This is a genomic window from Mesorhizobium sp. M4B.F.Ca.ET.143.01.1.1, assembly GCF_004792275.1.
In the GTDB taxonomy this organism is placed as follows: Bacteria; Pseudomonadota; Alphaproteobacteria; order Rhizobiales; family Rhizobiaceae; genus Mesorhizobium; species Mesorhizobium abyssinicae.
In genome coordinates this window covers 115343-338040 of record NZ_SRSR01000001.1, presented here as the reverse complement: position 1 = coordinate 338040, position 222698 = coordinate 115343, and the positions used below count along the sequence as shown (strand labels likewise).

Below are 222698 nucleotides of genomic sequence, written 5' to 3'. Positions count from 1 at the left end.
TCGGCTCCTTGCGGTGCTCGAAGGCCATGATGACGCCGTCCTCGGTCTCGGCGGTGACCAGGAAATCGTCGGGCAGGCGCACCGGATCGGCGAAGATCGAGTGGTAGCGGCCGACGGTCACTTCCTTGGGCAGGCCGGAGAAGATGATGCCCGGCTTGGAGACGCGGATGCGCGACGGCTTGCCGTGCATCGGAATGTGCAACTGCCTGAGCTCGCCGCCATAGGCCTCGGCCAGCGCCTGCAGTCCGAGGCAGACGCCGAAGATCGGCAGGTCGCGGGCGCGCGCCTTCTTGATCGTGGCGGCGCAGTCGAAATCCTTCGGCGTGCCGGGTCCGGGCGACAGCACGACGAGGTCGGGCTTCAGCCGCTCGAAAACCTCTTCCGGCACCGGCGTGCGCACCGTGGAGACATTGGCGCCGGTCTGGCGGAAGTAGTTGGCGAGCGTATGGACGAAGGAGTCCTCGTGGTCGACCAGCAGGATGTTGACGCCGTCGCCGACGTGCGCGGTGGCGCGTTCGGCACCGGCCGCATTGCCGGTCTTGGCGTCGCGGATGGCGGAGAGCATGGCGGATGCCTTCAATTCGGTTTCGGCTTCTTCTTCCTCGGGAATGCTGTCGAAGAGCAGCGTGGCGCCGGCGCGCACCTCGGCGATGCCGTCCTTGATGCGGATGGTGCGCAGCGTCAGCCCGGTGTTCATGTCGCCGTTGAAGTTGACCATGCCGATCGCCCCGCCATACCAGGCGCGCGGGCTCTTCTCGTTCTGTTCGATGAAGCGCATGGCCCAGAGCTTCGGCGCGCCGGTGACGGTGACCGCCCAGGCGTGCGACAGGAAGGCGTCGAAGGCATCCATGCCCTCGCGCAGCCGCCCCTCGATATGGTCGACGGTGTGGATCAGGCGCGAATACATCTCGATCTGGCGGCGGCCGATGACACGCACCGAGCCCGGATCGCAGACGCGAGATTTGTCGTTGCGGTCGACGTCCGAGCACATGGTGAGCTCGGACTCATCCTTCTTGGAGTTGAGCAGCTTCAGGATCTGCTCGGAGTCCGAAATGGCGTCGTCGCCGCGCTTGATCGTGCCCGAGATCGGGCAGGTCTCGACGCGGCGGCCATTGACGCGCACGAACATCTCCGGCGAGGCGCCGATCAGATATTCGCCCTCGCCGAGATTGATGAAGAAGGAATAGGGCGACGGGTTGATCGATTTCAGCTTACGGGAGATCTCGGAAGGCTCGGTCTCGCAGCGCTCGTAGAACATCTGGCCGGGCACCACCTCGAACAGATCGCCGCGCTTGAAGCTCTCCATCGCCCGGCGCACCAAATTGGCGTATTCGCCGGGCTCGTGATCGCCGCGCGGCGGGATGCGGTCGGCAGTCCTGAACGGCTCGACGGCGGCGTCGCGGGCCAGGCCTTCGGTCGAAAATCCCTCGCCGGAATAGTCGTAGCGATCGGTCCAGGCCTTGGTCGAATAGTGGTCGACGACCAGGATCTCGTCGGGCAGGAACAGCACCAGGTCGCGCTGGCTGTCCTTGCGCTCGAGCTTGTAGTCGACCGGGTCGAACTGGAAGGCGAGGTCGTAGCCGAAGGCGCCATAAAGCCCGAGATTGGCGTCTTCCTCGGTCTTGAACAGGGCGGTGATGGCGCGCAGCACCGTGAACACCGAAGGCACGCGGCTGCGCTCTTCCTCGGTGAAGACACGGCCGGGCTTTGCCACATCGAGGCGAATGAGCTTCCTCGTGGACTCGGCGATCGTTACCTCGCTTAATCCCGCGAGCGTCTTGCCGATCACCGGCAGCAGCGCCTCGCCACGGCCGTTTAGCGCCTCGATGCGCATGGCGCGGCCGCGCGCCGAGATCACCAGCGGCGGGTCGATGATGGCGGTGTCCCAGCGCGTGTAGCGGCCCGGATATTCGTAGTTCGAGGAGAACACCGCGCCGCGCCGCGAATTGAGGCCATCGACATAGGCGTCGATCGCCCCGTCATAGGGCCGGTCGTGGCGCTCGCGCGTTATCGTCACGCCGCCGGCGGTGACGAAGCGCTCGGCCCCGTTGTCCAGAACTTTTGTCGTCATTGCCGTCTCCATCAGCGTTTTGGGCAACGGACCCGGGAATGGCTTAAAAAACAAATGGCCGCCCGGACATTCCGTTGCGGCCACCCTCTCTATTCACGCGCACGCGTTCGAACAGGCCGCTGTCAGCGAGCCCACCACCAAACAGTCTTGTTCGAGCGCATGTTCATGGGATTCCCATAGCGGCGAATGAACGGCCGCGCAACTGGATTCCACGAAGCTGGTAAAGGGCCTGCCTCTCTCAGTCCTCCAGCGTTCCCGACCTTGCGTCGTCGCTCCTTTTGTCGCCGACCAGCTTCAGAAGGTCTTCGCCGGCGCGGATGATGCGCCGCGAACGCCTGGTCAGGATAAGGCCGGCCTGGGGCGCGAACACTTCCGTGCTGCCGCCCGTTTCGCCCGGGGCGTAGACGATTTTGGCGAGCCGCGCTCCCTTGGCGACGCGGTCGCCGGGCTTCACGTCATAGACGACCGCGCCACCCTTCGGCGCCGGCATCATGTCGATGTTTTCCAGCGGCGCCACGGTGCCGGTGAAGGCGCCGGGCGTGGCCAAGGCGGGATCGGCGACAACGCCGCGCGCGACAAGCAGCCGATAGAGCCCCTCGGCATCGGCAGCGGCCAATTCGCCGTCGACGTCGAGTATGCCGCGATACTCGACCGTGGTGGCGACCCGCCGGTCAAAACGCGCGACTTCGGCCGGAACGTTCTGATAGGGCATGATCGAGGCGCCCTCGAAGGTGCCGTCAGTGTCCTCGTTCCACAACAGCACCGCATCGACGCCCATGGCCGCCGCGCAATCGGCCATCGCCGGCCACAGGCTGGTGTGGATGTAGAGGTAAGGCAGGCCCTCGTCGTCGCAATGCAGGTCGAGCACGATGTCATGGCCGAGCGAGAGTTGCAGCAGTCGCGACTTCAGCCGCTGGTCGGGTGTGGCAAGAGTCGTATCGGGCAAAAGCGCGGTGTCAGGCGCGGCAAGCAGCGGGAAGCCGCGGTTGAAATTGGTGCGCGTGCCAAGATGGAAGCGGCCCTGATGCTCGCCGAAATGGTACTGCGCGCGGCCGATCGGGTTGGCCCAGGGCACGATGGTGATGGCGCCCCTGATGCGGCCCTCGGCTTCGGCCCTGGCGAGCATCGGCATCAGCGCGTCGATGGCGACCACGCCCGGCAGTTCGCCGGCATGGAGTGCCGCCTGCAGATAGGCCGAAGGCGCCGCCTTGTCCGTCCCCTCGAAGCGGAGGACCGGGAATTCGTAGGAAACACCCTCGCTGTCGCCGGCGATGCGTTCGATCGATCTGTGCATGGAGGCCTCCGGGAAAGAGGCGAACCCATGCACTTTTGCGATTGCGCTGTCGATTGGTCCAGGCCGAGGCGCTATGGGCGCAAACCACGCCGATGGCGACACTAGGCCAGCGGCTTCAGCTCCTGGGCTATGGTCGGCAGAAGCTCGGAGACGTTGGGGTGGATGTGCATGGCACGCGCCAGCGTCGATATCGGCGCCTTGGAATACATCAGGTCGAGCACCGAGTGGATCACCTCGTCGCCGCCCGGACCAAGCACCGAGCAGCCGAGGATCTCGCCGGTGTCGGCGTCGGCCAGGATCTTCATGAAGCCCTGCGTCTCGCCTTTTTCCACGGCGCGGCCGACGCGGGTCATCGGCCGCTGGCCGACCAGCGCGCGGCGGCCGGATTTCCTCACCGCGGCCTCGGTCATGCCGCAGCGGCCGAGCGGCGGATCGATGTAGAGCGCATAGGCCTCGATGCGGTCGCTGACCTTGCGCGGATCGTTGTCGAGCAGGTTGGCGGCGACGATCTCGAAGTCGTTGTAGGAGGTGTGGGTGAAGGCGCCCTTGCCGTTGCAGTCGCCCATCGCCCAGATGCCGGGCACGCTGGTCCGCAACTGGTCGTCGACGACGACGAAGCCGCGCCTGTCGACCTCGACGCCGGCCTTGTCGAGGCCGAGATCGTCGGTGTTGGGGTTGCGGCCGAGCGCCAGCAGCACATGCGAACCGACGGCGGGCGGCTTGCCGGCGGCGAAGGTGACGGCGACATCGCTGCCCTGCTTGGCAAAACTGATGTCTTCGGCGCCGAGATGCACCGTGATGCCTTCGTTCTGGAGGATCGACAGGATGGCAGCCGAGACGTCCTCGTCCTCTCGGCCGGTCAGCCGCGGGCTCTTTTCGATCACCGTCACCTCGGAGCCGAAGCGGCGGAACATCTGCGCGAATTCGAGCGAGATGTAGCTGCCGCCGACGACGACGAGATGGCGGGGCAGCACGTCGAGATCCATCATCGAGGAATTGGTGAGGTAAGGCACCTCCTCGACGCCGGGCAGGTCGGGAACGGCGGCGCGGCCGCCGGTGTTGAGGAAGATCTTCGGCGCGGTCAGCAGCTCGTCGCCGACGCGCACGGTGTTGGCGGACTCGAAACGCGCATGGCCGCGGTAGAGCGTGCATTTCTCCATGCCCGCGATCCAGGTTTCCAGCCCCGTGCGGGAAGCGCCCGACACCTTGTCCTTGCGCGCCTTGATCGCTTTGTAGTTGACGCCCACCGGGCCGGATAAGGTCACGCCATAGTCGGCGGCGCGGCGGGCGAGATGGGCGGCGTAGGCGCTCGCCACCATCGTCTTGGTCGGGATGCAGCCGGTGTTGACGCAGGTGCCGCCGACGAGCTTGCGCTCGACCAGCGCCACGCTCATGCCGGCCGCGTTCAGCCGGCCGGCGAGCGGCGTGCCGGCCTGGCCGGCGCCGATGATGATGGCGTCGAAGGTTTTTGCCGTCATGCCACGGCCGCCACGATCAGCAGGCCGCCGATGATCGCGACGGCGTCCTCGATGAAGGCGGCGGGCGGGTCCTTGCCGAAAGCTGCCGCCAGCCGGCCGCGGAACTCGGCGCCGCCAAGCGTGCCGATCACGGCGCCGATGGCGCCGGCAATCAGGCCGCCGATGGTGGCGCCGCCGGTCGCGCCGAGCACGGCGCCGCAAAAGGCGCCGATGATGACGCGGGCGCCGAACTGCTGCGGCACCTTGCGGCTCGGCGTCGACGGCAACTGGTCGGTGATCAGCTCGGCGACCCCCAGGATGGTGGAGATGCCGACGGCGATCCAGTGCCCCATGAAACTCGCCCAGCTGCCGGCGACCGGCAGCCAACCGAGCCAGGCGCCCCAGGCGGTGACGGCAAGTGCCGTTCCGGCGCGGAGCCCGGCAACGACCCCGATCAGCAATGCAAGCAGATAAAGCATGATTGACCCCCTCGATGTCAGGACCTCGCAGTCCGGCGCGAGCAAGCTAGCATAGGCCGGACATTTGGCCAGCAGGCTTTCGCCCAGCAAAGGATTGTGCTTTGGCAGTAATTCGATGGAGACGCGGCCATGACGACAAGTGAGCGCATGAAGATGGCGGCGGGCGAGTGGTACACTTGCGTCGATCAGGAACTGGAAGCGCTGCGCGTTGCCGCGCGCGATGCGGTGTTCGAGCACAACGGCCTGCCGCCCCGGCAGCGCGGCGACATCGGCCCGGCCTTACGGTCATTGTTGGGAAACGCGGGCGAGGGGGCGCGCATCGAGGGGCAGTTCCACTGCGCCTACGGGTTCAACCTCTTTCTCGGAGATGGTGTCTTCCTCAATGCCGGCTGCACGGTCCTCGATACGGCGCCGGTGCGCATCGGCAAGCGAACGCTGCTTGGGCCCAATGTGCAGATCTACTGCGCCGAGCATCACCGGGAGGCTGCAGGAAGGCAGGCGGGCCTGGAGATCGCCAAACCGGTGACGATCGGCGCCGATGCCTGGATCGGCGGCAGCGCCATCATCCTCGGCGGCGTCAACATCGGCGAGGGCGCGATCGTCGGCGCAGGCGCCGTGGTTACCCGCGACGTCGCAGCGAACACCACGGTGGTCGGCAATCCGGCGCGTCCGGTCAGGCAGCGTTGAGCGGCTTGCCGGTTCGGGTCAAAACATTGCGGCGTGTGTCGGCCTTTTGGCACCGGCACTCCTGGAGAACTCGCGCCGATATTGCATCGGCGAGGTCTTGAGCCGCGCGGAAAAATGCTGGCGCAGCGAGGTGGCGCTGCCGAAGCCGGCTTCGAAGGCCACCGTATCCATCGATTTCTCCGTCGCCTCCAGCAGCCTCTGCGCGAGCGCGATCCGCTGGTCGGCCAGCCAGTCGCCGAAGCTGGTGCCGATCGACTTCTGGAAGCGGCGCGTGAAGGTGCGGCGGGTGAGGCCGGCCGCCTCGGCGACGCTGTCGAGGCTGTGCGCCTCGCCGAGCGTCGCCCGCACCTTGTCGAGGGCCTGCGCGAACCGGTCGGCGGTCGGGGTCGGCGCCAGCGGGCGCTCGATGAATTGCGCCTGACCGCCTTGCCGGTGTGGTGACAGCACGACATGCCGGGCAAGCCGCAACGCCACTTCCGCGCCGTAGCGGGCGCGCACGATATGCAGACAGCAGTCGAGCCCGGCGGCGACGCCGGCCGAGGTTACGATGTCGCCGTCGTCGACGTAGAGCACGTCGGCGTCGACGGCGATGTCGGGATGGAGCGCCTGCAGCCTGTCGGTATAGGCCCAGTGCGTCGCCGCCTTGCGTCCGCCGAGCAGTCCCGCGGCGGCGATTGCGAACGTGCCGAGGCACAGCCCCACGATCAGCGCGCCGCGCCGGTGGGCGCGGCCGAGCGCCTCGGTCAGCGTCGCCGGAAGCGGGTCTTCGAGGTCTTTCCAGCTTGGAATGATGACAATGTCGGCATCGTCGAGTGCCGCAAGCCCATGCGGGACGGCGATGGTCAGCCCGGCGTCGGTGTGGATCGGTCCCTCCTCCATAGCGCAGACGCGGAAATCGAAGCGCGGCAGGCCGAGCCTGGTGCGGTCGGTGCCGAACACCAGGCAAGGCACGGAGAGGTGGAAGGGGCTGATGCCGTCGAAGGCGATGACGGTGACGATCGGGTCGGCCATGGGAGCTCCGGGAGAAACAGGCAAGATTGTCCCAATTCTTTCGCACGATGTCAATCGGGACACTTTTGCCGCGTTGGCGCCGGGCCTAGCTTGTGCCCATCAACCCGATCGAAAGGAGATCGCCATGTCCGCACCAGCCAATACCGCCCAGCCGCGCCGCGCCCTCGTCGTCGTCGACGTCCAGAACGACTATGATGGCGGCAACCTCGCCATCCAGCATCCGCCGTTCGGCGACAGCGTCGTCAATGTGGCGCGCGCCATGGACGCGGCGTCGGAAGCGGGCGTCAAGGTAGTGGTCATCAAGCAGATGGCGCCGGAGACCTCGCCGATCTTCGCCAAGGGAAGCCATGGCGGCGAGCTGCATCCCGAGATCGCCGGGCGAAGTCGCGACCATTATGTCGAGAAGACGCTGCCCTCAGCCTTCACCGGCACCGATCTCGAGGCGTGGCTGCGCGCCAATGCCATCGATACGATCGCGGTCGTCGGCTACATGACGCACAATTGCGACCTGTCGACCATCATCCATGCCGTGCATATGGGCTTTGCGGTCGAGTTCCTTTCCGACGCCAGCGGCTCGGTGCCATACGCCAACAGCGCCGGCTATGCCTCGGCCGAGGACATCCACCGCGTGGTCACCATCATCCTGCAGTCGCGCTTCGCGGCGGTGCTCAAGACCGCTGAATGGATCGACTGCCTGAAGACCGGCGCCTTGCCGGAGCGCGACACGATCTTTGCCTCCAACCAGCGCGCGCTGGCGCGCAATGCAGCTTAGCCGCGCTCAAATCCGCAAATGAAAAGGGCGCCGCGAAAGCGGCGCCCTTTGTTTTCGCAGCCGAAAGGAAGCCTAGAACAGGCCTTCGATCTGGCCGACCTCGTTGAGGAAGATCTTTTCGGAGGAGGGCGCCTTGGGCAGGCCGGGCATGGTCATGACCTCGCCGCAGATGATGACGACGAAGCCGGCGCCGGCCGAGAGCCGGACCTCGCGCACCGGCACGGTGTGGCCGGTCGGCGCGCCGCGCAGGTTCGGATCGGTCGAGAACGAATACTGGGTCTTGGCCATGCAGACCGGCAGGTTGCCGTAGCCGGCCTGCTCCCAGGCGTGCAGCTGGTCGCGGATCGACTTGTCGGCGATCGCCTCGTCGCCGCGGTAGATGCGCTTGACGATGGTGTTGATCTTCTCGAACAGCGGCATCTCGTCGGGATAGAGCGGCGAGAACTGCGAGGCACCGGATTCGGCGATCTCGACGACCTTTTTTGCCAGATCCTCGATGCCGGCGGAGCCTTGCGCCCAGTGCTTGCACAGGATCGCCTCGGCGCCCTGCGCCTTGACGAAGTCCTTCATAGCCTGGATTTCGGTGTCGGTGTCGGTGGTGAAGTGGTTGATCGCCACCACCGCCGGCACGCCGAACTGCTTCACGTTCTCGATGTGGCGGCCGAGGTTGAGGCAGCCCTTCTTGACCGCCTCGATGTTCTCCTTGCCGAGGTCTTCCTTCTTGACGCCGCCATTCATCTTCATGGCGCGCACGGTGGCGACGATGACTGCGGCCGCCGGCTTGAGGCCGGCCTTGCGGCATTTGATGTCGAAGAATTTCTCGGCACCGAGGTCGGCGCCGAAGCCGGCTTCAGTGACGACATAGTCGGCGAGCTTCAGCGCCGTCGTCGTGGCGACGACCGAGTTGCAGCCATGGGCGATGTTGGCGAACGGACCGCCATGGACGAAGGCCGGGTTGTTCTCCAGCGTCTGCACCAGGTTGGGCTGCATGGCGTCCTTCAACAGCACCGCCATGGCGCCGTCGGCCTTGAGGTCGCGGGCATAGACCGGCGACTTGTCGCGGCGGTAGGCGACGATGATGTCGCCGAGGCGCTTCTCGAGGTCCTTGAGGTCGGTGGCAAGGCACAGGATCGCCATCACTTCCGAGGCGACGGTGATGTCGAAGCCGCCTTCGCGCGGATAGCCGTTGGCGACGCCGCCGAGCGAGCAGATGATCTCGCGCAGCGCCCGGTCGTTCATGTCCATGACGCGGCGCCAGGCGACGCGGCGGGTGTCGATGCCGAGTTCGTTGCCCCAGTAGATGTGGTTGTCGATCAGCGCCGAGAGCAGATTGTGCGCCGTGGTGATGGCGTGGAAGTCGCCGGTGAAGTGGAGGTTCATGTCCTCCATAGGCACGACCTGCGCGTAGCCGCCGCCGGCGGCACCGCCCTTGACGCCGAAGTTCGGGCCGAGCGAGGCCTCGCGGATGCAGACGATCGCCTTCTTGCCGATGCGGTTGAGCCCGTCGCCGAGACCGACCGTCGTCGTCGTCTTGCCTTCGCCGGCGGGCGTCGGGTTGATGGCGGTGACGAGGATCAGCTTGCCGTCCTTGTTGCCTTTCACCGACTTGATGAACTCGGCCGAGACCTTGGCCTTGTCATGGCCGTAGGGCAAGAGATGCTCGGTCGGAATGCCGATCTTGGCCCCGATCTCCTGGATCTGTTTCTTCCTGGCGGCGCGCGCGATCTCGATGTCGGACTTCACTTCGGCCATGACGGCTTTCCTCTGGATTGGTCGGTGGAGGGGACGGGTTTGATGATCTGTGCATGTTCGAGACGCCGTGCGGGCGTGAGGGCATGTTCTAACCCTGTCGCTGCCGCGGCGTCAACTTTCATGCAACTATGTTTCCTGCGAAGAAAGAGTGTTCCTGCTGCCGGGCCGCTTTGGGTCGGCTATCTCGAGCCCGGTCGTTGCGCCGTATAGAAGCCAGAGCGGATGCCGCGCCGCCGTCTCAAAACAGCCGCGCAATGCACCGAATGCGACAGGGGCGACGGCGCAAATCCGCAAGCGCCCTTGGTGGGGGGATGCCGCTACTGCGTCAGCACGTTGCTGATCTCGACCATGTTGGAGCGCACCCTCAGCACGTAGAAACCCATCGTGGTCAGGTGGGTCGGCAGCAGCCAGCCGTCCTCGCGGCCGTTGGCGATGATGAAGGGCTGGATGCGCAGCGCCGAGACGAATTGCGAATCCATCGTGTCCCACAGGTTCTGCAGGTGCTTTTCCTTGATGACGTCCTCGAAGTCAGCCTGGGCGGCCTTCATCAGGCCGTAATAGCCATAGAGCTGGCCGTAGGCGAACCAGAAGCGGTCGTCGGCGCGGAAATCGAACCAGCCGTCATTGTGGTTCTCGGCGCGCTCCTTGAGGATTGCCGAGGTCGAGCCGATGTCGGACGAGATGCGGTCGATATATTGCTTGAGATTGTCGGCGCGGGCGTCGAACGTCGCCTGGCAGCTGGCCAGCCTTGCGTTGAACGAGCGCAGCTTGCGCACGGCGTCGCGATAGTAGCTCGGGGTCGGCGTCTTCGGACCGAACGGATTGAGGCCGAAATACCAGGTCTCCTCGTCGAACTGCAGATTGCCGCGCGCATCCTGGAGATCGGCGTCGATCTGCGAGGTCGTGCGCACTCGGCCGAGATTGTCGGCAAGCTCCGTCGCCGTGCGCCGAACCGCCTGGTTGATGCCGCGCTGGAAGGAAGCCTTGTTATCCATCCACGGCGTATGGTCCCAGTCGATGCCGAACAGGCCGAGCTTGTAGAGGATCATCGACGAGATCCAGGCATTCTGGTTGACGTTGAAGTCGGTCAGATCGGCCGCCACCTGGGCGATCGCCGAATTGCCGCAGGTCTTGGCCGTATCGGTGCCGGCGCCGGCCGAGACCTGCTCGCCGGCCGACACGTTGCGCTTCTCGAACGTGTAGGTGTCGGGATAGTTCGGGTTGAAATTGTTCCACCACTGGGTGGCGTAGAAGAAATTGGCGTAGAGGCCGATGAGCACCAGCAAGGCCAGCCCAACCACCGCCTTCAGGATCCAGCCGCGCTGCCCATACCAGCGGCCGGCCCACATGAACGGCCACAGGACCACGCCGACGAGAAGACCGATGCCGCGGCCGATCCACTGGAAGATCTGGGTGAAGAAACTCACAATCGGGTCAAGCATGGCTCTCGTCACCCCTCAATCAGTCAAGCCGTAAAGGCGCGTGCGGAACGCCGCCTTGTCTTTCAAATATGTGGTTTTCAGAACGTCCACAACATGCGAGCGCCAGGCGTCGCTGAAGCCGTCATAGTCCCTGTAGAAGCCGGGCTTGTTGAAGACGTAGCGCGAGACGAAGTCTTGCGGCACGAAGTCGGAGATCAGCTGGTTGGTCAGCCAGGCATCGGGATGGTCGGGCTTGGCGCGGATCACCAGGAAGCGCTGCTGCGGGAACACTTCCTCGATCTTGAGATGGCCATACTGGGCGATCTCGCGCTTGGCGGCGTTGAGGAAGGGGAAATTGCCGTCCCTGGTGATCAGGTCGGTATGGCCATGGATCCAGGTCTGCAGCCAGACCTTGTCGACGTCGGTCAGATTGCGGTTCGGCTCGGTGTCGCGGATCAGCGCCCGCACCACCATTTCGGCGCGATGCTCGAGATAGCCGGAGGCTTCGATCCAGGAGGCGCGCGGCAGCTCTATGCGGCCGGTCGCGGCGAGGAATTTGAACACCTTGTCGGCGTCCTTGATCGACAGATAGCTCACCTGCCACGGCCGCGAGCGGCGGAAACCGGGCGCGGCCGGGTCGCTGATGACGGTGGTCATGTCGGGATCGACGAAGACGTAGAGGCCGCCGAAATGGCTGGTCCAGTAGGCGTTGTGGCGGAAGATCACCTGGTCCGGCACCAGCGCGTTCTCGCGGATGTCGCCGCAGACCTTGGCCAGCTCGACCATGCGCTCCAGCATGGCGTTGTCGCGCCAGGCGTCGGGCTCCTGCTTCAACCTGTCGACCAGCTTGCCGAGCTCGGCAGCCTTGCCGAGCACATCCTCTGCCGACAGCACCCTGAACTCGACCTGATTGATCGACAGCAGGTCCTCGATATCGTCCACCTTGGGCACCGAGTCCTCGATCTCGCCGTAGATGACGTCCTTGATGGTCAGCGCGTCGATGGCGCGCTGGTTCTTGGACATGAACTCGAACATCAGCTGCGAGGTGTTTGAGAAGGCGGTGTGGACCACCGGCAGGTCGATCTGCGACGGCGTCAGGATGATGAAGCGGCGGTTGACCTCGTTGGGATCGAGATAGTCGTAGTCGCCGCATTCGTCGGCGACCTCGGGCGAGAAGCCGGTGCGGTCGATCTGGAAGCTGTTCAGCCTGGTGGGATTGAGGCCAAAGGCGACGAGCGCCTTGTTGTAACGCTGGATGAGATGCGGCTCGTCGACGGTCAGCAACCTGCCGTAGATCAGCTCATTGTCGCGCAGAAGGTCGGGTTTCTTGGCGGGACGGGTCATTTATACCTTCTCCCCGTTCACGGGGAGAAGGTGCCCGAAGGGCGGATGAGGGGCGGCGCAAGCGTTCATCGTCTCTCTCCCGACGTGGCGGCCGGCAGAAATCTCACATCGACACCAATCACTTTGCGATCCAGCCGGCCATCAAGGGCTGCGATGATCGTATCAAGCACGCTCGCGCGGCTGTTCAAAACATCCGCGTGCCAAACCCTCAATACCGACCAACCATTTCCATTCATCGTTTCATCTCTGTATCGATCCCGAGACCGACCCGCGTGCTGGCTGCCGTCGACTTCCACGACCAGATTAGCTTCACGACAGGCGAAGTCTGCGAAAAAGGGCCCAATCGGTAGTTGGCGAACAAACTTGTGGCCGTTCAATCGCCGTCCGCGCAGTTCATGCCACAATCTGTCCTCGGCATCGTTCTCAACCCTCCGTAGCTCACGGGCTCTCGTGACCTTCGACTCATTTCCTCCACGCATGGTGCTGCCCCTCATCCGCCCTTCGGGCACCTTCTCCCCGTGAACGGGGAGAAGGAAGATCATGCATTCCATAGCCCCTTCTTCTTCATCTCCTCGATTTCGCGCACGGCGCGGTCGCGCAGCCTGGTGTCGCGGATCATCTTGGTCACGGCGGCGTCGTCGGACTTGTCAGAATAGCGGAATTCCGAGTCGGCGTAGCGGTTGATCTCCTGCATGACCATGTCCATCGAGAACGGTCCGCGCAGTTCCTCGATCATCGCCTTCTTGTCGTCGTAGCTCTTGTGCATGAAGGCTTCCGGCTTCTCGAACCATTCGTCGGGCAGCTCTATGTCCATAGCGCGCATCTTGATGGCGTCGGTGACGTTCTTGATGGCGCGGCCGGTGAAGCGCGGCTCGGCATCCTTGATCATGTGCAGGTAGGTGCCGATATCGGCCATCGACTTGGGCGCGCCGTTGTCCTTCATGTAGCGCTCGTAGACCTTGATCAGCCCGTCTTCCTGCGGCTTTTCATGCTCTTCATAGGCTTCCGCCACGGCGCGCTGGATTTCCTGAGCGGCATAGAGCTTGTGGTCGCCGAGCGGGATCTTGTGGTTCTTGCCGGCGAGCAGGACGAAGATGTCGATATAGTCGTCGCGGGACTGCGGCCCGTCGACCAGCCAGCGGGCGCCGGCGCGCTGGCGCAGCGCGTCGTCGACATTCTCGGGATAGTTTGAAAACATGCCGAAGGCGCAGTTGCCGCGCACCACCGTGCCGGCGCCGGCAAAGGCGTCCATCAGGACGCCGGTGATCTCCTGCTGGCCGGCCGAGGCGCGATCGTCGGAGCGGCGCGCCGCCACCTGGTCGATGTCGTCGATGGTGCCGAAGCCGATGACGCGCGGATTGAGCACGTTGTTGATGAACTGGCGGCAGTTCTGGCCGGACTTGCCCTGGTAGGACGAAATCTGGTCGACGCCGAAATTCTCGTAGGCGAAGGGATAGCCGGCGACCTGGCAGTAATCGTTGACGAGGCCGGCGATCATCTGGATCAGCGTCGTCTTGCCGGTGCCCGGCGCGCCGTCGCCGATGAAGGTGAACAGGAAGCCGCCGAGCTCGACGAACGGGTTCAGCTCGCGCTCGAAATCATAGGCCATCAGCATCTTGGCGAGCTTCACCGACTGGTATTTGGCGATGTGGTTGCCGACGACCTCTTCCGGCTTCTTGAAGGTCATCACCAGCGGCTTCGAGCGCTTGCCGGGCGCGACGTCGAAGCCGTCGAGGGTGAAATCGTCGACATCGATGCGGATATGGGCATTCTCGAATGGCCCGATGCCGTCGAAGCGGCCTTTTCGCGCCAGCAGCCCGTCGATGGCGACGCGGGCGAAGGCGCGCGCGCGCGTCATCAGGTCCGTATCGTCCTTCGACCCGGCAATCGCCTTGTCAAGGCCGGCAATGATCGACTTCACCGCGTCCTGCTGGGTGTCGAACAGGAAGTCGGGCTCGGCGATGTCGTTGGGCGCCTCGCCGTCGCTGTCGATCAGCTGGAAGAGGTACGAGGCGAGGCTGAAGGCGGAGATGTAGGCCGAGGCCGACAGAAGCTTCTTGAAGGTCGCCGCCTCGTCGCCCTCGAGCGGCGCGCGGGCGTTTTTGGCCTGCAGGCTTTCCAGGTCGGAGCCCTCGGCGAAGACATCGGAAATGGCGAGCGCGATCGCCAGGCCGCGGCGGGCGCGGTACAGGAGCGTGTGCTGCGGAATGGTCAGCAACTGGTCGTCGGGATGGACGGCGGCGACCGTCTTCGACAGCTCGACCTCGCGCGTGCGGCGCACCGAGCCGACCGAGACGGTCGAGACGAAGCGGCGATTGGTGCCGGCTAGCGCCGTGCCGGATTCGCGCGCCGGATCCTCCAGCACGACAATGCGGGTGATGAAACTCTGCGCCGTGGCGCGGTGCTTTTCGATCGCGGCTTCCGAAATCGTGGTCAGGCCGGTGTCCATGAAGGGTGCTCCGTGGTGTGACGGTCAGACGTCTGAGATGACCTGTCCGTTGGACAGGATGTGGACCTTGTAGCCGGAAAAGATCTTCTGCGCCTCGCCGGCGGCGTAGAGCGCCTGATAGGCCTCGTGCGGGATCAGCGCATGGTTCTCGTAGCTCGACACGCCCTGGCGCGCGGCCTCCAGATCGTCGGTGTTGATGAAGAATTCCTGCGTCGTCTTCTCGCTCGAAAACAGGCCCTTGCGGCCGGGCTTCTCGGATTTGGAAAAGACCTCCTGGATGGTCCAGGTGAGCAGCCAGGCGTTTTCCGGCTTGCGCACCTTGGCCAGAACCTCGGTAACCGTCGAATTGTTGTCAGTGATGCCCGCCGAATAGAAGGGGCCGAGCACGACGCGGCGGAGCTGCTTTGGGTGCAGCGGCTCGAAATCCTTGTCGAGATTGACCGCGATCGTTGCCGGCGACAGCGTGTAGGCGGAATTCTTCTCGGTGAAATCGTCGAAGCGATGGGCAAGCTCGGGGTTGAGCAGGCCGTCGACCGGCAGCGGGATGTCGACCCTCTCATTGAGCTTGCCGTTGCTGTCGACGAGCTGGCGCACCATGCTTTCGGAAGAGTCCTCGACCGTCACCATATAGATCAGCGGCAGGTTGGCGCTGCCGTCGAAGCAGGCCCAGTGCACAAGGTAATAGGGTCGAAAGGTCTTCGGATTGACCGAGACTTTCGCCGTCTGCGCCAGCGTGAACGGGCCGAAGGTCTGCTCGCTTCTGACGTCCTCCAGATAGAGCCGCTCGGCCATCGACTTCTGCAGCGCCTCGGGAAACTCCTTGTGGCGCAGGATGAAGTCGGCCATTTCCTCGCGCAGCTCGCCGGCCTGTGGGATGTTGGCCAGCCGGCTCTCCGCCTGGCGACGGTCGTTCTCCAGTTCGAGCAGGTTCTGGAACACCGGATAGCCGCTGTCGGCGCGCGAGATGCGGAACGTCTCCATGAAGCCGAGGCGGTTGCGCCAGCAGGAAAACGACTTGTCCAGCCGCGCAATGTATTCGGCGACGATCTTGGCGACGATGCCGTGCCGGTAGAGCGGCGAGCGATCGTCGCGCATGAACACTTCCAGCCCGCTCAGCGCCGCCGTGATGGCGGAAAAATAGCGCGCCGCCGCTTCATTTTCGGGGGTCATGGGACTGCCTTGGAGACGAACGCCAGCCGCCAATCACTGCTGCACGTAGTTGGCGGAATTGTGCTTCTTCATCACCTCGTCGAAGCGGCGGGCGAAGGCATCGTCGGCCAGCTTCTTGCGGCGCTGGATGTCGGCCGAGGCCACCATGTTCTTCTCGTGCATTTCGAGCAGGTCGCCAATGTGCTTCTGCGAGGCGGCGCCGATGCCGGCCATGGTCTCCTCCGCCGTGTTGTCGACCTGGCTGCCCAGCGTGTTGATCTTGTGAGCGACATCCTGCTGCGCGGCGGTCTTCAGCGAATCCTCCAGCGCCTTGTACAGGACGATGCGCTGCTCGGTGTCGATGGTCAGCTTGTTGATCAGCGTCGACTGCGCGGCGATCTGGTTGTTGAGCGAATCGACGAAGGTCTGGAACATCGAGGTGTAGCGCTCGAGCGTCTGGCTCTCGGCCAGCAATTCCTGCTCCTTGGCCTGCTTCTCGTTGTATTCCGTGGCCATTTTCGAGCGCTCGCCCTCGAGCTGCGTGCGCTCCTTCTGGCTGGTCGAGGCGGCGATCTTGTTTTCGATGTCGAGCAGCATCGGATTGAGCTCCTCGATGCGCTTCTGCACCGCTTCGAGGTTGGACATCGTCGTCTTGCGGCGCTCGATGACCTGCGACAGGCTGCTTTCCGAGGTCTTGTAGCGCTGGTCGAGCACTTCCTTCTGCGCTTTCAAGATGCCGACGATGGTGTCGGACTTGGCCAGCAGCTCCTGCAGGTTGCCGGCCAGCGACATGTTGCGCACGCGATCGGTGCGCATGCGCTGCTTGCGCTGCGCCGAGAAGACGCCGACGAAGTTTTCCCAGCCGGTGTAGTTCTTCATGCTCTCGAATTCGGCGCCGAAGACGTTGGTGGCGTCTTCGAGGCCGATGATCAGGTCGGCGATGTTGCCTTCCATGATCTTCTGCTGCTTCAGCACATCCTCGATGCGGGCGTTCTCGATGTCGAAATTGGCGTCGCCGATCTTCTTGTCGGCCTGGGCGAGCGTGTCGAGCACGGTGCCGGACTGCTCGATCTTCGAGCGCATGTCCTGGACGACCTGCTTGGTCTTGGCAATTTCGGCATCGAAATTCTGCAATGTCGCCATAGGGGCCTCCCGCATCGGCATCGGTTTCGTGTCGGCGCGAATATATGTGGAGCATCCGGGGATTGAAAGACGCAAGACAAGAGGTGCTGCGAAAACAAAAGGTTTCGTTTCTCCCTTGAAAGACAAACGAACCATGCGCATGGCCTGACTAGCCGTCCGCCGGCGCATTTCTTTTGCAATTCGACTGTCGCGCCGCCGGGCCGCGGGCGATGCATTTCGCTTCCCGCCGGCGCATCGTCTGGATATTCGGCAAACAATTGCCGGTGAACCGGCGCCTGCCGGGCAAATCGCAGCCGCGGCAGCTCAGGGCTTGGGGTCGGCCTTGAGATAGGCAATGACATTGGCGATGTCGGCGTCGTTCGTCAGTCCGCTGAAGGCCATTTTGTTGCCGGGGACCTTCAGCTTGGGCGCGCGCAGGTACAAGGACAGGTTCGCCTCGTCCCAGACCAGGCCGGCGGCGCCGGCGTCCTTCATGGCCTGCGAATAGTTGAAATTCTGGGCCTTGCCGGCGGTGCGGCCGACGACGCCCAGAAGGTGCGGTCCGACCTTGTCGTGATCGGTCGTCGCCTCATGGCAGGCCATGCACCGGTTGAAGACCTTCTTGCCAAGGGCCGCGTCGCCATCGGCATGGGCGGCAGCGATGGGGGCGAGCAGAAGGATAGCGGCGGACGAAATGGCTCGAAGCATGGCGGGACTCCTGGCTGAGGGCACCTGGATAGGGCCCATGCCTTAACAAACGCCGCACATGATGGCGGGATTGCGGAAGGAGCGCTCATCCGGGCGGCGCGCCTCGCGATGGCGCAAATGGCGACCCGCTTCCGGTCAGGCCTTGGTGAAGCCGATGAAATCGTCAGGCGCGGCGCGACCCATCTCCTCTTCCCAGTGGCGGCGGCAAAGCGAGACATAGACGTCCTTGCCGATCGCCACCTGCTCGCCCTGCCTCGCCACCTTGCCGTCGGGTCCCAGCCGCACGACCATCGTCGCCTTGCGACCGCAGCGGCAGATGGTGCGCACCTCGCGCAGATCGTCGGCAATCGCCAGCAGGGCGCGCGAGCCGGAAAACAGCTTGCCCTGGAAATCGGTGCGCAGGCCGTAGCACATGACCGGTATGTTCAGCCGGTCGGCGATCCGCGCCAGTTGCCAGACCTGGTCCTCCTCGAGGAACTGCGCCTCGTCGACGAAAATGCAATGCACCGTGGTGTGCTCGTGGTGCTCGGCGACCCGGGCGTAGAGGTCATCGCCGTCGCGGAACATCTCGGCCTCTGCCTCGAGGCCAATGCGCGACGAGATCTGCCCGCTGTCGCCCTTGCGGTAATGGCCGGCGACGAACAGCATCGTGGTCATGCCGCGCTCACGATAGTTGTAGGACGCCTGCAGCAGCATCGTCGTCTTGCCGGCATTCATCGTCGCGTAGTTGAAGTAAAGCTTGGCCATGCCGCCCTTGAGGTGTGTCGAGTTTCAGGTGATGCCGGCCTGCAAACGGCGGCTTCCTGCGCTTCCGGTGCTCACGGACCCTGACCTGAATCTCGGCACACCTTATGCCGAGTTGCGGCGAGGCGGGGAGGGGGCGTCGGCGCATTCCCCTGAAAAAGCTGCCGGCCATCAAAAAAGCGGCAGCCGTGTCGCTGATCGGCCAGTGCGCGCCGTTGATCGTGATTGTCTTAGTGCTTGAAACCGCTCCAGAATGGTGTTTGGCTGACGAAACAAGGCGGGGACACAAACCGTAACTTCGCCGCGCCAAAAAGAATCGCAATGGGAGAATATCTATGTCGCGCATGAATTCCTTCGTCGCCGGGCTCGGCCTGGCGGCTTTCCTGTCCACCAGCGCTGCTTTCGCCGGCGACCCCGAAAGCTGCAAGGCGGTGCGCCTCTCCGATGTCGGCTGGACCGACATCCAGGCCACGACCGGCGTCGCCTCAGTGCTGCTCACCGCGCTCGGCTACGAGCCGCAGGTGATCCAGCTGTCGGTCCCGGTCACCATGGCCTCGCTGAAGAACAAGGACCTCGACGTCTTCCTAGGCAACTGGATGCCGTCGATGACCAACGACATCAAGGACTACACCGCCGACGGCTCGGTCGAGACGATCAGCACCAACCTGACCGGTGCCGGCTACGGCATCGTCGTGCCGACCTATGTGGCGGACGCCGGCGTCAAGACGCTGACCGACCTCGGCAAGTTCAAGGACAAGTTCAACGGCAAGATCTATGGCATCGAGGCCGGCAATGACGGCAACCGCATCATCCTCGACATGATCAAGAACCCGAAGGACAATCTCGAAGGCTTCGAATTGGTCGAATCCTCGGAGGCCGGCATGCTGACGCAGGCCGAGCAGTCGATGAAGAGCAATGAGTGGATCGCCTTCCTCGGCTGGACGCCGCATCCGGTGATGGGCGCCATGAAGATCACCTATCTCGACGGTATGGGCGACAGCGGCTTCGGCGCCGCCACCGTCTTCACCAACGTGCGCAAGGGCTACACCACCGAATGCCCGAATGCCGGCAAGTTCATCGCTAACCTGAAGTTCAACCTGGACATGGAAGGCGAGATGATGGACGCCATCCTCAAGGGCGGCGATGCCAACACGGTCGCGACCGACTGGCTGAAGAAGCATCCGGACGCCGTCGCGCCCTGGATCGCCGGCGTCACCACCTTCGACGGCGGCGATGCCGCCGCGGCAGTCAAGACCGCGCTCGGAGGCTGAGCCGACCATGAATCCGGCATGACCGGAGCAAGGGCAGCCACCATGGAAAAGGCTGCCCTTTTTCATATCCTGTGACAAGATGACTGTCCGGCAAGGACGGCGCAGCCAGAGAGGGGCAAGATGGATCCGATTTCGAAATTCCTGGTCGCCTACAAGATCCCCATAGGACCGTGGGGGAAGGCTTTCTTCGGCTTTCTCACCGACAATTTCGACACCATCTTCAGGGCCTTCTCCAACGGCCTCAATTTCCTGCTCGACGGTCTGGTCGACATCTTGCTGGTGGTGCCTCCGGTGCTGCTGGCACTGGTCATCGCCGTCATCGCCTGGTTCCTGCAGCGCTCGCGGCCGCTGGCCATCGCCGTCTTCATCGGCCTCATCTTCATCATCAACCAGAACCTGTGGAAGCAGACGGTGCAGACGCTGGTGCTGGTGGTTGCGGCCGCCGCCATGGCGATGGCCATCGGCGTGCCGCTCGGCATCTGGGCGGCGCACAAGCCGAAGGTCTATCGCATCATGCTGCCGGTGCTGGACCTGATGCAGACGCTGCCGACCTTCGTTTACCTGATCCCGGTGCTGACCCTGTTCGGCCTCGGCAATGCGCCTGGCCTCATCGTCACAATCATCTTCGTCATCCCGACCGCGGTGCGGCTCACCCATCTCGGCGTCGTCTCGGTGCCAAAGGCGATCATCGAGGCCGGCGAGGCGTTCGGCGCCACCAAGAGCCAGCTTCTGTGGAAGGTCGAGCTGCCCTCGGCGCTGCCCACCATCATGGCGGGACTGACGCAGTCGATCATGCTGTCGCTGTCGATGGTGGTGTTCGCCGCGCTGATCGGCGCCGGCGGCCTCGGCACGGAAATCAACCGCGCGCTCGGCTCGCGCCGCATCGATCTCGGGCTTGAAGCCGGCCTCGCCATCGTCGTGCTGGCCATCGTGCTCGACCGGATGACGCGTATCGGCGTTGGAGGCAAGAAATGACCGTCGCCGTTGATTTCAAGGATGTCGATATCGTCTTCGGCGCCGATCAGGCCGGTTCGTTGGCGTTGATCGACAGCGGCGCGAGCCGCGCGGAGATCCTCGAGAAGACCGGCAACGTGCTGGGCTGCGCAGGCGCCAGCCTGACCGTGCACGAGGGCGAGATTTCCGTGCTGATGGGCCTGTCGGGCTCCGGCAAGTCGACCCTGCTCAGAGCCGTCAACCGGCTCAACGTGGTCTCGCGCGGCCAGGTCCTGGTCAAGGACGGCGACCGCACGGTCGATGTCGTCACCTGCGACGAGGCGACGCTCAGGCGCCTGCGCCAGAAGCAAGTGGCGATGGTGTTCCAGCAATTCGGTCTCTTGCCCTGGCGCACGGTGGAAGAGAATGTCGGCTTCGGCCTCGAGCTTGCCGGCGTGCCGGAAGCCGAACGCAAGGCGCGCGTGAAGAAGCAGCTCGAGCTCGTCCATCTCGACCAGTGGTCGAAGAAATACGCGCATGAGCTCTCCGGCGGCATGCAGCAGCGCGTCGGCCTGGCGCGGGCCTTCGCCACCGAGGCGCCGATCCTGTTGATGGACGAGCCGTTCTCGGCGCTCGATCCGCTGATCCGCACCAAGCTGCAGGACGAGTTGCTGCAGCTGCAGGCGGAGCTGAAGAAGACCATCATCTTCGTCAGCCACGACCTCGAGGAGGCGCTGAAGATCGGCAGCCACATCACCATCATGGAAGGCGGGCGCATCGTGCAGACCGGCGCGCCGGAAGACATCGTGCTCAGGCCTGCCAACGACTATGTCCGCGACTTCATCGCCAACGTGAATCCGCTGTCGGTGCTGACCGCCTGGAACGTCATGCGCGACCGCCGCGACCTCGACCACGGCGAGGACGGCTGGGTGTGGCTCGACCGGCGCAAGACGACGCGCTTCAAGATCGACGATCACGGGCTGGTGTCGGCCGCCGAGCGCGACGGCAAGCCTGCGGTGTGGGTCTCCTGTGCCGATGTCGAGCGGCAGCCGGAGGAGACGTCGCAGGTCTTCTGGGCGACACCTGGCACGTCGCTGAAGACGGTGATGCTGGCCATGCACCGCTCGCAAACGGCGCCGGTGGCGCTGTTCGACGAGCAGTCGCGCTTCGTCGGCGCGATCGGCATCCGCGACGTGCTGAGCGCCGTGCTGCGGCGGTAGCCGCGGGTTCGAGATTGCGGGCGCGACCCAGGGTGCGAGGCCGCACCTTGGTACGGCTGGCAGGCACCGCCACCGTGCCCTAGTATGATCCCTGCGGCGGCGGATCGCGCCGCGGACGGGAGGTGCAGGGATGATTTTCCGACAGCTCTTCGATTCCGTATCGGGGACCTACTCCTACCTGCTGGCCAGTCGCCGGGGCGGCGAGGCGCTGATCATCGATCCGGTGCTGGAGAAGGTCGAGCGCTATCTGCAGCTCGTCAACGAGCTCGACCTCAAGCTGGTCAAGGCGGTGGACACGCATCTGCATGCCGACCACATCACCGGCCTCGGCGCGCTGCGCGACCGGACGCATTGCGTCACGGTGATGGGCGAGCAGACCAAGGCCGACGTGGTGTCGATGCGGCTCGCCGACGGCGACAAGCTGGCCATCGAGGGGCTGGCGCTCGATGTCATCTACACGCCCGGGCATACCGACGATTCCTACAGCTTCATCCTGCCGGACCGGGTGTTCACCGGTGACACGCTGCTCATCCGCGGCACCGGCCGCACCGACTTCCAGAACGGCGATCCGCGCCAGCAGTACGAATCGATCTTCGGCCGCCTGCTCAAGCTTCCCGACGAGACGCTGATCTTCCCGGCGCATGACTACAAGGGCGAGACGGTCTCGACCATCGCAGAGGAGAAAGCCTTCAACCCGCGCCTGCAGGTGAAGTCGGTGGACGAGTATGTCGAGATCATGAACAACCTCAAGCTCGCCAACCCGAAGATGATGGACGTCGCCGTGCCGGCCAACATGAAGGTCGGGCTGCATCAGGACGAGATCGCCGGGCGCGGCTGGTCTGTCACGGCGGACGAGGCGCTGGCGATTGTCGGCAGGCCGGACGTGGCTTTGATCGATCTGCGCGAGAGCGCCGAGCGGGAGCGGCATGGCGTCATCCCGGGCGCCATCCATCTGCCCTATCCCAGGCTGCAGGAGAACATCGCCGCCGGCGGCATGCTCAATGAGTTGGCTCGATCGACCAGCAAGCAGCTTTTGTTCTACTGCGCCTTCGGCGAACGCTCGGCGATGGCGGTGCAGGCGGCACAGGACGTCGGCATCGCCAACGCCCGCCATATCCAGGGCGGCATCGACGCGTGGCGGAAGGCGGGCGGGCCGCTTTTGCGGTAGGCCGTGGCGGCACCGCGCGGGCCGGATTTCAGAAGATCAATTCAGGCCGATGCGCCTGGCGCCGTGCCGGAACATGGCTTCGGCGTCCCGGTCGAAACGGAAGGTGGCGATGAAGTCGTCGGCACGATAGTCCGGCAGGGTCTTGCGGATGGCGGCGGCGAAAGTGCGCGCCTCGTCCTGCCGGCCGGCCAGCGCCAGGCAATGCGCGGCGATCGCCAGGATGATGATGTGGGCGTTGGGGCGGGCCGCCGCCTTCAGCGCCCATTCCGAGGCCTCGGCGAACTCTCCAAGGCGGGCATGGGCCATGGCGCGGGCGCCCATCATGCCGAACAGCAGCGGGTCGAAGGGGCTGAGATGGCGCGAATGATCGGACGAGCCGATCGCCGATCGCGGATCACCCGACTGGGAGTGCACGAAGGACAGCGCGTAGTGGCCGAGCGCGAAATTCGGGCTGAGATCAACGGCCCGCTCCAGCTCGAGCAGAGAGCCGTCGCGTTCGCCGCGCAGCCACAGCGCCCGGCCCATGGCCCAATGCGCCGCCGGATTGTGTTCGTCGACCAGAAGACTTTGTCCGGCGGTTTCGAAGGCAAGCGCAGCTTCGTGGTCGCGGTCGCCCCAGCGCTGGAAGGCGTTCTGCCAGTGGGTGAAAGAGAGGCCGGCATAGGCGCGGGCAAAGGTCGGGTCCTGCTTCAGCGCCATGTCGAAGAACTGGTGGGCCAGCTCGTTTTCGGTCCGGGTAAAGCGGTACATGTGCCAGAGGCCGCGATGGTAGGCCTCCCAGGCGTTGAGCGAATTGGGCGCCTTCAGCATCGCGCGGTTGCGCTCGACAGTGGTGACCTCCGCCGCGATGGAGGACACGATGCTGTTGCCGATATCGTCCAGCACGACAAAGATATCGTCCGGCCGGTGCTCGAACGTCTCGGCCCAGACAATGCGTGCGGTGCGCACCTCGACCAGTTCGACGGCGACGATCACCCTGCCCGACAGGCTGCGGACGGAGCCGGTCGCGACGTAGTCGACATTCAGCCTGCGCCCTGCATCCTCGGGCGAGATGTCCTTCTCCGCCAGCGCAAAGACCGAGCCGCGGGCGATGACGAAGAAATCCCTGAGCTTGGCCAGGCGGGTGATGATGTCATGGGTCAAGCCGTCGGCCAGCCCACCACGAAAATCCGCGGTGCCGGCGTGCTCGACGAACGGCATGACTGCGAGCGAGGCGCGGCGTGTCGCCGATGTCTCGGGCTCGGCCGGAGCGACCGGTGCCTGGGGCACTGCAAACGCCGGCACGGATCGCACGGGTGGCGTCGCGCTGGACTGACGGGATCTTATTTCCTGCCATGCCTCGCGCAGGGGGGCGAAATCCAGCTCCTCTGACTCGAAGAGCCGCGCGGCGGTAGCCAGATGCTCCTCGCACGCGCCGATCTGGCCACGCCGCGCGCTGTTTTCCAGCAGCGCAAGATGAGCGCGACTGTCGAAAGGGGCGAGTTCCAGCCATTTGTCGATATAGGCGCCTGCCTCGTCGGATTCGGCCGGAAGCAGCCCGATCAGATGCTCCAGTATGGCGACATGGCATGACCTGAAACGACGGCGCTGCGCCGTCAGCCAGCTGTTGAAATGCGGGCTGCGGTCGAGTTCCAGCCCGTCGAGGAAATCGCCGGTGAAAAGGTGGGAAAGCGTCCTCAGCCGCTCGAGGCCAAGGCTCTCGATGCCTTCGGCGACCGCCGTGGCGGCTTCCACGGCATCGATGCCAAGTCCGGCAAGACGAAGCGCGACGGTGTCGCCTTCGGTCTCGATCCGGCGCCGGCCCGGCTCGTCGAGCGCGCCGCGCAGCTTGCTGAGGCACCAGCGTAGCTCGCCGCGCGGATCGTTCGGCACATCCCACAAAAGCTCGCACAGGCGGCTGCGTCCGACCGGGTGCGGCGCAAGCGCCAGATAGGCAAGCAATGCACGCAGCTTGCGCGACGCCGGCAGCGCCACTGGCATGTCGTCGCGCCAAATAGCCAGCTGTCCGAGCAGCCGCACGGAAAGGCCGGCGGCAGTGCTTTTCAGGCTCGCTCGGGCGGATTCCACGTGCGTTTCCACGCTCGCTCCCACGCTGACCAGTTGCTCCATGTTCTATCACCAAACCCGACAAGGCGCACCGGCAGCGGACATTCCGGCCGGATGCAGCCGTTGCCGAAATGAAGGCACGTCGAGCAACCTAACGCGGCAAGGTCTCGAAACCTCGCCGCCAAGCCCTCCGGTTTGTAACCGGATCGTGAGGACCAAGAGGAGACCAGACATGTTGCAGCAGTTGAAGATCAGAACCACGGCCGGGCGCGGCCGGTTGTTCGACAGCATTCTCGACACGGTCGGCGATACGCCGGTCATCCGCATCAACAATCTCGGCCCAGGCCATGCGACGATCTATGCGAAGGCCGAATTCTTCAATCCGGCCGCATCGGTCAAGGACCGGCTGGCGCTCAACATCATCGAGGAAGGCGAGCGCAGCGGCGCGCTGAAGCCGGGCCAGACCGTGGTCGAGGCGACCAGCGGCAACACCGGCATCGGGCTCGCCATGGTCTGCGCGCAAAAGGGCTACCCGCTGGTGGTGACGATGGCCGACAGCTTTTCCGTCGAACGCCGCAAGCTGATGCGCATGCTGGGCGCCAAGGTGGTGCTGACGCCGCGTGCCGAGAAGGGCTTTGGCATGTACAAGAAGGCGGCCGAGCTGGCCGAGGCCAATGGCTGGTTCCTCGCCCGCCAGTTCGAGACCGAAGCCAACGCCGCCATCCACGAGGCGACCACGGCGCGCGAGATCATCAACGACTTCGCGGGCTCGCGGCTCGACTATCTGGTGACCGGCTACGGCACCGGCGGCACGGTGACCGGCGTCGGCCGGGTGCTCCGCCGGGAGCGGCCGGATGTCAAAATAGTGCTCGCCGAGCCTGCCAACGCCCAGCTGGTCGGCAGCGGCAAGGCGCAGCAGCGCGGCGCCGGCGGGGCGCCGGATGCCAGCCATCCGGCCTTTGAGCCGCATCCGATCCAGGGCTGGACGCCGGACTTCATCCCGAATGTGCTGCAGGAAGCGATCGACAAGCGCTTCTATGACCAGGTGGTGCCGATCCCCGGTCCGGAAGGCATCAAATGGGCGAAGGCGCTGGCGCAGCAGGAGGGCATCTTCACCGGCATTTCCGGAGGCGCCACCTTTGCCGTGGCGCGCCAGATCGCGGGCACTGCTGCCGCCGGCTCGGTGATCCTGTGCATGCTGCCCGACACCGGCGAGCGCTATATGTCGACGCCGCTGTTCGACGGCATCGAGACCGAGATGGATGCCGAGGAGATGGCGCTCTCGCGTTCGACGCCAAGCTGCCAGTTCGACGCCTGACGACAGACTCGTGGCGCCGCCGCCCTCGATGGCGGCGCCACAAGATGTGAGAGAGGGGCAAATGGACAGTTTGGGGGAAGCGTCAACAAGCATGGCCGCGGACGAGACTCTCGATCCGCCGGACTGGGCCGATGTGAAGGCCCTTTCGCACCGCATCATGGACGATGCCATGGGCTATCTGCGTGATGTCCGCGAGCGCCCGGTATGGCAGGAGATGCCGGCCGAGGTGCGGACCTTCTTCACGGCGCCCTTGCCGCGCACGCCATCGCCGCTTGCCGACGTCTATGGCGATGTCGCCCGCAACGTCATGGCCTATCCGATGGGCAACATCCATCCGCGGTTCTGGGCCTGGTACATGGGGTCCAGCAACTTCACCGGCGCGCTCGGCGATTTCCTGGCGGCGATCCAGGGCTCCAATCTCGGCGGCGGCAACCATGCCGCCGGGCTGATGGACAGCCAGGTGGTCGACTGGTGCAAGGAGATGGTGGGCTTTCCGGCCTCGGCCAGCGGCACGCTTGTCAGCGGCGGCTCGATGGCCAACATCATCGGGCTCACCGTGGCGCGCAACATCAAGGCCGGCATCGACGTGCGCGAGCATGGCGTTGCCGCCATTCCGATGCCGCTGCGCTTCTACGCCTCGGACCAGGTCCATTCCTGCCATCGCAAGGCGATGGAAGCACTCGGCCTCGGCAATCACGCGCTGCGCCGCATCCCGACGGATGCCGGGCTGCGCATCGATCTCGCGGCGCTGCGTGCGGCGATATCCGAGGATCGCGCCGCCGGCTTCAAGCCGGCCTGCGTCATCGGCACGGCCGGCACCGTCAACACCGGCGCGATCGACGATCTGCGGGCGTTGGCGGTGCTGGCGGCGGAAGAGGACCTCTGGTTCCATGTCGATGGCTGCATCGGCGCTTTGATCGCGATCGCGCCGGGGAACGCATCGCTGGTCGCCGGGATCGAGCAGGCGCATTCGATCGCGCTCGATCCGCACAAATGGCTGCATGCGCCATTCGAGGCCGGTTGCGCGCTGGTTCGCGATGCCGCGGCGCATCGGGGCACTTTCGCGGTTACGCCGGAATATCTGGAATCGGCGCCGCGCGGCCTCGCCTCCGGGCAATGGCTGCATGATTACGGCCTGCAGACGTCGCGCGGCTTTCGCGCGCTCAAGGTGTGGATGGCGCTGAAGGAGCATGGCGTCGAGAAGTTCGGCCGCCTGATCGACCAGAACATCGCCCAAGGCCGCTATCTGGCCGGCCTCATCGCGGCCGAGCCGGCACTCGAACTGACGGCGCCTGTCACCATCAACATCGTCTGTTTCCGCCATCGGGGAGGCGGCCTGTCCGGCGAGCAGCTGAAGGCGCTCAACACCGAGATCATGCTGCGGCTGCAGGAAGAGGGCATCGCCGCCCTCTCCGACACTACGGTGCATGGGCAGCACTGCCTGAGAGTGGCGATCACCAACCACCGGACGCGACGCGAGGACCTCGAACTGCTGGTCGCGGAAACCTTGCGTATCGGCGCGGAACTTGCGGCGCGGATGTCGCCGGCGGGAGAGCAAACATGCCCTTGATAGACTATGTGGAAGAAGGCTCGGGGCCGCCGGTGCTGTTCGTTCCGGGGTCGTTCAGCACCCATGCGGCCTGGCGGCCGATGCAGAAATGGCTTGCGCCCGGCTATCGCATGATCGGCACCAGTCTCTGCGGCTACGGGGCGACGGCGGAGACCCGCAGGCGCGATGATTTCGGCATGCGGCACGAGCTTCGGATCATCGAGCATGCGGCACGCCGCGCCGGCGAACCCGTGCATCTGGTCGGGCATTCCTTCGGCGGTACGGTCGCCCTTGCCGCTGCCCTGGCAAACTCCGTCGAGGTGGCGAGCCTGACGCTGTTCGAGGCAAATCCGCTGGCCCTCCTTGCTCGGCCGCCGAGGCGGAATATCCATCAAGAAGTTCTGGAACTCAGCCGCGAATTTAGCGCCGCCGTCGATGCCGGCGAAGCCGATGCGGCGGCCATGATCATCGACTTCTGGGGCCGTCCGGGAACATTTGCGGCGATGCCCGAGGCCGTCCGCGACTACTGCCGCAAGACTGCGGCGACCAATGCGATCGACTGGCTGACGGACTTCGGGTTCGAGGCTGGGGTCGAGGACTACCGCCGCCTGGACATTCCGGTTCTCCTCGTCAGGGGCGAGTTCGCCAATCCGGCGATGGTGGCCATGACCGACGTGCTGGCACGGGCTTTGCCGAATGCGCGTCGCGCGGTCGTCGACGGCGCCGGCCACTTCCTCATTGCGACCCATGCGCAAAAATGCGCCGCGCTGCTGACGCGATTCCTGACGGTTGCGGACGCGGCGCTGCCGGAGCTCGCGATGGTGGTTTAGCGGCTGAGGCAGGTCGCCGGATTGAAAGGAGCACTCATTCGGGCAAGCCGGCCAGCCGCAGCGCTTCGACATATCTGGCGAAATAGTCCGGCTTGATCAGCCCCACCCTGTATTTGAGGTTGGAAAGCGTCAGTTCGGGATCGAGCCGCAGCGAGCGCGCGATATGCTTGCTCGCGGCATCCAACCTGCCGGCCATTGCATTGCTGGCGGCCGCGACGCGCAGGCCGGTGAGATAGTATGGCTGCGCGCGGGAAGCCGCCTCGGCAATTGGCCACGCATCATCGTGGCGGCCGGCCACGAAATGCGCGAAAGCGGTGAATGACTGCATGAAAAAGGTCAGCGGATCGAGCGGGCTTAGCCGCCTTGCCCGCGACAGGTGCTCGATGGCGATGTCCGGGTCGTCGTGGCAGGCCTTGAGGCAGCCGCTGGCGCTCCAGGCGGCGGCGCAGTTCGGATTCAGCACGAGCGCGCGGTCGGCCAGTGCCGAACCGGCCTCGTAGTCGCCCATGACATAGCCCAGCGCCAGACCACTGAAGGCCAGCGCCACCGCGTCGTCGTGGCCGGCGATGGCGACGTTGCCGACCAGCCGCGAGACCTCGGTGGTCTCCTTCTGCCGGTCTGTCATCCAGCCATTCGCCATCCGCCAGAAATAGCACCAGGCGGCAGCGCCTTGCGCGGCGGCAAAATCGGGGTCGAGCTGGATAGCCTTGTAGAACTGCGGCAGTGCCTCTTCCAGCCCCTCCCTCGTCCAGCGGTAAAGGCTCGCCATGCCGCGCAGATAGTGGTCGTAGGCGTCGAGACTCTCGGTGGGCTTGCGTTTGGCGCGCGCTATCTCGGCCTGCTCGAGCCTGGGCGAAATCGCGCCGATGACGCTGGATGCGACGAGGTCCTGCAGTTCGAACACCTCCGCGATGTCGCCTTCGAAGCGATCAGCCCAGAGAGTCACCCCCGCCGTCGCTTCGATGAGCTGGCCCGCCACGCGCAGCCGGCTGCCGGCCCTGCGGACGCTGCCCTCCAGCACGTAGCGCACACCGAGTTCCCGTGCCACGCGCGTGACGTCGACCGCCTGGCCCTTGTAGGCAAAGGCGGAATTCCGCGCGATCACGAACAGCCAGTTCACATGCGACAGCGCCGTCGTGATCTCCTCGACGACGCCGTCGGTGAAATATTCCTGCTCGGCGTCGCCGCTCATATTCTGGAACGGCAGAACAGCAATCGACGGCTTTTCCGGCACTGAAACGGCAGGGCGCGGCGGCTCCGCCTTCGCTTCCGGGCGGGACGGTTCGACCTCAGGCGGTCCGCCCTCGGCCATCGGTTCCGTCAGATGCCCCGGCGCTTCGATGCGTTCGAGCAGTGCCCGCGTCGCCTCTTCGGGCTCGACTCCGAGCTCGCGCTTCAGGGCTTCCTTGCAGGCCAGGAACTGGCGGAAGGCATCGTTGGTCTTGCCGCGGCTTCGGAAGATCCGGATCAGGGCGCGGTGGGCCTGCTCGGCGCATGGGTCGAGAGCCACCAGCCGCTCGGCCAGTCTTTCACACGCCTGTTCCTGGTGCGAACCCAATTCCGGCAAGAGGCTCAGTCGCTCGACCAGGTCCAGCGCCTTGCGAGTGTAGGTCGCCCGAAACGGCGCAAGCCATTCGTCGATCTCGTGTGGGAATGCCAGCCCGTCGAGCAGGTCGCCCCGGTAGAAGTCGGCCGCTGCCGCGAGGCTTGCACCATCATCGGCCTGGCACTTCTGGTCAAAAATCCAGATGTCGGCTTCATCGGCATTCGCCGCCAGCCAGATGGTGTCGGCATTGCCTTCGATGCGAATGGTCTCGTCGCCTGTGGACGGAAACAGCCGCCTGATGTCGACCAGGGCCTGGCGCAGGCTGTTTCGCGCCTGCTGCTCGCCGCCGCCAGCCCACAGCATCGCCGCCACCCTCTCGCGGCGAAGGCCCTTGGGGCCAGCCAAAACGAGCGCGGCAAAGAGCAACGCCGTCTTGCGCGTCGCGAAATGCAAAGGTTGCCCGCCTGCGGAGGCAACCTCGATGTCGCCAAGCAATCGGATATGCACCCCGACCCCCGAGAAACAGCCTCAGATAGAATATCACGTCCCGTCGCCGACTTAACGACGATTTAGCGCTGCTGTTCGCGGTTTTTCCCCGCGTTTTCACGCCTGCATGAACATCGGCAAAGCGCGCCGGTGGGACATTGCCCTCGTGAGTTCGAAAGAGGGAGAATTGCAATGACCTACATCAGCCTCAGCAGCTTCCGGCCGACCTCCCGTTTTGCCGGCACTCTCGCTGCCCATGTCGCGACCGCCTTCGCCGGGCTTCGGCGCTGGTATCAGGATGCCATGCAGCGCAGGGCTCTGGCCGGACTGTCGATATCTGACCTGAAGGACTTCGGCTATCCCGTCGATGAAGCTCCCGCCGATGTCGCGGCCCGCGGCCGCATCGCCGGGCGCAGTCCTCTGCGGTGATCCTTGCCGACGCGCACTGCCTGAATTGCCCTGCAGGCGCTTCTCATCCCTTGCCGGCAGCCAGCGGCGCGCCGGGCAGGTAAAGCATGATCGGCCGGATTTCGTAGACCGCGCTCGGATTGACGCGCTTGAGGTCGCGCGCCGTGGCAATCGCCTCGTCCTGGTCGGCGCAGTCGAGGACATAGAGGCCCAGCAACTGTTCCTTGGTCTCGGCAAAGGGTCCGTCGATCACCATGCCGTCGCCTGGGCCGCGCAGCGTGACGGCTTTCGCCGTCTCGCCCAGCCTCGCCGCCGGCCCAAGCTTGCCTGCGCGGGTCAGCCTGTCGTTGACCTCGAGCAGGTCGACCATCAGCGCGGCATCCTCCTCGGGCGTCCAGGACTGGACGGTTTGTTCGACGTGGTAGGCCAGGATAGCGTAGAACATGGGTGCGATTTTCCTCAAGCCGGAGCGGGCCGCACTATCCCAAGGATGGCATGGCTGATCCAGTCCCCACGGCAAGCGGCCCGCCGCCTCCTGACTCAAGCTGCCAGCGGCAGGCGCAGCTCCGTCAGCAGGCCGCCGCCAGGGTTGTTGGAGAGGCTGATTTCGCCGCCGGCGGCGCGCGCGATGTTGCGGGCAATGGTCAGGCCAAGGCCAAGGCCGCCGGTCTGGCGGTTGCGCGACTGCTCGATGCGGACGAACGAGCCGAACACCGCGTCGAGCTGGGCCTGGGGGATGCCCGGACCTTCGTCGCGGATGGCCAGCGTGACCGTGTGTTCTGATCGCTCCAGGCTGAGATGCGCCTTCTTGCCATAGGTCACGGCGTTCTGGACAAGGTTGGTGACGCAGCGTTTCAGCGCCACCGGCCGAGCAACGCAGATCAGGCCGCGCGGCCGGGTGCCGTCATGGTCGAACGAAACCTCCTCGAAACCGTCGGCGATCGATTCCACCAGCGACCAGAAATCGATGCGTTCAGCCTTTTCCTCGGTCACCTCGAACTTGGCGAAGTCGATGACGGAGCTGGCGATGCTCTCGATGTCGGCGAGGTCATGGGCGAGCGCTTCGCGGGCCGGCGATTTGCGCAGCAATTCGAGGCGCAGCCGCATCCTGGTCAGCGGCGTGCGCAGATCGTGGGCAAGTGCCGCCGCAAGGTGCTCGCGGTCCTCGACATAGGCGCGCAGCCTGACCTGCATGGCATTGACCGCCTTGGCGGCGGCGCGGATCTCGCGGCTGCCGGTCTCGGCGATCGGCGGGAACTTCAGGTCGTTGCCGATCCGGTTCACGGCGGTTTCCATCATCCGGTAGGGCGCGGTCAGCCGGCGCAACGACCAGATCGACATCACCACCACCAGCCCGGCGATCAGCGAATAGAGCGGCAGGCTGTCGAAGCTCAGGATCGGCCCCACCGGGGTAATCGGCTCGGTGAAGTTCAGCCATTGGCCATCGGCAAAGCGCAGCGAGGCCGTCAGCTTGTCGCTCTGGGCGAAATCCGCCGCCAGCACCAGGAGGTCGCGCTCGACCTGGCCGACATCCTTGTTGGGAATGACGCCGCCGGGAGCATCGGCCTCCTGCGTTGCCGGATCGCGCCGCACGCGCGCGTCGGTGATGCCGAATTTCGACAGGCGGCCAACGAGAATGTCCTCCAGTTCGGCAAGCTCGTCGTCGCCGGCAATCGAGGAGGAGACGGCGGGCGTATCGGAAACGGTCAGCGCATAGGTGGCGTTGAACAGGCCTGACGCCGTCGCCTTGCGCTCCTCCGGCGTCGCATCATGCATCAGCTGCACCAGCGAGAAGGCGCGGTCGTTCAGCCGGTAGAGGTCGACCACGTCGTTGGCGGCGGCGCGGTCGCGCGAGACGATGTAGAGCGTCGCGACCTGGCTGATCAGCAGGCCGGCAATGACGATGAGCAGCACCCAGACGGGCAGGGTCTGCGGCAGGAAGCGTCTCATTCGGTGGTCGTCTCGGGCAGGAACTGGTAGCCGCCGCTGCGCACGGTGAGGATCAGCTTCGGCGTCTTGGGGTCGTCCTCCATCTTGCGCCGCAGCCGGCTGACCAGGATGTCGACGCTGCGGTCGAAACTGTAGCCGGTGTCGCCGCCGGACAGCTCGATCAGCTGGTCGCGGGTCAGCACGCGCTGGGCGCTTTTGACGAAGGTCTGCAGGAGGTTGAATTCGGCCATGGTCAGCTCGACCCTGACGTCGCCGGGCGCCGTCAGCCGGCGGCGCGAGCAGTCCATCGTCCAGCCGGCGAAATGGTAGATCTGCTTGGCGGCCGGCCGGCGCGGCTCGGCGACGCCGTTGCGTCTCAGCACGGCGCGGATGCGGGCCAGCAGCTCGCGCGGGTCGAAGGGTTTCGGCACATAGTCGTCGGCGCCCATCTCCAGCCCGACGACCCGGTCGGTGGTCTCGGTGACGGCCGTCAGCATGATGATCGGCGTGGTGTAGTTGGCGCGGAGCTCGCGGCAGAGCTCCAGCCCGCTCTTTCCCGGCAGCATCACGTCAAGCACGATGAGGTCGACCTGCGCGCGCCGCAGGATCGCCTCCATCTCGGTGCCGTCGGCGGCAACCGTGGTGCGCAGCCCGCGCTTCTGGAAAAACTCCTGAAGCAGGTCGCGTATGCCCTTGTCGTCGTCGACGATCAGTATGTGTGCGTCGGATTTCACGGGAACCCTGTCATTCTGGTGGCCTGTGGTCGTTCTGATATCACCCACACGATAGAATTCCGGCCATATCTTGGCCAGTGGCGACGATGCTTCGCGAGGCTGGATTCACCAGAAACAATCCAGAAACAAAATTCTACAGTCGGGAAAAACTCCTGAAAAATTTCAAGGGCATAACTGGTGTCGTGGCGGTCAGGTCATCGGCTGCGACGCTAGTCTCCGGAGTAACGGACAAGACCAATGCAGAGGTTCACGATCAGCTTGATGGGTGCGTTGCTCAGCATTTCGCTCGTCACGGCAGCGGTCGCGGCCTCCAACGCAAAGGTGACGCCGATCACCCGGGCCGAGCGCTGCAGCGATCTCAACCGCCAGGTTGACGAAGCCCTCGAAACCCATGCCGCGGCAACGCAGGTCACCGCGGCGAAGGCACTTCAGAGAAAGGGAAACCGGTTCTGCGCCAACAAGAAGCAGGCACAGGGAATCCGGATGCTCGCGAACGCTTTGAAGCTGCTTGGAGTGACACCGATCGACCCGGTTCAGTGACGCTCAAACCCCGACCCGCACAAGAAAAGGAAATGAAGCCATGAAAAAGTCCCTCCTCTCCGCCCTCGGCCTCGGCATTGCTCTCGCTTTCTCGATGCCGGCTCTCGGCAATGCGGCCGCGACCACGACCGCTGCTCCGGCTGCTTCGACGACGACCGCTCCGGCGACCGCCGCGCCGGCCAAGGCTGCTCCGAAGAAGGTTGCCGCCAAGAAGGTCTGCAAGGTGACCAAGACGCACAAGTGCCCGGTCAAGAAGGCCAAGAAGGCTCCGGCGAAGAAGTCCTGATCCGCAAGCCTGTTCTTGCAATCGAGGCCGCTTCAGCCGCACCCCGGCTGGGGCGGCCTTGGCTCGACTGGTGCCGACCTCCGAACTGAGGCGCCAACCGGGTCACGCTGAAACCGGTCCCACGGCCAGCGATCCTTAACCCGGTCGCAATGCCGATCCTGTAGGACAATCCGCATGAAGAAGCGGTTTTCGTCCCTTATGCGTTCGATGGCGCTTGGCGGCCTGGTCGTCACAGGTCTGGCCAAGATGCTGATCCTTTTGACCGCCAGTCCCGTGCCTGACCCTGCCAGCGGACGGACCGAGCCTTCGCTGTTCGCGCCCAAGATCTCAACCAACTGGGACTACATCACCCCGCTGCAGACCTGGCTGCTGATCGTGCTGATGGGCACGACCCTGATCGCCTTCGCGGCCTGGGCGCTCATGGCCTTGATGGAACGCAGGGCGGACGGGCCGCCCATCGACCGCATCGCCGGCCGCCACGGCCGTTGAACGGCAGACGATAGATCCCACATAGATTCGTGAACGGCCGCGCCGTCGGCGGAAATGGACGGTCGCGTTCGCGCATGACAAAATGTGAGCCTTCCTTGCCGCCGCCGGGTTCCGATGCCTGAAACCGTCACCAAGCCACGCACCAGGACGAAGCCGCAGACCGAGCGGCCGAAACTCTACAAGGTCATCCTGATCAACGACGACTTCACGCCGCGCGAATTCGTGGTGACGGTGCTGAAGGCCGAGTTCAGGCTGAGCGAGGACCAGGCGCAGCGGGTGATGATCACCGCGCACCGGCGCGGCGTCTGCGTCGTCGCCGTCTTCACCAAGGATATCGCGGAAACCAAGGCGACGCGGGCGACGGACGCCGGCAAGGCCAAGGGTTATCCGCTGCTGTTTACGACGGAACCGGAGGAGTAGGGTCGCGACTGCCTTTTCTCCCCGTCACTATACGGGGAGAAATGTCCGGCAGGACAATGAGGGGCGGCGCTGGCGCTAGAAGAGTTTCCCCTGGATAATCCGTGACGATCGCCAATCACTTCAGTTGGCGCCGCCCCTCATCCGCCCTTTGGGCACCTTCTCCCCGTGAACGGGGCGAAGGAAGGAGGGGCTACCGCCCCTCGCGGTACCACATCGAGCCCATTGCCAGGAGCAGCAGGCCGAGGCCGAGGAAGCCGCCGAACAGCGGCACGCGCGAGACGGCCTTGAGCAGGCTGTCGTCGGTTGTGCGCAGGCCGATCCAGTCGGCGCCGGATGCGACACCGGAAGAACGGACCGGAACGATCGAAGGCAGCGTCACGCCGCCGGTAATGCCGCCGAGCGCGGAGGTGGCGGCCAGCCGGCGCACGCTGCCACCGGTCGCCTCGACCGGCGCCTTCAGCCGGTCCTCGGTCGAGATGACATTGGTGAACTCCGGCGCGTTGATCGGGCCGACATGGGCCAGCGCGGTGAGGTCACCATTGCCGACCTGGTAAAGGCCGATCTCCTTGGTCTCGACGCTGCCGAGGAAGATGCCGGGTTCGGACTTCTCGAGCCTGACGATCAGCGCCTTGCCGGACGGCGTGATGACCTGCGCGGGACCAGGGTCGTCGCTCATCGTCTGGCGGCGGATCTCCAGCACCATGCCGCGTCCGTCGGCAGTCAGCCGCTCCTCCTCGAGCTCCGGCTCCTTCATCAGCCAGTGGGCGATGCGGCGGTAGAGCTGGACATGCGGGCCGCCGCCTTCGAAGCCGCGCGCCCACAGCCAGCCCTGGTCGGACAAGAGCATGCCGACGCGGCCTTCGCCCTTGCGGTCGAGCAGGAGCAGCGGCAAATTGTCGGCGCCCTTCATCACCACTTCGCCTTCGGGGTTCTTGACGCCGATGGTGCGGAACCACCGGCTCCAGTGCGGCGGTTCGGTGTTGGAGCCGTCGAGGCCGCGCGTCACCGGATGGCGCTGGCCGAGGTCGGTGAGGCGCGGGTAGAAGGCCTTGTCGACGACCTCGCCGCTCGGCATCGCCGGTAGCGCCGACATCAGCGGCGTACGGGCGATCGAGCTCTCGCCGGCATATTCGGGACCGGCGGCGATCAGCAGCGCGCCGCCCTTTTCGACATATTCGGAGATGTAGTCGTAGTAGAGGATCGGCAGCACGTCGCGGTGCTGGTAGCGGTCGAAGATGATCAGGTCGAAATCCTTGATCTTCTCGACGAACAATTCGCGCGTCGGGAAGGCGATCAGCGACAGCTCGTTGATCGGCGTGCCGTCCTGCTTTTCCGGCGGCCGCAAAATGGTGAAGTGGACGAGGTCTACCGAGGCGTCCGACTTCAAAAGGTTGCGCCAGGTGCGCTCGCCCGCATGCGGTTCGCCGGAGACGAGCAGCACGCGCAGATTCTCGCGGATGCCGTCGACCAGGGCGATGGCGCGGTTGTTGGCATCGGTCAGCTCGCCGGGCTCGTGATCGATGGCGAGCTCGATGATGTTGCGGCCGGCATTGGGAACGGTGACCTGCAGCGGCATCGTCTGGCCGATCGTGGCGCGCTCGACCGAGACCTGCTCGCCATTGATCGAGACGCGGACATCGACCTGACCGGCCTGATCGCCAGTGGCGATGACACGGTAGGTCATGTCGAGCGGCTTGCCGACGAGGCCGAAGCGCGGCGCGTTCTCGAACCTGATGCGGCGGTCCTTCTCGTGGTCGTTGCCGGTGATCAGCGCGTGCAGCGGCGCGCTGAAATCAGGCGCGCCGGCAGGTGCGTCATGCACCTCGCCGTCGGTGATCATGATTGCGCCGCCGATGCGCGACGGCGGCACGTCGCGGAAGGCGCCTTCCAGCGCGCTGAACAGCCTGGTGTCGGTGCGTTCCTCGGCGGCATCTGACTTGCCGGCCTCGACGACGCGCACGTCGAACTGCTTGAAGCGGGCAAGCCGCTGCTGCAGCCCGGCGAGCGCTTCGTCGGTCTGCCTGGTACGCTCGCCGATGTCCTGGCTCTGGCTGCGATCGACGACGACGGCGACGACGCTCTTCAGCGCGTCGCGCTCCTCGTCGAGGAACACCGGGTTGAGCAGCGCGGCGCCGAGCGCCAGCAAGGCTGTGAAGCGCAGCACCGAGCCGCGCTGGCGGAACCACAGGCCGACCAGCGCCAGCAACGCCAGCGGCGCCAGCACGGCGGCAAGCCAGGGCCAGGACAGAAGCGGTTCGAAGGAGATCGACCAGTTCATGCTTACTGCCCCAGCCGTTCGAGCAGGACAGGCACATGCACCTGATCGGATTTGTAGTTGCCGGTCAGCATGTACATCATGATGTTGACGCCGGCGCGCAGCGCATAGATCCGCTGCATCGGGTCCGCCGGCACCGTCGGCAGCAACGGGTCGCCATTCTCGTCCACCGCCCAGGCGCCGGCGAAATCATTGGCGGTGATCAGGATCGGCGAAACGCCGTCGCCGACGCGCACCGGACGGTTCTCGGCGTTGCTGGCGTCAAGCGAGGCCTCGACCCAGAGCGGGCTGCCGTTGAACCGCCCGGGAAACTCCGGAAGGATGAAGAAAGATTTGGTCAGCACGTGGTCCGAAGGCACCGGCTCCAGCGGCGGCACGTTGAGATTGCCGAGAATGTCGCGCAGCCGTTCCGTTGCCGGACTGGTCGAGTTCGCGCCGATGCCGTTGGCGAACTGGTCGCGGGTATCGAACAGCACCGTGCCGCCCTGCTGCATATAGGCGTCGATGCGGGCGATCGAGGTTTCGCTCGGCATCGGGGCGGTGGGGTCGATCGGCCAGTAGATCAGCGGGTAGAAGGACAATTCATCCTTGGCGATGTCGACGCCGGCCGGATCACCGGGCTCCAGCGCGGTCTTCTCGATCAGGAAGCGGGTCAGGCCTTCCAGTCCGGCGCGGCTGATTGAATCGACGCCGGGCTCGCCGGTCAGCACATAGGCGATGCGGGTCTTCGAGATGTCCTCGATCGCCTGCGTGTCGCCCGGCTTCGCGTCATCGGCGCGGGCGAGGTCGGCATGGCCGACAAGCGCGCCAAGCGCGATCAGCAGGGCAGCCGCGGTGGTCGCTGCGGCGCGCCGGGGTCGGCGCGAGAGCAGGCCGCCCATCCAGAACACCGCCAGCGTGTCGAGCACCATCAGTACCAGCGCCGCCGCGACCAGCGAGCCCTTCAGATTGCGCGATTCGTCGAAGGCGTACTGGATGCTGGTCACTGGCAGCGAAAGGTTGGGCCGGGCCAGCGGCGCGAAGGTGCTCGCGGCGTCGAGCAGATTGTGGGCGAACACACCGGTCTCTGAGCCGTAGAGGCCCGGCGGGTTTTCGATCGTCACCGGCAGCGGACCGGCGCCCGGCACCAGCGGCCTTGCGTCCGGCGTCGGCGGCACCAGCGTGCCGTCGGCGGCGATCATGCGGTAGGGCGCCAGCGAGGTGGCGGCGGCTTCGGCATTGGCGACGGCGGCTCCCTGGTTGCGCGACAATTGCACGATGCGCCTCAGCATCTCGACGAAGCTGCCCGAGATCGGCAGGTTCGACCATGTCGCCTCGGGCGTGACGTGGAACAGCACCAGCGTGCCCTTGCCCTTCTTCAGCCCGGTGACCAGCGGCGTGCCGTCGGCCAGCGTCGCCCAGGTGCGCTCGACGATGTCGGGCGTCGGCTCGGCCAGCACCTGCCGGGTGACGGTGACCTCGGTCGGCGGGGCGAGATCGGCGAAGGGCCCGGTCTTCGGGAATTCGGTGACCGGCTGCGGCGTCGTCCAGGACAGCGCGCCGCCCAGCGCGCGCTCGCCGCTGCGCAGCCTGACCGGCAGAAGGTCGTCGTCATTGCCGGCGGCGGCCAGCCGCGAGCCGGCAAAGCGGACCAGCGTGCCGCCCTTGTCGACCCAGTCGGCGAGCTTTGGCCGCACCTGCTCGGGGATAGTGCCGACATCGGCCATGACAATCATTGCCGGCTTCTGATCGAGCAATTGCGGGATGGCGTCGGCAAGGTCGACGCTCGACGGCTCGACCAAATCGGCGAAGGGCTGCAGCGCGCGGCGGATATAGTAGAGCGGCGACAAGAGCGGCTGCGCCTGGTCGGCCTCGGACTGCGACAACAGCCCGACGCGGCGGCGTTTGGAGCTCTCGTCGAGCACGCGCACGGCGCCGGCCTGATGCTCGCCGTCGAGCGCGATCGAGGCAAAGTCGTTGCGCAGTTCGAACGGCACCGCCATCGTGCCGGTGGCCGTGGTTTCGCCCGGCGAGAAGGTCAGCGTCGCATCGGCGATGCGGCGGCCCTTGTCGTCGAAGGCGCCGGCGATGACCTGGGCGGGCGCCGGATCGCCGGGCGGACGGATCGCGGTCAATGCAAAGCCATCGACCTGGTTGTCGGCAGCGGTCAGGCCGGCCAGCGTGATCCGGTCAGACGTGGCCCAGACCAGCCGCGCCGCATTCTTCGACAAAAGCGTGTCGAAGGCGGCTTCGTCGCCTTGCGCGGCGAGCCCGTCGGCGAGCACGGCGACGCTGGCGCCGGGATGGCTCTCCAGGCTTGCCGCGACGCGGGCATAGACGGCGGGGCGGTCGGTCGGGATGGGCCGCGGCTTGGCGGCGCGCAGCCTGTCGAGCGCCGTCGCGGCATCGAAGGGGCCGATCTCGGCGTTGGGCTTTTCGGCGGTGAAGGCGATGATGACAGGCACGCCGTTCGAGCCGGCGTCGGCGATCAGCCTTTCGGCCGTGGCGACGCGCTTGCCCCAGTCGGCGGCACTTGCCCAGTCATTGTCGATGACCAATGCCAGGGCCGAGCCTTCGGCCGGCAGTTTTTCACGCGGATTGAAGACCGGTTCGGCAAGTGCGACGACGATCAGGGCGGCCATCAGCAACCTCAGCAGCGTCAGCCACCATGGGCTTTGCTGCGGCGTCTCCTCGCGCTTCAGGACGCGGGCCAGGATCTTCAGCGGCGGAAACACTTCCATTTGCGGCTTCGGCGGGGTGAGCCGCAACAGCCACCAGATCACCGGCAGCGCCAGCAGGCCCCACAGCACCATGGGCGCACCGAAGGAAAGCGGCAGCCAGCTCATGCGCCGATCTTTCCGGCAGGACCGGCGGTCAACCCGGTATGACCTGTGGTCAACCCGGTATGACCTACGGTCAACCCTGGATGACTGCCTTCGGCGGTCAAAGCCATGTGGATGCGCACCAGCGCTTCGGAGGCGAGGCGGTCGGTATGGTTGACGGTGAAGCTCCAGCCCAGCCGCTTGCACCAGCCGGCCAACTCCTGGCGGCGGGCGCCGTAGAGCAGGCGGTATTCGTCGCCGAGCATCTCGGCGCGGCCGGCGGTCAGCTTGTCGCCGGTTTCGGGATCGGTGAACTCGGTGCGGCCGGCATAGGGAAAGGTTTCCTCGGCCGGGTCGGCGACCTCGATCAGATGGGCGCGCACGCCGTGGCGGGCGAGCACGTCGAGCCAGGCCATGGTCTCCTCGACCGGGTCGAGGAAGTCGCTGACGAGGACGACGTCGGAAAAGCGGCGGATGCCGGAAAGATCGGGCTTTGCCGGCAGCGCGCCGGCATGGCCGAGCTGGGCCGCGATGCGCTCGGCGCCGTTGCGGGCGGTGAACGGGTCGGTGAGGCCCGGCCAGGCGATGCGCTCGCCGCTGCGCGACAGCAGCTCGGCCATGGCCAGCGCCAGGACGAGCGCGCGCGATTCCTTGGAAACGCCGGCGCCGGCCGATTTGTAGAGCATCGAAGGCGAGGGGTCGGCCCACAGCCACACCGTATGGGCCGCCTCCCATTCGCGGTCGCGCACATAGGTGTGGTCGTCGCGGGCCGAGCGGCGCCAGTCGATGCGCGAGGAATCGCCTTCGACATAGGGCCGGAACTGCCAGAAATTCTCGCCGATGCCGCGCTTGCGGCGGCCATGCCAGCCGGCGATCACGGTGTTGACGATGCGGCGCGCCTCGACCAGCAGGTCCGGCACCAGCGAGGCCCGCAACCGGCCACGGGCGAGCGCGTCACGCGTCGCAACCGGTGCCTGGACCTCGCCTATTCGTGCCATCAGATGCCTTTTGCCAGTTTCGCCACCACGTCGCGCACCGAGGTGCCTTCGGCGCGGGCGGCGAAAGTCAGCGCCATGCGATGCTGCAGCACCGGCTCGGCCAGGGCACGGATGTCGTCAACCGACGGCGCCAGCCTCCCATCATACAGCGCCCGCGCTCGCGCGCACAGTGTCAGCGCCTGGCTGGCGCGCGGCCCGGGACCCCAGGCGACGAGCTTGTCGGTTTCGGCGTGCCCCTGGCCGGGGCGGGCCGAACGCACCAGCTTGAGGATCGCGTCGACCACGCTTTCCGGCACCGGCATGCGGCGGATCAGCGTCTGGATCTCCTTCAGCCGGGCCGGCTGCAGCACATTCTGCGCCTTGGCGTCCTCGACGCCGGTGGTCTCCAGCAGGATGCGGCGTTCGGCTTCGATTTCCGGATAGAGGATGTCGACCTGCATCAGGAAGCGGTCGAGCTGCGCCTCCGGGAGCGGATAGGTGCCTTCCTGCTCCAGCGGGTTCTGCGTCGCCAGCACATGGAAGGGCGAGGGCAGGTCGTGGCGCGCCCCGGCGATGGTGACGTGGTATTCCTGCATCGCCTGCAGCAGCGCCGACTGGGTGCGCGGCGAGGCGCGGTTGATCTCGTCGGCCATCAGCAATTGCGCGAAGATCGGCCCGGAGATGAAGCGGAAGGAGCGCTTGCCGAACTCGTCCTGCTCCATCACCTCGGAGCCCAGGATATCGGACGGCATCAGGTCGGGCGTGAACTGGATGCGGCGGGAATCGAGACCGAGCACGACGCCCAGCGTCTCGACCAGCTTGGTCTTGGCGAGGCCCGGCACGCCGACCAGCAGCGCATGGCCACCGGCAAGCAGCGCCACCAGCGTGCGCTCGACGACGGCATCCTGGCCGAAGATGACACGACCGACGCCGTCACGGACTTTCGAGATGTCCGCCAGCGCCTTTTCGGCCTCGGCGATCATGTCCTTTTCGCTGATCGGGCTTTCCTTGATCATCACGCTCATGCCGTTTCGATCCTTGTGCTGGAAATACCGGCTTGCACTGTCTGTGCCGCAGAATGCCGCGATTCGGCCTCGCCTGGCGCCTGCATTTGAACTTAAATCACAGACTTAGGCTGACAAGCGGAACAACAGTGACTATTTCGTGACCATGACGGAGCTCACAGAACATCGTGAACAGAGCCTCACCAGCGCCACCGAGGCGCGCGGGCTGGAGGCGCTGATCTCGCGCGCGACCCGCGCCGGCAAGGGGCCGGCGCCGGTGGAGCGCTGGAATCCGGACTTCTGCGGCGACCTCGACATGGAGATCAGGGCCGACGGCACCTGGTTCTATCTGGGCACGCCGATCGGGCGCATGCCGCTGGTGCAGCTGTTCTCCACCGTGTTGCGCAAGGACGCGGACGGTAGGACCTATCTGGTGACGCCGGTGGAGAGGGTGGGGATACGCGTCGTCGACGCCCCCTTCGTCGCCGTCGAGATGGATGTGTCCGGCGCCGGCGACGACCAGGTCATCACCTTCCGCACCAATGTCGGCGATGTCGTCGAGGCCGGGCCGGGCCACGCCCTGCGCTTCGTCGACGAGGAGGCGACCGGCGGGCTGAAACCCTATGTGCTGGTGCGCGGCCGGCTGGAGGCGCTGGTGGCGCGGCCGGTGATGTACGAGTTGGTCGAGCATGGCGAGGAGATCGACATCGACGGCAGGACGATGTTTGCCGTGCGCTCCAGGGGCGAGGTCTATCCGATCATGCCCGCCGAGAAGCTGAAACGGCTGAGCGCGTGATGGACCAGGTGACGCCGGCGCCGTTCTCGACCGTGGATTTTCGCCAGCGCGTCGCCGCCCAGGCAGACGCCCATGCCGGCGACGACTATGGCGATCATCGCTTCAATCCCGGCCATCCCAGGCTGAAGCACGTAAAGCCGCTGCGCGACGCCGCCGTGCTGATCCCGGTGGTCGACCATGGCGCCGATGCGACGATGCTTTTGACAAAGCGCGCCGAGAAGCTGCGCAGCCATTCCGGTCAGGTGGCCTTTCCGGGCGGCACGATCGACCCGACCGATCCCAGCCCGGAAGCGGCGGCGTTGCGCGAAACCTTCGAGGAAATCGGCCTCGAGCGCGATCATGTCGAGATCATCGGCCGCATGCCCGACTATGTTTCCGGCAGCGGCTACCGCATCGCGCCGGTGCTGGCGGTGGTTCGGCCAGGCTTCTCCTTGACGCTCAATGCCGACGAGGTCGATGCCGCCTTCGAGGTGCCGCTGCGGTTCCTGATGGACCCGACAAACCACGCCCGGGACAGCCGCATGTGGGACGACCTCGAATGGTTCTTCTATGACATGCCCTATGGCGGCCAGCGCATCTGGGGCGTCACCGCCGGCATCATCCGCACCCTCTACGAAAGGCTCTATGCTTGAGTGCTCCCGTATCGCTCGCCGGCAGGGCGGACTGGCTGAACGAGAAGCACCTGCAGCGTCTGCTGGCAGCGCTTTCGGATGGCGATGAGCGGGCGCGCGTCGCGGGCGGCGCCGTTCGCAACACCCTGCTCGGCCAGCCGGTCGCCGATATCGACGTCGCAACCACGACGCTGCCGCAGGAAACCATCCGCCGCGCCGAGGCGGCCGGCTTCAAGACGGTGCCGACCGGCATAGAGCATGGCACTGTCACGGCGATCGCCGGCGGCAAGACCTATGAGGTCACCACGCTGCGCGCCGATATCGAGACCGATGGGCGGCGGGCAAAGGTGTCGTTCGGGCGCGACTGGAAGCTCGACGCCGAGCGGCGCGATTTCACCATCAACGCGCTCTATGCCGAAGCTGACGGAAACGTCGTCGACCTGGTCGGCGGCATCGCCGACATCGCGGCGCGCCGGCTGCGCTTCATCGGCGATGCGGAAGCGCGCATCCGCGAGGATTACCTGCGCATCCTGCGGTTTTTCCGTTTCTTCGCCTGGTATGGCGACGGACGACCCGACGCCGAAGGGTTGAAGGCCTGCGCGCGGCTGAAGGACGGGCTCGGCCAGCTCTCGGCGGAGCGCATCTGGTCCGAACTGAAGAAGCTCCTGTCGGCGCCGGACCCGTCACGCGCGCTTTTGTGGATGCGTCAGGCCGGCGTGCTTACCAGCGTTCTGCCGGAAAGCGAGAAATGGGGCATCGACGCCATCCATGGGCTGATCCGGACCGAGAAGGACCTGGGCTGGGCAGCCGCTCCGCTGCTGAGGCTGGAAGCCATGGTGCCCCCCGATGCCGCGCGGATGAAGACGCTTGCCGAGAGGCTGAAATTTTCCGCCGCCGAGGCGGGGCGGCTGAGGCACTGGGCGCTGGCGGCGGCGATCGAGCCGAGGACGAGCGAAGGCGAACTGGCCAAGAAACTCTATCTCGGCGATCGTAACGGCATCGCCGACCGGCTGCGGCTTTCACTGGCTTCCGCGCGGGCACGGGCGGCCGAGGACAATCAGGCGCTGATCGATGCCGGCGGCTTCTCGCGCCTGCTTGCCTTCGCGTTGAAATGGGAGAAGCCGGTATTCCCGATCAAGGGCGCCGATCTCGCCGAGCTTGGCGCGGCGCCCGGCCCCAGGCTCGGCGCGATCCTGAAAAGTCTCGAGAAGGAATGGATCGGGTCCGGTTTCACCCTTGACCGCGGCGCGCTCATCGAGCGCGCCGTAAAAGCGCTTGAAGCTTAGAGCAATTCCAGGAAAAGTGTGTAACGGTTTTCCGTCCGGAATTGCGTAAAAACAAATAGTTAGAGCGGTTCGGCGATTCCATGAAACGCTGAACCGCTCTAGATCGCAACTTACCTGATCGAAGCGGGAGCCAGTGCGCGTGAAAGGCTGGCTTCGCCCTTGCCGTAGACGGAGGCGTTGTAGTTGAGCAGCGTGTCGGTACGAGCCGTGTTCAGCAACTGGTTGGTGATCTGTGTCGGCGTTGCCGTGGTGAATTTGCTGCCAACGATCGCCGCGTAGCCGGAAATGATCGGCGCCGCGAACGAGGTGCCGTAAAGGCCCGTCTTGCTGCCGGTGACACCCACGACAAGGAAATGGCTCTGCACGAGCGGGTTGGAGCCGGCGTAGTTGGAGTAGGAGGCAAGCTGGGCCTTGCTGGTCGTCGTGCCGTTGGTGGAGAGCGCGCCGACGAAGATCGCCGAGGCTTTGCCGACCAGCGCGAGGTTGAGGTAATCCTGCTGGCCGTTCTTGATGCCGCCGACGGCGACCGCATCGTTGCCGGCGGCCTTCGAGACGACGGCCGACCCCTTGGTGGCATAGGAGATGATCGAGGCTTCCTCCGGCGCCCAGCCGATCTGGCTGGTGCTGTAACCCGCCCTGGCGTACATGCCGTAGCTCAGATTGAGCACGTTCAGGCCCGCCGCCAGCGCAACCGACGAGCCCGTCGAGAAGTCCTTCGACCGGATGGCTGCCAGGGGCGCAACCATGCTGGCTTCCTGGCGGGTCCATTCGCCGTGCCGCTGGTTTTGCGTGCCGAGGCCGAAATTGCCGGAGAAGCGCGACGTGCTGCTGAAATCGTCGACGATGGTGATGGTGACGCCACTGCCCTTGTAGCCGGCCGCCCATGCGGCGCCGACCTCGGGGCTCATCCAGCTCTGCACCGTCGCTTGCGTCGTCGGCGTGGCCGGGATCGTGGCGCTCACGCAAATCGACCCTGCGCCGTGGCAGAGCGCGGCGGTCTGGTCGGCGTCGAGAGCTTCCTGCGCCGAAGCGATCGGCGCCGAGAAGATGGCAAGCGCGGCGGCGAGGCCGAATTTCCAGTGGTTGGCTGACATGCTCTTACTCCAGTCGAACAGGAACCAGGATGGACGATTGTGAACTTCGAGGCGGGTCAACCTGCTCATGTCAGCCTCCAAGGTCAGAAAGTAACACGGTAATTCAGCCAGAGACGCATGGTCTCCGGTTTAGCGTTAACCAGATATTTCAGGGTTTGCTCAGGTGCCATCTCGGTGGCCGCGAGCCGGCAGTTGACGCTGTAGGTGCCCAGGTCCCCATAGTCGGCCACGCACGGCTTTTCGGTGAGGTTGCCGCCGATCGTCGAGGTCAGCGAGAAGGACAGGGTGCTGCTCGCACTCGGGTGCATCTGAGTGAGGAAGCCGAGCTTGAAGCTGGGCTCGATGCTGTACTTCTCGGCGCTTTCTCCGGTGCCGAAACCCCACAGGATTCCGGTGTCTTCAGTCAGCTGGGTGAGAAAGTCGACGTGGAGGTCGACCCAGGTGGCGTGATACCACCGGTTGAACGATACCCACGATCCGCTCTGCAACTCATAGCCGCCGTCGCCGAGGCCTCTGGCCCGGTCACTGAGCTGCGAGCCCTGGTGCATGTCGACAAGCGACGTCGTCATCTCCTGCCCGGACGCCGGAGGCGCGCCAAGGAAGGCGGACAGCAGCAGCGCTGTCCAACGGAAACTACCTCGATTGCCGGACCTTTCGCGCATGCGCGAAAACACCTCGCCCCACCGTTTCCGGATCAGCGCCTGGTGGCGACGGGCTTCTCTGGCTGCCCCTGTATCCGGATTATCTCCCCGATGGTGGCACGACTACCGTTACCGCCGGGTTATCCAAGCAGGTGCGAATATAAGTATTTGATTGAAAATATTTGCGCTCTTCGGCAGCCGTGGCCGGAAGTGGGGCGGGATGCCGTCGGATCCGGCATCCCCTTCGCCTGCTTGTTGGCCGGATCGCGCAAGATCCGTGATCTGCTCCGGCCGGAAGCCGTTACGCGGCGTCACGCACCTTCTGGATACGCGAGCGGATCGCCTCGATCATCGTCTCGCGAATGGTCGTTTCGCCATGCGTCTCGCGCATGTGCTCGACGGCACGGCGCATCACCTCGGCCTCTTCTTCGGCGCGTGTATGCCACTCACAGCCCGGCACGAGCGATCCGCAGTGGAATTCCTTCATCGGATTCTCCTTTCCTCCTTGGAGCGCCGACCGACATCCGATCCGGCACTCTGATGCGCGCACGATCCTTTTTCGAACATCCCTTTCGTCGAAAACCTGGGGGCCTTCGGGTCGTGTACTGGCGAGCAACCATAACACGGCTCGCTGGCTTTGGTTGCCGCAAGAGCCGAAAAAGGCGGAGCATTGCTGCTCCGCCCCTCTTACGCTACCTCGGAGCAAGACCGGAAATAGCCCTGTCTTGCTCCTGCGAGCAGGCCGTCACTTCATGATCTTGACTGCCTCGGCAACCTTGTTCTTGCCGCTCATGTCCCAGGAAACGCGGACCTTCTCGCCAGCCTGCAAGCCAGGATCCTTGAAGGCCTTGGACAGCGTAAAGGTGGATCCATCATCCAGAACGAGGCTCATGGCCGTTCCATCGAAGCTCTTCACCGTGCCAGTGGTGTGTTTGACCGCCGCGAAGGCGGCGCCACCAGAGGCGAGAAGAGCAGCGGTTGCTGCCGTCACAATAAGCTTGCGCATGGCATGTTCTCCTGGAAAATGCGGGCACCCTGAGAGCGAGATGAAATCTCGCTCCGGGGAAGGCGCCCACTCGATCAAAGGCCGTCCGGTCACGTCGGGTCGCGGCTCACGGGAGAGAAGAGCCGCCGGCGTTTCCCGGCCCGGAAACGACAAATAGCCCTGATTTTTCAAATGCCTATTAGACGAAAAAGATAATCCGGTCGCCACATTGCGCGCCCAGATTCGGCGAATGGGACGCCATTGCGGCTCACGTCCCGCTCACCGATATTTTACGGCCATCTTACCTCAGGCGGCAGGCTGGAGAGGATCGAGACGACATTGCCGCCGGTCTTCAGCCCGAAGATGGTGCCGCGATCGTGAAGCAAGTTGAATTCGGCGTAGCGGCCGCGCCGGACGAGCTGTTCGTCGCGGTCGCCATCGGTCCAGTTGTCGTTGAAATTGGACCGGACCAGATGCGCGTAGACGACGAGAAAGGAGCGACCGACATCCTGGACGAAGTTGAAATCGGCGTCCCAGCCGCCCGCGTCGTCGCCAGAATGCAGCCAGTCGAAGAAGATGCCGCCGATGCCGCGTGGCTCATTGCGGTGCGGCAGATAGAAATACTCGTCGCACCAGTCCTTGAATTTGGCGTAGTCGGCGACGCCGGCGTTCTTCTCGCAGGCAAACCGCATGGCGCGGTGGAAGGAGAGTGTATCGGGATCGTCCTGGACGCGGCGTCGGTCGAGCACCGGCGTCAGGTCGGCGCCGCCGCCGAACCACTGGCGCGAGGTGACGACCATGCGCGTGTTCATGTGCACGGCCGGCACGTTGGGGTTCCATGGGTGCGCGATCAGCGAGATGCCGCTTGCCCAGAAGCGCGGATCCTCCTCTGCGCCCGGCATCTGCTTCCTGAACTCGGGCGAGAACTCGCCATGGACGGTCGAGGTGTGGACGCCGACCTTCTCGAAGACACGGCCGTGCATCATCGACATGGTGCCGCCGCCGCCCTTGCCTTCGTCTCGCTGCCAGGGCGTCTTCTCGAAGCGGCCGGGCGACCACGAGGCCAGAGGCCCCTCCAGATCCTGCTCGATCTGCTCGAATGCGGCGCAGATGCGCTCGCGCAATGCTTCGAACCACAGGCGCGCCTTCACCTTCTTCTCTTCGATGTCGGCCGGCAGGCCCACCGGTATTTCAGGTCGTTCCAAAATCAGGTCTCCAGTCGCGGACGATAAAGGACTCGTCTTTTCCGGGCGCGATCCCTAATCTCTTAGGGGCAAGGGTCAAGTCCCGTCTGACCACGGTGCAAGGAGTTCCTTCGTGCGCACCCCGGCAAGACCGCCGCTGGATGGCTTGAAGAAGAGGCTCGACCGTTCGCGCGCCGAGCGCGAGCGCATGCCGCGCGACGGCTTCCTGCGCGAGACCTTCGTCCTGCCGCGCTCGGACGCCCGCCTCAAGGCCAAGGAATGGTTCGAGCGCTTTCCCAAGCAGGCCTACTGGACCGAGATCGAAAGCTGGTTCGAACGGCCGGGCGATGTCATCGAATTCACGATAAGGCGGCTGCCGGCGGCGGATTGAGCGGCGTCACACGAGAACAGATCGCGCAATTTCGGCGAATCCAGAATCAGGTTTTCGCCAAGCAGTTTGCCGAATTTTTCCGGGCCCATTTTCCGCGCCTCATCGAAACTCAAGGAGATATAGAGCGTTGGTGTGCCGCCGGAATCGATCCGATAGATCGCGATCAACTGTGTCTCTTCCTCAGCTTGAACTAGATGTCCCAGCACAGCGGATTCCTTCCGTACCTGTCATTAATTCGCATCGCTTCCGCTCAGGAGGCTATCAGGCGCCTCGCGCCAGTGCCCTCCCGCGCCAGCCGGTCTTCCTTGTTCCTGAGCGGGCATTTGTCGATCGACATGCAGCCGCAGCCGATGCAGTCGCTCAGGCCGTCGCGCAGCTTCTTCAACTGGGCGATCTTGTGGTCGAGCCCGTCGCGCCAAGCCGTTGAAAGCAGATTCCAATCCTCGCGCGTCGGGGTGCGGCCCTCGGGCAGGGATTGAAGCGCCGCGGCGATCTCGGAGAGCGAGATGCCGACCTCCTGGGCGACCCGGATGATCGCCACGCGCCGCAGCACGTCGCGGCCGTAGCGCCGCTGGTTGCCGGCCGTGCGGTGGCTGCGGATCAGCCCGCGCGTCTCGTAGAAGTGCAGCGCCGATACGGCGACGCCGCTGCGCATGGCCACCTGGCCGACCGTCAATTCCGTTGCTGGAGCCATCTGCCACTTTCCGCTTGACCTCAAGTTAAGTTGAGCTTGTAGCGAAGAAATCCTGATCGGGCAAATGCAGGAGAAGGCGATGTGCGCCTGGACGAAACTGACTGGAGAAACCACGGCCCTCGGTGACGGCAGGGACGGCGGATCGCGGATCCTATGCGAGCTGGCGGATCGCTTCGCCAGCGACCATGGCGACGGACAGCGCGACATTGATGCTGCGCGCGCCCGGCCGCATCGGGATGGTCAGGCGCGCATCCGCAGCGTCACGGACCGGATCCGGCACGCCTGCGGATTCGCGACCGAAAAGCAGAATGTCTCCATCGGCAAAGGCAAAGTCCGTATAGGCGGCAGCGGCTTTGGTGGTGAGCAGCACCAGCCGACGCGCGTCGCCCGCCCGCCATTGCTCGAAGGCGTTCCAGTCGACATGCCGGGTCAGATCGGCCATTTCGAGGTAGTCCATGCCGGCCCGTTTCAGCGCCCGGTCGGAGAGCGGGAAGCCGGCCGGCTCGATGATGTCGACGCCAAGGCCGAGACAGGCGGCGAAGCGCAGGATCGTTCCGGTGTTGCCGGCGATGTCAGGCTGGTAGAGCGCGATGCGGAGACGGCCGTTCATTTCCGCGTCTTTCTAATAAGTGGCAGATCGGCCACAGAGATTTCCAGGTTTCGCAGATTGCTGGACTGGCGGGTGGTCATTTTCTGCGAAGTCGAGTATACGCCTCTCATTGTCAACCCGAACCGATGGAGGGGGAACTCATGATGACCATGCACAACCAGCGCCCCTCCTGGCGCCTTATGCGCTCCGCGGCGGTTTCGGTACGACGATTCTCCTGACTCTCTAAGACTTGATCGCACCGATTCCCGCCGAACCCAGTTTTCGGTTCTCGAAGGAATCCTGCGATGTTTTTCAAACGCCCAAAGGGGCCCGGCGCCCCACCTGACCGTGTCCTGACTGACGCCTGCCGTCATGTCCGGAGCGACGCTGCGCGCACCGAAGTACTCGGCCGCTTCGGCCGAATGCCGGAAGTCGATGTTGCGTCACCCTTTTTATCGCATTTGCACATGGAGGATGGACCGATGTTCGATCCCTACAAAATACCCGGCTCCAGAAGCCTGCACGAGCGCAGGATGGCGACCTGGGCGCTGCTGGTCGGCGAGACCTACTCGTCGGCAGTGCACGCCGAGACGCGCCGGCGTCCGCATCGAGGCATGCTGCCGGACGTCGACTTCTCGCGCGCCGTGCCTGACCACAGCCGGCCTTCGCTGGTGCGCCGCATCATCAGGCTGATCCGGCCCGGCGCGAAAGGCCGGGCAGGCGCCAGCTTTTCGCCCGGAAACTCCGGGGCGTCAGGATCGTCGGCTGAGCCTGTCGGCGAAAAGCCCGCGACACCCTATATTGCGCGAAGCAGGGCCGGCGATGCAGATGATTCTGCATCGCCGGCCCGCGACGCTGCGCGGTCGAGCAAGCTTGTCCATCAATCCCGCGCCGCGTGAGCGCATAGACAGTCGAGTGCCTGCAATGTTCCGCTGGTTTGAAAACAAGCTCGATCCGTTCCCGGCCGCGGAGCCGGTCGAACCGCCGAAGACGCTGGTCGCCTTCTGCGTGCATTACACGCGCGGCGCCTGGCCCTACATCATCCTCGACGCGCTCCTGGTGACGGCGATTGCCGTCGCCGAAGTGTGGATGTTCGGCTTTATGGGCCGCATCGTCGACTGGCTCTCGGGGCAGAATCGCGAGACTTTCCTGCAGACCGAGAGCTGGAAGCTCGCTGGCATGGCTTTCGTCGTGCTGTTCGCGCTGCCGGGCACCGTGTGGTTCCACTCGCTTCTCAACCAGCAGACGCTGATGGGCAACTACCCCATGCGCATCCGCTGGCAGGTGCATCGCTACCTCTTGAAGCAGTCGATGGCCTTCTATCAGGACGAGTTCGCCGGCCGCATCGCCACCAAGCTGATGCAGACGGCGCTCGCCGTGCGCGAATGCGTCATCAAGCTCATCGACGTGCTCAACTACGTCATCGTCTACTTCCTCGGCATGCTGTTCATCGTCGGTTCGGCCGACTGGCGGCTGGCGACGCCGCTCGCGATCTGGCTGGTCGGCTATGTCGGGCTGCTGCGCTACTTCATCCCGCGGCTCGGCAAGGTCGGCGAGGAGCAGGCCAATGCGCGTTCGACCATGACCGGCCGCGTCGTCGACAGCTACAGCAACATCCAGACGGTCAAGCTGTTTTCCCATGCGCGGCGCGAGGCCAGCTTCGCGAAGGAGGGCATGTCAGGCTTCCTCGAGACGGTCTACCGCTCGATGCGGCTGGTGACGGTGCTCTACGGCCTGCTCTATATCCTCAACGCGCTGCTGCTGTTTTCCGTCACCGCGCTGTCGCTGTGGCTGTGGCTCGGCCAGGCGGTGACGATCGGCGCCGTCGCCGTGGTCATCGGCCTCGTGCTGCGCATGTGGGGCATGTCGCAGTGGATCATGTGGGAGATGTCCGGCCTGTTCGAGAACATCGGCACGGTGCAGGACGGCATCCAGTCGATCTCGCTGCCGCGCCTGGTGGAGGACCGGCCGGGCGCGAAGAACATCGCCGTCACACGCGGCGAAATCCGCTTCGACGACATCCGCTTCCACTACGGCAAGCAGAAGGGCGTCATCGAGAACCTGTCGCTGACGGTGAAGCCGGGCGAGAAGGTCGGCATCGTCGGCCGCTCGGGCGCCGGCAAGTCGACGCTGGTCAATCTGCTGCTGCGCTTCTACGACCTCGAAGCCGGCCAGATCCTGATCGACGGCCAGGAGATCGCGTCGGTGAGGCAGGACTCGCTGCGTGCGCAGATCGGCATGGTGACGCAGGACACCTCGCTGCTGCACCGCTCGGTGCGCGAGAACATCCTCTATGGCCGGCCGGATGCCACCGATGAGATGCTGCTCGAGGCGGCCGGGCGGGCAGAGGCGCTGGATTTCATAGGCGGGCTGATCGACGCCAACGGCCGCACCGGGTTCGATGCCCATGTCGGCGACCGCGGCGTCAAACTGTCGGGCGGACAGCGGCAGCGCATCGCCATTGCCCGCGTCATGCTGAAGGACGCGCCGATCCTCATCCTCGACGAGGCGACGTCGGCGCTCGATTCCGAGGCCGAGGCGGCGATCCAGGAGAACCTCTACAGGCTGATGCAGGGCAAGACCGTCATCGCCATCGCGCATCGGCTGTCGACCATCGCCGCGATGGACAGGCTCGTCGTCATGGATATAGGCCGCGTCATCGAGGAAGGTTCGCATGACGACCTCGTCGCCAAGGGCGGGCTCTATGCGCAGCTCTGGCAGCGCCAGTCGGGCGGCTTCCTGCTCGACGAGGCGCCGGCCGAGGCCGCCAACGACATCGGGGCCAAGGGTCAAGCTGCAGAATGATGGCCACCGCATGATGACAGCCGTCTATCGCTGGTTCGAGCGCTGGGTCTATCCGTTCCGCGAGCCGGCGAACCTTCGGCCACCCACCGGTGTCGGCGGCTTCCTCTGGCACTATGTCGGACAGGCGAAGCTCGCCTTCTTCACAATGCTGGTCATTGGCGGCATTGCACCGCTGGTCGAGACCGGGCTGTTCTATTTCGTCGGGCGGCTGGTCGACATCCTCGACCAGTTGCCCGGCGAGCGCAGCTGGCATGCGCTGTGGATCGCCGCCGGTCCCGAGCTCCTGTTCATGGGCGCGGTGGTGCTGATCATCCGCACGCTGGTCGTCGGGCTCTCGGCACTGGTCGACGAGCAGACGATCACGCCCGGCTTCTACAATCTGGTGCGCTGGCAGGCGCATCGCCATGTCTCGCGCCAGTCCTACGCCTTCTTCCAGAACGACTTCGCCGGCCGCATCGCCACCAAGGTCTGGCAGGCGGGGCAGGCCACCGGCGACCTGATGGAGAGCTTCATCGAGGTCATCTGGTTCATGATCGTCTATACGGTGACGACGCTGGCGCTGGTCGCCGGCCTCGATCTCAGGCTGGCGGTGCTTGTGGTGCTCTGGATCGCCGCCTTCGGGTTTCTGGCCAAGCGCTATCTGCCGGCGATCCGCAGGCACGCCGAGGCGACCGCCGAGGCCGGCTCGATGATCAATGGCCGAATCGTCGATTCCTACTCCAACGTGCAGACGCTGAAGCTGTTTTCGGCCGATGGCGACGATCGCTACATCCGGAGCGGTTTCGACATCTATCTGGACGCCCTGCGCCCGTTCACCCGCCGGCTGACCGGCGTGCGCATGGCGCTGACGACGCTGTCGGGCGTCATGATCACCGCCATCGCCAGCTTTGCCATCTATCTATGGCTCGAAGGCTCGATCACCGTCGGCGCCGTTGCCTTCACGCTTTCGCTCGTCCTGCGGCTCAACATGCTGCTCGGCCGGGTGATGATGCAGCTCAACGGCATCCTGAGGAATCTCGGCGTGCTGGAGAACTCCAAGGCGCTGATCTCGCAGCCGCTCGGCCTCACCGACGCGCCGGACGCCAAGGAATTGATCGTGGCCGGCGGCCGCATCGATGTGAAGAACGTGACTTTCCACTACGGCAAGGGAGCGGGCGTGCTCGACGGCATCGACCTCGTCGTCAGGCCCGGCGAGAAGGTCGGACTGGTCGGCCCATCGGGAGCCGGCAAGACGACGCTGGCCAACCTGATCCTGCGCCTCTACGACCTCGAGGGCGGCAAGATCCTGATCGACGGCCAGGATATCGCGCAGGTGACGCAGAATTCGCTGCGCGCCAATATCGGCGTGGTCAGTCAGGACACGGCCTTGTTCCACCGCTCGCTGCGCGACAACATCAAGCTCGGCATGCCGGGCGCGACCGAGACGCAAGTGATCGCGGCGGCGCGGAAAGCCGAGGCGCATGAGTTCATCATAGGCCTGCGCGACAATCGCGAGCGCACCGGCTACGACGCCTATGTCGGCGAACGCGGCGTGAAGCTGTCCGGCGGCCAGCGCCAGCGTGTGGCAATCGCCCGCGTCTTCCTCAAGGATGCGCCGATCCTGATCCTGGACGAGGCGACCTCGGCGCTCGATTCCGACATCGAGGCGGCGATCCAGGAGAACCTGGCGCGGCTGATGGAAAACAAGACCGTGATTGCCATCGCGCACCGGCTGTCGACCATCGCGGCGCTCGACCGGCTGGTGGTGCTCGACGGCGGGCGGATTATCGAACAGGGCACGCATGACGAACTGGTGGCGCTGGACGGGCTTTACGCGCGGCTGTGGAAACGGCAGTCCGGCGGCTTCCTGTTCAACGAGGAAAGCGTGCTGGAAGAGACGCGGCCGGCGGAGTAGGAAGAGCAATGTCGGTTCGCATGCCTTCGAATTTCGGACCCGCGGGCGCGCAGGAGAGCGCGCTCGACCTGCTCGGCCACGAGATCCTCGCCGAAAAGGCGGCGGCGCTCGGCCGCGCCGGCCAGCGCGTCGAGGCGACGCTGGCCAGACTGCGCGAGAACGGCGACGACGAGGAGCGGCGGCCGCGACTGCTCAAGGACGCCGCCGAGGCCGTGCATGCCTATTTCATCCAGCGCGAGCTCTGCGGGTTGCGCAAGCACGATGCGGTGATCCGCGAATACAACATACCGAGGGCAGTCCTGGTCAGGCTCGGCGCGAAATAGACGCTGCCTTCGGGTCTCTTGCCGTACCGGGGATCTACTCCAGCCACTCGGTGACGAAGCTGCCGTTCTCGTGGATATCTATGGTCTCCAGCGGGCCGGGGCCGAGATTGGTGAATTTGTGCGCCGTGTTGGGCGGCACGATCACGATCTGGCCGGCGAATGCCTCGATCTCCCGGTCGCCGACCGTGAACAGGCCGCTGCCCTGGCGGACGATGAAGATCTCCGCGTAGGGATGCCGGTGCAGGCGCGGACCGCCGCCCGTTCCGGGCAGATAATTGAAGATCAGGCAGGAGTTGGAGCCCCAGGCGCCGCATTCGAGCTCGCCTTGCCAACGGTCGGGCATCCTGGCCCATTTGTCGCGGTCGATGACGTGCGCCATGAGGGCAGAATAGACCGAGCCGGCGCCGACTGTCGAGGCAAAGGCGTGGCAATGATCGCCGTTGTTTTTGCGGTCGTTTCGGGCTGTTTGGCGACCCTTCGGCGCAGCGCCGTCCGGCATCGGATTTTACCCCCGCGACAATCTGACCTTGTGCCTTCACCCGACTGGACAAAAACGGGCTTCACGCATAAACCGAACTCCAAATGCCGGAGGAATTCGCTAGCCTGTTCGCCATGCGCTGTCGGGCCGGCGCGATTGAGCGGGGACAAGGCTCGGCCGCCGGCACGGAAGAGGCGAAAGGATCAGGCACCCGTGAGCGCAACCGATACCCACGATCCCAACCGTCGTGATTTCCTCTATGTCGCCACCGGCACGGCCGCCGTTGTCGGCGCGGGGGCCGTCGCATGGCCGTTCATCGACCAGATGCGCCCGGACGCCTCGACGCTGGCACTGGCCTCGGTCGAAGTGGACGTCTCGTCGCTGACGCCGGGAACCTCGCTGATCGTGAAGTGGCGCGGCAAGCCGGTCGTGGTGCGCAATCGCACCGAGAAGGAGATGAAGGACGGCGAGGCCGTCAATCTCGCCGACCTGAAGGACCCGATCGCCCGCAACGCCAATTTGCCGGCCGACGCTCCGGCGACCGACGCCAACCGCACGACGCCCGGCAAGGAAGCCTGGATGGTCATGGTCCAGGTCTGCACCCATCTCGGCTGCATCCCGCTCGGCCAGGAAGGCGATTTCGGCGGCTGGTTCTGCCCGTGCCACGGCTCGGTGTACGACACCGCCGGCCGCATCCGCAAAGGCCCGGCGCCCGAGAACATGGCGGTGCCGGTATTCAAGTTCATTTCCGATACCAAGATCCTTATCGGTTGAGGCAGGGGATATTTCGATGAGCGAGGGACACTCGACCTATACGCCCAAGACCGGTCTCGGACGCTGGTTCGACGCCCGCATGCCGCTGCCCAGGCTGGTCTATGACAGCTTCGTCGCCTATCCGGTGCCGCGCAACCTCAACTACATGTGGACGTTCGGCGGCATCCTGTCGATCATGCTGGCGTCGCAGATCCTGACCGGCATCGTGCTGGCCATGCACTACACGTCGGACACCACGCTCGCCTTCGATTCGGTCGAGAAGATCATGCGCGACGTGAATTCGGGCTGGCTGCTGCGCTATCTGCATTCCAACGGCGCCTCGTTCTTCTTCGTCGCCGTCTACATCCACATCTTCCGCGGCCTCTATTACGGCTCGTACAAGGCGCCACGCGAGCTGCTGTGGATCCTCGGCTGCATCATCTACCTGCTGATGATGGCGACCGGCTTCATGGGCTATGTGCTGCCCTGGGGACAGATGAGCTTCTGGGGCGCCACCGTCATCACCGGCTTCTTCAGCGCCATTCCGTTGGTCGGCAACTGGATCCAGGAACTGCTGCTCGGCGGCTTTGCCGTCGACAACCCGACGCTGAACCGCTTCTTCGCGCTGCATTACCTGTTGCCGTTCATGATCGCCGGCGTCGTCGTGCTGCATATCTGGGCGCTGCATGTCGTCGGGCAGTCGAACCCGACCGGCATCGAGGTCAAGTCGAAGACCGATACCGTTGCCTTCACGCCTTACGCCACCATCAAGGACGCGTTCGGCATGATCGTGTTCCTGTTCGTCTTCGCCTATTTCGTCTTCTACCTGCCGAACTTCCTTGGCCACCCGGACAACTACACGGTCGCCAACCCGCTGAAGACGCCTGCCCATATCGTGCCGGAATGGTACTTCCTGCCGTTCTACGCGATCCTGCGCGCCATCACCTTCAACATCGGGCCGATCAACTCCAAGCTCGGCGGCGTGCTGTGCATGTTCGGCGCCATCGCCATGCTGTTCCTGGTGCCGTGGCTCGACACGTCCAAGGTGCGCTCGGCGGTCTACCGCCCCTGGTACAAGCTGTTCTTCTGGCTGTTCGTGGCCGACGCCATCCTGCTCGGATGGCTGGGCTCGCAGCCGGCCGAAGGCAGCTATGTGTTCATGGCGCAGATGGCGACACTGTTCTACTTCGCCTTCTTCCTGGTCGCGCTGCCGGTGCTCGGGCTGATCGAGACGCCGCGCAGGCTGCCGAATTCGATCACCGAGGCGGTGCTGGAAAAGAACAAGGGCGGCGGCGGACATCCGGCCGGCGCGAACGCCGCGCCGGAAACCAAGGGCTGAGAATCTAAGGGGATTTGGGTATGAAAAAGATTCTCACCTCGCTGGCTCTGCTTGGCCTGGTGGCCGCGGGCACCTGGATGACAGGTGCAGGCGCCATCGCCGAAGAGGCACATAACGCGGCGGCACCGACGCATTTCCCCATCGACGAGCCGAAGGAAATGAGCTGGAGCTTCGCCGGACCGTTCGGCACCTACGACAAGGCCCAGCTGCAGCGCGGCCTGAAGGTCTATAAGGAAGTCTGCTCGGCCTGCCATTCGATGAACCTGGTTGCCTTCCGCACACTGGAAGGGCTCGGCTATTCGGACGGGCAGGTGAAGACGCTGGCCGCCGAATACACCATCCACGACGGCCCGAACGATGCCGGCGACATGTTCGACCGCCCGGGCAAGCCGTCCGATCACTTCCCGGCGCCGTTCGCGAACGAACAGGCCGCCGCATCGGCCAATGGCGGCGCCGCTCCGCCCGACATGTCGCTGCTCGCCAAGGCGCGCGGCGTCGAGCGCGGCTTCCCGCGCTTCGTCTTCGACATCTTCACCCAGTACGCCCAGGGTGGCCCCGACTACATCCACTCGCTGCTGACCGGCTACGACCAGACGCCGCCGGCCGGCATGGTGATCCCCGAGGGCACGCACTACAACCCGTACTTCCTGTCCGGCGTGTCGCTGAAGATGCCGAAGCCGCTCTCCGACGGCCAGGTGACCTATGACGACGGTTCGCCGCAGACAGTGGACCAGTATTCCCGCGACGTCTCGGCCTTTCTGATGTGGGCTGCCGAGCCGCACCTTGAGGACCGCAAGAAGACCGGCTTCCGCGTGCTGGTGTTCCTGCTCCTGTTCGGCGCGCTGGTCTATCTCACCAAGCGCAAGGTGTGGGCCGACGTCGCCCACTGAGCGACTGCGACCGGAAAAATGCGAGGGCGCCGAAGGGCGCCCTTTTCTTTTCGGCCGCTAGCCGGCAAAACTGTACGGCAACGGATCAACCGCCCATGAAATCCTCTCTCGAAGAAACGCTGCTCGCGGCCATCCGCACCATTCCGGATTATCCGAAGCCGGGCATATTGTTCCGCGATATCACCACCCTGCTCGGCAATGCGCGCGCTTTCCGCCGCGCCATCGACGAGCTGGTGCATCCCTATGTCGGACTGAAGGTCGACAAGATCGCCGGCATCGAGGCGCGCGGCTTCATCCTCGGCGGCGCCGTCGCGCACCAGCTTTCGGCCGGCTTCGTGCCGATCCGCAAGAAGGGCAAGCTGCCCTATGAGACGGTGCGCGTCGCCTACAGCCTGGAATACGGGCTGGACGAGATGGAGATGCACAAGGACGGCGTTTCGCCCGGTGAGAAGGTGATACTCGTCGACGACCTGATCGCCACCGGCGGCACCGCCGAGGCTGCGGTGAAGCTGCTCAGGCAAATCGGCGCCGACATCGTCGCCGGCTGCTTCGTCATCGACCTGCCTGACCTCGGCGGGCGCGAGAAGCTCGAAGCGCTCGGCGTGCCGGTGAGGACGCTGATCGGCTTCGAGGGGCATTAGCACTTCTCCCTCGCCCCGTTTACGGGGAGAGGGACGCGCAGCGAGCAACGCGAGCGGAGCCAGGGTGAGGGGCAAGCGCGGCGGTCGAGTTTGAGACACCTGCGCCGGTGCCGCCCCTCATCCGCCCTTCGGGCACCTTCTCCCCGTAAACGGGGAGAAGGAAGAGGCTACTCCACCTTCACCAGCACCGCGCTGTCGAACTCGATGACCTTGTCGCCGGTCGAATCGAAGGCTTCGCAGCGCAGCGTCAGCAGGTTCCAGCCGGGGCGCGCGGCAAGTGGCCGGTGGGCGAGCGCGGTGCGCGTGAAGGTCACGGTCTCGCCGGCATAGACCGGCTTCAGCCATTTCAGGTTGCGGAAACCGGGCGAGGGGCCGAATTCGGGCTGCTGGCCGGGGCCCGTCCAGCGCACGCCCTCGGTCTCCATGCGCTTTTCGAGATTGTACTTCATCCAGGTGGCGGCGGTGTGCCAACCGGAGGCGCACAAGCCGCCGAGCACGCTCTTCTTCGCGGCCTCCTCATCGACATGGAAGACCTGCGGGTCGTATTTGCGGGCGAAGGCCTTGATCTCGTCGGGCTCGAATTTGTGCGAGCCCAGCGTGACGGTGTGGCCGATCAGGAAGAACTCGTCGAGCGTCACGCCGCGGCCTCCCGGGTCAGGAACATGCCGGTGTTCTCGAGCTCGAAGACGCTCTCGCCGCGCTGGTTGAAGAGTTCGCTGCGCATGGTGACGAGGCCGAGCTGAGGCCGCGATTTGGACTGGCGCTTGGCAAGGACGGTCACCGTCCCGCTGAGCGTATCGCCGGCGAGCACCGGCTTCTTCCATTTGACGTGTTCGATGCCGGGCGATCCCTGCGAAGTCGAGTCGAGCAAAAAGGCATCGCACAGCATGCGCATGAACATCGCACAGGTGTGCCAGCCCGAAGCCGACAGGCCGCCGAGGATGCTCGCCTTGCCGGCCGCCTCGTCGAGGTGCATCGGCTGGGCATCGAATTCGCTGGCGAATTCGATGATCTCGGCGGCGTATACGTGCTTCACACCGAGGTCGAGCGAGGCGCCCTCGACGAAATCCTCATAGGCCCAGGTCTTTGCGGTCATGGTCCGGATCCGGTTGACGAACGCGCGATCCCGTTAGGATCGGCACCCCGGATGCCGGCCAACAGGCGTTTGGTCAAGTCATTTCTGGTGAGCCAGCCGCGCGTATCCCGGACCGTCAGGTGTTGAACTTGAACAGCATCACGTCGCCGTCCTGGACGACATATTCCTTGCCTTCATCGCGGGCCTTGCCGGCCTCCTTGGCCGCAACTTCGCCGCCGAGGGTGACGAAGTCGTTGTAGGCGATGGTCTGGGCGCGGATGAAGCCACGCTCGAAATCGGTGTGGATGACGCCGGCGGCCTGCGGGGCCTTGTCGCCCTTGTGAATGGTCCAGGCGCGCGTCTCCTTCGGCCCGGCGGTGAAATAGGTGATGAGATGCAAAAGGTCGTAGCCGGCGCGGATCACCTTGTTGAGACCCGGTTCGTCGAGGCCAAGCGAGGCGAGGAACTCCATCTCCTCGTCGTCGGAAAGCTGGGCAACCTCGGCTTCGATCGCCGCCGAGATGACGACAGTGCCGGCGCCCTGCGCAGCGGCCATCTTTTCCACGGCCCTGGAGTGCTCGTTGCCGGTCGCGGCATCGGCTTCCGCGACGTTGCAGACGTAGAGAACCGGGTGTGAGGTGAGCAGGTTGAGCCCCTGCAGGATGCGCAGATCCTCCGCCGCTATGCCCTTCAACAGGATGCGGGTCGGCTTGCCGGCCTGCAGCAGTTCGAGCGCCGCCTCCATCATCGGCAGCACGCTCATCGCTTCCTTGTCCTTGCCGGCGGCGCGCTTGCGGAACTGGACGATGCGGCGCTCGAGGCTTTCGAGGTCGGCGAGCATCAGCTCGGTCTCGACCGTCTCGGCATCGGCGACGGGGTCGATGCGTCCCTCAACATGGGTGATGTCGTCGTCCTCGAAGCAGCGCAGCACATGGACGATGGCGTCGACCTCGCGGATGTTGGCGAGGAACTGGTTGCCCAGCCCTTCGCCCTTGGAGGCGCCGCGCACCAGGCCGGCGATGTCGACGAAGGAGATGCGCGTCGGGATGATCTCCTTCGACTTGGCGATCGAGGCGATCTTCTGCAGGCGGGAGTCCGGCACTGCGACCTCGCCGGTGTTGGGCTCGATGGTGCAGAACGGATAGTTGGCGGCCTGCGCCGCCGCCGTCCTGGTCAGCGCGTTGAAGAGCGTCGACTTGCCGACATTAGGCAAGCCGACGATGCCGCATTTGAAACCCATTTTGTCCGGTCCTATCGGGAAATCGAAATTTGATCAGGGCTATGGGCGAAAGGGGTGACGAACGTCAAGCCCTCGGCCGCCATCCCCGGCGACGTTCAGCCCTTGCCGCCGAACAGCTTCTTCAGCATGGCCGCCATCGGGCCGGTTTCGGGCAGCTTTGCCGGCGCCTGCTGCGGCCTGGCCTGGCGGATGTGGCTCTGCGCCTTCGCCGCCTTGGGCGGCGGGCGGTCGTCGTCGCCGGTTGGCGTCAGTTTTTCACGCAGGGCGAGCGTGATGCGGTTCATGAAGGAATTGTCGTCGCCCTTGGCCAGCAGGCCGGCGTCGTCGGCGATGGTGTCGAGCAGAACCTCGAGCCATTCGCGGTCCGCCTTGGCGAAGTCGCCAAGCACGTGGCCGTGCACCATTTCCTTGACGCCCGGATGGCCGACGCCGACACGCACGCGGCGATAGGCCTTGCCGATATGGTCGTCCAGCGAGCGAATGCCGTTGTGGCCGCCGGAGCCGCCACCGACCTTGACCCGAACCTTGCCGGCGGCAAGGTCGATCTCGTCATAGAAAACGGTGAGCGCGGCAGGCTCGAGCTTGTAGAAGCGCAGCGCCTCGCCGACCGCCTGGCCGGACAGGTTCATGAAGGTCTGCGGCTTGACCAGGAGGATCTTTTCGCCGGCGAGCGTGCCTTCGGCGATCAGGCCCTGGAATTTCTTCGACCAGGGCGAAAAAGAATGGCGGCGGGCGATCGCGTCCACCGCCATGAAACCGACATTGTGCCGGTTGTTGGCATATTTCGCGCCCGGATTGCCGAGGCCTGCGAACACAAGCATCGTCGTCTCCGGGCGGGAAAATTACTTCTCTTCGGCGGCCGGAGCCGCTTCGGGCGCTGCCGCCTCGACCGTCTCTTCGACCTCGGGCTTCATCGCCGACGAGCCGGCAATGGTGGCGATGGTGAAGTCGCGGTCGGCGATGACCGGCTTGACGCCGGCCGGGAGCGTAACCGCCGAGATGTGGATCGAGTCGCCGATATCCGTGCCGGCGAGATCGACGGTGATGAACTCCGGGATCGCGTTGGCCGGGCAGTGGAACTCGACCTCGTGACGCACGATGTTGAGCACGCCGCCGCGCTTGATGCCGGGCGACTTGTCCTCATTGATGAAGTGGACAGGCACGTCGACATTGACCTCGGTGTCCTTGCCGATGCGCAGGAAGTCGACATGGACCGGGAAATCCTTGACCGGGTCGAGCTGGAAGTCCTTGGGCAGAACCTGGATCTTGCTGCCGCCGACATCGATCGTGGCGACCGTGGTCAGGAACCCGCCGCCGTGGATCTTGTAGTAGACGTCCTTGTAGTTGAGGGCGATCGCCAGGGGAGGCTGCTTGTCGCCGTAAATCACTGCAGGCACTTTACCGTTACGGCGAACTGCACGGGCGGACCCCTTACCGACCTGTTCGCGCGCTTCGGCCTTGAGCTCGTAAGTATCGTGGCTCATGGCATTTCCTTTCGCGTGTTATGGAGCGTTTGCGGCAGGCAATATGCCCAGCCGAAACGTCGAAAGCCGCCAGGCCTGGATGTCCGAACGCCGGTGGCCGCCAGAAGCGGACCTTTGTTCGGGATCACAAGGGAAGGCAGCCTTCCGCCGCGTTGCCTCCAAGGGTGTCTACGCGGGTGGCGGCTCTATAGCGGAAGGCGGGCGCAGGCGCAAGCGGTTGGTCTGAAAGGCTTTCGCGACATTTCCAATGTCGAAAGCATACAGTCAAGATTCCCCGTCCGTCCGGATGTAGGATCGGGCAGGCTTCAATCGTCCTGCGGCAGTTGTCTCAACCAACCCGCGAGCATTCGATATGAAACTCCTGTTCAGCCGCAATCCCAATCCTCGCCTCGGAGTCGCGACGGCGCGCCATCTCAAAGCGGACGTTACGTTCGAATTCGCCTCACCCATGGCATCGGGGCAGGCCGAGCGCTATCGCGTGCTCAACCCAAATCTGACCTTGCCGATACTGGTCGGCTCCGGATGGAGCCTGTGGGAGGCCGACGCCATCGCCTGCCGGCTCTCCCGCGAGGTGGGCTCGAATTTTTGGCGCGGCGGGGACGATGAGCCGGACATGATCCGCTGGATAAGCTGGGGCAAGGAGAATTTCGCCAGAGGCTGCGACATGGTGCATTTCGAGCGCGGCACCAAGCAGCGCTGGGGGCTGGGTCCTATCGACCAGGCCCTGGTCGAGGAAGGGTTCAGGGTTTTCCACGCGGCTGCCGCCATCCTCGCCCCGGTGCTCGCGCAAAGGGAGTGGCTGGTCGGAAATTCCGTCTCGTACGCCGACTTTCGCATGGCGACGTTTCTGCCCTTCAACGATGCTGCCGGGCTGCCGCTCGACGACTATCCGTCGATACGCCGCTGGTATGACCAACTCGAGGCGATCGATGCATGGCGCGACCCTTTCGCGGGTCTCGAGGCGCCGCCATTGCCGCGCGTGAAGAGTTACATTTCCAACGGTCGGCCCGGAACAGCGGTCTGATCGGCAGCGAGCGCCTCGCGCAAGGCCCAGACCTTTTGGGTGAGCGAATCGATCTCGGCCAATGTCATCCCGGAGCGCTCGATGAGCGTTTCACCCAGACAGTTGCATTGAGTGAGCAGCGCCCGGCCGGCCACGGTGAGATCGACCTGCACCTGGCGCTCGTCGGCATGGCTGCGCTGGCGGCTCACAAGACCGGCCTGCTCCATGCGCTTGACCAGAGGCGTCACGGTGCTCGATTCCAGCGCCAGCCTGCGCGCGATCGCGCCGACCGACATGCCATCCGCCTCTCCCAGGGCGTTGAGCACGAGATATTGCGGGTAGGTGATGCCCATCTCGTCGAGCATGGGCTTGTAGGTGCGGTTGATCGCCATGCTCGTGGCGTAGAGGGCGAAACAGAGCTGATTGTCCAACGGGAGAGGCACGGCGAATTCCCTTTGCCGACTGAGCATTTCGCAATGTTTACCACGGAAAATGATATCGCGATACATATTTCTTGTGGACAGGGGTTTCGATCTGCGCTAACGATATCGTTGTCGCGATATTGATTATCGCGAAAATAATCAATGGAGATTGAGATGACCAAGCCCGGCAGCAGCACGATCACCACCAAGGACGGAACCGAGATTTTCTACAAGGACTGGGGAACCGGCCAGCCTGTCGTCTTCCATCACGGCTGGCCGTTGAGCAGCGACGACTGGGACGCCCAGATGCTGTTCTTCCTGTCGAAGGGCTATCGCGTCATCGCTCATGACCGGCGCGGCCATGGCCGTTCCACCCAGACGGATACCGGCAACGAGATGGACACCTACGCCGCCGATGTCGCCGAACTCGCTGCGCATCTCGACCTCAAGAACGCCATCCATGTCGGCCATTCCACCGGCGGCGGCGAAGTGGCGCGCTACGTTGCCAAGTACGGCGCTGGCGGTCGCGTCGCCAAGGCGGTGCTGATCGGCGCCGTGCCGCCGATCATGCTCAAGACCGCGGCCAATCCCGGCGGCCTGCCTATCGAGGTGTTCGACGGCTTCCGCTCCGCCCAGGCCGCCAACCGCGCCCAGTTCTTCCGCGATGTTCCGGCCGGCCCGTTCTACGGCTTCAACCGTCCCGGCGCCGAAGTCTCGCAAGGCGTCATCGACAATTGGTGGCGCCAGGGCATGATGGGCGGCACCAAGGCGCACTACGACTGCATCAAGGCATTCTCGGAAACCGACTTCACCGAGGACCTTAGGGCAATCGACGTGCCGGTGCTGGTGATGCATGGCGACGACGACCAGATCGTGCCGATCGCGGACTCCGCGCTGCTCGCCATCAAGCTGCTCAAGAAGGGCGAGCTCAAGGTCTACAAGGGTCTTCCGCATGGCATGGCCACGACCCATGCCGACATCATCAACGCCGACCTTCTGGCCTTCTTCAAGGCGTAAGGCCTTTCGGAACATAACAAAAGACACCCGCCATCTGGCGGGTGTTCTTGGGTCAGGCCGTGCCGATATCAGGCGATGCTCAAGCCACCGTCGATCAGAATTTCCGCACCGACGATGAACGGGCATTCGTCCGAAGCGAGAAAAACCACTGCGTTGGCAATTTCCTCGGCGGTCCCGAAACGACCGGCAGGCACCAGGCCGACCACCGCCTTGGCGCGCGCCTTCGCCGCTTCGGCATCCAGCCCGAGCTTGTCGTTGAGCGGCGTGTCGATCGGACCCGGGCTGATCACATTGGCGCGGATGCCGCGCCCTATCAGTTCGCCGGAGAGCGTTCTGGCGAGCGAGATCATGCCGGCCTTGGCGAGCGAATAGACGTGTGTCCCGGCCATTCCCATATGCGCGTTGACCGAGCCGCTGAGGATGATCGAGGACGGGTTCGAAAGCAGCGGCACCAGGGCCTTGATCAGGAAATACGGGCCTTTGAGGTCGATATCGATGCTCCTGTCGAACGCCGCCTCGGTCCAGTCATCGAGCGGGCGTAGATCGGCGATGCCGGCGTTGAGGAAGACGGCGTCGAGCCTGCCGAAGGTTTCGCTGATCTGTCGCGCGATATCGTTTTGCGTCGTAACATCGCCGGCGTCGGCGGCGATGACAAACGCATCGCCGCCAAGAATCTTGCGGGCCTCCTCGAGACGGCCCGTGTTGGTGCCAGTGATGGCGACACGAGCGCCCTCCTCAATGAAGCGCCGCGCCGTCGCCAGACCGATGCCGCTGGTGCCGCCGGTAATCAGCGCGACCTTGTCTTTAAGTCTGGACACTACAGATTGCCTCATCTCGCTCGTAGCGCAGCGCACCGATCGGGCGCTGAGCCCGGCACCTTAGTTCAAGTTGAAGGCGTTCGCGCTACGTCTCGTGATGTCGCGCACACGTTTCAAACACTAACAGGCTTTCGCCTGGCGTGTGGGAGAGAATCCATGAGCGCGTGGCAACTGCCACGAGCTCACGTCGAGTCCCGAAGATCGGCGGTTCCTTAACGGGTCGCCGCTTCCGCCTTCCGCGCTTCCTTCATGTTCGGCAAGAACACCGTCAGCAGGCCGAGCAGCGGCAAATACGAGCAGACCTGGTAGACGAAGTCGATGCCCTTCATGTCGGCCAGGACGCCGAGCACGGCGGCGGCGATGCCGCCCATGCCGAAGGCGAAGCCGAAGAAGATGCCGGCAATCATGCCGACGCGACCAGGCACCAGTTCCTGCGCGAAGACGACGATGTTGGAGAAGGCTGACGACAGGATGAGCCCGATCAGCACCGTCAGCACCATCGTCCATTCGAGGTTGGCGTAGGGCAGCGCCAGCGTGAACGGCAGCACGCCGACGATCGAGAACCAGATCATCGCCTTCTGGCCATAGCGGTCGCCGAACGGGCCGCCGAGCAGGATGCCCAGCGCCGAGGCGCCGAGGAACAGGAACAGCATGACTTGGCTCATTTGCACCGAAACGCCGAACTTATGGATGGCGTAGAAGGTGTAGTAGCTGGAGATCGAGGCGATGTAGGCGTTCTTGGTCAGCACCAGCAGCGTCAGCACCGCCAGTGCCCACATGACCTTGCGGCGCGGGAAGGGCGAGACGAAGCTGGCCTGCTTGCGGCTGGCGAGCGAGGCGCGCAGCCGGCTGTACCAGCCGCCGACCTGCCACAGGACGATGATGCCGATCAGCGAGCCGACGGCGAACCAGGAGATGCTGGTCTGGCCGAAGGGCACGACGATGAAGGCAGCGAGCAGCGGCCCCATCGCCTGGCCGAAATTGCCGCCGACCTGGAACAGCGACTGGGCAAGACCGTAGCGGCCGCCCGACGCGAAGCGGGCGATGCGCGAGGATTCCGGATGGAAGATCGCCGAGCCGATGCCGATCAGCGAGGCGCCGATCAGCAGCAGCCAGTAGTGGCCGGCATGCGCAAGCACGATCAGCCCGATCAGCGAGGAGGCCATGCCCCAAGGCAGCGAATAGGGCATCGGACGCTTGTCGGTGATTGCGCCGATCAGCGGCTGCAGCAGCGACGCCGTCACCTGGAAGGTGAAGGTCAAAAGCCCGATCTGCCAGAAATCGAGGCCGTAGTTGTCTTTCAGAAGCGGATAGATGGCCGACAGCAGCGACTGCATGATGTCGTTGACGCAGTGGCAGAAGCTCACCGCAAGAATGACGGTGAAGGCCGTCGCTTGCGCCGAAGCGTGGCTGGCCGGCGCCGGAGTGGCGACGGCGGTGGCTGTGGTGTCGGTCAAGGCATGCTCCGTGGACTTCTAGGCAACGATCCGCAGGCAGCCTTATAGGATGGTTGCAAAGCGACTTCTTTCGTGGTTTGGTCCAATAGTTTCGCAAGTGGGCCATTGCCAATGCCGCATGGCAGGGAAGTCTTCAAGGGCGATGCCGCCGAACTCGGCCGGCTGCACCAGAGCCGCTGGCAGTGGCTGGAGGAGGCTGTCGGCCCAGCGGTGGCGCTGCCAACCGAATATCCCGACGGCTATCACGTGCCACTGCATCGCCACAGCCGCAGCCAGTTGCTGCATGCGCTGGTCGGCGTCGTGCTGGTGACGACGAAACACGGGCGCTGGATGGTGCCGCCCGACCACGCGATGTGGATCCCCGCCGGGATCGAGCATTCCGTCGAGATGCTGGGCGATGTCTCGATGCGTTCGGTCTATGTGATGCCGAACGCGATTGCCGGCCTGCCGGAGGGACTGCGCGTCGTCGGCATCACCGAGCTGATGCACAGCCTGATCGTGGAATCGGAAAAGCTGCCGCAGGGCGCGGAGCTCGAAGGGCGCGGCGGGCTGATCATGGGGCTTCTGCTGCATGAGATCCCGAACCTGCCGGAACGGCCGCTCGGCCTGCCGTTCCCGTCGGATCCGAAACTGGCGGCGCTTTGCCGGCGCTTCGTCGCCGAACCCTCGCCGCATGCGACGATCGACGAATGGGCCGACGCCGCCGGCATGAGCCGCCGTACCTTCACCCGCGCCTTCCATCGCCAGACCGGGCTGTCGCTGTCGACATGGCGCCAGCAGGCGTGCCTGTTCGCGGCGCTGCCCAGGCTTGCCGACGGCGAGCCGATCACCAGGGTAGCGCTCGACCTCGGCTATGACAGCGTGCCGGCCTTCATCACCATGTTCAAGCGCATGCTGGGCGCCTCGCCGCGCGGCTATATGCGCGGCGCGCGCGATGCCGGGGAGGGAGTGCGGCGGCTGAGCGGACCGACCAGACCGGAAAACGCAATGGTCTAGTCTAGCAGGGGTCTAGTCGAACAGGCTCGAGACCGATTCCTCGGTCGCGGTGCGCGAGATCGCCTCGCCCATCAGGTCGGCGATCGAGATGACGCGGATGTTGGGCGCGTCGAGCACGCCCTGGGTCGGCTGGATGGAATCGGTGATCACCAGTTCCTGCAGCTTCGAGCCGCTGATGCGGGCGACCGCGCCGCCCGAGAGCACGCCATGGGTGATGTAGGCGGTGACGCTGGTGGCGCCGTTGGCGAGCAACGCGTCGGCCGCGTTGCACAGCGTGCCGCCGGAATCGACGATGTCGTCGATCAGCAGGCAATCCTTGCCGGCGACGGCGCCGATGATGTTCATCACTTCCGATTCGCCCGGACGCTCGCGGCGCTTGTCGACGATGGCGAGCTGCGCATCGAAGCGCTTGGCCAGCGCCCGCGCCCGCACCACGCCGCCGATGTCGGGCGAGACGACGACGACGTTGGCGAGCTGCTTGTATTTCGCCTTCACGTCGCGGGCCATCACCGGCACCGAGAACAGATTGTCGGTCGGGATATCGAAGAAGCCCTGGATCTGGCCGGCATGGAGATCGAGCGTCAGCACGCGGTCGACGCCGGCGCGCGTGATCATGTTGGCGACCAGCTTGGCCGAGATCGGCGTGCGGCCGGAAGCGCGCCGATCCTGTCTGGCATAGCCGAAATAGGGGATGACCGCCGTGATGCGCTTCGCCGAGGAGCGCATGAAGGCGTCGATCATGATGAGCAGTTCCATCAGATGATCGTTGGTCGGAAAGGAGGTGGACTGCAGGATGAAGACATCCTCGCCGCGCACGTTCTCCTGGATCTCGACGAAGATCTCCTGATCGGCGAAGCGCCGGACGCTGGCCTTCCCCAGCGGGATGTTCAGATAGCGAGCGACCGCCTCGGCCAGCACCCTGTTGGAATTGCCCGCGAAAAGCTTCATGCACCGTTCCTGGTGAAGGATGGAGAGACCGGACAGACTCTCATGAGCCTTTGATGCGGGCTTTTAGCGGCCCGCGCCGGTATTGCAAGCCTCGTGATCGGGATTCCGTCGGCCAAGGTCAAAAACGTCGCAGGCGATGAAAGCCGGCAACAGCTCAGCCGGCCTGTCCGCCGAGCCAGGCGGCGAACTGGTCGATCGTCTGGTCGGCGATGCCTTGCATGGTCGCCGGCGCGACCGCCGTCCAGCCGTCGCCGCCCTTGACCGAAGGCGCCTTCTGCTGGCCGTTGATGCGGTGCAGCCGGTTGCCCGAGGGATCGTAAATGTCCCAGACGTAGATCACGGTGGTGTCGCTGCCTTCCGAGATCGCCGAGAAATATCCCTTCAGCACATGCGTGGCGGTCTGGTCGGTGCTGCCGGCAAGCGTGATGCCGCGCTGCCTGGCGCGCGTCTGCAGCTCGGCCGTCAGCGGTGCCGCGGATTCCACCGAGGCGCCGACGATCGGCGCCACCTGCAGCCTTGTCCTGGCGAGGGCGGCGGTGCTCTGGCCCGGTGAAGCGGGAGCCGGCGACGAAACAGCCGGGGCAGTCGTCGACGGCGCTGGAACGGTCGTGGTTGCCGTATTGCTCTGAGTGGCAGGCAGGGTCTGCGCCGAGGCCGCCGGCGGCGTGATGGCCGAGGGTTCCAGAACGTCCTTGGCATTGGTGCAGGCGGCCAACGCCAACGCGGCAAGCAATGACACGGTCGTCACCTGCGATCGTCTCATCTGCCTGAAAACTCCCTGGCGAAGAACGCCCCTCGCGAACCTGCCATTATGGATTCACTGTACGATCAAGTCGAGATCATGGCGGGACAGCGGCCTCGGCTGCGATTCGGTGGTCAGGTAGGTGCGGCCCAGGGTCATCGCAGTCTCGGTTTCGGAGTCCATGATGATCATGTGGGCGAACAGCGTCATGTTGGGCGCGATCGGCTCGGGATTGCCCTGATAGAACATCGGCATGTCCATCCAGGACGGGGTGAAGCGGGCCCCAACCGAATAGCCGCATGCGTTCAGCCGGTGCTTGGTCAGATTGTGGGCTTCGAGCGTGCGGGCGTGCGCGTCGAAGACGTCGCCGAAGGTGTTGCCCGGCGTCATCGCCTTCTCCACCGCCAGAAGCGCGGCGCGGGCGGCATCGAACAGCTCCTGATGGCGCTTCGAAACCTTGCCGGTCAGCACCGTGCGCATCATCGGCGCGTGATAGTGGTGGAAGACGCCGGCCCATTCGAGCGTCAGCTGGTCGTTCTTGGTCAGCTTGCGGCGACCGGCCTTGTAGCGGCAAAGCAGCGCGTCGGCGCCGGAGCCGATGATGAACTCATTGGCCGGGTAGTCGCCGCCGCCGGCAAAGACCGCGCCCTGCATGGCGGCGAGGATCAGCGCTTCGTCGCCGCCCTGCTTGATCAGCGGCAGGGCCGCGTCGAGCGCGTCGTCGGAGAGGCTGGCGGCCTTTTCGGCTTTGGCGATCTCGGCCGGGCTCTTGAACAGGCGCAGCCGGCCGACGATGCCGGAGGCATCGGCGATCTGGCCGAAGGTCTGCAACTGCTCGTCGAGGCGGCGGCCGTTATACGCCGTCAGGCCGTGGGTGTCGTATTCGACGCCGATGCGGGCGCCGAGCAGATCGAGTTCGTTGAGCAGGTTGCGCAGGTCGATCGCCGGATTGGCGCCGTCGCGGTCGGTCCACAGAACGATGTTGTCGATGATCGAGGTCTGGCGCGCCTGCCTGAGATCGGCGGAGCGGGTCAGCAGCACCATCGAGCCGTCGGCCTTCACCACAAGGCACTGGAAGAAGCAGAAGCCGAACGTGTCGTAGCCGGTCAGCCAGTACATGCTCTCCTGCGCGAACAGGAGCACGGCGTCGAGCTTCTTCTCCGTCATCTCGATGATCAGCCGGTCGCGCCGCGCGTCGAATTCCGATCGTTCGAAGTGCAACGCCATTATTCTTTCTCCAAAACAATTGCCGAAACCTGGCGCCCGTAATCCGCTTCCTTGCGATGGGTGGTGCGCCGGTAGGAATAGAAAAGGTCTTCTTCAGTGTAAGTGCAGCGGCCGAGCCCCTCGGCGGTGACGCCGGCCTTTCTCAGCCGGTCGACGGTATAGAGGTTGAGGTCGAACATGGCGTGGCCGGGCTTTGCCGAGGGCGCGAAATAGCTGACATTGCCAGCATCGGCGTCGACGAAACGAGCGACGAATTCCGGGCCGACCTCGTAATTCTCCGGCCCGATCGACGGTCCGAGAACCGCCACGATCCGCTCGCGGCGGGCGCCGAGGCTTTCCATCGCCGCAACGGTGTTTTCAAGCACGCCGGCGAAGGCGCCTTTCCAGCCGGCATGCGCGGCGCCGACGACGCGCGCCTCGGCGTCGGCGAACAGTACCGGCCCGCAATCGGCCGTCGAGGCGCCGACGGCAATGCCCGGCCGGTCGGTGACGATGGCGTCGGCCTGGGGGCGCGGGCCGGCAAAGGGTTCCCTGGCGATGACGACATCGGGCGAATGGACCTGATGAGCGGTCAGCAAATGGCTGGCCGGCACGCCCATCCAGTCGGCGACGCGGCGGCGGTTCTCGGCGACGCGCTCCTGGTCGTCATTCGAGCCGGTGCCGATATTGAGGCCGCGATAGATGCCGGCGGAGACGCCGCCAATGCGGGTGAAATAGCCGTGGCGGATGCCGTGCGTCCTGGCGGCGTCGAGCAGCGGCGAGCGAACAGGATCCGGTTTGGTCTGATCAAGCATGGATGGGTTTGTTGTCCGCGCCGAGGATTTCGTCAAGGCGAAGTTCGGAACGAGGCTCGAACAGGCGGCGTGCGTCCGATGCCGACCGGGCCTCGTCGGCGGATCAGGACGTGCCCACTTTCGGCTGGATTTTCAATACCTTGAAGAGCTCGCCCATCGTATCCGGTCCGGCCAAACGCTCGACCGCGTCGGAAATGGCCTGCCGCACGCTGTCATCGGCCTTGGCGCCAAGCTGGCCGGCGCGCGCGAGCAGGCCCAGGCCGAGCAGAAAGTCGCCTTGCGTCGTCATCTGGACATCGAGCCCGTGGGCTCGGACCACGGCGGCGAGGGCAGCGAAATCGACATGCGCGGTCAGATCGGCCTCGCCGGGATTGGCCAGCACATTGTCGTGATCGTGCTTGCGCAAGGCCTGCAGCGTGTCGCCGATGCCGTGCTGAAGATGGCCGTAGTCGATGAACAGGCCGGCGCCGCCATGTCTGGCTATCCGTTCGGCAATGGCCGCCATCAGCGCCGCGCGGGCAGGCGCCACTTCGACCACAGCCCCTTCCGGGGCGTCGGCGGCGCCCGCTGGCAGCAGGGAGGGATCGACCGAGCCGGCGCCGGCGAAGAAGCGCAGGCCATCCTCGTCGTCGAGGCCGACCATGCGTTCGCGCCAGCCGGAGATGGTCCGAACGAACTGGCGGATGGGCACGGCGTCGAACAGTTCGTTGCCGACGATGAAGAGCGGCGTTTTCGGCAGCGTCTCGATGGTTTGGTGCCAGTCGAGCTTGACCGTGTGGTCCGCAAGCGTCCGCTGTTGGATTTCGGCCAGGCGCGGGCTGGTCTCGATCATGGCGAACGAGACGCCGGCGGCGAAGCCGGGATCGAGCCGCAGGACGGCGCGCAGCATGTCCTTCATCAGCGTGCCGCGGCCGGGGCCGATCTCGGCGATGGTTGCGGGCAGCGGCCGGCCAGAAGCCTGCCAGGCCTGGTAGAGCCAGACGGCGACCAGCTCGCCGAACATCTGGCTGATCTCCGGCGCGGTGACGAAATCGCCCGCCGCGCCGAAAGGCTCGCGGGTGGTGTAATAGCCATCCTCGGGATCGAACAGGCAAAGCGCCATGTATTCACTGACCGGGATCGGCCCCACCGCACCGATGAGATCGATGATGCGGGTCTTCAGCCGCGTCATGCCGGTTGCGTCTGCGTCACCGGCCTGGCCGTGGCCATCGCCCAGATGCCGGCCAGCACCATGGGCGTCGACAGGATCATGCCCATGGTCAGCCAGTTGGTGCCGAGCAGGTAGCCGAGCTGCTGGTCCGGCTCGCGGAAGAATTCGACAAAGATGCGCGACAGGCCGTAGCCGCAGATGAAGGCGCCGCCGACGAAGCGCGGCGTCTTCAGCTTCAGCCTGGAATGGGTGAGGAAGCGCAGCACGAGGAACAGCACCAGGCCTTCGAGGAGGGCTTCGTAAAGCTGGCTCGGATGGCGCGAGAACGGACCGCCATTGGGGAATTCCACCGCCCATGGCACGTCGGTCGGTCGCCCCCAGAGCTCGGAATTGATGAAGTTGGCGACGCGCACAAGGCCAAGCCCGACCGGCACGCCCGCCGACACCACATCGAACAGCGTCCATGTGCGGATGCCGCGCTTGAAGGAGAACAGCGTCATGGCGAGGATGACGCCGAGCAGGCCGCCATGGAACGACATACCGCCCTGCCAGACGGCGACGATGTCGAGCGGATGCGCGATGTAGCGCGCCAGGTCGTAGAACAGCACATAGCCGGCGCGCCCGCCGACCACGACGCCGATCGCTGCCCAGACAATGAAGTCGTCGAGATCCTCCGGTTTCATCGGCAAGGCGCCGTCCGGCCACAGCCTGGCATTGGTGACGAGGCGCTTGGCGTACCACCAGGCAAAGAGGATGCCGACGATGTAGCCGACGCCGTACCAGTGCACCGCCAGCGGGCCGATCTGGACGATGACCGGGTCAATGTTGGGGAAGGGCAGGGAGGCCAGCGGCAGCAGGAAATATTCGCTCAACAGGGTCTCCCGGGTGCGGTCTGGTTTCGGGCGCGGACCATGCGGCAGGGTTTTGGCAGGGTCAAGGCAAGGTGGTGGTTGCCTTGGCCGCCGCAGATGGCGGGGTCAATCCTGAAGCTTGCCGCCGACCATCCGCCTTAGAGCGTCATTGATCCTGTCCTGCCAGCCGGGACCGTCTTCCTGGAAGTGGTCCAGCACGGCACGATCGATTCTGATCGAAACAAGCTCTCTTACGTTCGGCGCGGCTGAGGGTTCGCGAATTGGGGTCGCCGGTTTCTTGATCGGCTTGAAGGCAGCCTCCGCGGCTGCCATCGGATTTGTCGGTCGGCGCGGGGGCGTTGTCATTGGTTGACCCTGACTGAGAGCGACTCGTGCTTGACGCAGGTCGACTTGAAAGCACTACAATAGGCCACGTGGCGCCATCACGTACAGGCTCGGCCGGCGAGGTGCGATGCCGCAGCCGCCGCAACGTTCTTGCATTCCGCGCCGCGCGCCACTACGTCAAATCGAGCAAGCGAGGATTTGCCATGTCGACCGGACCGAACCGCATTCTCGATGAATTCGCCAAGCTGATGACGGATGCCGCCGGCGCCGCGCAAGGCGTGCGGCGCGAAGTGGAGACGGCCTTCAAGGGCCAGGCCGAGCGCATCCTGAATACCATGGACGTGGTGCAGCGCGAGGAGTTCGAGGCCGCACGCGAGATGGCGGTGAAAGCCCGTGAAGACAACGTCCTGCTCGCCGCCCGCATCGAGGCGCTCGAGGCGAAGCTTGCCGAACTCACCGGGCAGGCCGCACCAGCGGCGGCGACGAAGGCCAAAACGAAAAAATAATCGTTAAACTTTTCCACAAAGCACAATCCGAAAAAGCGCTTTGCCGTGAATCGCTTACCGGCATTGCATGAATCATCGTGACAGCGCCTTTCCACATGCGAATGACGCAGTGCGAAAAATTGGGCTGGTCACGCGACTCCCGATCAATAGACTGAATTTGTTGCATGATTCGAAGCAGGGTCATGCGCCGGGCGGTGGGGTCCGGTCTGGGGTCTTTGCGTTTGACGAAGTTCCTGGCCGTCCGAGTTCTAGACAAGATTGTTCGTCGTGTGTGCCCCGCGGAGCGTGTGGCGCTCCCCTGAACACAGGAAGCATCCATGGAACTTCTCGAACTCGAATTCTCCCGCGAAATCCACCCGGTGGATGTCATCGAGCAGGTGGCCCACAACAATGACTGGTCGTTCGAGCGTGCCGGCGACGATGAGATTTCGATTTCGGTGGCGGGAAGCTGGACCGACTATCATGTCTCCTTCTCCTGGATGGAGGATTTCGAGGCGCTGCATCTGGCCTGCGCCTTCGACATCAAGGTGCCCGAGACGCGCGCGCTGGAGGTGATGCGGCTCTTGTCGTTGATCAACGAGCAGATGCTGTTCGGCCATTTCGACCTGTGGGAGCAGGAGGGCGCGATCATGTTCCGCCAGTCGCTGCTGCTTGCCGGCGGGGTCGAGCCGTCGAGCCAGCAGGTCGAGGTGCTGCTGTCGTCGGCTCTCGAGGCCTGCGAATGCTATTTCCAGGCCTTCCAGTTCGTTGTCTGGTCGGGGACCTCGGCCAAGGACGCGCTTGCCGGCGTGCTGTTCGAGACCTACGGCACCGCCTGAGCCGGATCAGGATCCAAGATGAGTGCGAGTGGCGCGCGCAAGCCCGAAATCAGTTTCGCCGATTTCGACCGGGTCGACATTCGCGCCGGCACCATCATCGAGGCCGAGCCTTTCCCCGAGGCGCGCAAGCCGGCATTCAAGCTGAAGATCGATTTCGGCCCTGCGATCGGGGTGAAGAAATCGTCGGCGCAGATCACCAAATACTATGCGCCGGAGACGCTTGTCGGCCGGCAGGTGTTCGCGGTGGTCAATTTCCCGCCGCGCCAGATCGGAAAGTTCATGTCGGAAGTGCTGACGCTCGGCTTTCCCGACGAGGAGGGCGCCGTGGTGCTCGGCGCCATTGAGCGCAAGGTGCCTGACGGCGGACGGCTGTTCTAGGATTTAGCGAGCAGGCTACAGTCATCCACACAGCGCCGCCAGCAAGCCCCGGCGAGCGCCATCACGGTGCTGCAGCCGGCCGGACTGAAGCGATGGCTGGAGTCCGGAACGCGCCGAGAATAGTTCCGACCGCTGCTGCCGAGAGCACCAGATGCAGGCCGTCGAACGGCCAGGCCAGTCCGAAATGCATCAGCATACGGTTCAAGAAGGAAGGCGACGCGCCGTCCGCGGGAATCAGGATCAAGCCTACGGCGAGGCCCAGCCCATATTTGAGTATGGCAACTATTGCGAAAACGATGAACATTATGGCGACGAAACGCAGACGATTGCCGTCGAGCGCACGCCAGCACCCGACTGGATCAAACGAGCCCGTCCAGAGAAAATCGCCGACAAGGAGATATTCCCAGGCAAGTATGAAACCGCCCACAAGCATGTTGAAGATTCCCCTCGCCATCGCCCAGGAAGCGACGTCCTCGGGGCTGAGCGGCAGGTCATGTGTGGCCAGTAGGCCGGCAACAAACAGTCTGTGCTCGCCGGCGACCGCAAAGCCGCAAAGAAGCTGGACGGCCGCGAGAAGCAACGCAGCCAGAAGAATCCGTTGGCCGAGCTCAAAGCGCACGCCCGGGATAGCGAAGCGTTTGACTCGGTCAATGCCGCGTCGAACAACGATATGGCCGCGCTCGGGCGCGTTTGCCATGCGATCCAGGACGAATGCAAAGACCATCGCCGAGAACGGCGCGGCAACAATCGCGGAAAGCCAAGTCCCGTGGGCAAAGCCTTGCGATAGGAGCCAGGCAGGCACCTGCTCCGGATCGGCAAAGAGAATAAGGACAAGCGCCGCCAGACAGAGCGTCATCAGAAAGCAGGGAACCCAGGCGGCCACGAAGAGTGGCCAGGCATTCGCCCGGCAATAGCCTAACACCGTCGCAACGGTCTTACCGACGCGCAGGAGGCGACGTTTCGGCGATACGGCAGGCAATTCGTCCAGCGTTGAAATCGGCGTCGCTCCCGCTAGGAACTACACACGCAGAATAATGCACTGCGATCAACTGTCGCGCAAGGTCTCGCAAGGAACACGCTCGCGGGATTTAAGCTCGTCGGCCCTCGGTCTCTCAGCGCATCTCAAAAACTTCACGCGGAAGACTTTGGCGAATTGTCGATGTTCGGGATCTTCTGCGGGAAATGCACGAGAGGGCGGCATCGAAGAGGCCACACAACTGCCAACGGTCAGGCCGCCAGCTTGTGCGTCGTTCCCAGCGCTTCCTCGACCGTGTCGAGGAACATTTCCGCGCAAGCCTTCCAGCTGTAGCGCATGGCGCGCTGGCGCGCCTCGTTGCGGTCGACGTGGAGCGCGGCAAGGGCAGCCTCACGCAAATCTTCGGAGACCGCGCCGCCGACGCCGTCGCCGACAATGTCGATCGGTCCGGTGACCGGATAGGCGGCGACCGGCGTACCGCTGGCCAGCGCCTCGATGATGACGTTGCCAAAGGTGTCGGTGCGGCTCGGGAAGACGAAGACGTCGGCCGAGGCATAGATCTCGGCCAGTTCGTCATTCGGGCGATGGCCAAGGAAATGGGCGTTGGGATAGCGTGCCTTGAGCTTCGCCAGCTCCGGCCCTTCGCCGACGACGACCTTGCTGCCGGGCAAATCGAGGTCGAGGAAGGCGCCCAGGTTCTTCTCGATCGCGACGCGGCCGACGCACAGGAAGACCGGACCGGGAAATCCCATGTCCTTGCGCTTGTCCGGCCGGAAATGGTCGGTATCGACGCCGCGCGTCCAGGGCTTCAGCTTGTTGAAGCCGCGCGCGGCAAGATCGTCCGCCAGCGACTGGGTGGCGACTAGCGTGCCCTGACCGGAATTGTGGAAATCGCGCAGCCAGCGATAGGCCCAGCTCTCGGGCACCGGCAGCCGGGCGCTCAGATATTCGGGAAAGCGGGTGTGGTAGCTGGTGGTGAAGGGACGGCCGGCATTGCGGCAATAGCGCCTGGCCATGATGCCCAGCGGACCTTCGGTGACGATATGGATGTGGTCGGCCTTGCGCCGATCGATCAGGCGCGCGACGTGGCCAGGCGTCGTCAGCGCCAGGCGGATATCGGGATAGGTCGGCAGCGGCAAGGTGCGGAAGATGTTCGGGGTCAGGAAATCCAGTTCGACGTCGAAGGATTTCAGCGTTTCGGTGAGCCGCTCCAGCGTATGGACGACGCCGTTGACTTGCGGACGCCAGGCGTCGGTGACCATCAGGATACGCATGGCGATCCCGATGCGCATGGCGGCCCTTTGCCGGAAAGGTCGTCTTTTGCCTTGATACGATGCCGGAACGGCGACCAGGCGGCAGCTCGCGCTTCGCTCCAGCGCACCCTTGAAGGCGCGGGCTCGAACCGGGGCGGCAGGGCCGAATCAACTAAAGTCACACGTTTCATGCGCGCTCTTCACCATGGTTTCATGACGAGCGGATGAAGCCGGCAATTCTTGCTTGGAAACCCCGGGCTAGGCCGGAACCTTGATTACCGCGCGCAGGCCGCCAAGCGGGCTGTCTTCCAGCATGATGTCGCCGCCATGACTGCGGGCGATATCGCGGGCGATGGAGAGGCCAAGGCCGGTCCCGCTGGCGTCGAGGTTGCGCGCCTCGTCGAGCCGCAGGAAGGGCTTGAACACTTCCTCGCGCTTTTCGCGCGGAATGCCAGGCCCGTTGTCATCGACGGTGACTTGAAGCGAGCCGCCTCTGTGATCGGCGTTGATCTCCACGGTCCTCGCATAGCGGAAGGCGTTGCCGATGACGTTGGACAAGAGCCGGGCGAAGGCGTTCGGACGCACGTGCACGTGCGGATCGCCGACAAGCGTGGTCGACAGCTTGCATTTGCGCAGCGCTGCCTCCTCGCCGAGTTTCTGGAAATAGGCGTCGAGGTCGAAACGGCCGGGGTCCTCCGATGCCTCGCCGCGGGCGAAGGCGAGATAGCCCTCGAGCATCGACTGCATGTCGTCGATGTCCTGGTCGAGCGCCGCCTTGGTCTCGGCCTTGCCGGGCGCCAGCGCCAGCTGCAGCTTGAAGCGGGTGAGGATGGTCCTGAGGTCATGACTGACGCCGGTCAGCATGGCGGTGCGCTGCTCGATCTGGCGTTCGATGCGCTCGCGCATCTGGATGAAGGCAAAGCCGGCGCGGCGAACCTCCTCGGCGCCGCGCGGGCGGAAATCCCGCGGCATCGGCCGTCCTTTGCCGAAGCTCTCGGCGGCCTCGGCAAGCGTCAGGATCGGCCGGATCTGGTTGCGCAGGAAAGGAATGGCGATCATCAGCAGCACCAGCGAGGTGCCGACCATCCAGATCAGGAAGATGTGGGTGTTGGAGGCATAGGCCTGGCTGCGGCGCACGAAGACGCGCAGCACCTTGCCCTCGAGCTGGACGCGGACCTCGACGATGTTGGAATTGCCGACGGTGTCGATCCAGAACGGCCGGTTGATCTGGCGGGTGATCTCGGCCGAGAGGATCTCGTCGAGGATCGAGAAGAACGGTTTCGGTCCGGGCGGCGGCAGCGGATCGGGCGGCAAAAGGTCGACCTTGAGCTGCATGCGATCCTGGGCGATGCGGATGATGTTGGCGTAGTCGGCATCGTGCGGATAGGTTTCCATCATGTCGATGATGGCGGCGATGTCGCGCACGGTCGCCTGCGACAGGCGCTGCGTCACGGTCTGCCAGTGGCGTTCCATGAAGACGAAGGCGACGACCGACTGCAGCAGGATCATCGGCGCGATGACGATGATCAGGGAGCGGGCGTAGAGCCGCTTCGGCATGTATAGCGCGACCAGGCGCCAGAACCGGTTCCAGGCGCGCGACATGGCTTTCAGCACTCGCATCGCGCGATCGCTCAAGCCGTCATTTCCCGGCCTTTCCAGTTGCGTGGTCGCCATCCGCCCTTCCGCTCGTCAACGGCCGTTCAGCAAAGGGCCTTACAGATAATCTATTCCACGCTGAGCCGATACCCAATACCGCGCACCGTCTGCAGCCAGACCGGGTTGGACGGGTCGCGCTCGATCTTGCGGCGCAGCCGGTTGATCTGGACATCGATGGTGCGCTCGCCGACATCCGACTCGTCGCCGACCAGCTCATGGCGCGGTATGGTCTCGCCGGCGCGCGCGGCAAAGATCGCCAGGATCTCCTGCTCGCGGTCGGTCAGCTTCAGCGCCTCGCCGCCACGCTTCAGCTCGCGCCTGGCGATCTGGAAGGTGTAGGGGCCGAACACCAGCTGCTCGACCTTGGGCGTCGCCACCGGGCCGCCACGGCGCAGGATGTTGTTGATGCGCAGGATCAGCTCGCGCGGGTCGAAAGGCTTCGGCAGATAGTCGTCCGCGCCGGCCTCCAATCCGGTGATGCGGCTGTCGGTTTCGGACAGCGCGGTCAGCATCAGGATCGGCACGTTCTTTTCGGCCCTCAACGCCTTGGTGAGGTCGACGCCGGTTTCGCCCGGCATCATCACGTCGAGCACGAGCAGGTCGAAATCGAGGCCGGCGAGCTTGCGCCGGGCCTCGCCGGAATTGCCGGCGACGGTGACGCGGAAGCCGTTTTCGGACAGGTACTGCTTGAGCAGGTTGCGGATACGGGTGTCGTCATCGACGACAAGCAGATGCGGCGCGTCGTCGTCCGGCGCTGTCGGATGATCAACCCTCTCAATGGTCTCCATGGCTCTTCCCCGATATTTTCGCAGGCACAATGTCGATCTGCGCTCTTAGTTCCGGATTGACCATCGCTTCCAGGAAACGTTCGATCGAGGCGCGGTCGGCGGCACCGGAATCCTCCAATGCAGCATGGATGCGGCGTGACTGTGGCCGCGCCAGCGCCAGGGCCAGGGCGCGGCCCTTGGCGGTCGGGTAAAGTTCGCGCTGGCGGCGGTCGCGCGGCCCTTGCAACTGGACGATATGGTCGGTGTCGATGAGCTGCTTGAGCACGCGCGCCAGGCTCTGCTTGGTGATCTTGAGCACGTCGAGCAATTCGGCGACGGTCAGGCCAGGCCTGCGGTTGACGAAATGCAGGACACGGTGATGGGCGCGGCCGAAGCCGTAGTCGGCCAGAATCTGGTCCGGATCGGAAGTGAAGTCGCGATAGGCAAAGAAAAGCAGCTCGATGATGGCGAAGTCGATGCCGTCCTCGTCGGTGATCGCCGTCCTGATCGGTTTGCCGGCGGCGTTGCTCTGATCCGTCATCTTGTCTCCATGCGAAGGGGAATTATGTCAGTACTATTGACGTAATTTCCCGGCAATGGTAATTTTTGACAAGCTTTTCGGCGGATTGCGAACGAAAAGGCAAGGGGGAGCCGTTTTTCCGGAACTTCCTGAGTTTGCCATACATTTGATATCCGCCTACGCTTTCGGACCCCGGCCGCGTGCCGCGGCCGACACGAAACATACGATACAACGATGTGCGGGCTTTCGCCCGCGGGAGGTTTCCATGGCATCCGTTCCTTTCGACCAACTGGACGGCTTCATCTGGATGAACGGCGAGTTCGTCGCGTGGGCCGACGCCAAGATTCATGTGCTGACCCACGGGCTGCACTATGCCAGCGCCGTCTTCGAGGGCGAGCGCGCCTATGGCGGCCAGATCTTCAAGCTCACCGAGCACACCGAGCGCCTGCATGAATCGGCGCGCCTGCTCGGCTTCAAGATCCCCTACACGGTCGCCGAACTCGACGACGCCTGCCGCACGCTGTTGAAGAAGCAGGGCTTCCAGGACGCCTATGTGCGCCCGATCGCCTGGCGCGGCAGCGAGCAGATGGGCGTTTCGGCGCAGAACAACCGCATCAACTGCGCCATCGCCATCTGGCAGTGGCCGAGCTATTTCGACCCGGCGCAGAAACTGAAGGGCATTCGCCTCGACCTCGCCGAATGGCGCCGGCCCGATCCGCGCACCGCGCCGTCGAAGTCGAAGGCCGCCGGCCTCTACATGATCTGCACGCTGTCCAAGCATGCCGCCGAGGCCAAGGGCTATGCCGACGCCATGATGCTGGACTGGCGCGGCCAGGTCGCCGAGGCGACCGGCGCCAACATCTTCTTCGTCAAGGACGGCAAGATCCATACGCCGAAGCCCGACTGCTTCCTCGACGGCATCACCCGTCGCACCGTCATCGGCCTCGCCAAGGAACGCGGCCTGGAGGTGATCGAGCGCGCAATCATGCCGGAAGAACTCGAGGGCTTCGAGCAGTGCTTCCTCACCGGCACGGCAGCCGAAGTGACGCCGGTTTCGGAGATCGGTCCATACCGATTCGAGGTTGGCGAGATCGCCAAGTCGCTGATGAATGACTATTCTGCTGCAGTGCAACCAAAGCATGCGATCGCCGCAGAATAGCGATAAGTCACAACTTTTTTGTCTTACAGGGGCGGTTTTCAGGCCGCCCCTTTTATTTAAGCCCCAGTGCATTTGACTTTCGGCCAATTCAGCGTCTCATGATGACGTCGGCCCGAGGAGGCTGGCAGTCATGGAGGGACTGTTAACATGGATACGAACACGCTCGTTGCGATCGTTGTTCAGGTGATTACGGGTATCATTGGTGGTCAGGCAGTGGGCGCGGCGCTGAAGCAAGCGGCGTTGGGTCAGCTTCCCAAAATCCTGGGCGGTGCCATCGGTGGCGTCGGCGGCGCGGCGATCCTCGGCAGCCTGCTCGGCGGTGGCACGATCGATCCGGCGGCGGCTGCCGCGGCGGCAGGCGGATTGGGCAGCGCGTTGAACATTCCAAACATCGTTGGCGGCGCGGGCGGCGGCGCCATCCTGACCGGCATCATCGGGGCGGTCCTGAATGCGATGAAGAAATAGGCCTGCCGGGTTCGGGCTTTTCGCATGGGCGGCTTCGGCCGCCCATTTGTTTTCGGCTCATCGAGATCGTCCCTGCCGGTGGACGCCGTTCGCATGTGTCTCTACATCGGAGAAGACGCAGCGAAAGGACAATCATGGGTCAGCTCAACGCCGGCATCGTGCCGGTCACGCCCTTCCAGCAGAACTGCACGATCCTCTTCGACATGGACGACAGACAGGGAGTCGTCGTCGATCCCGGCGGCGATATCGACAAGGTACTGGCGGTGCTGAAGGACAATGACATCAGGGCCGGTGCTATCTGGATCACCCATGGCCATATCGACCATGCCGGAGGCGCGATGGAACTGAAGGAGGCGCTCGGCGTCGATATCATTGGCCCGCACGAGGCCGACAGGCCGCTGCTGGCCAACCTCGAAAACCAGGCCAAGCGCTTCGGCATCACCGACGCGGTGCGCAACTGCGTGCCGGACCGCTTCCTCGCCGAGGGCGAGGCGGTCTCGTTCGGGGAGCATGTCTTCGAGGTCCTGCATTGCCCCGGCCATGCGCCGGGCCACGTCGTCTACTTCAACCGCGCGGCCAAGTTCGCCCATGTCGGCGACGTGCTGTTTCGCGGCTCGGTCGGGCGCACCGACCTGCCCGGCGGCGACCACGCCGCGCTGATTGCTTCGATCAAGAACAAGCTTCTGCCGCTCGGCGACGACATCGGCTTCATCTGCGGCCACGGCCCCGGCGGCCGCTTCGGCGAGGAGCGCCGCACCAATCCGTTCCTGACCTAGGGTGTGTCGATATTCAGGTGAGGCCAGCCTTCGCGCGGTGGGTTCCTGCGCTTCCGGTGCTCACGTACTTTGAGTACGCTCCGCTCCGGCTCTCGGAACCCATCGCTCTCGGCTCGGCCTGACCTGAATCTCAACACCCCCTGGGTGAGCGCCTAAAGGAGCCCCAAACAAAAAAGCGCTGGCCTTGCGGTCAGCGCTTTCCTGTTTGGGGCAGGGAAGCCTCAGTTGGCGACGCAGAAGTGCTGCTCGCCATCATTGCCGGTGAAGGTACCGGTGCGGGAATTGAAGGTGCGATAGCGGTCCGAGCAGTATTCGTACCAGGCACGGGTCCACGGTTCCGCATAGCGGTCGGCATAGACGACGCGCGGCTGCGCATAATAGCGGCGAACCGGAGCCGGCCGCACATAGCGGTAGTCATAGTCGTCGTAGCCCGGCTCGTAATAGCTGTTGTAGCGAGGCTGCGGGTTGCTCAACGCGCCGGCGATCAGGGCGCCGGCAGCAAGGCCGACAACGCCGGCGGCGAGGGCGTCGTTGTGGTTGTGATGGTGACGGCGCCAGCGCCAGTCATCGGCGTTGGCCGCCGGCAAGGTGGCCAATATGGTCGCGGCGATGCCGGTGGACAGAATGGCGGTCTTGAGAATTCGGTTCATTTCGGTCTCCTTCGCGCCGGCCCGTGTACTTTCGGGGGGATGCGGACCGGCTTTAGCAAAGGTTAATAAGAGACCGTGGCTGAACGGAGGCTGAACGAAATCCGGCCTGACATTTCGATTGCTTGCGCAAAACCATAGACCCGGCGAGAGCGGACCCGCCTCATCAGTCTCCGCCAGGTCTGTCCTGAACCGGCTCAGCCGATCGACAGGTTGACGGCCTTCGGACCCTTGCCGCGCTTGTCCGGCTCGGTGTCGAATGTCACTTTCTGCCCATCCTCAAGACCGGGAAGACCCGACGCCTGCACGGCCGAAATATGGACGAAGACATCCTTCGCGCCATCGTCCGGCGTGATGAAGCCGAAGCCTTTGGCATGATTGAAGAACTTGACGGTGCCGGTCTGCGGCATGGGAAGCTCCTTATGATCCCATAAAGTCCAGTTTCGGGCCGGCAAATGCCCGAGTGGAAATTTGTCCTTTATTTTAGCGCTATCGGCAAGAGAAAGTTTTTGCCCCGCCCGGCAGGCATTTTGGCAGCGCTTTGCGTCCGCCGCGCTTCGCGTGCCGTGATCCAAATTGTCGTTTTGGTGCACGCCGTTAGCCGAATGCCCGGTACCGTTCGGCGAGCCCTCCACCGGGCATGGAAAAGGCGCGACGGTGACCGTCGCGCCTTCGAGAATTCAGCCCGGCTCGGAAGCCGGTTCATGACCTTGCAGCGCGCCATCGCTCCTCCGCGCGGGCGATGCCTCAGATCGATCGATCAGGCAGCGCGGAGATTGACCGCCTTCGGACCCTTGCCCATGCGGTCGGGCTCGACGTCGAAGGTGACCTTCTGGCCGTCGACCAGGGTGCGCAGGCCCGAAGCCTCGATCGCCGAGATATGGACGAACACATCCTTGGCGCCGCCGTCAGGCGTGATGAAGCCGAAGCCTTTGGTGGCGTTGAAAAACTTTACGGTGCCGGTCTGGGCCATTGGGGGAAACTCCTCTCACCCGTGTCAGTCATATGGTTTGCCCGCCGCTGGCGCCTTGGGCATGTCCCGGTGGTTGCTTCGGCAGTCATGCATTGGCGCATGGTCAAACCCCCCGCCGAAAAACGGGGCCGTCAGAGATTCACAGTATCGGGGAAAGGTCGTCCAAAACGTTCCGCTCTCCGGGTCGCAAATGCCCGAACACGGAATTTATCGCACGGAAACGTGATGGTTGCAAGACAGCGCCGCGGGTGGGCCCGATGGGCGCCCCCGACGCAGCGCTTCGATAGACCCGGCCCCATGCCCCGGTCATCGGCCAGAGCCCGGCCACGCATGGGCCAGCGGCCCCTCGCGGGTGGCCGGACGGCGCCAGCGGCGGCGCCATTTCATCCGCAAACGGGGGTTGCATTTGTCGGAGGAATGGCGAGGATCGGCAGGCGCGTTTTGCGCCGGAGCGGGGGTCATTGCACTCTGATTTGCGCATGCTCTTCGGACCCATGCGCCGGGAGGTATTCATGAGATTTATTGCGACGCTTTTCTCGCGACAGGGCTTTGCCCTCCTGTTCCTGTCGGCACTTCTAGCAGCCTGCACGGTGGTGGTTGACGAAGGTCCTGGACCGCGCCCGCGGCCGCCAAGGCCGGAACCGCAATTCTGCACCAGGGAGTATGAGCCGGTCTGCGCCCGCCGCGGCGGCGACCGCCAGACCTTCGCCAATGCCTGCCTGGCCGATCGGGCCGGGTATCGCATCGTGCGCGATGGCCCATGCCGCGACGGCGGTGGGGGCGGCGGTGGCGACGAGCCGACATTCTGCACCCGCGAATACGCTCCGGTCTGCGCCCGCCGCGGCGGGCAACTGCGCACGTTCCCGAATGGATGCGAGGCCCGCGCCGCGGACTATCGCATCATCGGTGACGGTCCATGCTGAGCAAGCAAGGCCTTGTCGTCGCGAGCGGCGGGGCCTTGCGGCGGCAGATCCCATCTCCTTTTTGCCGAGGAGATGGGCATCTCCATCCGCGACCGGCGAAGCCGTTGCGTCTTGAAACTGCCGGCCGCATGGCTTAGGTCCGGCAAGCGGACAAACACGGCAGGTTTCCCATCACCAGAGATCCAAGACGAGGCGCGGGTTCCAGCCCTGGCGGGCAGACGCTGGGGCTCGATCAGCGCGTGCAGCAGGCGCTGCAACTGCATCAGGCCGGCCGCCGGCAAGAGGCGGAGATTCTCTACCGCCAGGTGCTGGCGCAGAAGGCGAACCATGCCGCGGCCGCGCATTTCCTCGGGCTTCTGCTGCACCAGACCGGGCGCGGCGAGGAGGGGCTGGCGCTGATCGAGCAGTCGGTGCGCCTGCAGCCCGGCAATCCCGATTTCCTCAACAATCTGGGCACCGTGCTGCGCGACCTCGGCCGCGTCGCGGCTGCGGTCGATTGGTTCCGCAAGGCGGTGACGTTGCGGCCGGACCAGCTGGCGGTGCGCGACAATCTCGGCTCGGCGCTGAAGCAGCTCGGCCAGTTCGAGGGCGCCGAAGACATCTATCGCGGCACGATCGGCCGCAATCCGTTCCATGTGCGTGCCCGCATCGGGCTGGCCGAGACGCTGCAGGAGGCGGGGCGGCTGGACGAAGCGATCGCGGTGTTCCGCGAGGCGTTGGCGATCCGGCCGAAGGACGCCGACCTGCTGTACGGGCTGGGCGTCGGCATGATGGAGAAGGGCAAGCTGGACGAGGCCGCCGATCTCGCCCGGCAGGCGCTGGCGATCGCTCCCGCCATGGCAAGGGCCTGGCTGCTGCTGACGCAGGTCAAGCGCCAGACCGAGCGCGACGCCGAACTCGTCGGCATGGAGGCGCAACACGCCAAGGCGCCGCAGGGAAGCCTGGCGCGCATGCAGCTTTCCTTCGGCCTCGGCAAGGCCAATGACGACCTTAAGGATTATCCCCGCGCCTTCGACTATTTCGCCGAGGGCAATGCCATCCGCCGCACCGGCATCGACTACGATCCGGCGAGGACGCGCGATGAATTCGAGGCGATGAAGGCGACGTTCGATAGGGCGTTCTACGAAAAGCACAAGCCAAGTTCGATCGCCGACGACACCCCGATCTTCGTCGTCGGTATGCCGCGTTCCGGCACCACGCTGGTCGAGCAGATCATCGCCAGCCATCCGCAGGTCTATGGCGCGGGCGAGCTCAGCATCCTGAAGACGGCGGTCGGCAAGCAGTTTCCGCTCACCATGAAGGGCGGCTTTCCGCAAGGCATCGCCGACATGCCCGACAAGGCCTTCGGCGAAGCGGGCGAGGCCTATCTCGATATGCTGCATGCCCGCTATCCGGGCTTCCGCCATGTCACCGACAAGATGCCCGGCAACTTCCTGCTGGTCGGCTTCATCCATCTGATGCTGCCGCAGGCGAAGATCATCCATTGCGCGCGCGATGCGGCGGCCACCTGCCTGTCGATCTACAAGGTGCATTTCCGCGGCGACAGCCACCGTTACGGCTACGATCTCGGTGAGCTCGCCGACTTCCACAATCTCTATGCCGACATCATGGCGCATTGGCGCAATGTGCTCCCCGGCGTCGTTCACGATGTGCGCTACGAGGATTTCGTTGCCGACCAGGAAGGGCAGACGCGGGCGCTGATGGCGCATCTCGGCTTGCCCTGGGACGACAAGGTGCTGTCCTTCCACGAGACCGACCGTCCGGTGCGCACGGCCTCGGCCGCCCAGGTGCGCCAGCCGATGTACCAGGGCTCGGTCGACCTTTGGAAGCGTTATGGGGACAGGCTGAAGCCGCTGCTGGACAAGCTAGGCTGATATTGAGGTGAGGCCGGCCTGCGAACGGCGGCTCCCTGCGCTTCCGGTGCTCACGTACGTTAAGTACGCTCCGCTCCGGTTCTCGGGAACCGCCATTCTCGACTCGGCCTGACCTCAATCTCAACCCAGCTTGGGGCCCAGCTCCTCAAAGCTCGATGAACGTCTGGAAGCCGCCAAAGATCATGCGCTTCCCGTCGAACGGCATTGTCGGCCAATCGGCCTTCAGCCGCTCGTCGACCATAATTTTCGCCATCACTTCGTCGCGCCGTTTTCGGGACTCGTAGACAACCCAAGCAAAGACGACGACCTCGTCGTCCTTCGCCTGCACGGCGCGCGGGAACGAGGTGAGCTCGCCATAGGGCACGTCGTCGCCGATGCATTCGACATAGGAAAGCGCGCCGTACTCCATCCAGATGGTGCCTGCTTGCCCAGCCATCTTCTTATAGGCGTCGAGATTTGCCTTGGGGACGGCGAGAACGAAACCATCGACATAGGACATCGTGCTTCTCCTATGCCTTCTTGACAGGCGCGTTCATCGCCCATTCGACACCGAACGGATCGCGCATGTTGCCCCACTGGTCGCCCCAGAACATCACCTGCAGCGGCATGACGACCTCGCAGCCGGCGTCGACGGCGCGCTTCCACCAGGCCTCGATGTCGTCGCTGCCGAGATGCAGCTGCATCGTGTAGCCCTGCGGCTTCACCGGCGACATGCCGTGCTCGGGATAGAAGTCGGAGATCATCAGCGTCGAGCCGTTGATGTGGAGATGGATGTGCATGGTGCGGCCCTGCTCATCCGGCGGATAGAAGAACACCTGCTCGGCGCCGAAGGCCTTCTTGTAGAATTCGGCGGCCTTGAAGGCGCCGTCGAGCTGCAGATAGGGGGTCAATCCACCGAGCACTTTGGCGGCCGGCTGAACGGGGGTCTGGTCGGTCATTTTCTGCTCCTCTTTGCGTTTGGTCTGACCTTGCGAACCACAGGACGAACGAGGCAGCCGCGATCCTACACAGGTCTCGGATTTTTTTAGAACCGCCGAATCACGCGCCGGGCTGGTCGCCCGTCAAATCACCCTGGCCGAGCAGGTCGCAGCGCCGGCACGAGGGCTGTATTGCACGTCGAAGATTTCCGGAACGCCGATGTCCTTGCGCAGTTCGGCCGGGAGCGAAAGCAAGATACGCTCGCTGCGGTAGCGGGCGCGCGCCGCCGCGTACCGGGTTGCGATGCGACCGATGGATGACAGGACCGACATGATGAACTCTCCCTGGTTGATGCCGGCATCATCGTGTCGGCATCCCAAGGACGTGGCGCATCCCGGCGATCCGACAGATCGCCGGATTTTTTCGACCGGAGATTCTTCAGCCGCCCGTTCCGGCCACCGCGCGGAAGAAATCCTCGGGGTCGTCGACCTCGGTCAGCCGGCGTTTCTCGATCAGCCAGAAGCGGTTGCCGACGGCGCGGATGAAGGCGCGGTCGTGCGAGGCGAGAACGCAGCTCGCCTGATGCGCCAGCAGTTCCGCCTCCAGCGCTTCCTGGCCGTCGATGTCGAGATGGTTGGTCGGCTCGTCGAGCAGGTAGAAATTGGGATTGGCGAGCCTGAGCGCCAGCATCACCAGCCGGGCCTTCTGACCGCCCGACAAGAGCCCGATCCGGCGCCCCTGCATGTCGATGCCTACGCCGGCGCCGGCGAGCAGCGAGCGGGCGCGCTGTTCGCCAATGTCGAATCTGCGCGTCACCATCGCCAGCGGCGTGTCGTCGCCGCTCATGCCCGACAGAGCCTGATCGCTGTAGCCGAGCACCGTCGACGGCGTCACCTTCACATTCCGCACGCTTTCCGGCTCGGCGACGGAGTTGCGGAGCAGGGTGACGAAGCGCGACTTGCCGACCCCGTTGCGGCCGAGCAGCACGATGCGGTCGCCCTGGCAGATGTGACGCTTTCCGGTCCGGAACAGCAGCGTGCCGTCAGGTGTTTCCACTGCCGCGTCGTCGAGCGTGATCAAGACCTTGGCGTGGGTGCCGCTGTTGGCGAGCCTGATGGCGCCTGCCGAACGCTCGCGGTGCGCCGGCAGGGCCGCTTCTTCCAGCTTCGCCGCCCGCTGGTTGAGGTGCTTGGTCTTGACGGTCAGCAGGTCGCTGCCCGAATTGATGCCAAAATTGTTGAGCTTGGCCGCCTGGCGGCGGAGTTGCTGGGCGACCTTCATGTCGCGCTCGAACTTGCGCGCCGTCGAGGCATCGACGTCATCGAGCGCCTCGCGCGCCCGCGAATAGGGAAGCGAGAAGGCCGGCGACTGCTCCGGGCGCAGGAACAGCGTGCGGTTGGTGGTGGCGTCGAGGAAGGCGCGGTCGTGGCTGGCAATCACCACCGGCACCTCGCGCGGCAGCGCGTTCAGCCAGTTTTCCAGCTGGCCGATTTTCGCCAGGTCGAGATGGTTCGTCGGCTCGTCGAGCAGGAGCACGTTCGGATCGGTGACCCAGACGCGGGCGATCAGCGCCAGCCGCTGCCAGCCGCCGCTCAAAGCGCGCATCGCCCTTTCGCGCATGGGCTCCGGCACGTCGAGGGAGTCGAGAACTACATCGACCCGCCACAGCTCACTATCGGCCCGGTCGGGCGGCAAGGCATCGGCCACCACCTGATGGAAGGTCCGATCGAGAAGCGCGTCGGGGACTGATTGCTCGACATGGCCGACGCGCAGGCCGCGCGACCGGGTGATGTCGCCGCTGGTGGCTTCCAACTCGCCGGTCAGGCATTTGAGCAGGGTGGATTTGCCGCGGCCGTTAGCGGCGACGATGCCGAGCCGGTCGCCGGCGGCGATGGTGAGGTCGAGATTGGAAAACAGCGGCGCACTCATGGTGACGCCGAGGGATTTGAGGCTGATCAGGGCCATAACGATTTCTCTGGTCTTGCCGGGAACCGGCTGATGCACTTTGACGGTCCGCTGGCTGATCAACGGATCAGCTTAGCGGCACCACGAAGGGCAGACCAAAAATCGAAACGGGAAAACCCGGACCGTCCGGTCAGCCCTGCAAGCAAGCTCGCAGGGCGCAAATCGGGCCACGCTGACGATGGTGATCGATAAACACGCAGCCCTCCTTTCAAGACGTTCGAGTTGACGATTGGGTACACCGGGGGAGGGCCAATGGCAATGGGTCGGCAGACTTCGGGTCAGACGGACCTCAAATGGCCACCGCTCACTCCGTACTCCTTATTCAAGTCGAGTAAGAAGTGGCCGAACACCGCGCTTTTGCCGCGATCGACGACGATGACCAGAAGGGTGTTGAAGCGGCCGGTACCGATCAGAACCTGATCGAACCGACTTAGCGCGTCCCGATAGACATAGTGGACGTCGTTCAAATAGGGCAGGCCGATTTCATCCAAATCCAACGCGTCGGCATATTGCCATATGTCCACGACTGCCTCCGCGGTGGCGGTTACGTCCTGCATAGGCTCGACGAAACAGACTTTGAATTCGTCTTCCTGAAGTCTGCGAACAACGACCATCGAGGTGAGAGTTTGACGCCGATGGGAGCCCGGTTAAGGATATAGACTTTACGGATCGTGGAAGGTCAGATGTGCGTACCAACACACACGACCATTCGTCGGTGTTGACTTCGATGGGCTGGATCTGAAATGAACGAGGAAATAAATCAAAACGAATATACATCAATATTCGAAAGCATCCGTAGAAGTTCGACAGGTGATATTCGATTTAGATACACATGGATCACGCTTATATTAGATTCACCTTCGTTTGCGGAAGATATTCTTGCAAAAATTAATAATAACTCAGTGATATCTAAGGACGAGTTTCTTCTTTTAGAAGAATATGTCCTGCAAATAATTAGTCTATGCGCGATAGCAGACGATGGCTCCGTCTTGGTGGATTTCGATGTGGAATAGACAGATCAGCTTAACGAATGTGCTCGCTGACGGTCTTCCCGAAATCGGTGATATTGGTACCTTATAGGCTACATCGATCACCGATGCTCTATAGAGATGGCTCCGTTTTTCGACGGGCCGTTACTTCCCCGGTCGCCCCGTCTTGCCCGGCCGGCGCTTCTCGCGGCGGGCATCGCCTGGGTCTTCGTAGGAGCCGATGCCGGCGCGCTGGCGAACGATTGGTTTAGGGGAATCGTCGCGTTCCTTCGCGCCCCCCTCTGTCCTGCCGGACATCTCCCCCACATGGGGGGAGATTGGCTTTGGTTTTGCCGGCACTTTTCCTTCGACCGGCTTTTCGGTCCGCCGCACTGTCATCTCGTCGAGCGAGTTCTTCTTGAACAGAGGTTTGGTGGGCTCGCCGGGGATGCCGAAGTCGGAGCCGTGCGCCTCCTGCGCCGACTGCTTCTTGAACAGCGAGCGCGACACGGCACCCGCGGGCGTCGGCATGTCGGTGCCGGGGCCCATGTCGTCGATCGACGGTTTGGCGAACAGTGGCTTCTTCACCGGCACGGCGCCGTCGGCGCCCATTTCGTCGAGTTGCGGCTTGCGGAAGAGGTTGGGCCGGGCAGCCTTGGCAGCCGCTTCGGCGGCACGTGCTTCGTCGAGCCTGCGGAAGCGCTCCTGTTCCTCGGCCGTACGATGTTTCGCCACGCCCTTGTTGTGCTTGCCCTTTTCGCGGCCCGAGGCCGGGCTCTGGCTTTCGACCTCGCGTGCCAGCGGGTCGTCGGAGATGGCAAGCTCCATCTCGCGCAGCCGCTTGATCTCGTCGCGGACGCGGGCGGCCTTCTCGAAATCGAGATTGGCGGCGGCGTCGCGCATCTGCTTGTCCAGCGCCTCGAGATGGGTCTTCAGATTGTTGCCCATCATCGCACCGGCATCGTCGGTGAACTGCGAGATGTCGGCGCGGACATGGTCCTTCTCGTAGACCGAATCGAGGATGTCGGCGATGCGCGACTTGACCGATTCAGGCGTGATGCCGTTGGCGGCGTTCCACTCCATCTGCTTCTCGCGGCGGCGGTTGGTTTCCGCCATGGCGCGTTCCATCGAGCCGGTGATCTGGTCGGCGTAGAGGATGACCTTGCCGTCGACGTTGCGGGCGGCGCGGCCAATGGTCTGGATCAGCGAGGTTTCGGAGCGCAAAAAACCTTCCTTGTCGGCGTCGAGAATGGCGACGAAGCCGCATTCGGGGATGTCGAGGCCCTCGCGCAGCAGGTTGATGCCGACCAGCACGTCGAAGGCGCCGAGGCGCAGATCGCGCAGGATCTCGATGCGCTCCAGCGTGTCGATGTCGGAATGCATGTAGCGGACCCGGATGCCGTTCTCATGCAGATATTCGGTGAGGTCCTCGGCCATGCGCTTGGTGAGCACGGTGACCAGCGTGCGGTAGCCGGCCCTGGTCGTCTCGCGGATTTCGCCGACGACATCGTCGACCTGGCTCTTGGCCGGACGCACCTCGACCGGCGGGTCGATCAGGCCGGTCGGGCGGATGACCTGCTCGGCGAAGACGCCGCCGGACTGCTCCAGTTCCCAGCCGCCGGGCGTCGCCGAAACTGCGACAGACAGAGGACGCATGGCGTCCCATTCCTCGAAGCGCAGCGGCCGGTTGTCCATGCAGGATGGCAAGCGGAAACCGTACTCGGCCAGCGTCGCCTTGCGGCGGAAGTCGCCGCGATACATGCCGCCGATCTGCGGCACGGTGACGTGGCTTTCGTCGATGAAGATCAGCGCATTGTCGGGCACATATTCGAACAGCGTCGGCGGCGGATCGCCCGGCTGGCGGCCGGTCAGGTAGCGCGAATAGTTCTCGATGCCGGCGCAGGAGCCGGTCGCCTCCAGCATCTCCAGGTCGAAGCGGGTGCGCTGCTCCAGCCGCTGCGCCTCCAGCAGACGGCCAGCCTTTTCAAGCTCTTGCAGGCGGTGCTTGAGCTCTTCCTTGATCGACTTGATGGCCTGATTCAAGGTCGGGCGCGGCGTCACGTAGTGCGAGTTGGCGTAGATCTTGACGCTTTTCAGCTCGCCGGTCTTCTGCCCGGTCAGCGGGTCGAACTCGGTGATCTGCTCGATCTCGTCGCCGAACATGGAGATGCGCCAGGCGCGATCTTCCAAGTGAGCCGGGAAGATCTCGATCGTGTCACCGCGCACGCGAAAAGAGCCGCGGACGAAGTTGATGTCCTGGCGCTTGTATTGTTGGGCAACGAGATCGGCGAGCAGAGCGCGCTGGTCGAGCCGGTCGCCGATCTGCATCTGGAAGGTCATCGCCGTATAGGTCTCGACCGAGCCGATACCGTAGATGCAGGAGACCGAAGCGACGATGATGACGTCGTCGCGTTCCAGCAGCGAGCGCGTCGCCGAGTGGCGCATGCGGTCGATCTGCTCGTTGATCGAGGATTCTTTCTCGATATAGGTGTCGGTCCGGGGCACATAGGCCTCGGGCTGGTAGTAGTCGTAGTAGGAGACGAAATACTCGACGGCGTTTTCGGGGAAGAACTTCTTGAACTCGGCGTAGAGCTGCGCGGCCAGCGTCTTGTTCGGCGCCAGGATCAGGGCAGGGCGCTGCGTCTCCTCGATCACCTTGGCCATGGTGAAGGTCTTGCCTGAGCCGGTAACGCCGAGCAGCACCTGGGTGCGATCGTTCTGATCGACGCCTTCGACCAGGTCCTTGATCGCCGTCGGCTGGTCGCCGGCCGGCTCGAAATCCGACACCATCTTGATGGCGATGCCGCCTTCCGACTTTTCTGGGCGGGTAGGGCGGTGCGGCGTCCACAGCACGCCGTCCTTGTGCAGCGGATTGCCGGACTCGATCAGCGCCGACAGCGCGGCCACCGTGGCGGTGACGCCGCCGGACGAAATCGACTCGGCATCCTCCAAGCTGATGTCGAGGCCGGCGACCGGGTTGAGCCCCGCGGCCGTACGCTCCTTGGCCGACGCCGCGCCGCCCATCGAGGTGCCGCGCGCCGTGCGCCCGGGCGCGGACGAGCGTTCAGGGATCTTCTTGGGTGCTTTCGCCTTAGGCTGCTTCTCCGCCTCGCGCTCGATCTGGCCGGCCCAGTCGGCGATCGAGCCGGTCAATGGCGCGCCGGAGAACTCGGCCTGTGGTGCTTCGGAAAAGCCCTTGGGCTCGAGCGGTTCGGCGACGTCGAGGAATTCAGTCAGCGGGCTGCGCCGCTTCGGCGCGCCACGGTCGTCCTGCGCCTGCGACGGCGTTTTCTTGTCGGAGAGTTTGGCCATGGCCCGAATATGGGAGGACTCGCCCGAAATGGAAAGAGCGGAGTGACGGGGCACGCACCCGCCACCGATGCTCCTGACAGCAGGCTGTCAGGAGCGGTGGCGGGCCTGTGCCTCAATTGAACCACAGCGCGAAGGTCAGGAAGCCGGCGCCGCCGAACTCGCGCTGGATCTGGTCGAAGTCGTCGCCGGTCAGGATCCTGCCGCTCTCGAAATAGGGCGCGATGGCTGGGCCGGTGATCGACAGCACCAGGTCGAACGTCTTCGGTTCGTCGAAGAAGCGCTTCATGTTGATGCCCTTGCCGGCGATGCGGAAATGCGGCAGCAGCACGCGGCCTTCGAGCAGGTCCTCGGCCATGTCGAGCGTGGCGAGCCAGGCCGTCACCTGTTCCTCGCCGACTTCGAGGCCGGTGAGCGGGTTGGGGCCCTTCTGCTTTGGACCGGGCAGCCATTCGCGGTCGTTGTCGGTCTCGGCGCGGATCGCCTTCCAGTCCTCGCGCGACAGCCGGATCATCTCCAGCAGATGGCGGCGCGCGGCCTGCCGGCGTTCCGGCTCGACCACCGGCCAGTTGACCAGATGCACCAGCGAGATGAAGTCGACGAAGCGCCATTCGGAAGCGAAGATCGAGCCGCTCATGCCGCCGTCCGGCGGCACCAGCACGTCCTGCAGCGGCAGTTTGGCGCGCGGGAACAGCATGTGGAACGAGCCGTCGAACATGGTCTTGAAATCATGCGCCAGCCAGAAGTCGGCCTGCGCCATCAGGAACTCGGCATAGCCCTGCAGCCAGTAGCCGTCGGCGCGATCGAAGCGGAAGGTCAGCGACGGCGCCGGCCCGTCCGGGGCGCCGCTGCGCGACAGCGCGGCCATGATCGCCGCGGCACTCTCGTCCGGGGCGATATTGCCGTCCTCGTTGAGGTCGATGCCGAGACGGGTGAGATCGATGACCATGCCAATATCGGCATCGGCCGGCAGGGAGCCCAGCGTGGCGGCGGATTTCTGCAGCCGGTCGCGGAAGGCGACCAGTATGGCGCGGAATTTCTCATAGGTGAGCGGCTCGGGATTGGGGTTGTCCGGCACCGGCAACCGCATCAAGGGCAGCATGAAGGATTGCGGGCTTTCGAAGCCGTGGCGATGCAGGCCGCCGGCCAGGATCTCCAGCGCGGTGAAGAATTCGCCGGCGCCGGCGGCGTATGCCGATGCCGGATCGCTGGGCGCGGCTGCCTCAAGCGCGGCGAGCGCGCTGTTGCGCTCGGTGACGGTCTTGGCCTCGAACAGCGAAGCGGGATCGGGGGCAGCCGCGCAAGGAGAAGCAAGCGGCAGGAGCAGAATGAGCGCAGATGCGACAAGGCTCGGCAATCGGGTCATTTCGGATCCTCCCGTCGGGTCTTCCATCGGCGAGAATACACAGATTTGCGGCGCTTCGTCTGCTGCTTCCTCCTGCCGGGCAGACGGTCTACACAGGGCAAACGAATGGGCATTGCGTGTCGAACTATCCGCTCTCCTACAAACTGTCCTGGCTGCCGCGCTTCCTGCGGCCGTCGCTCGGCGGCGAGGCGCGAGGCTTTGCGCCGCCGGCCGCGACGCTGATCGAGCCGCCGCCGGCGCGGAAGGTGCGGCTGGCCTTCCTCGGCGACATCTCGGCGGTCGCCAACCGCAGTGCGCCGGAGTGCGATCCGGCCCTCGCGGCGCTGCTCGCCTCCGCCGACCTGGTGGTCGGCAATTGCGAAAGTCCCGTCGTCGAGCGGCCAAGCGCCGTGATGGGCACAAGGCTCGGCACGCATCATGCGATGACGGAGCGCTTCCTTGCCGACGCCCTGGCGGCGGTCGGCATTGCGCGCGAGAAACTCGTCCTGTCGTTGGCCAACAACCACATGCTCGACCAGGGCGTCGCGGGTTTCGAGGAGACCGTCCGGACGCTGAAGCGGCTTGGTGTCCGCAGCATCGGCACTGCCGCGAAGGCGCCGATCGAGCGGTTCGCGGTCGGACCGCTGACCATAGGCCTCTTCGCCTTCACGCAGTGGCGCAATGCCGACGCCGCGCCGTTCGCGAGCCGCGTGTCGATGCGAAGCGATCCGGGGCCGCGCGACGCGGCCAGGGACGTCGACCTCGTCTGCGCCGTGCCGCATTGGGGCTGGGAGTTCCGGCACTTTCCAAGACCGGAGACACGGTCGCTGGCCGAGCAACTGGCCGGGCAGGGCGTCGGGCTGATCGCCGGGCATCATGCCCATGTCGTGCAGCCGATGGAGCGGATCGGCAAGACGCTTGTCGCCTACGGGCTCGGCGATTTTCTCGGCACGGCCTTTGCCCGCCAGCCATGGCCGGGCCGCATCGGCTCCATCCTCGTCGTCGATGTCGGCGCCGACCTCGGCATGCGCGGCGCCATAGCGGCCTACCGGCTGCATCCCTTCATGCGGCAGCGCCTCGGCGGCCATGAGCGGCTGGTCCCTGTCGAAGCGCTCAAGGGCCGACTGCGCGGCAAGGTCGAGGGCCGGCTCAACGCGATCTTCGGCGAGCCGGCCGAGGCCTGACGACTTTTGCGCAAAAGCCGCTATCATGGCCGCACGAGGCACAGCTGCGGCGGGGGTGGCGATGGAAGCGGCGGATTTCATGCCGAGCGAGGCGGTGATCGCCGGCATCAGGAAAGACATCGAAGCCTATGAGGCGAAGCGGGCTTCAACCTACCGGCAGGTCCGCTGGCGGGTGCCGCTGTTCGTCTGCCTGGTGCTGGTGTTCGTGGCGCTTGTCGCCTGGCTGTTCAACGCGGCCGCCGATCCCAACGAGCAATGGTTCTCGACCCCGCACGTCTTCCTCTATGTCGGCGGCTTCGGGGCGGCGGTGCTGCTTTATTTCCAGGCGGTGAGACCGGCGACCAGGCTGCAGCAATCGTTCCGCGATACGGTTCTGCCGATGATCTTCGGCTTCGTCCGCGATGTGCGCTACCAGCACGGCGTGCGGCCGAATTCCTTCGACCGGCTGCCGCGGGAGACGATCGGGGCGTTCAACCGGCAGAGCTTCGACGACATCATATCGGGCCGCTACGAGAATTTCCCTTTCGAGCTCTTCGAGGCGAAGCTGACGGAGGGCTCCGGCAAGAGCCAGCAGACGGTCTTCAAGGGCGTCATCGTCGCCTTCGAGACCATCGAGCCGTTCCCAGGCATGCTGGTTGCGGCGCGCAAGGCCGGCAAGGTGGTCGGCTTCTTCCGCGGCATGTTCTCCAGCAAGCTGCAGGAACTGGCCTGCGGCGTGCCGGAACTCGACGCCAGCTACGAGTTCCGCACCGACAATGTCGACGCGGCGAGGCCGCTGGTCACCGGACGCCTGGCCAGCGCGCTGACCTGGCTCGGCGAGACATGGCCATATGACCAGGCCCGCATCGCGCTCAACGGCAGCGACGGCTTCCTGCTCATGCCGCGCAGCAAGAATTTCTTCGAGCTGCCGGACATCTCCGTGCCGATCGACTACCAGACCCATATCGCGCCGATGATCGCCGATCTCGGCGCGATGCTGGCGACGGCGGCGCTGGTGCGCAAGATCGGCGCCGCGGACGACGCGGCCGGCTAAAGCGCGTCGTGCTGGAAACGGATCCAGGCGACGCGCTTTAGGTCTTTGTTTTTATGCATGTCGTTTTCGCAAAACCGCTGCACACTTTTGCGCGACATGCATTGGCTCTCAGCAGTCGAAGCCGTAATTGCTGCGCAAATCATCCGCATCCTGCTCGGACATCTTCTTCAGCATCACGCAGACGGTGTAGCTGCCGACCTGATGGCCGTCCCTGATGTAACCCCAGTCGGAAATGTCGTCGCGGGAGAATTCGATATACTGGCCGTAGACGACATTTTGGACGATCTCGGGCTCGTTGGCCAAAATGCCGGCAAAGCCGGAGGCGGTGCGCTTGAAGGGGATGACCCAGAAATGCTCCGTCGCATCGCCATCGACGATCATCACCTTCAGTTTGAATTTGTCGGTTCCTGGCGGCGGGGCCTCGGACAAGGCCAGGAAGTCATCCAGGCTGGCTCGAGCCTGTTCTATCGCCGCCGTCATCTCCGGATCGTCCGACCGCACCGTGACGGTCTTGTCGTCGCCTTGCGCCTGAACATGCGCGGGCGCAAGCGCCAGCATCAGGGACAGCACCGTGCGGGCTAAGACCTTCATGCAACGACCCCTCCACCCCGGAAGGCCGGCATCATCGTGCATCAAGTGCCGGTTTTCAACCGAAGCGCAGCTTCATGCCGAGGATGGCGATCACGAACAGGAAGGTGACGCCATTGGCGAGGATGACCGGCCAGGAGCCTATCAGCAGGCCGTAAAGCGTCCACAGGAAGACGCCGGTGGCGATGGCGCCGGTGGCGAACAGCGAGATGTCGCCGGCGCGGCGTTCGCGCGCGACCTTGGCGACCTGCGGAATCCAGCCAAGCGTGGTGATGAGGGCGGCAAACGCGCCGATGATTTCGATTGCGGGATGCAAGGGCGGGAACTTTCGAGCAAGCACCTGATGTGCGGTGCGTCCTATGGCAGATCGACCGAGTCCTGGGAAGCGGGCAGCGCCGCTGGACCAATCAAACAAAGCGGGTCGCCCCGCTTTGTTGCTTAAAGTCCGCTCGGCACGATCCCGGCCAGCCAGCCCGCCGACCGCTTGGCCATGCCGACCGTCGCGGACGCGGCGCGGCTGAGATCGGTCTTGACCACGGCGTAGCCGGCCTTGGTGCGGTAGAGCACCGCGCTGCCGCCATTGACCGCCGCTTCATAGGCGACCGGCTTCGCGGCTTCGGTTTCCGCCACCGTGGCCGGCGAGCCGACGGGGACGCTGGGGCGGTGGCTGAGCTCGGGCGGCAGCGGATCGACCGTGGCCTGCCTGGGCGCCAGGTCGGGCTTCGAGGCTATCGCGGCGAGCTCGGAGGAAGACGCCGAGCCCTTGGCGCGGCAGATGCCTGAAACCAGCGGATAGTTGAAGTTGCGCTCGTGCAGCATCTGGCTTTTCATCGCCGCTTCGCAATCGGCGATCGTCGCCCACTTGGCAGGCGTTTCGCCGATATACTCGCAAAGCTTGGCGTCGCAGTCGCAGCCGACGATGGTCATGGCGACAAGGGCGGTCTTGATCACGGTCTTGTCCTCGGATTCGTTCCCAAATGACCAGTCGCCGGGGAACAAGGCGGGATTTGGCCACGATTGTGATTTGTGCGTGACGGAATGTTTCCGGGGCTCCGGCTGTGACTGAAAAGCCTCAACCGTCGTACACGTGCTCGAGCCTGGCACCGGCTTTGATCAGCGCCGGCAGCGCCACATGCAGCTTGCGCACGGCGACGGTCAGGCCGGTGCGGCGCGTGTCCGGATCGGCCGGGAGCGGATAGCTGAACAGGGCACGCGTCCCTTCAGGCATGGCGACCTCGGCTGGCGAAAGCACGGTGAGCATGATCTCGTCATTGCCGCCGATCTCGACGAAGGACATGCCCTTCTCGATCAGGCGCGGGACCATTTCGCTCAGTTGACCATCTCCGGTGACGAAGACCGTGCCATCGGAGCCGAAATCACGCTCGAGCAAAGTGTCCGGCTCGTCGCGCGTCGCCTCGCCGACCGGCCCCTTGGCCCAGACATGGATGCCGGCCGGATCGGAGGCCGGGGCCAATGTAGCGCTGACGAACCCGGCATAGACCTGCTTGACGGTGTCGGCGAGGCCGAAGGCGAGCTTGCGCTCGCCGCTGCGCACGGCGCCATCGCCCGGCGCCGGCTGGACGCCGAACAGTCCGGCGCGCTTTTCGGCATAGGGGAACTGGTACCACGGCGCCCGGGCGAGGAAGCCGGCGTATTCATTCGCCATCCTGGCCTGGTAGCTATCAGTCGCTGTGCGCCTGCCGGCGATCGCCTCGGTAATGCGGCCAACGGTGTTTTCATAGGCCCATTGCAGTGCCAGTTCGACGGTCTGGCCGATGCCGATGACGACCTGCGTGCGGTGATCGGCGACGTTGAATTCGCTCCCCGAACTGGCGCGGATCATCGTCGCGTAGTCCTGCCAGAAGCGACCGACATAGGACCAGTAGGGAAAGCCGCTCGGCTGGTCCTTGGCGACGAAGCCGGCATAGTCGCGGGCCGCGTAGACGACCGCCCAGTGCGGATAGGCGAGATAGGTCGCTTGCCGCGGCTGCTGGTAGCCGGGGATTTCGGCGCGGACCTTTTTCGCGAGCGGGTTTGGCGGGGCGCCGTCGGCGACACCCTCCAAGGGCGTGAGCGAGGGCGTGGTCAGGAAACCGTAGCCCAGCCCGGCCACCGGGATGAGCACGACGATGACCGCCAGCCAGAGGATCGTCTTGACGATGCGTCTCAGCCAGCGGAGCAGGATCATGGCCGTTCAGGCCATGGCGAAGGGGTCGTGGCCGCGCCTTGCCCGCGCGAACCTCGGCCGTCCTGTGGCATGGGCGATGGCAGGCCTCCAGAACAGCGTCATGAAGCGTCCCCTTCAATCGACATGGAACGTTAGCCGATTCCGGCGCCCGTTGCGAAAGGGAAAGCCCAAAAAACAGTCGGCGCTGGGATTTCTCCCAGCGCCTCCCTGTCAGATCAGGACACGGTCGCGGCAGCAACTCCCGAAAGATGTCGCGCCAAGCCGGCCTTGATTTTGACGGTCCTGCCAGTCGCCACCCGAGGGCAGCGCCCGTTCCAGACCCCGCCGGTCTCCACCCTTGCGGGCTTCGCCCAGCGTGCCATCGAAGGTTTTCACCGGCCTTCATGGCAGCATCGGTCCGCCGTTGGCGTTCGCACGCTTTCCGCGGCCCCGCCGACATCCGTCCCTCCAACAGGCGAGCCTGCTCTCGTTCTGGACCGTACGGGCCTCAGGAAATCCGCCTTTCCGCTTTGCCTTTCGGCTGGGCGATCGGTAGCCGCCTGAGATGGGTTCAACGTACGCCGGGTAAGGGTTTTGGGGAACTGCCCCCAGCCTGTGGATAGCGGGATTATCGGGGACCAAGCCAAGGCGGCGCAGGAATTTTTCGGGAAGCCGACGAAAGAGGCGCGAAACGCGGCCGGGTTGCGCCTGATCCGGCATTGCCGGACATTCGGCGCTTGCCCCGCGAGGCGGCGCGGGCTTCAATGCCGACAAAGGATTCCAGGCGCAAGCGCTCCTGTGATTCCTTCAGGGGAGGTTGCTTGAAGGTCGGGGTTGTTCTCAATCCGATTGCGGGCGGCGGCCGGCTGAAACGGCACTGGCCGGAGGTCAGCGCTTCGCTGAAGAAGCATTTCGGCGATTTCGAGCTGCGCGAGACACAGGCCGAAGGCGACGCCGAAAGGCTGGCGCTCGACCTCGCCGCCAGCGGCTTCGATCTGGTCATTGCGGCGGGCGGCGACGGCACGGCGAGCGAAACGGCGGACGGACTGCTGCAGGCGTTCGATGAAACCGGCCGGATATGCGAGCTCGGCCTCTTGCCTTGCGGCACCGGCATCGACTTTGCTCGCGGGCTCGGCCTGCCGCGCGACATCGATGCCACGCTGAAGCACATCGCCGAAGCCAAGCCGCGCAAGGTCGATGCAGGGCGCATCTGCTACATCGACGATCATGGCGCGCTGGCCAGCCGCCACTTCATCAACATCGCCAGCCTGGGCCTCTCGGGGGCGACGGACCGCGCGGTCAACGCCGACAAGCGCAAGGGCAAGGTCTCGGCCAAGGCGCTGTTCTTCTGGCGCACGGTTCTGGAGTTCATGCGCTACCGCTTCCAGGACGTCAGGATCACCGTCGACGACGGCGCGCCGGTCGAAGCGCGGATGGCGCTGGTGGCGGTCGCCAACGGAAAGTTCTTCGGCGGCGGCATGATGATCGCGCCCGACGCGGAACTCGGCGACGGCGCCTTCGACATCGTCATCCTGCGCGCGGCGAGCAAGCTGAGGCTGATCCTCGACATCTGGCTGCTCTATGGCGGACGGCACCGCAACCATCCGGCGATCACCATCCTGCGCGGCAAGAAAGTGGTTGTCGAACCGCTCGGCGATGTGGAAAAGAACGGCGCGCTGGTCGACATAGACGGCGAGTCGCCGGGCCGGATTCCGGCGACGTTCGAGATCCTGCCCAACGCGCTGACGCTCAGATACTGAATCAAGACGTTGAGGAATTGATTCAGGCGGTTGCCGGTCTGATTCCGGCGAGCCACCCAATTCGCTGAAATCGCTCGTAAAGTTTAGCCGCCTCAGATTTCCAGCCTGGCCGGGAATCCGGGCGCGCGCAGGTCGGTACCGACCGCATCCTCGAGCAGCTTGACGATCTGCGTCGACCAGGCGCTGCCGCCATAGGCCTCCTTGCCTTGCTCGAAGATCGCGTTGACGCGGGCGGCGAGATCGAGCGGCACGCCGAAATCCTTGCCCATGCGCAGCGCGAAGCCGAGGTCCTTCAGCGCCAGGTCCATGGTGAAGCCGATATCGTAGGATCCGTTAAGCACCAGCTGGCTTTCGGTCTCGTGGACAAAACTGTTGCCCGAGGAGGCGACGATGGCGTGGTAGGTTTGGGCGAGGTCGAGTCCGCCCTGTTTGGCCAGCATCAGCGCCTCGCCGGCGGCGACGAGATGGATGAAGGCCAGCATGTTGGTGATGACCTTGATCACCGCCGCCGAGCCGATCGGACCCATCAGGAAGGATTTTGCGCACATCGCCTCGATGGCCGGCCGGTGCCGCTCGTAAAGCGCGCCGTCGCCGCCGACCAGCGCGGTGATCTTTCCCGCCGCCGCCAGATGCACGCCGCCGGTGACCGGGCATTCCAGCGTCTCGATTCCCTTCGCCGACGCCAGGGCCGCGAGCCGCACGATCTCGTCGCGGCCGTTGGTCGACATCTCGATCCAGGCGCCGCCAGCCGGCAGGCCTTCGAGCAATCCGCCGGGACCGGCGAGCACCGTCTCGCTGACCTTGGGCGATGGCAGGCAAGAGATGGCATTGCCGGCGCGGGCTGCGGCTTCCGCCGGGCTGTCCACAGCGCTGGCGCCGAGTGCCACCAGGCGCTCGACGGCTGCCGGGTCGCGGTCGAAGACGGTGACGTCGAAACCATTGCGGACCAGGCTGGCGGCGAGGTGGCCGCCGAGATGGCCTAGGCCTATGAAGGCGTAAGCGGGCCCCTCGCTCACGGCATCAACGGCGTCTGCATCATCTGCAGATGCAGATCCTTGCCGCTGTAGGGATGCGCGTCGCAGACCGCCTCGTTGAGCTCGACGCCGAGGCCGGGCTCCTTCGAGGGAATGACGTTGCCGTCCTGCCACTCGATCTTCTTCTTCAGCAGGGTGGCGTGAAAACCGTCCCACTGCTTCAGCGATTCCAGGATCAGGAAATTGGGCAGCGTCACCGCCAGCTGGATGTTGGCGGCGCCGACGATCGGCCCGCAATAACAGTGCGGCGCGACCTGGATGTGGTAGGCCTCGGCCATGGCGGCGATCTTCTTGGTTTCCAGGATGCCGCCGGAGCGGCCGAGGTCGGGCTGCAGGATGGTCGCGGCGCGGTTCTCGATGACGCGGGCGAACTCGAATTTGGTCGTCAGCCGCTCGCCGGTAGCGATGGGGATGGACGTGCCGCGGGCGACCTGCGCCATCACCTCCGGCATATCGGGCGGCACCGGCTCCTCGAACCACAGCGGGTCATAGGGCTCGATGGCGCGGGCGAGACGCAGCGCGCCCGAGGCGGTGAACTGGCCATGCGTGCCGAACAGGATGTCCGCCCTGTTTCCGACGGCCTCGCGGATCGCCTTGACCATGCGGGCGGAGAGGTCGATATCGATGAGGCGCGGCTGGTGGCCGTCGAAAGCGGTGTAGGGGCCGGCCGGGTCGAGCTTGACCGCGTTGAAGCCCTGCTCGACATATTCGAGCGCGCAGGCCGCGGCCATGTCGGGGTCGTTGTAGACGTTCCTGCCGCGCGCGTCCTCGGAATGGACGCTGCCGGTGTGCGGGTAGAGATAGGTGTAGGAGCGCAGCGTCTCGTGCACCTGGCCGCCGAGCAATTTGTAGACCGGCTTGTCCGCTTCCTTGCCGATGATGTCCCAGCAGGCCATTTCCAGCGCCGAGAAACAGCCCATGCCGGAAACGTCCGGGCGCTGGGTGAAGCCGGAGGAATAGATGCGGCGGAAGAGGTTCTCGATGTCGTGCGGATCGCGGCCGACAAGATAACGCTCGGCCATGTCCTTGATCATCCTGGCGGTGACGTGGCCGGAGAAGGTGGCGTTGTAGGCCTCGCCATAGCCGACCACGCCGCCATCGGTGGTGAGCTTGACGAAGATGAAATACTTGCCGCCGATGCCGGGCGGCGGGTTGCCGACAACCCAGGTCTTGACGTCGGTGATCTTCATTTCTGATCCTCCAGAACCAGTTCGGCGCCCTTCCATCCGGTCAGGATCGAGGCGGCGTTGGTGTTGCCGGTGATGTTGTCGGGAAAGATTGAGGCGTCGATGACGCGCAGGCCGGCAATCCCGTGCACCCTGAGGCGCGGATCGACAACGGCGCGCGCGGCGTCCGGCCCCATGCGGCAGGTCGAGACCGGATGGTAGACGGTGCCCGAGCGCTTCCTGAAATCCTGAATCAGGTCGGCGTCGGAAGTGATTGACGGACCGGGCAAAACCTCTTCCTCGATGATCTCGGCCATCGCCGGCATCGCGGCGATCTTGCGCACGAACTTCACCGCCGCCAGCATCTCGTCGACATCGGCGTTGGTCGAATAGGCATTGGGCGTGATCCGCGGATAGTCGCGCGGATTGCTCGAGCGGATCATGATCTCGCCGCGGCTCGACGGGCGGCAGTTGGAAAGGCCGATGGAAAAGCCGGGCCATGGGTCGGGGGTCAGGATCGGGCGCTCACCGCTCTTGGGAATGACGGTGGAGAAGGCCTGGAAATAGAGCTGCATGTTCGGCCGCGCCAGGGTCGGGTCGGTGCGGAAGAAACCGCCGGCATTGTTCATCGACAGCGACAGCGGCCCGGACCGGAACAGGATGTACTGCATGCCGACCATGAGCTTGCCCCACCAGGGGCGCAGGATCTGGTTGAGCGTCGGCAGCCTGCCCTTGAACGTGTAGTTGATGCCGACATGGTCCTGCAGGTTCGCGCCGACATTCTCGTTGGCGTGGATGAGCGGAATGCCGAGGTCTCCGAGCAGCGCCGACGGGCCGACACCGGAGAGCTGAAGCAGCTGCGGGGAGTTGATGGAGCCGCCGGACAGGATGACCTCACGGCCAGCGCGCGCGGTCCAGGTCTCGCCGTTCTGCTGATATTCGACACCGACGGCGCGCTTGCCCTCGAACAGGATTTTGGTCGCCAGCGCGTTTGTCTCGACGCGCACATTGGCACGCTTCATCGCCGGGCGCAGGAAGGCGCGGGCGGCCGACATGCGGCGGCCGTTCCTGGTGGTGATCTGGTAGATGCCGACGCCTTCCTGGGAAGCGCCGTTGAAATCCGGATTGAGCGGCAGGCCGGCCTGCTGCGCTGCCGCAAGGTAGCGTTTCGTCAGCGGGTGGACGGCATTTGCGCAGTCGGTGATGTGCAAGGGACCGCCGACGCCGCGCCATCTGTCGGCGCCGGCCTCATTGTCCTCCAGCGCCTTGAAGGCGGGGAGCAGGTGGTCGTAGCTCCAACCTGGATTGCCGGCGGCCGCCCAGGCGTCGAAATCCTCGCGCGCGCCCCTGATATAGACCATGGCGTTGATCGAGCTGGAGCCGCCGAGCAGCTTGCCGCGCGGCCAGTGGTCGGCATTGCCGCCAAGGCCAGGATCGGGCTCCGCTTTATAGTTCCAGTTGACGGCCGGGTCGAAGAAGGTCTTGCCGTAGCCGAGCGGCATCTGGACGTAGAAGCGGCGGTCGGTGCCGCCGGCCTCCAGCACCAGGACCGAGAAACGGCCGGAGGCCGACAGTCTTTCGGCGAGCACCGAACCGGCCGAGCCGGAGCCGACGATAATGAAATCATAGGTCTGCATGACTGGTGGGCGGCTCCGGTAATCTGGCCGCAGCCTAGACGCGGCGGGTTCGCCGCGTCGCCGCGCCTTCCGGCATCGGTTGTGAAAAATACGACCGCCGCAATAGCGATGGCTAGCGGGATAACCCGACAATCCCGCTTGATATGCACGGGGTCGAGAGCTTATGCGAAGGCATCGACCAATCCCCGGGAGGCAGGAGATCCAAATGCGTACCCTCTCCGATGCCTTCATCCCGGAACTGCCAGGCTACTACAAGGGCAAGGTCCGCGAAAACTACGACCTGCCCGACGGCAGGCGCATCATCATCGCCACCGACCGTCTCAGCGCCTTCGACATCATCCTGGCCTCGATCCCGTTCAAGGGCGAGATCCTCACCCAGACCGCCCGCTACTGGTTCGAGGAAACGGCCGATATCTGCCCGAACCATGTTCTGGAATATCCCGACCCGAACGTCGTCGTCGGCACAAGGCTCGACATCCTGCCGGTCGAGATCGTCGTGCGCGGCTATCTGGCGGGAACCACCAGCACCTCGATCCTGACCCGGTACCGGAAGGGCGAACGGGTGATGCATGGAATGACCCTGCCGGACGGCCTGCGCGACAATGAGAAGCTGGCCGAGCCGGTCATCACGCCAACGAGCAAGGCTTCGGATGGCGGCCATGACGAGCCGCTGTCGAAGGCAGAGATCCTCGATCAGGGGCTTCTTACGCCAGCACAGTGGGATACCGTGTCAGATTACGCGCTGCGGCTGTTCGCCCGCGGCCAGGCGCGCGCCGCCGAACGCGGGCTCATCCTCGCCGACACGAAATATGAATTCGGCACCGACAGAAACGGGACCATCATCCTGGCCGACGAGATCCACACGCCGGACAGCAGCCGCTACTGGATCGCGGCCAGCTACGAACAGGCTTTTGCGAGCGGCGAACGGCCCGAGAGCTTCGACAAGGATTTTATCCGGTCATGGGTCGCGGCGCGCTGCGACCCCTACAGGGAGCCGATCCCGACCATACCGGACGAGATCGTCGAACAGGCTTCGCGGGTCTATGCGCAGGCCTATGAGGCGATCACCGGCAAGGAATTCGCCCCCGACGTTTCCGGGGATACCGTGCTCGATCGCATCCGCGCGAACCTCGAGCGCTACTTTTAGGGTCAAGCCAGCCGCTGCTTGCGACAGCATCCGCGGCGCGTTGACCTGCCGGCGCGGTGACGCTACGGGATCATGTCATCGATCTCGGGGATTTTGGCATGGTGCACTACGCGGACGGACGGCCGATCGGCGACCTGACACTGAGGACGCTGGCCATGCCTTCGGACGCCAACGCGGCCGGCGATATCTTCGGCGGCTGGGTAATGGCGCAGATGGACCTTGCCTGCGGCATCCGCGCCGCCGAACGCGCCAAGGGCCGCGTGGTGACGGCGGCGGTCAAGGAGATGTCCTTCGCCAAGCCGATGAAGATCGGCGACACGCTCTGCATCTACACCCATGTCGAGCGCGTCGGCCGCACCTCGATGGCGCTCAAGGTCGAGGCCTGGGCGCAGCGCTATCTCTCCGACCTGATGGAGAAGGTCACCCATGCCGATTTCGTCATGGTGGCGCTGGACGGCGAGGGCAAGCCGAAGGCGGTTCCGGCCGAAGGCTGACCCGGCTCCGGCAGGCGAGGGCCCTGCCGGCGGGCTGCGTGAGTTCCTTCACAGTCGTGCGCAAATTTCCGTGACCAAGTCCGCCCGGGCTTGGGAAGAAGACAATGCGTCAACGAACGCTGAACGGTGTTCTTGCGGGAGCCGTCCTGGGCCTGTTCGGCCTGCTCGCCGCAACTGCCTATACCGAGATCAGGCAAGCCGATGCCGGGCTCTCTTGCGCTTCGCAAAATAGCGTCATCGGCAAGCCGCCGGGCGCATGCGAAAAATGCCTGGCGACCGGATGCGACGCCGGCCAGAAACCGCAGACGATTGCAGTGAGCAGACGGCCCGCCGGGCTGACAACGAGACGATCCACCGGAAGCTGAAAACGGGACGGACCCGCCACAGCGGCCGGCCAGAAAACGGGTCGGCACCAAGGTTCATCTTTCGCGGGCCTTGCGCCAAAAATCCTTGCGGCAACAGGCTTTCAGCCGTGCAGACCGTCGAATTTCTCGCGCGCGGCCCTGACCCTGGCGGTGTTCCTGCGCGCCCACGCGCCGAGCGCGCTGACCGGCACCAGCAGCTCGTGGCCAAGCTCTGTCAACTCGTAGTCGACGCGCGGCGGGATGGTCGGAAAGACGGTGCGGATGACGAAGCCATCGCGTTCCAGACCGCGCAATGTGGTGGTCAGCATCTTCTGCGAAATGCCGCCGACGGCGGCGCGAAGTTCATTGAAGCGCAGCGGTCCGTCGCCGAGCTTGCCGACCACCAGAACGGTCCATTTGTCGCCGACGCGCTGCAGGATTTCCGACACGGCGCGGCAGTCTTCGGTGATATGCGGGTGCCTCAGTAACAAAAACGTGCCTCCTTGCACTTCGCTTTTGCGGTATCTCATATAGCGCCGGTATCCAAACGATACCACAATTTCCCGCAAGGAGAGCCTCCCAAAATGTCCAAGCCCAAAATCGCCATTGTCGTCGGTTCGACGCGCGCCGCGCGCTTCGCCGACGTGCCGACCGAGTGGATCGCCAAGATCGCCAGGGCGCATGCCGACATCGACGTCGAAGTCGTCGACCTGCGCGACTTCCCGCTGCCGTTCTTCGACGAGGTCGCTTCCTCCGCCTGGGCGCCGTCGCAGAACGAAGTGGCGCAGCGCTGGCAGAAGAAGGTCGCCTCCTTCGACGGCTTCATCTTCACCGCTGCCGAATACAATCACGGCCCGACGGGTGTGCTGAAGAACGCCATCGACTACGCAGCCAACGAGTGGAACAAGAAGCCGGCCGGCTTCGTCGGTTATGGCAGCGTCGGCGGCTCGCGCGCCGTCGAGCAGCTCCGCCTCTACGCCGTCGAGCTGCAGATGGCGCCGGTCAAGTCGGCGGTCCATATCGCCTGGGGCGATTTCCTGGCGGTTCGCCAGGGCGAGAAGAAGCTTGAGGATCTCGAGCATCTGAACCAGGCCGCCGCGGCGCTCGTCAACGACGTCGCCTGGTGGGCGAAGGTGCTCAAGGCGGCACGCGCCGCCGACGCGATCACCGCGGAAGCCAAGGCGGCGTGAGCCGTCTACCCGAGACTATCCTCCCAAGGGATATGGGGCGGCGCTTGCGCCGCCCTTTTCAATTTAAGGACGCTTCAGCCGGTGGCCTCGGCCGCAGCAACATTGTACCAATGGCCTGGCCGGTTCTCGACGCAATATGCGACTGCCGGAGCGAGTGTCTTCCCCAAGAAAGCGGCTCGTTCGCGCCCTACCACCTCATCTTGAAGCCGACTGTGCCACCAAAAGCATCGCTGTCGCCGAAATCCTCCAGGCTGGTGCGTGCCAGCAGTTCGCCATGGACGGAGTAGCGATCGTCGGCCCAGCTCAGCGAGCCGCCGAGGCCAAGCCCGCCCCAGAGCGGCCGCGTCTGGCTGACGAGCCTCGTGCCCGACACGTCGACATCGGAGCCGTCGAGGAAGTCGTAATAGAGGTTGGCGATGCCATAGACATGCGAGCGGCTCGACTGGCCGGTCTGGCCCTTCCATTCGCTCTCATAGTCGGCCGACAGACCAAGGCGGCCGACCAGGCTGTCGCTGCCGTCGTTGGAGACGAGAGCGCCATAAGGATCGGTGAAATTGTCGAAGTCGACCGAGGCATAACTCAGCTGCGCCTGCGGCGTCAGCGACCAGTTGCCGTGGAGCGCGACCTTCCGGCCGGTCTCGATGCCGAGACCGTAGCCGAAGCCGTTGTTGCCGTCGGCGAGTTTCGTGCCGAGCGTGGCTGAAGAGAGATCGCTGTCGAACCAGCTGAGCTCAGCCTGCGTGTCGATATACAAGCCGTTTTTGCCGTACCAGGTGAGCGTGCCGCCGAAGCCGTAGCCGGTCGTATCGATCGAGCCGACACCGAAGGCCGAGGAGACGTTCGACCTCACCGTGCCGTAATGAACGGTGACGCCGCCGATAAGCGTTCCCGAGGCTGTTTCCGAAAGCAGCACATCGAGGCCGGCCTGCAGCCGCCAGAGGTCCGCGTCGTAGTCGGTGCCGGTCGTGCTGGTCCCCGGCTCGAATTCGCTGTGCGAGGCCTCCATGCGCCCCCAGATCGGACTGCCGCCCTGGTTTGCGCCGCCTGTCGCCGACTGGTCGGCGACAGTCCATGAGCGGTTGCCGATGCGCTGCTGCAGCGTGCCGAGCTGGGTGAAGCTCTGCAGCACGCCGGCATAGGCCTCGTAGACCGGCACGGCCGGCGAATAGAGCGGCGAGGTCGGACCACCCGGATCGACGGGGTTGATCAGCGCCGAGCGCAGATACCAGTCGCCGTCGGCCGGCGTGCTGATGCCGTTCTGATACAGCCTGTAGGCATAGGCGCCGGCCACCACGGCCTGGTCACCCTGAAAGACGTAGTCGCCCTGCAGGTTGAACGTGCCGGCCGAGACACCGCCGACATCGATGATCTTGATGCCTTCGACCGTCTGCGCGCCGGCGCCGCCAAGGCCGATCACCTTGACGTTGGCTGTGCCCGAGGTGTCGCCAGTGATGATCAGCTTGTCGGTGGAGGAGGCGTCGCCATCGAGGATGGCCTCGATCTCGACCGTACCGCCGGCGCCGACGAAGTTGCCCTGGATGGTCAGCTGGCCGATCGAGTTGCCGGGCGCGATGACGCCGTCGGCTTGCAGCGTGGTGTTTCCGACCGTGCCGTTGCCGCCGAGAGTGCCGCCGCTCAGAATGGTGACGGCGGAGTCGGCGAGCGAGCCGTTGACCGAGAGCGTGCCGGCCTCGATCGTGGTCGCGCCGCTCAGCGTATTGGTGCCGGTGAGATTGAGATTGCCCAGACCCCGCTTGGTGAGGGTGCCGGTGCCGTCGATGGCCGCGGCAAAGCTGGCATTGGTCGACTGGTCGAAGACGAGCGCGGCGTCGTCGAGGATGTTGCCGGTGCCGAAGCTCGATGCCTGGCCGATCAGCGTGCCGGCCGAGATTGTCGTGCCGCCGCTGTAGGTATTCGCACCAGTGAGCGTCGTGCTACCCGCGCCCTGCTGGATCACCGCGCCGCTTCCCGAGATCGCGCCGGCATGGTTCATGTCGTTGGAGCGGTCGAACGTCAAAATGCCGTTGTTGGTCACGTTGCCGGTGATCGAGCCGGTCGTGCCGCCATTGCCGAGTTGCAGCGTGCCGGCGGAGATCGTCGTGCCGCCGTAGTTGTTGTCGCCGGTCAGGATCAGCGTGCCGGCGCCAAGCTTGCTGAGCGGGCCGCCGCCGATGATCGCCTGGCTGACGGCAAAATGATTGCCGGCATCGACGATATCGAAGCCGCCGCCCAGAGGTCCCCAAGTGATCGCGCGGTTCGTGCCGGTATAGCTTTGCCCGGTCACCTGCAGCACGCCGCCATTGAAGGTCAGGCCGCCGGCGGCGTCGCCGAGATTGGTGTCGGCCGCCACCGACAGCACGCCGTTGGACATCGTGGTTCCGCCGCTGTAGCTGTTGGCGCCGCTAAGCACGGTGGTACCGGTGCCGATCTGGCTCACCCCGCCGCTGCCGGAGATGGTGCCGGCATAGGTATAGGCGTCGGAGCGGTCGAAGGCGAGGGTGCCGTTGTTGGTGACATTGCCCAGGATCGAGCCGGTCGTGCCGCCATTGCCGATCTGCAGCGTGCCTTGTGAAATCGTCCAGTCTTGAATGGCCGTATTATCCACCGTCAGCGCCCAGGTGCCGGTTCCGGTCTTCTGCAGGATGTCGAAGTTCCGGTACTGGCCGGTGGCGCCGATCGCGCCGTCGAGTATGGCGAAGCCGTCGCCGCCGAGCCGCAGCGTGTCGCTCGTGCTCAGGATGCCGGCGATCACGTTGCCGATGATCTGCGAGCCGGCCTGAAGTTCCAGCGTCGAGTTGGATGCGACATTGTTGGCGAATTGGATTGCGGTGGTGGAACCGGTGCCGGCGCGGATCGTGCCGCTGTTGACGACCGTGACAGGGAAAGGGAAACCTCCATCAGGACCGATCGCAGCTACGCCATTGCCGCCTTCCAAAGTACCATAGTTGGTTATCGAGATATTGGTTCCCCGGCTACGGATCGCGTAGTTGCCGGTTCCGACCCCGGTCAGGTCAGAGCCGCCACGGATCGTGCCGTGATTGACGACCGTCGCGGGCTTGGCGGCGGAGCCGACCACCCAGACGCCGGCGCCAGCATATCCGCCCTGGCTGTTGCCGCCCTGGATGATGCCGCTGGCATTGTTGATGATCGTTGCGCCGGTATTGTTGGCACTGACGCCGGCTCCATTGTTCCCGACAACGGCGCCGTTTATCCCGCTGCCGCCCGTGACGGTGCCGTTGTTGACGAAGGTCACGACATTCAGCAGCGTCACGCCGATGCTGCCGTTGGCGCCTGAAACGGTCGCGGAACCAGCCGTGATCGAGCCGTTGTTGACGACCTGCCCGGTGGGGCTGCCCCATGTCGATATCCCGCTGTCAACGACCAAGCCGACACCGGCCGGCATGCCACCGCCCTGGTTGGCGCCGGTGAGCGTGCCTGAAAGGGTCAGCGTGCCGCTGGCAAAGGTTCCGCCGCTGAAACGGACAGTGCCTCCGAGACCGGGAGCGGACGTACCGGACAAGGTAAAGCCCTGCGTGTCGACAGACAGCGATTTGGTCGGTATCGGCAGCGTGTGCGGGGCCTGTATGTTGAAGCTCTGCGTCATCACGATCGACGAGCTGGGGTCGCCGTCGGCATTGGCCGAATTGATGGCGGCGATCAGCTGCGCCTCATTGCTGACCATATAGGTCGCTCCCGAGGCTTGCCCTGGGAGCAGACAGGCGATCGCCGCGCCGCTCGCACCGGCAAGAAGCTGCCTTCCCCGAATGCGCCGAAGCGCGCCGCCGCTCGTCTTCACTGGTCTGTCTGCCCCGGAAATCTGACGCCTGCCATGCCGGATCGCCCGCATGGCGTGCCGACCAAATCGCCAAGAGGTTAACTTGGTGTTTGGTTCTTGTCGTCAAATTGAAATGCCGATTACTGATTTGTCTCGTAACGTTACTTAAAGGCAACATTAGAAAGGCGGTATATAACAAGTATAAATATAAGCTTTGACTTGAATATCGTGGCGACGGACAGCGGCGCTGGTGGCCGCTCCTACAGCCAGCCGCCCGAAAATCCGGCGCGTCGCAACCCGGTGGCGATGGCCGGCACACGGCGCATAAGCTGCCACAGGAAGTCCGACCGGTAATTTTCGATCATCAGGGCGATCGGTCCCTGGTTGATGCCGACATGGTCCGGCGATACCCAGCCGCAGGCGCGGCCGTCGGCGGCGGCGATCGTCGGATTGAAGCTCGCGGTGAAGCCGTAAGGGTTGCCCTCGTGCAGGTCGATCTCGTGGAAATGGCGCAACGCCGGCAGGACGATCTCCGGCGCAAACGGCAATGAGGTGATCGCCGCCCATGGCGACAAGGTGCCGTCATCGGGGCCGAAGGGCGCCCCGCGCGCCAGATAGCCGAAGAAGCGTCGGTCGCCGATCGTCATGTGGAGTTTTTTCAGGCCCGGGCCGTCGCTGGCGGTGATGCCCCAGCAATTCTCGTCATAGCCGACGAAACCCTTCGGATTGCGGATGGCATAATCGCGCTGCAGGTAGCTCGCCGCGCGGCTGTTCTCGAAATAGTCGCTGCCGTGCTCCCGCATGAAAGCGTCGCGGATGCCGCGAAAATCGATCCAGACATGCGAGAACTGATGGATGAAGAGCGGGCCGGCATAGACCAGTTCCCGGCCATAGATCTTTTTCCACTTGTAGGTGGAGAGCCAGGCTTCATAGCTCTCGCGCGGCAGCGGGTGGGTCGGCGAGCCGAGGCCCAGCACATAGAGGATCACCGCCTCGTCATAGCCTTGCCAGCGGTAGCGCAGGAAGCCCTTCTCGGGCCGCCAGCCGTGGGTGACGGTCGCGCCGCCGTTCTGCGCCCAGCGCCAGTCGGCACGGCGGTAGAGCGCATCGGCAAGCCGGCGGATTTCCAGTTCGGCCTCGTCGTCGGCGTCAAAATAGGCGCCGGCGGCCAGCACGCCGGCAAGCAGAAGCGCCGTGTCGACGGTGGACAGCTCGCATTTCCAGACGCGGCGGCCGGTCCGCATGTCAAGGAAATGATAGTAGAGGCCCTTATAGCCGGTGGCGTCGGGCTCCGGTCCATGCGGCGCGTTCCAGAAGAAACGAAGCGTGGCGAGCGTCCGTTCGACGGCGGCGTCGCGCGTCATGAACCCGCGCTCGACGCCGACGGGATAGGCCGACAGAGCGAGCCCGACGGCGGCGATGCTGGCGGGCGACGCCGGCGTGTTGCGATCGGCGATCAGTCCGTTTGCCGGGTTGGCCTCCTTGAGAAAATAATCGAAGGACAGGCGCTGGGTGGCCGAGAGAAGCTCTTCGTTCAGCGTTTGGTCGCTCGATGCATCCATGGCTGCCGATATAGGGACCTTCGCCGCGCTTCCCACCTTTGGGGCGTCAATGATAAGCGAGGAAGGCGAAGGCCGATAGCGAGGAGCGCGTCGACATTCAGTCTGAGACGCTGCTCTTCGGTCGCAACCCGGCGCTGCAGCTGATCCGGATTGGACCGCAATATCGGGCGCACTGCCATCTGGCCCTGCCGTTTGCCCTGAGATATCCGCGGCCAGATGAGTGCAGCCGTGAAGACATCCAGCCTGACAGGCGCCGTTTCCCCGTTGGTCCCGGTGCTCGTATGCGCGCTCGCGATCTTCCTGCTGTCCGGGATGGATGCGGCGATGAAAACGCTGGTTATCGCCGTGGGCGTCTACAATACGGTGCTGTGGCGCAGCTTTCTCGCGACAGCAGTCGCGGGCGCAGCTTGGTCGGCGGGATCGCGCTCGCTGCCAACCATTGCGGTGCTAAGGCTGCATGCGCTGCGGGCCGTGGTTGTCGGCATCGTCCTGATATCATTCTTCTGGGGGCTTGGCAGGCTGCCGCTCGCGGAGGCCGTCGGGCTGAGCTTCGTTGCGCCGCTGATCGCTCTCTTCCTCGCCGCGCTGTTGCTGGGCGAGCGGGTCCGGCGCGAGGCAATCTGGGCATCGATGGCCGGCATCGCCGGCGTGGCGATCATCGTATCCGGCCAGTTCGGGCAGGCAAGCTATTCGCACGATGCGCTGCTTGGCACGGCGGCGGTGCTCGTATCGACGGTGTTCTACGGCTACAATTTGATCCTCGCCCGGCAACAGGCGCAGGTGGCCAAGCCAATCGAGATCATGTTCTTCCAGAGCCTCGCCGTTGCAATCATCCTCGGCCTCGCCGCGCCCTGGCTCGCCGTCGCCCTGCCGGCCGATCTTTGGCTTCCCCTGGCCGGCGTGACCGCGCTGTCGCTTGCCGGACAATTCCTGATGAGTTGGTCCTACGCCCGCGCCGAAGCGCAATATCTCATTCCAACGGAATACTCGGCCTTCATCTGGGCGATCGCGTTTGGCTGGTTCTTCTTCGACGAGGCGGTGACCTGGACGACGCTCGCGGGAGCATGCCTGATCGTCGCCGGCTGCCTGATCGCCGCGCGCGCGAACCCGAAGCTTGCCGAGCCGATCGAGGCAGCCGTTTGACCGTCGCGGTCAGCGCCTTTCGGAATCGCGAAAGACCCCGGTCTCCACCTCGTGCATGAAGTGAGCGATGAGCGCCGCGCATTGGCGATGATGCGTCTCAAGCAGCATGTGGCCGCTTTCAAAGACATGGATTTCGATGGCGTGGAGGTCGCGATTGTAGGCCATGATCTCATCCACCGCGAAGAAGGCGTCACGGCGGCCCCACAGCACAAGGCAAGCTGGCCGGTGGTTGCGCAAGTAGGCCTGGATGGCGGGGAAGCGCGCGATGTGTGAGCCATAATCTGTGAAGAGTTCGAACTGAATGTCAGTGTTTCCGGGCCTCTCCAGGCGCTCGGTGTCGAGATGCCAACTCTCGGGCGGAAACAAGACCTTCAGACGTTCGGGAAGACCGCCGATATACTGGTTGCGGGTGCCCTCGAAATTCATCCAGTCCGGCAGCTTGGCGCGGTTGTTGTCCGTCGGTTCGGCGAAGAACGCCTTGGGTGCGTCCCAATCCGGTCCCAGCCCCTCCTCATGGGCATTGCCGTCCTGGACGATCAGGCCGAGGATACGGTCCGGCCGTCGCGTCGCGAGATGGTAACCGACGGGCGCGCCGAAGTCGGTGATATCGAGAAAGAACCGCTCGAGACCGAGGGCCTCGATGAATGCCTCGATCGTGTTGGCGAGGTTCTCGAAGGTGTAGTCATAGGCGTCGGTGGAAGGGGCGGACGAGAAGCCGAAACCGGGCATATCCGGTGCCACCACATAGGCTGTCTCGGCCAGTGGCTCGATGATGTTGCGATAGACATGTGAGGAAGTCGGATATCCGTGCAGCAGCAGGATTGCCGGACGGTCCGGGTCGCCGGCATGACGGTAGAAAATGTCGAGGCCGTCGGCACGGATGGTTTCGTGGCGTGTCTTGTAAGGATCGCTTCGCATCGTCTTTCTCCCATGGTTCCCGTGCTGCTGGCGACGCTCTGGCTTTGAAACCGCATATCTGTATGATTGCGGTTACATTGTAACTGCATAATGCGGTTAATAGGGTTATGTTCCATGGCGCAGACAGACACCGAATGGATGCCGGAGCACTTCATAGGCGGGCATTCCGCCCTGGACCTGTCGAACGCCGTGTTCGACCGGCGCGTGCCGGCGCCCGACAATGAGCTGTTCAAGTCGACCCAGGATGTTGCCAACTGGCTGATGGCTTCAGGGCTTGCCGACCATCACCAGGCGCGGGCCGTTTCCGAGATCGAAGTTGGGCGCTTCGTGGAACGGGTTCGCGAAATCCGTGAAGCGTCTTTTCAGATTTTTGAGCCGATCACCGCGGGCAAACCGTCCGCGCCCGAGGCGCTCAGCGTCCTGTTCTCATGCGCGGCGAGCCCGCTAGCCAACGGGTCGGTCGACTTGCACGACACCAGACCGCAGCCTAGCCAGTGGCGGGACCCGGATGCCGTCACCGCGTTCCTTGCTTTGCTGTCGGTCGAAGCCTTCTTCAGCTTGCCGCGGGACAGGCTGCATTCCTGTCCTCGCTGCGGCTGGCTTTTCCTCGATACGTCGCGCGGCGGCAAACGCCGCTGGTGCAGCATGCGCACCTGCGGCAACCGCGAGAAGGTCTCGCGCCATAGGGGGCATAACGCCGCCTGATGTCAGCGCGCGATCTGGCGGTGACCATCCGGCAGGCGGGTGGCGATCAGCTTGTCGATGCGGCGGCCGTCGAGGTCGACGACCTCGAAGCGCCAGCCCTGCGCGTCGACGCATTCGCCGGTCGCCGGCAGGTGGTGCAGGTGCGACAGCACATAGCCGGCGACGGTCTCGTAGTCGCGGTTCTCGGGCAGGTCGATGCCGAGCACTTCGGCCATCTCGTCGGCCTGCATGTAGCCGGCGAGCAGCCAGGAGCCGTCCTCGCGCTTGACGGCATTCTCCTCCTCGCCCGCGTCGAGGTCGGAGCGGAAGACGCCGGTGATGGCTTCCAGTATGTCGGCCGGCGTGACGATGCCCTCGAAGTGGCCGTACTCGTCATGGACGAGCGCCATCGGCACGTCGGATTCCTTCAACTTCTGCAGCACGTCCAGCGCATCGGCCTGATCGTGGACGATGGGCGCGGCGCGCACATGGTGGCGCGGCTCCAGCACCTTGCCGCCGAGGATCGCGGCCAGGACATCGCGTGTCTGGACGACGCCGACCATGGCATCCACATTGCCGTCGCCGGCCGGCAGGCGCGAATGCTGGGTCTCGATCAGCAGCTTCCTGATGGTCGCCTCGTCTGATTGCAGGTTGATCCAGTCGACCTCGGTGCGCGGCGTCATCACTGCGCGCACGGCGCGGTCGCCGAGCCGCATGACGCCGGCGATCATGCGGCGCTCGTCGGATTCGATGGTGCCGTGATGCTCGGCCTCGGCGACCAGCATCTTGATCTCCTCGTCGGTGACCTTCTCCTCGCTCTCGCCGCGCTGGCCGAGCAGCCAGAGGACGGCGCGGCCGGAAATGTCGAGCAGGAAGACGAGCGGCGCCGAGATGGTGGCGAGGACGGTCATCGCGGGCGCCGCCCGGACGGCGACGCGCTCGGGATCGCGCAGGGCGATCTGCTTCGGCACCAGCTCGCCGACAATCAGCGAGGCATAAGTGATGATGGCGACGACGATGCCGACGCCGAGCGGATCGGCAATGTTCTCGCGGATGCCGTTCGAGGCGAGGAAGGCGGCCAGGCGCTCGCCGAGCGTGGCGCCCGAAAAGGCGCCGGAGAGAACGCCGACCAGGGTGATGCCGATCTGCACCGACGACAGGAACTTGCCGGGATTGGAGCCGAGCGCCAGCGCGCGGCCGGCGCCCTTGACGTTGCGGTCGATCATCGCCTTGAGGCGGGCGGGGCGTGACGAGACGATGGCAAGCTCGGACATTGCCAGAAGGCCGTTCACGCAGATGAGGACGGCCACGGTGGCGATTTCAACGTATAGCATGAGGGGTCAATAGCATTGCTGCAGTGCATTCGAAAATAGCAGCGGCTATTGTTTTTCGGGACGGCGTGCTGGTGCTGGGCAAAGATTGGCGCAAATACGCTAGGGCAGCGTCTTCAACACCCCGACCACCGCCATGCCATCGGTGAAGTACGGATCGCCGCCACCGTTGCGTCCGGTCTTCGTCGCGCCGATGCCAGCCATTTCGCTGGTCGAGGCAAGCAGGCCAGCCTTGGCGAGGTCGCCGACGAGGAAGTCGCGCTCGGCGTCGATGTCGGGGGCGATGTGATGGGTTATCGCTCCGGTGTCGTGGCTGAGGCCGACGCCACGGTCGAAGCTCGCGGCACCGAGCCAGAGCGGACGACCGTCATCGCCGACCGTGTTGGTCTGCCAGAAGCGGACATGGTGGCGCTGGTCGGCACTGTCGCCGACCGGCTTTTCGAAGGCCAGGTCTTGGGCGCGGCCCTCGAACAGCAGCCTGCTCATCGGCGCATCGGGATAGGGACGCGAAAACAACACGCTTTCGCCGATGTCGATGGCGGTTCTCAGCGAGACGGCGTCGGCCGTGTCCCAGCCGGCGACGGCGAAGGCGTGCACCACCTCCTTTTCGGTGCCGACAAGGCCGACATTGATCGGGTCGCCCGGAATGCCTTGCGGCGTATGCGTCACCATTTCGAAGTGCTGCGTGCGATAGCCCCGCTCGCGCCAGGTCCAGAATTCCGGCGCGGCGACGTAGGCCAGCCCCAGATATCCGGCGCAAAGTGCCGCCAGCCAGGTCGACGCGCGCCGCCGAAGGCTTCGCTTACTCACGAGAGGCCACTCCCAAACGCATGCGTCACCTTATGCGCCGTTGCATGGGTTGGGCAAAGGGAACCGCTCGTCGTCAGCGGCAGGCGCGGTAGCCGTTCCTGCGGTTCTTGATGTCGAAATGGAAATGGTTGCGGTGGTCGTAATTGTAGCCGGGGCCGAGCACCGTGGTGAAATACTGGCAGCCGTCGGCGCGCACATTGTTGAGGAAGCCGCGGGTGCGGAAGGCGAACAGGCCGGGCTTGCGCACGTCGATGTCGTCGCCGTTGTTGAGCTCGATGCTCATGACGTCGAGCGCGTTGCCCTTGCCGTGCTCGGACAGGACGCCTTCGCCGGCGATGTTGCGGCAGGAATAGCTGGACCCCTGGTGGATGGTCCTGACGCCTGAGAAATAACGCCAGCGAGCGGCAGGCACCAGCTCGTTCCTGGTCCAGGTGGCGAAGGTGGCAGCCATGTTGCAGGTCAGCGTCGCGGCGGGCTTCATCTGGACGCTGCCGATGGCCGAAACCCTGACCGGAAAGTCGATGCCGCACTGGCCCTCATGGATCGGCTGGACATCGGTGTAGGCGACGCCGAGGCGTTTCAGCTCGTTGCGGCAGTCGACCTCGCTGGCCGGCATCTGCTCGGTCGGCGACATCGGCTCGTCCATGCGCGGATAGGCGGCGGTCATGTAGGGGTTGGAGGGGACGAGGCGCTGCATGCCGGAATACTGTGGCGCTGAAGAATATTGGGGCGCTGAATATTGGGGCGCATCGGGGACGGCGGCGGTCTGGTTGCCGACATCGACTGCAGGCTGCAGCGAGAACACGTCCCCGGTGTTGCAGGCCGATAGGGCAGCGACGGCAAGCAGCGTCACCAGCCTGGCGGCAGCGGAGCGCGCACGATTGTTCTGTCGCGCCATGGCAAGCACGACGCCAAGTCTTCCGGCCATTGATAGGCGTCCCGTCCCAGAGCTGATCCCGCAGGGGTCATGCTGCCGATGGCATAAGGTTAATCCGCAAGAGTAAAGGAAAGATCAGCGCCCGCATTCACGCCTGGGGCCGAATTGCGGCGGTCACGAATTGCGGGGTCACTGGCAGAAGGTGCCGCCGTGGCGGCGCGGCTCCAGGTCGAGGTGGAAGTGCAGCGAATGGTCGGCATCGCTGCCCGGGCCAAGCACCGTCTTGAACGGTCCGCAGGCGGCCTTGCGCACCGTGCCCAGGAATTGCGCGTCCTGTTCGGGCGGCGCCGGCCCGACCTCGATTTTCCTGCCGTCCGCCAGCGTGAAGCTGGCAATGTCGAGCGCGTTGCCGAAAGCGTGCTCCGACATCTTGCCTCCGTTGTGGCGCGCCCGGCAGACGAAGGCGGAAGCCTGGCCGATCGACTTCAATTCCGTGCCGAACTTGGCCTCGACGGCAGGCTGGATGATTTCGGCGGTGAAGCGTGCCGCCGCCTCGGCCATCGCACAGTTCAATTCGGCGCCGGGGCTGATAGCCATGGATTTGCCCAGCGTCTTCAGCACGATCGGGTAGGGGATCGAGCAGCCAATTTCGGGTTCCTGCTCGGCCTTGTGTTCCTCGAAGTCGACGCCCATCGATGTCAGCCGCCGGCGGCAGGCCAGTTCCTCCTCCGGCATCTGTTGCTCGGGAAGGATCGCCGAACGAGGATCGGGCGGCGGTTTGTTGTCGCCGGATTCAGCCGGTTTTTCAGGTGGCTTCGGCGCGACGGCGGGCGGCTCGACCTCCGGTTCCGCCTTGTCGGGTCTTTGCGTCGGAATCGGCGCCGCGGCCGGCGCTTCAGGTTGAGTTTCCATCTCTGTTGACGGCTCCGGGGCCGAAGGCTCGGGCCGCTGCCGCTTCTCCTGCGGAGACTTTTCCTGATCGATCCGGTCCGATGCGTCGGCGCCCCTTGGTCCTGCAGCCTTCCGCTCTTCCTTCGTGGCGGCATCGGTCTTTTGCGCTTCCGCGGGACGTGGCTCTGGTACCGAAACATCGGCGGGTAAGGTCGGCTGATCCTGCGTTTGGTGCTGCGTCAGCTCTGACGCGATATGCCGCTTGCCCCGCGATCTCACACGGTGCTTGCTCCTCGGCCTCAGGGGCTGATCGGCCCGCTGCGTCAACGGCTGCTCCAGACGCGGTGTCAGCGGCTGCCTGTGACGATGCCTGGCATCGGCCGGCGTGATCAGCAAAACCGCAGCTGCCAAAGGCAGCGCCAGCCTGAAAAATCCGGAAATGCTCAGCGTTGCCATCGCCCGGAAACGGCGTCGGCATGGCGAAGTTGCCTTCGAAGGCGCATCCGACCGATCACAATCGGTTACCAACGCGTTACGCGCCGATCGCTTCCAGCCCTTCCTCCAGCCAGTCGGCGAGCAGCGGCATGCCGAGCAGATATTTGGCCGTGCGCTTGTTGGCGCGCTCGCGCGCGGCGGCCAGCGCGTCGGCCCATTCGGCGGCGTCATAGTCGCCGCGGCCGACCCAGGCGAGGGCGATCAGCTCGGCCGCTTCGTCGACATTGAGGTCGTCGATCAGCTCGCGCAGCTCCTCCTCGGTCAGGTTTTCCGAGCTCTCCTCGACGAGACCGTCATGATGGTGGCTGTCCCGGGTGTCGCCGTCGAACTCGATTTCGTGCTCGGCGCCGTCGGCATAGTCCTCGTTGACGGCCGCGCTCAGCGCCTTGGCCTTGAGAATGAACAGGCGCACGGTATCGGGACCGATCGAAAGCTCCCATTCCTTTTCGAGGCGCTGCTGCACTGGCCTGCTCCGCATGCTCCATCGGCCGTTTGCCGGATGATAGCGGATTTGTGGCGCGCGTCACGTCATGTTCGGCCTGTTTCAGGCAAAATGCCGGTGGTGCGGGCCTGGAGCGCAGGATTTTCACGCGCTCCGCTTTTCCGGGATGAAAGAAGGCAGGCCCGGCGTTAATATCCCATTGTCATTCTCAAGGAGGCTCCGATGCGCAGACGTTTGCTGATCCAGGTCATGGCTGTTGTGGCTTTGCCGCTCTTTGTGGCGCCCGCCTTCACGGCCGGCGAGGGTGGAGGCGGTGGTGGCGGCGGCAGCCCGACCGAGAAGTGCAAGAAGGGCGAAGTCTGGGACAAGAAGAAGCAGAAATGCGTGACGCCGAAGTACGGCATGCTGGACGACAACAACATCTATGAGGCGGGCCACGACCTTGCGATGGCCGGGCGCTATGACGAGGCGATCGCCGTGCTCAGCCTTGCGGCCAACAAGCAGGATCCGCGCATCCTCAACTATCTCGGCTATTCGCATCGCCATTCCGGCCGCATCACCGTCGGCCTCGGCTATTACGAGGAAGCCTTGCGCATCAATCCCGACTACACGCTGGTGCGCGAATATCTCGGCGAGGCGCATCTGCAGATCGGCGACCTTGCGGGGGCCCGCGAACAGCTCAGCGAAATCGAGAAGCGCACCGGCAAGGGCTCGCGCGAATACGGCATGCTGGCCGAGCAGATCGACCATTTCCTGAGAAGCTGATTCGACCTCGACACCCCTTCCAGCCGGCTGCGAGCGATCGCAGCCGGCTTTTTGTTGCCGCGCCGGCAAAGGATTGCTTTGGCGGCGATCGCCCTTGCGAAAGCAGCGGATGATTTTTCAAAACCGGATTTTTTGGCGTGAAAAACGCGCAAACATTGCTATATTCAGGCAAATTGCGGTGAAACGGTTCCGTTAGCCCAAGGCTGCCGGACCGTTTTCTTTTTGTACCCATCGACAAGGGCCATCCCCGAAAAACGGGGGTGGCGGCAGGAAAGGTCAGGCATATGAACAAGGTCCCGATGACAGGCGAGGGGTTCGCGTCATTGAAGGAAGAACTGCGCTGGCGCCAGCAGGAAGAGCGGCCGCGCATCATCGAGGCGATCTCCGAGGCGCGCTCGCATGGCGACCTTTCCGAAAACGCCGAATACCACGCGGCCAAAGAGGCGCAGAGCCACAATGAAGGCCGCGTCAACGAGCTCGAGGACCTGATCGCGCGGGCCGAGGTGATCGACGTCACCAAGCTCAGCGGCGACAAGGTCAAGTTCGGCGCCACCGTGGTGCTGGTCGACGAGGACACCGAGGAGAAGAAGACCTACCAGATCGTCGGCGACCAGGAAGCGGACGTGAAGTCTGGCCGCATCTCGATCTCCTCGCCGATCGCGCGCGCCCTCATCGGCAAGGAAGTCGGCGACGCCATCGAGGTCAACGCGCCCGGCGGCGCGCGCGGCTACGAGATCGTCCAGGTGCAATTCATCTGAGGGGCTGCGCGGAAGCTTCCTCATTCTGCTGATGCTTCCGCTAAGGACTGTCCTGCGAGGTCGCGCCGCCCCTCATCTGGCTGCCGCCATCTTCTCCCCGTGGAACGGGGAGAAGGACGCTGGCGCCGCTGATTTCGCCAATCGCCGACAGTATGGGAAACGCGCCAGGGTCGTGGCCATCCTCCTTCTCCCCGTTCTGCGGGGAGAAGGTGCCGGCAGGCGGATGAGGGGCGGAGCCGGCCTTTCTATTTGAATCTATTTGATAAAAATCAGTGTTGACCGAGCGCTTGCCGTTCCATGAGCCGCTCCGCCTCCGCCATCACGTCAGCCGGCGTGACTTTGCCGCCAGGTGCAGCCAGCAAGGTCGATGAAAACGGCCCGCGCGGGCCGGTGAGGCCGGGTTCGGTGGCCAGGAAGACTGCGACCGTCGGCAGGCCGAAGGCGCTGGCGAGGTGGGTGAGGCCGGTGTCGGCACCGATGACCAGCGCCGAGCGGCCGATGATCGCGGCGATCACCGCCAGCGGCGATTTGGGCACCAGCACCGCCTGCGGCACGGCCCTGGCGATCGCCTCGGCCACTGCCTTTTCAGGCTCGTTCGACCAGGTGACGACAGGCGTCATTTTCCTCTCGAGCAACAGCCCGGCGGTCTCGATCCAGTCCTTAACCGGCCATTTCTTGTCCTCGCGGCTGGTGCCGTGCAGCAGGAACGCGGTGTTGCCGCTGGTGCCGGCCAGGCCATCCGCCGGCGGCACGATGCCGGACTGGAGGCCGGAGAGATCGGGCTGGTAGCCGAGCGCCAGGCCGAACAGCCGCCGCGTCCGTTCGATGGCGTGCAGATCGCGGGGCACGCCGTAGCGGTGGTCGTAGAACAGCGTCGCCGACGGTTCGCGCGCGCTTGCCCGGTCGAAGCCGGCGACCGGCGCCGCCGCCTGCTTTGCCACCACAGCGGACTTCAGCAGTCCCTGCGCATCGATGACGAGGTCGTAGCCGGCAGCGCGCAGGGCGCGGCGCAGTTTTCCCGCTTCATGCCAGGTGTCGCTGTTGAAAAGCCGCTTGCGCCAGCGCCGGATCGCCACCGTGTGGATGGCGCCGATCGCCGGATGCAGGGCGACGATGCCGGCAAAGGCTTCCTCCACGCACCAGTCGAAGGAGACGTCCGGGCGGTGGCGGCGCGCATCCTCGACAGCCGGAAATGTATGGATGACATCACCCATCGAGGATGTCTTGACGATCAGGATCTTCATGCGGCGGCCGGTATTTCCAGCAGCCGGTCCACTGCTGCCGCGACCCGCGCGACATCCAGCGTCTTCAGGCAGTTGAGATGACCGAGCGGACAGGTCTTCTGGTGGCAGGGCGAGCAGGAGAGGCCCAGCCATACCAGCTCGGCCCGCTCGGATAGCGGCGGCGTGTTCTCAGGCGAGGTCGAGCCGTAGACAGCGACGATCGGCGTGCCGACAGCGGCGGCGACATGCATCAGCCCGCTGTCGTTCGACACCGCCAGCCGCGCCGCGGCGATGAGGTCGATGGCGTCCTCCAGTCGCGTCTTGCCGGCAAGGTCGACGGCGCCGGGCGCAAGCGCGGCGATCTCCGCCGTCACCTCGGCGTCGTTCCTGGATCCGAGCAGCGCGACCTTCAGGCCCTTAGCCATCATCCCGCGCGCCAGTTCGGCGTAGCTTTCGCTCGGCCAGCGTTTCGCCGGGCCGAATTCCGCGCCGGGCATCAGCGCCACGAAGGTCTTCGCGGTGAGGCCCGACCGCTCGAGCAGGGCAGCCTGGCTGACGGTATCGACGGTGAGCTTCGGGGCCTGGAAGGTGCCGCCGCGGGCAAGGCCGAAATAGGTCAGCGCCGTGCGCCGCTTCACCGCGTCGGGCAGCGGCACGATGTCGGTGAGCAGGCCGTAGCGCATTTCCCTTAGGTTGCCGACGCGGCGCGGAATGCGGGCAAAGAACGGGATCAGCGCCGACTTCCAGCTTCCGGGCAGGACGTAAGCCATGTCGTAGCGGCCGCGCAGCAGGCGGCCGAAGCGCCTGCGGATGCGGAACTCGAGCGCGCCCGGCTTCAGCGGGAAATCGATCTGCTGGCGTATCTCGGGCATGCGCTTGACCAGCGGTGCCGCCCAGGCCGGCGCCAGCACGTCGATCGCGGCGTTCGGATATTGCTCCTTCAGCGCCGAGAACAGGCACTGCGCCATGACCATGTCGCCCACCCAACGTGGGCCGATCACGAGGATCGCTGGGCTTTCAGCCATTCGACATAGTCTCTGACACCGGTTTCGACAGTCCGGAATTGGCCATTGTAACCGGCCGCGCGCAAGCGGGACATATCAGCTTGGGTAAAACTCTGGTAGCTGCCCTTGAGGTGGTCGGGGAAGTCGATGAATTCGAGCCTGCCCTTGCCGAGTGTATCGATGACGGTCTCGGCGATGGCGCGGAATGGCTGGGCGCGGCCGGTGCCGCAGTTGAAGATGCCGCTCGAGCCGCGCTTCCAGAGCCACAGATTGACGTCGGCGACGTCGCCGACATGGATGAAGTCGCGGCTCTGCTCGCCGGGTCCGAACCCGTCATAGGCGCCGAACAGCTTCGGGTTTTCGCCGCGCTCGACCTGGTTGAACAGATGGAAGGCGACCGAGGCCATGGCGCCCTTGTGCGCCTCGCGCGGTCCGTAGACGTTGAAATAGCGCAGCCCGGCCACCTGCGAATGGTCGGTGTCGAAGACGGTGCGGCGGACATAGTCGTCGAACAGCTTCTTGGAATAGGCATAGACGTTGAGCGGGCGCTCGAACTGCTGTTCCTCGCGGAACTCGCTGCCGCCGCCATAGACCGACGCCGAGGAGGCGTAGAGGAAGGGCACGCGCAAGGCCAGGCAGGCATGCAGGAGCCGCTTCGAATAGGCGTAGTTGACCTCCATCATGTATTTGCCGTTCCACTCGGTGGTGGTCGAGCAGGCGCCCTGGTGGAAGACCGCGTCGACGCGGCCGAGCCCGCCATCCCCCAGGCGCGCGAGGAAATCGTCCTTGTCGAGATAGTCGGCGATATGCAGGTCGGCGAGATTGGCGATCTTGTGGCCGTCGGTGAGGTCGTCGACAACGAGGATGTCGCTGTGCCCCTCGGCGTTGAGCGCGGCGACGATGTTGGAGCCGATCATACCGGCGCCGCCCGTGACGATGATCATATTTTTGGCCCTGATACTCGTTTCGCTTGCCGATTCCGGCCCTTATAAGGGAGGCGAGTTAGGCTGTCGATAAAGCAGGCGGCTGCGGGCGGATGTCACAGTGAGGCCGCAAAGCTCCGGCTTCAGTCGGTTCGCGCCACCCGCCGGACCGTGAGGGAAAAAATGCCGTCGACCGAACTGCTTATCGCCTTTTTCGCCACCACGGCGATCTTTGCCTACATTCCGGGTCCTGCCATGCTCTATGCGGCGGCGCAGACGATGGCGCGCGGGCGCTGGTCGGGGCTGACGGCAGCGCTCGGCATCCATCTCGGCGGCTATGTGCATGTCCTTGCGGCGGCAGCGGGTCTTTCGGTGCTGTTCCATGCCGTTCCGCCGCTCTACATGGCGGTCAAGCTCATCGGCGCGCTCTATCTGATCTGGCTCGGCGTCTCGCTTTTGCGCGCCAGGACGCAAGGCGGCGACGCGGCACTGCCCGCCATCGAGCGGAAATCGGCCCGCCGCGCCTTTTTCGAGAGCATCACCGTCGAAGTGCTCAATCCCAAGACGGCGATCTTCTTCATGGCGTTCCTGCCGCAATTCATCGATGCCTCGGCGGCATTTCCGGTCTGGCTGCAGTTCGTCATCCTTGGCACCATCGTCAACCTGATGTTCTCCTCCGCCGACATAGCGTGCGTTTTCCTGGCCGGGGCGATGATCGCCCGGCTGCGCCGTTCGAGCCGCGCGCAGCGGCTGATGCAGCGCGCGGGCGGCGCGGTGCTGGTTGGTCTCGGCGTCCATGTCGCCCTGCAGAAGAGCTGAACGGCCGACCGGGGTCTGCGGCGACCCGTTCCCTGGCCGCCGTTGCGCTGGCTCGAATTGCGGTATATCGGCTTCGCCATGAACGACCGGCCAGCCATTTGAACCCCGAACCATCCTCAGAAACGGCTTTTTCCGCGCGTTGCCAGTGACATGATCAATCATCATCTGCCTTCCCCGGAACCTTTGCACCGCGCCATCGCCCGCTTTGGCGGCGTCACCGTGCTGGTGGTCGGCGACTTCATCCTCGACCGTTTCGTCAACGGCGTCATCGAGCGGATCTCGCCGGAGGCGCCCATTCCGGTGCTGCACGGGCGCGGCGAGATGCTGGCGATGGGCGGTGCCGGCAACGTCGTCTCCAACATCGTTTCGCTGGGTGCAGCCGCAATTCCGGTTTCTGTGATCGGCGCCGACAAGGCGGGCGACGATCTGATGCGGATGCTTGGCGAGCTTGGCGCCGAGACATTCGGCCTGTCACAGCAGCGCGACCGCATGACCTCGTCGAAGAGCCGCTTCAGCGCGCTCAACCAGCAAGTGCTGCGTTTCGACGAAGAGGAGGTGAAGCCGCTCAATGCCGGCGAGCGATCGACGCTGGTCGAGCATTTCCGCACGGCCCTTGCGCGCGCCGACATCGTCATCCTGTCCGACTACGGCAAGGGCATGCTGCTCGACGGTGTCGCCGGCGAGCTGATCGCGATGTGCCGCGAAGTCGGAAAGCCGGTGCTGGTCGATCCGAAGGGCCGCGACTATGCGCGCTACGCCGGTGCGACGGCGGTCACGCCCAACCGCAAGGAACTCGGCGAGGCCGTGGGACGCGCGGTGTTTGCCGACGACGAGATCGTGGCGGCGGCGCGGGACCTGATCTCGGCGCATGGCTTCGACTTCGTCGTGGCGACGCGCAGCGAAAAGGGCATGAGCGTCGTCGAGCCCGACGATGCCCGCCACATCGCCACGCAGGCGAGGGAAGTGTTCGACGTCTCCGGCGCCGGCGACACCGTCATCGCCACCTTCGCGCTCGCGCTTGCGGCGGGCGCCGACCGTGTGCAGGCCGGCTCCATCGCCAATGCCGCAGGCGGCGTGGTGGTCGGCAAGCGCGGTACGGCGCGGCTGACGGTCGAGGAACTGACCGGCGCGCTGTTCCGCTCGCACGGGCCGGTCACCCACAAGGACGCTATTCTCGATGCCAGCGCGGCAGCCAGGATGGTGACCGCCTGGAAGGAGGAGGGGCTGACCGTCGGCTTCACCAATGGCTGCTTCGACATCCTGCATGCCGGCCATGTCAGCCTGCTGCACGCGGCGCGCAGCCAGTGCGACCGGTTGGTGCTCGGCCTCAACAGCGATGCTTCGGTGCGCCGGCTGAAGGGTTCGGGACGTCCGGTCAACGACCAGCACGACCGCGCCTGCGTGCTGGCGGCCCTGGCCTCGGTCGACGCTGTCGTCGTCTTCGAGGAAGACACGCCGCTGGCGCTGATCGAAGCCTTGCTGCCCGACATACTGGTCAAGGGCGCCGACTATACGATCGACAAGGTGGTGGGCGCCGACGTGGTGCAGAAGGCGGGCGGCCGCGTGGTGCTGGTCGATCTCGTCGCCGGCAAGAGCACGACCGGGACCATCGGCAGGATGCGCGCTACCAATTGAGGGTTTCATGTCCGCACTGAACGACTATCTGGTCCGCTCGGCGGCCGCGCTTACGGCGACGGTCGAACGCGACCTTACGGCCGAGATGGAACGCGCCGTGAGCACGGTCGTCACCGCACTGTCGCAAGGCAAGGCGCTGCTGATCTGCGGCAATGGCGGCTCGGCTAGCGACGCCATCCATATCGCCGGCGAGCTGGTCGGCCGCTTCCTCAAGGAGCGCAAGGCCTACAATGTCATCGCGCTGCCGGCCAATGCTGCGGTGCTGACCGCCTGGGGCAACGACTATGGCTTCGACACGGTGTTCTCGCGCCAGGTCGAGGCGCATGGCTCGGAAGGCGCGGTGTTGCTCGCCATCTCGACCAGCGGCAATTCGCCCAGCATCCTGGCCGCCGCCGAACAGGCTCGCATGATGGGCATGACGGTGATCAGCCTGACCGGCGACACCGGCGGCAAGCTCAAGCCGCTCACCGATATCCTGCTCAACGTGCCGTCGACCTCGACGCCGATCATCCAGCAGGGGCATCTCTGCCTGTACCACTATCTGTGCGAGGCGGTCGAAGCGCGTCTCAGCAATGGCTGAGGGCAGTGCAACCGGTCCGTTGGTCGAGCCAGGCCTGTGGATCGAGCGGATCGGAAGCCGAACCTTTCCAACCGGACTGCCGGCGCTGTTCCTCGACCGCGACGGCACCATCAATGTCGACACCAGCTATCCGAGCGATCCTGCCGATATCGTGCTGCGGCCGGAAATGCTGCCCGTCATCAGAACTGCCAATGTAGTTGGGCTTCCGGCGATCATCGTCTCCAACCAATCGGGCATAGCGCGCGGCTATTTCGGCTGGCCGGATTTTGCAGCGGTCAACGGCAGGGTCCTGCAGCTTCTGAAAGCGGAGAAATGCCAGATCGATCTTGTGCTCGCCTGTGGGTACCATTCGAGCGGCACAGGCGTTCTGGCGGTAGGCGACCATCCGACGCGCAAGCCCAATCCTGGCATGCTGCTGCGTGCGCGCGATCTGTTGGACTTGGATTTGGGGCGGTCGATCATTGTTGGCGACAAGGCCGACGATATGGAAGCCGGCCGACGCGCCGGGCTTCGTGATGGTTGGCACGTTGGGAGCAGGTCCAACCGAAAATCCGGCGACGCCGCCTTCGTCACGCATAAGCTAATAACTGGCAACGACCATCGAAGGCTTTGCGATCTTATCGCAGGGCTCGGCAGAGCTTAGGATTTCATCTCGAACGCCACCAGGCCTTCGTCCTTGACGCGGCGAATGGTCAGCGCAGTGCGCACCGTGTCGACATTCGGCGCCGAGGCCAGTTCCTCGATGACGAAGGTCTGGAAGGTGCCGAGGTCGCTCGCCACGCAGTGCAGCAGGAAGTCGGACTCGCCCGAGACCATCCAGGCGTCGCGCACGATCGGCCAGCCGCGCGTGCGCTCGGCGAAGGTTTTGAGCTCGGCGTCGGCCTGGTGATGCAGGCCGATCAGGCAGAAGGCAACGACATCCATGCCGAGCGCCGGCGCGTTGAGCAGGGCGCGGTAGCCGCGGATGATGCCGGCTTCCTCCAGCCGTCGGACGCGGCGCAGGCAAGGCGGCGCCGAAATGCCGACCCGGTTGGACAGTTCGACATTGGTCATGCGCCCGTCTTCCTGCAGCTCGCGCAGGATCTTCCAGTCGATGGCGTCGAGATCGGCTTTGAGCGGCATGGTCGGCTTTCGTGCGCGCAAGAATCTTTCGTGATTTTGTAATTAGACTTTCCGATGCATGCCATCCCTCCGTTCGATGATTTTTGAACGGAGGGTGAGAGATATTGGCGGCTATGCCGCAGCAGCTTTCCGGGGACGACTGCCAACCCGCCTTGCTGGCGGCGCGGGCAGCACTTACATTACGGGCGAATTTGGGCGGGATTTCCTTAATCAAGATCCTTGGCTGCCCTCAGCAGAGAGCTTTCATGACCACCAAGCACGCGCCAGTCCTCATCATTGGCTCCGGCCCAGCCGGCTACACGGCGGCGATCTATGCCGCCCGCGCCATGCTGAAACCCATGTTGGTCGCCGGCCTGCAGCAGGGCGGCCAGCTGATGATCACCACCGATGTCGAAAACTATCCGGGCTTTGCCGATCCGATCCAGGGTCCATGGCTGATGGAGCAGATGCTGAAGCAGGCCGAGCATGTCGGCACCGACATCGTCAACGACATCATCACCGAGGTCGACCTCAACGTGCGGCCGTTCCGGGCCAAGGGCGATTCCGGCACCACCTACACCGCCGATGCGCTGATCATCGCCACCGGCGCGCAGGCGAAATGGCTGGGCATTCCCTCCGAGCAGACCTTCATGGGCTTTGGCGTCTCGGCCTGCGCCACCTGCGACGGTTTCTTCTATCGCGGCAAGGATGTCGCGGTGGTCGGCGGCGGCAATTCGGCGGTCGAGGAAGCGCTTTACCTCTCCAACCTCGCCAAGAGCGTCACCGTCATTCACCGGCGCGGCGACTTCCGCGCCGAGCGCATCCTGCGCGAAAGGCTGCTCAAGAAGGAGAATGTGCGCGTCATCTGGGACACTGTCGTCGACGAGATCACCGGCCAGCCCGGCAAGGCGCCGCTGCCGCCTTCGGTGGAAGGGCTGACGCTGCGCAACGTGGCGACCGGCGAGGTGACGCGGCTCAAGGTCGACGGCGTGTTCGTGGCGATCGGCCACGCGCCGGCGGTCGAGCTTTTCGTCGGCAAGCTGAAGCAGAAGCCGAACGGCTATCTGTGGACGGCGCCGGATTCGACCCGCACCGACGTGCCCGGCGTGTTCGCCGCCGGCGACGTCACCGACGACGTCTACCGGCAGGCGGTGACGGCAGCCGGGCTCGGCTGCATGGCCGCGCTCGAGGCGGAAAAATATCTCGCCGGGATCGAGGTGCATCGCGAGGCAGCGGAATAACGAAACGGCTGAGAGAAGCCGTTTAAAAGCCTGATTTTTCATTCAGACGCCAGAAAACGATAAGAGGGGAAATCATGGCGCTGGACTGGGACAAGCTACGCGTGTTTCACGCTGCGGCGGAGGCTGGGTCGTTCACCCACGCCGCCGAGACGCTGCATCTGTCGCAGTCGGCGATCTCGCGGCAGGTCAGCGCGCTGGAGCATGATGTCGGCGTGGCGCTGTTCCATCGCCACGCGCGCGGCCTGGTGCTGACCGAACAGGGCGAGATGCTTTTCCGCACGGCGCATGACGTGCTGATGAAGCTGGAGACGATCAAGTCGCGGCTGGCCGAGGCCAAGGACCGGCCGTCCGGCGTGCTAAGGGTGACGACCACGGTGGGGCTGGGCGCCGGCTGGCTGACCGAACGCGTGCAGGAATTCATCGAGCTCTATCCCGAGATCAGCCTGCAGCTGATCCTCGCCAATGAGGAGCTCGACCTCACCATGCGGCAAGCCGACTGCGCCATCCGGCTGCGCCAGCCGCAGCAGCCGGACCTCATCCAGCGCCGCCTGTTTACGGTGCATTTCCATCTCTACGCGGCGCCCTCCTATATCGCCAAGTTCGGCAAGCCGGCCTCGATCGCCGAGCTCAGGAACCACCGCATCGTCACCTTCGGCGTGCCGGTGCCCTCGCATCTGTCGGAGCTGAACTGGCTGGAGACGGTCGGCGATTTCGAGAACGGGCAAAGAGTGCCGACGCTGCAGATCAACGACATCCTGTCGATCAAGCGCGCGGTGCAGGGCGGCGCCGGCATCGCCATGCTGCCCGACTACGTGATCAACAAGGACTCGGGCCTGATCCAGCTGCTGCCGGAGACGGAAGTGCCGTCCTTCGACACCTATTTCGCTTATCCCGACGCGATGAAGAACCAGGCCAAGCTGCATGTGTTCCGCGATTTCATCATCGCCAAGGCGCGCAGCTGGTCCTTCTAAGGGCGCATCGAAATCTTGCTGAGGCCGGCCTGACCTGAACCTCCGGTTTGTCGGATCACCCTCGCCACGGCGTCAGCCGCGGCAGCCAGCCGGGGACGGCGCGGCGGTAGGCCTCGTATTCGGCGCCGTATCGGCGGGCAAGGGTCGGTTCCTCGTAGAGCCTGACGAACGAGGCCATGGCCGCGCCGACGATGGCGCCGTAGACGACGAGCGCCCAGCTCGAGAACAACAGCGCCTGGCCGAGGATGATCGACAGCACAGCGACGTACATCGGGTTGCGCACATGGCGGTAGATGCCGCCGACGACCAGCCGTTCGGTCGGGGCCACCGGGGCCGGCGTGCCAAGGCCCTCGAGCGCGAAGCGGGCGAAGGCGTGCAGCAGCATGGCTGCCGCTCCCACAACCAGCACCCAGCCGACAGGGGCGAAGCCCGGCACCGTCGACAGCGGCAGCCGGTAGCGGTCCGTCAGCAGAAACGGCGCCAGCCCGGCGACGACGCCGGGCGCCACGACAAGGAACAGCGCGCTGCCGGCGATTGCCGAAAATCTACGCATCAGCCACCCTTGCCGCAAAAATGGACTTGGGCTGCTCGAATCCACATCATTCGGCGGCGTTCGCATTTTCCCAATTGAATCGACCCCGATGCAGACCTCGGCAATGATTTCGACCCTGTAGCGCGCTCGATTCGGTCGATTTTTCTGGTCCTATCGAGCCTTGGAATAGGTTGGACCACAGCCTCCGTCTTTTTGCATGCGTGTGTTGCAAAATAGATGCTTGTTTCTTGGGCATGATGAGCACATATATAGATCATCTCCTGGGCGCGTTCTCCTCCCATTAGCGCCCTCGAGTGTTCCCCTCTGGAGGTTAGCCTTAACAGGCACTTCCAATCAAACTCAGCCGGATCTTTATTGATCCGGCTTTTTTGTTGCCCGCAGGGCAATGAGGGCGCGGAAAATCGATCGGCAATGCCACGTAACAGTGACATGTAACCTCTGGTAACATGGCGCAGACACACGCTATCGACTAAGCAGACCATAGGACGCGGTTTGGTTGGTTCGGGAGATGGGGGCATCACTCGGACGGACCGGGCTCAGGCGGCTACCGCGTCCGAACCTTTCTTCCGTCGGCTACAGGGCGGACACATGCGGCGGACCTGCCGTTTGCCTCCCAGGAAGACGGTCCGCGATAAACGGCGTCCGGATCATCCGGGCGCCGTTTTCGCATTGGCGGATCGGCTCAGGCAGCCTTGCCGTTGGCGTTCATCGCCTCGTCCGCCAGTCGGCCGGTCAGCTCGGCCATGTGGTCGAAGGCGGCCCGGTAGCTGGCGACGCCGGCCGTCGCCGAGCGCAGCTCGATGATCAGGTCGCCGATCTCCGCCTGCGGCATGGTCGCCTCGACCACATCCCATCCCGGCCAGTCGGGCCGCGCGTCATAACCGAGGATCTGGCCGCGCCGCTGCGGGATCAGGGCGATGATCCTCGACGTCGCGTCCGACGGCGTGACGATCTCGACCTTCATCACCGGCTCAAGCAACACCGGCGAGCAGGCAGCCATGCCTTCCTTCATCGCCAGCTTGGCCGCCATCTGGAAGGCCATGTCGGAGGAATCGACGGCATGGTAGGACCCGTCCGAGAGATTGACCGCGACATCGACCACGGGGAAGCCGAGCGGGCCGGATTTCAGATAGTCGCGTATGCCGGTCTCCACGGACTGGATGTAGGTCTTCGGCACCACGCCGCCGGTGATGGTGTCGGTGAACTGGAAGCCGGAGCCGCGCGGCAGCGGCTTGATCTCGACCACCACGTCGCCGAACTGGCCGTGGCCGCCGGACTGCTTCTTGTGGCGACCGCGCTGCTGCGCCGATTTGCGGATCGTTTCGCGGTAAGGCACGGCGGGGTTGTGACCCTCTACCGGGATCTGGTTCTTGCCCTCGAGCCGCTCGCGCACGACCCGCAGGTGCATCTCACCATGCCCCGACAGCACGGTTTCGGCGGAGTCCTGGTTGTGGCGCAGGCTGAGCGAGGGATCCTCCTCGGCAAGGCGCTGGATGGCGGCCGACATCTTGACCTCGTCCTTGCGCTCCTTCGGCCGCAGCGCGAAGGCGAACACCGGCTGCGGCGGCTCCAGCGTGACCAGCGGACTGATGCCGCCCTTGGCGGAGCTCAGCGTCTGGCCGGTCTTGACAATGTCGAGCTTGCCGAGCGCGACGGTGTCGCCGGCCTTGGCGGAGGCGAGCTTCAGCTGGTCCTTGCCAAGCATCTTGTAGATGCCGGAGACCTTGGCGGCTTCGCCGTTCGACAGGTAAAGCTCGGCCGCGTCGGCGAGCTGTCCGGAGAGCACGCGCGATACCGACAGCTTGCCGCCATGCGCGGTGTGGATGGTCTTCATCACCTGGACGACGGTCTGGTTGCCGTCGGGCGCGCCAAGGCGCTTGCGGGTCGCCTCGATGTCGGGCGCGTCATGGCGTATCGCCTTCAGGAGGCGCAGCACGCCATTGCCCTTCTCGGCGGTGCCGATCAGCACCGGCGTCACCGCGCCGGCGCGAAGATCGGCGGCAAGGTCGTCGAAGATCGCATCCTTCGGCGGTTCGATCTCCTCGAGCAGCTGCTCCATCAACTGGTCGTCGTGGTCGGCGAGCGTCTCCAGCATGGAGAAGCGGGCCTCCAGCTCGCGAGCCTTGTCGTCACCCGGTATGTCGGCGACCTGGCTCTCGGCATACTCGCGGTAGATGTAGGCACGCTCCAGCGCGAGATCGATCGAGCCGATGACGACACCGTCCTTGCGCAGCGGAATCTGGCGCAGCAGCAACGGCACCGAACTTGCCGGCTGCAGCATCTTCAGCGTGTCGCGCACGCCGGCGACCGCCTTGTCGACCTTGTTCAGGAACAGGATGCGCGGCACGCCGAGATCGTCGAGCTTGCGCATGATGAGCTGAAGCGCGGGGATCTTCTTCTCGTCGGCTTCGGCAACGACGACAGCGGCATCGCAGGCGGCGAGCACCGGTTCGGCCTCGAAGGCGAACTCGATAGAGCCGGGACAATCGACGAAGGTGAGCTGCTCGCCCATGAATTCCGTGGTCGCGAAGGTCGCCTCGACGCTCATGGCGTGGGCGCGGGCCTCGGCTGAATGATCGGAAACGGTGCTGCCTGATGAAACGGGATTCTGGCGGGGGATGGCGCCCGTGCGGGCCAGTATTGCTTCGAGAAGTGTCGTCTTACCGCTTGCGAAGGGACCGACTATGGCAATGCATTTCGGTCCCGTGCGTCGTCCTCCGGCGCGAGTACCCATGGCTGACCTCCACTCAGGCGTTTCCCTGGGAGCGGCGGCCGGCCTGTTCGGCCGTCGCGGGCGGGGCTTCTTTTCAATCGCCACCTGCCCAAGGGCATCGTCCCACGGGTTTGCGGGGAGGGCAAGGAAAATAGGAAATTCGCCGGCTTTGCGTCGTCAGGCGCTCAGCGCCAGCGCGCCATGCCAGCGGCTGCAAGGAGTCGTTACCCTACACGGTGGCGTCAGCCGGCCCGGCGCTGGGCCGGCAGGGCAGTATCAGCCTCCCGCGCCGCAACCGTTTCGGCAAAGCGCGACAGCATCGGATTGAACAGATCCGGTCGCTCCCAGAAGGGTGCGTGTCCGGCGCCCGGGACGACGTGGCATTGCTCCCAAAGCGTGGCATGGTCCAGCGTGTCGAAGTAGTTTAGCCGGATGAAGGGGTCGTTCTCGCCATTGACGATCGCCACCGGAAAGGCGGCCTGCTCGACGACCTGCTTCTGGTCGGCGCCCTTGCCGGCCATCATCGAGCGCGTCACCACGGCGCGCAGCCGGCCATCCGTGCGCAGGATGGCTTCGCGGAACGACGGGTCGGCGCTGTCGCCGAAGCACAGTGTTTCGAAGCGTTCGGCGTCGCGTTCGGAATAGATCTTCTTCGAAGCCAGCAGCATGTCCCAGTTGGCGTGGAAGCCGCGCAGCATGCCGAAGAAGCCTTTCGACACCGGTGGCGCGCCGGTCAGCATCAGTCCGTGGACGGCCGGATGGAAGCTTGCCAGCTCGATCGCGACATGGCCGCCGAGCGACCAGCCATAGACGATGGCGCGGTCGATGCCCAGATCGTCGAGGAGGTGGCCGGCGGCTCGCGCCAGGCCGGTAAGGGTGTAGTCCGCCATCGGGTCGGCGGCGTCCGAGGACTGGCCATGGCCCGGGAGATCGAAAGCGACCAGCCGGTGGGCATCGGCGAGCGGGCTGTCGAACTGGCGGGCGAAGACGGCGCGCGAGGCGCCGGAACCATGGATCATCACGATGGGCATGCCGGGGCCTGCCGACTCGCTGACGCGCAAATCGGCCTGCGGGGTGCGGATCGTATGCTCGGCGACGGCCATGATGCATTGAACCTCAGGATTGCGTGACGTCCAGCATCGCATGCCCTGGGTCTACACGGGCTTTAGGTTTCTGGTTAAGGAAGGATTAATCCGCGGCGACCGGCTATAGTGCCTGCGAATCTTCGGCGTTGGCTTGGAAATTTGACGATGGAACGTGGGCTCGACCTTCTTGTCTCGATCATCGGCATCGCCACGGTCGGCCAATATCTGTGGTCGATGCGCGCCCATTTCCAATCGTCGGCCATGTCCTCGGGTGCGAAGATAATCTCGGTCGTCGTGGCCGCGACGGCGCTGTTTTTCCTGGCGATCATCTGGATCCTGCCGCAGCCGCCACTGGCCAAGATCGTCGGGCTGGCGATCCAGCTGGTGAGCTCCGCGCTGTTCTGGTGGGCGATTTCGAGGTCGCGCAAGGCGCGGCTGCGCTTTGTCTTCGACGCCGACAATCCGCATGGCCTGGTGACCGACGGACCGTTCTCCTACATCCGCCACCCGTTCTACACCTCCTACATCATCTTCTGGGCCGGTTGGGGTATCGCGACCTGGTCGATCTGGGCGGTGGTGCCCGTTGCCGGGATCTTCGTGCTCTACCTGATCGCGGCGCTGGACGAAGAGAAGAAATTTTCGCGCACCGATCTGGCCGGTGCCTATGAGGCCCATCGAAAGCAAGCGGGCCTGTTCTGGCCGCGGCTGCGATGGTGACACGTTTCGCCGCGTCGGGCCGCCCCGGGAAGCGGTTGCGCCGCGAGCGGCATCGGCGGAAACTGCCGCCACGATGGCGGGCCGTAGCGCGACGGTTGCCGCCACGGATATGACACCAGTTCGAGGATCGAGACGATGAAGATCATTGCCTGCGGCAGCGTGCCGACCATCATGGCGCCGGAGAAATATTTCACCGGCCGGGTGCTGCAGACCCCGATCATCGAAAAGGAAGCGCCGGCACGGCTAAGGGCAACCCTGGTCAGCTTCGAGCCGGGCGCGCGCACCAACTGGCACACGCATCCGCTTGGCCAGACGCTCTATGTCACTTCGGGCGCCGGCCGTGCCCAGACCTGGGGCGGACCGATCCAGGAGATCAGGGCCGGCGACGTCATCTCGTTCGCGCCCGGCGAAAAGCACTGGCATGGCGCCGGCGCGAATACGGCGATGACGCATATCGCCATGCAGGAAGCGCTCGACGGCGTCCATGCCGACTGGCTGGAGAAGGTCAGCGACGAGCAGTATGGCGGCTAGAGCCTTTGTTTTTGCGCAATTCCGGACGAAAGGCTACGGCGAAGTCGCCGAGCCTGCCGCTACGCACTTTTCCTGGAATTGCTCGGCGACCCAAGAAAACCCGGCCTTGAGCCGGGTTTTCTTTTGGCAGCGACCTGATCAGGTGAGCGAGGCGGTGAAGCGCTGGATGCGCGTGCAGGCCTCTTCCAGAAGCGTCTCCGAGGTGGCGTAGGAGATGCGGAAGTTCGGGCCAAGGCCGAAGGCCGAGCCGAACACAACCGCCACGCCTTCGGCCTCGAGAAGTTCCGAGCAGAAGGTCTCGTCGCTGTCGATCACCTTGCCGGCTTTCGTCTTCCTGCCGATCAGCCCGGCGCAGGACGGGTAGACGTAGAAAGCGCCTTCCGGCGAGGGGCAGGAGATGCCGCGCGCCTGGTTGAGCATCGAGACGACCAGGTCGCGCCTGCCCTGGAAGATCGCCTTGTTCTTGGCAATGAAGTCCTGCGGGCCGTTCAGCGCCTCGACGGAAGCCCATTGCGCGATGGTGCAGGCGCCGGAGGTCTGCTGGCCCTGGATCATGTCCATGGCCTTGATCAGCGGCACCGGGCCGGCGGCGTAGCCGATGCGCCAGCCGGTCATGGCATAGGCCTTCGAGACGCCGTTCATGGTCAGCGTGCGCTCGTAGAGCTTTGGCTCGACCTCGGCGATGGTCCTGAAGACGAAATCGCCATAGGTGAGGTGCTCATACATGTCGTCGGTCAGCGTCCAGACATGCGGGTGCTTGAGCAGCACGTCGGCCAGCGCCCGAAGCTCGGCTTCCGTGTAGGCGGCGCCGGACGGGTTGGACGGCGAGTTCATCAAGAGCCATTTGGTGCGCGGCGTGATCGCCCTTTCCAGCACCGCCGGCGTCAGTTTGAAGCCGTTGTCGATCGAGGTGTCGGCAAACACCGAGGTGCCGCCGCAGATCGCCACCATCTCGGGATAGCTCACCCAATAGGGGCGCGGGATGATCACCTCGTCGCCAGGGTTCAGCGTCGCCATGAAGGCGTTGAACAGGATCTGCTTGCCGCCGGTGCCGACGATGGTCTGCTCCGGCCGGTAGTCGAGATTGTTCTCGCGCTTGAATTTCTTGGCGATCGCCTCGCGCAGCGGCGCGATGCCGGACACCGGCGGATACTTGGTCTCGCCACGGCGGATCGCGTCGATCGCCGCGTTCTTGATGTTGTCGGGCGTATCGAAGTCCGGCTCGCCGGCGCCGAGGCCGATGATGTCCCGGCCGGCGTTTTTCAGCTCGCGCGCTTTCTGCGTCACCGCGATGGTCGCGGAAGGCTTCACGCGGGAAAGGGCGTCGGCAAGAAAGGCCATGACCTGATATCTCCAAGGGGCGTCGCGGCCAGGAGCGGCCGCGGCGCCTCTCTTGTCGCAACATCCGGCCAAGCGCAAGCGCTGTCGCATGAGCCAGGGGTCAAGCCGCCGTGACCGGCATCGCCTCGGCAACAATAAATTCATCAACGGCCGCTAAAACCCCTGATGGCAGGATCATAAGCCAATTCCGCCAGTCTTGCGGAGCGAGGAACCCTTGTCGCGTAGTATCGGGCTCGCCCACATCATCCGTCATGATGACGGCACCGCAAGCGGTGTCTGGGGCGTCCATACGCTGCAGAGCGCCTTCCAGCCAATCTTCGCCTTCAACGAAGGCAAGCTGTCGATCGTCGCATTCGAGGGGCTGATCAGGCCGTTTCGCGACGGCGAGCCGCAGTCGCCGATGACTTTCTTCAACACCTGCCCGGCAGGCGACCGTCTGCATATCGAGGCGCTGACGCGCACGCTGCACCTGCTCAACGCCGGCGTCTGCCTGCCGGAAGAGGCATCGATCTTCGTCAATTTCGATCCCTCGGTGTTCACCGATCGCGGCGTCGCCGACAAGGCGTTGCGCGACATGCGGCTGGTGCTGCACGAGGCCGGCATCGACCCGCGCCGCATGGTGTGCGAAGTCACCGAGCAGAAGTCGGCATCGCAGGAGGCGCTCTACAGCTTCGTCGAGGCGCTGAGGGCCAACGGCTTCCGCATCGCGGTCGACGACTACGGCGCCGACGAATCCGACATCAACCGGATCAAGGAGCTCAAGCCCGACATCGTCAAGTTCGACGCGCACTGGATCACGCAGCTGATGGAGTCCGGCGCCGGCTTTGCCCTCTTGACCACCATGGTGAGGAGCTTCGAGCAGCAAGGCATCCGCACCGTGTTCGAAGGCCTCGAGGAGGGCTGGCAGCTCGAGCTCGCCGAGAAATCGGGAGCCTCGATGGTGCAGGGCTTCGTGCTGGCGCGGCCGGAACTGGCGCCGACCAGTTTTCGCGTCTTTGGCAAGGGTGCCCCGCCGCCCGCGGCGGCGACGGGCGCCGGTGTGGCGCCGGCCGGTCCGGGCACGGCACCGGCAGCGCGCGGGGCGCGGGTATTCGGGCGCAGGACCGCATCGTGAGCGTATGGCCGGACAGGCGGCGCAATGCCGCCGAGGCGATCTTTGCCGACGAGATCGGCATCGAATACGGCGTCTATGGCGAGTTCCGGCTGAAGAGCGCCTATCAGCCGATCTTCGCGCCACGCGGCCGCTCGCTGGCGCCGGTCGCCGTCGAAGCGCTGATCGAGGCGCAGCGGGACGCGAGGCCGCTCGCGCCGCCGGTGTTCTTCGACGGCGTTCCGTCTCCGGACCGCCTGTTCGTCGAGACGATGTGCCGGATGCTGCATTTGCGGAACTTCCGCAACATCGGCGTCGAGGGGCTCGACCTGTTCTTCAATTACAATCCGCTGGTCAACGATCATCTCGGGCGGGCGCTGGCCGAGATCCGGCTGATGACCAGGCATCTCGGCGAGCTCGACCTCTACCCCGGCATGCTGGTGTGCGAGATCACCGAGCAGGCGGCCGACGATCATGTCCTTGCCAGCCTGGTGCGCGAGATGCGGCGTGACGGCATCCGCATCGCCATCGACGATTTCGGCACCGGCCACTCGACCGAGGCGCGCATCGCGCTGCTTGCGCCGGACATCGTCAAGATCGACGGCGCCTGGTTCGCCGAGTTCTGCCGACATGCCGCGGCCGAGCGCTTCTTCCGGCCGCTGGTCTCGACGCTGCACGACCGCGGCGCCAAGGTGCTGGTCGAGGGCATCGAGCAGGCCGTGCATCTTCGCGTCGCGCTCGATGGCGGCGTCGACTTCTTGCAGGGCTATCATCTCGCCCGCCCGGCGCTGGCCGGCACGATCTTCAACGAGGAGCCGCTGTCGATCGAGGCGCTGCTCGGAGCCGAAAGCAAGGTCGTGCCGTTGCATCAGCGGCGCTGATGTTCAGGCCAAAACAAATCACTGGATGAGGCGGCTTCCGCCGCGCGATATTGGCGCGAGCCGGAAGGAGAGCCGATGATACTCTACAGCATGATCGACAGCGGCAATTGCTACAAGCCGCGCCTGTTGATGGCCAAGCTCGGCATTGCCTTCACCAATGTCGAGGTGAGCTCGCATACCGGCGACACCCGCAAGGCCGATTTCGTCGCCAAGAATCCTAACGCCATGGTGCCGCTGCTCGAGCTCGACGACGGCAGACGGATCGCCGAATCCAACGCCATCCTGCTCTATCTCGCCGAGGGCACGCGCTTCCTGCCGGCCGACCGCTACCAGCGGGCGCTCGCCTATCAGTGGCTGTTCTTCGAGCAGTACAGCCACGAGCCCTACATCGCCGTGCGCAAGGCGCTGCTCACCTTTCCCGAGCGCGCCAGGGACGCGACGCCGGAACGGCTGGCATCGACGCTGGAGCGCGGCAACAAGGCGCTCGGCGTGATGAACAGGCATCTGGAAGCCAACGCCTTCTTCGCCGGCGATGCATACAGCGTCGCCGACATCGCGCTCTATGCCTATACGCATACCGCCGAGAAGGGCGGCTTCCAACTCGACGCCTATCCTGCGGTTGCCGCATGGCTGAAGCGGGTCGAAGCGGACAAGGGGCATGTGCCGCTGGCGTGGCTGCCTTAGTTTCGTCCTCACGCCGTCGCCGCTTCGCGGCTGCTCCGGTCCGGGCGCGATTTAACAGTGTTACAGGCGAAAGCTTCAGCGAAGGCGTCCTTCTCCCCGTTTACGGGGAGAAGATGGCGGCAGCCAGATGAGGGGCGGCGCCAACTTTTGTGTTTGAATTGCTGTGCTGCTGCGCCAAGGAAGCCAATTCCGCAGCGTCGCGCCGCCCCTCATCGCCCTGCCGGGCACTTCTCCCCGTGAACGGAGAGAAGAAGGCAGCTTCGGCGTTTCGCCAGTCTTTTGAACTGCGGGCAAATAAAAAGGCGGGATAAATCCCGCCTTCCCATTCCGGTAGCCTGATCGGGAGCGTCGGGCCGGGCTGGCAGCTATCTGCTGTTCCAGCTTGTCGGGTCTTTCCGCTCCGGCGCGCTTCTCGCGCGACCGTCAGTACATCCGTGACTTGCCGCGCGCCCCGAACCTTCGTCCGGCGCGCGCTGTTGCTAAATCAGGCTGCCTTGCTCAGAGACCCAGCAGCGGACTTGCCGGTGCGGCGGTCCTGCTCGATCTCGAAGTTGATCTTCTGGCCTTCAACGAGGGTCGACAGGCCAGCGCGCTCGACAGCGGAGATGTGGACGAAAACGTCCGCGCCGCCCGCGTCGGGCTGGATGAAGCCGAAGCCCTTGGTGGCGTTGAACCACTTGACCGTACCAGTTGCCATTCGAAGTATCCTTCACATTTGCTTTAGTTTGACCGGACCAGGTCCAGCCGGTGGTATCGAAATTTTGGAGATAGACGTCAGCAAACGCGAAGATCGCGAGGCCCGATCGATCGGCCGAAATATCAATGCGATGCATATAGGCGGATTTTGCGTTGAAAACAAGACTGTGTGCGAAAGCCCTGATCGCACCGCCGCCCAACGGCCGCCCCAATCGCGTGAAAAATTCGCGGCTGGCGTGCGCCGCGAGGGAGGAACGAGCAGGTCTCGGGCGCAGGGTTTGGGAGAGGATCATGAAGACCATACTGCTTGCCGCCTTGATGACGCTGGTGGCCGCCGAGGCGCAGGCGATCTCGCGCTACGACCCGACCCGCATGAGCTGCGACAGGGTGCAGGCGACCATCGCGCGCCAGGGCGCGGTCATCCTGCGCTACCAGTCGACGCGCGTGCCGGGGCTGCCGCTGTATGACCGCTACGTCAGGGACGAGCGCTTCTGCGACCTGGGCGAGGTGAGGAAGCGCGCCTACGTGCCCAGCGCCGATGCGAAATCCTGCCCGGTCTTCGTCTGCAAGCGGCCGGACTTCGATCGGCGGTTCCGTCGCCGTTTCCTGCAATCGGACTGAGTCCGTCGACATTCAGGCAAGGCTGGCCTGCAGGCCGGGTTCAAAAGCCGAACGAGACCTGCGCCGAGGGCGGCGGGCCGAGACGCACGCCTTCCATGGCCAGCATCTTTTCCTTGGTGGTCGAGCCGCCCGGCGCCGAGAAGCCGCCGATCTTGCCGCCGGCGGCAAGGATGCGGTGGCACGGGATGACCAGCGGCACCGGGTTGGCGCCAAGCGCCGCCCCGGTTTCGCGAGCCAGCCCTTGATGGCCGGCGCGCGTCGCCAGCTCGCCATAGGTGGTGGTCTCGCCGAAGCCGAGCTTGCGCGCCGCGTCATAGATGGCGAGGCGGAAATCGTCGACGCCGGCAAGATCGACCGGCACGCCGGAGAAATCGACGTCCTCGCCGGCGGCATAGGCCTTGATCGAGGCGATCAGGTCCACCACCCATTTCGGCTGCTCGGTGGACCGGGAAACGCCGCCATGGCGGAACAACCGGCGCTCGACCGCCTCGCGGCTGCGTTCGGGCAGGCAGAGCCGGATCAGGCCTTTCTCGCTCCAGGCGATGCCCATGAAACCGATCACTGTTTCTAACACTGTGTGGCCGGCCGTGATCGCTTGCGTGGTTTCCATGACGTATTCCTTTCCGCAAACGGCGAAAAACGGGGACGTGAACGGTACAGATAGGGAACAATATCGCAGTTTGCACCGGGTCCCGCCACCCGAAAACCGCCGGATGGCCCAGATTGCCGACGAAGAATCGCTGGTGTAAGGACTTCTTAACAACCGACAATCGGACCTGCAGGGCTTGGCAACCAAAATCATCCTCACCGCGATCGGCGTGCTCGTGGGCGCGGCTGGCCTGAGCGGTTGCACCTCGACCTCGCAGATGAAGGCCGCGCCTGCCCTGGCGGCGGCCGCGACGCCTGCCGCCGAGGACGACACGCCGACCGTCGCGCTGCCGGAAACGGTTGCCGTGCTGCCCGAGCCCTCCGGCCTTGTTCCGGTGCAGGTGGCGGCGCTGCCCGCCGATGCGAACCTGGCAAGTCCGGGCATGGCGACGCCGGGCGAGCCCTTGCCGCCGCCGGCCCAGCCAGCCGCTTTCGCTGGATCGACGCCGCTTGCCGCGCAGCCGGCCGTGATGGCCGGCACCTCGCCGCTCAGCCCGGGATCGCTCAAGCAGCCGCCCGCCTATGCAACAGCCGCGATGGCCATGCCCGTCACCGGCCAGGCGGTGAAGGCGGCAACGATGCCCGGCGTCCAGCAGGTCGCGTATGTCGTGCCGCAGAACCCGGCGCTGCTAGCCCCGCCCGGCGAGCCCGAGCCGCACGCCACCGGGCCGCGCGCCGAGATCGAGCGGCTGATCGAGAAATATTCCGCGCTCTACGAGGTGCCCATCGATCTCGTGCGCCATGTCGTCAACCGCGAGAGCACCTTCAACCCGAAAGCCTATAATCACGGCCATTGGGGGCTGATGCAGATCAAGCACGCGACGGCGCGCGGCATGGGCTATGACGGGCCGGCGAGCGGCCTGTTCGACGCCGAGACCAATCTCAAATATGCGGTCAAATATCTGCGCGGCGCCTGGCTGGTGTCGGGGGGCGATGAAAAGCGCGCCGACCGGCTCTACCAGAGCGGCTATTATTACGACGCCAAGCGCAGGGGCATGCTGGAAGCGACCGGCCTCGGTGTCGACCGTGCGCGGCGCCGCCTGCAGCCCGACGCCTGAGCGCGATGCCGCGTCCGCCGGCGCCTGACGACATCCGGCTGCGCAAGACCCTCGACGACGATCTGCCGCCGCCGCACTGGCCGGACGGCTTTGTCATGCGCGGCTTCGAGCCCGCCGATGCGCGGCCCCTGCATGCGCTGCTCACCGAAGTGTTCGACGACGGCACGGACGGGCCGTTCGACGAGTGGTGGCCGCGCATCTCCGGCGACGCCGAGTTCGACCCGGCTCTCTGCTTCCTGGTCATCGACGCCAGGGGCCTGCTGGCGGGAGCAGCCCTTTGCTGGGCGACGGCTTTCGTCAAGGATCTCGCCGTCCATCCGCAAGCGCGCGGCCGCGGCATCGGCGAGGCGCTGATGCGGCACGCCTTCATCGCCTTCCGCGAGCGGGGCGCGGCCCATGTCGATCTCAAGACCAACACGGTCGAGAACGCCGCCGCCCTCCGGCTCTACGAGCGGCTGGGTATGGTTCCGGTCGACTGGGAAGGGTAGGGCGCTGCTTCCCGCTGCCCGTCACGCCTTGCACCGGGAAACGGGACAGTTTGTGAACCGCTTCACATAAGCCGCCGCGCGCAAATGCTAACCCTGCGTCATGCCGCGCACCGATCGGGGGGTCGACAGTTTCGCGCGGCATCGGAGCGGTTGCGCCGGCATGTGTCAGCCACTCCACGGCGGGTCCCGAGGCGGGTTCGGGGCCCGCTTCGCCACGTCTCCCTTTCGCCATATCTTCCTTCAGCTATCCCTGGTCAGATATCCGGTGCGTTGCCGATCCTGCGCTTGATCTCGAGCGCCCAGGCGCGGCCCTCGTCGCCGCCCCACAACAGCCAGGCAATGTAGCCGGCAGACGGATTTTGCTCATTGCCGTAATTCTTGCCGCGCTTGTCGACCTCGTGGCGGGCGAAATAGCTGACCATGCGCCGGATCGTCGACGGCGACAGTTTCTCCCGGTTCTTCAGTTCGGTGGCCCGCGCCACGCCGATCTCGGTACCGCCGCGGCCGAACTGCTTGCGCAGCCTGAGACCCTTGGCGGCGTTGTCGGCGACAATTTCAGGGCAGCGGAGGTCGATCTCGTCGGGCACTGTCTTCACTCCAGTCCGGCAGCCAGGCAGGACAAGCATGCAGGAGATCTGGGTCGGTGTGCAGGCTAATTCAACGCAACCCCGCCGCCGATGCCGCGTTGGAAATGCCGGAGGGACCGTTCCGGATCGGAGACATCAGATGAAAACCCTTCTGACCGCGACCGTCGCAGCCCTGCTGGCCGGCGCGCCGGCCGCTCTGGCGCAATCGACGAACCAGGTCGCGCCCATGCTTGCCGACAGCAAGGTCGACACGCCGACCTTCGTCACCACCGTGCCCAACGCCAACGAATTCGAGATCCAGTCGAGCAGGCTGGCCGAGGAGAGGGCCTCCTCCGACGACATCAAGGCCTTCGCCAGAGAGATGATCGCCGACCACACCAAGGCGGGCGAGGATTTCAAGGCGGCGCTGAGCCAGGGCCAGACCACCGCCTCGATCAAGCCCGCCGGGCCCGCGCTGCAGCCCAAGGAGCAGCAGCTGCTGGACGAGCTCAAGCGCGCCAGCGGCGAGGCGTTCGACCAGGCATACATCATGATGCAGACCGACGCGCACCGGCAAGTCGTCGCCCTGTTCAGCACCTACGCGAAGTCCGGCGACGACCCGGCGATGAAGGAATTCGCCAAGAAGACGCTGCCGACGCTCAAGATGCACGAGAAGCACGTGAAGGAACTGGCGGTTGCGCATCAGGGGTGAGGGCCGCCGTGGACCTCGCAGCCTGTTCGCCGGACGGTTCACCGGGTTTCTGAAGAGCACCTGAAGAGCATCTGGCTGGCGCCGCCCCTCATTGCCCTGCCGGGCATTTCTCCCCGTATAGTGACGGGGAGAAAGACGCTTGCGCCGGTGGTTTCGCCAATCGCCGAAGTCGCAGAAAAGGACGCCTGCGTTGCGGCCAGCCCCTTCTCCCCGTTCACGGGAGAAGAGAGCTAATCGCCTACCCAAAATACTCCTGCAGCGGCGTGACCTCCAGGTTCCCCGCCCGCAGCGCCGCAATCGCCTCGGCCACCGCCGCAGCACCCGACAGCGTCGTGTAATACGGCACCTTCTGCATCAGCGTCGCACGCCGCAGCGACTTCGAGTCCGACACCGCCTTCTGGCCGTCGGTGGTGTTGAAGACGATCTGGACCTGGCGGTTGCGGATGGCGTCCTCGATGTGGGGGCGGCCTTCGAGCACCTTGTTGATCTTTTCGGCGACGACGCCGTTCTCGGCGAGGAAGCGGGCGGTCCCTGAGGTGGCGAGCACCTTGAAGCCCTGGCCGGCGAGGCGCTTGACGGCGGGCAGGATGCCCTTCTTGTCCTCGTCGCGCACCGAGACGAACAGCGTGCCGGAGCGCGGCAGGTCGACATTGGCGCCGAGCTGGCTCTTGGCGAAGGCGAGCGCGAAGTCGCGGTCGAGGCCCATCACCTCGCCGGTCGAGCGCATTTCCGGCCCGAGCAGAATGTCGACGCCCGGGAAGCGGGCGAAGGGGAAGACGGCTTCCTTGACCGCGATGTGGCCGGGGTTGCGCGGGTCGGGCATCGGCCCGTAATGGGCGAAGGCATCCTCCAGCGTCTCGCCGGCCATGATGCGGGCGGCGATCTTGGCAATCGGCCGGCCGATGGTCTTGGCGACGAAGGGCACGGTGCGCGACGCCCGAGGGTTCACCTCCAGCACATAGACCGTGCCGTCCTTGATCGCGTATTGCACGTTCATCAGGCCACCGACATTGAGCGCGCGAGCCAAGGCAGCCGTCTGGCGCTCCAGTTCATCGACCAGGTGCGAGGGCAGGGCGTGCACCGGCAGCGAGCAGGCGCTATCGCCCGAATGGATGCCGGCCTCCTCGATGTGCTCCAGAATGCCGGAGACAAAGGTCGCCTTGCCGTCGCAGAGGCAGTCGACGTCGACCTCGATGGCGCCCGACAGATAGGTGTCGAACAGCAGCGGGTTTTTTCCCAGCAGCGTGTTGATCTGGCCGGTCTTATCGTTGGGGTATTTCTGCTTGATGTCCTCCGGCACCAGGCCGGGCACGGTGTCGAGCAGGTAGGTCTGCAGCATGCCCTCGTCATGGATGATCTGCATGGCGCGGCCGCCGAGCACATAGGACGGGCGCACCACCAGCGGGAAGCCGAGCTCGCCGGCGACGAGGCGGGCCTGCTCGACCGAATAGGCGATGCCGTTCTTCGGCTGGGTCAGGCCGAGCTTGTGCAGCAGCTTCTGGAAACGGTCGCGGTCCTCGGCGAGGTCGATCATGTCCGGCGAGGTGCCGAGGATCGGGATGCCGGCCTTCTCCAGCGCGTCGGCGAGCTTGAGCGGCGTCTGGCCGCCGAACTGGACGATGACGCCGACCAGTTCGCCGGACGCCTGCTCGGCGCGCAGGATCTCCAGCACGTCCTCCGCCGTCAGCGGGTCGAAATAGAGCCGGTCGGAGGTGTCGTAGTCGGTCGAGACGGTCTCCGGGTTGCAGTTGACCATGATCGCCTCGTAGCCGGCGTCGCGGAGCGCAAACGCCGCGTGGCAACAGCAATAGTCGAACTCGATGCCCTGGCCGATGCGGTTCGGGCCGCCGCCGAGGATGACGACCTTTTTGCGCGCCGACACCTTGGCCTCGTTGGCGAGGCTGCCTGCGAACGGGACCTCATAGGTCGAGTACATATAGGCGGTGGGCGAGGCGAACTCGGCGGCGCAGGTGTCGATGCGCTTGTAGACCGGATGGACGTCGAGCTTTTCTCTGACCTTCTGAACCGCTTCGGCGTCGCTCTTCGTCAAGGATCCGAGGCGAGCGTCCGAAAAACCCATCGCCTTCAGCATGCGCAGATTGGCGGCATCCTGCGGCAGGCCGTGCTCGCGCACGCGCTCCTCCATGGCGATGATGCCGGCGATCTGCTCGAGGAACCACGGGTCGATCTTGCACATGGCATGCACGTCTTCCAGCGAGGTGCCCATGCGGATCGCCTGCGCCACCATGCGCAGCCGGTCCGGCGTCGGCGTGCCGAGTGCTGCGCGAATGGCGTTTCGGTCGTCGACATGGCTGGCCGGCGCAGTGCCATGGCCAAGGCCGGGAATCTCGATCTCGTCCAGACCCGTCAGGCCGGTCTCAAGTCCGCGCAGCGCCTTCTGCAAGGATTCCTGCAAGGTGCGGCCGATGGCCATCACCTCGCCGACCGACTTCATGGCGGTGGTCAGCACCGGTTCGGCGCCGGGAAATTTCTCGAAGGCAAAGCGCGGGATCTTCGTCACCACGTAATCGATCGACGGCTCGAACGAGGCGGGCGTGGCGCCGCCGGTGATGTCGTTCTCCAGTTCGTCCAGCGTGTAGCCGACGGCGAGCTTGGCGGCGATCTTGGCGATCGGGAAGCCGGTCGCCTTGGAGGCCAGCGCCGACGAACGCGAGACGCGCGGGTTCATCTCGATCACCACCAGGCGGCCGTCGGCCGGGTTGACGGCGAACTGCACGTTGGAGCCGCCGGTCTCGACGCCGATCTCGCGCAGCACCGCGATCGAGGCGTTGCGCATCATCTGGTATTCCTTGTCGGTCAAGGTCAGCGCCGGCGCGACGGTGATCGAGTCCCCCGTGTGCACGCCCATCGGATCGATGTTCTCGATCGAGCAGACGATGATGCAATTGTCCGCCCGGTCGCGGACGACCTCCATCTCGTATTCCTTCCAGCCGAGCACGCTCTCCTCGATCAGCACTTCGGTGGTCGGCGAGGCGTCTAGGCCGGACTGGACGATGTCGTAGAATTCGGCGCGGTTGTAGGCGATGCCGCCGCCGGTGCCGCCCATGGTGAAGGACGGGCGGATGATGGCCGGCAGGCCGACATGGTCGAGCGCCTGGGCGGCGATCGCCATGCCATGGCTGATGTAGCGCTGCTTGCGGTCGCCTTCGCCGAGGTTCCAGCGGGTTTCCAGCGCGTCGAGCGCGGCGTCGAGATTGTCGGGGTTCTCGGCCTTCAGCGCGGCGCGCTCGGCCTCATGCGTCTTGCGGTCGGCGTTCTTGACGTCGGTGGCGTTGGCAAGCATCGACTTCGGCGTTTCCAGGCCGATCTTGCTCATCGCCTCGCGGAACAACGCGCGGTCCTCGGCCTTGTCGATGGCATGCGCGTCGGCGCCGATCATCTCGACATTGTAGCGGTCGAGCACGCCCATGCGGCGCAGCGACAAAGCGGTGTTGAGCGCCGTCTGGCCGCCCATGGTGGGCAGCAGCGCGTCCGGCCGCTCCTTGGCGATGATCTTGGCCACCACTTCCGGCGTGATCGGCTCGATATAGGTGGCGTCGGCCAGCTCCGGGTCGGTCATGATCGTGGCCGGGTTGGAGTTGACCAGGATGACGCGGAAACCCTCTTCCTTCAGCGCCTTGCAGGCCTGGGTGCCGGAATAGTCGAACTCGCAGGCCTGGCCGATGACGATGGGGCCGGCCCCGATGATCAGGATCGACTTGATGTCGGTGCGTCTTGGCATGGTCTACGGGTTCCGTTCGGCGAGCGGCTTGCACGAAAAACCGGGACGGGAGGACCCGGCCGGTTGTGCTTGCGATTCTGGTATCAGGCTAGGAGGGCCTTATAGGGAAGAGTTTTGGCGGATGTAACCCCGAAAATGAGGGATTAGGCAGTAGGGGAGTAGGGGAGTAGGGGAGTAGGGGAGTAGGGGAGGTTCAGGCACCCACTGCCTATTCCCTACTGCCTAACACCTATTCGCCCAGCGCAAGCTGGTCCGTGATCTCGAATCGCTCCGAGGTGCCGATCCGGATCATGTTGAGCGTGCCCTCGCGGGTGAAGCGGAATTCGTCCGCCGAGTCCGAACTGGCCGGGAAGCCGCCGTGGAAGGTGATGATGCGCGTGCCGCCATCCGGCCAGGCTACCGTGACGGCACTTTCGCCGCCCGTGTGCACCACGGTTACCTCGCAGCGGGTCATCGGCTGGCCGATATGGCGCGCGCAGGGGATGCCGCCGGCGGCATCGGGGGCGGGGCCGTCGGAAAGTCCTGCCGCCGATGATGTGAAGGCAAGGCCATAGGCATCCTGCATGGCCGTCCTGCCGATATCGGCGGCGGAGCGCGGCGCCGCCGGGTCGGAGCCGCCGAGGCGCGCGGTGATGTCGGCGGCCGGTGCTTCGGGGAGTTGAGGCGCGCTGGCTTCGGTCGCCGGCGCGGCGGCATCATCGGGCGCCGGCGCCGGATTGTTCGGGGTCAGGTAGCGCGCGGGCGCCCAGCCACCGACGCGAGGGTTCTCGGTGTCCTCGACCTTGCACCAGGGATTGCCGTTGACTTCGTTGCAGCCGAGATTCTTCACCGCCGCCCCGCCGGGCAGGCGCGCCTGGATCTTTCCGGTCGCCGATGCGGTGGCGCGGATGTTGAGCAGGTCGTCCGGCGCGAGGCCGCTGACGATGGAAATGATGGTGCCAGGCGCGTCCTCGGCCACGGCCGGCGAGGCGGCCAGCGGCAAAGCGACGGCAATCAGTGCCTGCAGCGTCGATCGGAGCGTAACTCTGCGCTTCATCCTTCGGCCATGGGCATGCACGTTCCAAAGCGCGACCGACTCAAGCGCGCCACCTCAAGCCGAGGCGGTTATAGGAGACGATATGGCGCGACGTCATCTGAAACTTGGCGGTGACGGGGCGTGCCGCCGCTCAGTCCGGCATGAAGCCGGTTCTGAGCGCATGCGCCCATTCCGGCCGTCCCGCCTGTTCGGCCTGCCTGGCCGCGGCCTCGTGGTCGTAGTCGACGGCGATGGCCTCGAAGCGGTCGGGGCGGCCCTGCTCGCCGAGTTCGACGATGCCGTAGCGCGCATGCGGCGTCCCTTGCTCGGAAACATGCGCCGGCGGCGTGTCATCGTCATAGGCGGGGCAACCGATGCTGCCGGGGTTGAAGATGACCGGGCCGCCGGGGATGCGGATCAGCTCGGCGCGATGGCTGTGTCCGCACAGCACGATGCGGCAGGCGGGGTTGAGCGATTTCAGCCGCCGCCGGATCGCGGCCAGCGGCGCGCGCACCAGCTGGCCGTCGGTGATCGCATCGGCGAGATATTTCTCGTCATGGTCGGGGCGGGCGTGGAGGGCGACCACGCCGGGCAGGACCTCCAGCGTCAGCGGCAAGGCCAGCAGCGCCTCGCGCTGCAACCCCGTCAGCCGTCCCTGGGCGTAGCGGTCGGACGGCCACATCGTCTCGTCGGCGGGGTCCTGCGCCACCCGGCGGTCATGGTTGCCGCGCACGGTGGGCAGCTTGAGCGCCTGCAGCCGTTCCATCGTCTCGCGCGGCCAGAGCGGGCCGGAGACGCAGTCGCCGAGATTGACGGTGATATCGGCGCCGCCGCGATGCTTGAGGTCGTCGAGCACGGCGTCCAGCGCCAGCAAATTGCCGTGGATGTCGGCGAGAACCGCAATGCGCATCAGGCGCCGATCTCGATCTCGGCGGCGCCGACCATGGGCAGCGCCTTGTCGTCACCGGCGGCGGCAATGACACTGTCGAGCAGGCCGGGGAAGCGGCGGTCGAGGTCGTCGCGGCGCAGCGTGATCATGCGGTTGGTGCCGACCGCTTCGGTGCGGGTGACGCCGGCCTCGCGCAGCTTGGCCAGGTGATAGCTGAGGTTGGTCTTGGAGCCGAGATCGAGGAACTTGCTGCAGTTCATCGGCACGCCTTCCTTGCTCGCCAGGAAGCATACGATGGCAAGCCTGGTCGGGTCGCCGAGCACGGCGAGCACGATCGGCAGGCTGATCTGGTCAGCGTTGGGATGGGGCAAGGTCATCCCCGGGAATTAAGCACAATCCGGGCCGATTTCAACGCGTCTCCTTCTGCGGCGGGCGCAAACGATCCGTTGATCGCGGACCCTGTCCTGACACAGTGCTGTCAGCAGGGGTCAGCTATTTTCCCTTGGCTTCATTGACATCATGCCCTGCCATGTCCAATTGTTCAATAACTTTTGAACTAAAGGACACTCCCCATGGACAAGCGGATCTTCTGGCTTGCGCTCGGATCGTTCGCGATCTCGACCGAAGGCTTCGTCATCTCCAGCCTTCTGCCCGACATCGCAGCCGATGCCGGTATCTCGATTCCGCTCGCCGGGTCGCTGATCACCGCTTTCGCGCTCGCCTATGCGTTCGGCACGCCGATCCTGGCCACGCTGACCGGCGAATGGGACCGGCGCCGCGTCATCCTGTGGACGCTGGTGTTCTTCGTGCTCGGCAACATCGTTGCGGCGCTGAGCTCGTCCTTCGAACTGCTGCTGATCGCACGCATCATCATGGCTCTGTCTTCCGGCCTGTTCGCCGCGACCGCGCAAGGCACGGCCGTGGCGCTGGTCGACGATCATCACCGGGCGCGCGCCATCGCCGTCGTCGTCGGAGGCACCACGGTGGCGGTTGCCGTCGGCGCGCCGCTCGGCGCGCTTGTCGCGGCCGTCGCCGGCTGGCGCGGCACCTTCTTCGCCATTGCCGGGCTCGGCGCGCTGGCCGGCGCGATCCTGTGGTGGCGGCTGCCGCGCGGCATCATCGGCACCAGGCTCCCGCTCAAGGCGCGGTTGGCGGCGGCGCTTCGGCCCGGCGTGATGCCGATCCTTTTGACCACCGCCCTGGCGCTGGTCGGCGCGTTTACCGTCTTCAGTTTCATCGCGCCGCTGGCCATCCAGAGCGGCGGCTTGAGCCCGCTGGCGCTGCCCGGCATGCTGCTCGCCTTCGGCGCCGGCGCCGTCATCGGCAACATCGCCGGCGGGCAGGCCGCCGACCGCTTCGGCGCGACTCGCACCGTCGCCTGGTCGCTGGCGCTGAGCGCTGCCATGCTGGTCACCTTCTCGCTGATCCCGACCTTGCTGCCGCAGCACATCGCCGGGCCGGCGCTGATGGCGATGATGGTGCCGTGGGGCATCGTCGGCTGGGCCTTCCCGCCGGCGCAGGCGAGCCGCATCATCAAGCTCGCCCCGGACGCCGCCCCGATCGTGCTCTCGCTCAACGCCTCGGCGCTCTATCTCGGTGTGGCGCTGGGCGCGGTTGTCGGGGGCGCGGTGCTGCGCTTCGGCGTGCCGGCCGATCTCGGGTTGGTCGCGGCGGTGTTTCCGATCGTGGGCCTGGGTATCGTGCTGGCCGGCCGGGCATTGGCCCGCCCGGTCGCAATGCCGGCCGAGTAGCCGCTGCAAAGCTAGAGCATGATCCCGAAAAGTGGGAACCGATTTTCGGAAAAGATCATGGTCCAACAAAGAATTAGATCAGGACGACGATTCAACGAAACGTCATCCTGATCTGGATTGGCGGCCGCTTCTTCAGCGCGAGGAAGCGGCCGCCGGCATTTCCAGATCGAGATCAGCCACCGCGTCCAGAGCCGCGCGCAGCTTCGCCGCCTGCTCGGCGCCGACCTTGTCCTCGAACTGCTGCTGCGCCGCGCTCCACAGCCTGATCGCCTCGTCGAGTTTGACGTTGCCCTGCGGCGTCAGCCGCACGCGCTTGACGCGGCGGTCGTCCTTGTCGGCGAAAGTCTCGACATAGCCGTCGCGGATCAGCGGCTTCAGCGTGTGCCCGAGCGCCGAGAGGTCCATGATCAGCGCCTCGGCGATGGCGCCCATCGCCGGCTCGCTGCTGACATGGATCTGAAAGAGCAGGCCGAACTGCGTGCCCTTCAGGCCCGATGGCGCCAGCGCGTCATCATAGAAGCGGCCGAGGCTCCGCGCGGCACGCCGCAGCGTGGCGTTGTTGCAGCGGCTGAATCCTGGCTTCTGGGCTTCGGTCATGTTCGCTCCTTGGCGGCGAAAAGCTGCGCCGGCCTGCCGCAAAAATAGTTTTTGCCGCCTCCGTTGACAAGATAGTGGCATATACCTATTTCGGCAAAAGTGGCATATGCCACTAAGTGAAATCGGAGGTTATCGGCGAGTGACATGGTCGTCGTCGCCGAACCAGAGCGAAGCGAACAAAGGAGCAGGACAATGAGCACGAAGGACAACAAGGGCACGGCCGTGATCACCGGCGCCTCGTCGGGCATCGGCGCGGTCTATGCCGACCGGCTGGCCGGGCAGGGCTACGATCTGGTGCTGGTGGCGCGGCGCGCCGACCGCCTGCAGGAGGTGGCGGACAGGCTGGCCTATGCCTATGGCCGCAAGGTCACGACGATTGTCGCCGATCTCGCCGACGACAGCGACCTGCGCCGGGTCGAGCAGGCGATCGCGGCCGACGAGAGCGTGACGCTGCTGGTCAACAATGCCGGCATGGGCGGCATCGAGACGGTCGCCGACGCCGATGCCGACGCGGCCGAGAGCATGATCAAGGTCAATGTCGTTGCCTTGACGCGTTTGACCCGCGCGGCGCTGCCGGGGCTGCTGGCGCGCAATCGCGGCGCCATCGTCAACATCGCCTCGGTGGTCGCCTACGGCATCGCGGTTGGCGGCATCTACAGCGGCACCAAGGCCTATGTCGTCAACTTCACCGAAGCGCTGCAGAAGGAGGTCGCCGGCACCGCGGTGAGGGCGCAGGTCGTGCTGCCCGGACCGATCCGCACCGAGTTCTGGGACGCCTCCGGGATCAGCCTCGACAGGATCAACCAGGACTGGGTGATGAGCGCCGACGACCTGGTCGACGCCGCCCTTGCCGGCCTTGCCCAGGGCGAGACCGTCACCGCGCCCGGACTTGCCGATCCGGCCGGTCTGGACACCTATCTCGGCGCGCGGGACCAGTTCTACGGCAGCCTGTTTGCCGGCAAGCCGGCGACGCGCTACGCGGTCTAAGTCCCAGTCGTCTGGCGGCCAGCCTGAGTGTTGTTTTACCCAATTCCGGACGGAAACCGCTGCGCACGTTTCCTGGAATTGTTTAGACTGGCCGCCACATCTGCAGGATCGAGGCGGCCAGCAGCAGGCCAAGCACGATGTTGAGGGCGCGCCACTGCCGCTCGGTCTTGAGCAGCCGGGCGAGCAGCGCGCCGGCCACGCACCACAGCGACAGCGAGAACGCCGCGGCAAGGCCGAACACCGCGCCGAGCAGCAGCGCGAGCCGCAAGGGTCCGTCGGCAAGCGCTGCGAAGGATGCGGCGGCGCCCAGCCCCATCGCCCAGCCCTTGGGGTTCATCCACTGAATGCCGGCGCCACCGAAAAAGCTGTTCGGCCTGGCCATGGACACGTCGAGATTGGGCGGGCCGCTGCGGCCGATCTTGACTGCCAGCCAGATCAGATAGAGCGAGCCCGCGATCTTCATCGCCAGCTGCAAGGACGGCACGGCGGCGAGCAGCCCGGCAAGCCCGGCGGCACCGGCCGCCGCCACCGTGGCCAGGCCGGCGGCGCTGCCGGCCATCAGCGGCACGGAGCGGCGAAAGCCAAACTGCGCGCCGGAGGCCGTCGACAGCGTCGTGGCGATGCCGGGCGTCGAGGTGGAGATGAGCGCGAACAGGACGAGAGGAAGGAGGGTTTCGGGCATGCAGGCTCCTTGCGCGGGAACTTGCATGCTAAAGCGCGCTTGGCATCAGTAAATGCAATGTTTGATATGACTTGCATTAGCATCTATAATGCCAAAATGATCCGCAATCTCGACACAGCGTTGATCCGAACCTTCGTCACCGTCGCCGACAGGGCCAGCATGACGGCGGCGGCCAATGCGCTCAATCTGACGCAAGGCGCCGTCAGCCAGCAAATCAAGCGGCTGGAGGACGTTCTCGGCTGCAGCCTGTTCGAGCGTGACCGGCGCGGCCTGCGGCTGACCCGCGCCGGCGAGCACCTGTTCGGCAAGGGCAAACGACTGCTCTCGCTCAACGACGAGATCTGGACCGAGATGGCCGGCAGCGCAGTCGCGGGCAGGGTACGACTCGGCGTGCCTTACGACCTTGTCGGCACGTTGCTTGCGCCGGTGCTGAAAGCCTACGCCGAAGCCCATCCGCAGGTCGAGATTTCGCTGGTCTGCGCGTCCTCGCCGGAGCTTGCGGCGGCGCTTGCGGCCGGAACGATCGATCTCGCCATCATCGAGGAACGAGCCGGCCCCACCGCCGGCGAATGCCTGCTCGTCGACCGGCTGGTCTGGGTCGGAGCGAGAGGCGGCTCGGCACGCCTGAAGCGCCCGCTGCCGGTGTCGATGGTGGCCGACACCTGCGCGTTTCGTCCGTCAGTGCTCGCTGCCCTCGGCGCGCATGGGCTCGACTGGCGCACTGTGTTCGAGAACGGCAACATCGATGCCACGACCGCTACGGTCCGTTCCGACCTTGCCGTCACCACCTGGCTGGCATCGACCGTGCCCGCCGATCTCGACATCCTGTCCCTCGACACGAATCTGCCGGCCTTGCCGAATTTTTCGATCAACCTGTTTCTGCCGAAGCATGCCGTCGGACCGGCGGCACAAGCCTTCGCGACGCACATCCGCCAGGGTCTTGCCCGCTATCGTCAGGCGGCTTGAACGTCGCCGTCGCCGGGGCAGGCAGAGATCGCGAAGCGGCCGGGACTTTGTCAGCCCGTCCCGCCGCGGTGGCGACCGCCAATTGAGCGGCGAAGGCGCGCTTGAAGGCCGGCCGCGCCTCGGCGCGCCCAACATAAGCGGACAGATTCGGGTATTCGTCCAGCAATGCCGATCTGTTCAACCGGCGCAGCACTCCGACCATGATCAGGTCGCCGGCGCTGAATGCACCGTCGAGCCAGTCGGCATCGCCAAGACAACGGGAGAGATCGGCCAGCCGCTTGCGGATGCGATCGTCGACCAGGGGCAGGCGCTGCTCATGCCACGCGGCATCGCGCTCCAGAATGACGGCAGTTGCGCGCTCCATTATGGGCGGCTCCATCGTGTTGAGCGCCGCGAACATCCAGGTGATCGCGCGTGCCCGGGCATTTGCGTCCTCGGGCAGCAGGCCTGCATGGCGCTCCGCGATGTGGAAAACGATCGATCCAGATTCGAACAGCACGAGATCGCCCTCCTCATAGGTCGGAATCTGCCCGAACGGGTGACGCGCAAGATGCGCCGGTTCTTTCATCCCGTTGAACGAAACGAGACGGACCTCATAAGGTTGACCTACCTCCTCAAGTGCCCAGCGCACACGCATGTCGCGCGCCTGTCCCCTGCCGCCGTCGGGCGAGCGTTCAAAGGCGGTGATGGTTGGGGTCATTGGCAGGCTCCTGGTGATTGCCCGAGGCAAGGCTGCGTCTGGTCGTTGGTTGCGAATTTCTCAGACGATGAGGCGGCCGGAGAGTGGCCCGCGAGGTGATGCCACTCTCCGTTCGCTTGGCTACTTCCAGTTCCTGCGCCGTTCGATCTCCGCCTCGGAAGGCTCCTGCTGAGCAAAGGAGCCAGTGCGGACCTCGCCGCCGCGCTCATAGGTCGCCATGATGACGCCGGTGGTGGTGGCCTGTGACTTGACGAGCTTGAAGGCGGCCGGCATCGCATTGTCACCGAACAGCCGCTTGCCCTTGCCCAGCAGCAGCGGGAAGGTCATCAGCTTGATCTCATCGATCAGCCCGTTGGCGAGCAGCGTCTGGATCAGGTTGCCCGATCCCTGGATGAGCAGGTCGGGTCCGTCTTCCTGCTTGAGCTGCCCGAGCCTTGCGACGACATCGGACCCAAGCGGCTCGGTGTTTTCCCAGGTCAGCGAATCCGGGCGGTGCGTCGCCACATATTTGGTCGCAGGGTTGAAGGCATCTGCGATCTGATCCTTCTGGTACGGCCAATAGGCGGCGAAGATGTCGTAGGTTCGGCGGCCGAGCAGCAGGGCGAAGGGTTTGGAAAACAGGTCCTCCATGGCCACGCCGGCCACCTCGTCGAAATAGTGGAACGTCCAGCCGCCGAACTTGAAGCCGCCAACCGGATCCTCTTCCGGACCGCCGGGCGCCTGCATGACGCCGTCGAGGCTGACGAATGTGGCAGCGATGATCTTCCTCATTGGAACTCTCCCTTTTCGTGATCCGCGCCGTCGGGGCCGGATTTTGGCCAAGAGCGGCTCGGCGTTTCATGGAATCGCTGATCCGCTCTAAGTATTTGTTTTGACGCAATTCCGACCGGAAAACCGCTGCGCACTTTTCCTGGAATTGCTCTAAGGACGCCTGGACGGGCGTCGGCCCGACAGCGGCCGCAAAAGATTCTGCCGCTCAGCGCGCTCGTCCCCGCTGCCGTCGACGCCTCGCGACGAAAACCAGACGTCGCCGATGATGGCAGTGGCGGTGCGGTCCGGCGCCTTGTCGCTGATCAGCCAGATCGAGCGGCTGCGCGCCGCCTTTTCGCGATCGGGGATTTTCGCTGAGGGGTCCGTGGTCGATGCGCCGACGCAAGGGATGAACCACGAGCCCATGAACGGGCGGCAGGCAAAGCCGGATTCCGTGCTGGTCACCAGCACGGCCAGCGCGACGCGTTCGGCAGGGCGCCATGGGAAGACCATGCGGCCGCCCGGCTTCAGCGCCTTCAGCCAGGCGGCCGGAGGCGCTGCCACGCCGGCATTGACATAGACGATGTCGGACGGCGGCAGCGGGCTCGCGACGGCATTGCCGTGGATGACGGTCACGTTGCCAAAGGCGGCGAGGTTCTCCTCGGCCCGGGCGGCAAGTGCTGCGTCAAGCTCGAAGGCGATGACCGCGCCGGGCGCGACCAGCTTCGCCAGCAGCGCGGTGTAATAGCCGGTGCCGGCGCCGATATGGGTGACGACCTCCCCTGGCTTGGGCGCGACCTTGCCGATCCACATGGCGTGCAGGATGGGCTCGCCATTGTTGATGCCCTTGTCGGCATCGAGCGCCACCAGCACGTTCTGGTAGATGTGGGAGGGATCTGCGGTCGGCGTCTCGACCCTGCCGTCACCGGCGACGACGGTCCACGGCCCTGGCCCGAGAAAGGCCTCGCGCGGCACCGTGGCGAAGGCCTCCTCGAGGCGCGGATCGGCCGAGCCGGCATGGGCGGCCATCAGTCGGGCGTAGAATTGGCGGGCCTCGGCGGTTCCGGTCATGGTGGCTTGAGAAGATAGCGCGGCCCGCGGATTTGTCGCGGTGGCGCGGGTCCCCGGGCGTGCCGCGCCTGGAGGAATTCAGGCGGCACGCCTCAAGTCGCTTGCTTTCATGCATGTCGTCGTCCCAAACCGCAGCGCACTCTTGGGCGACGTGCATTGTTCTCAGCCGAAGCCGGCGATGGTGTCGTAGAGCAGCTTGAAATTGAGCACCAGGATGACGGCAGCGACGACCCAGGCGAGCATGGCGACCGCGCGCGGGATGGCGAAATTGCCCATCTTGTTCTTGTCGGAGACGAACTGCACCAGCGGAATGACCGCGAAGGGCAACTGCATCGACAGGATCACCTGGCTGAACACCAGCAGCTGGCCGGTGCCCCTCTCGCCGTAGAGCGCGGTGACTATCACCACCGGAACGATGGCAATGCCGCGCGTCAAGAGGCGGCGGGCCCATTGCGGGATGCGCAGGCGCAGGAAGCCTTCCATGACGATCTGGCCGGCAAGCGTCGCCGTGACCGTTGAGTTGAGGCCGGAGGCGAGCAACGCCACGGCGAAAAGGATCGAGGCGATGCCGAGGCCGAGCAGCGGCGACAAGAGCTCGGAGGCCTGGCCGATCTCGGCGACGTCCTGATGGCCGGTGCCATGGAAGGCCACCGCCGAAACGATCAGGATGGAGGCGTTGACGAACAGCGCCAGGACCAGTGCGATGGTCGAGTCGGTGGTCGCCCACTTGATCGCATCGCGCTTGCCCCGGTCGGTGCGTTCATAGGCGCGGGTCTGCACGATCGAGGAGTGCAGGTAGAGATTGTGCGGCATGACGGTGGCGCCGATGATGCCGATGGCAATGTAGAGCATCGCCGGATTGGTGACGATCTCGGGCGACGGCACGAACATCGAATGCAGGATCGAGCCGACCGGCGGCGCGGCGGCGAAGATCTGGATGGCGAAACAGCCGAAGATGATGATCAGAAGTGCGATGACGAAGGCTTCGAGATAGCGGAAGCCCTTGTTCATCAGGAGCAGTACCAGGAAGGCATCGAGCGCGGTAAGCATGGCGCCGCCGATCAGCGGGATGCCGAACAGCAGCTGCAGCGCGATCGCCGTGCCGATGACCTCGGCGAGATCGCAGGCGATGATGGCCAACTCGCAGGCGATCCACAGCAGGAAGTTGACGGAGCGCGGATAGTAGGCGCGGCAGGCCTGGGCGAGGTCGCGGCCGGTGGCGATACCGAGCCGGGCGGCAAGCGCCTGCAGCAGGATCGCCATCAGGTTCGACAGCATGATTATGAACAGCAGCGTGTAGCCGAACTGGGCGCCGCCGGCGAGGTCGGTTGCCCAGTTGCCCGGGTCCATATAGCCGACGGAAACCATGTAGCCCGGGCCCATGAAGGCGAACAGGCGGCGGAACCAGATGCCGGTCTGCGGCACGGTGATGGAGGCGTTGACCTCACGCAGGCTGGGCTGTTCGTCCTCGTCAGGCCGGGCAAAACGCCACGCGGATCTGGATACGGCTTCTGCGTCGGACATCAGGGATTTCCGCTGGAAAGGGTCGAGGTTGGCCCTTATCTATGCCACGGCTCAACATTATGCAATAGGCTATATTTCATTGTTTATGCTTTTGCGACGACGCCAACGGGCGGAGCGACCAGGCTCCTGACCCCGTTGCGCCTGCCGCGGAATGCAAATAAACGGCCAGACCAGCCGGGCTCCGTGCTATGACTACGGGCCCGATTCAACGTTGTTTAGAGGAGCGCGCATTGGCGCTGAGGAACAGACCGGTTCGACGCGAAGAGCCGCTTCCGGACGCCGATGTCCATTCGGAGGGCTTCCGGCAGACGCGCGAAGCGCGCCGCAGCGCGCTCGTCGAGGACTATGTCGAGCTGATCGCCGACCTCATCGAGGATGGCAACGAGGCGCGGCAGGTCGACATCGCGGCCAGGCTCGGCGTCGCCCAGCCGACGGTGGCGAAGATGCTGACCAGGCTCTGCGCCGACGGACTGGTTTCCCGGAAACCCTATCGCGGCGTGTTCCTGACGGAGGCCGGCCGCAAGGTCGCGGAGGAAAGCCGCATCCGCCACCAGACCGTGGAAGCCTTCCTGCGCTCGCTCGGCGTCAGCGCCGAGACGGCGCGCATCGACGCCGAGGGCATCGAGCACCATGTCAGCGCCGAGACGCTCGAAGCCTTCCGCAAGGCGATGATCGCGCCGCGCTGAGCCTCGTCAGCCGCCGTGCTTGGCGGGCGAAACCCCGGAACCCCGATACGTCCAGAACGTTGCTCTTCGGCGCGATAGCCGCGCCAGGGAGGAAGAGATGGGCGTTGAACAGGCACCGACCGCAAAGGGCAAGCAGGCCGCAAAGGGACTGAGACAGGCGGCGGCGAAAGACGAGCGCAAGACCGAAGCCGAGACCGGCCGTCCGCTGAAAAAGGGCGCGGCGCGTTTCGAGGAGCGCTCGAAAAGTTCCGACGGCAAGAGCGCCGGCAGCAAGCAGAAGCCTTGAAGATTCCAGCCGGCGCGTTCATTCCTCGGTGTCCTGCACCCAGCTGCGTGGATGGCCGTCGACGCGGAACTGGAAGATGAAATAGGGCGGGATGCAGGTGCCCTTGCCGGGCTTGGCCTCGGCCAGGTCTTCATAGCCGGCGGTGCAGATATAGTCCTCGCGGCAGGGATGCGTCTTGTCGCAGGCGCGCAGGCCGGCGGTCTTGGTGAATTCCCTTGTGCAATATTTGTGGTCCTTGCCGGAGCCGATGCAGTCGTTGAAGCCGGTCTTGGCGAGCCGCCCGCAGCTCGCATCGTCGGGCAGCTTGTCGCAACTGGCCTTACGCAGCATGCCGCCCGGAAAACCGCCGGTCTTCTGCTCGGGGTTGTCGTAGCGCTGGCGCGCCGCGCCATAGCCGGCAAGCTTGATCGGCGGCTTCTTGTCCCTGGCCGGGTCGATGGCGCAGGCTTTCGCCGTCGCCGGCGAGAGGCGGCAATACTGGTCGCTGCCCCATTTCGACATCCTGATCTCGCCGAACTCGACGGGGTCGCCGACCGCGGTTCCGGCCTCGCTGACGCAGGTGCCGAAGCCCGGATGGATGGCGCTTTCGTGGACGCCGGCGCAGCGCAGGCCTTCGCCGCAGGTCCAGTCCTTGAAGCTTTCATCCGTGCCGCGATAGCAGATCGAGCCCCAGCCATTGTAGAGGTCGGTGCCTTTCAGGGCGTCGGCGAATTTCGCATCCGGACGGGCGGCGAAGCCCTTGCTGAAATGGGGATGCTCGCCGGCGGCGAACTGCTCGACGATGGCCAGGCGGCGCGGCAGGTCGGCGAAGAAGACCGCCGAGCCCGGCACGAAAACTGCGTTGCGCCGCGGCTCGCTGGCCGGATCGGCGCCGGTGTAGTGGAAGCCGGCGATGCCGTGGGTCTGGTGGCAGCCGGTGCAGCTCATCTCGTTGAGGCGCAGATTGAAGCCGGCCACCGACTTTATGGTGCGCAGCGCGTTGCCCCTGGCGACATAGTCCTTCAGCGCCTTGTCGACGGCGGCATCATCGAGCAGGCCATAGGCGATGTTGTTTTGCGAGCGCGCCATGCCGCCCGGCGCCACCGAGACGGCGCTGGTCGCCAGGAATTTTTCGTCGACGATCAGCCGGCCGCGATCGAGATCGTAGATGTTGCGGTCGGTGAGCAGCCATTTGGCGAAGGCCTGCCGGTCCGCCAGCACCGTCTTGCGCTCGATCTGGTTTTCCATCCGCGATTCCTGGAAGGTGGCGGTGGCCGGATCCCATTTGAAGATCTTCAGCAGATATTCGGCGTGGCCGCCGAAATCGCGGCGCGTCGAGGCCGACAGGCGCAGAACCTGCATGTTGAGCTCGAGCCGCATGATCTGCGAGGAATTGAGCATGGCGCCCGACAGCGGGCCTTCGTCGGAGCGCAGCCAGGCCGCAAGCTGCTCGGGCGCAAGGTCCTTCCCGCCGGCCGCCAGCCAGCGCCTGGCGACGTCGGCGCAGGACCCATCGGCGGCGCGCGGGCGATCCTTGGAGGCGCGCCCCGTCGCGGCCGTCGGCTTGGCGTTGAAGACCAGGCTCATCGTCAGCGGCAGCCGCGAGGAGACCCGCTCTCCGGGCTTTTCCTCGACCGAATAGTGGAAACGGTAGATCAGCCGGATCTCGCCGCATTCGGTGTGGCCGAGATAGCCGCGATCCATGCGGTTGACGACGCCGGTGAGGTCCAGCGTCGAGCCGTTGTCGTCGATGTATTTCGGATTGAACTTCTGGCTCGTGTCCTTGGACTTGGCCAGCCCCGCGACATAGGGATCGGGACTTGCCGCGGGCTCGTCGGCGATCTCCTGCTTGACGGCATTGCGCACCGGGGTCAGCGCGCGCACCGAAAACAGGCCGCGATTGTCCACATCGCGCGTCAGGCCGATCGCCGGGCCCAGCAGTCGGCTGATCGACAGGCCGCCGCGCTCGAGCGCCTGCAAGGTCGCGGGATCGGTGACGGCGACGCTGGAATCGAGCGTGGCGGCAGGCGCCGCCCCAGCGCCGAAAGCGGCCAATACCAGCAGAAACAGGAAACGGCCGATCGTCCGCAAGCGCCCCTCGCATCCCCTTGTCCGGCGCCATGCTACAGGCCTTGCGCCGCCCATTCCAGCGCCGGTTTGCGAGCGAAAAATGCTGTGACTTGCTGCAACCATTGGGATAATTGTTTGTTGGGTCTGATTGGCACCAGGATGCCTGCCTGGCCGTTTGGAAATTCGCATCGCGAGGAGTTGCCATGCTCTGGAGAGGCCGCCGTCAGAGTGACAATGTCGAGGACGAGCGCAGCGACACGGGTGGCGGCGGCGGATTCGGCGGCGGCAGCCCGGGCCAGTTCCGCATCCCGATCGGAGGCCGCACCGGCGGCGGCTCAAGCATCTTCATTGTCATCCTGGTTGTGCTCGCCGGCTGGTATTTCGGCTTCGATCCGTCACAGATACTGGGCGGTGGCGACAGCGGCGGCCAGATCACCGACGACAGCGGCAGCGAAGGTGGCGGCGCCGGGGCGCCGGCTTCCGACGAGATGAAGCAGTTCGTCTCGACCGTGCTTGCCGAAACCGAAGACACCTGGAAAGGCATCTTCCAGGCCAACGGCCTGACTTACGAAGATCCGAAGCTGGTGCTGTTCAGCAGCCAGATACGCTCGGCCTGCGGCTTCGCCTCGGCTGCGGCCGGACCGTTCTATTGTCCGGGTGATCACAAGGTCTACCTCGACATGACGTTCTTCCAGCAGCTCGACCAGCAGTTCGGCGCTTCCGGAGAGTTTGCCCGGGCCTATGTGATCGCGCATGAGGTCGGCCACCATGTGCAGAACCTCACCGGCATCCTGCCCAAGTTCAACAACATGCGGCAGGGGATGAGCGAGGCCGACGCCAACCACATGTCGATGCAAGTGGAACTGCAGGCCGATTGCTTCGCCGGTGTCTGGGCGCATTACACCGCGCAGAAGGGCATTTTGGAACAGGGCGACATCGAGAGCGCTCTCAATGCCGCCAAGCAGATCGGCGACGATACGCTGCAGAAGAAGATGCAGGGCTACGTGGTGCCGGAAAGCTTCAACCACGGCACGTCGCAGCAGCGTCAGACCTGGCTGGCGCGTGGCTACAAGAGCGGCAAGCTCTCGGACTGCGACACGTTCAACAATCCGATCTGAGGCGGCGCATCGGGGTTCCTGCTGCGGCGATCGGAAGCGGCCATCGCGGCAACTGATGTCAGGATGAGGCAGTTGCCGTCGTTCCCTCATTGTTCTTGGTGGCGGGCTCGCCTATAAGGTGCACCCGCCTTTGCTGCAAGGCGGCCGAGGAGCTTGACACCATCATGATCGACCCCAAGACCGCCAGGCGGGGCCTTGCGCTCGTTTTCACGACGCTGCTGCTCGACATTATCGGCTTCGGCATCATCATGCCGGTGCTGCCGGCCTACCTGCAGGAACTGACGGGAGTCGGCGTCAGCGAAGCGGCGATCGAGGGCGGCTGGCTGTTCTTCGCCTATGCGGCGATGCAGTTCGTGTTCGCTCCCGTCATCGGCGGGTTGAGCGACCGCTTCGGACGGCGGCCGGTGCTGCTTGCCTCCGTGCTCACCTTTTCGATCGACAATCTGATCTGCGCCATCGCCTGGACCTACCCGATGCTGTTCATCGGGCGCCTGCTGGCCGGCATCTCCGGCGCCAGCTATTCGACGACCTCCGCCTTCATCGCCGACATCTCGACCGATGAGAACCGGGCGAAGAATTTCGGCCTGCTCGGCATCGCCTTCGGCGTCGGCTTCGTCATTGGCCCGGTCCTGGGCGGGCTGCTCGGCACGTTCGGGCCGCGCGTGCCGTTCTATTTTGCCGCCGGGCTTGCGTTCGTGAATTTCCTGATCGCGCTGTTCCTGCTGCCGGAGACGCTCGACGACAAGCATCGCCGCCGCTTCGAGTGGAAACGCGCCAACCCGGTCGGCACGCTCATCCAGATGCGCAACTACCACGGCATCGGCTGGATCGGCCTAGTCTTCTTCCTGATGACCCTCGGACACATGATGTACCCGGCGGTGTGGTCGTTCGTGTCCAATTATCGCTATGGCTGGAGCGAGCAACAGATCGGCTTCTCGCTCGGCGCCTTCGGCCTGTGCGGCGCGATCGTCATGGCCACCGTCCTGCCGCGCGTCATCCCGAAACTCGGCGAGTGGAGGACGGCGGCGATCGGCCTGACCTTCACCGCGCTCAGCGCCTTCGGCTATGCCTTCGCCTCGCAGGGTTGGATGATCTATGCGGTGATCGTCGTCGGCTGCCTGGAGGCGCTGGCCGATCCGCCGCTGAGAAGCCTTGCCGCGGCCAAGGTTCCGCCTTCGGCGCAGGGCGAACTACAAGGGGCGATGACGTCGATCTTCTCGATCACCTCGATCATCACACCGCTGCTCTACACGGGGATCTTTTCCTGGTTCACCGGGCCGAGCGCGCCGGTCGTGTTCGGCGGCGCGCCCTATCTGCTGGGTGCGGTCTTCCTCACCCTGGCGGTGATCGTCTTCGTCACGAAAGTCGCCAAGCCGACGCCGAAGGAGGTCGAGCGCATGCACGCGCAGGAGGCCGTGACCGATCCGGCTTGAGAAGTTTGAACTGCTAGACGCGTTCGGCCAGCGCCGGCTCGCCGCGCTTCTCGCGGATGAGATTGACGAAGCGGCGGAACAGATAGTGCGAATCCTGCGGGCCGGGCGAGGCCTCGGGGTGATGCTGGACCGAGAACACCGGACGGCCGGTCAGCGCGATGCCGCAGTTCGAGCCGTCGAACAGCGAGACATGGGTCTCCTCGACGCCTTCCGGCAGCGAGTCGGCGTCGACCGCGAAACCATGGTTCATCGAGACGATCTCGACCTTGCCGGTGGTGTGGTCCTTGACCGGATGGTTGGCGCCGTGATGGCCCTGATGCATCTTGGCGGTCCTGCCGCCCAGCGCCAGCGCCAACATCTGGTGGCCAAGGCAAATGCCGAACACCGGGATTTCGGTCTTGAGCAGGTCCTGGATCACAGGCACCGCATAGTCGCCGGTCGCTTCCGGATCGCCGGGACCGTTGGAGAGGAAGATGCCGTCCGGCTGCATGGCGAGGATTTCCTCGGCGCCGGTCTTGGCCGGCACAACGGTGACCTTGGCACCGAGGCCGGCGAGCAGGCGCAGGATGTTGCGCTTGACGCCATAGTCGATAGCAACGACGTGCAGCGACGGCTCGGCCTGCTCGCCAAAGCCTTCGTTCCAGACCCAGGGCGTCTCGCGCCACACCGACGACTGGCCCGAGGTGACCTCCTTGGCGAGGTCGAGGCCGATCAGGCCCGACCAGGCGGCGGCGCGCCGCTTCAGATCGTCGAGGTCGAAGACGCCGTCCGGCGCATGCGCGATGACGGCATTGGGCATACCCTTTTCGCGGATCAGCGCGGTCAGCGCGCGCGTGTCTATGCCCGAAAGCGCGACGATGCCGCGCTTCTTCAGCCACTGGTCGAGATGGCCGGCGGCGCGGTAGTTGGACGGGTTGGTGACATCGGCCTTGAACACGGCGCCGACGGCGCCGGCGCGGGCGGCCGGGTTGAGGTCCTCGATGTCCTCGTCATTGGTGCCGATATTGCCGATATGCGGGAAGGTGAAGGTGACGATCTGGCCGGCATAGGATGGGTCCGTGAGGATTTCCTGGTAGCCGGTGAGCGCGGTGTTGAAGCAGACTTCGGCGACCGCCGATCCGGTGGCGCCGAGGCCGCGACCCTCGATGACGGTGCCGTCGGCAAGCACCAAAAGCGCGGTCGGCTTCTCGGTATTCCAAGGGGCAGTCGTCGTCGCCATGGCGGCACTCCTGTAAGGCTGCGTTACAGCGGGTCCGGGACCAACTGCGCAGCAAACGGCGCGGAGCAGCGATTTCTGCGGCTTCCGCGCGTCAATTCTTCTCGCTCATGCCGTTTTCCCAAAACCGCTGTGCACTTTTGGGCGGCATGAACTCATTGTCTCATGCAGGACCGAGTACATAGGCGAAGGCGCCAAAGCGGTCAATGCGGTGGCTGGAAACCGGTCCCGATTTTGTTTCTCCAGCAATATCAGGGGTTTGCCTGGATTTGCTTTGCGCGCGGGGCAAAGCTATTGTCCGCGCCGTTCGAAGGAGAGAGCACGATGCGCGAAAAAATCGCCGAATCCCTGAAGAGCGCGATGAAGGCGCAGGACAAGCACCGCTTGCCCACTCTGCGGCTGATCCAGGCCGCCATCCACGACCGCGACATCGCCAATCGCGGCGCCGGCAAGCCGGCCGCGAGCGAAGAAGAGATCCTGCAGATCCTGGCCAAGATGGTGAAGCAGCGCGAGGAATCGGCGAAGGCTTTCGAGGACGGCAAGCGGCCGGAACTGGCCGCGCAGGAGCGTGGCGAGATGGAGATCATCCGCGGCTTCCTGCCGACGCAGCTCGACGATGCCGCCGTTACGGCTGCGGCACGCGAGGCGATCGCGGCGACGGGCGCCGCCAGCCAGAAGGACATGGGCAAGGTGATCGGCGCGCTGAAGCAGAAATATGCCGGCCAGATGGATTTCGGCAAGGCGAGCAGCATCGTCAAAGGGCTGCTGCAGTAACCTGCGCTCGCCCGCTTCACTGGTGAGGCGGCCTCACGACCCCTTGCAGATCGGCAGCGGCTGCGGCGGCGGCGCCGGATGGTCCTTCTTGTACTGGGCAATGATCGGCTCGAGGGTCTTCCTCGGCCAGAATTTCGGCCTGCCGATATCCTTCAGGCAGGATGCGTTCCAGTAGGCGCCCGAACCGGCACGGCCGCTCGCTACGGCGGCGATGTCTCGCGATTCCGGATAGATGTAGAGCGTCGTCGGGTTGCCCTTGACCATCGCGATGAGCTGCGCGGCATCGGTTGCCGACCAGCTGGTGCAGCCATTGCTGCGGCCGCCGGCATAGTCCACCAGCTTGCCGAACGGCACCATGCCGTCATGGTCGGCGTAGGAGCTGTTGGGGTTCTTGCGCAGGCACATGCCGCGCAGCACCTGGGCCGCGTGGCCGCCAATCACGCGCTGCCTGGCATTGGCGGCTTCGCCTTCGCCGTCGAACTGGATGAAGGTGCGCAGGAAAGCCGTGTCCCGTCTTGCGCCGGTGCGATAGAAGCCCTTGAATGAGGTTTTCGCCTCGCGGGTCATGTAGGCGCCGCCGGCGGTCAATTCCGAATCCATCGCATTGCCGAAGTTCCTGGCGCATCGTCTTCCGTTTGAGAAATCGACGGTGCCTTTCAGGTTGCGGCCGCCGCCGTGGCCGGACGAGATCGCGCGAAACGACTGGCTGGCTTCGCAGATGATGTAGTAGCGGCGCCCCAGCACGCCGTTGCCGAGATCGCCGGGACGCGTCGCATCCATCGCGAAGTAGCAGGGGTTGTTGACGGCGCCGGCGGCGACTTTTTTCAGGTAAAGCGCGCGCGCCCGCTCCAGAACGACTTCTGCGATCTGGCCATCGCCCTCGCCAACATGGGCCTGCAGCCAGGCCGGAATGCCGGACGGTTGCAGGGCGGCGAAAGATCGAGGCGAAGCCGTCAAGGTGACGACAATGGCAAAGAGGCTGAGGATAGCTACACCCAGCGGAACAGATCTCAACCGCACCGGCTCACCCCCGTCAACGCATTGTGTCTTGCGATGAATCACCTGGAGCCGATCATAAAAGGTCTCGCGCCGATCTGCGAAACACTTCTAGTTTAGCTGCCCCCCTCCAAGCCGGAATACATCATGGTTGAAATCGTCAAGCCAGCACTCGAACATTTGCCGTCCTACAAGGCGGCGCTGGAGCGCGGCTGGTCGCCGGACAATGTGCGACTTGAGGAAGCGACGCGAGAGCAGCTCGCCGCGATCGAGGAGGACCCGGTTGCGTTCCTCGCCGGTCTCGACGATCCCGAGGGCAGGGGACCGCCGATCACGCTGCCCGACGGCACGACGGTGCCGCGGCTGCCCGGCTTTCGGCGGTGGATCTGGGATGGCAAGGCCGCCGGCTCGATCGGCTTCCGCTGGCAGCCCGGTACGGCGGCGCTTCCCTCGCATGTTCTCAGTCATATCGGCTACGCGGTGGTGCCGTGGAAGCGAGGGCGTGGCTATGCGACCGAGGCGCTGCGGCTGATGCTTGACGAGGCGAGGGCGGTCGGCCTGCCCTTTGTCGAGATCACCGCCAAGCCGCAAAATCCGGCCTCGCACAAGGTGATCCTGGCCAATGGCGGCAGGCTCGTCGGCCGCTTCTTCGAGGATGCCGCCTATGGCGGCGCCGAGAGCCGGCGCTTCCGCATCGATCTATAGCAGCGACGATGGCAGCCTGACGATCTGATTCAGGAGGGCGCGGCAACGCGTTGTTTTGCAGGGTTTTCTGGCGCCGTGGCAGAGGCGTCGCTACTCGGCTGCCGCGGGCAGCGGCGGCGCCACGCGGCTGCGTCCTTCCCAGACTTGCGAGGCGACCGCCACGGCGACCGCGACCAGCATGGCCAACGCGCCGGCCACCGGCAGGCTGCGGTAGCCGTAGCCGGCATTGAGCATGGCCGCACCCAGCGACGCGGCGAGCGCGATGCCGACATTGAAGCCGGAGGGGATGAGCGAGGAGGCGAGATTGGAGGCGTCCGCCGTCCAGGCCAGGATGCGGGTCTGGATCGGTGCGCCGATGGCGAAGTTGAGGCCGCCCCAGATGACGATCGCAACGACCATCGCCACGGGGTAGGGGCTGACGGCATAGATGACGCCAAGCACCAGCGCCTGCAGGAGCAGCATGGTGATCAGCGACGGCATCAGCTTCCAGTCGGCCAGCTTGCCGCCGAGGAAGACGCCGATGGTCGCGCCGACGCCATTGAGTAGCAGCACCCAGGGCACCAGGCTCTCATCGAGGCCGGTGACTTCGAGCAGCGTCGGGGTGATGTAGGTGAACAGGCCGAACTGGCCGATCATCAGCATCAGCATCAGGATAAGCGAGGTCCAGACCTGCTGACGTCCGAGAACGCGGACCTCGTGCGACAGGCTGGCGGGGCTGTTCGACGACCCAGCCGTGCGCGGCAACAAAGCACGCATGGTGGCAATTGCCGCCACGCCCAGCGCGCCCATCACCCAGAAGGTGGCGCGCCAGCCCCAGAGATTGCCGATCGCGGTTCCGGCCGGCACGCCGATGACGTTGGAAACGGTGAGGCCGGACAGGATGACCGCCACCGCCATGCCGCGCTTGTCTTCCGGCACGAGGCCGACGGCCACCACCATGGCGACCCCGAAATAGGCGCCGTGCGCCACGGCGACTGCAATGCGCAAAAGCAGCATCGAGGTGAAGTCAGGCGCCAGCGCGCAAGCCGCCTGGCCGATGGTGAAGGCGATGGCGAGGCCTATGAGCAGGGTCTTGCGGGAGATCGTCTTGGTGGCGAGTGCCAGCAGCGGACCGCCAATGGCAATGCCGCAGGCGTAGCCGGAGACCAGGTAACCGGCAGTGGGAATGGAAACGCCGAGGCCGCCGGCGACCTGCGGCAGCACGCCGGCAATGACGAATTCCGTGGTGCCGAAGGCAAAGGCAGCGATGAACAGGGCAATGAGAGGAAGCATGGCGCGGCAAGCGATCCCAAATGAGATGGCCTCAAACCATGGATGGGCGCCGCCGGCAATGCAGAAAATGTCGATGCCGCTTTAGCTTTTCTTGACCGGCTCAATCCGGTCGGTCAGCTGCCGATGGGGCCAGGAAGGCCGTCTTCCTGCCGTAAGGGATTTTCAGCCATGCCCGTTCATGGAGATAGTAGAGCAATGACTTGGTGACCACCTCGGTGGCGCCGATGGCGGCGGCCAGCTTGACGCTGCCCGTTACCACCAGCGAGATGATCATCGTGTCGATGGTGCCGGTGGCGCGCCAGGAAAGCGCCTTGGCGAAGCTGCGTGAATGGGTGTCCATCGCCGATCATCCTCCCAGTAGACCTCACACGATCCTTAGCCGAGAGACGAGAGGATGAGCAAAGACAAATTCTGATGGGACTGAGGTGATGTCGCCGCACCCGGTATCGACCTAGCCCGCCTTCAACCTTGAACCGCCGAGCAGGCCACGCTCTTCCAGCACCGGATAGGCCATGGAAGCGAGCAGCGAGTTGATCTGCTTCAAGTCACGGATGGTGTCGAGGTGGATCGAGCTGGTCTCGACGCTCTTGGCGGTGCCGTCGCGCAGCCGCACGAAATGGCTGGCGCTGGTTTCCTTCTCGCGGTCGCGCAGCCGGTCCTTTTCCAGCACCAGCTGGCGGGCGGCCTCGGGGTCGCGCGAGACCAGCACGTTGAAGGCAAGGCGCGCGTTGGCGAGCACCGAGGCATGGAAGGCGCTGAGCTCGCGCCAGCCTTCGGGCGTGAACTCCAGCCCCCGCTCGAGCTTCTTCCTGACATGCACCAGCATGTTGCGCACGATGATGTCGCCGACCTGCTCCAGCTTGACGCAGGCGCCGATCAATTCCTGGCAGCGCAGCGCCTCGTCCTCGCTCATCGGGTTCTTGGTGACCTTGGCCAGATAGAGCTTAATCGCCGCGTGTTTCTTGTCGACGCGGTCGTCGAGCGCGGCCAGCGCCTTGATCTTGTCGGCGTCGGCGCTCTCGTAGAGCTCGATGATGCGCTTCAGCATGATCTCGACGGTCTCGCAGACCCTCACGACCTCGCGGGTAGCGTTGGCCAGCGCCTGGCTCGGCGTATCAAGCGCGCTTTCGTTGAGCGCCGACAGTTCGATGATGTCGAGCGCCGAAGCCTGCTCCGGCTTGGCGCCGAGCGCCACGATCTTCTCCGAGGCGCGGTAGACGAGGCTGGCGAGCGGCAGGCCGGCGAGCAGGACGATCACATTGAACAGGATGTGCGCGTTGACGATCTGGTCGGGGACGCTGGCGCCGAGGAAGCCGACCGGCGGCTTCAGCGTCATGAACAGGATCAGCATGACCAGCGAGCCCATGCCGCGCATCAGCAGGTTGCCGACCGGCACGACGCGCACGCCGGGCTCGGCGTTGCGGGTGAGCAGCGGCGCGATGATCGAAGAGCCGAGATTGACGCCAAGCACCAGCACGATGCCGAGCTCGGGCGGGATGAAGCCGCGGCCAGCCAGCGTCACCAGGAGCAGGACGGCCGCGATCGAGGAATGGAACAGCCAGGTGACCAGCGCGGCAAGCAGGTAGGCGGTGACGAAATCGCCGGAGAAATAGTTGACGATCATCGGCATCAGCGTGCTCTGGCGCAGCGGTTCCGAGGCCTGGCCGATCATCTCCAGCGACAGAAGCAATAGGCCGATGCCGACCAGGATGCGACCGGACTGGCGCCAGTCGCGCCGCTCGGTGGCCATGAACATGACGGTGCCGGCGACCAGGCATACCGGGACCAGCAGCGAGAGGTCGAAGGTGAGCAGCTTGACCACCAGCGCCGAGCCGATCTCGGCGCCGCGCACGGCCAACTGGCCGGACATGCCGGAGACGATGCCGGCGCCGGCGAAGGAGCCGACCAGCAAGGTCACGGCGGTGGAGCTCTGCAGCGCGACCGAGAGGCCGCAGCCGGCCAGAACCGCCATCAGCGGATTGCGCATGGTGGCGCGCAGCCTGTGGCGCAGCGCATCGCCATAGGCGCGCTCGACGCCCGTCTTGACCATGCGGGTGGCGAACAACATCAGCGCCACGGCGCCGGCAAGATGCAGAAGGACGACGGAACCGCTCATGCGCGATCTCGCGATCCGACGGGCGCGCGCTGCGCGCGAGCCGAACCGTCGACCAGGCAATGGAGGGTGCGAATCATAGACATTTCAGAACCGAGAATACGCCGATTTACTTTAGCCGGATAATAGATTTTGACCGTCGGGCGACGGCTGGCGCACGACAGGGCGTGTCGGAAATGGATGGACGGCGATTTGGTTGCATGGCCCGCCGGCCCGGTGGCGGCATGCCGCCCGGCGCTCCCGCGCCTATCAAACGCCCCATCTGACGACGACGTTGAATTTGGCATCCTAAATGCAAGAAATCATTACATAATTGTAATTCTAACATTCAGTTTCGGCTCATCCCCGCACCCTATTGCTTGCGCATCGACAACCAAGGAGTACCCGTCATGAAACGTCTCGTTCTTTCCGCCGTCGCCGCCTCGATGCTGGCCGCCACGTCCGTCTCGGGCCAGGCCGCGCCGCTCAACGCGCCGGTCGCGCCGCAGTCGAACTACAGCCAGGTCGACTGGCAGCAGCCCGGCAAGCACGTCGACGTAAGGAAGCGCGTCATCAAGAAGAAGGTCGTGGTGAAGCGCAGCCATTGGCGCAACGGCCAGAAGTACTCCAGCTGGAAGCGGCACCAGCCGATCCGCGATTACGGCCGTTATGGCCTGCGCCGTCCAGGCCCTGGCCAGGAGTGGATCCGCGTCGGCAACGACTATGTGCTGGTCAGCATCTTCTCCGGCATCATCTTTGGTGCCATCGCCGCGCAGTAAGCCTGCCAGTACTGAGCTGCGTTTTGAAGAAGGCGGCCGGCGACGGCCGCTTTCCTTTTGCCCTGTGGAAACCGGGCATCGTCCGCATTTGGGGTCGTGCGGTCCGGCAAGCGTGCTTATATGGACGGGAAAAGAGTTTCCCGATGCGCTTTCCGCCAGCCTTCCTCGACGAGATCCGCGACCGTGTGCCGATTTCCTCGGTCATCGGCCAGCGCGTCGCGTGGGACAGGAAGAAGACCAATGCGTCGCGCGGCGACTATTGGGCCTGCTGCCCGTTCCATGGCGAGAAGAGCCCGTCCTTTCATTGCGAGGACAAGAAGGGCCGCTACCATTGCTTCGGCTGCTCGGTGTCGGGGGACCACTTCAAGTTCCTGACCGAACTCGACGGCATGAGCTTTCCCGAGGCGGTCGAGAAGATCGCCGACATGGCCGGCGTGCCGATGCCGGTTCGCGACGAACAGGAGGAACGGCGCGAGAAGGAACGCGCCAGCCTGACCGATGTCATGGAGATGGCGACCGCCTTCTTCCAGGAGCGGTTGCAGGGGCCGGAAGGCGCAAAGGCCCGCGCCTATCTGAGGGAGCGTGGTCTGACCTCGGCGACACAGCAGTCGTTTCGGCTGGGTTATGCGCCCGACAGTCGCAATGCGCTGAAGGAGCATCTTGCCGCCAAGGGCGTGCCGAAGGCCGATATCGAGGCCTGCGGGCTGGTGCGGCATGGCGACGACATCCCGGTCTCCTACGACTGGTTCCGCGACCGCATCATGTTTCCGATCCCGGATTCGCGTGGCAAGATCATCGCCTTTGGCGGCCGGGCGCTGGCGCCCGACGCGCTCGCCAAATACATGAACTCGCCCGATACCGAGCTCTTCCACAAAGGCAATGTGCTCTACAATTTCGCCCGCGCCCGCAAGGCACTGGCCAAGGGCGGTACAGTGATCGCGGTCGAAGGCTATATGGACGTGATCGCGCTGGCGCAGGCCGGTTTCGAGAATGCCGTGGCGCCGCTCGGCACCGCGCTCACCGAGAACCAGCTCGAGCTTCTGTGGCGCATGGCGCCGGAGCCGGTGTTGTGCTTCGACGGCGACAAGGCCGGGTTGAAGGCGGCATGGCGCGCCGCCGATCTTGCGCTGCCGTCGGTACAGGCCGGGCGCTCGGCGAGCTTCGCGCTGCTGCCGGAAGGCAAGGATCCCGACGATCTGGTCAAGGCCGAGGGGCCGGACGCGTTCCGCGCGGTGCTTGCCGATGCGCGGCCGCTGGTCGACCTGTTGTGGATGCGCGAGACGGCGGGCGGCGTTTTCGAGACGCCGGAGCGGCGCGCCGAGTTGGGAAAAAGGCTGGGCGAGCTCGCCAGCCGTATCCGCGACGAGAGTGTGCGCTACGAATATCAACAGGTGATGCGCGAGCGGGTGCGGAGCTTCTTCGGCGCCCAACGCGACGCCAGGCAGGGCCGTCATGATGGCGGCCGGCCAGGGGAGCGCGGCCAGGGCAAGGCGCCCGGCGGACAGTTCGCCAAGGGCGCAAGCGGCCGCATCGCCATCACCGAGAGCCTCGGACAGTCGGCGCTGGTCAAGCGCGGCGAGGGCATGTCGGTGCGCGAGGCGACGATCATCGTGGCGCTCGTCAACCACCCGCCGCTGATCGACGAGAATTTCGCCCATGTCGAATTCCTCGACCTTGCCAATGCGGACTTGAAGAAACTGCACGCCGCGATCCTCGACGCCATGGCGCATGATGCCGCCGACGAGCGCGGCGCGGTGATCGCCACGATTGAGCGGGCCGGGTGCGGCGGCATCTGGGGGCGGGCGGTGGAACTGATCAAGCGCGCGCGGCAGTGGCCGGCGCTCGAAACCGCCGCGCTCGAGGATGCCCGCGACGCCTTCAACCAGGCGCTGCACTTGCAGCGCAGCGCGCGCACCTTACATAGGGAACTGAAACAGGCGCAGGCAGCGCTCGACGCGGATCCCTCGGACGAAAATTTCCGGCATCTGATCGAGATTCAGGCGCAATTCAACGATGTACAGGCAACGGAAGCGCTGATCGAAGGGTTTGGCGTATCCTCGGGCAGAGTCGGGCGCGTATAGGGTCCAAACTCCGTCCAAAGAGCGAAATGGAAATGTCCCCGCGTCGAATCGACGCCTCTAAGTCGGGTAATTGATTCGCTTTTTTCATGCGAATCATGCGAGAGGCGCTTGACCTTCTGGCAGAATGGCGGAATCAGGACGATTCGAAATATTAACCCGTGCCAGGCGTCGACGGGAAAATTGAGCGATGCCGGGTGCTGGTCACTGGACGGGCAAAAGGCCTGCCACAGATATCAGGGTTAATCTGGACTTAACGAGAGATGCGGTTACTGGCCCGGTGAAGAGCGTTCTGGTGCGAGCGCATCCGATTTGACCGGCACGGCAGCTTACGCGGCTTCGCTTTAAGGCCGCTTGGAGACGACAAAGAATGGCGACAAAGGAAAAGGAAGAGGTCGAGACCGAACGCGAAGGCGCCACCGATGGCCCTCTGCTCGACCTTTCCGATGATGCTGTCAAGAAGATGATCAAGGCCGCCAAGAAGCGCGGCTACGTTACGATGGACGAACTGAACTCGGTGCTGCCTTCGGAGGAAGTGACCTCCGAGCAGATCGAGGACACGATGGCGATGCTCTCCGACATGGGCATCAATGTCGTCGAGGACGACGAGCAGGGCGAGGAGTCCGAGGCCGCCGATACGAGCGCGGACGCCGAGGAAGACGCCAACGAACTCGCCGAGCAGACCGGCACCGCCGTCGCCACCACGACCACCAAGAAGGAGCCGACCGATCGCACCGACGATCCGGTCCGCATGTATCTGCGCGAGATGGGCTCGGTCGAGCTTCTGTCGCGCGAGGGCGAAATCGCCATTGCCAAGCGTATCGAGGCCGGCCGCGAGACGATGATCGCGGGGCTCTGCGAAAGCCCGCTGACCTTCCAGGCCATCATCATCTGGCGCGATGAGCTCAACGAATCGAAGATCCTGCTGCGTGAGATCATCGATCTGGAAGCCACCTATGCCGGACCCGAAGCCAAGCAGGCGCCGGTGGTCGAGCGGATCGAGGAAGCCCCCAAGGCGGACGAAAAGCCGCGTGGCCGGGGCGCCGCGCGCGACGAGGAAGACGACATCACCAATGTCGGCGGCGACACGCGCGGACTGGAGGAAGACGAGGACGACGAGGACGAGGCGAGCCTGTCGCTGGCGGCGATGGAAGCGGAACTGCGCCCCCAGGTGATGGAGACGCTGGACGTCATCGCCGACACCTACAAGAAGCTGCGCAAGCTGCAGGACCAGCAGGTCGAGAACAGGCTGGCCGCGGCCGGCACGCTGTCGCCCAGCCAGGACCGCCGGCTGAAGGAGTTGAAGGATCAGCTGATCAAGGCGGTGAAGTCGCTGTCGCTCAACACGGCGCGCATCGAAGCGCTGGTCGAGCAGCTCTACGACATCAACAAGCGCCTGGTGCAGAACGAGGGCAAGCTCCTGCGGCTGGCCGAAAGCTACGGTGTGCGCCGCGAGGAATTCCTCAAGGAGTATCAGGGCTCGGAGCTCGATCCGAACTGGACGCGCTCGATCGCCAACCTGACCTCGCGCGGCTGGAAGGAATTCACCAAGAACGAGAAGGACGCGATCCGCGACCTGCGTTCCGAGATCCAGAACCTCGCCACCGAAACGGCGATCTCGATCCTGGAATTCCGCAAGATCGTCAACCAGGTGCAGAAGGGCGAGCGCGAAGCGGCGATCGCCAAGAAGGAAATGGTCGAGGCCAACCTGCGCCTCGTCATCTCCATCGCCAAGAAGTACACCAACCGCGGCCTGCAGTTCCTCGACCTGATCCAGGAAGGCAATATCGGCCTGATGAAGGCGGTCGACAAATTCGAATACCGCCGTGGCTACAAGTTCTCGACCTACGCGACGTGGTGGATCCGGCAGGCGATCACCCGCTCGATCGCCGACCAGGCGCGCACTATCCGCATTCCGGTGCACATGATCGAGACGATCAACAAGATCGTGCGCACCTCGCGCCAGATGCTGCACGAGATCGGCCGCGAGCCGACGCCGGAGGAACTGGCCGAGAAGCTGGCCATGCCGCTGGAGAAGGTGCGCAAGGTGCTGAAGATCGCCAAGGAGCCGATCTCGCTCGAAACGCCGGTCGGCGACGAGGAGGATTCGCATCTCGGCGACTTCATCGAGGACAAGATGGCGATCCTGCCGATCGACGCCGCGATCCAGGCCAATCTGCGCGAGACGACGACCCGCGTGCTCGCCTCGCTGACGCCGCGCGAGGAACGCGTCCTCAGAATGCGCTTCGGCATCGGCATGAATACCGATCACACGCTGGAAGAAGTCGGCCAGCAGTTCTCGGTGACGCGCGAGCGCATCCGCCAGATCGAAGCCAAGGCGCTGCGCAAGCTCAAGCACCCGAGCCGGTCGCGCAAGCTGAGAAGCTTCCTCGACAGCTGAGGCAGTCCGCTTTCCGGAGCTCGGCATGGGGGCGACTTACGGGACTGTCAGCGTAAAAGGGCCAACGCAAGAGGCGTTGGTCGGCTGGCTGAGGTCGAAGAAAATCGATGCCTTCGTCACTGCGGCTGATGAGAGCGGTTGGATCACCTTCTCGGACCAATATACGGACGGGCTCGATCCTGGCTGGATCGAGCCTTTGCTCCAGAGTCTTACGCGTGACCTGGCCTGCGTCGCCATCGCGATCACCGTCTACGACGAAGAACAATTGCGCCTCTGGGCGGCGAAGGATGGTGTTCTGCAGTCTCGCTACAATTCCTGCCCAGGCATGGAGATGAGCGACCCTGACGATGAGGACATGCGTCCCCGGCTCGAGGACGCCGCCGCCTTGCTGGCTACGATCGGCAAATCCACTGCACCCAATAGTCTGATTCAGATATTGGGAATGGATGGAGCCAAGGAGTACATAGCTCCGCTCGACCTCCACGAAGAACTCGTCACCTATTTGGGACTTCCGGAGAATTCCGTCGGCCTCGGCCACAGATACATTCTGAAGGATAAAGTTGATCTGCTCGAAGAGAGGCTGATCAGGACCGTCGAAAGCTGACGTCGTGTCTGGGGCAACTGACCTGAGTGTGGGCAAAGATCAAGAGGGCGCTTCTGCGCCCTTTTTGTTACTGGCTTCACCACGCAACCCTTGTCCGGAACGGCCGCCGGGAGGATAGTCCGAACGTCGAATGCATTTCCGGGCGCAGGCCGGATGCTCTGGCCGGGCGGCTCCGATGGGAGGTATGCCATGACGACTTACATCTTGCTCCTCAACTGGACCGAGCAGGGCGCCAGGAATGTGCGCGAGTCACCGAAGCGGCTCGATGCCGCCAAGAAACAGCTGGGCGAGATGGGCGGATCGTTCAAGGCGTTCTATCTGACCATGGGCGACTGCGACATGGTGGCCGTGGTCGAGGCGCCGGACGACGCGGTTATCGCGCGCTTCGCGCTGATGCTGGCGGCGGGCGGCAGTGTCAGGACACGGACCCTGAAGGCATTCCCGGAATTCGCCTATCGCGAGATTATCACCTCGCTTGGGTAGCGCTCGGCGCGGCGCGGGTCTGCGTGGCGCTGCGTCATATTGCGGGGCCGTGCCGCCTCGCCGATAGTCGCGCCATGTCGAAGCCCCTGCTGACTGTCTGGTACAACACGCGCTGCCCGGTCTGCGATGCCGGCATCAGCAGGCAAAAGCGCCGGCTTGTCGAGGCGGTCAAGGCGGGCCGGATCGAATTCCGCGACATCAATCTTGAGCCGGCGGCGCTCGCCGGATACGGCGCTTCGCTGGAGGATATCCGCCGCCGCCTGCACGCCACCGACGCCGAGGGCAGACTGCTGGTCGGCGCCGACGTCGCAATCGCGGTGTGGCGGAGGACGCCGGGCGAAGGCTGGCTGGCGGCGCTGTTCGGCAACCCCATCCTGCTGCCGCTGACACGGCTTGCCTATGATCGCTTCGCCGATCTTCTCTACGCCTGGAACCGGCGCAAGGGCCGCTGGTAGACGAAGCCTCGCTGATGAGGGTAGGCCCGGATCCGGGTCCGGGCCTTGCCGGCTATCTGGAGGCGGGTTCGCACAGCCAGCCGACGATGCGGCGCACCACCGGCAGAACCAGGAGCAGCGTCGGAAACGCCACCAGCCAGGAGAGGCCCCAGGCCGTCAGCCAGACGGCCGGCAGGCCGGGCTGAAGCCCAAGGCTCTTCAGCGTCGAGATGAACGAGACGATGAAGGTCATCAACAGCGACAGCACCAGCGGAGTGAGAACAACAGCATAGCGCGCGGGCAGTCTGCCGCGCTTGCGGGTCGTGGTCATTTGGGATGTTCCCTGAAGTGTCCGGTCGAGCGCATAGGCATCCTTTGGCCGCTTGCGGCGCAATTGCCCGGAACGACCGGGGATGGATGCGTTGCTTGACGTCAGACGCTTACGGAGCGGTCGTCGACCCTCGCGCGCCTTCTAGCGGCGGGCGTTTGCGAAATCAATCCCGCTGGCACCATTTTCAGATACATCGTAAGATATATCTTCACTCGACGCGTCCGCCTGCCTAATTGAGATATATCGTAAGACATAACTCAAGGAGCAGTCCATGCACAGACATCATCCTTTCGGCGAGCGCGCCGAGCGCGCTTTCCTGCATATGGCCGGCAAGTTCGGCGGTCGCGGCGGCGGTTTCGGTCCGTTCGGGGCGGGCATGCGGGGCGGCGGCCGCGGCGGCCCGGGCGACATGTTCCGCGCCGGGCGCATGCTGGCCGACGGCGATCTCAAGCTGATCACGCTATCGCTGCTGGCCGAGGCGCCGCGCCACGGCTACGACATCATCAAGGCGCTGGAGGAGCGCACCAGCGGCATCTACAGCCCAAGCCCGGGCGTGGTCTATCCGACGCTGACCTTCCTGGAAGAGGCGGGCTATGCCATCTCCTCGGCGGAGGGCAACAAGAAGGTGTTCTCGATCACCGAGGCCGGACAGGCGCATCTCGACGAGAACCGCGAGATGATCGACCACGTGCTCGACCATCTCGAACGCTTCGGCCGCAAGATGGCCAAGGCGCGCGACTGGTTCGGCTGGAACGACGATAGCGAGGAGGGCGGCCGGCATCGCGGGCGCCACGAAAAGCGCGATGCGTTTCGTGCCGTGCGCCACCGGCTGCGCGCGGCGCTCAGCGAAATCGTCGACGCGCCGGAAGACAAGCAGGCGCAGGCGATGAGCATCCTGGAAGATGCCGCCGCGGCGCTTGAAGCGCTGTCGCGCCGCTGAAGCCGCCAGCAACCCACGCAAAAAAGCCCGGAAGATCCGGGCTTTTTTCGTTGCTGGAGCCGCACGTATCTGGGACGTGCCTGCCGGCGTCATTCCTTGCCGACATATTCGCTGATCAGCTTTTCGTTGCGCGCCTTTTCGATCTTGGCGGTCGTCTCGGCGGCGACGCGCTCGTCGGTGCGGTATTTGACGAGGTTGACCAGGCTGCCGGTGAGCAAGAGCACGCCCATGCCCCAATAGCCCTTGGTCGACAGGTCGACCGGAGCGAGCCACAGCGACAGGCCAAGCATGAAATAGGCGATGCCGACCGAGATGGTGTTGAACATGATGTAGGTCTGATTGGCGTTCATTGTCGTTCTCCCTTTGGTATGTGAAGTAGGTTTCGTGGATCAGTGCGTGGATTTCAGGCGCTCGAGCACGTCCTGTGCCCGGACCTTGGTCGAGGGGCCGTGGCCTGCCTCCTCCAGCTTGCCGCGGATGGCTTCCTGGCTGAGGCCGGCATCGATCTCGTCGAGGATGCTGGCTTCCTCGAACGGGTCGCCGCGCTCCCGGATGCGGGCGAGCAGCGCCTCTGCCTCGTTGAGGCTGGCCGTCCGGCCGATGGAACGGTTCAGGCGTCGCTGCGCCTTCTGCTCGGCGTCGATGGCGCGCGCCGAGATCATGCCCTGGTTGAGGTCGACGATGCGTCGGTGCGCCTGTTCGAGCGACAGGCGTATACGCAAGGTCTTCTCGGTCAGGCTGCGCACGGTGGTGCGGCGGACCTCGCGTTCATTCTCCAGTTCGGCGATGGCGGAAGCGCCATCGTGGGCGAGGGCCTCGGCTCCCGCGGCAAGGGCGCTGCGGGTGCGCGTCTCCAGATCGGCGATGCGGCGGTCGAGCTGGTCGAGGCTGGCCTGTTCGGCGCGCTGACGCACGATCAGCGAGGCGAGCGTCTGCTTGGCGCAGGCGAGGCCGGCTTCGGCATCGCGGATGCGCTGGGCGAGAAGATCGACGGCGAACTGGTCCTTCAGCCGGTCCTCGGCCTTGGCGCCGGCGCCATCCAGCAATGTCCTGATAAGACTGAGCATTTGTTCGTTCTCCCTTTATGAACGTTGTTCACAAGGGCAAATGTAGCAGAAAATGAACATTGTTCAAGATGCTTTTTGAACGCTGTTCATGCAGAATGGATTATGGTAAACCGGCATCCGTTGCCGCGCCCGAGAGGCGGCGGAGATGATGCGGAGACAAGGTTTGGCACTGGACAAGGAAGAGATGAGCGAGCGCGTCATCGCCATCGCGGAGAATCTGATCGAAGCCGGCGGGGCGGAGAACCTGAAGGCCAGGACCATCGCCACCGAGGCCGGCATCGCGGTCGGCTCCATATACAATCTGTTCCGGGATATCGACGACCTGCATCGCGCCGTGAACATGCGGCTGCTCGATCGGCTGGGTGAAGCCGGCGCCGCAGCGATGGCCGAACTCAATAAGGCGGGGGTGACCGACACGCGGCAATGCTTGCTGGCGCTGGCGCGTGCCTATGCCGGCTTCGTGGAAGCGCATCCGGCGAGCTGGCCGGCCTTGCTCGCCTTCAACCGCCGCCAGCCGGCGCATGCGGAGCCGGATGCCTATGAGGCGCGGCTCAGTGATCTGCTGCAGATCATCGCCAGGGTGCTCGCCGACGGCCGTTTCGGCCTCGATGAAAACCGCCTGCGGATCGCCGCCCGCACCTTGTGGTCAAGCGTGCATGGCATCGTCACCAGCGGCTATGCCGCGAATTCCGCCGGGCGGCAGGCCGACGAGACTTGGGAGCAGATCGAGCTCCTGGTCGCCGTCTTCATCAGGGGGCTGGAACGGGGCGGGACATTGGATCATGCTGGCGCGGCACCGTCGTGACGCCTAAATGCGATAATGAGAACCGGCGCAGGCATTTTGCGCCGAGGTGAAAGTGGAGATTTGAACCATGTCTTTTCTGAAAAAGCTTTTCGGCGGTGGCGGCGATGCGGGCGAACCCAAGAGCGCGGCGCCGGCAAAGCAGGTCGAGCACAAGGGTTTCCTGATCAGCGCCACGCCCTACAAGGCCGATGGCCAGTACCAGACCTGCGGCGTGGTCTCGAAGGAAATCGACGGCGTGACGAAGGAACACCGCTTCATCCGCGCCGACCGTTTCGCCGGCCTGGACGATGCCGTCGACATCTCGATCAAGAAGGGCATCCAACTGGTCGACGAGCAGGGCGAGCGAATCTTCGGCTAAGACCATCATCGCTACAGCCTTGGGTCGATCGGCTCGCTTTCCAGTGCCAGCACGCCGAACACACCCTCGTGTACCCGCCGCAGCGGTTCCTTTGCCACAAACCGCCTCAGCGCCTCGTGACCGAGAGCGAACTCCCTGAGCGCCAGACTGCGCTTGCCACCCAGCCCACGTTCCCGCAGGCGAGCGAGGTTATCCTGCGCATCGTATTCGGGGCCGTAGATGATGCGCAGATACTCCCGGCCGCGCACCTTCAACGCCGGCTGGATCAGCCCCTTTTTGCCGCGGCTCACGAAGTCGCGCGGCTTGACGACCATGCCTTCCCCGCCCGAACCGGTCAGCGCCTCCCACCAGGCGATCGTTTCCGCGCACGCATTGGCGTCGGCCAGATCGAGCGTACGCCACCGCGTGCCGGTCACCACGCCATCGTCGGCAGTCAGACGGGCCGCAAGCGTCATGTGCCAGACGTGGTCCTTGTCGAACCAGACACGTCCTTCGCTGGCGAGTAGGTGGAACGGCGCGACCTTCAGGTCATCCATGCCAGTGACCGGCCATACGTAGGGTGCCCAGGCGGTGGCGTATTTGGCCGCGCGCGCGGCCCGGTCATCGAACCGGGCACTCAGGGGGGTGGCATCGACGCCGCGCGCCAATGCCCGGGCCAACGCCTCGCGGCTCGCCTGGAAGCCCGCAGTCGAGGAGGTCGCCACCGGCGCATACTGGCTTTCAATCAGGCTGCCGGCTTTGGCCGACCAGGGCATTATCTCGACGTCCAGCAGCAGCCAGTCGCTGCTCAGTTCGTTCCACAGGTCCGCCGCATCGACGCTCGCGCGAAGACGGGCAAGCAGGCCTTCCGTCATCGCGGCATCCTTGAAAAAGGAGCGCCCCGTCCGCGTCCAGATCGCGCCGGTCTCGTTTCCTGAAACACCGAAGCGTTCGCGCGCCGTCCGCGCGTTCCGGCAGAGCGCGATGACGGCCCGCGAACCCATATGCTTTTCCTCGCAAACGACCTCAGCGACGCCACGTTCGCGAAAGTAAGCGAAGGCTTCCTCGGGACGCTCGAGCCAGCCGCTTTGGTTGCTGGTCTCGGACGGCGACATCGTCGGCGGCAGATACACCAGCCACTGCGGCGCCAGCGCGAAGCGGCTCATCACCTCCAGTGCCGCCGACGCGTTCTCCTCGGCCACGACGATCCGGCCCCTTAGTTCGGTCTCGATCCAGCGGCGACCCGAGACGTCCTGATAGTCGAGCACGCCGTCGGCGTCGGCCTGGGCCGATTTGCCGAGATCGGATCCACCCAAAGGACGTATCGGTTCGGACCAGACCTGGATTGCCGGCACCTCGACAAGTTCGCGCTCCGGCCAGCGCAAGGCCGTCAGCTTGCCGCCGAAAACGCAGCCGGTGTCGATGCACAGGGTATTGTTGAGCCATTCCGCCGACAGCATCGGCGTATGCCCGTAGATCACGGCCGTCTTGCCGCGATAGGTCGTGGCCCAGTCGGCACGGACGGGCAAGCCGAATTCGTCGATCTCGCCCGTGGTCTCGCCATAGAGAGCGAATTCTCGCACGGCGCCCGAACCACGTCCGATCATCTCTTCCTTGAGGCCGGCGTGGGCAACCGCCAGGCGTCCACCGTCCAGCCAGACGTGGCTGCGCAGACCGTCGAGGAAAGCCGGCAGAGCCTCTCGCAGGCCGCGATCCTGAGCATCCAACTGGTCGATGGTTTGCTGCAGGCCGTGAGCGACCGTGACCTTGCGGCCTTCCAGCCAGCGGCCGAGCTTGCGTTCGTGATTGCCCTGGACACAGTAAGCAGTGCCGGCGGCCACCATGCCCATGACGATGCGCAGCGCGTCGGGCGAGTTGGGACCGCGATCGACGATATCTCCGACAAAGACGGCCTTGCGTCCCTCCGGCGGGGTGACGACGACCGTTCGGTCGCCGCGATCCTCGGACCAGGCGACGCTGTAGCCGAGTTGGCCAAGCAAGGTCTGAAGTTCGTCGGCGCAGCCGTGGATGTCGCCAATGATGTCGAACGGACCGGAGTCGTCCCGCTTGTCGGTCCACAGCGGTTGGCGCGAAACCTTGGCGGCATCGACGCCGGCCTCGCTGCCAAGCTTCCAGACCTGGCGGAAGCCCTCGCGTTGCAGGCCGCCAAGACCCTTGCGGATCTCGGTCGCCATGCGTTGGGCCACACCGGCGCCGAATTGTCGGTCAGGTCGCGCTGCATTGCGCGCGACGCAGACGTCGACACCTGGATCGATGACGATGGCGACTGGCAGAGCATGCCACTTGCGCGCCAATTCGATCCACGCTTTGCGGTCGGCTGCGCGCACGTTGGTGGCGTCGACAACTGCCAGCTTGCGATGCTTGAGTCGTTTGCCAACAATCTCGCGCATCAACTCGAAGGCGTCCGCCGAAACGTCCTGATTGGTCTCGTCGTCGGACACAAGCGCGCGGCAGCGATCCGAGGAGATGACTTCGGTCGGCAGGAAGTGCCTGGCGGCAAAGGTCGATTTGCCCGATCCGGTCGAGCCGATCAGCACCACCAGCGAGAAATCGGGAAGGGCGAGGTCGGTCTTGTCGGGCTCTCTCACCGCGTGAACACCGCCATTTGCGTGGGCGCGCCCAAGACGGCGTCAACAGCCCCGATACCGCTGAAGGCGGCGGCATAGCCATAGATCTTACCGATTTTGTCAGCCCAGGCTTCGAACTGCGCCCGGCTCCATTCGAAGCGGTGGTCGGGGTGGCGAAAATTGCCCGGAGCCAGCTTCGGAAACAGTGCGTTGTACTCCGCATTCGGAGTGGTGACGATCACGGACTTCGGCGCCGCCTCGCCAAAAACGATGCGTTCAATCAAGGGCAGCCTGTCGTCGTCGAGGTGCTCGATCACCTCAACCAGCACGGCGACGTCGGCTTCGGCCCAGCGGCTGTCCCGGTATGTCAGCGATCCATGCAACAGCGTGACCCGACCTTCGGGCGGTCCACCGAACTCATTCAGCTTGAGACGCTTCGCAGCCCATTCCAATTCGCGCACTGCCGGGTCGAGCCCGAACAGCTTGTGGACCCATCGCTCGCGCACGAGGCGATAGAGCAGCTTGCCTTCGCCGCATCCCAGATCCGCGATGACGGTTCCGCCGGTCGCCCGAATGGCCTCGACCACCGCGTCCATGCGCAGGTCGTTCAGCCGAATAGGCACCTCCAGCGCTTCCTCGGGCGCGTCCCTGACTTCGGGGGACAGTGACTGGCCGGCCGTCTCGGGAGCGAGCCGCTCAAGGGCGATGCGGGCCAACGCACCGCGATTGCGCAGATAGCGGCGCACGATCAGGTCTTTGGCGGGATGGTTTTCCAGCCAGCCTTCACCCTTTGACAGCAGCTTGTCGATCTCGGCCTCACCGACCCAGTAGTGCTTTGCGTCGTCCAACACAGGGATCAGGACATAGAGGTGGTTCAGCAAACCGCTTAGCCGGCCTGTCCCGGTCAGCTTCAGATGACCGTATCGCCACTTGCCTGCCCCATCCCCGACATTCTCGACTGGCGTCAGATCGGCGGTCCAGCCCAAGGGTTCGAACAGGTCTCGAACCAGAGCCTCGCCACCATGCATCGGCAGCGGTGTCACCACGGCCTCCAGCGGCAACGCGCTTTCGGCCAGTTCCTGGCGCTCCTTTGAAATGCCGGTCATCGCGGTCCGCAGCATTTTGTTGAGCGCCACCGACAGGAAGGACGATGCCGCATATGGCCTGTCGTTTACATACTGGTCCAGCAGGCCTTCCGCCTGGCCCTTGCCCCGTACGAGCCCGATCGGGTCGACATCGAGGAGAAGTGCGGCCTCGCAACGCTCCTCGGTTGCCTCGGGATAGAACAACCACGCCTTTCCGAAGGCGAGCTCGGTCTCGTGCAGACGATCGGGATGCTTGTGCAGCAAGAAACCGAGATCTGTGGCCGGACGATGTGTTGTAGCAACGGACAGGAACATCAGCGATCGATAGCGCAGACCGGCAGAATAACCAATGGCGTTGCACGGCTATCTACTGAGCCTGGACTGGGGCGCTATGCGCTGGCCGAGTGAGCAGGCACCACAAACAAAAAGGCAGGCGCTGCCCTGGCGCCTGCCTTTTTGCTTCGGTCGGGATGGCGTCGTGCGTTACGCCGCTGCCGCAACCTGCTTGCCGGCGGTTCCGGCCACCACCGCGTTGACCTTGGCAGTCGCCTTGGCGATCGCGGCATCAACGGCGTCCGGGCCCATGCCGACGCCTTCGATGCGGATGACGTCGACATCGGTCATGCCGAGGAAGCCGAGCACGCCACGCAGATAGGGGATGGCGTGATCCATCTGCACGGCCGCGCCCTCGGAATAGATGCCGCCGGAAGCGAGCACGATATAGACCTTCTTGCCGTTGACGAGACCCTTCGGCCCGCCTTCGCCGTAGGAGAAGGTCTTGCCCGAACGGGCGACGTGATCGACCCACGACTTCAGGGTCGAGGAGATGCCGAAGTTGATGAAGCCGGTGGCGAGGATGATGGTGTCGGCGGCGAAGAGCTCGTCGAGCACCGCGTCGGAGACGCCGACGACTTCGGCCTGGCGCTGGCTGCGCGCCTCGGCGGGCGTGTAGATGCCGGTCGAATAGTCGGGATCGATATGCGGCAGCGGATTGGCGACGAGATCGCGCACGACAAGCGTGTTCGACGGATCGGCGGCAAGCAGCTTATTGGCAAGCTCGGTGGCGATGCGGGTCGAGTGCGAGGCGGCGCCGCGCGGGCTTGAGGTGACAAGAAGAATGGACATTGTGGGGCTCTCCAGTGGGATTGAACTGTCCCGCTGAATATGGGTCGCTCGACTCATTCGAAAAACTGGTATATTTTCTATACGATCCATCCAAAAAATAGATATAACGATGCAGCCCAATCCGACGCTCGACCAGTTGCAGATCCTGGTGGCGGTTGCCGATACCGGCAGTTTCTCGGCCGCCGGCCGCAAGCTGAACCGGGCGCAATCCGTCATCAGCTATGGTATCGCCAACCTGGAGGCGCAGCTTGGGCTGAAACTGTTCGAGCGCGAGGGGACGCGCGAACCGCAACTGACCGATGTCGGACGGGCGATGCTCGAAGATGCGCGGCGCATGATCGGCGTGCTGCAGCGGATGCGCTCGCGGGTTGACGGCCATCACCAGGGACTGGAGGCCGAAGTCGCGCTGTCGGTCGATGCGGCGCTGCCGTCGCCGGTGCTGGTGCGGGTGCTGAAGGCGTTCGAGGCGCAGTTTCCGACCGTGATGCTGCGCCTGCATATCGGCACGCTTGGCGTCATTCCCGATCATGTGCTCAGCGGGCAGGCCGACCTCGGTATCGGCGGCATGCTGGGCGAGGTCGACGTCCACCTCGTGCGCATCGGCTTCATGTCCATCGTGCTGGCCGCCGCGCCCAGCCATCCCCTGGCGCTGCTGCCGAAGCCGGTGACGCTCGAGGATGCGCGCGAACATACGCAACTCGTCGTCACCGACCAGTCCGAACGCACCAAGGGACGCGACTTCGGCGTCTTCGCCTACCGCACCTGGCGGCTGACCGATATGCGCACCAAGCATATGCTGATGCGGGAGGGGCTTGGCTGGGGAGGCCTGCCGCGCTGGCTGATCGCCGACGATCTGGCAAGCGGCAGGCTGGTGGAGCTCGACCTCGAGGTCTTCAGGGAGGCGCGTTCGCCGCTTTTTGCCATGCATCGCAATGACAGCAGCCCGAAGCCGGCTGCGGCCTGGCTGATCGACCGGTTCAAACGAGGGCTCGGCTGCTTCAACGAGATGGAGCCGGGCGTGTGGACCGAGGAGGAGCCGGAGACAGACCGTCGATCAGCGCCATGAGCACGGCGCGGTAGTCGCCGCTCGATGCTCCCGCTTCGACGGCAAGCGCGGCGCGGTCGAAGGCAGCGGCGAGCAATGCGGTCAGCGGCTCGATCGGCAGTCTTGCCATGGACTGCTCGCGCATCGAAGCGACGAGGCCTTCGCGCAGCGAGCGGTTGCCATGGCGGTTGTCGATCTCATCCATGGCGGAGCGGCCGAGCACGGCGGGCCCGTCGAGAAGCAGCAGGCGGGTGCGGCCCGGCGCCCGCATCGCCGCGAGATAGGCGTCCGAGCCGGCGATCAGCGCGTCGCGGGCAGGGAGCGATGCGGGCGAGGCGCGCTCGATCTCTTCGGCCACCGCGCCAGCCTCCTGCTCGACCACGGCGGCAAACAGCGCCTGCTTGTCGGCGAAATGGTGATAGAGCGCGCCGCGGGTGACGCCGGCGGCGGCGACGATCTCCGGCGTGCCGGTCTCGGCATAGGATTTTTCGGTGAACAGTTTTCGCGCGGCGTCGATCAGGTCGGCGCGCGTCGCCTCGGTGCGGTCGCGGTTGGAGCGGCGCGCGGATTCTCGTTGCATACATGCAGCCTGTATGTTAATTGCATTTACATGCAGACTGTATGTTGTTTGACGGGAGAAGGAAAGATGAAGACGACGAGCTACTATCCGGTGCTGATGACAGGCGACGTCGCCGGTACGAAAGAATTTTATGTCGAGCATTTCGCCTTCAAGCCGCTGTTCGAGAGCGACTGGTATGTGCATCTGCAGTCGGCCGAGGACCGCCGGGTCAATCTCGGCATCGTCCAGGGCGACCACGAAACGATCCCGGAGGAAGGGCGGGGCCGCACGTCGGGCCTGCTGATCAATTTCGAGGTCCGCGACCCCGACGCGATCTATCAGCGGGTGCTGGCCGCCGGCCTGCCGATCCTCAGAACTCTCTGCGACGAACCTTTCGGCCAGCGCCATTTCATCACCAGGGATCCGAACGGCGTGCTGATCGACGTGATCAAGCCGATCCCGCCGAGCCCCGAATTTCAGGCGCAGTTCGTGCAGGGAGCGGCGGCGGGCTGAGCGGCGACCGTTGGCGGCAATTGTCGGCATGGCGATGCCGACGGGCGGCCGCCTGGCGGGCTCGCGTGCCTCGCGAAGCAAAGCGCATGCTGTCGTTAAAGTCGCCCGTGATTTTCAAGTCACGGATGATCCAGGCGGCGGTTTCACTTTCCTGACGGCAATAATCCTTGCGAAAAACCTTGTTTGCCTATTGTATTGTTCAGCAATAGCGGTGTCGGGGGATAGCTATGGCCAGTCGAGGAGAGGAATCAAATTCTGGCTCGTATACCGACAAATTCGAGAGGGTTCTGCGGGCGGAGTATGACGCCATCCTCGATCGCCGCCGCGCGCTCGGCGTCGATGCATCAAAAGATACTGGCGGCAAGCCCGATTCCGTTGCCAAGGGTGATCCGGCCTGGCTGTTTGGCGTGGCGCTTTCGGGTGGCGGGATAAGATCGGCTTCGCTCTGCCTCGGCGCGCTTCAGGCACTCGACCAGTACAAGCTCATACCTCGGATCGACTATCTGTCGACGGTATCGGGCGGCGGCTACATCGGATCGGCGATGATCGCCGACATGACGCGCCAGGAACTCGCGCCGGCGAAGAATGGCAAGCGCAAGCGGCCCGATTTTCCCTTCGCCTCGGGCGACGACGTGCGCGACAACGCGCTGGTCGGCCACATCCGCGACAACAGCCGTTTCCTGGCGCCGCGCGGCTTCCAGGATATCACGCTGTCGATCGGCATTCTGATGCGCGGCTGGATGGTCAATGTCCTGCTGTTGCTGACGCTGATCCTGCCGCTGGCGACATTCGTCATCCTGACCAACCCGACCACCGATCATCTCGGGCACAGCATCGTGCTCGACGTCGCCAACTGGCTCTTCGGCGACGATTGGGGCAAGGCGGGATGGGCCGCCAGCCTGCGATCGCTGGTGGCCAACCCGTTCGTGCTCTCGCGGTCGATGATGGTGGTTCTCGCCGTCTGGCTGGTCGTCTGGGGCTTGCGACGGTCCTATACCGACAGCTATGCCTTTGCGCGCAAAGGCGAGCGCCTGGAACAGGACAGCAATTGGGCCAAGGGCGGTCGCACCCTGCTGCTGGTCACTGCCGGCCTGCTCCTGATTGAAATTCAGCCGAAGATCATCCTATGGCTGATCGAGGTGACCTCTCCGAAGGCTGGTCATCGGCAGACGACAATGGAGACGCTCAAGGCGCTGATCACGGCGGCCGGGGCCATCGTCACAGCCACCGCCGCCTTCAGGGGCATTCTGATTTCCTGGCTGCAGAAGGCCCTGAATTCGCCGGGGATCGGACACCAGCTGCGCGGCTATCTGGCGCGCGCGGCATTTCTCGCACTCGGTCTTGCCCTGCCCCTGCTGATCTACGGCTTCTTTCTGTTGATCACGATCTGGGGCATCAAGATCTTTTCGCCGATCACGATCTGGGGCTTCGACGTGTCGTGGCTGTTTGGCAGCGACAGTGGCTATGCCTACGGTCCAGCCTGGCTGACGGCCGACAATCGCGTCCTGTTCACGATCCTTGTCATATCGATGGCGCTGTTTCTGGCGGCGCGAACCTTTGTGGTTCGCTATCTCGCCGACGATCTGGCCCCCGGTCGGCTCAGTGGCTTCTTTGGCGCGATGAGGCATGACTATAGCGGATCGGTGGTCATCAAGGTGCTGCTGCTCATTGCATGCTCAGCCATTTTCGCCGTGGCCGCCAGAATGGCGAAAGGGGTCTGGCAGCACGACGAATCCACCGTGCTGCTCAACTATCTGGCCATCAGCGCCATCGTCACAATGGTGGCCTTCAACTTCACCGAGAACGCCAATGGGTTGCACCGCCTTTACCGCGACCGGCTTCGGCAGGCATTTCGCCTCGGCGGCAGCGAAGACCAGGCCGACATCGCGCTGGATGCCCTCGGCGCGATGGCGCCCTATCTGTTGATAAACGGCACGTTGAATGTGCGCCGCGCCAGGGATGCCGGGCAAACAGCCGGTCCTCCGAAGAGGTCCGTTCTCGTCCGCGCGATCCGCTGGGTGGGCGCCAAGGTTGCCGCAGCCATAAGGTTGAGGGCCTGGTGGGGCGGGCCGGATATCATTCTGCCGGGCCACCATCGGCCAATCGCGCCCCCACCTGCCGTGCAAGTCCACAGACTTCCCGAGGCCGACCCGAGCAAGAGAGGGCGCAACGCCGAATTCTTCCTGTTTTCAAAACATTTCGTCGGCAGCACCTCGACCGGATATGCGTCCTCGACAGCAATGGCCAAGGCAGAGGGGCAGTTGGACCTCGCGGCAGCAGCGGCGATCTCGGGGGCCGCCATCTCCTCCAGCATGGGTCGCACCAGCCTCGGCCTGCTTGGGCCGACGCTTGCCCTGCTCAACCTGCGACTGGGGTTCTGGCTTCCCAACCCGAGCGGGATTGCGCTTGGAAAGCGGCCCCCGCGGCGCAGTTGGGAAGATATCCTGCGGCTGTATCTGCTCGCGGAGGCGACGGGGCAGCTGAGGTCCGACAGTTCGCGGGTCTACATCACCGATGGCGGCCACATCGACAATATCGGCCTCTACCAACTGCTCAAGCGCAGGTGCAAGCTGATCATCGTGGTCGACGCCGAGGCCGATGCCGGCATGAATTTCGGCGCCTTCACCGACGTCCAACGCTTCGCGCGGATCGATCTCGGCGTGCGCATCTCGCTCGACTGGCGACCGGTCAGGGACGCGGCGCTGGCGCGCGACGCCAACCGCACCAAGATCGTCCCGCCGGAATCGGATTTGCATCTGCGGCATTTCGCGGTCGGCAAGATCCTCTACGAGAATGATCCGGTCGAAGGCATCCTTGTCTACGTCAAGGCGTCGGTTACCGGCGATGAGCCCGACTATGTCCTCGATTACGAGCGTCGCTACCCGCTTTTCCCGCATGAATCGACCAGCGATCAGTTCTTCTCGGAAGAGCAGATGGAGGCCTATCGCGCACTTGGCTTCCACGCCATGCGGGTGGCGCTGCGCGAACGGCCGCATACGGCTGAGATCAAGGCCGAGGACAGCGCGCAGGCAAGTCTGGTTGCCTTGCTGAAGATGCGTCTGGGCAATCAGGGGCAAGAGATCAGATAGCGCATCGGGGACGCCCCGACGATTACCGGGGCGTTGGGAGCAGGTCGCTCAGTTCGGCCTTGCCACCGGCGTCACCGCGACCTGGCTGACGCCGGTCCGCCGCACCACGGTGCAAAGCGTCTCGCGGCCGATGCGCTCGGCGTCGAGCATGCGCACGAGGTCGTCGACGCCGGTGACCGGACGGCCATCTATCGCGGCGATGATGTCGCCTTCCTTCAGCCCGGCCCTTGCCGCCGGGCTGTTCTTTTCGACGCTGCGCAGGCGCACGGCGGTGCTGCTCGAGACCTGCGACAGAAGGGCGGCGCGGCGCGGCAAATTGGTGGTGTCGGCGGAGACGCCGATGAAGGCGCGGCGCACGCGGCCGAAGCGGATGATCTCCGAAATGACGAAATTGGCGGTGTTGGAGGCGACGGCGAAGGCAATGCCTTGCGCGCCATGGATCATGGCGGTGTTGACACCGATCACCTCGCCCGCCGACGACACCAGCGGCCCGCCGGAATTGCCGGGGTTGAGCGCCGCGTCGGTCTGGATGACGTCGTCGATCAGCCGTCCGGTCGAGGCGCGCATCGAGCGGCCGAGCGCGGAGACGACGCCGGCGGTGACGGTCCATTCGAAACCGAGCGGATTGCCGATGGCGATCGCGATCTGGCCGCGCCTCAGCCGCTTGGAATCGCCGAGCGGCGCGACATCGGTGAAGCTGCCGTCGGCGCGCACCAGGGCGATGTCGGTGTCGGGATCGCGGCCGAGCACGCGGCCTTCGCGCGACGCGCCGTCCGGCATCGAGACGCGCACGGCGCGCGCGTCGCCGACGACATGGAAGTTGGTGACGACCAGGCCATCCGGCGTGATGACGAAACCGGAGCCATGGCCGCCGGCGCCGCCGACACGCTCGATGCGGCAGACGGCGGGACCGATGCGGTCGACCGCGTCGGCGACGGTCGCCGAATAGGCGTCGAGCAAGGCTTCGTCGGATTGGAGTTTGGCGGCGGCGAGGGCCATGGGAAGGGCTCCGTGGTATCAGGCGCAAGGATGATTATATGTGCGGAGCGGCCCGTTCGGCCGCGACCTGACCAGATGGCCAGTCGCGCGGCCGACTGGCCATGAGGCGAGTACCGGCCGGCGTCCTGTCGAGCGATATCTGGGTAATCGCAAACCCAGGAGAACAATGATGAGCGACTTCAATTTGAGCGCATTTTCCGACGCAATCGCCGATCTCGCGGCAGCGGCCGCGCCGGCGACGGCGAGCCTTGCAACCCATCATCATCGGACAGCGAGCGCCTTCCACTGGCGCGACGGCTATTTCGTCACCGCCGAGGAAGTCGTGGAGGCGGGCGAGGAGATCGAACTGACGCTGGCTTCGGGCGAGACGGTCAAGGCCGAGCTTGTCGGCCGCGATCCCTCGACCGGCGTTGCCCTGCTGAAGCCCGCCGGCGCGGCAGGCACGGCCTCACTCGCCAAGGCGGATGCGGTGCGGCCTGGTAATGTCGCCGTCGCCATCGGCAACAGCGACGGCGCAGCACTTGCCGTGTTCGGTTCGGTCGGCGAGGTCGGTCCGGCCTGGCGCTCGATGCGCGGCGGGACGATCGACCGGCGCATCAATCTCGCCGTCAACGCCGGCTCACGCTTCGAGGGTGGACCCGTGCTCGATGCCAGGGGCGGGCTGATCGGCATGCTCCTGTTCGGGCCGCGCCGGCGGGCACTGGTCATGCCTTACGAGACGATCGAGCGGGCGGTGGCGACGCTGCGCGAGAAGGGGCACGTCGCACGCGGTTATCTCGGCGCCGGCCTGCATCCGGTCCACAACAGCGACACCCACGGCGCGATGGTGATGAGCCTCGACGACAACGGTCCGGCCAAGGCCGCCGGCCTGCATCTCGGCGACATAATCGTGGCATGGAACGGCGAAGCGGTGCAGGGTCCGCGTGACCTGATCCGCAAGCTCGGACCGGACAGCGCCGGGGCGTCGGTGACGCTCGGCGTCGTGCGCGGCGGCGAGGCGCGCGATGTTGCCGTGACCATCGGCGAGAAGCCGCTGAGCTGAGGGCATGATGGCGGTCGCGGCGATAGCAAACCACAGGAAGGCGGATCAGGCCGCCGCGGAGCGGCGGCTGACCGTGCTGATCGCGCTCGGCAACGCCGCGCGGGCCGAGCAACTGTCCGAGGCGCTCGCCGCAACCGGCGATCTGCTGCCGGTCATGGCCGGGAACCGATCAGGACAGGCCGTGGATGTCGCCATCATCGACGAGGATGGCCTGGAGGGCAGGGCGATCGATGCTGCGCTGCCCAGGGTGCTGCTGTCGCGGCGTCCCGGCCATGAACAGCCCGCCGACAGCGTGCTTGCCGTGCTGCCCGCTTCGTCCGACGAATTGCTGATCGCCGCTGCCGCGCGGCTTGCAGCCGCCGGCTACCGCATTTCGGGCTCTGACCGGCCGCTGACCGGTCGGCACGACGACCTCTCCTTCCATGACGGCAACCCGTTCGAAGAGGAGCCGGGAGACACGAACGCTGCCCGGCCAACGCTTTCGCCGCGCGAGGCGGAAGTGCTGGCGCTGCTTGCCGAAGGCGCGCCCAACAAGGTGATCGCCCGGCGCCTCGGCATTTCCGTGCACACGGCGAAGTTCCATGTCGCGGCGATCCTGATCAAGCTCGGCGCCGCCAATCGCACCGATGCGATCGCCATTGCCATGCGGCAGGGACTGGTTCTGGTCTGAGGGCCTATTGATATTCCGGTGAGGCCGGCCTGCGAATGGTGGCGTCCTGCGCTTCCGGTGCTCACGCCTGGCCTCGTTTCTGGACCCGACGCAGCGTAACCCGCTCGCGGCGGGTCGGGCCTTGCGCTCTGGTCGCCTGCCGCGCAAAGGTTCGCGCCTGCGATGTAGTCAAGGAAGCGGAGGAAAGATGTCGCTCAAGGGAAAGACGCTGTTCATCTCCGGCGGGTCGCGTGGCATCGGGCTGGCGATCGCGCTGCGCGCGGCGCGCGACGGCGCCAATGTGACGATCGCCGCCAAGACCGCCGAGCCGCATCCGAAGCTGCCGGGCACGATCTACACCGCTGCCGAGGAGATCGAGCAGGCCGGCGGCAAGGCGCTGCCGGTGCTCTGCGACATACGCGAGGAGGCGCAGGTCGCCGAGGCAGTCGTGAGAACCGTCGAGCGGTTCGGCTGCATCGACATCTGCGTCAACAACGCCAGCGCCGTCCAGCTCACCGGCACGCTGGAGACCGACATGAAGCGCTACGATCTGATGCACCAGATCAACACGCGCGGCACTTTCCTGGTTTCCAAAATGTGCATTCCGCACCTGAAGTTGGCAAAGAACCCTCACATCCTGAATCTGGCGCCGCCGCTCGACATGAAGGCCAAATGGTTCAAGAACCATGTCGCCTACACAATGGCCAAGTTCGGCATGTCGATGTGCACGCTGGGCATGAGCGCGGAGTTCGCCAGGGACGGCATCGCCGTCAACTCGCTGTGGCCGATCTCGACCATCGACACAGCCGCGGTACGCAACCTGCTCGGCGGCGCGGCAGTGGCGGCGATGAGCCGTTCGCCCGACATCATGGCCGACGCCGCGCATGCGATCTTCCTGCGCCCGTCGCGCGAGGCGACCGGCAATTTCTACATCGACGAGGAGGTGCTGCGCGCCGAGGGCGTCAGCGATTTTTCCGTCTACGCGCCCGGCGCGACAGGGCCTCTCGCCGGCGACTTCTTCGTGCCGGACGAGGTGTTTGCCCGCACGGAAAGCAAGATCAAAACCATCTACTGAGGGGCAGCGGGCGAGGCCTCAGTCCTCAACCTTCTTGCCTTTGGCCAAACCCATCAGCCGGTCGATATAGGCCAGCATCAGCGCCGAGAGGACGAAGGCGAGGTGGATGATGGTCAGCCACATCAGCTGGTCTGTCGTGTAGGAGACGGAATTCAGGAAGACCTGCAGCAGGTGGATCGACGAGATGGCGACGATGGTCGAGGCCACCTTGACCTTGAGCGAGCCGACATCGATCGTTCCCAGCCAGTGCACCTTGCCGTCATTCTCGTCGAAGCGGCTGACGAAATTCTCGTAGCCGGAGATGATCACCATCACCACCAGCGAGGCGACCAGGGCGGCGTCAATCAGGCCGAGCATCTTCAGGATCGTATCGGTGTCGCCGAGCGTCAGGGCGTTGAAAGCGAACTCGTAGAGCTTCTTGCCGAACGACACCGCGTAGATGGCGAGCGCAAGGCCGAGCCCGATATAGAAAACGACCAGCAGCCAGCGTGTGGCGAGAATGATCGATTCGATGGCGAGTTCGAGGCGTTTCATGCGCTGTTCCGCTCCTGCTTTCAGTGGCGTTTTTCAGGCAACCCGCAGTTGTTTGCAAGGCCAAAACAAAACCCCGCCGGAGGGGCCGGCGGGGCTCATGTGTCCCGCTGGAGTCGGGACAGGGCAGGGAACGCCCTGTCGAGAATCTGGGTACAGCAATCCGAAAATTCAATGAAGCCGGTCGAATCGGGGCTCAATTCTCCTTGAGCGTCAAACCCGTGGCGCGTTGCCCATCCCGGCCAAACCGGGATGGGCTTTCTGTTGTCACCCTGGTTCCAGAAGCCGTCTTATGCTTCTGGAACAGCTCGTTAATTCTCGCTGCTGGCCACCGGCGCCACCAGCGAGGTGATGCGGCGGATGGCGACGCGGCGGTTCTCACGGTTCGGCCCTGAGGTGTCGACCTTGAGATACTCCTCGCCATAGCCCTGCGTGGTCAGGTTCTCGGGCGGGATGCCGAAGGCGTTGGTGAGCGCCTCGGCGACCGCTTCGGCGCGCCGATCCGACAAAGCGAGGTTCGCTTCCGGCGTGCCGACGGCGTCGGTGTGGCCTTCGATCAGGAAGGTCTCGGCCGGGTTCTTCTTCAGCAGCTTCTCCATGGCGTTGGCGACGCCGTCGAGCTTCTGCACCTCCTCATCGGAGATCGAGGCCGAACCGAACTCGAAGTTCAGCGTGTCAAGGTCGACGCGACGGGCGATGTCGCGCACACGGGCCGAGCGCTTGACCTCCTCGATCGAGTAGAGGCGCTGGACCTTCTCCACCGGCGGCTGCTCAAGGAAGGTGTAGTAGTCGTCTTCATCCTCGACATCCTCCGAATCCAGGATGTAATCCCGGCGCGGGATGTTGAGCCGCATCGGCGGCAGGTCGTCGCCGGGATCGCGCCAGTCGCCATCGTCCTCATAGTTCCGTTCGTCGACATAGCTCAGGATATATTCGCGCCCTTCCGGCGTGATGCGCGAGCGCTGGATGACGTCGCCGTAACGGTTGCGGATGGTGACGATCTGAATGCCGTTGTCGCGTTCGACGATTTCGCGCCTGCGACCACCCGAGAGGTCCTCGTAGTAGACATTCCTGGCGCCGCGGTGCATGCGTGGGGCGTCGTTGCTTTCGACGATCGTCTGGTTGTTGAACTGCAGGATGACACGATCGCCGAGTTCCCTGAGGACGTTGACGCCTTGCGGGCGCTGGCGGTCGCGGACGTTCTCATCGGGCGCTACCTCGACGCGTTTGCCCTTTTCCTCCGTCACCGGAACGATCTTCTCGGGCTTGATCTCCTGCTGGGCCGACTTGTCGTCGGTGGGCGGCGGTCCCTGGTCGACCGGAGCCGGCTTCGGGGCCTGCGCCTGCTCGCCATTCTGCTGGGCGGGCTGGTTGCTCAGCTCACCATTCGCATTCTCGCCTCCCTGTTGGCCGTTTTGGTTCTTGCCCTTGCGCTTGCGCAGGACATCCTTCTGGCTGTCGAGGATGGGGGCCGCGTTCTTGTCAGCCTGGGCTTCGCCCTCGGCCGCCGGATTTTCGCCCTGTGCCGGCTGTTCGCCAGTCACGGTCTGCCCGCCATTGGCGGGTTGTTCGGCCGTCGATGGCTGCTGTTCTCCAGTGGCCGGCTGCTCGCCCGTCACCGGCTGTTCGCCAATGGTCTTCTTGCCGCGCTTTTTCTTGTCCAGAGGCTGATCGCCCTGGGCGGGAGCCGCCTGCTGCTCTGTGGGCTGAGGAAGCGGTTCGGCCTGCGGGACAGGTTCGCCGGCGGGTGCCGCCTGTTTGGCCGGCGCCTGCTCGGCGGGCGCAGCCTCTATCTGCTGATCCTGCTTGCGCTTCTTCTTGCGCAGGTTGTCCTGGCGGTTGTTGTCGTTTGCCGGGGCGACCTGTTCGGCCGGCTGCTCGGCGGGTGCTGCCTCGATCTGCTGCTGGTCGCGCTTCTTCCTGCGCGGCTTGATCGGCTGCTCGTCATTTGCCGGAGCTGCCTGCTCGGCGGGCTGTTCGGCAGGCGCGGCCTCGATCTGCTGTTGCAGTTCGCGCTTCTTCTTGCGCGGCATGACCGGCTGCTCGTCGTTTGCCGGAGCTGCCTGCTCGGCCGGCTGCTCGGCCGGTGCCGCTTCGATCTGCTGTTGCTGGTTGCGCTTCTTCCTGCGCGGCTGCTGCTCTTCGACGGCCGGTGCTGCCTGTTCGGCCGGCGCCTGTTCCGTTTGCTGCTGTTGCTGTTCGGCCTTGCGCTTGCGCGGCTTCTGTTCCTGCTCGGGAGCGGCCTGCTCGGCCGGCGCGGATTCGGTTTGCTGCTGCTGCTCGCGCTTCTTTTTCTTGGGCTGTTCCGGTTCAGCCTGCTGGTTCTGCGCGCAGGCCTCGGCCGATTCGCCCTCGGCGCAGCTCGCTTGCGCCAGAATCAATGGCGCTGCGGCATGCTGCGCGGGGCCGAAAACGGCACCACCCTGCAGCGGGTACGCGCCCAACGGCGCGGATGCCATCAACAGGCCGATCGCCGTGCCTGCCAGAATCCGTGGTTGGCGTTTCATCTCAAATTCTCCTTTTGGGGTCCCATCCCTGCCCAAACTTGCATCATCCGGATTTGGTTCCGGCGCATGGGCATTAGCGGCAACGAAGGACGATTGACCGGCGTTTTGAAGGCAACTTCGTGTTTTTCATATGATGCATGTCTCATTTATGCCACTGCCGCGCTTGACCTCGGCGCCGGCCGGGGCCACATCCGCGCAATGGGTGCGCCATTCTGGAAAACCAAGACGCTCGAGGCGATGACGCCGGCCGAGTGGGAATCGCTTTGCGACGGCTGCGGCAAATGCTGTCTGTCGAAGCTGGAGGACGAGGATACCGGCGAAATCTACTGGACGAGCGTCGGTTGCCGGCTGTTCGACGCCGAAAGCTGCCGCTGCGCCGACTATGCCAACAGGCTGGCGCGGGTTCCGGACTGTGTCGGGCTGACGCCGCAGAATGTGCGCACCATCCGCTGGCTGCCCAGGACCTGCGCTTATAGGTTGATCGCGGAGGGGCATGACCTCTACTGGTGGCACAGGCTGGTTTCGGGAAGCGCCGAAACCGTGCACGAGGCCGGCATCTCGATCCGCGGACGGGTCAAGGCCAGCGAGACCGACCTTGCCGAGCCAGACGACTATTTCGACTATATGCTCGACGACGAACCCTGACGGGTTCGCTGACGAACCCGGATGGTTCGCATCTTGATGACGAATCTGGATGGTTCGCATCTTGACCGGCCTTGAACCGATTTTCGCCGCAAACCGGTAGGAAATACCACGCGCCGGAGCGGCCTCGGCCGGAACCGGCGGGGCCGTGGGGCGTTTGGGGTCCGGCCGCCCGCAACCGATGACTTGCCAGATGAACCGAAGATGAATGGACGGTTCGCAGACAGTTCAGACAGGCAGGCGCATTCTCGCACCATCGGTTCACCAGACGGGCGAGAGCCCTCAACAAGGAGAGAAGACAATGCTCAACACCATCAAGACGGCAGCCCTTTCGGCGCTTGTCGGCCTCGGCGCGCTTACCGCCATCCCCGCCGCCCATGCTGACAGCCTCTACCTCGGCTTCGGCAACAACCAGGATCCGCGCTTCGGCGTCTATAGCGGTGACGACGACGATGGCTATCGCCGTGATCGCGAGTGGCGCCGCCGCGGCTGTTCGCCGGACCGCGCGCTGGACAAGGCCGAGCGCATGGGCCTGCACCGCGTCCGCATCGTCGACATCGACCGCCGCACGGTCAAGGTCGCGGGCCGCCAGTACGGCGATCGCGTGGTGGTGGTGTTCGCCAATGTGCGCGGCTGCCCGATCATCTATCGCTGAGGAACACAAGCCGGCCCCGGCTTGAACGCCTAGCAGAGCCCCTTTCCGCCAGGGCGGAAGGGTGCGGCTCAAGAAGAACCCCGGAGGACTGGTCCTCCGGGGTTTTTCATGCGCAGCAGGCGCCGGTCGCAACCGGCCGGATCCTGCGTCCGGCCCCGCCAGCGCAGGCCGGCCGGACCACGCTCACTTCAGTTCGAAGGTGACGGTGACCTGCACGGCGTAAGAATTCTCGCCCGCCTGCACCGGGACCGACGCGCCCGCGGCATCGAAGGCCTTGGCGTTGATCGGCATCGGCGGCGGCGCGATGTTCTGGTCGGTGATCTCCAGGACCCGCCCCAGGTTGACCCTGGCGGCGTCGGCAAGCGTCTTGGCTTTGGCCATGGCATCGGCGACCGCCTTCTTGCGAGCCTCGGTGACGGCGGCGGACGGGTCTTCGTTGGAGAAGGTGATGCCACCGCCCTGGTTGACACCGAGCGACACCGCCTTGTCGAGGATTTCGCCGGTCTTGTCGATGTCACGAATGCGCACCGAAAGCGTGTTGGTCACCTGGTAGGCGACCAGTTCTGCCTCCTGGCTGCCGTCCGGCTTGTTGGTGTAGTTGTAGCGCGGATTGATCTGGATGCCCGCCGTCTGCAGGTCGCGGTCCTTGATGCCGGACGACTTCATCGCCGCGATTACCGCCGCCATGGCGTCGTTGTTGGCGTCGAGCGCGGCACGCGCGGTCTTGGCCTCCCGCATGACGCTGAGCGTCAACAGCGCGAGATCGGGGGCGACGGTCGCCTGGCCTTCGCCCGACACGACGATGCGGGGCGTGGCTTGCGAATCGGCGGCGCCAGCCACCGCCGGGAAGGCGATGGCGGCAGCAAGCGCCAGCGGCATGAGGGGCAAAAGATGTCTGGTCATGAAAATCTCCTCGGTCTGCGAACCAGTCGCATCTGGCAACTAGAGCGCGAATATGGGCTGATTTGGGCGATCGCTGCCAGCCCGCCCGGAAAGCCTTGTGCCGATGAGGGAAAAACACTAAGCCAGCCGCGTGGGGCCTGTAGCTCAATGGTTAGAGCCGGCGGCTCATAACCGCTTGGTTGGGGGTTCGAGTCCCTCCGGGCCCACCATTATCGTTATTTATCAATGCTTTAGAGGGTGGTTCGCCACGAGGTTCGCCAATAGGTTCGCCAAGCATCGGCTTGCGCGTCACGAGGCGTACGACTCGATCCATCCCCTGGACGGCCAGCCGTACCTGCGATGCCTCGCGCGAATAGAGCTCCGCATGATCGATATCGTCGTGCCCTAGTACCTCCATGAGCTGTCTGGTTGAGGCCTCGGCCTCCGCCAGATAAACACCGAGCGACTTCCTCAGACCATGAAGAGTCAGACCCTTCGGAAGACCGGCGAGCTTGCACCAATGCGCCATCATCCCAGTCAGTGACTTGGCTGAGAATGGCTCACCATAGCCGTTGACCAGAACGGTCTCGCCGCGCCTGTCGGCCGCATCCAGGATCTCAGTCAGCATTGGTGTGATCGGCACGAAAAGCCGCTTGCCGCCAGTTCGTCCCTTGTTCTTGCCCTGAACAATATCGAACCCAACGAAATGACGCTCGACGCCATCGATGAAGACACGTCGGGTCACCCTCTGGTCCCAGCGAAGGCCCGCGACGTCGCCGCGGCGGTTGCCTAGCCAAAGCGCCAAACCGTAGCAAGTGCGTGCCGCTGTGCCGAGCTGCCAACGGTTTTCGAATTGCGCCATCGCTTCGCGCGACCAGGCTTTCCAGCCGCTATAGGCGGGCCGCCATTCGACCGCCGCTGTCGGATCGATTTCGATCCAGTCTTGCCGCAGCGCGACATAGACCAGCTTACGTATGCCCACCAGCAGGTGCTTGGCCTTATGGGGGGTGGCGATGAAGCGGCCAAGAAGCTCTTCAATATGGATACGTCTAAGGTTCTTAACCGCTACATCCCGCCAGATGAGCGGGTGATCAGGGACCACTCGCAGTTCTAGAAATTCTTCGATCAGCCGCGAGTTCTTGCGCTTGCTGGCTTCATCAAGCGCCAACCACTTGACCGAGATCTTCAACCGTTGAAAGGCCGCTCCAAACGTGCCGGGCAGAGCGGCTCCAGGCATACGGACGACGGGAGCCTTGGGGACTTTCCGGCCCTCGACCGCTGCTTGGTAGGCCTCCTTGAAACCCGCTTGATTGGGGGCCGGCAGACTAAGCACACGCTCCTTCGTCCGATAGCGCCAGCGAACTTTGCCATGGCGGTCGGTGTAGGAGGAGAGGCCGGGATGTTTGTCGGTCATGGCAGATGAATCTATTCCCTGCGATGATTCCCTTGCAACAGGAAGTCGACGATATTCTCTTCCTCGTCTCCAGGTAGTTCGGTAAAGGCGGCTTCGAGTTTTAAGCGATCCCAGATCACGCGGCTGTCAACCTTCTTCGGCTTTGGCATGCGGCGGTCAGCGACCATTTGGTCGAATTTAGTTGCGCCCACGCCAATGTACCGGGCGGCCTCTTCGCGTGAGAGGCCGAGAGGAGGATAGGAGAGGGGGTCGCTTTTCATGTCGGCACTCACGTGCAGTGCCCACGGCTTTGCACGCAGGCTTCTATGCAGCGACCAGGATCTACATCTTGTCGGATACTTCCAAAAGAGAGATGATCTAAGTCTGCGGTGAATGGCGGTCGGAGCGTATAAATGGGATGGTTGCCATTGCAAAGTGACGTCAGGGTTAGCTCCGACGACCGTTACATCGCGAGACTAGCAAATGGGCTACCCTGCCTTGCGAGCGAGAGGCGATTTCATAAATCATCCGCAGCGCAGGCTTGATCGACGATCCTTTTTGGATGGGCACCATCTCCTTGTTGTGCGAAAGCGTGACTTAGCCCGCCTTTAAAGGCAAGTGCTTGTTTTTATTGCATGCCGCCGCACTCAAAGGTCAAGCCAATAGGGGCGAGCAGGCCTCGTGACCCTCATGGCAGACCCAAGCTTACATTTCGCCAAAGAGGACCATTGCTCCTGCCTTTAACCGCTCGCAGCTTCAAAGCCGGTCCCCGCAACCACTTTCATCATAAATCAATAACCGTCCCGGTCTAACCGGGGCGGTTTTTGCGTTTTAAGGGCACGCAATCGCCGCGGCGCGGAAGAGGGCGCATCACCGCTCCGAGAAAGTCGCGCGAAACGGGAACAAGAGCAGCGCGCCTAGGCGTGATGTAACGCGCCTTTATTGTATAGCCGCTCCGGGACTGGTCGTCACCAAGCTGCGCACAAGGCTCCAGGCAGAGCCTTGGTTTTCGCCGCCGAAGGACGGCGCATAGCGCTGCGCCCGGCGCAGCCGAATCGTCCCAGTGCCACTACCAGCGGCCTCTCCAGTGGCGATAGCAGTCGACCAACTGCCGGCGAATTTCCGCCGCAACACTCGAGATGCGGGCAAGCAAGCCCGGGCGCTGGAGGATATGTTTGGCGGCATCGCGGCGATCGCGCGCCTGCACGGCCGCGATGACTTCAGGCGCCATGCCCGGCGCCCATGAAACTCGGTTGCCGCTGATCCAGTAATGCGATTGGCAGGGAAAACTCCAGTTGCCAACGGACGGGATCAGGGAGACCTTCCCGTCCTTTTCAACAAGGCGCCACTTCGCCGGGTTCAGCGGCGTCACGACCTCACGCCCGCACCCGCAGCAGCACAGGTGCGAGGCGGTTGAATAGCGGCGGGAAATATAGATGACGCCCACCTCCAGCTCATCGGGAATGAAATCGACGAAGGAGGGCGCCAGGAGATTTGTTCCGCTCATGCCGCACTCTCGTGCACGAACTCGCCGGAGCCGATGGAGTAGCCGGTGTAAAAATGCGGCCGGGACTGCCGGTAGATGCCGAAGTGCTGTTTCCAGGCCATCACGGCGATGACCGCATTCAGCGAATTCAGCTCTGCGATCTGGATGTTTGTGGCGTACTCGTTGGCACCGCCGTCATCGTCCGCATAGGAGATATGAGGCGCGGCCGCTTCCCTTGTATCGGGTGTGCTCGTCGTTAGCCGGACGATCCCGCCCAGCTGGCCTTCGTGAAGAACGACCCCCATGCCGACTTCGGCGAACGGCGTGCCGTTCGCGATAAGCCGGTCGATCACGACCCGCTTCACCGGCCCCCTGTCGATACAGACGAACACGAAGTCGAGGCCGTCAAGGAGCGCGACGTTCGTTTCATCGAGGTAAACGTCATGCGCGACGATACCCTTGTGCATGTTCGAATACAGGGTCGCGAAATACGCCACCTTCTGGGGCTTGATTTCGAGGTCTTCGAGCGATGGGGCGCCTGGCGCGCGGAAAGCGTTGTGCTGGGAGAACACATCGCCGTCAAAGATATGGATTTGCGCCGCGGCCGTCTTCGTCACCAGGTCGAACACATAAGCGCCGGTGCCGCCCATGCCGAGGATACCGATTTTCTGGCCGGCCACCTTGCCGTTTACTGCCCCAATGCCGGCGCGGCTGGTGGCGGTGTCGACATACTTGAACACGCAGGATTCGTCGTCCGCCGCGATCGCCTGATAGGTGCGGGCCGTCGCGACAGGATCGACCTTGGTCGCTTCGCCGGCGATGCGGCCGATATAAGTCGTCATCTTGTGATGGTAGTCGCGGTAGTGCGCCTTGGCGGAAAACGTATGATCCGCCTTGACCCCGTCCCCGAAATCCTGGGGCGCTGAGGAGTTCTGGATCGCCGTGATCTTGCTGCCGTCACTGTGGCAGGGGTGCTCCCCGGTCCAGTAGGCGACATGATCGGTGGGCTTCACGGTCTTGTCGCCGGACAGCTCGAGTTTCGAGATCAGGATGCCGAGACGGACGGTTCCCGACGTATCGACATACGGAACGTTCCTGACGAGCAGGTAGCCGCCCCGTATGTCAAGGTCGTAACCCTCGTTCTGCATCCGGAGAAGGTCTGGACTAAGAGCGATTGGTCGACGTGACATCGAATTCCATCCCTTCCTTGATTTTCACCGACTGGCCCTCGACCAGCGTGCCCGACGGCTTGTGGCCGTGACCGCGGGTGTACTGGACGGTGTACTGGATGCCGTCGCCGGTCGGGGGATTATCGAAAGCCAGGGCAACGACCTCTTCAAAGGTCAGCTCTTCTTTCTTCGGGAGCGTCTTTTTGCGGCCGTTGACGATGATGGTCACCGTCTTCGGACGCTCTTCGGGGTTGAGGTCATTCATCGGTACATATCTTTCTGGCGCGTCGCGCCGTTTGAGGAGGATTGCGATTTCGCAATCAATTCGATATTATAATCTCGTGGGGGAAATTGCAAGTTCGCAATTGATTTAATTTTCGCAATTGGAGATACGATGACCGACCACTTCGACAGCGAAGCCTTCTACGCGGCGCTCAATGCCGCGCGTCTTGGTCGCCAGATGACGTGGAAGGAGGTCGCCGAGGAGGCAGGGGTCAACGCATCGACCCTGTCCAGGATCGGACAGGGTGCCAAGCCTGACGTCAACGGATTAGCGGCCCTGCTGACATGGTCGAATCTTAAGGCCGAGATGTTTATCCCGCGCGCAGGTCAGCAAGAAGCTGAACCGATCGCGCGTATCACCGCCTTGCTGCGCGCCGATCCGAAGCTGTCCGGCGATAAGGCGAAGCTCATGGAGGATATCGTCATCAGTACCTACAAGAAGCTGCGGGATGACTGACATTGAAGTTCAGGCACGGATTTAAGGCAGAGGCCAAACGTATCGCCGCCCGGGTCCGGGAAAAGGTCGGCCTGACGCCGATCTGTCCTATCGACCCCGTGCAAGTCTGCGCCCGCTTTGACATCCGTCTGCTCAAGCTGAGCGAGGTCGAGCCGGACTCCCCTTTTCTGCATGGCGAAAACCGGAAGTTCTTCTCGGCGGTGACCGTGCCGCGTGGCGGCCAGACAGCCATTCTGCACAACGACAAGCACCATGAGCACCGGCAGCGCAGCAACGTCTGCCATGAACTCGCGCACTGCTTTCTCGGCCACGGCTTCACACCGCCGCTGACGATCGACGGCGAACGGACGCACGACCGCGGTATCGAGGCCGAAGCAGACTTCCTGGCCGGCGTGTTGCTGCTGACGGACGAGGGCGCGATGCATGTGCTGCGCCGGAGGCTTACGGATGAAGCGCAACATCTCTACGGCGTGAGCGAGCAGATGCTGCAGCTTCGGCTGAACATGAGCGGCGCCTACATCCGCATGCGCCGCGCCGCCGTTTATTCGTAGCAGGTTCAGGTTCTGATCGGTATTTCCACGACGGGCCGCAGCGGCTCCAACTGGGTTGCGTACTTGCGTACAACCTGGTCGCAGAAATCCGCAATGCCTTTTGCCCGCACCGTCGCGGCCAGAGCATAGGGCAGCTTTTCAGCGGGCGTAAAGTTCCGGCCTTCGAGCCGAGAATTGTAGTGGATGTCAAAGCACGGATTGCGCAGGCTCGACCCCCGGAAGATGCGGCTGGCGTGCAGGCAGTTTTCCCATTTCCAAGCATCGCGCCGCAACTCCTCTTCCTCGCCGCCCGAACGGATGCTGGAGAAGAAGCTTTTTGAATCGGGGTGAAGCTGGTCGTCCGTCTTGAATTTGCCGTCATGCGGCCGGAACGTCACCTCCAGCCCGGCTCTCGTGTAGTTGCCAGGGTGGTGCGGATCGGTCAGACACTTGTAGGCGAGCGTCGCAATGATCTCGGCGTTGCCGACAATGCCGCCGTCCGGCAGCGGGATCGGGGCTCGAATGTATTTGGTCGGCGAAATGTCGCCCTGGTAGATCACGCGGATCGTGTCGTCGAGACAAGGTCAAGATCTGGGGCCACGCGATCGCCACAGGCTTCTGCCGCCGCAAGGCCTGTGTCGCAAGCCGGCGGTGATCATGCACGCCATGTGGAGCGACGGAACGTTCTATGTCGGCGGGTCCGCGGCGAACCGAAGCGATGCCGCCCCGCGCGCTCACATCAAGGATCGCAGGCTGCTGGGAACGCATCGATGAGCAGAAGATCGACAGTACAAACGCACGGTGCCGGCACTCTGACCGGCGCCATCTGACACTAGAGATCCGTCGGCGGATGAGGACCGATGCAGACCAGGAACGACGGAAGATGAACATCGCCGTACTCGGAATCGATCTCGGAAAAACGCTCTGCAGCCTGGTCGGTCTCGACCGCCAAGGAGCGGTTGTGCTGCGTCGTCGGATGCGCCGGCCATCCCTTGCTGCATTCGTCGAAAAGCAACCGCGCTGCATCATTGGCATGGAGGCGTGCTGCGGCGCTCATCACCTCGCTCGTCAGTTTACCTCGCTCGGATACGATGTCCGGCTGATGCCGCCAGAGTATGTGAAACCGTACGTGAAGTCGCACAAGAACGACGATCGCGATGCCGAGGCAATCGCCGAGGCGGCGACACGACCGACCATGCGCTTCGTACCGGTCAAGTCGGAAGAGCAACTCGATGTCCAGACTTTGCACCGTGCGCGCGAGCGACTGGTCGGCACGCGGACGGCCCTGATCAATCAACTGCGCGGTGTGCTGTTCGATCGCGGCATCGTCATCGCCAAGGTCGACCAAAGCTGAACCTGTGGCTGCGCGAGAACCCGCCGAACAACACGACCTTGACCGCCAGGATGCAGCAACTCGTTCACGACATGGTCGATGAACTGCACGCGCTCGATCATCGGATCAAGCAGCTCGACCACGAGTTTGAAGCGCTCGCCGAAAGCGATGAACGAGCCCGTCTCCTGCGCAGCGTGCCAGGCATTGGCGCTCTCAACGCAACGGCGCTGGCCGCAGCGGTCGGCGACGTGTCGGCGTTTGCCAAGGGGCGTGATTTCGCTGCCTGGCTGGGGCTTGTTCCACGTCAGATCACGACCGACGGCAAGCCGCGGCTGACGGGGATAAGCAAGCGCGGGAGCACCTACATGCGCGTGCTGTTGATCCATGGCGCGCGAGCGGCACTGCCATATCTGGCGCGAATGGACACCCAGCTCGGCGCCTGGCTGCAAGCGCTACTGCAGCGCGCCAAGCGCAACGTGGTGGTCGTTGCGCTCGCCAACAAGCTGGCCCGGATCGCCTGGGCAGTGATGTCAAACCAGCGCCCCTACGAAGCCGTGATGGCGTCCAACGGTAACGAGTTTGGTCGAGCGGGCGCGTCCCGGCAACTGCTCGGCCGTATGAAGTCTGCGGGAGGATGTACATAGAGATGGCCCAACGGTTGATCGGCGTTCGGCAAACCCGTCGGCAGGCAGCGGCCCTTTCGAGGTCGTGTATCTTGTTAGGAGCCGGGCGCGCGAATCTCCATCTTGGCAGGACTCCTGAAGCGTCGAGGCCGGATACATTGGTGCAGACCGGTTGTCCCACTCAAAACATTCCGCTTGCAGACGGTGCGGGCCATACATTGCCTGCGGCCGCGCCGATCGACAGACGGCCGGACCGCGCTCGATTGCCTGTGACGATGCACCGTCAGTCCGATGGAAAAGTGCGCCACGACGGTTCGAGCGCTGCTTTCGTGCAGCCGATTAACCCCGTCGCAGAGCGCGGAAGATTGCACGGCGCATCGGAACTCGACGCCAGAACGCGGCATCGTAGCACAGAGAATAAATTCGTATATTATCGCACAGAAGGAGAGGAACGACGATGTCTAGAAGACCACCGGAAGCACAACCGATTAAGATGGCTAGATAAAAGCCCGCACATTGTGTGCTGGCCGGTCGGTTGGTTTTTGGGGATTTTCAGGTGCCCTGCGCACATTGCGGTCATTCGGCGCAATGTGCGCCGAACGCCCAAGACTTTGTATCGGCATCCTCTTTTCCACGTTGCAGGACAACGGCATGGCACAGAGCGCGAGCTTCGCATCCGCCCCGGCCGCATCCGCTCGACCCGTGCCCAGCATGCGCAGGCCTTCATCGCGCAAGCGCCAGCCGTAGCGAAGAAGGCTGGCGGTGGCATCGCTCGCTCGGGGAAAAGTTTTCCGGTAGCCGCTCTAGGTGTGGAGCCTCAACAGGTTGTCCTCGGTTAGAGCGAGGCGACTGATAGGTTTTTGGACTTTAGGCTGCCATGTGGGCGATGCCAATTGTATCTGTGCAGCCAGACAGGCAGCTCGGCGGAACGGTGATCTGAAGTCGGATAGGCGATGGCATAGGCCCATTCGCGCAGCGCGGTCTGGATGAAGCGCTCGGCCTTGCCGTTGGTCTTGGGCGTGTAGGGTTTGGTGCGAATGTGCTTGAGGCAAGCTTGCGGCAGGCCTTGGCGAAGGCCTTCGACCTGTAGCAGGACCCGTTGTCGGTCATGACGCGCTCGACCACGATGCCCAAGCTGGCGTAGTAGGCGACCGCCGCCTTCAGGAAGGCGATAGCGCTCTCCTTCCTCTAGTCCGGCAAGACCTGCGAGAAGGCGACGCGCGAGGCGTCGTCGATGCAGACATGGACGAACTCCCCAGCCGACGCCGCGGCTGTTGGACTGGCCGACGCGATCGCCGGTGATGCGGTGGCCGACGCGCTCGAAGCGCCCGAGTTTCTTGATGTCGATGTGGATCATCTCGCTGGCTTCTCGCGCTCGTAGCGGCGCACCGGTTCGGCCGGTTCAGGCTGTGCGGTCCGAGAAGGGAGGAGGCCGGATGGCGGCCTTCCCGTCGAGTGGAGCAGGACCGGCACGACAAACTCTGTCAAAGTCACGGTGAACAGATATGAGGATATCCTTGGACGCGAAGCCGGACAGCCGCATACCGATCCCATGCGCTTGATCGTGCCTATGCTCCAGCGCTTCATGGCGACGGATGGCGGCTTCGCGAAAGCGAGAAAGCCTTAGCGTCGGACCGCCATGGGCGGCCGGTTCATGTCGCGTGCAATATCGTTTGCCGGGAGACAGTTTTCGAAGGCCGACCGGATTGCATCGAGAGACACCTCCATGGTGCTGGAAAGCGTCCTGCCTCTCTGCCAGATGGCCACGTAGTGATAGAGCGCAGATGGGTCGACCGGTCTTGCTTCCAATTCGAACGCTGAATACTCGCGTGCAATGATCTCGTTGGTGATGGATACGCCAAGGCCGGCCGAAACGAATCCAACCTCGTAGCCATTGGAGTCATATTCCACCAGTATGTCCGGCTCGACGCCGGCGAAGCGCAAGGCGTTGAAGTTCATCTGGTGCGACGCGAATTCCGGGTCGATGTCGACGATCGTTTCGCCTGCGAGGTCGCTGGCTTCGACACACGTCTGCCTTGAAAAGCGGTGCTTTGGATGAAAGATGCACACGTTGTGCGCCGAACCGATCGGCGCCCATTCAAACAGGCGAGGGTCCAAAGGCAGCCGAGAGATGCCAAGGTCGACTCGGCCGGACAGGATATGCTCGCCCACTTGGTGATAGTTTCCTGACAATTGATCGGACGCTCGAACCAGTCTTCGATCGGACTGTCGCGACGACCTTCGGCAAGGTCACGAAACCGAAGACCGCGGGTGCGGCAATCGCGATTTGTTGCCTCTCTTCGTTCTTCATCGCGAAGATCGACGCTTCCACGCGATCAAGGGATGTCAGCGCAAGTTCGACGTTGCGGAGGAGTTCCCACGCCTCTCGCGAAGGAAGGATGCGGTTGGTGGATCTCTCAAACAGCGTGATGCCGAGGAGCGCCTCGAGCTGCTTGATGTGCTGACTCACCGCCGGTTGGCTAATCCCGAGCGCGATAGCTGCTTGCCTCGTCGATCCGGCCCGCAGCACCGCGCGAAAGACCTGCAATTGTCGGAGCTTCAGGCCGCTCTGCAGCAACTCCATTTCGCGCCCTTCATAGGTTCGCATCTTTTGCAGGCGGAGGCGACAACGCCCTTCTTCCACGGGAACTATCCAGCGTTGGATCCCTAATCTCCCAAGGCTCAGATCTCGATGATATAAGGCATTCCAAACACCTTACAAGGTGTAAAATACACCTATAGGTGGCGGAGAAATCCGACCTGTCGATTGTGGACTCATGGTCAGTCCACGACAGATTCGAGCCGCGCGGGCATTGCTTGGTTGGTCGCAGCAGGAGCTTGCAGACAAAGCAATCGTATCGCTGAACGCGTTGGCCAGGTTGGAGAACGGAAAGGTGGACTCCCGGATCAGCACTCTACAAGCCATTGAGGCGGCGTTAACAAGAGCTGGCGTCGAATTCTTGTACGCTGGTCAAAAGGGTGAGGGTGTGCGGCTTCTAGATCCTCAGGCCTGACGGTGCAATTTCGTGGGACAAGGATTCAGTAAATCAAGCAGGATGGGACTACTCACGCGTTGTTTCGATTTTGTCGTCTCGGGAGCCGAAATGGGGCCGCCGTTCGAACGATATGCGTAGGCCGCTCGTCACCAGAAACTCACGGGCGCGATCCGTATCGCGCCTGCCGACATTCGACACCCAGTCCGAGAACAGGCGGACGGCACGCCGGTTCATATGTCGCGATGGGCAGACGAGCCAATATCCTGGAAACTCGATGACATCGAACTCGGTCGAAACGGGCACCAGGCTTCCCGCTGCAAGGTCCTCGAATGCAATCGAGGTGCTTTCCAGAACCACGCCCGCGCCGTCCTTTGCCAACTGGACTGACATGGAAGAACGGTCGAAACGATAGGGGTACGTCATTCGCGCACCCTGGATGCCGTTGCGTGGCAGCCAGTAATCCCAGCGGAAATAGGCCTTGACGCTGTCTATCAATCTGGCGTGACGAAGCTGTTGTCGCGGATCAGATGAAAGCGCCTGCAACTCGGCCAAATAGGATGGCGAACACATTGGCAAGATGAGATCGTTTACGACGCAGTCCGAATACAGGCCGGCCCAACCACCGTCGCCGTAACGCAGGTCGAGATCGATGACCTCCGTTTCGAAGTCGGAGAAGTTTGGCGTTGCGTCGACCCGCAAATTCCAGCTCGGAAACGCCTTGCTGAACTCGGCAAGCCGGGGGGCCAGCCACTTCTCGCCGAAGGAAGGGCTGACGCGAAGGCTGAGCTGAAAGGCCTCGCGCTGCCGCACGATGGAATTGCGAACCTCGCGGATGGATTCGAAGGCCTGAGTGGTCGTCTGATAGAGCCGTTCGCCGTCGATCGTCAGGGACAGGTGGCGTTTCTCGCGCTGGAACAGACGGACGCCAAGCTGGTGCTCCAGCAGCCGCAACTGCTGGCTGACGGCCGAAGGCGTGACCTGCAATTCCTGGGCAGCCTTTGCCACGCCGCCCAGGCGTGCAACAGCCTCGAAGTGAGCCATGGACTTGAATTTTAGGTCGGACATCGCTCTCAGCAGTTAAGCTCAGCTACACAAACAGTTAAGAAACGAGAATTGAGCCGGATGTCAATCGGTCGCATCATTCCTCAGGTCTCGGGAGGAGATGCAGGATGGAACCGGTCCAGAGCCTGGGCGGCGGCACAGTGGCCGCGGCCGGACAGGCATTCACCAGGGAGTCTTTGATCGAGGCTTCCAATGTCGAGAAGAGCTACGGCGCAACCCGTGTTCTGCGCGGTGTCGACTTTCAGGTCCGTTCCGGGGAAATTCACGCATTGCTGGGCGGCAACGGTGCCGGCAAGAGCACTCTTGTCCGCATCGTCACCGGTCTAACGCCTCGCGACGCCGGAGAGATCCGGTTTTCATCGGCGAAGACTAACAGCATCCATCCGATCATTGCCGTGGTCCACCAGGAACTGGCGTTGCTCCCCGAGCTCTCGGTCGCGGAGAATATCGGGATCGTGCATGCGAGGTCGGGTTTTTCACGGAGCAGCCATCGCCGTATGCGCGACGTTGCGCTGAACGCGCTCGATCTCATCGATCCGGCAATCGGGCGAGAGATTGTCGATCTTCCGGCGCGCAAGCTCTCTTTGCATGAAGGGCAGATCGTCGAGATCGCCCGTGCTCTTTCGACCGGTGCGGAGGTGTTGCTTCTCGACGAGCCCACCGCCAATTTGACCGCCGGTGAGACGGCCAAGCTGTTCTCCGTCCTGAAGCGACTGGTTCATGACGAGGGCATCGGCATCGTTTTCGTTTCGCACCGTATGAAGGAAATCCGCGAACTCTGCCATGTCTGCACTATTCTGCGGGACGGCATCACGGTGGTGAACGCTACCCCAGTTGCCTTGCTGAGCGATGCCGAGATCGTCCAGCAGATGGGGCAGCCGGCGCACGATGTGGCAGGACGGCTGAAGTCGAAGAAGGAGGTTCGCCAAGGCAGCCCAGTAGAGTTCTTGGGCCCGGACGATGCCAGGATGGAAATCTGGCCCGGCACCATACTAGGCCTTGCCGGCGCACCAGCGGGTCCGACCGGGCTGATCAATCCTCTGGTCGGTGCCGGCAGGGGTGCTGGCTGGCACGTCTCCGGCGAAGGTTTCAAAGGAAGCTTTTCATCGCCGTCGCAGGCGGCGCGCGCCGGCGTCGGCTTCATCTCGGGCGACCGGACGATGAAGGGGATACTCTCGCAGCTTCCGATCGTCGACAACGTGCTTGCCGCCCGCAGGGTTCGCGAAGGGCGGCAGATCGTTGGCGCGGCCGAAAGGCAGGAATGCCTTGATCTCGTCTCGGCACTGAAACTGAAGGCCGTTTCGATCTGGGATCTGCCGGCGTCGTTGTCCGGCGGCAACCAGCAGAAGCTTATCGTTGCCCGCTGGCTCGGCTTGCCCCTGCGTCTGGTGGTGCTGGAAGAGCCGACGCGCGGTGTCGACATCGGCACCAAGCACGACATCTATGCCCTGATCCGGCACATGGCGGACGCCGGCGCAATCATTGTCTGGTGGTCGACCGAAAACATCGAATTGCTCGAATTGTGCGACGCCATCTTCGCCTTCGACACCGATGGGCGCCCCAAAGGTTTCCTGTCCGAAGAGCGTTTCACCGAAGACGGGCTCGCGGAACTGACGGGGATGGCCGCATGACCGACGCAACCAACGGAAACGCGGCGGCCAAGAAGATCCGGACCACGACAACCCGCGCGCCTGGACTCTTGCTCTCCTATCGCACCGAGGCTGCGATTGCCGCCGCGATTGTCGCCCTGATGCTTGCCGTGGGCATGTTCGTGCCGGCCGCGCTCAGCATGGGCAATATGCAAAACATCATCCAGGCGGCAGCCCCGCTCATCATCATGTCGTTGGGCGTCTTCCTGGTCGTCCTCACGGGTGGTATCGACCTCTCGGTCGGTTCGGTCTTTTCCTTGACCGGAATGGTGACCGCTTTGGCGATGGCCAATGGCGCCGATGGCGTCACTGCCAGTATCGCCGGTCTGGCCGTCGGCCTGGTGTTCGGCTCCCTCAACGGGTTCCTCGTGACGGTCGTGCGACTGGCCCCCTTCGTCGTTACACTGATCACATACGCCGTTGCCGGCAGCCTTGCCTTCATCGTTACCAACGGCCGATCGATGCCGATCGGCGCGCCGGATTTTTGGCTCCTGAACTCCGGCGAACTCATCCCCTCGGTGCCCAACCATCTCCTGTTCTGCATCATCCTGATGGTGGTGCTGGAGTATGTGCTGCGCAAGGTCGTCCTGGGGCGTTGGTTCTATGCCGTGGGCTCGTCGGCAGTGGCTGCCCGGCTGCTCGGCATTCCGGTGCTGCGCATCAAACTCGCGGCCTATGTGATCTCCGGCTTGCTTGCCTCTTTCGCCGGGCTGCTGACGGTCAGCTACATCCTCAACGCCGAGGCCACGGCAGGGTCCAGCCTGATGCTGCAAGCGATTGCCGCTGTCGTGATCGGCGGAGCCAGTCTCTTTGGCGGGACGGGCAGCGCGATAGGGGCAGTGTTGGGTGCGCTCATGATCACCTGCATCCAGAACGGCGTGAACCTCATCGGCGTGAACAGCTTCTGGCAGGGGTCTGTTACGGGCGCCGCCATCCTGCTTGCGGTGCTGATCGACCGCTTTAGCAACAAGAACCGACTCTAGATCATCAACGGGAGGAACTAAGATGAAGACCAAGACAATCCTGCTTGCGGCAGTGGCAACCGCCTTGGCCAGCGCATCCTATGCGCAGGACAAGAAAACAGTTGCCTACATCGCCCCTTCGCTGGACATCTCATACTGGCAATGGGTGGGCTACGGCGTGAAGGAGAAGGCCAAGGAACTTGGCATGGACTATGTCGAGTACACCTCGGAGAACTCGCCGGCCAAGCAGATGGACAATGCAAGGACGGCCGTGACCAAGGGGGTGTCGGCCATCGTGATCGGTCCCGTCAGTTCCACCTCGACGCCGCCGCTCCTCGACTATCTGGCCAAGCAGAAGGTTCCGATCGCGTTCGCCGGCATCGGGCCGCAGCCGGGCCTCACCAACTACACGTCCTCGGTTACCGCGAACAATTACGACACCGGCAAGGCGCAAGGCAAATTCACCTGCGAACTCGCCAAGGAGCGTGGCGGCAACAAGGTGGGAATGCTGTCGCTGCCGCAGGACAGGGAGAACGCGCAGAAATATCTGAAGGGTGCCAAGGAAGCGTTCGCGGCGAATGGCTGCGATCTCGTCCAGATGCTCGAAACGCGCGGTCTTACAATAAACGAGGCTGTCACGCAGGCAAACGATCTGCTGACCGCCAATCCCGACATCAAGGCCATTTACGGCATGTATGACGAAGCCGGTTCGGGTGCCGCCAAGGTGGTAGAGACCCGCGGCCTGACCGGCAAGGTCGGTATCACGGTCGCAGATGGATCGCCGACCACCATCGCGCTGCTGAAGAAAGGGGCGATCCAGGGCATCTTCTTCCAGGAAGCGGTGGGCCAGGGCATCGATGGAACGCAGCAGGTCTACAATGCGCTGACAGGCGCGCCGGTGACCCAGGACCTGGCTCTGGTGATGCCGCTCGTCACCGCGGACAAAGTCGACAGCCCCGAGGCGCAGAAGGTCATCGCCCGCGTTTTCCCACCAAGCAATTGAGCATCACGAGAGTGGACCTGCCGGTCGACCGGCGGGTCCACGCCCCATCAAGGAGCAAAATCGTGACCGAACTGCCGTTCATCGATCCGCACCATCATTTGTGGGATCTGGAAACCCACTACTATCCTTGGCTCACAGACGGTGTGAAACCGGCGGCCTTCGGCGACTATGAGGCGATCCGCAAGAGCTATCTGCTGGACGATTATCTCGAAGACGCCAGGAACCAGAACCTGGTGAAATCAGTGCACCTGGATGTTGGGTTCGACCCTCGAGACCCGGTTGGGGAGACGCGCTGGTTGCAGGGGATCGCAGACAAGCGCGGCTTTCCGCATGGCATCGTCGGTTACGCCGACCTATCCAAAGCCGATGTCGGCGAACTTCTCGACCGGCATATGGAGTTTGCGAATTTCCGGGGCATCCGGCAGTCGATGAACTATCATCCGGACCCGGCCAAGACCTATCAGACTCGACCGGAAATCAGTCGGACGCCTGAATGGCGTCGAGGCTTCCGCGAACTGGGAAAACGCGGGCTGAGCTTCGACCTGCAGCTCTACTACCCGCAGATGGGCGAATTTCTAGAACTCGCGCGTTACTTTCCAGACGTCCAGATCATTCTCGATCACACGGGGATGCAGGTAGACGGCCCGGATCATTTCGACGCCTGGAAAAGGGGGATGCGGCAGTTGGCGCGGGCGCCGAATGTCGCCTGCAAAATTTCCGGGCTGGGCATGGGCGACTGGTCATGGACCACGGCGTCGATCCGCCCTTATGTCGAAGAAGCGATAGCGGCCTTCGGCGTCGAGCGCTCGATGTTCGCGACGAATTTTCCGGTCGACAAGCTGTTTTCGAGCTTCGACGCCATCGTGAACGCTTTCAAGGAAATCACGATCGCCTATCCGCACGAGGAGCGGCTCGCCTTGTTTCACGACAACGCTGCTCGCTTCTACCGGCTCTAGATCATCCACCGAGAGAACTGAAAGTGCAGGAGACTTCGACATGTTGCTGAAGGGCAAGTCCGCGGTTATTTCGGGCGCCGCGAGCCCTCGGGGAATTGGCCGTTCCACTGCGACGCTGATGGCGGAGCACGGGGCGCGCATTGCAATACTCGACCTTGATGAAGGGCAAGCGCGTGATGCCGCCGCGTCGCTCGGTGGCCAACATATCGGCCTCGCCTGCAATGTCACCGACCTCGACGCGTGCAGGAAGGCTGCCGCCGCGGTGAGCGAAGCCTTCGGCAGGGTCGACGTGCTCTGCAACAATGCCGGCGTAACGCAGCCGGTGA

Annotated in this window: 218 protein-coding genes, 1 tRNA gene and 6 pseudogenes (2 of these 225 running past the window's edge); 100 read left to right on the top strand and 125 right to left on the bottom strand. The window is 64.5% G+C overall.

The features are described from left to right. From EN786_RS01625 to EN786_RS01610, 4 genes are all read right to left on the bottom strand, one after another. Nucleotides 1-2071 carry the 5' portion of an anthranilate synthase gene (locus EN786_RS01625; RefSeq protein ID WP_127309608.1) on the bottom strand. The gene continues 119 nt to the left of window position 1, outside the view, so the window shows 2071 of its 2190 coding nt (coding positions 1-2071); the start codon lies at nt 2069-2071; its stop codon lies beyond the left edge, outside the window. Between the two features lie 238 nt (nt 2072-2309). After that, nucleotides 2310-3365, bottom strand: a complete 1056-nt coding sequence (locus tag EN786_RS01620) for a succinylglutamate desuccinylase/aspartoacylase family protein (RefSeq protein ID WP_127309607.1) — start codon at nt 3363-3365, stop codon at nt 2310-2312. A gap of 101 nt (nt 3366-3466) precedes the next feature. After that, a complete protein-coding gene (locus EN786_RS01615) occupies nt 3467-4843 on the bottom strand; it encodes an FAD-containing oxidoreductase (RefSeq protein WP_127285346.1) in 1377 nt (458 codons plus the stop codon). After that, the gene (locus EN786_RS01610) at nt 4840-5301 is read right to left on the bottom strand and encodes a DUF4126 domain-containing protein (protein ID WP_127285347.1); all 462 of its coding nucleotides are present in this window, start codon (nt 5299-5301) and stop codon (nt 4840-4842) included. Before EN786_RS01610 ends, EN786_RS01615 begins: the two co-directional genes overlap by 4 nt. Before the next feature lie 129 nt (nt 5302-5430). Here EN786_RS01610 and EN786_RS01605 point away from each other — a divergent pair, with 129 nt between their 5' ends. Next, the gene (locus tag EN786_RS01605; RefSeq protein ID WP_127285348.1) at nt 5431-5988 is read left to right on the top strand and encodes a sugar O-acetyltransferase; all 558 of its coding nucleotides are present in this window, start codon (nt 5431-5433) and stop codon (nt 5986-5988) included. Between the two features lie 18 nt (nt 5989-6006). On the opposite strand, the gene EN786_RS01600 is transcribed toward EN786_RS01605, so the two are convergent. Next, the gene (locus EN786_RS01600; RefSeq protein ID WP_127285349.1) at nt 6007-6999 is read right to left on the bottom strand and encodes a helix-turn-helix domain-containing protein; all 993 of its coding nucleotides are present in this window, start codon (nt 6997-6999) and stop codon (nt 6007-6009) included. Nucleotides 7000-7123: 124 nt separating this feature from the next. Here EN786_RS01600 and EN786_RS01595 point away from each other — a divergent pair, with 124 nt between their 5' ends. Continuing rightward, nucleotides 7124-7771: a cysteine hydrolase family protein gene (locus tag EN786_RS01595; RefSeq protein ID WP_127285350.1), complete on the top strand. Its 648-nt coding sequence runs from the start codon at nt 7124-7126 to the stop codon at nt 7769-7771. Nucleotides 7772-7843: 72 nt separating this feature from the next. Here the strand turns inward: EN786_RS01595 and EN786_RS01590 are convergent, their stop codons facing one another. The 9 genes from EN786_RS01590 to EN786_RS01550 all read right to left on the bottom strand — a co-directional run bounded on the left by EN786_RS01590 (nt 7844) and on the right by EN786_RS01550 (nt 18463). After that, nucleotides 7844-9523, bottom strand: a complete 1680-nt coding sequence (locus EN786_RS01590; RefSeq protein ID WP_127310219.1) for a formate--tetrahydrofolate ligase — start codon at nt 9521-9523, stop codon at nt 7844-7846. A 317-nt stretch (nt 9524-9840) separates the two neighbouring features. Beyond that, the gene (locus EN786_RS01585) at nt 9841-10965 is read right to left on the bottom strand and encodes a DUF2333 family protein (protein ID WP_127285352.1); all 1125 of its coding nucleotides are present in this window, start codon (nt 10963-10965) and stop codon (nt 9841-9843) included. A gap of 15 nt (nt 10966-10980) precedes the next feature. Further along, nucleotides 10981-12288: a DUF6638 family protein gene (locus EN786_RS01580; RefSeq protein ID WP_127310218.1), complete on the bottom strand. Its 1308-nt coding sequence runs from the start codon at nt 12286-12288 to the stop codon at nt 10981-10983. A gap of 65 nt (nt 12289-12353) precedes the next feature. Beyond that, a complete protein-coding gene (locus tag EN786_RS01575) occupies nt 12354-12767 on the bottom strand; it encodes a DUF559 domain-containing protein (protein WP_127285354.1) in 414 nt (137 codons plus the stop codon). 59 nt (nt 12768-12826) lie between these two features. Next, on the bottom strand, nt 12827-14737 hold the full coding sequence (locus tag EN786_RS01570) for an ATP-binding protein (protein ID WP_127310217.1): 1911 nt from the start codon (nt 14735-14737) through the stop codon (nt 12827-12829). Between the two features lie 24 nt (nt 14738-14761). Continuing rightward, complete coding sequence (locus EN786_RS01565) at nt 14762-15907, bottom strand: hypothetical protein (RefSeq protein ID WP_127286364.1); 1146 nt, start codon at nt 15905-15907, stop codon at nt 14762-14764. Nucleotides 15908-15940: 33 nt separating this feature from the next. Continuing rightward, on the bottom strand, nt 15941-17029 hold the full coding sequence (locus tag EN786_RS01560; protein WP_127286365.1) for a hypothetical protein: 1089 nt from the start codon (nt 17027-17029) through the stop codon (nt 15941-15943). Between the two features lie 303 nt (nt 17030-17332). After that, nucleotides 17333-17716: a cytochrome c family protein gene (locus EN786_RS01555; protein WP_127286366.1), complete on the bottom strand. Its 384-nt coding sequence runs from the start codon at nt 17714-17716 to the stop codon at nt 17333-17335. Nucleotides 17717-17851: 135 nt separating this feature from the next. Then, nucleotides 17852-18463 carry a thymidine kinase gene (locus EN786_RS01550; RefSeq protein ID WP_127286367.1) on the bottom strand — a complete coding sequence of 204 codons (612 nt, stop codon included), beginning with the start codon at nt 18461-18463 and terminating at the stop codon, nt 17852-17854. 332 nt (nt 18464-18795) lie between these two features. On the opposite strand from EN786_RS01550, the gene EN786_RS01540 reads away from it, so the two are divergent. The 4 genes from EN786_RS01540 to EN786_RS01525 all read left to right on the top strand — a co-directional run bounded on the left by EN786_RS01540 (nt 18796) and on the right by EN786_RS01525 (nt 23052). After that, nucleotides 18796-19731 carry a choline ABC transporter substrate-binding protein gene (locus EN786_RS01540; RefSeq protein WP_127286369.1) on the top strand — a complete coding sequence of 312 codons (936 nt, stop codon included), beginning with the start codon at nt 18796-18798 and terminating at the stop codon, nt 19729-19731. 120 nt (nt 19732-19851) lie between these two features. Further along, entirely contained in the window at nt 19852-20706 is an 855-nt protein-coding gene (choW, locus tag EN786_RS01535) for a choline ABC transporter permease subunit (RefSeq protein ID WP_127392669.1), read from the top strand. After that, entirely contained in the window at nt 20703-21884 is a 1182-nt protein-coding gene (choV, locus tag EN786_RS01530; protein WP_127286315.1) for a choline ABC transporter ATP-binding protein, read from the top strand. Before choW ends, choV begins: the two co-directional genes overlap by 4 nt. 130 nt (nt 21885-22014) lie before the next feature. Continuing rightward, a complete protein-coding gene (locus EN786_RS01525; RefSeq protein ID WP_127286314.1) occupies nt 22015-23052 on the top strand; it encodes an MBL fold metallo-hydrolase in 1038 nt (345 codons plus the stop codon). 36 nt (nt 23053-23088) lie between these two features. On the opposite strand, the gene EN786_RS01520 is transcribed toward EN786_RS01525, so the two are convergent. Beyond that, on the bottom strand, nt 23089-25032 hold the full coding sequence (locus tag EN786_RS01520; RefSeq protein ID WP_245478245.1) for a transcriptional regulator: 1944 nt from the start codon (nt 25030-25032) through the stop codon (nt 23089-23091). Nucleotides 25033-25330: 298 nt separating this feature from the next. On the opposite strand from EN786_RS01520, the gene EN786_RS01515 reads away from it, so the two are divergent. The 3 genes from EN786_RS01515 to EN786_RS01505 all read left to right on the top strand — a co-directional run bounded on the left by EN786_RS01515 (nt 25331) and on the right by EN786_RS01505 (nt 28795). Continuing rightward, entirely contained in the window at nt 25331-26416 is a 1086-nt protein-coding gene (locus tag EN786_RS01515; RefSeq protein ID WP_127286312.1) for a pyridoxal-phosphate dependent enzyme, read from the top strand. Between the two features lie 61 nt (nt 26417-26477). Beyond that, complete coding sequence (locus tag EN786_RS01510; protein WP_127286311.1) at nt 26478-27986, top strand: aspartate aminotransferase family protein; 1509 nt, start codon at nt 26478-26480, stop codon at nt 27984-27986. Further along, the gene (locus tag EN786_RS01505; protein WP_127310041.1) at nt 27977-28795 is read left to right on the top strand and encodes an alpha/beta hydrolase; all 819 of its coding nucleotides are present in this window, start codon (nt 27977-27979) and stop codon (nt 28793-28795) included. The genes EN786_RS01510 and EN786_RS01505 overlap by 10 nt, the downstream gene beginning before the upstream one ends. 34 nt (nt 28796-28829) lie before the next feature. Here the strand turns inward: EN786_RS01505 and EN786_RS01500 are convergent, their stop codons facing one another. After that, nucleotides 28830-30794: a BTAD domain-containing putative transcriptional regulator gene (locus tag EN786_RS01500; protein WP_246688711.1), complete on the bottom strand. Its 1965-nt coding sequence runs from the start codon at nt 30792-30794 to the stop codon at nt 28830-28832. 225 nt (nt 30795-31019) lie between these two features. On the opposite strand from EN786_RS01500, the gene EN786_RS01495 reads away from it, so the two are divergent. Beyond that, nucleotides 31020-31256 carry a hypothetical protein gene (locus tag EN786_RS01495; RefSeq protein ID WP_127285662.1) on the top strand — a complete coding sequence of 79 codons (237 nt, stop codon included), beginning with the start codon at nt 31020-31022 and terminating at the stop codon, nt 31254-31256. Between the two features lie 43 nt (nt 31257-31299). Here EN786_RS01495 and EN786_RS01490 read toward each other — a convergent pair whose 3' ends face one another. From EN786_RS01490 to EN786_RS01480, 3 genes are all read right to left on the bottom strand, one after another. After that, nucleotides 31300-31680: a YciI family protein gene (locus EN786_RS01490; RefSeq protein ID WP_127285663.1), complete on the bottom strand. Its 381-nt coding sequence runs from the start codon at nt 31678-31680 to the stop codon at nt 31300-31302. Between the two features lie 95 nt (nt 31681-31775). Further along, nucleotides 31776-33185, bottom strand: a complete 1410-nt coding sequence (locus EN786_RS01485) for an ATP-binding protein (protein ID WP_127310039.1) — start codon at nt 33183-33185, stop codon at nt 31776-31778. After that, nucleotides 33182-33898 carry a response regulator transcription factor gene (locus EN786_RS01480; protein ID WP_127285665.1) on the bottom strand — a complete coding sequence of 239 codons (717 nt, stop codon included), beginning with the start codon at nt 33896-33898 and terminating at the stop codon, nt 33182-33184. The genes EN786_RS01485 and EN786_RS01480 overlap by 4 nt, the downstream gene beginning before the upstream one ends. Before the next feature lie 237 nt (nt 33899-34135). Here EN786_RS01480 and EN786_RS01475 point away from each other — a divergent pair, with 237 nt between their 5' ends. The 4 genes from EN786_RS01475 (at nt 34136) to clpS (ending at nt 35633) form a co-directional block, all read left to right on the top strand. Further along, nucleotides 34136-34438: a hypothetical protein gene (locus EN786_RS01475; protein ID WP_127285666.1), complete on the top strand. Its 303-nt coding sequence runs from the start codon at nt 34136-34138 to the stop codon at nt 34436-34438. Nucleotides 34439-34478: 40 nt separating this feature from the next. Then, nucleotides 34479-34724, top strand: a complete 246-nt coding sequence (locus tag EN786_RS01470; RefSeq protein WP_127285667.1) for a hypothetical protein — start codon at nt 34479-34481, stop codon at nt 34722-34724. 174 nt (nt 34725-34898) lie between these two features. Continuing rightward, nucleotides 34899-35213: a hypothetical protein gene (locus EN786_RS01465; protein WP_127285668.1), complete on the top strand. Its 315-nt coding sequence runs from the start codon at nt 34899-34901 to the stop codon at nt 35211-35213. A 114-nt stretch (nt 35214-35327) separates the two neighbouring features. Beyond that, the gene (clpS, locus tag EN786_RS01460) at nt 35328-35633 is read left to right on the top strand and encodes an ATP-dependent Clp protease adapter ClpS (protein ID WP_127285669.1); all 306 of its coding nucleotides are present in this window, start codon (nt 35328-35330) and stop codon (nt 35631-35633) included. 190 nt (nt 35634-35823) lie between these two features. Here the strand turns inward: clpS and EN786_RS01455 are convergent, their stop codons facing one another. The 4 genes from EN786_RS01455 to EN786_RS01440 are packed head-to-tail and all read right to left on the bottom strand — an operon-like array spanning nt 35824 to nt 42711. Next, a complete protein-coding gene (locus tag EN786_RS01455) occupies nt 35824-37911 on the bottom strand; it encodes a hypothetical protein (protein WP_127285670.1) in 2088 nt (695 codons plus the stop codon). A gap of 2 nt (nt 37912-37913) precedes the next feature. After that, complete coding sequence (locus EN786_RS01450) at nt 37914-40733, bottom strand: DUF4159 domain-containing protein (RefSeq protein WP_135907928.1); 2820 nt, start codon at nt 40731-40733, stop codon at nt 37914-37916. After that, a complete protein-coding gene (locus tag EN786_RS01445; protein ID WP_127282802.1) occupies nt 40730-41707 on the bottom strand; it encodes a DUF58 domain-containing protein in 978 nt (325 codons plus the stop codon). The genes EN786_RS01450 and EN786_RS01445 overlap by 4 nt, the downstream gene beginning before the upstream one ends. Next, nucleotides 41707-42711, bottom strand: a complete 1005-nt coding sequence (locus tag EN786_RS01440) for a MoxR family ATPase (RefSeq protein ID WP_127282803.1) — start codon at nt 42709-42711, stop codon at nt 41707-41709. The genes EN786_RS01445 and EN786_RS01440 overlap by 1 nt, the downstream gene beginning before the upstream one ends. A gap of 145 nt (nt 42712-42856) precedes the next feature. Here EN786_RS01440 and EN786_RS01435 point away from each other — a divergent pair, with 145 nt between their 5' ends. From EN786_RS01435 to EN786_RS01425, 3 genes are read left to right on the top strand one after another with little or no spacing between them, the layout of a single operon-like run. Continuing rightward, complete coding sequence (locus EN786_RS01435; protein ID WP_127282804.1) at nt 42857-43486, top strand: DUF1285 domain-containing protein; 630 nt, start codon at nt 42857-42859, stop codon at nt 43484-43486. Next, a complete protein-coding gene (locus EN786_RS01430) occupies nt 43486-44118 on the top strand; it encodes a CoA pyrophosphatase (RefSeq protein ID WP_127282805.1) in 633 nt (210 codons plus the stop codon). Before EN786_RS01435 ends, EN786_RS01430 begins: the two co-directional genes overlap by 1 nt. After that, nucleotides 44115-45383 carry a CCA tRNA nucleotidyltransferase gene (locus EN786_RS01425; protein WP_127282806.1) on the top strand — a complete coding sequence of 423 codons (1269 nt, stop codon included), beginning with the start codon at nt 44115-44117 and terminating at the stop codon, nt 45381-45383. The genes EN786_RS01430 and EN786_RS01425 overlap by 4 nt, the downstream gene beginning before the upstream one ends. Nucleotides 45384-45493: 110 nt before the next feature. Here EN786_RS01425 and EN786_RS01420 read toward each other — a convergent pair whose 3' ends face one another. The 5 genes from EN786_RS01420 to hemF form a co-directional block, all read right to left on the bottom strand. Continuing rightward, complete coding sequence (locus EN786_RS01420; RefSeq protein ID WP_245478176.1) at nt 45494-46546, bottom strand: S8 family serine peptidase; 1053 nt, start codon at nt 46544-46546, stop codon at nt 45494-45496. Nucleotides 46547-46560: 14 nt separating this feature from the next. Next, a complete protein-coding gene (locus tag EN786_RS01415; protein ID WP_127282807.1) occupies nt 46561-47139 on the bottom strand; it encodes a hypothetical protein in 579 nt (192 codons plus the stop codon). A gap of 280 nt (nt 47140-47419) precedes the next feature. Further along, complete coding sequence (locus EN786_RS01410) at nt 47420-47605, bottom strand: DUF1059 domain-containing protein (RefSeq protein WP_126058661.1); 186 nt, start codon at nt 47603-47605, stop codon at nt 47420-47422. A 258-nt stretch (nt 47606-47863) separates the two neighbouring features. Further along, nucleotides 47864-48295: a DUF1344 domain-containing protein gene (locus EN786_RS38480; protein WP_245478177.1), complete on the bottom strand. Its 432-nt coding sequence runs from the start codon at nt 48293-48295 to the stop codon at nt 47864-47866. A gap of 98 nt (nt 48296-48393) precedes the next feature. After that, nucleotides 48394-49308, bottom strand: a complete 915-nt coding sequence (gene hemF, locus EN786_RS01400; protein ID WP_127282808.1) for an oxygen-dependent coproporphyrinogen oxidase — start codon at nt 49306-49308, stop codon at nt 48394-48396. Between the two features lie 112 nt (nt 49309-49420). Here hemF and EN786_RS01395 point away from each other — a divergent pair, with 112 nt between their 5' ends. Next, nucleotides 49421-49678, top strand: coding sequence for a hypothetical protein (locus EN786_RS01395; protein WP_006202578.1), 258 nt, complete (start codon nt 49421-49423; stop codon nt 49676-49678). Between the two features lie 250 nt (nt 49679-49928). Here the strand turns inward: EN786_RS01395 and soxR are convergent, their stop codons facing one another. Further along, nucleotides 49929-50372, bottom strand: coding sequence for a redox-sensitive transcriptional activator SoxR (soxR, locus tag EN786_RS01390; RefSeq protein WP_127282809.1), 444 nt, complete (start codon nt 50370-50372; stop codon nt 49929-49931). 151 nt (nt 50373-50523) lie between these two features. Further along, a complete protein-coding gene (locus EN786_RS01385; RefSeq protein WP_127282810.1) occupies nt 50524-50982 on the bottom strand; it encodes a tRNA (cytidine(34)-2'-O)-methyltransferase in 459 nt (152 codons plus the stop codon). A 461-nt stretch (nt 50983-51443) separates the two neighbouring features. Here EN786_RS01385 and EN786_RS01380 point away from each other — a divergent pair, with 461 nt between their 5' ends. Genes EN786_RS01380 through EN786_RS01365 form a run of 4 tightly spaced genes read left to right on the top strand, consistent with a single transcriptional unit; the run spans nt 51444 to nt 55983 of the window. After that, nucleotides 51444-51860: a hypothetical protein gene (locus tag EN786_RS01380; protein ID WP_245478178.1), complete on the top strand. Its 417-nt coding sequence runs from the start codon at nt 51444-51446 to the stop codon at nt 51858-51860. Nucleotides 51861-51885: 25 nt separating this feature from the next. Next, nucleotides 51886-53766: an ABC transporter ATP-binding protein gene (locus EN786_RS01375; RefSeq protein ID WP_127282812.1), complete on the top strand. Its 1881-nt coding sequence runs from the start codon at nt 51886-51888 to the stop codon at nt 53764-53766. Between the two features lie 10 nt (nt 53767-53776). Beyond that, nucleotides 53777-55660, top strand: a complete 1884-nt coding sequence (locus tag EN786_RS01370) for an ABC transporter ATP-binding protein (RefSeq protein ID WP_127282813.1) — start codon at nt 53777-53779, stop codon at nt 55658-55660. Nucleotides 55661-55668: 8 nt separating this feature from the next. Then, nucleotides 55669-55983, top strand: a complete 315-nt coding sequence (locus EN786_RS01365) for a DUF6665 family protein (protein ID WP_127282814.1) — start codon at nt 55669-55671, stop codon at nt 55981-55983. Between the two features lie 34 nt (nt 55984-56017). On the opposite strand, the gene EN786_RS01360 is transcribed toward EN786_RS01365, so the two are convergent. After that, entirely contained in the window at nt 56018-56362 is a 345-nt protein-coding gene (locus EN786_RS01360; RefSeq protein ID WP_127282833.1) for a cupin domain-containing protein, read from the bottom strand. A gap of 312 nt (nt 56363-56674) precedes the next feature. Between EN786_RS01360 and petA the strand changes: the two genes are divergently transcribed. The 4 genes from petA to EN786_RS01340 all read left to right on the top strand — a co-directional run bounded on the left by petA (nt 56675) and on the right by EN786_RS01340 (nt 60084). Then, nucleotides 56675-57235, top strand: a complete 561-nt coding sequence (petA, locus tag EN786_RS01355; RefSeq protein WP_127282815.1) for a ubiquinol-cytochrome c reductase iron-sulfur subunit — start codon at nt 56675-56677, stop codon at nt 57233-57235. 16 nt (nt 57236-57251) lie between these two features. Further along, on the top strand, nt 57252-58553 hold the full coding sequence (locus EN786_RS01350; RefSeq protein ID WP_127282816.1) for a cytochrome b N-terminal domain-containing protein: 1302 nt from the start codon (nt 57252-57254) through the stop codon (nt 58551-58553). Between the two features lie 20 nt (nt 58554-58573). Next, the gene (locus EN786_RS01345) at nt 58574-59443 is read left to right on the top strand and encodes a cytochrome c1 (protein ID WP_127282817.1); all 870 of its coding nucleotides are present in this window, start codon (nt 58574-58576) and stop codon (nt 59441-59443) included. Nucleotides 59444-59538: 95 nt separating this feature from the next. Beyond that, on the top strand, nt 59539-60084 hold the full coding sequence (locus EN786_RS01340) for an adenine phosphoribosyltransferase (protein WP_127282818.1): 546 nt from the start codon (nt 59539-59541) through the stop codon (nt 60082-60084). A gap of 167 nt (nt 60085-60251) precedes the next feature. Here the strand turns inward: EN786_RS01340 and EN786_RS01335 are convergent, their stop codons facing one another. The 5 genes from EN786_RS01335 to EN786_RS01315 form a co-directional block, all read right to left on the bottom strand. Further along, a complete protein-coding gene (locus tag EN786_RS01335) occupies nt 60252-60722 on the bottom strand; it encodes a MaoC family dehydratase (RefSeq protein ID WP_127282819.1) in 471 nt (156 codons plus the stop codon). Then, the gene (locus EN786_RS01330; RefSeq protein WP_127282820.1) at nt 60719-61180 is read right to left on the bottom strand and encodes a MaoC family dehydratase; all 462 of its coding nucleotides are present in this window, start codon (nt 61178-61180) and stop codon (nt 60719-60721) included. The genes EN786_RS01335 and EN786_RS01330 overlap by 4 nt, the downstream gene beginning before the upstream one ends. Before the next feature lie 115 nt (nt 61181-61295). Then, nucleotides 61296-62399 (bottom strand): redox-regulated ATPase YchF, encoded by a 1104-nt coding sequence (gene ychF, locus EN786_RS01325; RefSeq protein WP_127282821.1) that lies wholly within the window; start codon nt 62397-62399, stop codon nt 61296-61298. Between the two features lie 95 nt (nt 62400-62494). Beyond that, nucleotides 62495-63220, bottom strand: a complete 726-nt coding sequence (pth, locus tag EN786_RS01320) for an aminoacyl-tRNA hydrolase (protein WP_127310104.1) — start codon at nt 63218-63220, stop codon at nt 62495-62497. A 21-nt stretch (nt 63221-63241) separates the two neighbouring features. Further along, nucleotides 63242-63883, bottom strand: a complete 642-nt coding sequence (locus EN786_RS01315; protein ID WP_127282823.1) for a 50S ribosomal protein L25/general stress protein Ctc — start codon at nt 63881-63883, stop codon at nt 63242-63244. Between the two features lie 352 nt (nt 63884-64235). Between EN786_RS01315 and EN786_RS01310 the strand changes: the two genes are divergently transcribed. Beyond that, nucleotides 64236-64907, top strand: a complete 672-nt coding sequence (locus tag EN786_RS01310; protein ID WP_127282824.1) for a glutathione S-transferase family protein — start codon at nt 64236-64238, stop codon at nt 64905-64907. Here EN786_RS01310 and EN786_RS01305 read toward each other — a convergent pair. Next, nucleotides 64871-65329 carry a MarR family transcriptional regulator gene (locus tag EN786_RS01305; RefSeq protein WP_126059384.1) on the bottom strand — a complete coding sequence of 153 codons (459 nt, stop codon included), beginning with the start codon at nt 65327-65329 and terminating at the stop codon, nt 64871-64873. The two genes, EN786_RS01310 and EN786_RS01305, sit on opposite strands and share 37 nt — an antisense overlap. 153 nt (nt 65330-65482) lie before the next feature. Here EN786_RS01305 and EN786_RS01300 point away from each other — a divergent pair, with 153 nt between their 5' ends. Next, nucleotides 65483-66325, top strand: coding sequence for an alpha/beta hydrolase (locus EN786_RS01300; RefSeq protein ID WP_127282825.1), 843 nt, complete (start codon nt 65483-65485; stop codon nt 66323-66325). Between the two features lie 68 nt (nt 66326-66393). Here EN786_RS01300 and EN786_RS01295 read toward each other — a convergent pair whose 3' ends face one another. Together EN786_RS01295 and EN786_RS01290 are read right to left on the bottom strand one after the other, a co-directional pair. Next, complete coding sequence (locus tag EN786_RS01295) at nt 66394-67143, bottom strand: SDR family oxidoreductase (protein WP_127310950.1); 750 nt, start codon at nt 67141-67143, stop codon at nt 66394-66396. 212 nt (nt 67144-67355) lie between these two features. After that, nucleotides 67356-68600, bottom strand: a complete 1245-nt coding sequence (locus tag EN786_RS01290) for an MFS transporter (RefSeq protein ID WP_127282826.1) — start codon at nt 68598-68600, stop codon at nt 67356-67358. 111 nt (nt 68601-68711) lie between these two features. On the opposite strand from EN786_RS01290, the gene EN786_RS01285 reads away from it, so the two are divergent. Further along, a complete protein-coding gene (locus EN786_RS01285) occupies nt 68712-69596 on the top strand; it encodes a helix-turn-helix transcriptional regulator (protein ID WP_127282827.1) in 885 nt (294 codons plus the stop codon). A gap of 12 nt (nt 69597-69608) precedes the next feature. On the opposite strand, the gene EN786_RS01280 is transcribed toward EN786_RS01285, so the two are convergent. From EN786_RS01280 to EN786_RS01250, 7 genes are all read right to left on the bottom strand, one after another. Further along, nucleotides 69609-70544, bottom strand: coding sequence for a ribose-phosphate pyrophosphokinase (locus tag EN786_RS01280; RefSeq protein ID WP_006202540.1), 936 nt, complete (start codon nt 70542-70544; stop codon nt 69609-69611). 154 nt (nt 70545-70698) lie between these two features. After that, entirely contained in the window at nt 70699-71307 is a 609-nt protein-coding gene (locus EN786_RS01275; protein ID WP_127282828.1) for a hypothetical protein, read from the bottom strand. A 54-nt stretch (nt 71308-71361) separates the two neighbouring features. Then, on the bottom strand, nt 71362-72513 hold the full coding sequence (locus EN786_RS01270; RefSeq protein WP_127282829.1) for a Xaa-Pro peptidase family protein: 1152 nt from the start codon (nt 72511-72513) through the stop codon (nt 71362-71364). Then, nucleotides 72513-73307, bottom strand: coding sequence for a peptidoglycan editing factor PgeF (pgeF, locus tag EN786_RS01265; RefSeq protein ID WP_135907926.1), 795 nt, complete (start codon nt 73305-73307; stop codon nt 72513-72515). Before pgeF ends, EN786_RS01270 begins: the two co-directional genes overlap by 1 nt. Before the next feature lie 103 nt (nt 73308-73410). Continuing rightward, the gene (locus tag EN786_RS01260) at nt 73411-74478 is read right to left on the bottom strand and encodes a class I SAM-dependent methyltransferase (protein ID WP_135907923.1); all 1068 of its coding nucleotides are present in this window, start codon (nt 74476-74478) and stop codon (nt 73411-73413) included. Then, entirely contained in the window at nt 74475-75329 is an 855-nt protein-coding gene (gene lgt / locus EN786_RS01255) for a prolipoprotein diacylglyceryl transferase (RefSeq protein WP_127392946.1), read from the bottom strand. The genes EN786_RS01260 and lgt overlap by 4 nt, the downstream gene beginning before the upstream one ends. Before the next feature lie 105 nt (nt 75330-75434). After that, a complete protein-coding gene (locus tag EN786_RS01250; protein ID WP_127285883.1) occupies nt 75435-75674 on the bottom strand; it encodes a BrnA antitoxin family protein in 240 nt (79 codons plus the stop codon). A 182-nt stretch (nt 75675-75856) separates the two neighbouring features. On the opposite strand from EN786_RS01250, the gene EN786_RS01245 reads away from it, so the two are divergent. The 3 genes from EN786_RS01245 to EN786_RS01235 all read left to right on the top strand — a co-directional run bounded on the left by EN786_RS01245 (nt 75857) and on the right by EN786_RS01235 (nt 77355). Further along, nucleotides 75857-76159, top strand: a complete 303-nt coding sequence (locus EN786_RS01245) for an accessory factor UbiK family protein (RefSeq protein WP_127285884.1) — start codon at nt 75857-75859, stop codon at nt 76157-76159. A gap of 317 nt (nt 76160-76476) precedes the next feature. Beyond that, nucleotides 76477-76977, top strand: a complete 501-nt coding sequence (locus EN786_RS01240; RefSeq protein WP_127285885.1) for a YbjN domain-containing protein — start codon at nt 76477-76479, stop codon at nt 76975-76977. Nucleotides 76978-76995: 18 nt separating this feature from the next. Beyond that, complete coding sequence (locus tag EN786_RS01235) at nt 76996-77355, top strand: tRNA-binding protein (RefSeq protein ID WP_127285886.1); 360 nt, start codon at nt 76996-76998, stop codon at nt 77353-77355. A 61-nt stretch (nt 77356-77416) separates the two neighbouring features. Here EN786_RS01235 and EN786_RS01230 read toward each other — a convergent pair whose 3' ends face one another. The 5 genes from EN786_RS01230 to EN786_RS01210 all read right to left on the bottom strand — a co-directional run bounded on the left by EN786_RS01230 (nt 77417) and on the right by EN786_RS01210 (nt 82548). Then, nucleotides 77417-78334: a hypothetical protein gene (locus EN786_RS01230; RefSeq protein WP_245478193.1), complete on the bottom strand. Its 918-nt coding sequence runs from the start codon at nt 78332-78334 to the stop codon at nt 77417-77419. 248 nt (nt 78335-78582) lie between these two features. Beyond that, nucleotides 78583-79605: a glycosyltransferase family 1 protein gene (locus tag EN786_RS01225; RefSeq protein ID WP_127285893.1), complete on the bottom strand. Its 1023-nt coding sequence runs from the start codon at nt 79603-79605 to the stop codon at nt 78583-78585. 237 nt (nt 79606-79842) lie between these two features. Then, nucleotides 79843-81258, bottom strand: coding sequence for an ATP-binding protein (locus EN786_RS01220; protein WP_127285887.1), 1416 nt, complete (start codon nt 81256-81258; stop codon nt 79843-79845). A 50-nt stretch (nt 81259-81308) separates the two neighbouring features. Continuing rightward, entirely contained in the window at nt 81309-82028 is a 720-nt protein-coding gene (locus tag EN786_RS01215; protein ID WP_126058697.1) for a response regulator transcription factor, read from the bottom strand. Continuing rightward, the gene (locus EN786_RS01210) at nt 82015-82548 is read right to left on the bottom strand and encodes a MarR family transcriptional regulator (protein ID WP_127285888.1); all 534 of its coding nucleotides are present in this window, start codon (nt 82546-82548) and stop codon (nt 82015-82017) included. Before EN786_RS01210 ends, EN786_RS01215 begins: the two co-directional genes overlap by 14 nt. A gap of 244 nt (nt 82549-82792) precedes the next feature. Here EN786_RS01210 and EN786_RS01205 point away from each other — a divergent pair, with 244 nt between their 5' ends. The 3 genes from EN786_RS01205 to EN786_RS01195 all read left to right on the top strand — a co-directional run bounded on the left by EN786_RS01205 (nt 82793) and on the right by EN786_RS01195 (nt 84927). After that, complete coding sequence (locus EN786_RS01205) at nt 82793-83686, top strand: branched-chain amino acid aminotransferase (protein WP_127309564.1); 894 nt, start codon at nt 82793-82795, stop codon at nt 83684-83686. A gap of 147 nt (nt 83687-83833) precedes the next feature. Further along, complete coding sequence (locus EN786_RS01200; RefSeq protein WP_127285890.1) at nt 83834-84151, top strand: hypothetical protein; 318 nt, start codon at nt 83834-83836, stop codon at nt 84149-84151. Nucleotides 84152-84285: 134 nt separating this feature from the next. Continuing rightward, nucleotides 84286-84927, top strand: a complete 642-nt coding sequence (locus EN786_RS01195; RefSeq protein ID WP_127309563.1) for an MBL fold metallo-hydrolase — start codon at nt 84286-84288, stop codon at nt 84925-84927. A 221-nt stretch (nt 84928-85148) separates the two neighbouring features. On the opposite strand, the gene EN786_RS01190 is transcribed toward EN786_RS01195, so the two are convergent. The 3 genes from EN786_RS01190 to EN786_RS01180 form a co-directional block, all read right to left on the bottom strand. Next, entirely contained in the window at nt 85149-85577 is a 429-nt protein-coding gene (locus EN786_RS01190) for a BA14K family protein (protein ID WP_127286567.1), read from the bottom strand. A gap of 194 nt (nt 85578-85771) precedes the next feature. After that, a complete protein-coding gene (locus EN786_RS01185) occupies nt 85772-85984 on the bottom strand; it encodes a cold-shock protein (protein WP_006202521.1) in 213 nt (70 codons plus the stop codon). 350 nt (nt 85985-86334) lie between these two features. Continuing rightward, nucleotides 86335-86547: a cold-shock protein gene (locus EN786_RS01180; protein ID WP_006202520.1), complete on the bottom strand. Its 213-nt coding sequence runs from the start codon at nt 86545-86547 to the stop codon at nt 86335-86337. Between the two features lie 512 nt (nt 86548-87059). Between EN786_RS01180 and EN786_RS01175 the strand changes: the two genes are divergently transcribed. Both EN786_RS01175 and EN786_RS01170 read left to right on the top strand, forming a co-directional pair. Continuing rightward, nucleotides 87060-87470, top strand: a complete 411-nt coding sequence (locus tag EN786_RS01175) for a Kazal-type serine protease inhibitor (protein WP_127286566.1) — start codon at nt 87060-87062, stop codon at nt 87468-87470. 239 nt (nt 87471-87709) lie between these two features. Next, nucleotides 87710-89344, top strand: a complete 1635-nt coding sequence (locus tag EN786_RS01170; RefSeq protein ID WP_127309562.1) for a sulfotransferase — start codon at nt 87710-87712, stop codon at nt 89342-89344. 145 nt (nt 89345-89489) lie between these two features. On the opposite strand, the gene EN786_RS01165 is transcribed toward EN786_RS01170, so the two are convergent. From EN786_RS01165 to EN786_RS01135, 7 genes are all read right to left on the bottom strand, one after another. After that, nucleotides 89490-89843, bottom strand: a complete 354-nt coding sequence (locus tag EN786_RS01165) for a DUF1428 family protein (protein WP_127286564.1) — start codon at nt 89841-89843, stop codon at nt 89490-89492. Nucleotides 89844-89853: 10 nt separating this feature from the next. Then, the gene (locus tag EN786_RS01160; RefSeq protein WP_127286563.1) at nt 89854-90282 is read right to left on the bottom strand and encodes a glyoxalase/bleomycin resistance/extradiol dioxygenase family protein; all 429 of its coding nucleotides are present in this window, start codon (nt 90280-90282) and stop codon (nt 89854-89856) included. 123 nt (nt 90283-90405) lie between these two features. Further along, a complete protein-coding gene (locus tag EN786_RS01155; protein ID WP_127286562.1) occupies nt 90406-90594 on the bottom strand; it encodes a hypothetical protein in 189 nt (62 codons plus the stop codon). Nucleotides 90595-90700: 106 nt separating this feature from the next. Further along, the gene (locus EN786_RS01150; RefSeq protein WP_127309561.1) at nt 90701-92227 is read right to left on the bottom strand and encodes an ABC-F family ATP-binding cassette domain-containing protein; all 1527 of its coding nucleotides are present in this window, start codon (nt 92225-92227) and stop codon (nt 90701-90703) included. A 278-nt stretch (nt 92228-92505) separates the two neighbouring features. Next, nucleotides 92506-92751 (bottom strand): hypothetical protein, encoded by a 246-nt coding sequence (locus EN786_RS01145; RefSeq protein ID WP_189524269.1) that lies wholly within the window; start codon nt 92749-92751, stop codon nt 92506-92508. Nucleotides 92752-93360: 609 nt separating this feature from the next. Next, nucleotides 93361-96507: an excinuclease ABC subunit UvrB gene (uvrB, locus tag EN786_RS01140; RefSeq protein WP_135907921.1), complete on the bottom strand. Its 3147-nt coding sequence runs from the start codon at nt 96505-96507 to the stop codon at nt 93361-93363. Between the two features lie 112 nt (nt 96508-96619). Then, on the bottom strand, nt 96620-97870 hold the full coding sequence (locus EN786_RS01135; RefSeq protein ID WP_127284489.1) for a hypothetical protein: 1251 nt from the start codon (nt 97868-97870) through the stop codon (nt 96620-96622). 116 nt (nt 97871-97986) lie between these two features. On the opposite strand from EN786_RS01135, the gene EN786_RS01130 reads away from it, so the two are divergent. Beyond that, nucleotides 97987-99033 (top strand): CapA family protein, encoded by a 1047-nt coding sequence (locus EN786_RS01130; protein ID WP_135907918.1) that lies wholly within the window; start codon nt 97987-97989, stop codon nt 99031-99033. A gap of 61 nt (nt 99034-99094) precedes the next feature. Continuing rightward, complete coding sequence (locus EN786_RS01125) at nt 99095-100066, top strand: DUF3137 domain-containing protein (RefSeq protein ID WP_135907989.1); 972 nt, start codon at nt 99095-99097, stop codon at nt 100064-100066. A 108-nt stretch (nt 100067-100174) separates the two neighbouring features. Here EN786_RS01125 and EN786_RS01120 read toward each other — a convergent pair whose 3' ends face one another. The 4 genes from EN786_RS01120 to EN786_RS01105 all read right to left on the bottom strand — a co-directional run bounded on the left by EN786_RS01120 (nt 100175) and on the right by EN786_RS01105 (nt 102842). Continuing rightward, entirely contained in the window at nt 100175-100657 is a 483-nt protein-coding gene (locus EN786_RS01120; protein WP_127309705.1) for a DUF2314 domain-containing protein, read from the bottom strand. A 55-nt stretch (nt 100658-100712) separates the two neighbouring features. After that, nucleotides 100713-100970 (bottom strand): SemiSWEET transporter, encoded by a 258-nt coding sequence (locus EN786_RS01115; protein ID WP_127309706.1) that lies wholly within the window; start codon nt 100968-100970, stop codon nt 100713-100715. Between the two features lie 122 nt (nt 100971-101092). Beyond that, nucleotides 101093-101605 (bottom strand): hypothetical protein, encoded by a 513-nt coding sequence (locus tag EN786_RS01110; protein WP_127309707.1) that lies wholly within the window; start codon nt 101603-101605, stop codon nt 101093-101095. Between the two features lie 121 nt (nt 101606-101726). Further along, on the bottom strand, nt 101727-102842 hold the full coding sequence (locus EN786_RS01105; RefSeq protein WP_127309708.1) for a hypothetical protein: 1116 nt from the start codon (nt 102840-102842) through the stop codon (nt 101727-101729). A gap of 800 nt (nt 102843-103642) precedes the next feature. Between EN786_RS01105 and EN786_RS01100 the strand changes: the two genes are divergently transcribed. Continuing rightward, complete coding sequence (locus EN786_RS01100) at nt 103643-104581, top strand: diacylglycerol kinase family protein (RefSeq protein ID WP_127309709.1); 939 nt, start codon at nt 103643-103645, stop codon at nt 104579-104581. A 92-nt stretch (nt 104582-104673) separates the two neighbouring features. Here the strand turns inward: EN786_RS01100 and EN786_RS01095 are convergent, their stop codons facing one another. Genes EN786_RS01095 through EN786_RS01085 form a run of 3 tightly spaced genes read right to left on the bottom strand, consistent with a single transcriptional unit; the run spans nt 104674 to nt 108418 of the window. Continuing rightward, entirely contained in the window at nt 104674-105597 is a 924-nt protein-coding gene (locus EN786_RS01095) for an NAD(P)-dependent oxidoreductase (protein ID WP_127309710.1), read from the bottom strand. Next, the gene (locus EN786_RS01090; protein WP_127309711.1) at nt 105594-106805 is read right to left on the bottom strand and encodes a mandelate racemase/muconate lactonizing enzyme family protein; all 1212 of its coding nucleotides are present in this window, start codon (nt 106803-106805) and stop codon (nt 105594-105596) included. Before EN786_RS01090 ends, EN786_RS01095 begins: the two co-directional genes overlap by 4 nt. Continuing rightward, nucleotides 106802-108418, bottom strand: a complete 1617-nt coding sequence (locus EN786_RS01085) for a GMC family oxidoreductase N-terminal domain-containing protein (protein WP_127309712.1) — start codon at nt 108416-108418, stop codon at nt 106802-106804. Before EN786_RS01085 ends, EN786_RS01090 begins: the two co-directional genes overlap by 4 nt. 205 nt (nt 108419-108623) lie before the next feature. Between EN786_RS01085 and EN786_RS01080 the strand changes: the two genes are divergently transcribed. Both EN786_RS01080 and EN786_RS01075 read left to right on the top strand, forming a co-directional pair. Continuing rightward, complete coding sequence (locus EN786_RS01080; protein ID WP_127309713.1) at nt 108624-109565, top strand: phosphoribosylaminoimidazolesuccinocarboxamide synthase; 942 nt, start codon at nt 108624-108626, stop codon at nt 109563-109565. Nucleotides 109566-109663: 98 nt separating this feature from the next. Beyond that, nucleotides 109664-110059, top strand: coding sequence for an acyl-CoA thioesterase (locus tag EN786_RS01075; protein ID WP_126058720.1), 396 nt, complete (start codon nt 109664-109666; stop codon nt 110057-110059). 466 nt (nt 110060-110525) lie between these two features. On the opposite strand, the gene EN786_RS01070 is transcribed toward EN786_RS01075, so the two are convergent. Continuing rightward, nucleotides 110526-110894, bottom strand: a complete 369-nt coding sequence (locus EN786_RS01070) for a helix-turn-helix domain-containing protein (protein WP_187331432.1) — start codon at nt 110892-110894, stop codon at nt 110526-110528. Nucleotides 110895-110987: 93 nt separating this feature from the next. On the opposite strand from EN786_RS01070, the gene EN786_RS01065 reads away from it, so the two are divergent. Continuing rightward, on the top strand, nt 110988-111593 hold the full coding sequence (locus EN786_RS01065; protein WP_127309714.1) for an NADPH-dependent FMN reductase: 606 nt from the start codon (nt 110988-110990) through the stop codon (nt 111591-111593). A 187-nt stretch (nt 111594-111780) separates the two neighbouring features. On the opposite strand, the gene EN786_RS01060 is transcribed toward EN786_RS01065, so the two are convergent. Together EN786_RS01060 and EN786_RS01055 are read right to left on the bottom strand one after the other, a co-directional pair. Beyond that, nucleotides 111781-115275 (bottom strand): autotransporter outer membrane beta-barrel domain-containing protein, encoded by a 3495-nt coding sequence (locus EN786_RS01060; RefSeq protein WP_189524268.1) that lies wholly within the window; start codon nt 115273-115275, stop codon nt 111781-111783. Between the two features lie 353 nt (nt 115276-115628). Further along, nucleotides 115629-116930: a glucoamylase family protein gene (locus tag EN786_RS01055; RefSeq protein WP_127309716.1), complete on the bottom strand. Its 1302-nt coding sequence runs from the start codon at nt 116928-116930 to the stop codon at nt 115629-115631. 216 nt (nt 116931-117146) lie between these two features. Between EN786_RS01055 and EN786_RS01050 the strand changes: the two genes are divergently transcribed. Beyond that, complete coding sequence (locus EN786_RS01050; protein WP_127309717.1) at nt 117147-118073, top strand: DMT family transporter; 927 nt, start codon at nt 117147-117149, stop codon at nt 118071-118073. A 9-nt stretch (nt 118074-118082) separates the two neighbouring features. Here the strand turns inward: EN786_RS01050 and EN786_RS01045 are convergent, their stop codons facing one another. Then, a complete protein-coding gene (locus tag EN786_RS01045; RefSeq protein WP_127309718.1) occupies nt 118083-118991 on the bottom strand; it encodes an alpha/beta hydrolase in 909 nt (302 codons plus the stop codon). A gap of 114 nt (nt 118992-119105) precedes the next feature. Here EN786_RS01045 and EN786_RS01040 point away from each other — a divergent pair, with 114 nt between their 5' ends. Further along, entirely contained in the window at nt 119106-119696 is a 591-nt protein-coding gene (locus EN786_RS01040; protein ID WP_127309719.1) for a CGNR zinc finger domain-containing protein, read from the top strand. A gap of 2 nt (nt 119697-119698) precedes the next feature. Here the strand turns inward: EN786_RS01040 and EN786_RS01035 are convergent, their stop codons facing one another. The 5 genes from EN786_RS01035 to EN786_RS01015 form a co-directional block, all read right to left on the bottom strand. Next, complete coding sequence (locus EN786_RS01035; RefSeq protein WP_127286197.1) at nt 119699-121009, bottom strand: hemolysin family protein; 1311 nt, start codon at nt 121007-121009, stop codon at nt 119699-119701. A 99-nt stretch (nt 121010-121108) separates the two neighbouring features. Then, nucleotides 121109-121816 carry an LssY C-terminal domain-containing protein gene (locus tag EN786_RS01030; protein WP_127286198.1) on the bottom strand — a complete coding sequence of 236 codons (708 nt, stop codon included), beginning with the start codon at nt 121814-121816 and terminating at the stop codon, nt 121109-121111. 73 nt (nt 121817-121889) lie between these two features. Then, nucleotides 121890-122744 (bottom strand): extensin family protein, encoded by an 855-nt coding sequence (locus tag EN786_RS01025; RefSeq protein ID WP_127310702.1) that lies wholly within the window; start codon nt 122742-122744, stop codon nt 121890-121892. 138 nt (nt 122745-122882) lie between these two features. Beyond that, a complete protein-coding gene (locus tag EN786_RS38475) occupies nt 122883-123605 on the bottom strand; it encodes an extensin family protein (protein ID WP_245478326.1) in 723 nt (240 codons plus the stop codon). Nucleotides 123606-124116: 511 nt separating this feature from the next. Further along, complete coding sequence (locus EN786_RS01015) at nt 124117-124542, bottom strand: DUF3775 domain-containing protein (RefSeq protein WP_127286494.1); 426 nt, start codon at nt 124540-124542, stop codon at nt 124117-124119. Between the two features lie 201 nt (nt 124543-124743). Between EN786_RS01015 and EN786_RS01010 the strand changes: the two genes are divergently transcribed. Both EN786_RS01010 and greA read left to right on the top strand, forming a co-directional pair. Beyond that, nucleotides 124744-125286 (top strand): tetratricopeptide repeat protein, encoded by a 543-nt coding sequence (locus EN786_RS01010; protein ID WP_127310700.1) that lies wholly within the window; start codon nt 124744-124746, stop codon nt 125284-125286. Nucleotides 125287-125570: 284 nt separating this feature from the next. Next, complete coding sequence (gene greA / locus EN786_RS01005) at nt 125571-126044, top strand: transcription elongation factor GreA (protein WP_126058735.1); 474 nt, start codon at nt 125571-125573, stop codon at nt 126042-126044. A gap of 269 nt (nt 126045-126313) precedes the next feature. Here greA and waaC read toward each other — a convergent pair whose 3' ends face one another. From waaC to rfaD, 3 genes are read right to left on the bottom strand one after another with little or no spacing between them, the layout of a single operon-like run. Next, nucleotides 126314-127288, bottom strand: coding sequence for a lipopolysaccharide heptosyltransferase I (gene waaC, locus EN786_RS00995; RefSeq protein WP_127310698.1), 975 nt, complete (start codon nt 127286-127288; stop codon nt 126314-126316). Then, nucleotides 127285-128292: a lipopolysaccharide heptosyltransferase II gene (gene waaF, locus EN786_RS00990; RefSeq protein ID WP_127286497.1), complete on the bottom strand. Its 1008-nt coding sequence runs from the start codon at nt 128290-128292 to the stop codon at nt 127285-127287. Before waaF ends, waaC begins: the two co-directional genes overlap by 4 nt. Next, nucleotides 128265-129215 carry an ADP-glyceromanno-heptose 6-epimerase gene (gene rfaD / locus EN786_RS00985; protein WP_127286498.1) on the bottom strand — a complete coding sequence of 317 codons (951 nt, stop codon included), beginning with the start codon at nt 129213-129215 and terminating at the stop codon, nt 128265-128267. Before rfaD ends, waaF begins: the two co-directional genes overlap by 28 nt. Nucleotides 129216-129377: 162 nt before the next feature. Between rfaD and EN786_RS00980 the strand changes: the two genes are divergently transcribed. The 4 genes from EN786_RS00980 (at nt 129378) to EN786_RS00965 (ending at nt 132871) form a co-directional block, all read left to right on the top strand. Beyond that, on the top strand, nt 129378-130013 hold the full coding sequence (locus tag EN786_RS00980; RefSeq protein WP_127286499.1) for a LysE family translocator: 636 nt from the start codon (nt 129378-129380) through the stop codon (nt 130011-130013). 150 nt (nt 130014-130163) lie between these two features. After that, nucleotides 130164-131648 (top strand): D-glycero-beta-D-manno-heptose-7-phosphate kinase, encoded by a 1485-nt coding sequence (gene rfaE1, locus EN786_RS00975; RefSeq protein ID WP_135907914.1) that lies wholly within the window; start codon nt 130164-130166, stop codon nt 131646-131648. Nucleotides 131649-131655: 7 nt separating this feature from the next. Next, complete coding sequence (locus EN786_RS00970) at nt 131656-132228, top strand: SIS domain-containing protein (protein WP_127286929.1); 573 nt, start codon at nt 131656-131658, stop codon at nt 132226-132228. Then, entirely contained in the window at nt 132221-132871 is a 651-nt protein-coding gene (locus EN786_RS00965; protein WP_127286930.1) for an HAD-IIIA family hydrolase, read from the top strand. Before EN786_RS00970 ends, EN786_RS00965 begins: the two co-directional genes overlap by 8 nt. Here the strand turns inward: EN786_RS00965 and EN786_RS00960 are convergent. After that, a complete protein-coding gene (locus EN786_RS00960; protein WP_127286931.1) occupies nt 132868-133350 on the bottom strand; it encodes an Lrp/AsnC family transcriptional regulator in 483 nt (160 codons plus the stop codon). The two genes, EN786_RS00965 and EN786_RS00960, sit on opposite strands and share 4 nt — an antisense overlap. A gap of 245 nt (nt 133351-133595) precedes the next feature. Here EN786_RS00960 and trxB point away from each other — a divergent pair, with 245 nt between their 5' ends. Continuing rightward, the gene (gene trxB / locus EN786_RS00955; protein WP_135859025.1) at nt 133596-134570 is read left to right on the top strand and encodes a thioredoxin-disulfide reductase; all 975 of its coding nucleotides are present in this window, start codon (nt 133596-133598) and stop codon (nt 134568-134570) included. Nucleotides 134571-134644: 74 nt separating this feature from the next. Continuing rightward, the gene (locus tag EN786_RS00950; protein ID WP_127286933.1) at nt 134645-135541 is read left to right on the top strand and encodes a LysR family transcriptional regulator; all 897 of its coding nucleotides are present in this window, start codon (nt 134645-134647) and stop codon (nt 135539-135541) included. A 55-nt stretch (nt 135542-135596) separates the two neighbouring features. Here EN786_RS00950 and EN786_RS00945 read toward each other — a convergent pair whose 3' ends face one another. From EN786_RS00945 to EN786_RS00935, 3 genes are all read right to left on the bottom strand, one after another. Next, nucleotides 135597-136094, bottom strand: coding sequence for an isoprenylcysteine carboxylmethyltransferase family protein (locus tag EN786_RS00945; RefSeq protein WP_127311572.1), 498 nt, complete (start codon nt 136092-136094; stop codon nt 135597-135599). Between the two features lie 682 nt (nt 136095-136776). Continuing rightward, nucleotides 136777-138828 carry an elongation factor G gene (locus tag EN786_RS00940; RefSeq protein ID WP_127286252.1) on the bottom strand — a complete coding sequence of 684 codons (2052 nt, stop codon included), beginning with the start codon at nt 138826-138828 and terminating at the stop codon, nt 136777-136779. 221 nt (nt 138829-139049) lie between these two features. Continuing rightward, nucleotides 139050-139910 carry an alpha/beta hydrolase gene (locus EN786_RS00935; RefSeq protein WP_127311571.1) on the bottom strand — a complete coding sequence of 287 codons (861 nt, stop codon included), beginning with the start codon at nt 139908-139910 and terminating at the stop codon, nt 139050-139052. A gap of 147 nt (nt 139911-140057) precedes the next feature. Between EN786_RS00935 and EN786_RS00930 the strand changes: the two genes are divergently transcribed. Together EN786_RS00930 and EN786_RS00925 are read left to right on the top strand one after the other, a co-directional pair. Next, nucleotides 140058-140609 (top strand): isoprenylcysteine carboxylmethyltransferase family protein, encoded by a 552-nt coding sequence (locus tag EN786_RS00930; protein ID WP_127286254.1) that lies wholly within the window; start codon nt 140058-140060, stop codon nt 140607-140609. A gap of 135 nt (nt 140610-140744) precedes the next feature. After that, nucleotides 140745-141140 carry a cupin domain-containing protein gene (locus tag EN786_RS00925; protein WP_127286250.1) on the top strand — a complete coding sequence of 132 codons (396 nt, stop codon included), beginning with the start codon at nt 140745-140747 and terminating at the stop codon, nt 141138-141140. A gap of 138 nt (nt 141141-141278) precedes the next feature. Here EN786_RS00925 and EN786_RS00920 read toward each other — a convergent pair whose 3' ends face one another. Continuing rightward, the gene (locus EN786_RS00920) at nt 141279-142481 is read right to left on the bottom strand and encodes a pyridoxal phosphate-dependent aminotransferase (protein WP_127310770.1); all 1203 of its coding nucleotides are present in this window, start codon (nt 142479-142481) and stop codon (nt 141279-141281) included. Between the two features lie 214 nt (nt 142482-142695). Here EN786_RS00920 and EN786_RS00915 point away from each other — a divergent pair, with 214 nt between their 5' ends. The 3 genes from EN786_RS00915 to EN786_RS00905 all read left to right on the top strand — a co-directional run bounded on the left by EN786_RS00915 (nt 142696) and on the right by EN786_RS00905 (nt 145136). After that, nucleotides 142696-143595, top strand: a complete 900-nt coding sequence (locus EN786_RS00915; protein ID WP_127286248.1) for an EAL domain-containing protein — start codon at nt 142696-142698, stop codon at nt 143593-143595. After that, on the top strand, nt 143592-144452 hold the full coding sequence (locus EN786_RS00910) for an EAL domain-containing protein (RefSeq protein WP_127310771.1): 861 nt from the start codon (nt 143592-143594) through the stop codon (nt 144450-144452). The genes EN786_RS00915 and EN786_RS00910 overlap by 4 nt, the downstream gene beginning before the upstream one ends. A gap of 75 nt (nt 144453-144527) precedes the next feature. After that, a complete protein-coding gene (locus EN786_RS00905; RefSeq protein WP_127285915.1) occupies nt 144528-145136 on the top strand; it encodes a glutathione S-transferase family protein in 609 nt (202 codons plus the stop codon). Between the two features lie 484 nt (nt 145137-145620). Here EN786_RS00905 and EN786_RS00895 read toward each other — a convergent pair whose 3' ends face one another. Beyond that, nucleotides 145621-145833, bottom strand: coding sequence for a cold-shock protein (locus EN786_RS00895; RefSeq protein ID WP_006202464.1), 213 nt, complete (start codon nt 145831-145833; stop codon nt 145621-145623). Nucleotides 145834-146123: 290 nt separating this feature from the next. Here EN786_RS00895 and EN786_RS00890 point away from each other — a divergent pair, with 290 nt between their 5' ends. Continuing rightward, entirely contained in the window at nt 146124-146453 is a 330-nt protein-coding gene (locus tag EN786_RS00890; protein WP_127285917.1) for a hypothetical protein, read from the top strand. Between the two features lie 40 nt (nt 146454-146493). Here the strand turns inward: EN786_RS00890 and EN786_RS00885 are convergent, their stop codons facing one another. Further along, entirely contained in the window at nt 146494-147063 is a 570-nt protein-coding gene (locus EN786_RS00885) for a methylated-DNA--[protein]-cysteine S-methyltransferase (protein ID WP_127285918.1), read from the bottom strand. Nucleotides 147064-147238: 175 nt separating this feature from the next. Between EN786_RS00885 and EN786_RS00880 the strand changes: the two genes are divergently transcribed. Together EN786_RS00880 and EN786_RS00875 are read left to right on the top strand one after the other, a co-directional pair. Next, the gene (locus tag EN786_RS00880; RefSeq protein ID WP_127310772.1) at nt 147239-148159 is read left to right on the top strand and encodes a lytic transglycosylase domain-containing protein; all 921 of its coding nucleotides are present in this window, start codon (nt 147239-147241) and stop codon (nt 148157-148159) included. A gap of 5 nt (nt 148160-148164) precedes the next feature. Then, on the top strand, nt 148165-148647 hold the full coding sequence (locus EN786_RS00875; RefSeq protein WP_127285920.1) for a GNAT family N-acetyltransferase: 483 nt from the start codon (nt 148165-148167) through the stop codon (nt 148645-148647). Nucleotides 148648-148901: 254 nt separating this feature from the next. On the opposite strand, the gene EN786_RS00870 is transcribed toward EN786_RS00875, so the two are convergent. Next, nucleotides 148902-149234: a hypothetical protein gene (locus EN786_RS00870; protein WP_245478339.1), complete on the bottom strand. Its 333-nt coding sequence runs from the start codon at nt 149232-149234 to the stop codon at nt 148902-148904. A 139-nt stretch (nt 149235-149373) separates the two neighbouring features. On the opposite strand from EN786_RS00870, the gene EN786_RS00865 reads away from it, so the two are divergent. After that, on the top strand, nt 149374-149925 hold the full coding sequence (locus EN786_RS00865) for a DUF4142 domain-containing protein (protein ID WP_127285922.1): 552 nt from the start codon (nt 149374-149376) through the stop codon (nt 149923-149925). 238 nt (nt 149926-150163) lie between these two features. On the opposite strand, the gene carB is transcribed toward EN786_RS00865, so the two are convergent. The 4 genes from carB to EN786_RS00845 all read right to left on the bottom strand — a co-directional run bounded on the left by carB (nt 150164) and on the right by EN786_RS00845 (nt 155948). Then, complete coding sequence (carB, locus tag EN786_RS00860) at nt 150164-153667, bottom strand: carbamoyl-phosphate synthase large subunit (RefSeq protein ID WP_127285923.1); 3504 nt, start codon at nt 153665-153667, stop codon at nt 150164-150166. Between the two features lie 229 nt (nt 153668-153896). Next, entirely contained in the window at nt 153897-154703 is an 807-nt protein-coding gene (locus EN786_RS00855) for an SH3 domain-containing protein (RefSeq protein ID WP_127287083.1), read from the bottom strand. 130 nt (nt 154704-154833) lie between these two features. Then, nucleotides 154834-155592, bottom strand: a complete 759-nt coding sequence (locus EN786_RS00850; protein WP_127287084.1) for a metallophosphoesterase family protein — start codon at nt 155590-155592, stop codon at nt 154834-154836. After that, a complete protein-coding gene (locus EN786_RS00845) occupies nt 155592-155948 on the bottom strand; it encodes a helix-turn-helix transcriptional regulator (RefSeq protein WP_127287085.1) in 357 nt (118 codons plus the stop codon). The genes EN786_RS00850 and EN786_RS00845 overlap by 1 nt, the downstream gene beginning before the upstream one ends. Before the next feature lie 195 nt (nt 155949-156143). Here EN786_RS00845 and EN786_RS00840 point away from each other — a divergent pair, with 195 nt between their 5' ends. After that, on the top strand, nt 156144-157322 hold the full coding sequence (locus EN786_RS00840) for an MFS transporter (protein WP_127309547.1): 1179 nt from the start codon (nt 156144-156146) through the stop codon (nt 157320-157322). A gap of 132 nt (nt 157323-157454) precedes the next feature. Here EN786_RS00840 and EN786_RS00835 read toward each other — a convergent pair whose 3' ends face one another. Then, nucleotides 157455-157919, bottom strand: a complete 465-nt coding sequence (locus EN786_RS00835; protein ID WP_135907912.1) for a MarR family winged helix-turn-helix transcriptional regulator — start codon at nt 157917-157919, stop codon at nt 157455-157457. A gap of 192 nt (nt 157920-158111) precedes the next feature. Here EN786_RS00835 and EN786_RS00830 point away from each other — a divergent pair, with 192 nt between their 5' ends. Beyond that, nucleotides 158112-158906, top strand: a complete 795-nt coding sequence (locus EN786_RS00830) for an SDR family oxidoreductase (protein ID WP_127309545.1) — start codon at nt 158112-158114, stop codon at nt 158904-158906. 82 nt (nt 158907-158988) lie between these two features. Here EN786_RS00830 and EN786_RS00825 read toward each other — a convergent pair whose 3' ends face one another. After that, nucleotides 158989-159588, bottom strand: a complete 600-nt coding sequence (locus EN786_RS00825) for a LysE family translocator (RefSeq protein WP_127309544.1) — start codon at nt 159586-159588, stop codon at nt 158989-158991. Nucleotides 159589-159684: 96 nt separating this feature from the next. On the opposite strand from EN786_RS00825, the gene EN786_RS00820 reads away from it, so the two are divergent. Next, a complete protein-coding gene (locus EN786_RS00820; protein ID WP_127309543.1) occupies nt 159685-160554 on the top strand; it encodes a LysR substrate-binding domain-containing protein in 870 nt (289 codons plus the stop codon). A 61-nt stretch (nt 160555-160615) separates the two neighbouring features. Here EN786_RS00820 and EN786_RS00815 read toward each other — a convergent pair. From EN786_RS00815 to EN786_RS00800, 4 genes and pseudogenes are all read right to left on the bottom strand, one after another. Then, a pseudogene (locus EN786_RS00815) lies at nt 160616-161254 on the bottom strand (glutathione S-transferase family protein); the annotation flags it as partial. 120 nt (nt 161255-161374) lie between these two features. Then, a complete protein-coding gene (locus EN786_RS00810) occupies nt 161375-162025 on the bottom strand; it encodes a dihydrofolate reductase family protein (RefSeq protein ID WP_127309541.1) in 651 nt (216 codons plus the stop codon). Nucleotides 162026-162175: 150 nt separating this feature from the next. After that, on the bottom strand, nt 162176-163075 hold the full coding sequence (locus EN786_RS00805) for a protein-L-isoaspartate O-methyltransferase (protein WP_127309540.1): 900 nt from the start codon (nt 163073-163075) through the stop codon (nt 162176-162178). 162 nt (nt 163076-163237) lie between these two features. Beyond that, the gene (locus EN786_RS00800; RefSeq protein ID WP_127286262.1) at nt 163238-164599 is read right to left on the bottom strand and encodes an Nramp family divalent metal transporter; all 1362 of its coding nucleotides are present in this window, start codon (nt 164597-164599) and stop codon (nt 163238-163240) included. 230 nt (nt 164600-164829) lie between these two features. On the opposite strand from EN786_RS00800, the gene mntR reads away from it, so the two are divergent. After that, complete coding sequence (gene mntR / locus EN786_RS00795) at nt 164830-165285, top strand: manganese-binding transcriptional regulator MntR (protein WP_189340346.1); 456 nt, start codon at nt 164830-164832, stop codon at nt 165283-165285. A gap of 97 nt (nt 165286-165382) precedes the next feature. Further along, nucleotides 165383-165571 (top strand): hypothetical protein, encoded by a 189-nt coding sequence (locus tag EN786_RS00790; RefSeq protein ID WP_127286260.1) that lies wholly within the window; start codon nt 165383-165385, stop codon nt 165569-165571. An 18-nt stretch (nt 165572-165589) separates the two neighbouring features. Here the strand turns inward: EN786_RS00790 and EN786_RS00785 are convergent, their stop codons facing one another. Next, nucleotides 165590-167641 carry a hypothetical protein gene (locus tag EN786_RS00785; protein ID WP_245478191.1) on the bottom strand — a complete coding sequence of 684 codons (2052 nt, stop codon included), beginning with the start codon at nt 167639-167641 and terminating at the stop codon, nt 165590-165592. Nucleotides 167642-167823: 182 nt separating this feature from the next. On the opposite strand from EN786_RS00785, the gene EN786_RS00780 reads away from it, so the two are divergent. Both EN786_RS00780 and EN786_RS00775 read left to right on the top strand, forming a co-directional pair. Beyond that, on the top strand, nt 167824-168738 hold the full coding sequence (locus EN786_RS00780; protein WP_127309539.1) for a neutral zinc metallopeptidase: 915 nt from the start codon (nt 167824-167826) through the stop codon (nt 168736-168738). 164 nt (nt 168739-168902) lie between these two features. Then, nucleotides 168903-170171 carry a TCR/Tet family MFS transporter gene (locus EN786_RS00775; protein ID WP_127284894.1) on the top strand — a complete coding sequence of 423 codons (1269 nt, stop codon included), beginning with the start codon at nt 168903-168905 and terminating at the stop codon, nt 170169-170171. A 13-nt stretch (nt 170172-170184) separates the two neighbouring features. Here the strand turns inward: EN786_RS00775 and carA are convergent, their stop codons facing one another. Continuing rightward, nucleotides 170185-171390: a glutamine-hydrolyzing carbamoyl-phosphate synthase small subunit gene (gene carA, locus EN786_RS00770; RefSeq protein WP_127309538.1), complete on the bottom strand. Its 1206-nt coding sequence runs from the start codon at nt 171388-171390 to the stop codon at nt 170185-170187. 321 nt (nt 171391-171711) lie between these two features. Here carA and EN786_RS00765 point away from each other — a divergent pair, with 321 nt between their 5' ends. Continuing rightward, nucleotides 171712-172161 carry a GatB/YqeY domain-containing protein gene (locus tag EN786_RS00765; protein ID WP_127284896.1) on the top strand — a complete coding sequence of 150 codons (450 nt, stop codon included), beginning with the start codon at nt 171712-171714 and terminating at the stop codon, nt 172159-172161. Nucleotides 172162-172194: 33 nt separating this feature from the next. On the opposite strand, the gene EN786_RS00760 is transcribed toward EN786_RS00765, so the two are convergent. Continuing rightward, nucleotides 172195-173181 carry a hypothetical protein gene (locus tag EN786_RS00760; protein WP_127284897.1) on the bottom strand — a complete coding sequence of 329 codons (987 nt, stop codon included), beginning with the start codon at nt 173179-173181 and terminating at the stop codon, nt 172195-172197. A gap of 123 nt (nt 173182-173304) precedes the next feature. On the opposite strand from EN786_RS00760, the gene EN786_RS00755 reads away from it, so the two are divergent. After that, nucleotides 173305-173862: a GNAT family N-acetyltransferase gene (locus tag EN786_RS00755; RefSeq protein WP_127284898.1), complete on the top strand. Its 558-nt coding sequence runs from the start codon at nt 173305-173307 to the stop codon at nt 173860-173862. 90 nt (nt 173863-173952) lie between these two features. On the opposite strand, the gene EN786_RS00750 is transcribed toward EN786_RS00755, so the two are convergent. The 3 genes from EN786_RS00750 to EN786_RS00740 all read right to left on the bottom strand — a co-directional run bounded on the left by EN786_RS00750 (nt 173953) and on the right by EN786_RS00740 (nt 177250). Then, a complete protein-coding gene (locus tag EN786_RS00750; RefSeq protein ID WP_127309537.1) occupies nt 173953-175134 on the bottom strand; it encodes an MFS transporter in 1182 nt (393 codons plus the stop codon). 100 nt (nt 175135-175234) lie between these two features. Then, nucleotides 175235-175474 (bottom strand): DUF2061 domain-containing protein, encoded by a 240-nt coding sequence (locus EN786_RS00745; RefSeq protein WP_127393206.1) that lies wholly within the window; start codon nt 175472-175474, stop codon nt 175235-175237. Nucleotides 175475-175585: 111 nt separating this feature from the next. Then, on the bottom strand, nt 175586-177250 hold the full coding sequence (locus EN786_RS00740) for a Na/Pi cotransporter family protein (RefSeq protein ID WP_127284901.1): 1665 nt from the start codon (nt 177248-177250) through the stop codon (nt 175586-175588). 386 nt (nt 177251-177636) lie between these two features. Here EN786_RS00740 and EN786_RS00735 point away from each other — a divergent pair, with 386 nt between their 5' ends. The 6 genes from EN786_RS00735 to EN786_RS00710 all read left to right on the top strand — a co-directional run bounded on the left by EN786_RS00735 (nt 177637) and on the right by EN786_RS00710 (nt 184026). Further along, the gene (locus EN786_RS00735; protein WP_127311325.1) at nt 177637-178005 is read left to right on the top strand and encodes an RcnB family protein; all 369 of its coding nucleotides are present in this window, start codon (nt 177637-177639) and stop codon (nt 178003-178005) included. Between the two features lie 143 nt (nt 178006-178148). Continuing rightward, entirely contained in the window at nt 178149-180086 is a 1938-nt protein-coding gene (gene dnaG / locus EN786_RS00730) for a DNA primase (protein ID WP_127311324.1), read from the top strand. Between the two features lie 367 nt (nt 180087-180453). Then, nucleotides 180454-182484, top strand: a complete 2031-nt coding sequence (gene rpoD / locus EN786_RS00725; RefSeq protein WP_127311323.1) for an RNA polymerase sigma factor RpoD — start codon at nt 180454-180456, stop codon at nt 182482-182484. A 25-nt stretch (nt 182485-182509) separates the two neighbouring features. Further along, nucleotides 182510-183088, top strand: a complete 579-nt coding sequence (locus EN786_RS00720) for a hypothetical protein (protein WP_127311322.1) — start codon at nt 182510-182512, stop codon at nt 183086-183088. 189 nt (nt 183089-183277) lie between these two features. Beyond that, complete coding sequence (locus EN786_RS00715) at nt 183278-183571, top strand: GYD domain-containing protein (RefSeq protein WP_127284282.1); 294 nt, start codon at nt 183278-183280, stop codon at nt 183569-183571. A gap of 74 nt (nt 183572-183645) precedes the next feature. Beyond that, nucleotides 183646-184026 (top strand): DCC1-like thiol-disulfide oxidoreductase family protein, encoded by a 381-nt coding sequence (locus EN786_RS00710; RefSeq protein ID WP_189340628.1) that lies wholly within the window; start codon nt 183646-183648, stop codon nt 184024-184026. Between the two features lie 52 nt (nt 184027-184078). On the opposite strand, the gene EN786_RS00705 is transcribed toward EN786_RS00710, so the two are convergent. Further along, the gene (locus EN786_RS00705; RefSeq protein WP_135907910.1) at nt 184079-184336 is read right to left on the bottom strand and encodes a DUF2798 domain-containing protein; all 258 of its coding nucleotides are present in this window, start codon (nt 184334-184336) and stop codon (nt 184079-184081) included. Between the two features lie 271 nt (nt 184337-184607). Here EN786_RS00705 and EN786_RS00700 point away from each other — a divergent pair, with 271 nt between their 5' ends. Further along, nucleotides 184608-185276, top strand: a complete 669-nt coding sequence (locus EN786_RS00700; RefSeq protein ID WP_127308809.1) for a PadR family transcriptional regulator — start codon at nt 184608-184610, stop codon at nt 185274-185276. Nucleotides 185277-185365: 89 nt separating this feature from the next. On the opposite strand, the gene EN786_RS00695 is transcribed toward EN786_RS00700, so the two are convergent. Both EN786_RS00695 and EN786_RS00690 read right to left on the bottom strand, forming a co-directional pair. After that, entirely contained in the window at nt 185366-185626 is a 261-nt protein-coding gene (locus EN786_RS00695) for a YiaA/YiaB family inner membrane protein (protein ID WP_126058794.1), read from the bottom strand. A gap of 39 nt (nt 185627-185665) precedes the next feature. After that, nucleotides 185666-186343: a PspA/IM30 family protein gene (locus EN786_RS00690; protein ID WP_127308810.1), complete on the bottom strand. Its 678-nt coding sequence runs from the start codon at nt 186341-186343 to the stop codon at nt 185666-185668. 163 nt (nt 186344-186506) lie between these two features. Between EN786_RS00690 and EN786_RS00685 the strand changes: the two genes are divergently transcribed. Together EN786_RS00685 and EN786_RS00680 are read left to right on the top strand one after the other, a co-directional pair. After that, on the top strand, nt 186507-187148 hold the full coding sequence (locus tag EN786_RS00685; RefSeq protein ID WP_127284278.1) for a TetR/AcrR family transcriptional regulator: 642 nt from the start codon (nt 186507-186509) through the stop codon (nt 187146-187148). 67 nt (nt 187149-187215) lie between these two features. Further along, nucleotides 187216-187506 carry an HlyU family transcriptional regulator gene (locus EN786_RS00680; RefSeq protein ID WP_127284277.1) on the top strand — a complete coding sequence of 97 codons (291 nt, stop codon included), beginning with the start codon at nt 187216-187218 and terminating at the stop codon, nt 187504-187506. Between the two features lie 11 nt (nt 187507-187517). Here EN786_RS00680 and EN786_RS00675 read toward each other — a convergent pair whose 3' ends face one another. From EN786_RS00675 to EN786_RS00665, 3 genes are all read right to left on the bottom strand, one after another. Further along, the gene (locus EN786_RS00675) at nt 187518-190094 is read right to left on the bottom strand and encodes a polynucleotide kinase-phosphatase (RefSeq protein WP_127308811.1); all 2577 of its coding nucleotides are present in this window, start codon (nt 190092-190094) and stop codon (nt 187518-187520) included. Next, nucleotides 190091-191473: a 3' terminal RNA ribose 2'-O-methyltransferase Hen1 gene (locus tag EN786_RS00670; RefSeq protein WP_127308812.1), complete on the bottom strand. Its 1383-nt coding sequence runs from the start codon at nt 191471-191473 to the stop codon at nt 190091-190093. Before EN786_RS00670 ends, EN786_RS00675 begins: the two co-directional genes overlap by 4 nt. 168 nt (nt 191474-191641) lie before the next feature. Continuing rightward, a complete protein-coding gene (locus EN786_RS00665) occupies nt 191642-192283 on the bottom strand; it encodes an FMN-dependent NADH-azoreductase (protein WP_127284274.1) in 642 nt (213 codons plus the stop codon). 109 nt (nt 192284-192392) lie between these two features. On the opposite strand from EN786_RS00665, the gene EN786_RS00660 reads away from it, so the two are divergent. Beyond that, the gene (locus EN786_RS00660) at nt 192393-193349 is read left to right on the top strand and encodes a LysR family transcriptional regulator (protein ID WP_126058799.1); all 957 of its coding nucleotides are present in this window, start codon (nt 192393-192395) and stop codon (nt 193347-193349) included. Here the strand turns inward: EN786_RS00660 and EN786_RS00655 are convergent. Beyond that, entirely contained in the window at nt 193282-193908 is a 627-nt protein-coding gene (locus EN786_RS00655; protein WP_127308813.1) for a TetR/AcrR family transcriptional regulator, read from the bottom strand. The genes EN786_RS00660 and EN786_RS00655 overlap by 68 nt on opposite strands. Nucleotides 193909-193974: 66 nt before the next feature. On the opposite strand from EN786_RS00655, the gene EN786_RS00650 reads away from it, so the two are divergent. Together EN786_RS00650 and EN786_RS00645 are read left to right on the top strand one after the other, a co-directional pair. Then, nucleotides 193975-194400 (top strand): VOC family protein, encoded by a 426-nt coding sequence (locus EN786_RS00650; protein WP_127308814.1) that lies wholly within the window; start codon nt 193975-193977, stop codon nt 194398-194400. Between the two features lie 227 nt (nt 194401-194627). Next, entirely contained in the window at nt 194628-197489 is a 2862-nt protein-coding gene (locus EN786_RS00645) for a patatin-like phospholipase family protein (protein WP_135907907.1), read from the top strand. Nucleotides 197490-197537: 48 nt separating this feature from the next. Here EN786_RS00645 and EN786_RS00640 read toward each other — a convergent pair whose 3' ends face one another. After that, a complete protein-coding gene (locus EN786_RS00640; protein ID WP_127308816.1) occupies nt 197538-198488 on the bottom strand; it encodes a trypsin-like peptidase domain-containing protein in 951 nt (316 codons plus the stop codon). Between the two features lie 169 nt (nt 198489-198657). On the opposite strand from EN786_RS00640, the gene EN786_RS00635 reads away from it, so the two are divergent. From EN786_RS00635 to EN786_RS00625, 3 genes are all read left to right on the top strand, one after another. Then, nucleotides 198658-199530 (top strand): S1C family serine protease, encoded by an 873-nt coding sequence (locus EN786_RS00635; RefSeq protein WP_127283577.1) that lies wholly within the window; start codon nt 198658-198660, stop codon nt 199528-199530. A gap of 7 nt (nt 199531-199537) precedes the next feature. After that, complete coding sequence (locus EN786_RS00630) at nt 199538-200200, top strand: helix-turn-helix transcriptional regulator (protein WP_127308849.1); 663 nt, start codon at nt 199538-199540, stop codon at nt 200198-200200. 187 nt (nt 200201-200387) lie between these two features. Beyond that, the gene (locus EN786_RS00625; protein ID WP_127308817.1) at nt 200388-201254 is read left to right on the top strand and encodes an NAD(P)-dependent oxidoreductase; all 867 of its coding nucleotides are present in this window, start codon (nt 200388-200390) and stop codon (nt 201252-201254) included. An 18-nt stretch (nt 201255-201272) separates the two neighbouring features. On the opposite strand, the gene EN786_RS00620 is transcribed toward EN786_RS00625, so the two are convergent. Further along, complete coding sequence (locus EN786_RS00620; RefSeq protein WP_127283575.1) at nt 201273-201788, bottom strand: TIGR00645 family protein; 516 nt, start codon at nt 201786-201788, stop codon at nt 201273-201275. Nucleotides 201789-202096: 308 nt separating this feature from the next. Beyond that, nucleotides 202097-203032 (bottom strand): OmpA family protein, encoded by a 936-nt coding sequence (locus tag EN786_RS38470; protein ID WP_245478090.1) that lies wholly within the window; start codon nt 203030-203032, stop codon nt 202097-202099. A gap of 1458 nt (nt 203033-204490) precedes the next feature. Between EN786_RS38470 and EN786_RS00610 the strand changes: the two genes are divergently transcribed. Continuing rightward, complete coding sequence (locus EN786_RS00610) at nt 204491-204937, top strand: YcgN family cysteine cluster protein (RefSeq protein WP_127308819.1); 447 nt, start codon at nt 204491-204493, stop codon at nt 204935-204937. Between the two features lie 298 nt (nt 204938-205235). Next, nucleotides 205236-205589, top strand: coding sequence for a hypothetical protein (locus tag EN786_RS00605; protein WP_127283572.1), 354 nt, complete (start codon nt 205236-205238; stop codon nt 205587-205589). A gap of 183 nt (nt 205590-205772) precedes the next feature. On the opposite strand, the gene EN786_RS00600 is transcribed toward EN786_RS00605, so the two are convergent. Beyond that, the gene (locus tag EN786_RS00600) at nt 205773-206492 is read right to left on the bottom strand and encodes an SIMPL domain-containing protein (protein ID WP_127308820.1); all 720 of its coding nucleotides are present in this window, start codon (nt 206490-206492) and stop codon (nt 205773-205775) included. A gap of 133 nt (nt 206493-206625) precedes the next feature. Between EN786_RS00600 and EN786_RS00595 the strand changes: the two genes are divergently transcribed. Further along, nucleotides 206626-206701: transfer RNA gene (locus tag EN786_RS00595), tRNA-Ile, on the top strand. Nucleotides 206702-206844: 143 nt separating this feature from the next. Here the strand turns inward: EN786_RS00595 and EN786_RS38465 are convergent. From EN786_RS38465 to EN786_RS00570, 5 genes and pseudogenes are all read right to left on the bottom strand, one after another. Beyond that, nucleotides 206845-207333: pseudogene (locus EN786_RS38465) on the bottom strand (tyrosine-type recombinase/integrase); the annotation flags it as partial. Between the two features lie 563 nt (nt 207334-207896). Further along, nucleotides 207897-208145 (bottom strand): hypothetical protein, encoded by a 249-nt coding sequence (locus tag EN786_RS00585; protein ID WP_135907905.1) that lies wholly within the window; start codon nt 208143-208145, stop codon nt 207897-207899. 788 nt (nt 208146-208933) lie between these two features. Then, nucleotides 208934-209371 carry a DUF6527 family protein gene (locus EN786_RS00580; RefSeq protein WP_187331429.1) on the bottom strand — a complete coding sequence of 146 codons (438 nt, stop codon included), beginning with the start codon at nt 209369-209371 and terminating at the stop codon, nt 208934-208936. After that, nucleotides 209368-210540, bottom strand: a complete 1173-nt coding sequence (locus EN786_RS00575) for a ThiF family adenylyltransferase (RefSeq protein WP_127308821.1) — start codon at nt 210538-210540, stop codon at nt 209368-209370. Before EN786_RS00575 ends, EN786_RS00580 begins: the two co-directional genes overlap by 4 nt. Then, a complete protein-coding gene (locus EN786_RS00570) occupies nt 210515-210784 on the bottom strand; it encodes a multiubiquitin domain-containing protein (protein ID WP_127308822.1) in 270 nt (89 codons plus the stop codon). Before EN786_RS00570 ends, EN786_RS00575 begins: the two co-directional genes overlap by 26 nt. Nucleotides 210785-210913: 129 nt before the next feature. Between EN786_RS00570 and EN786_RS00565 the strand changes: the two genes are divergently transcribed. Both EN786_RS00565 and EN786_RS00560 read left to right on the top strand, forming a co-directional pair. Continuing rightward, entirely contained in the window at nt 210914-211258 is a 345-nt protein-coding gene (locus tag EN786_RS00565) for a helix-turn-helix domain-containing protein (RefSeq protein WP_127308823.1), read from the top strand. 2 nt (nt 211259-211260) lie between these two features. Next, nucleotides 211261-211809, top strand: coding sequence for an ImmA/IrrE family metallo-endopeptidase (locus tag EN786_RS00560; protein ID WP_187331428.1), 549 nt, complete (start codon nt 211261-211263; stop codon nt 211807-211809). Nucleotides 211810-211814: 5 nt separating this feature from the next. Here EN786_RS00560 and EN786_RS00555 read toward each other — a convergent pair whose 3' ends face one another. Then, nucleotides 211815-212348 (bottom strand): hypothetical protein, encoded by a 534-nt coding sequence (locus EN786_RS00555; protein WP_127308825.1) that lies wholly within the window; start codon nt 212346-212348, stop codon nt 211815-211817. A 323-nt stretch (nt 212349-212671) separates the two neighbouring features. Here EN786_RS00555 and EN786_RS00545 point away from each other — a divergent pair. Both EN786_RS00545 and EN786_RS38455 read left to right on the top strand, forming a co-directional pair. Beyond that, nucleotides 212672-213675, top strand: a pseudogene (locus EN786_RS00545) (IS110 family transposase); the annotation flags it as partial. Between the two features lie 680 nt (nt 213676-214355). Then, nucleotides 214356-214558, top strand: a pseudogene (locus EN786_RS38455) (hypothetical protein); the annotation flags it as partial. Here the strand turns inward: EN786_RS38455 and EN786_RS00535 are convergent. After that, nucleotides 214548-215148, bottom strand: a pseudogene (locus EN786_RS00535) (IS481 family transposase); the annotation flags it as partial. The pseudogenes EN786_RS38455 and EN786_RS00535 overlap by 11 nt on opposite strands. Nucleotides 215149-215239: 91 nt before the next feature. Between EN786_RS00535 and EN786_RS00530 the strand changes: the two are divergent. Beyond that, nucleotides 215240-215371, top strand: a pseudogene (locus tag EN786_RS00530) (DUF2274 domain-containing protein); the annotation flags it as partial. Here the strand turns inward: EN786_RS00530 and EN786_RS39415 are convergent. Together EN786_RS39415 and EN786_RS39410 are read right to left on the bottom strand one after the other, a co-directional pair. Then, nucleotides 215368-215916 (bottom strand): LysR substrate-binding domain-containing protein, encoded by a 549-nt coding sequence (locus EN786_RS39415; protein ID WP_348642207.1) that lies wholly within the window; start codon nt 215914-215916, stop codon nt 215368-215370. The pseudogene EN786_RS00530 and the gene EN786_RS39415 sit on opposite strands and share 4 nt — an antisense overlap. After that, a complete protein-coding gene (locus tag EN786_RS39410; protein ID WP_348642206.1) occupies nt 215843-216388 on the bottom strand; it encodes a LysR family transcriptional regulator in 546 nt (181 codons plus the stop codon). Before EN786_RS39410 ends, EN786_RS39415 begins: the two co-directional genes overlap by 74 nt. A 133-nt stretch (nt 216389-216521) precedes the next feature. Between EN786_RS39410 and EN786_RS00520 the strand changes: the two genes are divergently transcribed. Continuing rightward, nucleotides 216522-216758, top strand: a complete 237-nt coding sequence (locus EN786_RS00520) for a helix-turn-helix domain-containing protein (RefSeq protein WP_127308828.1) — start codon at nt 216522-216524, stop codon at nt 216756-216758. Nucleotides 216759-216806: 48 nt separating this feature from the next. Here EN786_RS00520 and EN786_RS00515 read toward each other — a convergent pair whose 3' ends face one another. Then, nucleotides 216807-217805 (bottom strand): LysR substrate-binding domain-containing protein, encoded by a 999-nt coding sequence (locus tag EN786_RS00515; protein ID WP_127308829.1) that lies wholly within the window; start codon nt 217803-217805, stop codon nt 216807-216809. Nucleotides 217806-217909: 104 nt separating this feature from the next. Here EN786_RS00515 and EN786_RS00510 point away from each other — a divergent pair, with 104 nt between their 5' ends. The 5 genes from EN786_RS00510 to EN786_RS00490 all read left to right on the top strand — a co-directional run. Then, a complete protein-coding gene (locus EN786_RS00510; RefSeq protein WP_127308830.1) occupies nt 217910-219433 on the top strand; it encodes a sugar ABC transporter ATP-binding protein in 1524 nt (507 codons plus the stop codon). Next, on the top strand, nt 219430-220434 hold the full coding sequence (locus EN786_RS00505) for an ABC transporter permease (RefSeq protein ID WP_127308831.1): 1005 nt from the start codon (nt 219430-219432) through the stop codon (nt 220432-220434). Before EN786_RS00510 ends, EN786_RS00505 begins: the two co-directional genes overlap by 4 nt. 22 nt (nt 220435-220456) lie before the next feature. Further along, nucleotides 220457-221416 (top strand): substrate-binding domain-containing protein, encoded by a 960-nt coding sequence (locus EN786_RS00500; RefSeq protein WP_127308832.1) that lies wholly within the window; start codon nt 220457-220459, stop codon nt 221414-221416. A 62-nt stretch (nt 221417-221478) separates the two neighbouring features. Continuing rightward, a complete protein-coding gene (locus tag EN786_RS00495) occupies nt 221479-222372 on the top strand; it encodes an amidohydrolase (protein WP_127308833.1) in 894 nt (297 codons plus the stop codon). A gap of 40 nt (nt 222373-222412) precedes the next feature. Continuing rightward, nucleotides 222413-222698: the beginning of an SDR family NAD(P)-dependent oxidoreductase gene (locus EN786_RS00490; RefSeq protein ID WP_127308834.1), read on the top strand. It continues 467 nt past the right edge of the window; only the first 286 of its 753 coding nucleotides appear in the window; its start codon is at nt 222413-222415; its stop codon lies off the right edge, out of view.

Bases quoted from the DNA above. Each gene is read 5' to 3' on its own strand.
- EN786_RS01620 (WP_127309607.1), bottom strand. From the start codon at position 3,365: ATGCACAGATCGATCGAACGCATCGCCGGCGACAGCGAGGGTGTTTCC.
- EN786_RS01615 (WP_127285346.1), bottom strand. From the start codon at position 4,843: ATGACGGCAAAAACCTTCGACGCCATCATCATCGGCGCCGGCCAGGCC.
- EN786_RS01610 (WP_127285347.1), bottom strand. From the start codon at position 5,301: ATGCTTTATCTGCTTGCATTGCTGATCGGGGTCGTTGCCGGGCTCCGC.
- EN786_RS01605 (WP_127285348.1), top strand. From the start codon at position 5,431: ATGACGACAAGTGAGCGCATGAAGATGGCGGCGGGCGAGTGGTACACT.
- EN786_RS01600 (WP_127285349.1), bottom strand. From the start codon at position 6,999: ATGGCCGACCCGATCGTCACCGTCATCGCCTTCGACGGCATCAGCCCC.
- EN786_RS01595 (WP_127285350.1), top strand. From the start codon at position 7,124: ATGTCCGCACCAGCCAATACCGCCCAGCCGCGCCGCGCCCTCGTCGTC.
- EN786_RS01590 (WP_127310219.1), bottom strand. From the start codon at position 9,523: ATGGCCGAAGTGAAGTCCGACATCGAGATCGCGCGCGCCGCCAGGAAG.
- EN786_RS01585 (WP_127285352.1), bottom strand. From the start codon at position 10,965: ATGCTTGACCCGATTGTGAGTTTCTTCACCCAGATCTTCCAGTGGATC.
- EN786_RS01580 (WP_127310218.1), bottom strand. From the start codon at position 12,288: ATGACCCGTCCCGCCAAGAAACCCGACCTTCTGCGCGACAATGAGCTG.
- EN786_RS01575 (WP_127285354.1), bottom strand. From the start codon at position 12,767: ATGCGTGGAGGAAATGAGTCGAAGGTCACGAGAGCCCGTGAGCTACGG.
- EN786_RS01570 (WP_127310217.1), bottom strand. From the start codon at position 14,737: ATGGACACCGGCCTGACCACGATTTCGGAAGCCGCGATCGAAAAGCAC.
- EN786_RS01565 (WP_127286364.1), bottom strand. From the start codon at position 15,907: ATGACCCCCGAAAATGAAGCGGCGGCGCGCTATTTTTCCGCCATCACG.
- EN786_RS01560 (WP_127286365.1), bottom strand. From the start codon at position 17,029: ATGGCGACATTGCAGAATTTCGATGCCGAAATTGCCAAGACCAAGCAG.
- EN786_RS01555 (WP_127286366.1), bottom strand. From the start codon at position 17,716: ATGCTTCGAGCCATTTCGTCCGCCGCTATCCTTCTGCTCGCCCCCATC.
- EN786_RS01550 (WP_127286367.1), bottom strand. From the start codon at position 18,463: ATGGCCAAGCTTTACTTCAACTACGCGACGATGAATGCCGGCAAGACG.
- EN786_RS01540 (WP_127286369.1), top strand. From the start codon at position 18,796: ATGTCGCGCATGAATTCCTTCGTCGCCGGGCTCGGCCTGGCGGCTTTC.
- choW (WP_127392669.1), top strand. From the start codon at position 19,852: ATGGATCCGATTTCGAAATTCCTGGTCGCCTACAAGATCCCCATAGGA.
- choV (WP_127286315.1), top strand. From the start codon at position 20,703: ATGACCGTCGCCGTTGATTTCAAGGATGTCGATATCGTCTTCGGCGCC.
- EN786_RS01525 (WP_127286314.1), top strand. From the start codon at position 22,015: ATGATTTTCCGACAGCTCTTCGATTCCGTATCGGGGACCTACTCCTAC.
- EN786_RS01520 (WP_245478245.1), bottom strand. From the start codon at position 25,032: ATGCCAGTGGCGCTGCCGGCGTCGCGCAAGCTGCGTGCATTGCTTGCC.
- EN786_RS01515 (WP_127286312.1), top strand. From the start codon at position 25,331: ATGTTGCAGCAGTTGAAGATCAGAACCACGGCCGGGCGCGGCCGGTTG.
- EN786_RS01510 (WP_127286311.1), top strand. From the start codon at position 26,478: ATGGACAGTTTGGGGGAAGCGTCAACAAGCATGGCCGCGGACGAGACT.
- EN786_RS01505 (WP_127310041.1), top strand. From the start codon at position 27,977: ATGCCCTTGATAGACTATGTGGAAGAAGGCTCGGGGCCGCCGGTGCTG.
- EN786_RS01495 (WP_127285662.1), top strand. From the start codon at position 31,020: ATGACCTACATCAGCCTCAGCAGCTTCCGGCCGACCTCCCGTTTTGCC.
- EN786_RS01490 (WP_127285663.1), bottom strand. From the start codon at position 31,680: ATGTTCTACGCTATCCTGGCCTACCACGTCGAACAAACCGTCCAGTCC.
- EN786_RS01485 (WP_127310039.1), bottom strand. From the start codon at position 33,185: ATGAGACGCTTCCTGCCGCAGACCCTGCCCGTCTGGGTGCTGCTCATC.
- EN786_RS01475 (WP_127285666.1), top strand. From the start codon at position 34,136: ATGCAGAGGTTCACGATCAGCTTGATGGGTGCGTTGCTCAGCATTTCG.
- EN786_RS01470 (WP_127285667.1), top strand. From the start codon at position 34,479: ATGAAAAAGTCCCTCCTCTCCGCCCTCGGCCTCGGCATTGCTCTCGCT.
- EN786_RS01465 (WP_127285668.1), top strand. From the start codon at position 34,899: ATGAAGAAGCGGTTTTCGTCCCTTATGCGTTCGATGGCGCTTGGCGGC.
- clpS (WP_127285669.1), top strand. From the start codon at position 35,328: ATGCCTGAAACCGTCACCAAGCCACGCACCAGGACGAAGCCGCAGACC.
- EN786_RS01455 (WP_127285670.1), bottom strand. From the start codon at position 37,911: ATGAACTGGTCGATCTCCTTCGAACCGCTTCTGTCCTGGCCCTGGCTT.
- EN786_RS01450 (WP_135907928.1), bottom strand. From the start codon at position 40,733: ATGAGCTGGCTGCCGCTTTCCTTCGGTGCGCCCATGGTGCTGTGGGGC.
- EN786_RS01445 (WP_127282802.1), bottom strand. From the start codon at position 41,707: ATGGCACGAATAGGCGAGGTCCAGGCACCGGTTGCGACGCGTGACGCG.
- EN786_RS01440 (WP_127282803.1), bottom strand. From the start codon at position 42,711: ATGAGCGTGATGATCAAGGAAAGCCCGATCAGCGAAAAGGACATGATC.
- EN786_RS01435 (WP_127282804.1), top strand. From the start codon at position 42,857: ATGACGGAGCTCACAGAACATCGTGAACAGAGCCTCACCAGCGCCACC.
- EN786_RS01430 (WP_127282805.1), top strand. From the start codon at position 43,486: ATGGACCAGGTGACGCCGGCGCCGTTCTCGACCGTGGATTTTCGCCAG.
- EN786_RS01420 (WP_245478176.1), bottom strand. From the start codon at position 46,546: ATGAGCAGGTTGACCCGCCTCGAAGTTCACAATCGTCCATCCTGGTTC.
- EN786_RS01415 (WP_127282807.1), bottom strand. From the start codon at position 47,139: ATGCGCGAAAGGTCCGGCAATCGAGGTAGTTTCCGTTGGACAGCGCTG.
- EN786_RS01410 (WP_126058661.1), bottom strand. From the start codon at position 47,605: ATGAAGGAATTCCACTGCGGATCGCTCGTGCCGGGCTGTGAGTGGCAT.
- soxR (WP_127282809.1), bottom strand. From the start codon at position 50,372: ATGGCTCCAGCAACGGAATTGACGGTCGGCCAGGTGGCCATGCGCAGC.
- EN786_RS01385 (WP_127282810.1), bottom strand. From the start codon at position 50,982: ATGAACGGCCGTCTCCGCATCGCGCTCTACCAGCCTGACATCGCCGGC.
- EN786_RS01380 (WP_245478178.1), top strand. From the start codon at position 51,444: ATGTTCGATCCCTACAAAATACCCGGCTCCAGAAGCCTGCACGAGCGC.
- EN786_RS01375 (WP_127282812.1), top strand. From the start codon at position 51,886: ATGTTCCGCTGGTTTGAAAACAAGCTCGATCCGTTCCCGGCCGCGGAG.
- EN786_RS01370 (WP_127282813.1), top strand. From the start codon at position 53,777: ATGATGACAGCCGTCTATCGCTGGTTCGAGCGCTGGGTCTATCCGTTC.
- EN786_RS01365 (WP_127282814.1), top strand. From the start codon at position 55,669: ATGTCGGTTCGCATGCCTTCGAATTTCGGACCCGCGGGCGCGCAGGAG.
- EN786_RS01360 (WP_127282833.1), bottom strand. From the start codon at position 56,362: ATGGCGCACGTCATCGACCGCGACAAATGGGCCAGGATGCCCGACCGT.
- EN786_RS01350 (WP_127282816.1), top strand. From the start codon at position 57,252: ATGAGCGAGGGACACTCGACCTATACGCCCAAGACCGGTCTCGGACGC.
- EN786_RS01345 (WP_127282817.1), top strand. From the start codon at position 58,574: ATGAAAAAGATTCTCACCTCGCTGGCTCTGCTTGGCCTGGTGGCCGCG.
- EN786_RS01340 (WP_127282818.1), top strand. From the start codon at position 59,539: ATGAAATCCTCTCTCGAAGAAACGCTGCTCGCGGCCATCCGCACCATT.
- EN786_RS01330 (WP_127282820.1), bottom strand. From the start codon at position 61,180: ATGACCGCAAAGACCTGGGCCTATGAGGATTTCGTCGAGGGCGCCTCG.
- ychF (WP_127282821.1), bottom strand. From the start codon at position 62,399: ATGGGTTTCAAATGCGGCATCGTCGGCTTGCCTAATGTCGGCAAGTCG.
- pth (WP_127310104.1), bottom strand. From the start codon at position 63,220: ATGCTTGTGTTCGCAGGCCTCGGCAATCCGGGCGCGAAATATGCCAAC.
- EN786_RS01315 (WP_127282823.1), bottom strand. From the start codon at position 63,883: ATGAGCCACGATACTTACGAGCTCAAGGCCGAAGCGCGCGAACAGGTC.
- EN786_RS01310 (WP_127282824.1), top strand. From the start codon at position 64,236: ATGAAACTCCTGTTCAGCCGCAATCCCAATCCTCGCCTCGGAGTCGCG.
- EN786_RS01300 (WP_127282825.1), top strand. From the start codon at position 65,483: ATGACCAAGCCCGGCAGCAGCACGATCACCACCAAGGACGGAACCGAG.
- EN786_RS01285 (WP_127282827.1), top strand. From the start codon at position 68,712: ATGCCGCATGGCAGGGAAGTCTTCAAGGGCGATGCCGCCGAACTCGGC.
- EN786_RS01280 (WP_006202540.1), bottom strand. From the start codon at position 70,544: ATGAAGCTTTTCGCGGGCAATTCCAACAGGGTGCTGGCCGAGGCGGTC.
- EN786_RS01275 (WP_127282828.1), bottom strand. From the start codon at position 71,307: ATGAGACGATCGCAGGTGACGACCGTGTCATTGCTTGCCGCGTTGGCG.
- EN786_RS01270 (WP_127282829.1), bottom strand. From the start codon at position 72,513: ATGGCGTTGCACTTCGAACGATCGGAATTCGACGCGCGGCGCGACCGG.
- pgeF (WP_135907926.1), bottom strand. From the start codon at position 73,307: ATGCTTGATCAGACCAAACCGGATCCTGTTCGCTCGCCGCTGCTCGAC.
- EN786_RS01260 (WP_135907923.1), bottom strand. From the start codon at position 74,478: ATGACGCGGCTGAAGACCCGCATCATCGATCTCATCGGTGCGGTGGGG.
- EN786_RS01250 (WP_127285883.1), bottom strand. From the start codon at position 75,674: ATGACAACGCCCCCGCGCCGACCGACAAATCCGATGGCAGCCGCGGAG.
- EN786_RS01245 (WP_127285884.1), top strand. From the start codon at position 75,857: ATGTCGACCGGACCGAACCGCATTCTCGATGAATTCGCCAAGCTGATG.
- EN786_RS01240 (WP_127285885.1), top strand. From the start codon at position 76,477: ATGGAACTTCTCGAACTCGAATTCTCCCGCGAAATCCACCCGGTGGAT.
- EN786_RS01235 (WP_127285886.1), top strand. From the start codon at position 76,996: ATGAGTGCGAGTGGCGCGCGCAAGCCCGAAATCAGTTTCGCCGATTTC.
- EN786_RS01225 (WP_127285893.1), bottom strand. From the start codon at position 79,605: ATGCGTATCCTGATGGTCACCGACGCCTGGCGTCCGCAAGTCAACGGC.
- EN786_RS01220 (WP_127285887.1), bottom strand. From the start codon at position 81,258: ATGGCGACCACGCAACTGGAAAGGCCGGGAAATGACGGCTTGAGCGAT.
- EN786_RS01215 (WP_126058697.1), bottom strand. From the start codon at position 82,028: ATGGAGACCATTGAGAGGGTTGATCATCCGACAGCGCCGGACGACGAC.
- EN786_RS01210 (WP_127285888.1), bottom strand. From the start codon at position 82,548: ATGACGGATCAGAGCAACGCCGCCGGCAAACCGATCAGGACGGCGATC.
- EN786_RS01205 (WP_127309564.1), top strand. From the start codon at position 82,793: ATGGCATCCGTTCCTTTCGACCAACTGGACGGCTTCATCTGGATGAAC.
- EN786_RS01200 (WP_127285890.1), top strand. From the start codon at position 83,834: ATGGATACGAACACGCTCGTTGCGATCGTTGTTCAGGTGATTACGGGT.
- EN786_RS01195 (WP_127309563.1), top strand. From the start codon at position 84,286: ATGGGTCAGCTCAACGCCGGCATCGTGCCGGTCACGCCCTTCCAGCAG.
- EN786_RS01190 (WP_127286567.1), bottom strand. From the start codon at position 85,577: ATGAACCGAATTCTCAAGACCGCCATTCTGTCCACCGGCATCGCCGCG.
- EN786_RS01185 (WP_006202521.1), bottom strand. From the start codon at position 85,984: ATGCCGCAGACCGGCACCGTCAAGTTCTTCAATCATGCCAAAGGCTTC.
- EN786_RS01180 (WP_006202520.1), bottom strand. From the start codon at position 86,547: ATGGCCCAGACCGGCACCGTAAAGTTTTTCAACGCCACCAAAGGCTTC.
- EN786_RS01175 (WP_127286566.1), top strand. From the start codon at position 87,060: ATGAGATTTATTGCGACGCTTTTCTCGCGACAGGGCTTTGCCCTCCTG.
- EN786_RS01165 (WP_127286564.1), bottom strand. From the start codon at position 89,843: ATGTCCTATGTCGATGGTTTCGTTCTCGCCGTCCCCAAGGCAAATCTC.
- EN786_RS01160 (WP_127286563.1), bottom strand. From the start codon at position 90,282: ATGACCGACCAGACCCCCGTTCAGCCGGCCGCCAAAGTGCTCGGTGGA.
- EN786_RS01155 (WP_127286562.1), bottom strand. From the start codon at position 90,594: ATGTCGGTCCTGTCATCCATCGGTCGCATCGCAACCCGGTACGCGGCG.
- EN786_RS01150 (WP_127309561.1), bottom strand. From the start codon at position 92,227: ATGGCCCTGATCAGCCTCAAATCCCTCGGCGTCACCATGAGTGCGCCG.
- uvrB (WP_135907921.1), bottom strand. From the start codon at position 96,507: ATGGCCAAACTCTCCGACAAGAAAACGCCGTCGCAGGCGCAGGACGAC.
- EN786_RS01135 (WP_127284489.1), bottom strand. From the start codon at position 97,870: ATGACCCGATTGCCGAGCCTTGTCGCATCTGCGCTCATTCTGCTCCTG.
- EN786_RS01125 (WP_135907989.1), top strand. From the start codon at position 99,095: ATGGAAGCGGCGGATTTCATGCCGAGCGAGGCGGTGATCGCCGGCATC.
- EN786_RS01120 (WP_127309705.1), bottom strand. From the start codon at position 100,657: ATGAAGGTCTTAGCCCGCACGGTGCTGTCCCTGATGCTGGCGCTTGCG.
- EN786_RS01105 (WP_127309708.1), bottom strand. From the start codon at position 102,842: ATGATCCTGCTCCGCTGGCTGAGACGCATCGTCAAGACGATCCTCTGG.
- EN786_RS01090 (WP_127309711.1), bottom strand. From the start codon at position 106,805: ATGAAGATCACCGACGTCAAGACCTGGGTTGTCGGCAACCCGCCGCCC.
- EN786_RS01085 (WP_127309712.1), bottom strand. From the start codon at position 108,418: ATGCAGACCTATGATTTCATTATCGTCGGCTCCGGCTCGGCCGGTTCG.
- EN786_RS01080 (WP_127309713.1), top strand. From the start codon at position 108,624: ATGCGTACCCTCTCCGATGCCTTCATCCCGGAACTGCCAGGCTACTAC.
- EN786_RS01075 (WP_126058720.1), top strand. From the start codon at position 109,664: ATGGTGCACTACGCGGACGGACGGCCGATCGGCGACCTGACACTGAGG.
- EN786_RS01065 (WP_127309714.1), top strand. From the start codon at position 110,988: ATGTCCAAGCCCAAAATCGCCATTGTCGTCGGTTCGACGCGCGCCGCG.
- EN786_RS01060 (WP_189524268.1), bottom strand. From the start codon at position 115,275: ATGGTCAGCAATGAGGCGCAGCTGATCGCCGCCATCAATTCGGCCAAT.
- EN786_RS01055 (WP_127309716.1), bottom strand. From the start codon at position 116,930: ATGGATGCATCGAGCGACCAAACGCTGAACGAAGAGCTTCTCTCGGCC.
- EN786_RS01050 (WP_127309717.1), top strand. From the start codon at position 117,147: ATGAGTGCAGCCGTGAAGACATCCAGCCTGACAGGCGCCGTTTCCCCG.
- EN786_RS01045 (WP_127309718.1), bottom strand. From the start codon at position 118,991: ATGCGAAGCGATCCTTACAAGACACGCCACGAAACCATCCGTGCCGAC.
- EN786_RS01040 (WP_127309719.1), top strand. From the start codon at position 119,106: ATGGCGCAGACAGACACCGAATGGATGCCGGAGCACTTCATAGGCGGG.
- EN786_RS01035 (WP_127286197.1), bottom strand. From the start codon at position 121,009: ATGCTATACGTTGAAATCGCCACCGTGGCCGTCCTCATCTGCGTGAAC.
- EN786_RS01025 (WP_127310702.1), bottom strand. From the start codon at position 122,744: ATGGCCGGAAGACTTGGCGTCGTGCTTGCCATGGCGCGACAGAACAAT.
- EN786_RS38475 (WP_245478326.1), bottom strand. From the start codon at position 123,605: ATGGAAACTCAACCTGAAGCGCCGGCCGCGGCGCCGATTCCGACGCAA.
- EN786_RS01010 (WP_127310700.1), top strand. From the start codon at position 124,744: ATGCGCAGACGTTTGCTGATCCAGGTCATGGCTGTTGTGGCTTTGCCG.
- greA (WP_126058735.1), top strand. From the start codon at position 125,571: ATGAACAAGGTCCCGATGACAGGCGAGGGGTTCGCGTCATTGAAGGAA.
- waaC (WP_127310698.1), bottom strand. From the start codon at position 127,288: ATGAAGATCCTGATCGTCAAGACATCCTCGATGGGTGATGTCATCCAT.
- waaF (WP_127286497.1), bottom strand. From the start codon at position 128,292: ATGGCTGAAAGCCCAGCGATCCTCGTGATCGGCCCACGTTGGGTGGGC.
- rfaD (WP_127286498.1), bottom strand. From the start codon at position 129,215: ATGATCATCGTCACGGGCGGCGCCGGTATGATCGGCTCCAACATCGTC.
- EN786_RS00980 (WP_127286499.1), top strand. From the start codon at position 129,378: ATGCCGTCGACCGAACTGCTTATCGCCTTTTTCGCCACCACGGCGATC.
- rfaE1 (WP_135907914.1), top strand. From the start codon at position 130,164: ATGATCAATCATCATCTGCCTTCCCCGGAACCTTTGCACCGCGCCATC.
- EN786_RS00970 (WP_127286929.1), top strand. From the start codon at position 131,656: ATGTCCGCACTGAACGACTATCTGGTCCGCTCGGCGGCCGCGCTTACG.
- EN786_RS00965 (WP_127286930.1), top strand. From the start codon at position 132,221: ATGGCTGAGGGCAGTGCAACCGGTCCGTTGGTCGAGCCAGGCCTGTGG.
- EN786_RS00960 (WP_127286931.1), bottom strand. From the start codon at position 133,350: ATGCCGCTCAAAGCCGATCTCGACGCCATCGACTGGAAGATCCTGCGC.
- trxB (WP_135859025.1), top strand. From the start codon at position 133,596: ATGACCACCAAGCACGCGCCAGTCCTCATCATTGGCTCCGGCCCAGCC.
- EN786_RS00950 (WP_127286933.1), top strand. From the start codon at position 134,645: ATGGCGCTGGACTGGGACAAGCTACGCGTGTTTCACGCTGCGGCGGAG.
- EN786_RS00945 (WP_127311572.1), bottom strand. From the start codon at position 136,094: ATGCGTAGATTTTCGGCAATCGCCGGCAGCGCGCTGTTCCTTGTCGTG.
- EN786_RS00940 (WP_127286252.1), bottom strand. From the start codon at position 138,828: ATGGGTACTCGCGCCGGAGGACGACGCACGGGACCGAAATGCATTGCC.
- EN786_RS00935 (WP_127311571.1), bottom strand. From the start codon at position 139,910: ATGGCCGTCGCCGAGCATACGATCCGCACCCCGCAGGCCGATTTGCGC.
- EN786_RS00930 (WP_127286254.1), top strand. From the start codon at position 140,058: ATGGAACGTGGGCTCGACCTTCTTGTCTCGATCATCGGCATCGCCACG.
- EN786_RS00925 (WP_127286250.1), top strand. From the start codon at position 140,745: ATGAAGATCATTGCCTGCGGCAGCGTGCCGACCATCATGGCGCCGGAG.
- EN786_RS00920 (WP_127310770.1), bottom strand. From the start codon at position 142,481: ATGGCCTTTCTTGCCGACGCCCTTTCCCGCGTGAAGCCTTCCGCGACC.
- EN786_RS00905 (WP_127285915.1), top strand. From the start codon at position 144,528: ATGATACTCTACAGCATGATCGACAGCGGCAATTGCTACAAGCCGCGC.
- EN786_RS00895 (WP_006202464.1), bottom strand. From the start codon at position 145,833: ATGGCAACTGGTACGGTCAAGTGGTTCAACGCCACCAAGGGCTTCGGC.
- EN786_RS00890 (WP_127285917.1), top strand. From the start codon at position 146,124: ATGAAGACCATACTGCTTGCCGCCTTGATGACGCTGGTGGCCGCCGAG.
- EN786_RS00885 (WP_127285918.1), bottom strand. From the start codon at position 147,063: ATGGAAACCACGCAAGCGATCACGGCCGGCCACACAGTGTTAGAAACA.
- EN786_RS00875 (WP_127285920.1), top strand. From the start codon at position 148,165: ATGCCGCGTCCGCCGGCGCCTGACGACATCCGGCTGCGCAAGACCCTC.
- EN786_RS00865 (WP_127285922.1), top strand. From the start codon at position 149,374: ATGAAAACCCTTCTGACCGCGACCGTCGCAGCCCTGCTGGCCGGCGCG.
- carB (WP_127285923.1), bottom strand. From the start codon at position 153,667: ATGCCAAGACGCACCGACATCAAGTCGATCCTGATCATCGGGGCCGGC.
- EN786_RS00855 (WP_127287083.1), bottom strand. From the start codon at position 154,703: ATGAAGCGCAGAGTTACGCTCCGATCGACGCTGCAGGCACTGATTGCC.
- EN786_RS00850 (WP_127287084.1), bottom strand. From the start codon at position 155,592: ATGCGCATTGCGGTTCTCGCCGACATCCACGGCAATTTGCTGGCGCTG.
- EN786_RS00845 (WP_127287085.1), bottom strand. From the start codon at position 155,948: ATGACCTTGCCCCATCCCAACGCTGACCAGATCAGCCTGCCGATCGTG.
- EN786_RS00840 (WP_127309547.1), top strand. From the start codon at position 156,144: ATGGACAAGCGGATCTTCTGGCTTGCGCTCGGATCGTTCGCGATCTCG.
- EN786_RS00835 (WP_135907912.1), bottom strand. From the start codon at position 157,919: ATGACCGAAGCCCAGAAGCCAGGATTCAGCCGCTGCAACAACGCCACG.
- EN786_RS00830 (WP_127309545.1), top strand. From the start codon at position 158,112: ATGAGCACGAAGGACAACAAGGGCACGGCCGTGATCACCGGCGCCTCG.
- EN786_RS00825 (WP_127309544.1), bottom strand. From the start codon at position 159,588: ATGCCCGAAACCCTCCTTCCTCTCGTCCTGTTCGCGCTCATCTCCACC.
- EN786_RS00820 (WP_127309543.1), top strand. From the start codon at position 159,685: ATGATCCGCAATCTCGACACAGCGTTGATCCGAACCTTCGTCACCGTC.
- EN786_RS00810 (WP_127309541.1), bottom strand. From the start codon at position 162,025: ATGAGGAAGATCATCGCTGCCACATTCGTCAGCCTCGACGGCGTCATG.
- EN786_RS00805 (WP_127309540.1), bottom strand. From the start codon at position 163,075: ATGACCGGAACCGCCGAGGCCCGCCAATTCTACGCCCGACTGATGGCC.
- EN786_RS00800 (WP_127286262.1), bottom strand. From the start codon at position 164,599: ATGTCCGACGCAGAAGCCGTATCCAGATCCGCGTGGCGTTTTGCCCGG.
- EN786_RS00790 (WP_127286260.1), top strand. From the start codon at position 165,383: ATGGGCGTTGAACAGGCACCGACCGCAAAGGGCAAGCAGGCCGCAAAG.
- EN786_RS00780 (WP_127309539.1), top strand. From the start codon at position 167,824: ATGCTCTGGAGAGGCCGCCGTCAGAGTGACAATGTCGAGGACGAGCGC.
- EN786_RS00775 (WP_127284894.1), top strand. From the start codon at position 168,903: ATGATCGACCCCAAGACCGCCAGGCGGGGCCTTGCGCTCGTTTTCACG.
- carA (WP_127309538.1), bottom strand. From the start codon at position 171,390: ATGGCGACGACGACTGCCCCTTGGAATACCGAGAAGCCGACCGCGCTT.
- EN786_RS00765 (WP_127284896.1), top strand. From the start codon at position 171,712: ATGCGCGAAAAAATCGCCGAATCCCTGAAGAGCGCGATGAAGGCGCAG.
- EN786_RS00755 (WP_127284898.1), top strand. From the start codon at position 173,305: ATGGTTGAAATCGTCAAGCCAGCACTCGAACATTTGCCGTCCTACAAG.
- EN786_RS00750 (WP_127309537.1), bottom strand. From the start codon at position 175,134: ATGCTTCCTCTCATTGCCCTGTTCATCGCTGCCTTTGCCTTCGGCACC.
- EN786_RS00745 (WP_127393206.1), bottom strand. From the start codon at position 175,474: ATGGACACCCATTCACGCAGCTTCGCCAAGGCGCTTTCCTGGCGCGCC.
- EN786_RS00740 (WP_127284901.1), bottom strand. From the start codon at position 177,250: ATGAGCGGTTCCGTCGTCCTTCTGCATCTTGCCGGCGCCGTGGCGCTG.
- EN786_RS00735 (WP_127311325.1), top strand. From the start codon at position 177,637: ATGAAACGTCTCGTTCTTTCCGCCGTCGCCGCCTCGATGCTGGCCGCC.
- dnaG (WP_127311324.1), top strand. From the start codon at position 178,149: ATGCGCTTTCCGCCAGCCTTCCTCGACGAGATCCGCGACCGTGTGCCG.
- rpoD (WP_127311323.1), top strand. From the start codon at position 180,454: ATGGCGACAAAGGAAAAGGAAGAGGTCGAGACCGAACGCGAAGGCGCC.
- EN786_RS00720 (WP_127311322.1), top strand. From the start codon at position 182,510: ATGGGGGCGACTTACGGGACTGTCAGCGTAAAAGGGCCAACGCAAGAG.
- EN786_RS00715 (WP_127284282.1), top strand. From the start codon at position 183,278: ATGACGACTTACATCTTGCTCCTCAACTGGACCGAGCAGGGCGCCAGG.
- EN786_RS00710 (WP_189340628.1), top strand. From the start codon at position 183,646: ATGTCGAAGCCCCTGCTGACTGTCTGGTACAACACGCGCTGCCCGGTC.
- EN786_RS00705 (WP_135907910.1), bottom strand. From the start codon at position 184,336: ATGACCACGACCCGCAAGCGCGGCAGACTGCCCGCGCGCTATGCTGTT.
- EN786_RS00700 (WP_127308809.1), top strand. From the start codon at position 184,608: ATGCACAGACATCATCCTTTCGGCGAGCGCGCCGAGCGCGCTTTCCTG.
- EN786_RS00695 (WP_126058794.1), bottom strand. From the start codon at position 185,626: ATGAACGCCAATCAGACCTACATCATGTTCAACACCATCTCGGTCGGC.
- EN786_RS00690 (WP_127308810.1), bottom strand. From the start codon at position 186,343: ATGCTCAGTCTTATCAGGACATTGCTGGATGGCGCCGGCGCCAAGGCC.
- EN786_RS00680 (WP_127284277.1), top strand. From the start codon at position 187,216: ATGTCTTTTCTGAAAAAGCTTTTCGGCGGTGGCGGCGATGCGGGCGAA.
- EN786_RS00670 (WP_127308812.1), bottom strand. From the start codon at position 191,473: ATGTTCCTGTCCGTTGCTACAACACATCGTCCGGCCACAGATCTCGGT.
- EN786_RS00665 (WP_127284274.1), bottom strand. From the start codon at position 192,283: ATGTCCATTCTTCTTGTCACCTCAAGCCCGCGCGGCGCCGCCTCGCAC.
- EN786_RS00660 (WP_126058799.1), top strand. From the start codon at position 192,393: ATGCAGCCCAATCCGACGCTCGACCAGTTGCAGATCCTGGTGGCGGTT.
- EN786_RS00655 (WP_127308813.1), bottom strand. From the start codon at position 193,908: ATGCAACGAGAATCCGCGCGCCGCTCCAACCGCGACCGCACCGAGGCG.
- EN786_RS00650 (WP_127308814.1), top strand. From the start codon at position 193,975: ATGAAGACGACGAGCTACTATCCGGTGCTGATGACAGGCGACGTCGCC.
- EN786_RS00645 (WP_135907907.1), top strand. From the start codon at position 194,628: ATGGCCAGTCGAGGAGAGGAATCAAATTCTGGCTCGTATACCGACAAA.
- EN786_RS00640 (WP_127308816.1), bottom strand. From the start codon at position 198,488: ATGGCCCTCGCCGCCGCCAAACTCCAATCCGACGAAGCCTTGCTCGAC.
- EN786_RS00635 (WP_127283577.1), top strand. From the start codon at position 198,658: ATGAGCGACTTCAATTTGAGCGCATTTTCCGACGCAATCGCCGATCTC.
- EN786_RS00630 (WP_127308849.1), top strand. From the start codon at position 199,538: ATGGCGGTCGCGGCGATAGCAAACCACAGGAAGGCGGATCAGGCCGCC.
- EN786_RS00625 (WP_127308817.1), top strand. From the start codon at position 200,388: ATGTCGCTCAAGGGAAAGACGCTGTTCATCTCCGGCGGGTCGCGTGGC.
- EN786_RS00620 (WP_127283575.1), bottom strand. From the start codon at position 201,788: ATGAAACGCCTCGAACTCGCCATCGAATCGATCATTCTCGCCACACGC.
- EN786_RS00610 (WP_127308819.1), top strand. From the start codon at position 204,491: ATGGGTGCGCCATTCTGGAAAACCAAGACGCTCGAGGCGATGACGCCG.
- EN786_RS00605 (WP_127283572.1), top strand. From the start codon at position 205,236: ATGCTCAACACCATCAAGACGGCAGCCCTTTCGGCGCTTGTCGGCCTC.
- EN786_RS00600 (WP_127308820.1), bottom strand. From the start codon at position 206,492: ATGACCAGACATCTTTTGCCCCTCATGCCGCTGGCGCTTGCTGCCGCC.
- EN786_RS00585 (WP_135907905.1), bottom strand. From the start codon at position 208,145: ATGAAAAGCGACCCCCTCTCCTATCCTCCTCTCGGCCTCTCACGCGAA.
- EN786_RS00580 (WP_187331429.1), bottom strand. From the start codon at position 209,371: ATGAGCGGAACAAATCTCCTGGCGCCCTCCTTCGTCGATTTCATTCCC.
- EN786_RS00575 (WP_127308821.1), bottom strand. From the start codon at position 210,540: ATGTCACGTCGACCAATCGCTCTTAGTCCAGACCTTCTCCGGATGCAG.
- EN786_RS00570 (WP_127308822.1), bottom strand. From the start codon at position 210,784: ATGAATGACCTCAACCCCGAAGAGCGTCCGAAGACGGTGACCATCATC.
- EN786_RS00565 (WP_127308823.1), top strand. From the start codon at position 210,914: ATGACCGACCACTTCGACAGCGAAGCCTTCTACGCGGCGCTCAATGCC.
- EN786_RS00520 (WP_127308828.1), top strand. From the start codon at position 216,522: ATGGTCAGTCCACGACAGATTCGAGCCGCGCGGGCATTGCTTGGTTGG.
- EN786_RS00515 (WP_127308829.1), bottom strand. From the start codon at position 217,805: ATGTCCGACCTAAAATTCAAGTCCATGGCTCACTTCGAGGCTGTTGCA.
- EN786_RS00510 (WP_127308830.1), top strand. From the start codon at position 217,910: ATGGAACCGGTCCAGAGCCTGGGCGGCGGCACAGTGGCCGCGGCCGGA.
- EN786_RS00505 (WP_127308831.1), top strand. From the start codon at position 219,430: ATGACCGACGCAACCAACGGAAACGCGGCGGCCAAGAAGATCCGGACC.
- EN786_RS00500 (WP_127308832.1), top strand. From the start codon at position 220,457: ATGAAGACCAAGACAATCCTGCTTGCGGCAGTGGCAACCGCCTTGGCC.